This window comes from Methylotenera sp. G11 (assembly GCF_000799735.1).
Lineage (GTDB): Bacteria > Pseudomonadota > Gammaproteobacteria > Burkholderiales > Methylophilaceae > Methylotenera.
On the sequence record NZ_JUHH01000001.1, the window covers coordinates 922,746 to 1,153,431 of the forward strand.

230 protein-coding genes and 3 tRNA genes (1 of these 233 running past the window's edge) are annotated in these 230,686 nt (G+C 50.9%); 103 read left to right on the forward strand and 130 right to left on the reverse strand.

All coding sequences use genetic code 11. The features are described from left to right. On the reverse strand, positions 1-896 hold the 5' end (the start) of the coding sequence (locus GQ51_RS04110; protein ID WP_047550125.1) for a YgiQ family radical SAM protein. Its footprint begins 1,237 nt before the window's first position; the window shows 896 of its 2,133 coding nt (coding positions 1-896); it begins with the start codon at positions 894-896; its stop codon lies beyond the left edge, outside the window. 215 nt (positions 897-1,111) lie between these two features. Between GQ51_RS04110 and GQ51_RS04115 the strand changes: the two genes are divergently transcribed. Beyond that, on the forward strand, positions 1,112-4,780 hold the full coding sequence (locus GQ51_RS04115) for a DUF748 domain-containing protein (RefSeq protein ID WP_047550127.1): 3,669 nt from the start codon (positions 1,112-1,114) through the stop codon (positions 4,778-4,780). A 64-nt stretch (positions 4,781-4,844) separates the two neighbouring features. Here GQ51_RS04115 and GQ51_RS04120 read toward each other — a convergent pair whose 3' ends face one another. The 5 genes from GQ51_RS04120 to GQ51_RS04140 all read right to left on the reverse strand — a co-directional run bounded on the left by GQ51_RS04120 (position 4,845) and on the right by GQ51_RS04140 (position 9,294). Beyond that, positions 4,845-5,465 (reverse strand): class I SAM-dependent methyltransferase, encoded by a 621-nt coding sequence (locus GQ51_RS04120; RefSeq protein ID WP_047553834.1) that lies wholly within the window; start codon positions 5,463-5,465, stop codon positions 4,845-4,847. Positions 5,466-5,544: 79 nt separating this feature from the next. Next, entirely contained in the window at positions 5,545-5,895 is a 351-nt protein-coding gene (locus GQ51_RS04125; RefSeq protein ID WP_047550129.1) for a DUF3147 family protein, read from the reverse strand. 30 nt (positions 5,896-5,925) lie between these two features. Then, positions 5,926-7,344, reverse strand: coding sequence for a copper oxidase (locus GQ51_RS04130; RefSeq protein WP_047550131.1), 1,419 nt, complete (start codon positions 7,342-7,344; stop codon positions 5,926-5,928). After that, on the reverse strand, positions 7,344-8,741 hold the full coding sequence (locus tag GQ51_RS04135; RefSeq protein ID WP_047550132.1) for a TolC family protein: 1,398 nt from the start codon (positions 8,739-8,741) through the stop codon (positions 7,344-7,346). The genes GQ51_RS04130 and GQ51_RS04135 overlap by 1 nt, the downstream gene beginning before the upstream one ends. A gap of 121 nt (positions 8,742-8,862) precedes the next feature. Further along, positions 8,863-9,294, reverse strand: a complete 432-nt coding sequence (locus GQ51_RS04140; RefSeq protein ID WP_047550133.1) for a hypothetical protein — start codon at positions 9,292-9,294, stop codon at positions 8,863-8,865. A gap of 79 nt (positions 9,295-9,373) precedes the next feature. Here GQ51_RS04140 and aat point away from each other — a divergent pair, with 79 nt between their 5' ends. The 4 genes from aat to aroA all read left to right on the forward strand — a co-directional run bounded on the left by aat (position 9,374) and on the right by aroA (position 13,196). Next, a complete protein-coding gene (aat, locus tag GQ51_RS04145) occupies positions 9,374-10,093 on the forward strand; it encodes a leucyl/phenylalanyl-tRNA--protein transferase (protein ID WP_047550135.1) in 720 nt (239 codons plus the stop codon). Positions 10,094-10,114: 21 nt separating this feature from the next. Next, entirely contained in the window at positions 10,115-10,846 is a 732-nt protein-coding gene (locus GQ51_RS04150) for an arginyltransferase (RefSeq protein ID WP_047550138.1), read from the forward strand. Between the two features lie 130 nt (positions 10,847-10,976). Continuing rightward, positions 10,977-11,849: a prephenate dehydrogenase gene (locus GQ51_RS04155; RefSeq protein ID WP_047550141.1), complete on the forward strand. Its 873-nt coding sequence runs from the start codon at positions 10,977-10,979 to the stop codon at positions 11,847-11,849. Between the two features lie 48 nt (positions 11,850-11,897). Next, positions 11,898-13,196 (forward strand): 3-phosphoshikimate 1-carboxyvinyltransferase, encoded by a 1,299-nt coding sequence (gene aroA, locus GQ51_RS04160; protein ID WP_047550144.1) that lies wholly within the window; start codon positions 11,898-11,900, stop codon positions 13,194-13,196. A 39-nt stretch (positions 13,197-13,235) separates the two neighbouring features. On the opposite strand, the gene GQ51_RS04165 is transcribed toward aroA, so the two are convergent. Beyond that, positions 13,236-13,460 (reverse strand): DUF2061 domain-containing protein, encoded by a 225-nt coding sequence (locus tag GQ51_RS04165; RefSeq protein WP_047553837.1) that lies wholly within the window; start codon positions 13,458-13,460, stop codon positions 13,236-13,238. Positions 13,461-13,560: 100 nt separating this feature from the next. On the opposite strand from GQ51_RS04165, the gene cmk reads away from it, so the two are divergent. The 6 genes from cmk (at position 13,561) to GQ51_RS04195 (ending at position 19,091) form a co-directional block, all read left to right on the forward strand. After that, entirely contained in the window at positions 13,561-14,241 is a 681-nt protein-coding gene (gene cmk, locus GQ51_RS04170) for a (d)CMP kinase (protein ID WP_047550146.1), read from the forward strand. Between the two features lie 153 nt (positions 14,242-14,394). Further along, positions 14,395-15,894, forward strand: a complete 1,500-nt coding sequence (gene rpsA / locus GQ51_RS04175; protein ID WP_200884393.1) for a 30S ribosomal protein S1 — start codon at positions 14,395-14,397, stop codon at positions 15,892-15,894. Positions 15,895-15,919: 25 nt separating this feature from the next. Next, complete coding sequence (locus GQ51_RS04180) at positions 15,920-16,201, forward strand: integration host factor subunit beta (RefSeq protein WP_047550152.1); 282 nt, start codon at positions 15,920-15,922, stop codon at positions 16,199-16,201. Positions 16,202-16,603: 402 nt separating this feature from the next. Further along, a complete protein-coding gene (gene lapB, locus GQ51_RS04185) occupies positions 16,604-17,776 on the forward strand; it encodes a lipopolysaccharide assembly protein LapB (protein WP_047550155.1) in 1,173 nt (390 codons plus the stop codon). Between the two features lie 36 nt (positions 17,777-17,812). Next, positions 17,813-18,532, forward strand: a complete 720-nt coding sequence (gene pyrF, locus GQ51_RS04190; protein WP_047550159.1) for an orotidine-5'-phosphate decarboxylase — start codon at positions 17,813-17,815, stop codon at positions 18,530-18,532. Between the two features lie 178 nt (positions 18,533-18,710). Beyond that, positions 18,711-19,091 (forward strand): ComEA family DNA-binding protein, encoded by a 381-nt coding sequence (locus GQ51_RS04195; RefSeq protein ID WP_081987086.1) that lies wholly within the window; start codon positions 18,711-18,713, stop codon positions 19,089-19,091. A gap of 133 nt (positions 19,092-19,224) precedes the next feature. Here GQ51_RS04195 and metG read toward each other — a convergent pair whose 3' ends face one another. Next, on the reverse strand, positions 19,225-21,300 hold the full coding sequence (gene metG, locus GQ51_RS04200) for a methionine--tRNA ligase (protein ID WP_047550162.1): 2,076 nt from the start codon (positions 21,298-21,300) through the stop codon (positions 19,225-19,227). A 302-nt stretch (positions 21,301-21,602) separates the two neighbouring features. On the opposite strand from metG, the gene apbC reads away from it, so the two are divergent. Beyond that, positions 21,603-22,691 carry an iron-sulfur cluster carrier protein ApbC gene (gene apbC, locus GQ51_RS04205; RefSeq protein WP_047550165.1) on the forward strand — a complete coding sequence of 363 codons (1,089 nt, stop codon included), beginning with the start codon at positions 21,603-21,605 and terminating at the stop codon, positions 22,689-22,691. 57 nt (positions 22,692-22,748) lie between these two features. Then, complete coding sequence (locus tag GQ51_RS04210; protein WP_152604110.1) at positions 22,749-23,366, forward strand: YdcF family protein; 618 nt, start codon at positions 22,749-22,751, stop codon at positions 23,364-23,366. 229 nt (positions 23,367-23,595) lie between these two features. On the opposite strand, the gene pgl is transcribed toward GQ51_RS04210, so the two are convergent. Next, positions 23,596-24,324, reverse strand: a complete 729-nt coding sequence (gene pgl / locus GQ51_RS04215) for a 6-phosphogluconolactonase (RefSeq protein ID WP_081987087.1) — start codon at positions 24,322-24,324, stop codon at positions 23,596-23,598. A 109-nt stretch (positions 24,325-24,433) separates the two neighbouring features. Between pgl and zwf the strand changes: the two genes are divergently transcribed. From zwf to GQ51_RS04235, 4 genes are all read left to right on the forward strand, one after another. Next, a complete protein-coding gene (gene zwf, locus GQ51_RS04220) occupies positions 24,434-25,939 on the forward strand; it encodes a glucose-6-phosphate dehydrogenase (RefSeq protein WP_047550176.1) in 1,506 nt (501 codons plus the stop codon). A 152-nt stretch (positions 25,940-26,091) separates the two neighbouring features. Then, a complete protein-coding gene (dcd, locus tag GQ51_RS04225) occupies positions 26,092-26,667 on the forward strand; it encodes a dCTP deaminase (RefSeq protein WP_047550179.1) in 576 nt (191 codons plus the stop codon). A gap of 47 nt (positions 26,668-26,714) precedes the next feature. After that, positions 26,715-27,059: a GIY-YIG nuclease family protein gene (locus GQ51_RS04230; protein ID WP_047550182.1), complete on the forward strand. Its 345-nt coding sequence runs from the start codon at positions 26,715-26,717 to the stop codon at positions 27,057-27,059. Next, complete coding sequence (locus tag GQ51_RS04235) at positions 27,056-29,296, forward strand: arginine/lysine/ornithine decarboxylase (RefSeq protein ID WP_047550184.1); 2,241 nt, start codon at positions 27,056-27,058, stop codon at positions 29,294-29,296. The genes GQ51_RS04230 and GQ51_RS04235 overlap by 4 nt, the downstream gene beginning before the upstream one ends. A gap of 70 nt (positions 29,297-29,366) precedes the next feature. Here GQ51_RS04235 and GQ51_RS04240 read toward each other — a convergent pair whose 3' ends face one another. Next, positions 29,367-29,846 carry a dihydrofolate reductase gene (locus tag GQ51_RS04240; protein ID WP_047550190.1) on the reverse strand — a complete coding sequence of 160 codons (480 nt, stop codon included), beginning with the start codon at positions 29,844-29,846 and terminating at the stop codon, positions 29,367-29,369. Between the two features lie 46 nt (positions 29,847-29,892). Here GQ51_RS04240 and GQ51_RS04245 point away from each other — a divergent pair, with 46 nt between their 5' ends. Genes GQ51_RS04245 through GQ51_RS04255 form a run of 3 tightly spaced genes read left to right on the forward strand, consistent with a single transcriptional unit; the run spans position 29,893 to position 33,274 of the window. Further along, positions 29,893-31,332: a HAMP domain-containing sensor histidine kinase gene (locus GQ51_RS04245; RefSeq protein WP_047550191.1), complete on the forward strand. Its 1,440-nt coding sequence runs from the start codon at positions 29,893-29,895 to the stop codon at positions 31,330-31,332. A 7-nt stretch (positions 31,333-31,339) separates the two neighbouring features. Then, a complete protein-coding gene (locus tag GQ51_RS04250) occupies positions 31,340-31,915 on the forward strand; it encodes a hypothetical protein (protein ID WP_047550192.1) in 576 nt (191 codons plus the stop codon). A 9-nt stretch (positions 31,916-31,924) separates the two neighbouring features. Then, the gene (locus GQ51_RS04255; protein ID WP_047550193.1) at positions 31,925-33,274 is read left to right on the forward strand and encodes a sigma 54-interacting transcriptional regulator; all 1,350 of its coding nucleotides are present in this window, start codon (positions 31,925-31,927) and stop codon (positions 33,272-33,274) included. Between the two features lie 134 nt (positions 33,275-33,408). Here the strand turns inward: GQ51_RS04255 and GQ51_RS04260 are convergent, their stop codons facing one another. Beyond that, the gene (locus GQ51_RS04260) at positions 33,409-33,879 is read right to left on the reverse strand and encodes a hypothetical protein (RefSeq protein WP_152604111.1); all 471 of its coding nucleotides are present in this window, start codon (positions 33,877-33,879) and stop codon (positions 33,409-33,411) included. A gap of 94 nt (positions 33,880-33,973) precedes the next feature. Between GQ51_RS04260 and GQ51_RS12590 the strand changes: the two genes are divergently transcribed. Both GQ51_RS12590 and GQ51_RS04265 read left to right on the forward strand, forming a co-directional pair. Then, complete coding sequence (locus tag GQ51_RS12590; RefSeq protein ID WP_268746806.1) at positions 33,974-34,102, forward strand: hypothetical protein; 129 nt, start codon at positions 33,974-33,976, stop codon at positions 34,100-34,102. 194 nt (positions 34,103-34,296) lie between these two features. Next, positions 34,297-34,644, forward strand: coding sequence for a hypothetical protein (locus tag GQ51_RS04265; protein ID WP_047550198.1), 348 nt, complete (start codon positions 34,297-34,299; stop codon positions 34,642-34,644). 109 nt (positions 34,645-34,753) lie between these two features. On the opposite strand, the gene GQ51_RS04270 is transcribed toward GQ51_RS04265, so the two are convergent. The 5 genes from GQ51_RS04270 to GQ51_RS04290 are packed head-to-tail and all read right to left on the reverse strand — an operon-like array spanning position 34,754 to position 39,932. Further along, positions 34,754-35,548, reverse strand: coding sequence for a thymidylate synthase (locus GQ51_RS04270; protein WP_047550200.1), 795 nt, complete (start codon positions 35,546-35,548; stop codon positions 34,754-34,756). A 6-nt stretch (positions 35,549-35,554) separates the two neighbouring features. After that, positions 35,555-36,985 (reverse strand): threonine synthase, encoded by a 1,431-nt coding sequence (gene thrC, locus GQ51_RS04275; protein WP_047550202.1) that lies wholly within the window; start codon positions 36,983-36,985, stop codon positions 35,555-35,557. Positions 36,986-37,031: 46 nt separating this feature from the next. After that, positions 37,032-37,316, reverse strand: a complete 285-nt coding sequence (locus GQ51_RS04280; protein ID WP_047550205.1) for a GIY-YIG nuclease family protein — start codon at positions 37,314-37,316, stop codon at positions 37,032-37,034. 43 nt (positions 37,317-37,359) lie between these two features. After that, positions 37,360-38,688, reverse strand: coding sequence for a homoserine dehydrogenase (locus GQ51_RS04285; protein WP_047550208.1), 1,329 nt, complete (start codon positions 38,686-38,688; stop codon positions 37,360-37,362). Beyond that, a complete protein-coding gene (locus GQ51_RS04290; protein ID WP_047550211.1) occupies positions 38,685-39,932 on the reverse strand; it encodes a pyridoxal phosphate-dependent aminotransferase in 1,248 nt (415 codons plus the stop codon). Before GQ51_RS04290 ends, GQ51_RS04285 begins: the two co-directional genes overlap by 4 nt. 106 nt (positions 39,933-40,038) lie before the next feature. Between GQ51_RS04290 and GQ51_RS04295 the strand changes: the two genes are divergently transcribed. From GQ51_RS04295 to GQ51_RS04305, 3 genes are all read left to right on the forward strand, one after another. Next, complete coding sequence (locus tag GQ51_RS04295) at positions 40,039-40,407, forward strand: Mth938-like domain-containing protein (RefSeq protein ID WP_047550215.1); 369 nt, start codon at positions 40,039-40,041, stop codon at positions 40,405-40,407. 381 nt (positions 40,408-40,788) lie between these two features. Beyond that, the gene (locus GQ51_RS04300) at positions 40,789-41,184 is read left to right on the forward strand and encodes a hypothetical protein (protein WP_047550224.1); all 396 of its coding nucleotides are present in this window, start codon (positions 40,789-40,791) and stop codon (positions 41,182-41,184) included. Positions 41,185-41,556: 372 nt separating this feature from the next. Then, entirely contained in the window at positions 41,557-42,726 is a 1,170-nt protein-coding gene (locus GQ51_RS04305) for a LysM peptidoglycan-binding domain-containing protein (protein WP_160279997.1), read from the forward strand. Between the two features lie 39 nt (positions 42,727-42,765). Here the strand turns inward: GQ51_RS04305 and fabB are convergent, their stop codons facing one another. Continuing rightward, entirely contained in the window at positions 42,766-43,998 is a 1,233-nt protein-coding gene (gene fabB, locus GQ51_RS04310; protein ID WP_047550231.1) for a beta-ketoacyl-ACP synthase I, read from the reverse strand. Between the two features lie 76 nt (positions 43,999-44,074). Beyond that, on the reverse strand, positions 44,075-44,590 hold the full coding sequence (fabA, locus tag GQ51_RS04315) for a 3-hydroxyacyl-[acyl-carrier-protein] dehydratase FabA (protein WP_047550234.1): 516 nt from the start codon (positions 44,588-44,590) through the stop codon (positions 44,075-44,077). A 291-nt stretch (positions 44,591-44,881) separates the two neighbouring features. Here fabA and GQ51_RS04320 point away from each other — a divergent pair, with 291 nt between their 5' ends. From GQ51_RS04320 to GQ51_RS04345, 6 genes are read left to right on the forward strand one after another with little or no spacing between them, the layout of a single operon-like run. Further along, entirely contained in the window at positions 44,882-45,898 is a 1,017-nt protein-coding gene (locus GQ51_RS04320; RefSeq protein ID WP_047550236.1) for an AAA family ATPase, read from the forward strand. A gap of 11 nt (positions 45,899-45,909) precedes the next feature. Continuing rightward, the gene (locus GQ51_RS04325; protein WP_047550242.1) at positions 45,910-46,773 is read left to right on the forward strand and encodes a DUF58 domain-containing protein; all 864 of its coding nucleotides are present in this window, start codon (positions 45,910-45,912) and stop codon (positions 46,771-46,773) included. A 17-nt stretch (positions 46,774-46,790) separates the two neighbouring features. Continuing rightward, complete coding sequence (locus GQ51_RS04330; protein ID WP_047550246.1) at positions 46,791-47,795, forward strand: hypothetical protein; 1,005 nt, start codon at positions 46,791-46,793, stop codon at positions 47,793-47,795. Between the two features lie 3 nt (positions 47,796-47,798). Further along, positions 47,799-48,788 carry a vWA domain-containing protein gene (locus GQ51_RS04335; RefSeq protein ID WP_047550247.1) on the forward strand — a complete coding sequence of 330 codons (990 nt, stop codon included), beginning with the start codon at positions 47,799-47,801 and terminating at the stop codon, positions 48,786-48,788. Further along, on the forward strand, positions 48,779-49,357 hold the full coding sequence (locus GQ51_RS04340; RefSeq protein ID WP_047550248.1) for a hypothetical protein: 579 nt from the start codon (positions 48,779-48,781) through the stop codon (positions 49,355-49,357). Before GQ51_RS04335 ends, GQ51_RS04340 begins: the two co-directional genes overlap by 10 nt. 13 nt (positions 49,358-49,370) lie before the next feature. Then, complete coding sequence (locus GQ51_RS04345; protein WP_047550251.1) at positions 49,371-50,363, forward strand: VWA domain-containing protein; 993 nt, start codon at positions 49,371-49,373, stop codon at positions 50,361-50,363. 99 nt (positions 50,364-50,462) lie between these two features. Here the strand turns inward: GQ51_RS04345 and GQ51_RS04350 are convergent. From GQ51_RS04350 to GQ51_RS04375, 6 genes are all read right to left on the reverse strand, one after another. Then, positions 50,463-50,538: transfer RNA gene (locus GQ51_RS04350), tRNA-Gly, on the reverse strand. A 29-nt stretch (positions 50,539-50,567) separates the two neighbouring features. Beyond that, positions 50,568-50,641: transfer RNA gene (locus tag GQ51_RS04355), tRNA-Cys, on the reverse strand. A 99-nt stretch (positions 50,642-50,740) separates the two neighbouring features. Beyond that, positions 50,741-50,816: transfer RNA gene (locus GQ51_RS04360), tRNA-Gly, on the reverse strand. Between the two features lie 91 nt (positions 50,817-50,907). Further along, positions 50,908-51,504, reverse strand: a complete 597-nt coding sequence (pgsA, locus tag GQ51_RS04365; RefSeq protein ID WP_047550253.1) for a CDP-diacylglycerol--glycerol-3-phosphate 3-phosphatidyltransferase — start codon at positions 51,502-51,504, stop codon at positions 50,908-50,910. A 37-nt stretch (positions 51,505-51,541) separates the two neighbouring features. After that, positions 51,542-53,341 (reverse strand): excinuclease ABC subunit UvrC, encoded by a 1,800-nt coding sequence (gene uvrC / locus GQ51_RS04370; RefSeq protein WP_047550255.1) that lies wholly within the window; start codon positions 53,339-53,341, stop codon positions 51,542-51,544. A gap of 213 nt (positions 53,342-53,554) precedes the next feature. After that, positions 53,555-53,737, reverse strand: a complete 183-nt coding sequence (locus GQ51_RS04375; protein ID WP_047550257.1) for a tautomerase family protein — start codon at positions 53,735-53,737, stop codon at positions 53,555-53,557. 190 nt (positions 53,738-53,927) lie between these two features. Here GQ51_RS04375 and GQ51_RS04380 point away from each other — a divergent pair, with 190 nt between their 5' ends. From GQ51_RS04380 to GQ51_RS04390, 3 genes are all read left to right on the forward strand, one after another. Beyond that, complete coding sequence (locus GQ51_RS04380; RefSeq protein ID WP_152604112.1) at positions 53,928-54,527, forward strand: hypothetical protein; 600 nt, start codon at positions 53,928-53,930, stop codon at positions 54,525-54,527. A 144-nt stretch (positions 54,528-54,671) separates the two neighbouring features. Beyond that, positions 54,672-54,974, forward strand: a complete 303-nt coding sequence (locus GQ51_RS04385) for a BrnT family toxin (RefSeq protein WP_047553847.1) — start codon at positions 54,672-54,674, stop codon at positions 54,972-54,974. Further along, positions 54,946-55,176 (forward strand): CopG family transcriptional regulator, encoded by a 231-nt coding sequence (locus GQ51_RS04390; RefSeq protein WP_047550267.1) that lies wholly within the window; start codon positions 54,946-54,948, stop codon positions 55,174-55,176. Before GQ51_RS04385 ends, GQ51_RS04390 begins: the two co-directional genes overlap by 29 nt. 6 nt (positions 55,177-55,182) lie before the next feature. On the opposite strand, the gene GQ51_RS04395 is transcribed toward GQ51_RS04390, so the two are convergent. Both GQ51_RS04395 and GQ51_RS04400 read right to left on the reverse strand, forming a co-directional pair. Continuing rightward, on the reverse strand, positions 55,183-55,827 hold the full coding sequence (locus tag GQ51_RS04395; protein WP_047550270.1) for a uracil-DNA glycosylase: 645 nt from the start codon (positions 55,825-55,827) through the stop codon (positions 55,183-55,185). Further along, positions 55,817-56,515 (reverse strand): cation diffusion facilitator family transporter, encoded by a 699-nt coding sequence (locus tag GQ51_RS04400; RefSeq protein ID WP_052177699.1) that lies wholly within the window; start codon positions 56,513-56,515, stop codon positions 55,817-55,819. Before GQ51_RS04400 ends, GQ51_RS04395 begins: the two co-directional genes overlap by 11 nt. A gap of 173 nt (positions 56,516-56,688) precedes the next feature. On the opposite strand from GQ51_RS04400, the gene GQ51_RS04405 reads away from it, so the two are divergent. Both GQ51_RS04405 and GQ51_RS04410 read left to right on the forward strand, forming a co-directional pair. Continuing rightward, on the forward strand, positions 56,689-57,531 hold the full coding sequence (locus GQ51_RS04405; RefSeq protein ID WP_047550273.1) for a 23S rRNA (adenine(2030)-N(6))-methyltransferase RlmJ: 843 nt from the start codon (positions 56,689-56,691) through the stop codon (positions 57,529-57,531). Positions 57,532-57,600: 69 nt separating this feature from the next. After that, positions 57,601-58,143 (forward strand): TIGR00645 family protein, encoded by a 543-nt coding sequence (locus GQ51_RS04410; RefSeq protein ID WP_047550275.1) that lies wholly within the window; start codon positions 57,601-57,603, stop codon positions 58,141-58,143. Positions 58,144-58,149: 6 nt separating this feature from the next. Here the strand turns inward: GQ51_RS04410 and GQ51_RS04415 are convergent, their stop codons facing one another. The 14 genes from GQ51_RS04415 to GQ51_RS04480 form a co-directional block, all read right to left on the reverse strand. Further along, positions 58,150-59,262, reverse strand: coding sequence for a DUF2914 domain-containing protein (locus GQ51_RS04415; RefSeq protein WP_047550278.1), 1,113 nt, complete (start codon positions 59,260-59,262; stop codon positions 58,150-58,152). A gap of 246 nt (positions 59,263-59,508) precedes the next feature. Continuing rightward, positions 59,509-59,883: a hypothetical protein gene (locus GQ51_RS04420; RefSeq protein ID WP_200884433.1), complete on the reverse strand. Its 375-nt coding sequence runs from the start codon at positions 59,881-59,883 to the stop codon at positions 59,509-59,511. A 286-nt stretch (positions 59,884-60,169) separates the two neighbouring features. Beyond that, on the reverse strand, positions 60,170-62,749 hold the full coding sequence (acnB, locus tag GQ51_RS04425) for a bifunctional aconitate hydratase 2/2-methylisocitrate dehydratase (protein WP_047550283.1): 2,580 nt from the start codon (positions 62,747-62,749) through the stop codon (positions 60,170-60,172). A 112-nt stretch (positions 62,750-62,861) separates the two neighbouring features. Beyond that, positions 62,862-63,191: a hypothetical protein gene (locus tag GQ51_RS04430; RefSeq protein WP_052177700.1), complete on the reverse strand. Its 330-nt coding sequence runs from the start codon at positions 63,189-63,191 to the stop codon at positions 62,862-62,864. A gap of 97 nt (positions 63,192-63,288) precedes the next feature. Further along, positions 63,289-64,818 carry a fumarate hydratase gene (locus tag GQ51_RS04435; RefSeq protein ID WP_047550286.1) on the reverse strand — a complete coding sequence of 510 codons (1,530 nt, stop codon included), beginning with the start codon at positions 64,816-64,818 and terminating at the stop codon, positions 63,289-63,291. Continuing rightward, positions 64,815-66,446: an acyl-CoA synthetase gene (locus GQ51_RS04440; protein ID WP_047550289.1), complete on the reverse strand. Its 1,632-nt coding sequence runs from the start codon at positions 66,444-66,446 to the stop codon at positions 64,815-64,817. The genes GQ51_RS04435 and GQ51_RS04440 overlap by 4 nt, the downstream gene beginning before the upstream one ends. Before the next feature lie 135 nt (positions 66,447-66,581). Further along, positions 66,582-67,712 carry an HpcH/HpaI aldolase/citrate lyase family protein gene (locus tag GQ51_RS04445; protein WP_047550292.1) on the reverse strand — a complete coding sequence of 377 codons (1,131 nt, stop codon included), beginning with the start codon at positions 67,710-67,712 and terminating at the stop codon, positions 66,582-66,584. A 1-nt stretch (position 67,713) separates the two neighbouring features. Further along, positions 67,714-68,016 (reverse strand): FAD assembly factor SdhE, encoded by a 303-nt coding sequence (locus GQ51_RS04450; protein WP_047550293.1) that lies wholly within the window; start codon positions 68,014-68,016, stop codon positions 67,714-67,716. Positions 68,017-68,025: 9 nt separating this feature from the next. After that, positions 68,026-68,760: a succinate dehydrogenase iron-sulfur subunit gene (locus GQ51_RS04455; RefSeq protein ID WP_047550295.1), complete on the reverse strand. Its 735-nt coding sequence runs from the start codon at positions 68,758-68,760 to the stop codon at positions 68,026-68,028. 2 nt (positions 68,761-68,762) lie between these two features. After that, positions 68,763-70,523 (reverse strand): succinate dehydrogenase flavoprotein subunit, encoded by a 1,761-nt coding sequence (gene sdhA, locus GQ51_RS04460; RefSeq protein WP_047550296.1) that lies wholly within the window; start codon positions 70,521-70,523, stop codon positions 68,763-68,765. Positions 70,524-70,527: 4 nt separating this feature from the next. Next, a complete protein-coding gene (gene sdhD / locus GQ51_RS04465; protein ID WP_047550298.1) occupies positions 70,528-70,875 on the reverse strand; it encodes a succinate dehydrogenase, hydrophobic membrane anchor protein in 348 nt (115 codons plus the stop codon). A 16-nt stretch (positions 70,876-70,891) separates the two neighbouring features. Next, complete coding sequence (sdhC, locus tag GQ51_RS04470; protein ID WP_047550300.1) at positions 70,892-71,278, reverse strand: succinate dehydrogenase, cytochrome b556 subunit; 387 nt, start codon at positions 71,276-71,278, stop codon at positions 70,892-70,894. 2 nt (positions 71,279-71,280) lie between these two features. Beyond that, positions 71,281-72,471, reverse strand: coding sequence for a malic enzyme-like NAD(P)-binding protein (locus GQ51_RS04475; RefSeq protein WP_047550303.1), 1,191 nt, complete (start codon positions 72,469-72,471; stop codon positions 71,281-71,283). A 53-nt stretch (positions 72,472-72,524) separates the two neighbouring features. Next, positions 72,525-73,259, reverse strand: a complete 735-nt coding sequence (locus tag GQ51_RS04480) for a GntR family transcriptional regulator (RefSeq protein ID WP_047550306.1) — start codon at positions 73,257-73,259, stop codon at positions 72,525-72,527. 187 nt (positions 73,260-73,446) lie between these two features. Between GQ51_RS04480 and GQ51_RS04485 the strand changes: the two genes are divergently transcribed. The 6 genes from GQ51_RS04485 to GQ51_RS04510 all read left to right on the forward strand — a co-directional run bounded on the left by GQ51_RS04485 (position 73,447) and on the right by GQ51_RS04510 (position 80,132). After that, the gene (locus tag GQ51_RS04485; RefSeq protein WP_200884396.1) at positions 73,447-74,328 is read left to right on the forward strand and encodes an HpcH/HpaI aldolase/citrate lyase family protein; all 882 of its coding nucleotides are present in this window, start codon (positions 73,447-73,449) and stop codon (positions 74,326-74,328) included. Beyond that, entirely contained in the window at positions 74,328-75,428 is a 1,101-nt protein-coding gene (locus tag GQ51_RS04490) for a MaoC family dehydratase (RefSeq protein WP_235276164.1), read from the forward strand. Before GQ51_RS04485 ends, GQ51_RS04490 begins: the two co-directional genes overlap by 1 nt. Then, the gene (locus tag GQ51_RS04495; protein ID WP_047550312.1) at positions 75,429-76,415 is read left to right on the forward strand and encodes an HpcH/HpaI aldolase/citrate lyase family protein; all 987 of its coding nucleotides are present in this window, start codon (positions 75,429-75,431) and stop codon (positions 76,413-76,415) included. 19 nt (positions 76,416-76,434) lie between these two features. Further along, positions 76,435-77,319, forward strand: coding sequence for a methylisocitrate lyase (gene prpB, locus GQ51_RS04500; protein WP_047550315.1), 885 nt, complete (start codon positions 76,435-76,437; stop codon positions 77,317-77,319). 1 nt (position 77,320) lies between these two features. Then, positions 77,321-78,478: a bifunctional 2-methylcitrate synthase/citrate synthase gene (gene prpC / locus GQ51_RS04505; RefSeq protein ID WP_047550318.1), complete on the forward strand. Its 1,158-nt coding sequence runs from the start codon at positions 77,321-77,323 to the stop codon at positions 78,476-78,478. A 193-nt stretch (positions 78,479-78,671) separates the two neighbouring features. Continuing rightward, positions 78,672-80,132 (forward strand): bifunctional 2-methylcitrate dehydratase/aconitate hydratase, encoded by a 1,461-nt coding sequence (locus tag GQ51_RS04510; RefSeq protein ID WP_047550321.1) that lies wholly within the window; start codon positions 78,672-78,674, stop codon positions 80,130-80,132. Between the two features lie 69 nt (positions 80,133-80,201). Here GQ51_RS04510 and GQ51_RS04515 read toward each other — a convergent pair whose 3' ends face one another. Then, the gene (locus GQ51_RS04515; RefSeq protein WP_047550324.1) at positions 80,202-80,558 is read right to left on the reverse strand and encodes a helix-turn-helix domain-containing protein; all 357 of its coding nucleotides are present in this window, start codon (positions 80,556-80,558) and stop codon (positions 80,202-80,204) included. Next, the gene (locus GQ51_RS04520; protein WP_047553860.1) at positions 80,548-80,856 is read right to left on the reverse strand and encodes a type II toxin-antitoxin system HigB family toxin; all 309 of its coding nucleotides are present in this window, start codon (positions 80,854-80,856) and stop codon (positions 80,548-80,550) included. Before GQ51_RS04520 ends, GQ51_RS04515 begins: the two co-directional genes overlap by 11 nt. Positions 80,857-80,987: 131 nt before the next feature. Here GQ51_RS04520 and purB point away from each other — a divergent pair, with 131 nt between their 5' ends. The 9 genes from purB to GQ51_RS04565 all read left to right on the forward strand — a co-directional run bounded on the left by purB (position 80,988) and on the right by GQ51_RS04565 (position 87,893). Then, complete coding sequence (gene purB / locus GQ51_RS04525) at positions 80,988-82,358, forward strand: adenylosuccinate lyase (RefSeq protein ID WP_047550327.1); 1,371 nt, start codon at positions 80,988-80,990, stop codon at positions 82,356-82,358. Positions 82,359-82,446: 88 nt separating this feature from the next. After that, entirely contained in the window at positions 82,447-83,268 is an 822-nt protein-coding gene (locus tag GQ51_RS04530) for an NYN domain-containing protein (protein ID WP_047550329.1), read from the forward strand. Beyond that, on the forward strand, positions 83,265-83,858 hold the full coding sequence (gene wrbA, locus GQ51_RS04535; RefSeq protein ID WP_047550334.1) for an NAD(P)H:quinone oxidoreductase: 594 nt from the start codon (positions 83,265-83,267) through the stop codon (positions 83,856-83,858). The genes GQ51_RS04530 and wrbA overlap by 4 nt, the downstream gene beginning before the upstream one ends. Positions 83,859-83,865: 7 nt before the next feature. Next, a complete protein-coding gene (locus tag GQ51_RS04540) occupies positions 83,866-84,591 on the forward strand; it encodes a HugZ family pyridoxamine 5'-phosphate oxidase (protein WP_047550337.1) in 726 nt (241 codons plus the stop codon). After that, entirely contained in the window at positions 84,588-84,923 is a 336-nt protein-coding gene (locus GQ51_RS04545; protein ID WP_047550340.1) for a DUF2069 domain-containing protein, read from the forward strand. Before GQ51_RS04540 ends, GQ51_RS04545 begins: the two co-directional genes overlap by 4 nt. A gap of 98 nt (positions 84,924-85,021) precedes the next feature. Next, complete coding sequence (surE, locus tag GQ51_RS04550; protein ID WP_047550343.1) at positions 85,022-85,765, forward strand: 5'/3'-nucleotidase SurE; 744 nt, start codon at positions 85,022-85,024, stop codon at positions 85,763-85,765. A 68-nt stretch (positions 85,766-85,833) separates the two neighbouring features. Beyond that, a complete protein-coding gene (locus GQ51_RS04555; protein WP_047550345.1) occupies positions 85,834-86,466 on the forward strand; it encodes a protein-L-isoaspartate(D-aspartate) O-methyltransferase in 633 nt (210 codons plus the stop codon). Between the two features lie 2 nt (positions 86,467-86,468). Continuing rightward, positions 86,469-87,518, forward strand: coding sequence for a peptidoglycan DD-metalloendopeptidase family protein (locus GQ51_RS04560; protein ID WP_052177702.1), 1,050 nt, complete (start codon positions 86,469-86,471; stop codon positions 87,516-87,518). An 18-nt stretch (positions 87,519-87,536) separates the two neighbouring features. After that, on the forward strand, positions 87,537-87,893 hold the full coding sequence (locus tag GQ51_RS04565) for a hypothetical protein (protein WP_047550347.1): 357 nt from the start codon (positions 87,537-87,539) through the stop codon (positions 87,891-87,893). 94 nt (positions 87,894-87,987) lie between these two features. On the opposite strand, the gene GQ51_RS04570 is transcribed toward GQ51_RS04565, so the two are convergent. From GQ51_RS04570 to GQ51_RS04580, 3 genes are all read right to left on the reverse strand, one after another. Continuing rightward, positions 87,988-88,362: a thioredoxin family protein gene (locus GQ51_RS04570; protein ID WP_047550350.1), complete on the reverse strand. Its 375-nt coding sequence runs from the start codon at positions 88,360-88,362 to the stop codon at positions 87,988-87,990. Between the two features lie 66 nt (positions 88,363-88,428). Then, positions 88,429-89,037: a nitroreductase family protein gene (locus tag GQ51_RS04575; RefSeq protein ID WP_047550353.1), complete on the reverse strand. Its 609-nt coding sequence runs from the start codon at positions 89,035-89,037 to the stop codon at positions 88,429-88,431. A gap of 4 nt (positions 89,038-89,041) precedes the next feature. Then, complete coding sequence (locus GQ51_RS04580) at positions 89,042-90,121, reverse strand: alkene reductase (protein ID WP_047550356.1); 1,080 nt, start codon at positions 90,119-90,121, stop codon at positions 89,042-89,044. A 302-nt stretch (positions 90,122-90,423) separates the two neighbouring features. On the opposite strand from GQ51_RS04580, the gene GQ51_RS04585 reads away from it, so the two are divergent. The 3 genes from GQ51_RS04585 to GQ51_RS04595 all read left to right on the forward strand — a co-directional run bounded on the left by GQ51_RS04585 (position 90,424) and on the right by GQ51_RS04595 (position 91,917). Continuing rightward, the gene (locus GQ51_RS04585) at positions 90,424-90,882 is read left to right on the forward strand and encodes a phosphate-starvation-inducible PsiE family protein (RefSeq protein WP_047550358.1); all 459 of its coding nucleotides are present in this window, start codon (positions 90,424-90,426) and stop codon (positions 90,880-90,882) included. Positions 90,883-90,907: 25 nt separating this feature from the next. Continuing rightward, positions 90,908-91,363 (forward strand): tRNA adenosine(34) deaminase TadA, encoded by a 456-nt coding sequence (tadA, locus tag GQ51_RS04590; protein WP_047553867.1) that lies wholly within the window; start codon positions 90,908-90,910, stop codon positions 91,361-91,363. A gap of 242 nt (positions 91,364-91,605) precedes the next feature. After that, positions 91,606-91,917, forward strand: a complete 312-nt coding sequence (locus tag GQ51_RS04595) for a hypothetical protein (RefSeq protein ID WP_047550361.1) — start codon at positions 91,606-91,608, stop codon at positions 91,915-91,917. A gap of 321 nt (positions 91,918-92,238) precedes the next feature. Here GQ51_RS04595 and GQ51_RS04600 read toward each other — a convergent pair whose 3' ends face one another. The 9 genes from GQ51_RS04600 to GQ51_RS04640 all read right to left on the reverse strand — a co-directional run bounded on the left by GQ51_RS04600 (position 92,239) and on the right by GQ51_RS04640 (position 100,855). Further along, positions 92,239-94,344 (reverse strand): hypothetical protein, encoded by a 2,106-nt coding sequence (locus GQ51_RS04600; protein ID WP_047550365.1) that lies wholly within the window; start codon positions 94,342-94,344, stop codon positions 92,239-92,241. A 252-nt stretch (positions 94,345-94,596) separates the two neighbouring features. Continuing rightward, positions 94,597-95,286 (reverse strand): Bax inhibitor-1 family protein, encoded by a 690-nt coding sequence (locus GQ51_RS04605; RefSeq protein WP_047550368.1) that lies wholly within the window; start codon positions 95,284-95,286, stop codon positions 94,597-94,599. Between the two features lie 97 nt (positions 95,287-95,383). Next, positions 95,384-96,430, reverse strand: coding sequence for a beta-N-acetylhexosaminidase (nagZ, locus tag GQ51_RS04610; RefSeq protein ID WP_047550370.1), 1,047 nt, complete (start codon positions 96,428-96,430; stop codon positions 95,384-95,386). Further along, on the reverse strand, positions 96,427-97,221 hold the full coding sequence (locus GQ51_RS04615) for an ABC transporter permease (RefSeq protein ID WP_047550373.1): 795 nt from the start codon (positions 97,219-97,221) through the stop codon (positions 96,427-96,429). Before GQ51_RS04615 ends, nagZ begins: the two co-directional genes overlap by 4 nt. 2 nt (positions 97,222-97,223) lie before the next feature. Next, positions 97,224-98,138 carry a nickel ABC transporter permease gene (nikB, locus tag GQ51_RS04620; RefSeq protein WP_200884397.1) on the reverse strand — a complete coding sequence of 305 codons (915 nt, stop codon included), beginning with the start codon at positions 98,136-98,138 and terminating at the stop codon, positions 97,224-97,226. 64 nt (positions 98,139-98,202) lie between these two features. Further along, entirely contained in the window at positions 98,203-98,682 is a 480-nt protein-coding gene (locus tag GQ51_RS04625; protein WP_047550376.1) for a L,D-transpeptidase, read from the reverse strand. 40 nt (positions 98,683-98,722) lie between these two features. Continuing rightward, on the reverse strand, positions 98,723-99,022 hold the full coding sequence (locus tag GQ51_RS04630) for a type II toxin-antitoxin system RelE/ParE family toxin (protein ID WP_047553882.1): 300 nt from the start codon (positions 99,020-99,022) through the stop codon (positions 98,723-98,725). A 7-nt stretch (positions 99,023-99,029) separates the two neighbouring features. After that, on the reverse strand, positions 99,030-99,287 hold the full coding sequence (locus GQ51_RS04635) for a YlcI/YnfO family protein (RefSeq protein ID WP_047550379.1): 258 nt from the start codon (positions 99,285-99,287) through the stop codon (positions 99,030-99,032). Between the two features lie 59 nt (positions 99,288-99,346). Beyond that, positions 99,347-100,855 carry an ABC transporter substrate-binding protein gene (locus GQ51_RS04640; protein WP_081987089.1) on the reverse strand — a complete coding sequence of 503 codons (1,509 nt, stop codon included), beginning with the start codon at positions 100,853-100,855 and terminating at the stop codon, positions 99,347-99,349. 219 nt (positions 100,856-101,074) lie between these two features. Between GQ51_RS04640 and ccoN the strand changes: the two genes are divergently transcribed. The 7 genes from ccoN (at position 101,075) to GQ51_RS04675 (ending at position 107,273) form a co-directional block, all read left to right on the forward strand. Further along, positions 101,075-102,511, forward strand: a complete 1,437-nt coding sequence (gene ccoN / locus GQ51_RS04645; RefSeq protein WP_047550382.1) for a cytochrome-c oxidase, cbb3-type subunit I — start codon at positions 101,075-101,077, stop codon at positions 102,509-102,511. A gap of 11 nt (positions 102,512-102,522) precedes the next feature. Continuing rightward, positions 102,523-103,149 (forward strand): cytochrome-c oxidase, cbb3-type subunit II, encoded by a 627-nt coding sequence (gene ccoO, locus GQ51_RS04650; protein WP_047550386.1) that lies wholly within the window; start codon positions 102,523-102,525, stop codon positions 103,147-103,149. A gap of 14 nt (positions 103,150-103,163) precedes the next feature. Continuing rightward, positions 103,164-103,301, forward strand: coding sequence for a cbb3-type cytochrome oxidase subunit 3 (locus GQ51_RS04655; protein ID WP_047550389.1), 138 nt, complete (start codon positions 103,164-103,166; stop codon positions 103,299-103,301). Between the two features lie 61 nt (positions 103,302-103,362). Further along, on the forward strand, positions 103,363-104,274 hold the full coding sequence (ccoP, locus tag GQ51_RS04660; RefSeq protein WP_047550392.1) for a cytochrome-c oxidase, cbb3-type subunit III: 912 nt from the start codon (positions 103,363-103,365) through the stop codon (positions 104,272-104,274). Positions 104,275-104,286: 12 nt separating this feature from the next. Next, positions 104,287-105,735 (forward strand): cytochrome c oxidase accessory protein CcoG, encoded by a 1,449-nt coding sequence (ccoG, locus tag GQ51_RS04665; protein WP_047550395.1) that lies wholly within the window; start codon positions 104,287-104,289, stop codon positions 105,733-105,735. A gap of 102 nt (positions 105,736-105,837) precedes the next feature. After that, positions 105,838-106,125, forward strand: coding sequence for a FixH family protein (locus GQ51_RS04670; RefSeq protein ID WP_047550398.1), 288 nt, complete (start codon positions 105,838-105,840; stop codon positions 106,123-106,125). Positions 106,126-106,388: 263 nt separating this feature from the next. After that, complete coding sequence (locus tag GQ51_RS04675; RefSeq protein WP_047550401.1) at positions 106,389-107,273, forward strand: universal stress protein; 885 nt, start codon at positions 106,389-106,391, stop codon at positions 107,271-107,273. An 81-nt stretch (positions 107,274-107,354) separates the two neighbouring features. On the opposite strand, the gene GQ51_RS04680 is transcribed toward GQ51_RS04675, so the two are convergent. Both GQ51_RS04680 and fnr read right to left on the reverse strand, forming a co-directional pair. Then, entirely contained in the window at positions 107,355-108,203 is an 849-nt protein-coding gene (locus tag GQ51_RS04680; protein ID WP_047550403.1) for a radical SAM protein, read from the reverse strand. 42 nt (positions 108,204-108,245) lie between these two features. Further along, positions 108,246-108,980: a fumarate/nitrate reduction transcriptional regulator Fnr gene (gene fnr / locus GQ51_RS04685; protein ID WP_047550406.1), complete on the reverse strand. Its 735-nt coding sequence runs from the start codon at positions 108,978-108,980 to the stop codon at positions 108,246-108,248. Positions 108,981-109,215: 235 nt separating this feature from the next. Between fnr and hemN the strand changes: the two genes are divergently transcribed. Next, entirely contained in the window at positions 109,216-110,670 is a 1,455-nt protein-coding gene (gene hemN, locus GQ51_RS04690) for an oxygen-independent coproporphyrinogen III oxidase (RefSeq protein ID WP_081987090.1), read from the forward strand. A 172-nt stretch (positions 110,671-110,842) separates the two neighbouring features. Here hemN and GQ51_RS04695 read toward each other — a convergent pair whose 3' ends face one another. From GQ51_RS04695 to GQ51_RS04730, 8 genes are all read right to left on the reverse strand, one after another. After that, entirely contained in the window at positions 110,843-111,541 is a 699-nt protein-coding gene (locus GQ51_RS04695; RefSeq protein ID WP_047550409.1) for an OmpW/AlkL family protein, read from the reverse strand. Between the two features lie 139 nt (positions 111,542-111,680). Continuing rightward, entirely contained in the window at positions 111,681-113,045 is a 1,365-nt protein-coding gene (rlmD, locus tag GQ51_RS04700) for a 23S rRNA (uracil(1939)-C(5))-methyltransferase RlmD (protein ID WP_047550412.1), read from the reverse strand. Positions 113,046-113,212: 167 nt separating this feature from the next. Further along, complete coding sequence (locus tag GQ51_RS04705; RefSeq protein ID WP_047550415.1) at positions 113,213-113,986, reverse strand: 3'-5' exonuclease; 774 nt, start codon at positions 113,984-113,986, stop codon at positions 113,213-113,215. Positions 113,987-113,995: 9 nt separating this feature from the next. Beyond that, on the reverse strand, positions 113,996-114,412 hold the full coding sequence (locus GQ51_RS04710) for a YdbL family protein (protein WP_047550418.1): 417 nt from the start codon (positions 114,410-114,412) through the stop codon (positions 113,996-113,998). 27 nt (positions 114,413-114,439) lie between these two features. Further along, the gene (locus GQ51_RS04715; RefSeq protein WP_047553891.1) at positions 114,440-114,631 is read right to left on the reverse strand and encodes a hypothetical protein; all 192 of its coding nucleotides are present in this window, start codon (positions 114,629-114,631) and stop codon (positions 114,440-114,442) included. A 114-nt stretch (positions 114,632-114,745) separates the two neighbouring features. Next, entirely contained in the window at positions 114,746-116,356 is a 1,611-nt protein-coding gene (locus GQ51_RS04720) for a hypothetical protein (RefSeq protein WP_235276165.1), read from the reverse strand. Positions 116,357-116,659: 303 nt separating this feature from the next. Next, positions 116,660-117,547, reverse strand: a complete 888-nt coding sequence (gene cysM / locus GQ51_RS04725) for a cysteine synthase CysM (RefSeq protein WP_047550421.1) — start codon at positions 117,545-117,547, stop codon at positions 116,660-116,662. A gap of 38 nt (positions 117,548-117,585) precedes the next feature. After that, positions 117,586-118,077, reverse strand: coding sequence for a disulfide bond formation protein B (locus tag GQ51_RS04730; protein ID WP_047553897.1), 492 nt, complete (start codon positions 118,075-118,077; stop codon positions 117,586-117,588). Positions 118,078-118,207: 130 nt separating this feature from the next. Between GQ51_RS04730 and xseA the strand changes: the two genes are divergently transcribed. From xseA to GQ51_RS04775, 9 genes are all read left to right on the forward strand, one after another. Next, on the forward strand, positions 118,208-119,359 hold the full coding sequence (gene xseA, locus GQ51_RS04735; RefSeq protein WP_235276228.1) for an exodeoxyribonuclease VII large subunit: 1,152 nt from the start codon (positions 118,208-118,210) through the stop codon (positions 119,357-119,359). Positions 119,360-119,475: 116 nt separating this feature from the next. Next, the gene (locus tag GQ51_RS04740; protein ID WP_047550427.1) at positions 119,476-121,362 is read left to right on the forward strand and encodes a potassium transporter Kup; all 1,887 of its coding nucleotides are present in this window, start codon (positions 119,476-119,478) and stop codon (positions 121,360-121,362) included. A 109-nt stretch (positions 121,363-121,471) separates the two neighbouring features. After that, positions 121,472-122,311, forward strand: coding sequence for a M48 family metallopeptidase (locus GQ51_RS04745; protein WP_200884398.1), 840 nt, complete (start codon positions 121,472-121,474; stop codon positions 122,309-122,311). Positions 122,312-122,476: 165 nt separating this feature from the next. Next, positions 122,477-123,304, forward strand: coding sequence for a 2,3,4,5-tetrahydropyridine-2,6-dicarboxylate N-succinyltransferase (gene dapD, locus GQ51_RS04750; RefSeq protein ID WP_047550430.1), 828 nt, complete (start codon positions 122,477-122,479; stop codon positions 123,302-123,304). Positions 123,305-123,440: 136 nt separating this feature from the next. Beyond that, complete coding sequence (locus GQ51_RS04755) at positions 123,441-123,791, forward strand: ArsC family reductase (RefSeq protein WP_047550432.1); 351 nt, start codon at positions 123,441-123,443, stop codon at positions 123,789-123,791. A gap of 44 nt (positions 123,792-123,835) precedes the next feature. After that, entirely contained in the window at positions 123,836-124,981 is a 1,146-nt protein-coding gene (gene dapE, locus GQ51_RS04760) for a succinyl-diaminopimelate desuccinylase (RefSeq protein ID WP_047550435.1), read from the forward strand. 16 nt (positions 124,982-124,997) lie between these two features. Further along, the gene (locus GQ51_RS04765) at positions 124,998-125,387 is read left to right on the forward strand and encodes a GxxExxY protein (RefSeq protein WP_047550438.1); all 390 of its coding nucleotides are present in this window, start codon (positions 124,998-125,000) and stop codon (positions 125,385-125,387) included. Positions 125,388-125,489: 102 nt separating this feature from the next. After that, positions 125,490-126,389: a 50S ribosomal protein L3 N(5)-glutamine methyltransferase gene (prmB, locus tag GQ51_RS04770; RefSeq protein ID WP_047550441.1), complete on the forward strand. Its 900-nt coding sequence runs from the start codon at positions 125,490-125,492 to the stop codon at positions 126,387-126,389. A gap of 28 nt (positions 126,390-126,417) precedes the next feature. Beyond that, positions 126,418-127,587 (forward strand): methyltransferase, encoded by a 1,170-nt coding sequence (locus GQ51_RS04775; RefSeq protein ID WP_047550444.1) that lies wholly within the window; start codon positions 126,418-126,420, stop codon positions 127,585-127,587. A gap of 319 nt (positions 127,588-127,906) precedes the next feature. Here the strand turns inward: GQ51_RS04775 and GQ51_RS04785 are convergent, their stop codons facing one another. The 9 genes from GQ51_RS04785 to GQ51_RS04825 all read right to left on the reverse strand — a co-directional run bounded on the left by GQ51_RS04785 (position 127,907) and on the right by GQ51_RS04825 (position 134,669). After that, positions 127,907-129,028 carry a pseudouridine synthase gene (locus GQ51_RS04785; RefSeq protein WP_047550451.1) on the reverse strand — a complete coding sequence of 374 codons (1,122 nt, stop codon included), beginning with the start codon at positions 129,026-129,028 and terminating at the stop codon, positions 127,907-127,909. A gap of 84 nt (positions 129,029-129,112) precedes the next feature. Further along, complete coding sequence (gene scpB, locus GQ51_RS04790; protein ID WP_047550454.1) at positions 129,113-129,658, reverse strand: SMC-Scp complex subunit ScpB; 546 nt, start codon at positions 129,656-129,658, stop codon at positions 129,113-129,115. A 17-nt stretch (positions 129,659-129,675) separates the two neighbouring features. Beyond that, the gene (locus tag GQ51_RS04795) at positions 129,676-130,464 is read right to left on the reverse strand and encodes a segregation and condensation protein A (RefSeq protein WP_047550458.1); all 789 of its coding nucleotides are present in this window, start codon (positions 130,462-130,464) and stop codon (positions 129,676-129,678) included. Between the two features lie 193 nt (positions 130,465-130,657). Then, on the reverse strand, positions 130,658-130,927 hold the full coding sequence (locus GQ51_RS04800) for a DUF2442 domain-containing protein (protein ID WP_047550461.1): 270 nt from the start codon (positions 130,925-130,927) through the stop codon (positions 130,658-130,660). Beyond that, positions 130,902-131,144, reverse strand: coding sequence for a DUF4160 domain-containing protein (locus tag GQ51_RS04805; protein WP_047550464.1), 243 nt, complete (start codon positions 131,142-131,144; stop codon positions 130,902-130,904). The genes GQ51_RS04800 and GQ51_RS04805 overlap by 26 nt, the downstream gene beginning before the upstream one ends. 39 nt (positions 131,145-131,183) lie before the next feature. Then, positions 131,184-132,386, reverse strand: a complete 1,203-nt coding sequence (locus GQ51_RS04810; RefSeq protein ID WP_047550467.1) for a tryptophan--tRNA ligase — start codon at positions 132,384-132,386, stop codon at positions 131,184-131,186. A gap of 99 nt (positions 132,387-132,485) precedes the next feature. Continuing rightward, on the reverse strand, positions 132,486-133,121 hold the full coding sequence (locus tag GQ51_RS04815; RefSeq protein WP_047550470.1) for a site-2 protease family protein: 636 nt from the start codon (positions 133,119-133,121) through the stop codon (positions 132,486-132,488). A 51-nt stretch (positions 133,122-133,172) separates the two neighbouring features. Then, complete coding sequence (locus GQ51_RS04820; RefSeq protein WP_047550474.1) at positions 133,173-133,796, reverse strand: L-threonylcarbamoyladenylate synthase; 624 nt, start codon at positions 133,794-133,796, stop codon at positions 133,173-133,175. A gap of 24 nt (positions 133,797-133,820) precedes the next feature. Next, entirely contained in the window at positions 133,821-134,669 is an 849-nt protein-coding gene (locus tag GQ51_RS04825) for a 3',5'-nucleoside bisphosphate phosphatase (RefSeq protein ID WP_047550476.1), read from the reverse strand. A 228-nt stretch (positions 134,670-134,897) separates the two neighbouring features. Between GQ51_RS04825 and GQ51_RS04830 the strand changes: the two genes are divergently transcribed. From GQ51_RS04830 to feoB, 6 genes are all read left to right on the forward strand, one after another. After that, positions 134,898-135,449: a septation protein A gene (locus GQ51_RS04830; protein WP_047550479.1), complete on the forward strand. Its 552-nt coding sequence runs from the start codon at positions 134,898-134,900 to the stop codon at positions 135,447-135,449. Then, the gene (locus tag GQ51_RS04835) at positions 135,449-135,748 is read left to right on the forward strand and encodes a YciI family protein (protein ID WP_047550482.1); all 300 of its coding nucleotides are present in this window, start codon (positions 135,449-135,451) and stop codon (positions 135,746-135,748) included. The genes GQ51_RS04830 and GQ51_RS04835 overlap by 1 nt, the downstream gene beginning before the upstream one ends. Next, positions 135,748-136,008, forward strand: a complete 261-nt coding sequence (locus GQ51_RS12250) for a BolA family protein (protein ID WP_081987091.1) — start codon at positions 135,748-135,750, stop codon at positions 136,006-136,008. Before GQ51_RS04835 ends, GQ51_RS12250 begins: the two co-directional genes overlap by 1 nt. Before the next feature lie 81 nt (positions 136,009-136,089). Then, positions 136,090-136,878, forward strand: coding sequence for a peptidylprolyl isomerase (locus GQ51_RS04845; RefSeq protein WP_047550488.1), 789 nt, complete (start codon positions 136,090-136,092; stop codon positions 136,876-136,878). Positions 136,879-137,029: 151 nt separating this feature from the next. Next, complete coding sequence (locus GQ51_RS04850; RefSeq protein ID WP_047550491.1) at positions 137,030-137,257, forward strand: FeoA family protein; 228 nt, start codon at positions 137,030-137,032, stop codon at positions 137,255-137,257. 12 nt (positions 137,258-137,269) lie between these two features. Beyond that, positions 137,270-139,060 carry a ferrous iron transport protein B gene (gene feoB, locus GQ51_RS04855; protein WP_047550492.1) on the forward strand — a complete coding sequence of 597 codons (1,791 nt, stop codon included), beginning with the start codon at positions 137,270-137,272 and terminating at the stop codon, positions 139,058-139,060. A gap of 90 nt (positions 139,061-139,150) precedes the next feature. Here the strand turns inward: feoB and GQ51_RS04860 are convergent, their stop codons facing one another. From GQ51_RS04860 to sucC, 6 genes are all read right to left on the reverse strand, one after another. Further along, on the reverse strand, positions 139,151-139,492 hold the full coding sequence (locus tag GQ51_RS04860; RefSeq protein WP_047550495.1) for a DMT family protein: 342 nt from the start codon (positions 139,490-139,492) through the stop codon (positions 139,151-139,153). 113 nt (positions 139,493-139,605) lie between these two features. Continuing rightward, entirely contained in the window at positions 139,606-139,944 is a 339-nt protein-coding gene (locus tag GQ51_RS04865; protein WP_047550498.1) for a P-II family nitrogen regulator, read from the reverse strand. A gap of 133 nt (positions 139,945-140,077) precedes the next feature. Beyond that, positions 140,078-141,682 carry an NAD+ synthase gene (locus tag GQ51_RS04870; RefSeq protein WP_047550501.1) on the reverse strand — a complete coding sequence of 535 codons (1,605 nt, stop codon included), beginning with the start codon at positions 141,680-141,682 and terminating at the stop codon, positions 140,078-140,080. 42 nt (positions 141,683-141,724) lie between these two features. Next, on the reverse strand, positions 141,725-142,645 hold the full coding sequence (locus GQ51_RS04875; RefSeq protein WP_235276229.1) for an ankyrin repeat domain-containing protein: 921 nt from the start codon (positions 142,643-142,645) through the stop codon (positions 141,725-141,727). A gap of 116 nt (positions 142,646-142,761) precedes the next feature. Then, positions 142,762-143,640, reverse strand: a complete 879-nt coding sequence (gene sucD, locus GQ51_RS04880) for a succinate--CoA ligase subunit alpha (RefSeq protein WP_047550507.1) — start codon at positions 143,638-143,640, stop codon at positions 142,762-142,764. Then, positions 143,637-144,815, reverse strand: coding sequence for an ADP-forming succinate--CoA ligase subunit beta (sucC, locus tag GQ51_RS04885; protein WP_047550512.1), 1,179 nt, complete (start codon positions 144,813-144,815; stop codon positions 143,637-143,639). The genes sucD and sucC overlap by 4 nt, the downstream gene beginning before the upstream one ends. A gap of 120 nt (positions 144,816-144,935) precedes the next feature. On the opposite strand from sucC, the gene serB reads away from it, so the two are divergent. After that, positions 144,936-145,775 (forward strand): phosphoserine phosphatase SerB, encoded by an 840-nt coding sequence (gene serB, locus GQ51_RS04890; protein ID WP_047550514.1) that lies wholly within the window; start codon positions 144,936-144,938, stop codon positions 145,773-145,775. 14 nt (positions 145,776-145,789) lie between these two features. On the opposite strand, the gene GQ51_RS04895 is transcribed toward serB, so the two are convergent. Genes GQ51_RS04895 through GQ51_RS04905 form a run of 3 tightly spaced genes read right to left on the reverse strand, consistent with a single transcriptional unit; the run spans position 145,790 to position 148,737 of the window. Continuing rightward, positions 145,790-146,632 (reverse strand): ferritin-like domain-containing protein, encoded by an 843-nt coding sequence (locus GQ51_RS04895; RefSeq protein ID WP_052177703.1) that lies wholly within the window; start codon positions 146,630-146,632, stop codon positions 145,790-145,792. Continuing rightward, entirely contained in the window at positions 146,619-148,079 is a 1,461-nt protein-coding gene (locus GQ51_RS04900) for a sensor histidine kinase (protein ID WP_052177704.1), read from the reverse strand. The genes GQ51_RS04895 and GQ51_RS04900 overlap by 14 nt, the downstream gene beginning before the upstream one ends. After that, positions 148,057-148,737, reverse strand: a complete 681-nt coding sequence (locus GQ51_RS04905) for a response regulator (protein WP_047550517.1) — start codon at positions 148,735-148,737, stop codon at positions 148,057-148,059. The genes GQ51_RS04900 and GQ51_RS04905 overlap by 23 nt, the downstream gene beginning before the upstream one ends. Before the next feature lie 119 nt (positions 148,738-148,856). Between GQ51_RS04905 and GQ51_RS04910 the strand changes: the two genes are divergently transcribed. After that, positions 148,857-149,120, forward strand: a complete 264-nt coding sequence (locus GQ51_RS04910; protein WP_047550520.1) for a hypothetical protein — start codon at positions 148,857-148,859, stop codon at positions 149,118-149,120. Between the two features lie 146 nt (positions 149,121-149,266). Here GQ51_RS04910 and GQ51_RS04915 read toward each other — a convergent pair whose 3' ends face one another. The 9 genes from GQ51_RS04915 to GQ51_RS04955 all read right to left on the reverse strand — a co-directional run bounded on the left by GQ51_RS04915 (position 149,267) and on the right by GQ51_RS04955 (position 161,763). Then, the gene (locus tag GQ51_RS04915) at positions 149,267-150,145 is read right to left on the reverse strand and encodes an SMP-30/gluconolactonase/LRE family protein (RefSeq protein WP_052177705.1); all 879 of its coding nucleotides are present in this window, start codon (positions 150,143-150,145) and stop codon (positions 149,267-149,269) included. 9 nt (positions 150,146-150,154) lie between these two features. Then, positions 150,155-150,754: a hypothetical protein gene (locus tag GQ51_RS04920; protein WP_047550523.1), complete on the reverse strand. Its 600-nt coding sequence runs from the start codon at positions 150,752-150,754 to the stop codon at positions 150,155-150,157. 10 nt (positions 150,755-150,764) lie between these two features. After that, positions 150,765-151,994, reverse strand: a complete 1,230-nt coding sequence (locus GQ51_RS04925) for a PQQ-dependent sugar dehydrogenase (RefSeq protein ID WP_047553912.1) — start codon at positions 151,992-151,994, stop codon at positions 150,765-150,767. A 17-nt stretch (positions 151,995-152,011) separates the two neighbouring features. Continuing rightward, a complete protein-coding gene (locus GQ51_RS04930) occupies positions 152,012-153,289 on the reverse strand; it encodes an NAD(P)/FAD-dependent oxidoreductase (RefSeq protein WP_047550526.1) in 1,278 nt (425 codons plus the stop codon). After that, the gene (locus tag GQ51_RS04935; protein WP_047550529.1) at positions 153,279-153,665 is read right to left on the reverse strand and encodes a c-type cytochrome; all 387 of its coding nucleotides are present in this window, start codon (positions 153,663-153,665) and stop codon (positions 153,279-153,281) included. The genes GQ51_RS04930 and GQ51_RS04935 overlap by 11 nt, the downstream gene beginning before the upstream one ends. 97 nt (positions 153,666-153,762) lie before the next feature. Next, on the reverse strand, positions 153,763-154,254 hold the full coding sequence (locus GQ51_RS04940; RefSeq protein ID WP_047550532.1) for an ankyrin repeat domain-containing protein: 492 nt from the start codon (positions 154,252-154,254) through the stop codon (positions 153,763-153,765). 48 nt (positions 154,255-154,302) lie between these two features. Further along, positions 154,303-158,226, reverse strand: a complete 3,924-nt coding sequence (purL, locus tag GQ51_RS04945) for a phosphoribosylformylglycinamidine synthase (RefSeq protein WP_047550535.1) — start codon at positions 158,224-158,226, stop codon at positions 154,303-154,305. 179 nt (positions 158,227-158,405) lie between these two features. Then, complete coding sequence (locus tag GQ51_RS04950; RefSeq protein ID WP_047550538.1) at positions 158,406-159,092, reverse strand: DUF4197 domain-containing protein; 687 nt, start codon at positions 159,090-159,092, stop codon at positions 158,406-158,408. A gap of 169 nt (positions 159,093-159,261) precedes the next feature. Next, positions 159,262-161,763, reverse strand: coding sequence for a glycogen/starch/alpha-glucan phosphorylase (locus tag GQ51_RS04955; RefSeq protein ID WP_047550541.1), 2,502 nt, complete (start codon positions 161,761-161,763; stop codon positions 159,262-159,264). A gap of 231 nt (positions 161,764-161,994) precedes the next feature. On the opposite strand from GQ51_RS04955, the gene GQ51_RS04960 reads away from it, so the two are divergent. After that, complete coding sequence (locus tag GQ51_RS04960; RefSeq protein WP_152604113.1) at positions 161,995-162,663, forward strand: hypothetical protein; 669 nt, start codon at positions 161,995-161,997, stop codon at positions 162,661-162,663. A 432-nt stretch (positions 162,664-163,095) separates the two neighbouring features. Continuing rightward, complete coding sequence (locus GQ51_RS04965) at positions 163,096-163,545, forward strand: hypothetical protein (RefSeq protein WP_152604114.1); 450 nt, start codon at positions 163,096-163,098, stop codon at positions 163,543-163,545. A 128-nt stretch (positions 163,546-163,673) separates the two neighbouring features. On the opposite strand, the gene htpG is transcribed toward GQ51_RS04965, so the two are convergent. Beyond that, positions 163,674-165,575, reverse strand: a complete 1,902-nt coding sequence (htpG, locus tag GQ51_RS04970; protein WP_047550551.1) for a molecular chaperone HtpG — start codon at positions 165,573-165,575, stop codon at positions 163,674-163,676. A 213-nt stretch (positions 165,576-165,788) separates the two neighbouring features. Here htpG and GQ51_RS04975 point away from each other — a divergent pair, with 213 nt between their 5' ends. Both GQ51_RS04975 and GQ51_RS04980 read left to right on the forward strand, forming a co-directional pair. After that, positions 165,789-167,309, forward strand: a complete 1,521-nt coding sequence (locus GQ51_RS04975; RefSeq protein WP_047550554.1) for a Ppx/GppA phosphatase family protein — start codon at positions 165,789-165,791, stop codon at positions 167,307-167,309. Positions 167,310-167,390: 81 nt separating this feature from the next. Then, entirely contained in the window at positions 167,391-167,870 is a 480-nt protein-coding gene (locus tag GQ51_RS04980) for a hypothetical protein (protein ID WP_047550556.1), read from the forward strand. 57 nt (positions 167,871-167,927) lie between these two features. Here the strand turns inward: GQ51_RS04980 and GQ51_RS04985 are convergent, their stop codons facing one another. The 18 genes from GQ51_RS04985 to rpoE all read right to left on the reverse strand — a co-directional run bounded on the left by GQ51_RS04985 (position 167,928) and on the right by rpoE (position 184,458). Continuing rightward, positions 167,928-168,896, reverse strand: a complete 969-nt coding sequence (locus tag GQ51_RS04985; RefSeq protein ID WP_235276166.1) for a PA2778 family cysteine peptidase — start codon at positions 168,894-168,896, stop codon at positions 167,928-167,930. Between the two features lie 16 nt (positions 168,897-168,912). Continuing rightward, positions 168,913-169,308, reverse strand: coding sequence for a PA2779 family protein (locus tag GQ51_RS04990; protein ID WP_047550563.1), 396 nt, complete (start codon positions 169,306-169,308; stop codon positions 168,913-168,915). A 229-nt stretch (positions 169,309-169,537) separates the two neighbouring features. Next, the gene (locus tag GQ51_RS04995; RefSeq protein WP_047550566.1) at positions 169,538-170,011 is read right to left on the reverse strand and encodes a SixA phosphatase family protein; all 474 of its coding nucleotides are present in this window, start codon (positions 170,009-170,011) and stop codon (positions 169,538-169,540) included. A gap of 15 nt (positions 170,012-170,026) precedes the next feature. Next, positions 170,027-172,090 carry a polyphosphate kinase 1 gene (ppk1, locus tag GQ51_RS05000; RefSeq protein ID WP_047550569.1) on the reverse strand — a complete coding sequence of 688 codons (2,064 nt, stop codon included), beginning with the start codon at positions 172,088-172,090 and terminating at the stop codon, positions 170,027-170,029. Positions 172,091-172,287: 197 nt separating this feature from the next. Then, on the reverse strand, positions 172,288-173,127 hold the full coding sequence (locus GQ51_RS05005; protein ID WP_047550572.1) for a tRNA threonylcarbamoyladenosine dehydratase: 840 nt from the start codon (positions 173,125-173,127) through the stop codon (positions 172,288-172,290). Then, positions 173,124-173,501 carry a holo-ACP synthase gene (gene acpS / locus GQ51_RS05010; RefSeq protein ID WP_047553915.1) on the reverse strand — a complete coding sequence of 126 codons (378 nt, stop codon included), beginning with the start codon at positions 173,499-173,501 and terminating at the stop codon, positions 173,124-173,126. The genes GQ51_RS05005 and acpS overlap by 4 nt, the downstream gene beginning before the upstream one ends. Before the next feature lie 18 nt (positions 173,502-173,519). Further along, entirely contained in the window at positions 173,520-174,248 is a 729-nt protein-coding gene (gene pdxJ / locus GQ51_RS05015; RefSeq protein ID WP_047550575.1) for a pyridoxine 5'-phosphate synthase, read from the reverse strand. Positions 174,249-174,426: 178 nt separating this feature from the next. Beyond that, a complete protein-coding gene (recO, locus tag GQ51_RS05020) occupies positions 174,427-175,161 on the reverse strand; it encodes a DNA repair protein RecO (protein WP_047550578.1) in 735 nt (244 codons plus the stop codon). A 207-nt stretch (positions 175,162-175,368) separates the two neighbouring features. Continuing rightward, the gene (era, locus tag GQ51_RS05025) at positions 175,369-176,286 is read right to left on the reverse strand and encodes a GTPase Era (protein ID WP_047550581.1); all 918 of its coding nucleotides are present in this window, start codon (positions 176,284-176,286) and stop codon (positions 175,369-175,371) included. Beyond that, a complete protein-coding gene (gene rnc / locus GQ51_RS05030; RefSeq protein WP_047550583.1) occupies positions 176,283-176,975 on the reverse strand; it encodes a ribonuclease III in 693 nt (230 codons plus the stop codon). The genes era and rnc overlap by 4 nt, the downstream gene beginning before the upstream one ends. Before the next feature lie 24 nt (positions 176,976-176,999). Beyond that, positions 177,000-177,389 (reverse strand): DUF4845 domain-containing protein, encoded by a 390-nt coding sequence (locus GQ51_RS05035; RefSeq protein WP_052177706.1) that lies wholly within the window; start codon positions 177,387-177,389, stop codon positions 177,000-177,002. Positions 177,390-177,466: 77 nt separating this feature from the next. Beyond that, positions 177,467-178,246, reverse strand: a complete 780-nt coding sequence (lepB, locus tag GQ51_RS05040) for a signal peptidase I (protein WP_047550586.1) — start codon at positions 178,244-178,246, stop codon at positions 177,467-177,469. Positions 178,247-178,278: 32 nt separating this feature from the next. Next, entirely contained in the window at positions 178,279-180,072 is a 1,794-nt protein-coding gene (gene lepA / locus GQ51_RS05045; RefSeq protein WP_047550588.1) for a translation elongation factor 4, read from the reverse strand. Between the two features lie 226 nt (positions 180,073-180,298). Continuing rightward, a complete protein-coding gene (locus GQ51_RS05050) occupies positions 180,299-181,726 on the reverse strand; it encodes a DegQ family serine endoprotease (RefSeq protein ID WP_047550591.1) in 1,428 nt (475 codons plus the stop codon). A 50-nt stretch (positions 181,727-181,776) separates the two neighbouring features. Then, positions 181,777-182,271: a SoxR reducing system RseC family protein gene (locus tag GQ51_RS05055; RefSeq protein ID WP_047550594.1), complete on the reverse strand. Its 495-nt coding sequence runs from the start codon at positions 182,269-182,271 to the stop codon at positions 181,777-181,779. A 38-nt stretch (positions 182,272-182,309) separates the two neighbouring features. Further along, entirely contained in the window at positions 182,310-183,305 is a 996-nt protein-coding gene (locus GQ51_RS05060; protein ID WP_235276167.1) for a MucB/RseB C-terminal domain-containing protein, read from the reverse strand. A gap of 5 nt (positions 183,306-183,310) precedes the next feature. Beyond that, positions 183,311-183,796 carry a sigma-E factor negative regulatory protein gene (locus tag GQ51_RS05065; RefSeq protein ID WP_047550597.1) on the reverse strand — a complete coding sequence of 162 codons (486 nt, stop codon included), beginning with the start codon at positions 183,794-183,796 and terminating at the stop codon, positions 183,311-183,313. Positions 183,797-183,840: 44 nt separating this feature from the next. Next, entirely contained in the window at positions 183,841-184,458 is a 618-nt protein-coding gene (gene rpoE / locus GQ51_RS05070; RefSeq protein ID WP_235276168.1) for an RNA polymerase sigma factor RpoE, read from the reverse strand. Positions 184,459-184,826: 368 nt separating this feature from the next. On the opposite strand from rpoE, the gene nadB reads away from it, so the two are divergent. From nadB to GQ51_RS05095, 5 genes are all read left to right on the forward strand, one after another. Next, positions 184,827-186,464, forward strand: a complete 1,638-nt coding sequence (gene nadB / locus GQ51_RS05075) for an L-aspartate oxidase (RefSeq protein WP_047550600.1) — start codon at positions 184,827-184,829, stop codon at positions 186,462-186,464. Between the two features lie 21 nt (positions 186,465-186,485). Continuing rightward, positions 186,486-186,977, forward strand: a complete 492-nt coding sequence (locus GQ51_RS05080) for a thermonuclease family protein (RefSeq protein WP_052177708.1) — start codon at positions 186,486-186,488, stop codon at positions 186,975-186,977. 320 nt (positions 186,978-187,297) lie between these two features. Beyond that, on the forward strand, positions 187,298-188,833 hold the full coding sequence (locus tag GQ51_RS05085) for a DEAD/DEAH box helicase (protein ID WP_047553928.1): 1,536 nt from the start codon (positions 187,298-187,300) through the stop codon (positions 188,831-188,833). A gap of 110 nt (positions 188,834-188,943) precedes the next feature. After that, positions 188,944-189,396, forward strand: a complete 453-nt coding sequence (locus GQ51_RS05090) for a YaiI/YqxD family protein (RefSeq protein ID WP_047550603.1) — start codon at positions 188,944-188,946, stop codon at positions 189,394-189,396. Positions 189,397-189,539: 143 nt separating this feature from the next. Beyond that, positions 189,540-190,019, forward strand: a complete 480-nt coding sequence (locus GQ51_RS05095; protein WP_047550606.1) for an FKBP-type peptidyl-prolyl cis-trans isomerase — start codon at positions 189,540-189,542, stop codon at positions 190,017-190,019. Positions 190,020-190,093: 74 nt separating this feature from the next. Here GQ51_RS05095 and mutS read toward each other — a convergent pair whose 3' ends face one another. Further along, positions 190,094-192,706: a DNA mismatch repair protein MutS gene (mutS, locus tag GQ51_RS05100; RefSeq protein ID WP_052177709.1), complete on the reverse strand. Its 2,613-nt coding sequence runs from the start codon at positions 192,704-192,706 to the stop codon at positions 190,094-190,096. A gap of 276 nt (positions 192,707-192,982) precedes the next feature. On the opposite strand from mutS, the gene GQ51_RS05105 reads away from it, so the two are divergent. After that, positions 192,983-193,882: a glycosyltransferase family 2 protein gene (locus tag GQ51_RS05105; protein WP_047550609.1), complete on the forward strand. Its 900-nt coding sequence runs from the start codon at positions 192,983-192,985 to the stop codon at positions 193,880-193,882. A gap of 190 nt (positions 193,883-194,072) precedes the next feature. On the opposite strand, the gene GQ51_RS05110 is transcribed toward GQ51_RS05105, so the two are convergent. The 10 genes from GQ51_RS05110 to GQ51_RS05155 all read right to left on the reverse strand — a co-directional run bounded on the left by GQ51_RS05110 (position 194,073) and on the right by GQ51_RS05155 (position 206,122). After that, complete coding sequence (locus tag GQ51_RS05110; protein WP_152604115.1) at positions 194,073-195,950, reverse strand: glycosyltransferase family 2 protein; 1,878 nt, start codon at positions 195,948-195,950, stop codon at positions 194,073-194,075. Between the two features lie 28 nt (positions 195,951-195,978). Continuing rightward, positions 195,979-196,974, reverse strand: a complete 996-nt coding sequence (locus GQ51_RS05115) for a class I SAM-dependent methyltransferase (RefSeq protein ID WP_047550612.1) — start codon at positions 196,972-196,974, stop codon at positions 195,979-195,981. Continuing rightward, on the reverse strand, positions 196,967-198,184 hold the full coding sequence (locus GQ51_RS05120) for an ABC transporter ATP-binding protein (protein ID WP_047550616.1): 1,218 nt from the start codon (positions 198,182-198,184) through the stop codon (positions 196,967-196,969). The genes GQ51_RS05115 and GQ51_RS05120 overlap by 8 nt, the downstream gene beginning before the upstream one ends. Next, the gene (locus tag GQ51_RS05125; RefSeq protein ID WP_235276169.1) at positions 198,174-199,088 is read right to left on the reverse strand and encodes an ABC transporter permease; all 915 of its coding nucleotides are present in this window, start codon (positions 199,086-199,088) and stop codon (positions 198,174-198,176) included. Before GQ51_RS05125 ends, GQ51_RS05120 begins: the two co-directional genes overlap by 11 nt. Further along, positions 199,019-199,564, reverse strand: a complete 546-nt coding sequence (gene rfbC, locus GQ51_RS05130; RefSeq protein WP_047550623.1) for a dTDP-4-dehydrorhamnose 3,5-epimerase — start codon at positions 199,562-199,564, stop codon at positions 199,019-199,021. Before rfbC ends, GQ51_RS05125 begins: the two co-directional genes overlap by 70 nt. A 2-nt stretch (positions 199,565-199,566) precedes the next feature. Beyond that, positions 199,567-200,448 (reverse strand): glucose-1-phosphate thymidylyltransferase RfbA, encoded by an 882-nt coding sequence (gene rfbA / locus GQ51_RS05135; protein WP_047550626.1) that lies wholly within the window; start codon positions 200,446-200,448, stop codon positions 199,567-199,569. Positions 200,449-201,012: 564 nt separating this feature from the next. After that, positions 201,013-201,816, reverse strand: a complete 804-nt coding sequence (locus tag GQ51_RS05140; protein WP_047550629.1) for a sulfite exporter TauE/SafE family protein — start codon at positions 201,814-201,816, stop codon at positions 201,013-201,015. Positions 201,817-201,966: 150 nt separating this feature from the next. Next, a complete protein-coding gene (cysK, locus tag GQ51_RS05145) occupies positions 201,967-202,944 on the reverse strand; it encodes a cysteine synthase A (protein WP_047550632.1) in 978 nt (325 codons plus the stop codon). A gap of 135 nt (positions 202,945-203,079) precedes the next feature. Further along, positions 203,080-205,086, reverse strand: a complete 2,007-nt coding sequence (locus tag GQ51_RS05150) for a site-specific recombinase (RefSeq protein WP_047550635.1) — start codon at positions 205,084-205,086, stop codon at positions 203,080-203,082. 229 nt (positions 205,087-205,315) lie between these two features. After that, positions 205,316-206,122 (reverse strand): inositol monophosphatase family protein, encoded by an 807-nt coding sequence (locus tag GQ51_RS05155; protein ID WP_047550639.1) that lies wholly within the window; start codon positions 206,120-206,122, stop codon positions 205,316-205,318. Between the two features lie 103 nt (positions 206,123-206,225). Here GQ51_RS05155 and GQ51_RS05160 point away from each other — a divergent pair, with 103 nt between their 5' ends. The 10 genes from GQ51_RS05160 to fdx all read left to right on the forward strand — a co-directional run bounded on the left by GQ51_RS05160 (position 206,226) and on the right by fdx (position 214,719). Beyond that, positions 206,226-206,969, forward strand: coding sequence for an RNA methyltransferase (locus GQ51_RS05160; RefSeq protein WP_200884399.1), 744 nt, complete (start codon positions 206,226-206,228; stop codon positions 206,967-206,969). Between the two features lie 44 nt (positions 206,970-207,013). Next, positions 207,014-207,778 carry a serine O-acetyltransferase gene (gene cysE, locus GQ51_RS05165; protein ID WP_047553935.1) on the forward strand — a complete coding sequence of 255 codons (765 nt, stop codon included), beginning with the start codon at positions 207,014-207,016 and terminating at the stop codon, positions 207,776-207,778. 117 nt (positions 207,779-207,895) lie between these two features. Next, on the forward strand, positions 207,896-208,393 hold the full coding sequence (locus GQ51_RS05170; protein ID WP_047550642.1) for an Rrf2 family transcriptional regulator: 498 nt from the start codon (positions 207,896-207,898) through the stop codon (positions 208,391-208,393). A 22-nt stretch (positions 208,394-208,415) separates the two neighbouring features. Continuing rightward, positions 208,416-209,561, forward strand: a complete 1,146-nt coding sequence (locus GQ51_RS05175) for a cysteine desulfurase family protein (protein ID WP_047550646.1) — start codon at positions 208,416-208,418, stop codon at positions 209,559-209,561. A gap of 63 nt (positions 209,562-209,624) precedes the next feature. Further along, entirely contained in the window at positions 209,625-210,875 is a 1,251-nt protein-coding gene (locus GQ51_RS05180) for an IscS subfamily cysteine desulfurase (protein WP_052177711.1), read from the forward strand. Positions 210,876-211,147: 272 nt separating this feature from the next. Further along, positions 211,148-211,543 carry a Fe-S cluster assembly scaffold IscU gene (iscU, locus tag GQ51_RS05185; protein WP_015832613.1) on the forward strand — a complete coding sequence of 132 codons (396 nt, stop codon included), beginning with the start codon at positions 211,148-211,150 and terminating at the stop codon, positions 211,541-211,543. A 14-nt stretch (positions 211,544-211,557) separates the two neighbouring features. Next, entirely contained in the window at positions 211,558-211,881 is a 324-nt protein-coding gene (gene iscA / locus GQ51_RS05190; protein ID WP_047550652.1) for an iron-sulfur cluster assembly protein IscA, read from the forward strand. An 11-nt stretch (positions 211,882-211,892) separates the two neighbouring features. After that, on the forward strand, positions 211,893-212,420 hold the full coding sequence (hscB, locus tag GQ51_RS05195; protein ID WP_047550655.1) for a Fe-S protein assembly co-chaperone HscB: 528 nt from the start codon (positions 211,893-211,895) through the stop codon (positions 212,418-212,420). 60 nt (positions 212,421-212,480) lie between these two features. Continuing rightward, on the forward strand, positions 212,481-214,376 hold the full coding sequence (hscA, locus tag GQ51_RS05200) for a Fe-S protein assembly chaperone HscA (protein ID WP_047550657.1): 1,896 nt from the start codon (positions 212,481-212,483) through the stop codon (positions 214,374-214,376). A 1-nt stretch (position 214,377) separates the two neighbouring features. After that, complete coding sequence (gene fdx / locus GQ51_RS05205; RefSeq protein WP_047550659.1) at positions 214,378-214,719, forward strand: ISC system 2Fe-2S type ferredoxin; 342 nt, start codon at positions 214,378-214,380, stop codon at positions 214,717-214,719. Positions 214,720-214,756: 37 nt separating this feature from the next. On the opposite strand, the gene GQ51_RS05210 is transcribed toward fdx, so the two are convergent. Together GQ51_RS05210 and GQ51_RS05215 are read right to left on the reverse strand one after the other, a co-directional pair. Beyond that, positions 214,757-215,395, reverse strand: coding sequence for a carbonic anhydrase (locus GQ51_RS05210; RefSeq protein WP_047550662.1), 639 nt, complete (start codon positions 215,393-215,395; stop codon positions 214,757-214,759). Between the two features lie 151 nt (positions 215,396-215,546). Further along, positions 215,547-217,040 carry an OprO/OprP family phosphate-selective porin gene (locus tag GQ51_RS05215; RefSeq protein ID WP_047550665.1) on the reverse strand — a complete coding sequence of 498 codons (1,494 nt, stop codon included), beginning with the start codon at positions 217,038-217,040 and terminating at the stop codon, positions 215,547-215,549. A gap of 262 nt (positions 217,041-217,302) precedes the next feature. Between GQ51_RS05215 and GQ51_RS05220 the strand changes: the two genes are divergently transcribed. Further along, positions 217,303-219,102 carry an EAL domain-containing protein gene (locus GQ51_RS05220; RefSeq protein WP_047550667.1) on the forward strand — a complete coding sequence of 600 codons (1,800 nt, stop codon included), beginning with the start codon at positions 217,303-217,305 and terminating at the stop codon, positions 219,100-219,102. Positions 219,103-219,224: 122 nt separating this feature from the next. Here GQ51_RS05220 and lysS read toward each other — a convergent pair whose 3' ends face one another. From lysS to GQ51_RS05250, 6 genes are all read right to left on the reverse strand, one after another. Then, positions 219,225-220,781 carry a lysine--tRNA ligase gene (gene lysS, locus GQ51_RS05225; protein WP_047550670.1) on the reverse strand — a complete coding sequence of 519 codons (1,557 nt, stop codon included), beginning with the start codon at positions 220,779-220,781 and terminating at the stop codon, positions 219,225-219,227. Further along, positions 220,778-221,882, reverse strand: a protein-coding gene (prfB, locus tag GQ51_RS05230; protein WP_152604116.1) for a peptide chain release factor 2 whose coding sequence is annotated in 2 segments (ribosomal slippage) — positions 220,778-221,800 and positions 221,802-221,882 — 1,104 coding nt in all. Because the reading frame shifts where the segments join, the coding sequence is not laid out codon by codon here. Before prfB ends, lysS begins: the two co-directional genes overlap by 4 nt. Before the next feature lie 193 nt (positions 221,883-222,075). Then, on the reverse strand, positions 222,076-222,507 hold the full coding sequence (locus tag GQ51_RS05235; protein ID WP_152604117.1) for a hypothetical protein: 432 nt from the start codon (positions 222,505-222,507) through the stop codon (positions 222,076-222,078). Beyond that, a complete protein-coding gene (locus GQ51_RS05240; RefSeq protein WP_047550676.1) occupies positions 222,473-223,429 on the reverse strand; it encodes a hypothetical protein in 957 nt (318 codons plus the stop codon). Before GQ51_RS05240 ends, GQ51_RS05235 begins: the two co-directional genes overlap by 35 nt. A gap of 254 nt (positions 223,430-223,683) precedes the next feature. Then, positions 223,684-224,256, reverse strand: coding sequence for a hypothetical protein (locus GQ51_RS05245; RefSeq protein ID WP_047550679.1), 573 nt, complete (start codon positions 224,254-224,256; stop codon positions 223,684-223,686). 68 nt (positions 224,257-224,324) lie between these two features. Then, positions 224,325-226,313, reverse strand: coding sequence for a hypothetical protein (locus tag GQ51_RS05250; RefSeq protein ID WP_047550682.1), 1,989 nt, complete (start codon positions 226,311-226,313; stop codon positions 224,325-224,327). Between the two features lie 378 nt (positions 226,314-226,691). On the opposite strand from GQ51_RS05250, the gene nifA reads away from it, so the two are divergent. Beyond that, entirely contained in the window at positions 226,692-228,296 is a 1,605-nt protein-coding gene (gene nifA, locus GQ51_RS05255) for a nif-specific transcriptional activator NifA (protein WP_047550685.1), read from the forward strand. 31 nt (positions 228,297-228,327) lie between these two features. Here the strand turns inward: nifA and arsC are convergent, their stop codons facing one another. After that, positions 228,328-228,729: an arsenate reductase (glutaredoxin) gene (gene arsC, locus GQ51_RS05260; RefSeq protein WP_047553941.1), complete on the reverse strand. Its 402-nt coding sequence runs from the start codon at positions 228,727-228,729 to the stop codon at positions 228,328-228,330. A gap of 187 nt (positions 228,730-228,916) precedes the next feature. Between arsC and GQ51_RS05265 the strand changes: the two genes are divergently transcribed. Both GQ51_RS05265 and GQ51_RS05270 read left to right on the forward strand, forming a co-directional pair. Next, entirely contained in the window at positions 228,917-229,573 is a 657-nt protein-coding gene (locus tag GQ51_RS05265) for a DUF47 domain-containing protein (protein WP_052177712.1), read from the forward strand. Between the two features lie 9 nt (positions 229,574-229,582). Then, positions 229,583-230,584, forward strand: coding sequence for an inorganic phosphate transporter (locus GQ51_RS05270; RefSeq protein ID WP_047550691.1), 1,002 nt, complete (start codon positions 229,583-229,585; stop codon positions 230,582-230,584). Positions 230,585-230,686: the final 102 nt, after the last annotated feature.

Below are 230,686 nucleotides of genomic sequence, written 5' to 3' on the forward strand. Positions count from 1 at the left end.
ACTTCTTCATAAGCCGGTAACCGAACGACCTGCCGGCTTCTGTCCGCCTTGGGCTTGCGCACGATCTCGACCACATTAGTGCCGGCAGGCAAGTCTGCCTTTGCACCGCTTTCTGTCGCGCAGCTGGCGTCTGCCTTGCCCATCTTCATTTCATATGGGTCTACATGCTTATCTACCGTACCGGGGCGGTCGAGCCTGGTGCTCTCGATCTCGCTCCAGCCTTCGGGGATTTTCTTCCGCAAAAACGCAGTACCGCGAATATCCTGGATATCCGCCACTTTTTCACCTTTGGCGATACGATGCGTCAGCTCAACCAGCGCCCGCTCTGCATTGCCGTACAATAAAATATCGGCTTTGGAATCAACAAGAATGCTGCGGCGCACTTTGTCCGACCAGTAATCATAATGCGCGATACGGCGCAAACTGGCCTCAATGCTGCCAATGACCAGCGGTACATCGGAATAAGCCTCACGGCAGCGCTGGCTATACACCAGCACGGCACGGTCCGGGCGCCTGTTTGCTGCGGCATCCGGCGTATAGGCATCATCACTGCGGATTTTCCTGTCAGCCGTGTAGCGGTTGACCATGCTATCCATATTGCCGGCTGTCACGCCGAAATACAGGTTCGGCTTGCCCAGCACCTTGAATGCATTAGCGTTCTGCCAGTCAGGCTGCGCAATGATCCCCACGCGGAAACCCTGCGCTTCGAGCAGGCGGCCGACCAATGCCATGCCGAAACTTGGGTGATCGATATAGGCATCGCCTGTCACCAGAATAATGTCACAGCTATCCCAGCCCAGCGCATCCATTTCAGCGCGAGACATAGGAAGGATGGGCGCAGGCCCGAACCGCTTCGCCCAGTAAGGACGATAGCTTTGGACGGGTTTTGCCAGCATGGTTGAGTATTGTTCCAAGGTGTATTCGATAAACTATTGAAGACCGCGCATTTTACGCGCTAATTGTATGATTAAAAAGCTCTTTTACTAATTTTTTACACATTATTAACCATACTGGAAACAAGGCCATGAGCAATGGCGCCATATGCCGCACACCCGCAGGCAGCCATGATTCATCACAACCTATAAGGCAATATTTTTGCTAAGATTGCCTGATGTTAAATAAAATCAAAAATTACCATCTCAATAAACCGCAGAAGATCGTTGCCGGTTTGACTGTTTTTTACCTGCTGTTCAGCTACTTTGCCGTCAACCCGCTCGCCCAGCGCATCGTGCCATGGGTCGCGAAGAACCATCTGGCCAGCAATGCCAGCATAGGCAAAATGACGTTTGACCCCTGGCGCCTGAAAACCACGATTGAGGATTTCAGCCTTACGGAAACCAGCGGCGCCCCGCTCGCAGGTTTTGATAAACTGGTCGTGGATATGGAGGCAAGCGGTTTATTCAGCCGCGCGTGGAAATTCAAGGAAATCAGCATCACCACACCTCGCGCAGACATTGCAATATCAAGCACAGGCCAGCTGAACTGGGCAGCGCTGATAGCGAAGCTGAATGAAGACAAAACACCGCCTGACGATACGATCCCGCGCCTGATGATCGGCCATCTCGCCGTGAAGCAGGGCAATATCCAATACACAGATGCGAACCGCCCCGAACCATTCAAAGCCGGACTGACACCACTGGATTTTGAGCTGGACAGCCTTTCAACGCTGCCCCAGGATCGCGGCGCTTACTTCATTGCAGCAAAACTGCCGGAACAGGGCGGTTCCCTCGAATGGAAAGGCAACATCGGCGTCAACCCGATCGCCTCCAAAGGTGAAGTCGCATTCAAACACATCCAGCTTGCAAAGCTGGTGAAAATCGTAAAAAGCGAAACATTACCCCTGGCAGCTGCGGGCGGCGACATCCAGGCAAGTTTTGCCTATGATTTTTCAATGCCTGCAGACCAGCCCAGGCTGCTGCTCAGCAATGTACTGCTAGCGCTGGATAATGCGGCGGCTAAAGTCACGCAAACCGGGGCGCTGTCATTGACGCAGGCCAAGCTGACCGTGCCGGACCTGGAATTTTCGATGCGGGACAGCAAGCCGCAGCTCAGTTTCCGCGGCCTGGATTTAAAATTAAGCGGCCTGTCCCTGGAAAAAGACGATGGTCACGATAAAGTCCAGCTGCTGTCGCTGCCGCAGGCAGACGTCAGCCAGCTGACGTTTGACCTAGCCACACGCCAGGTGAAGGTTGCGCAGGTGCTCTTGGCAAACGGCCAGATCAATGCCGTCCGCGGTAAAACGGGTAATATGGACTGGCAGCAGGCGCTGGCACCCCCGGCCGGTGAGCAAACAGCAGCCCCCGCCGATCAGGCACAGGCCCCTGCATCAGAAACCCCGTTCACGGTAGATATCGATGATATTCAGCTGCAACACTGGCATGCAACCTACCATGACCAGAGCCTGATGCACCCGTTACAGCTGAAGGTCAGCGATTTGAACCTGGGCTTCATGCTCACCATGCCGCAGGGTAATGTAGAAATCAGCAATTTGCAAAGCCGCATCAACGGGGCTAGCGTTGTGTCGGCTTTATTCAGCAAGCCGGTTGCTACGCTGGAAAAACTGGACATCACCAGCGGTGGAATAAGCCTGGAAAATCAAAAAGCCGACATACAGTCTATCGTTCTGTCCGGCCTTAAGACTGAAGTCATCAAGCCTGCGAATGAACCCCTGAACTGGCAGTCAATATTGAAACCCGCCATTGTTGTTTCTACCCAAACAGGTCAGGCAGCTAATAAAAAAGGCAGCAAACCTGATTGGGCAGTGTCACTCAAAAAACTGGCGCTGGATAATGCCAGCCTGCATATTGAAGACCGCAGCACGGCAACACCTATGCAGCTGGATATTGAAAAAGCCGCATTTGAAATACAGGATGCATCACTTGACCTGTCCCGCGCCATCCCGGTTAAAGCCGCGTTCAGGCTTAAACAAGGCGGTCAGTTCAATGCACAAGGCAAACTAACCCCCGCTCCCTTTAAAGCCAATGTAGACCTGAAACTGGCACAGCTCGCCATCAAGCCATTCTCGCCATACATTAACCAGCAGGCCATGCTGAAACTTAACGATGGCACATTGGATATAGCGGGTAAACTATCCGCCAAAGAAAACAAGCAGCTCGCCCTGGCCTTTAACGGCGGCTTCAGTGTCAACAGGCTCGCCTTGATTGAAGAAGCTACGAATGCACCATTCCTGCAATGGGAGCGCGTCAGCAGCAAAAACCTGACCGTCACCCTGGCCCCGAACCTGGTCAGTATGTCAGAACTGCAGGTCATTAAGCCGAAGGGTGAAATCATCATCCACGAAGACGGCAGCATGAACCTGACACGTATCTTGCGCAATCAACCTCCGGCAGCGCTTTCGCCGACCGACGGCAAAGCTCGAGCCAGCAAACCCGCGGCCTCCACCGCAAAGGCCGCCAATACCTCAGCAGCCCAGGCCGCATTGACATCGGGGGCAGCCTCACCGCAACCGCAGGCCAGGAATACTGCCGAACTGCCTGTACCGGCAGCGGGCACCAGCCCAGCGCCGGCGTTTCCGGTCAATATAGACACGGTTCGCATCGAAAATGGCGAACTGGACTTTGCCGACCTGACGCTCACGCCGCAGTTCGGCACGGATATGCACTCGCTTACCGGCGTCATTAACGGGGTATCGACCAATCCCGCATCGGTGGCACAGGTTGAACTGGACGGCAAGGTCGATGAATATGGCGCAGCGCGTATTCGCGGCTCGATACAGCCTTTCAACGCCACGAACTTCACCGACCTGAAATTAAGTTTCAAGAACCTTGAAATGAACCGGCTGACGCCCTATTCCGGCAAATTTGCAGGCAGGCACATCGACTCCGGCAAGCTGAGTGTTGACCTGGAATACAAGATCAAGCAGCGCCAATTATTGGGCGAAAACAAATTCATCATCAACAAATTAAAGCTGGGTGAAAAAGTGAACAGCGCAGAAGCTGCAAACCTGCCGCTGGACCTGGCCATTGCCATTCTGGAAGACAGTGATGGCGTCATTGATCTCGACTTGCCGATCTCAGGCAGCCTGGATGACCCTCAGTTCAGCTATGGCAGTATCGTATGGAAAGCCATCAGGAACGTATTGAGTAAAATCATCACCTCGCCTTTCCGCGCATTGGGCAAGCTGTTTGGCAGCGGCGCCGAAAAACTGGAAGCGATTGCGTTTGAAGCAGGAACATCGGCACTTGCGCCACCGGAACGGGAAAAGATTAAAACCGTGGCGGAAGCACTCAATAAACGACGTGGGCTAGCGCTAGGCATCACCCCTGGCTATGACACCGCTGCGGATACGCGTGCGCTTCAGGAGCTCGCGCTTCGCCGCAAAGTGGCAGAAGAAATGGGGCTGGAACTTGAAGCAGGCCAGCAGGCAGGCCCGATTGACTTGTCCAACCCCAAGACACAAAAAGCCATTGATGCCCTGCACGACACGCTGACCAAAAAAGGTCTGCTCAAAAAACTGGTCTCCAGGTTCGAGAAACCCAAGGAAGGTCACTATGAACAAGCCGTAGAAAAACTGACTGTCAGCATCACGGTCACCGAATCCGATTTGCAGGCCCTGGCCAGAGCACGCGGCGAAGCCGTACGCAAAGCCTTGATCGATTCAGGCGTAAGCGCAGACCGGCTGCATATAGACAGCACGGTTACAAACAAAGCCGAGAACCAGACTGTCGATACCAAACTGACCCTGGACGTCAAAGCAACGCAAAGCGCTGCCGCCCAACCTGAAGTGCCGGCTGGCAGCGCCCAGCCGGCCGGCCAGTAGCAACCCACCCATGGCTTTGACTGACTGATCCAAAGTTCAAATGGCTGCCTTGAGCACCTGATTCTTAATCAATGCCCTTGCGCAAATAACAATACACAAACTGCTGCTCGGTGCCGGATGGCGTGTGATGCACTTCTTTAATGTGCCTGACCAGATGGAAAGCATTACCAAATTCAGCATGCAGCGCTTCCGGGGAATACCTCATGACCGGTAAACCACTGCATTTTTCTGGCCCGTCTTCGGCAAATGTGGCGATAATGACATGACCATTGGGACGCACAGCACGCATGAGTTGCCGTACATAGGCCTGACGCTCTTCCGGTTCGGTTAAAAAATGAAACACCGCACGGTCATGCCAGATATCAAAACGGTTTTGCGGGAGTTCAACTTTCGTAATATCCCCCAGCAGCCAGTGAATGGAGCCTGCATCATCACCCAAACGCTGCTTTGCCACCTCCAGCGCAGCCGCCGACAGATCAAGCACGGTCAGGTCTTTGAAGCCGGCAGCCACCAGCTCATCCACAAGCACCGACGTCCCGCCGCCCACATCAATGATGGCTGCATTCTGACTTAAGCCAGTGCCGTGAATAAGCGCCAGGGATTGGCCGGCATGCTTCTGAAACCAGCTCACACTATCCGATGCCCTGCTAGTGTATACCTGTTCCCAATGTTGTTTTTTATCCATACCTAGATCCCCAATTTTACCTGCCAGAACCATACCCGCTTAAATACAGCGCCGTCATTGAGAATCTTACCCCTTACCTTCAGATCAGCTCTATCCCGAAGCGGCGCACCACCAAGGCAAACAAACCGAAACAAGCCATTGTAATCAGCACACACGCCAATAGCGTAGGCCAGAACCCTATCCTGGGCAGAAGCACCGGAAAGGCCAGGAACATCGGCAGTGTCGGAATCACATACCAGAATGTATACCAGGCATGATTGGCGATCTTGCCCGCAGGCTGCTGTTCGACATAAAGCCATATCAAAGTCAGCACCGTTACCAGCGGCAAGGCCGCAACCAGGCCGCCTAGCCTGTCGCTGCGTTTCGCTAACTCAGACACCAGCACCACAACACCGGCAGTCACAAGATATTTAACAATCAGGTATCGCATATTCCTATCCTTTCACGGTGTTTAGCCACCTCAATGCCCGCTGTGTTCGCCATGCCCCTGCGGCTTACGCACCTGAAGCTCTACCGCAGCCGGCGCATTATTAACCGGCGGCCTTGTTGCCTCCGGCACTTTATCGGTGCCGCTGTATTCGCTCGCTACAGTGCCTTTGGGGTGCCGGTAAGGCCCCGGGTCCCTGTAATCGTTGCGGGCAAGACCTTCACGCACTTTCAGGGTACTGAACATGCCGCCCATTTCAATCGCGCCATACTGGCCGGTGCCACTCATCATCGGCAGCGTATTTTCCGGCAGCGGCATATCCATCATCGCCGCCATATCGCTCATTTCCGACATGCCGGTTTCGCCCATTGCCATGTAATCCGGCACCAGGTTGCTGATTTTTTTCACCAGGTCATCCTGGTTAACATCCAGCAAGGTCGGCACTTCGTGTCCCATGGCGTTCATGGTGTGATGGCTCTTGTGGCAGTGCAATGCCCAGTCGCCCGGCTCATCGGCCACAAATTCAATTGCGCGCATCTGGCCAACCGCAATGTCAGTCGTGACTTCCGGCCACCTTGCTCCCGGCGGCACCCAGCCGCCATCGGTTCCCGTTACCTGAAACTCATGCCCATGCAGGTGAATCGGGTGATTCGTCATTGTCAGGTTACCCACACGAATGCGCACGCGGTCATTTTTACGCACGACCAAAGGATCAATCCCGGGAAAGGCGCGGCTATTCCATGTCCATAAATTAAAGTTGAGCATGGTATTGGTTTTGGGTTTATAGCTGCCCGGCTCGATATCATAGGCATTCAGCAGGAATACGAAATCCCGGTCTACCGGCATCAATTTGGTATCCTTAAAATGCGTAACCCAGCTCCCCATCAGCCCCATCGCCATCTGCGTCATTTCATCCGCATGCGGATGGTACATAAACGTGCCCGGACGCTTTGCCACAAATTCATAGACAAAGGTCTTACCGGGCATGATGGCCGGCTGCGTAAGGCCACTCACGCCATCCATGCCGTTGGGCAGGCGCTGCCCATGCCAGTGGATGCTGGTTTTTTCCGGCAGGCGGTTTGTCACGAACATGCGTACGCGGTCACCTTCCACCACTTCAATCGTGGGCCCCGGGCTTTGGCCGTTATAGCCCCATAAGTGCGCCTTCATGCCGGGGGCTATTTCACGCACTACCGGTTCAGCTACCAGGTGAAACTCCTTCACGCCGTTGTTCATGCGCCACGGCAGGCTCCAGCCATTCAGCGTGACCACCGGGTTATATGGCCGCCCGGTATCGGGATAAAGCGGCGCCTGCGTGTCGGCTTTTTCGGATGAAACAATCTCGGGCAATGCGGCCATTGCCGTTTTATTGACTGCGCTTAAAGCGATGCCTGCCCCGGCAACGCCGGCAAGCCTGAAAAAATCGCGCCGATTCAAGTTTGGAGATTCCATTATTCTTTTCCTTCCAGTGCATTCAGGTTGCCGATACGCGTCATCTGCAGTTCGGTATCGGCCAGCCAGAATTCATTCAGTTTTTCGATATAGGTTTTCACGCTGGCAACTTGCGCACGCGCATCAGAGAACAGCTCAAACGGGCTGACCAGCATGCCGTTATAACGCAGCAGTTTTTCGTCCAGCATCTTTTTGCGCAAGGGCACGATTTCATCATGGTAATGCCGGGCAATATCGTAGCTGGTACGGTAACGGCCATGGGCTTCACGGATCTCCGACTGTGCATTGGCTGCGATATAGGCAGCGCGGTTTACCCCCTGCATATAAGTTGCCTCCGCCCTCGCTACCTTTGCCCCGCCCCAGTCGAACAGCGGCAGCTCGAATGAAATATCAACGCCGTTCTTATAGGTATCCCCACGCCGCCCTTCAAGCACACGCGCAGGCCCCAGTTCCAGCACGTTAATCACGCTGGTCGCTTTAGTGAGACCTAACTGTTTGGCCAGCGCCTGCACATGGGATCGCGCGGCCTGTATATCAAGCCGCTGCTCGAAAGTTTCCTGCTGGAACTGCGCTGATTCAGCCATGGTATCGGGCAAGTCCGGCAGGCGCTTCTGTAAGGCAAGCTGATGCACGGGAATACCCAGTAGACGCGACAATGCCTCATGCGAGGCCTGCTGCTTCTGTTTTGCTGCGAGCACATCCTGACTGGCATCCGCATAAAACCCCTGCTCACGCACCAGTTCAAGCTGGTTCCAGTTACCGGCTTTGACCATGCGCCTTGCCATCTCGGCGCTGGCTTCCGCCGACTCTTTCACCTGCATGCTATAGGCAAGCTGCTCATTCGCCGCGACCGCGTTAAAGTACGCCAGCCGTGTCTGGTATGCCAGTTTCACGACCTCAAGCGCAGCCTGCTGCTTGGCTTTCTCGAAATTAAGGCGCTCGATTTCCAGCATTTTCGGCATGGTCAGCAGTGAGAAAATATTGAAGGTAAGCGCCTGCTCGATTTTGTAATCGCCATTATGCCTAGCATACAGCATCGAAAACTTCGGGTTAGGCAACCGGCCAGCCTGCACGACATCCGCTTCGGAAATACCAAGGTTGAATAGTGAAGCCTGCAAGCCCTTGTTGCTCAGCAATGCAAGCTGCACCGCGCTTTCGACATCCAGCGCATTTTGCAGCAGCGCTTTCACCTGCGTTTCCGCAAGCTGCTGTTCCGCTGCGGTTTTTGGCCACACAACCTCCTGCCTGATGTGCTTCTGCGTCAGGGATTTCACATCGTTCAAACCACCGTCTTTAGAAAAACCGGCACACCCGCTCAACACAAACCCACTGGCCAGCAATAGCGGCAGGCCGCGCAGCAAGCCGTTTCGACCAGGGATTATTTTTACAATACTCATACAACCTCCATCTGTCACTGACTGGGATTGACGCAGCCAGGGCGCATCAATCCCGAAAATATACGGGTGCAATGCGTTTCAGGCTTTTGCAGCCGGTTACGCATGCATCTGTTTACAGCCGTCAGGCGATGGGTGGTTTGCTTGGTTGGGGATTCACAGGTGCCAGGTAAAGCACCCCGCTGGCAACTGCCAGCACAGGCTGGCCGGAAACAGCCGCCATGGCTGGCTGGTCGTAAACCATCATTGAAAAACAGGCCATGCAGTGATTGCAATGGCCGTCGCTGTGATGCATTTGCGATGACGGTACAGGCGGATGGCCGGCAGGGTGTGCATCAGCGTCATGCTGATGCTCGGATCCGGCCTGGTCATGGCAGTGCCCTGAATTGACATGCGCCGCTGCAAGCGTGGTTTGTGTGATTTGTGCAGGTTCGCCATGCATACTGCCAAAACTCGCAGATACCATCATGCCGCCGGCATACACAGTGTTCGCGATCAGCACCGTCGTTAGCAGGACAACTAAAATATGCAGAAAATGATGGCCAAATAAGCGCATGTGTTCTAAATCAATGGTAGGATAAAAAACGATACCTCAAGCATAGTCTAAACTAGACCAGCGAATCAAGATTAAGTTTATGAGCCATGCCTATTACCAATTGCCGAATGGCCGCGTTGCCTGCATCGATGGCGACTGCGCTTTCCCTCCGCTCGAAAATGCGCTGCTCGAACCTAACGGCCTGATTGCAGTCGGCGGGGACCTTTCCATGCCACGCTTGCTGGCAGCCTACCGCAAAGGCATATTCCCCTGGTTCAGTGATGACGAGCCTATTCTATGGTGGAGCCCGAACCCGCGCATGGTGCTGTTTCCTGCTGACTTTAAAATTTCCGCCTCACTCGGCAAGACATTGAAAAAGCAGAAATTTGAAGTACGCTTCAATACCGCCTTTCGCAAAGTCATCTCAGCCTGCAGCAGCACGCTGCGTGGCGGGCAGAACGGCACATGGATCACGCAGGACGTTGTCAACGCCTATTGCGCGCTGCATGAGGCAGGTTATGCAATCTCAGCCGAGGCATGGCTTGACGGCCAACTGGTGGGCGGCTGCTATGGGGTCCGAATCGGCCGCATGTTTTATGGCGAGAGCATGTTTCACCATGTCACCGACGCTTCGAAAGTCGCATTTGCCGGCCTGGTAAAACACCTGGAAGCCCAAAACATAGCCATGATAGATTGCCAGATGAAAACTGCGCACCTGGCCAGCCTGGGGGCGCGCGAAATAAACCGCGACGAGTTTATTACAAAACTGGCCTTACTCTGCAATAATGAACCTTATGCCAATACCGGCGGCCATACATAATATACGGTACCTATCTTCCCCATGAGCTTACCTGGCGATCAACCCCTGCAAAAACTGCAATTCTATGTCACCACAGCGTATAGCTGCGGCTATCTGCCCAACAGGATGGCGCAAAGCCTGATTGCCGCACCGCAGCATCTCATCAATGCGGAAGTTTACAGCAGCCTGATACACCAGGGATTCCGCCGCAGCGGCAGCTTTGCTTACCGCCCCCACTGCGAAAACTGCCATGAATGCGTACCCGTACGCATTCCTGTAGAAAAATTCAGCCCAAGCCGCAGCCAGAAACGTGCTTTCAGGCAACATCAGAACCTGACGGCTGCAGCGGTTCCTGTAGAGTTTAATGAGGAACATTACGCGCTTTACGCCGCATATCAGCGCGCGCGCCACCATGAGCATGCCAAAACCGACAGCCCGGAAGACGATGCCGAACAGTACAAGAACTTTTTATGCAAAAGCAATGTAGAAAGTGTGCTGGTAGAGTTCAGGGATCAGCAGGTACTTAAGATGGTCAGCGTGATTGATATCGTGAGCGACGGCCTCTCCGCGGTCTACACCTTCTACGACACTGGCAACCCTAACACCAGCTACGGCACTTACAACGTCATGTGGCAGGCTGAGTGGGCGAAACAATTGAGGCTGCCCTACCTGTACCTGGGTTACTGGATCAGGGACAGCCGGAAAATGGCGTATAAACAGAATTTCAAACCGCTGGAAAAGCTCATTGACAACGAGTGGGAAACAGGCGAATAGACAGTTTATGCAGCGCCCTGCCTGACACAAAGCGACTATGGACGTGATTAAGCCAGCAACATCAAGGCGCGGATAAAAGCGCGGTTAAATGCTACAATTCACACTAAAATTTAACTGAACTGATCCTGAATTGAAAAAACTTGTTATTTTCGGTGTAGGCCTGATTGGCGGCTCGATTGCTCTTGCCTTAAAAAAAGCCAGACACACGGCAGAAATTGTCGGTGTCGGCCGCTCCGGTGAAAGCCTGCAGGCAGCGCTTGAGTTGGGCGTTATCGACGTGGCGACCAGCGACATCGCCGCCGCGGTCAGAAACGCGGACATGATCCTGATTGCGGCGCCGGTTGCGCAGACTGCCTCTATCCTGAACGCCATCAAACCGCATCTCGCAGCATCGACCGTGATTACCGATGCCGGCAGCACCAAAGGTGATGTCATGCAATGCGCGCAAGAAGTTTTAGGCAGCCAGTTTAGCCAGTTTGTAGGCGGACACCCGATTGCCGGCGCAGAAAAAAGCGGCGTCAAGGCTGCCATGGCCGATTTGTATGCCGGCAAGAATGTGATCCTGACGCCCGCAGCGGCAACCGACTCCCAGGCTATACAGCAGGTAAAATCGCTATGGCAGGCCTGCGGCGCAAATGTAAGCGAAATGACCGCCGCAACGCACGACAGCATCTTTGCCGCCGTGAGCCATTTGCCTCACCTGCTGGCATTTGCACTGGTAGATGACATTGCATCCAGGCCAAATGCCGAACAGTTGTTCGGCTTCGCCGCCAGCGGCTTCAGGGATTTCACGCGCATCGCAGGCAGCCATCCCGAAATGTGGCGCGACATCAGCCTTGCCAACAGGACAGCGCTTTTGAATGAGCTTGAGGCATACCAGCAGGAACTCAGAAAATTGCAGGAATTACTTCAATCAGAAAATGCAAAAGGCCTGGAAGCCCTGTTTGAGCGCGCAAGTATTGCCCGCAACAACTGGGGCGAATCCAGGAAACAGAACCAGTAATTCTTCATCACTATCTTATTAAGCACTTAATTAAGCACAACCGTAAAAATGGAACAACTTACCCTCTCAGCCAGTACCCATGCGCAAGGCACCATCACCCTGCCCGGCTCGAAAAGCATTTCAAACCGCACCCTGTTGCTGGCAGCATTGGCAGATGGCGTGACGGAAATACGCGACCTGCTGGCTTCAGACGACACCTCGCGCATGCTGGAAGCGCTGCAATCACTGGGCGTCAAACTGGAAAATTTTTCTGAAAATGCATGGCGCGTCACGGGTTGCAGTGGCAACTTCCCCAACAAAAACGCAGATTTGTTTCTAGGCAATGCGGGCACAGCGTTCCGCCCACTGACCGCTGCGCTGGCTTTTGCCGGAGGTGATTACCAATTGTCAGGCGTGCCGCGCATGCATGAACGCCCGATTGGCGATTTGGTCGATGCACTGCGACAGGCTGGCGCAAATATTGAATACCTGCAAAATGACGGTTTCCCACCCTTAAAAATATCGCTGGCAAAACTCGATTTAACCAGCGCCATTAAAATTCGCGGCGATGTTTCCAGCCAGTTTTTAACTGCACTGTTGATGGCGCTGCCGCTCACGAAGCAAAAAGCTACCATTGAAGTCGTTGGCGAACTGATCTCCAAACCATACATTGAAATCACGCTTAATCTGATGGCCAAATTCGGCATCAACGTAGAACGCAATGGCTGGCAAAGTTTTACCATCCCAGCCAATAGCAGCTATCGTTCACCAGGCCAGATCTTTGTCGAAGGCGACGCTTCGAGCGCCTCTTACTTCCTTGCTGCCGGGGCAATCGCAGGCAACATCACGGTGGAAGGCCTTGGCGAACACAGCATTCAGGGTGATGTGCGTTTTGCGGAGGCATTGGCATTGATGGGCGGCAACATCAGCTATGCCGAGAACCACATCTCCGCACTCAAGGCAGGCAGCATCAAGGCAATTGACCTGGATTGCAACCATATTCCCGATGCGGCCATGACCCTGGCGATACTCGCTTTGTTTGCTCAAGGGCAATCCGATGAAGCGCGTACCACCATCCTGCGCAACATTGCCAGCTGGCGCGTGAAAGAAACAGACCGTATTGCGGCCATGGCAACGGAATTGCGTAAAGTCGGCGCAATCGTGGAAGAAGGCGCCGACTACATCAAAATCACGCCACCGGCACAGCTCACCCCCAATGCGGTGATCGATACTTATGACGATCACCGCATGGCGATGTGTTTCTCACTGGTGTCTCTGGGCAATGTGCCGATCGTGATCAATGACCCTAACTGCGTGGCAAAAACATTCCCGAATTATTTTGCAGAGTTTAAAAAGCTGGTTTCTTAGCCAGATAATGCAATGCCAGGAATCTAATTGCAAAAAAATCTAATGTAAGTGGATCCAGCCCGGGTTAAAGGCTGTGGCGTGCGACTCAAGGCTGTTATCTTCGAAGCGTTTCCATGCCTTTTCGTGAAAATGGAACACAACCGTATTGCAGGCAGGCTCGATCACAGCGAGCAAGCCGCCGACCATCATGCTGCCGGTAAGCAGATAGCCTACCGTGAAAGCGACGGTAAAGTGTAAAATCGCAAACGAGAATGTTTTAGCCATGATATGCGCTCCTGTATTATCTGCATTGATATGGCTATGATCCGCGCTTGCAGTGATTAAATCCAATTGATTATTAAAACCACAACGATAAATTTTTTAAATGAATAATACCGCTCAGAATCCGATTCCAGTCATTGCCATAGATGGCCCTTCCGCATCCGGCAAAGGAACCGTCGCACAGCTCGTGGCTGAAGCGCTGGGTTTTGGTTACCTGGACTCTGGTGCGCTTTATCGCGTGGTTGCATTTGCCGCCAAACAAAACAACATAGACTGGGGCAATGCTGAAGCAGTCGCCGCATGTGCAACCAAACTGGATATTCAATTTAAAAATGCGCAGGTATATTTAAATAACACTGATATTTCAGAAGACATCCGCACCGAAGAAATGGGCAAAGGTGCATCGCAGGTTGCCGTACATGCCCCGCTCAGGGCGGCGCTGGTCGACCTGCAGCACCAATTCCGCAAGACGCCTGGCCTGGTGGCTGACGGTCGTGATATGGGAACCGTAATATTCCCCGATGCACAATTGAAGATATTTTTAACCGCTTCTACAGAAACGCGCGCTGACCGCCGTTACAAGCAGTTGCTGGGCAAAGGCCTGCCGGCTGATTATGAGGCGATCCTGCTCGACCTGCGTGAGCGCGATGCCAGGGACCAAGGCAGGGCCAGCGCTCCGCTGGCAATGGCGGCAGACGCAATCCTGCTTGAGACAGACCATCTAACCATTGCCCAAGCCGTTGATACCGTTTTGCAAAATTTCCGGCACAAAAAAACTCAATAAAAATTGCAAATAGTCTTTTATTTTTCAATGTTTTAGTTATAATTACCGGTTCAAAGTTTGGATATAAACTTTAAAGGTCTGCTACATCACACAGATGTGCAGTTTTTTAACTACCCCGCTGCTAGGCGGGATTAATCTTAGGTATTTTTTTTAATGGCTTCTACTACATCTTCTGCTTCACCGATGGAATCTTTTGCAGCTCTATTTGAAGAGAGCTTGGCACGTCAGGAAATGCGCTCTGGCGAAGTAATCACGGCTGAAGTAACCGCAGTTGATAACGACCACGTGATCGTTAACGCTGGTCTTAAATCTGAAAGCGTTATTGACGCTGCTGAATTCCGTAATGCTCAAGGCGAACTTGAGGTTCAAGTGGGTGACTTTGTTAAAGTAGCCATTGAAAAACTGGAAGACGGTTTCGGCTCTACTGTGCTTTCACGCGAAAAAGCAAAACGCATGGAAACATGGTTAGACCTCGAAGACGCAATGAACGAAGGCCGCATCATCAAAGGCTTCGTAAGCGGTAAAGTAAAAGGCGGTTTACGCGTTTCTGTAAATGGCATCATGGCATTCCTGCCAGGCTCACTGGTTGACGTACGTCCGGTTAAAGACACTACGCCATTCGAAAACAAAGAATGCGACCTGAAAGTGATCAAACTGGATCGCAAACGCAACAACATCGTTGTTTCACGCCGTGCTGTAATGGAAGTTAGCGCTGGCGCTGACCGCGAAGCACTGATCGGCACATTGACCGAAGGCGCAGTGGTTAAAGGTATCGTTAAAAACATCACCGACTACGGTGCATTCGTTGACCTGGGCGGCATCGATGGCTTGCTGCACATCACTGACCTGGCATGGCGCCGTGTTAAACACCCGTCAGAAGTGTTGACTGTCGGTGAAGAAGTTGAAGCAAAAATCCTGAAATTCGATCAAGAGAAAAACCGCGTTTCATTGGGCATCAAACAATTGGGCGACGACCCATGGGTTGCTCTGGCACGCCGTTACCCAGTAGGTACACGCCTGTTCGGTAAAGTTTCAAACCTGACTGACTACGGTGCTTTCGTTGAAATCGAACCGGGTATCGAAGGTTTGGTTCACGTTTCAGAAATGGACTGGACAAACAAAAACATCCACCCAGGCAAAATCGCACAATTGGGCGACGAAGTTGAAGTGATGATCCTTGAAATTGACGAAGCACGCCGTCGCCTGTCATTAGGTATGAAACAGTGCCAGCCAAACCCATGGGATGACTTCTCTGCAACGCACGCTAAAGGCGACAAAGTTGCCGGCCAAATCAAGTCAATCACTGACTTCGGTGTATTCATCGGCTTGCCAGGCGGCATCGACGGTTTAGTTCACCTGTCAGACCTGTCATGGACACAATCTGGCGAAGAAGCGATCCGCAACTTCAAAAAAGGTGACGAGCTTGAAGCTGTTATCCTGGCAATCGACGTTGAAAAAGAGCGCATTTCATTAGGCGTGAAACAACTGTCTGCGGATCCATCAGGCGCATCTTCCGATGATAAATCAGAAGCTAAACCAAAAGCTAAATCTGCAAAAACTAAAGAAGCTGCTCAATTACCGGATGACGGTGCAGCTGCTGGTACAACCAACCTTGGCGCTTTATTGAAAGCCAAATTGGACAGCAAAAAATAATAAGTAGTTAAAAAGGCAGATAATAATGACAAAATCTGAGCTAATCACGCTATTGGCGGAGCGTTTTCCGCAACTGGTGATGAAAGATGCCGAACTTTCAGTCAAGGCCATTCTGGACGCAATGTCAGACAACCTTGCTGCTGGCGAACGCATTGAAATTAGAGGCTTTGGAAGCTTTAGTTTGAATTATCGTCCGCCGCGCTTGGGCCGCAACCCTAAAACCGGCAGCAAAGTGCAAGTACCTGAAAAACATGTACCGCACTTTAAAGCAGGCAAAGAGTTACGCGAACGAGTCGATTTAAGCTAACTATTGTTTTAGTTCCATTTAAAACGGCAGCCACCAGGCTGCCGTTTTTTTATACCTGAAATGTTTATAAAACCCAACAATTAACCGCCGATAAACGCCGATGCACGCCGATAACACCTCAAAAACATAACTATGCAGCAGAGCCAGGTGTTCTCACACATCAAATGGGATAAAGCCCGATTAAACCCTTAGAGTGTGGCAATCCAGCTAAACTACAAAAGCGTAAGAACTACAAAAACCTTTTAAAACTCCTAAGTCGCCACAAGCTACACACTGACGATAACAATCTTAATGTTTTATCGGCGGTTAGCCGTGTTTTGCTTTACCCTCATCTTTTATCTCACTTCTCACAAACGCAATTCAGGTAAAATACGATATAACGTATTAATAAAGTGACGCATTATGGAATTCGAGTTCTGGTGGTTATTGGCACTGCCCCTATTTTTCAGTTTAGGCTGGCTGGCTGCCCGCGTCGACCTGAAGCAGCTATTGGCTGAATCCACCGCACTGCCCGCAGCCTACTTCAAAGGGCTGAATTTCCTGATCACCAATCAGCAGGACAAAGCGATTGAAGCCTTTACGGAAGCCGTGCAGGCTAACACAGACTCCCTTGAGCTGCATTTCGCATTAGGCAGCCTGTTCAGAAAGCGCGGTGAAGTCGACCGTGCTATCCACCTGCACTTACACCTGCTCGAGAAAAAACAGCTTGAACCACAGCAGAAACTGGCCGTAACGGCAGAACTTGCGCAGGATTACCTCAAAGCCGGCCTGTTTGACCGTGCAGAAGAGCTGTTTGAATCACTGGATGATGACAGGTACCGCCAACCCGCCTTGCGCGCATTGCTCGAAATCTATGTGCGTGAACGTGAATGGGAGCGCGCAATCAAGGCAGCGACTGAACTGGAAAGAATTTCCGGCGTGCCGTTCCGCGTCGAGATTGCAAACTACTATTGCGAAATGGCCTTAAAATCAAAACTTGCAAACGATACGCACACTGCACGGTTCGAACTCGACCAGGCACTCAATGCCGATAAAAACTGCGTGCGTGCGAATGTACTGCTAGGCGACCTGGAAGCCGAAGCCAGCAATCATAAAGCCGCCATCTCCGTCTGGAAACGCATCGAATTCCAGAAACCGGAATACCTCGGCCTGATCGCGCCCAAGCTGCTGGCGAGTTTCCGTGCGCTAGGCCAGACGGACGAAGGCCTGAGCCTGCTGCAGACATACCTGCAAACCTACCAGCTGGGTTCGCTGCTTGCAGTCCTCTATGAAGCGACAATGGCCGAACAAGGCGCTGAACATGCAGCCCGGCTTGCACGTAACGAGCTGATCAGGATGCCAAGCCTGAATACTCTGGATTTGCTGCTGCAGGCACGTGCCATCCTGGAAACCAGTCACCCGCAAGATGGCAACCTGCAAGATACCCAGCTGATGCAGCAGGCGGTACGTCATGCTATCGGCAACAAAACCGCCTATCATTGCGAACAATGCGGATTCAAAGCTAAATACCATCATTGGCAATGCCCTGCATGCAATGCATGGGAAGCGCTGCCGGCTGAACCTACTACTATCTGATATTGGCACCACGTAACGAAAAGACAAACATAAACTATGCAAGCAAACTCGAGCAATCATCACGACCCGAAAATCATCGTAGCACTGGATTACGCAGATGCAGACAGCGCACTTGAATTAGTCAGCCAGCTTGACCCGGCGCTTTGCCGCTTAAAAGTCGGCAAGGAACTGTTCACGGCGGCAGGTCCTCAATTTGTTGAAAAACTCGCCAGCTCGAATTTCGGCGTTTTTCTGGACCTGAAATTTCACGATATTCCCAATACCGTTGCCAAAGCCTGTAGCGCTGCGAGCAACCTGGGTGTATGGATGCTGAATGTTCATGCAAGCGGCGGAATTGAAATGATGCAGGCTGCCAAACAGGCTGTCGATCGCAGCGCGGCTAAACCGCTGTTGATCGCGGTAACGGTGTTAACCAGCATGAATCAGGAAACCCTGAACCAGATAGGCATCCATACTGACCTGCCAACCCATGTATTGAACCTGGCACGCCTCACACAGCAGGCTGGCCTCGATGGCGTGGTGTGCTCAGCGCTTGAAGCGCAAATGCTGCGTTCGAACCTGGGTAGGGAATTCTGCCTGGTGACGCCAGGTATCCGCCCAGCCAACGCAAGCAAAGATGACCAGTCGCGCATCGTAACCCCTGCTGACGCACTGGCACTGGGTTCAAGCTATCTTGTAATCGGCAGGCCAATCACAAAGGCGGCCGACCCGTTAGCTGCGCTGGAAGCCATCAGCAAGGAATGCATCAGCGCTTGACTTAGCCAGGCCAGGCTTACCCCTTAACTGAATCATTGACTTATCTTTAGCTTAACTCGCTCAATATTCCCGATAAATTAGGGAATAATTCCCATTTAATATATGATGACGGGTAATTGCTTTGCAATTGCAGGCAATTACCCTATTCAACATCTGTATCTAATCCGAGGAAAAGCAAATGAAAAAAGTCATACTTGCACTAATCGCCTTTTTAAGCGTCAGTATCAGCGCAATAGCAGGGGTTAATATCAATACGGCAACGCAGGCAGAACTTGAAAGCCTGCCAGGCATTGGCCCCAAAAAGGCACAAGCCATCATTGACTACCGCAAAACTAAGGGTAATTTCAAATCAGTTGATGACCTGAATCAGGTAGATGGCATCGGCGATGCCACACTGGAAAGCCTGCGCAAAGATATATCCATTACAGGCCCAACCACTGCCATTGCACCTAAAGCAAAAAAAGCGGCGGGTTCAACAAAAGACGCCAAGACCATTAAAGCGGCAGCAAGCGTAAAAACTACCGATGTTAAAGCGGCAAAAGATAAACCCAAGCAATAAAAACATGAACATCCGGCATGGCCGGAAACAAGCATATACCTCCCAATAGAAAAGCCCCTGGTCAGGGGCTTTTCTATTGGGCTTGGCTCGCAATGCAAGCCAGCCTTTGGCTAAAGGCTATATATCCAGACTTCTATTTAACCCGCATACCCGGCTGGGCACCGCTGTCCGGCGAAAGGATAAATGGCCCGCCGCGCTCGTCGCTCGCAGCCAGCACCATGCCCTCGCTCATGCCGAATTTCATTTTACGCGGCGCAAGGTTGGCCACCATCACGGTCAAACGGCCAACCAGGGTTGCCGGATCATAAGCGGATTTAATGCCGGCAAACACCTGGCGCGGCTGTTCTTCACCGATATCCAAGGTTAATTTAAGCAGCTTTTCGGCGCCCTCTACATGTTCCGCATTCACGATTTGAGCGATACGCAAATCAACCTTGGTAAAATCATCAATTGAAATATATGCAGATGCTTCCGCATCGGCATTGGCTTCATTCTGCTGATGCTGTGCATGGCGCTGCTCTGAATGAGGCTGCGGCGCCGGAGTTGCCTGCAGGTTCTCCTTATTGGCTTCCGTCATGGCTTCAATCAGCTTGGAATCAACACGGGTGATCAGGTGTTCGTAAGCATTGATAACGTGCTGTGCCGGCAGTGAAGCATCCACGACTGCCCAGGTCAGCGGCGCGATATTCAGGAACTGCTCAATCTCTTCTGCCAGCTTGGGAAGCACCGGCTTCAAGTACAAGGTCAACAGGCGGAACATTTCAAGTGCGTCCGAACACACTTCCTGCAGCAGGGCATCCTGCCCTTCCTGCTTGGCAAGCACCCAGGGGGCTTTATCCGCTACAAAACCATTCGCCAAGTCGGCCAGGCGCATGATTTCACGCAAGGCTTTGCTGTACTCCCGCTCGGCATAGCTGTCAGCCACCAGCTGTGCTGCTGCCTTGATTTCGGCAATCACGGAATTAGCGGCAGATGGGCTTAATTTACCGCAAAAACGCTTGTTAATGAAACCTGCTGTCCTGCTGGCAATGTTGATATACTTGCCCACCAAATCACTGTTCACGCGTGCGACAAAATCTTCCAGGTTGAGGTCGATATCCTCCATCGTGCTGTTCAGTTTAGCCGCGTAGTAATAACGCAGGTATTCCGGGTTCTTGATGTGGTCCAGGTAGCTGCGCGCAGTAATGAACGTGCCGCGCGATTTGCTCATCTTTTCACCGTTTACGGTTAAAAAGCCATGTGCAAAAATCTGTGTAGGCGTACGGTAATCGGCGTATGCCAGCGTTGCCGGCCAGAACAAGGCATGGAAATACAAAATATCCTTGCCGATAAAATGATAAAGCTCTGTTGCAGAGTCTTTATTCCAGTATTCATCAAAATCAATACTCTTATCCGCGCACAGCTTCTTGAAACTGGCCATGTAGCCAATCGGCGCATCGAGCCATACGTAAAAGTATTTACCAGGGGCATCAGGGATTTCAAAACCGAAGTAAGGGGCATCGCGGGAAATATCCCAGTCATTGAGACCGTTTTCGAACCACTCGCCCATCTTGTTGGCGGCCTCGCCTTGCAGCGTTCCTGAGCGCGTCCAGTCTTTAAGAAAATCCTCACATTCCGATAACTTGAAGAAATAATGCTCGGTATCCTTACGCACCGGCGCTGCACCGGATACCGCAGAATACGCATTGATCAGCTCGGTAGGGTTATAAGTTGCGCCACAAACCTCACATGAATCACCATATTGGTCTTTCGCATGGCATTTCGGGCATTCGCCTTTAATAAAACGGTCCGGCAGGAACATGTTTTTGACCGGGTCATAGAACTGCTCTATCGTTTTGGTCGCAATCTTGCCGGCAGCTTTCAAGCGCTTGTAAATACCTTGTGAAAGCGCTTTGTTTTCCGGCGCATTAGTTGAGTAGTAGTGGTCAAAGCCAATCAGGAATCCTGCAAAATCGGCGCTATGCTCTTTATGCACATTCCCGATCAGGGTCTCCGGCGTGATGCCCTCCTTTTCGGCACGCAGCATGATAGGCGTTCCGTGCGTATCGTCAGCACATACATAATGCACGGTATGGCCCTGCATTTTCTGGAAACGCACCCAGATATCGGTTTGAATGTACTCGACCAGGTGCCCAAGATGGATACTGCCGTTTGCGTAAGGGAGCGCAGAAGTTACAAGGATTTTGCGGGGAGTGTTTGAAATTGCCATGAGATAAATGGATCTATTAAGCTAAAACCGTATTCTAGCAAATGCTGCATGGTTCACCCAGCTATGATTGCCGGTTTTGTGCGCATTAGCCGGACAATCATACCGGGATGATCATATTTTTCCGCAAAATAACCAGGCCGCTTATGCAATCAATCGCACAATCAGTTAGAATAACCCATCTTTTTACTCAACTTAATTAACTCACAGGCAATTTTATACAGGCAGAGTTTGGGGTGCGGCACCATGCGCCCAAAGAATGTCTTTATGAAAGTGCCCTACTATATCAATCAGGAATTCAGGCAATGGCAATTACAGAATTACTCATTCAAAGCACGCTGAAAGTATGCATAGACCCCAACACCGGCAAAGACTTTGTGAGCGGTAAATCAGCAAGAAACATCAAGGTTAACGGTAATGATGTCAGTTTGGATATCGTGCTTGGCTATCCTGCTAAATCAGTCATGGCCGGCATACAGAAACTGGTCACCGAAGCGCTACAGGGAATCGACGGCATAGGCAGCATCACCGTCAATGTCAGCAGCAAAATCGTTGCACACAAGGCACAGCAAGGTGTGAGCCTGCTGCCTAATGTTAAAAACATCATTGCCGTAGCCTCAGGCAAAGGCGGTGTCGGCAAATCCACTACCTCAGTCAACCTGGCACTGGCGCTGGCCGCAGAGGGCGCGACCGTCGGCCTGCTGGATGCGGATATTTACGGCCCGAGCCAGCCGCAGATGCTGGGCATCAGCGGCCGCCCAGACAGTAAAGACGGAAAAAGCATGGAACCGATGCAGGCACACGGCATACAGGCGATGTCTATCGGCTTCCTGATTGATACCGACACGCCTATGGTATGGCGTGGCCCGATGGTTACCAGCGCGCTGGAACAGCTGCTGCGTGAAACCAACTGGCAGAACCTGGATTACCTGATCATCGACCTGCCGCCGGGCACGGGCGATATTCAACTGACCTTATCGCAGAAAATTCCGGTCACAGGCGCCATTATCGTGACCACACCTCAGGATATTGCCCTGCTTGATGCGCGCAAGGGCCTGAAAATGTTTGAAAAAGTGAATATCCCGATTTTAGGCATTGTAGAAAACATGAGCACCCACATCTGCAGCAAATGCGGCCATGAAGAACATATTTTCGGTGCAGGCGGCGGCGAACTGATGGCTAAAGACTACAACGTGGATTTACTGGGTTCCCTGCCACTGGATATCGGCATTCGCTTGCAGGCAGATAGCGGAAAGCCAACCGTAATCGCCGACCCTGACGGCAAAGTGGCCGGTATTTATAAAGATATCGCACGTCAAGCCGCAATCAAGATTGCCAACACCAGCCTGGATCACAGCAGCAAATTCCCGAATATCGTGATTCAGAACACATAAAACCGGTAGCGGCCGGATGCAGGACATGATTTAACTTTATGATTCAAGTTAAAGAAATTGTTTAATTCCAGACTTGTGTACCGGCTGCTCTGCTACCTGATGATCGCATTCACAGGCAGCTACCTCGCACTGTTCACGATCATTGGCCTGCATGCCAAAAAGTCGCTCAGTAGCGCTGCGCCTGCAAAACATGATGCGGCACTGATCTTGGGAAACCGCATCCATATGCACGGCGCCCCCAACCCATGCCTGACCGGACGCGTGGACAAAGGGCTATCACTGGCGGCACAAGGCGCAGTGTCAGCACTCGCCATGACTGGCGGACGCAAAAACAAGTACAGCAAGGTCGAAGCCGAATTCATGGCGGCCTACGCAAAACAAAAAGGCTATCAAGGCGCGATACTGATGGAAACGGAATCCCGCTCCACCAAAGAAAACCTTGAGTTTTCCGCACCGATGCTAAAAGCAGCACACATCCACACGGTCATCATCGTGTCCGAACCCTACCATCTGTGGCGTACAGAAAAACTGGTGGAAGCAGGCCATTTCCAGGGATTTAACGTCACCTACGCTGCCGCCCCAACTACATGCTGGACAAACCGGGGCATGCTATCCCAAGGCGCGCTGCGCGAACCTTTGGCGGCCATGCATAATTTCGCCAAAGGTTACTTTTGAAAACTTTGCATCAATCTAAAGATTGGTTCGTTTTTTTACGGAATATCATAAAACCGTCATTCCGGCAAAGGCCGGAATGACAGAATCAATAGACTTTTAGGTTAGGGATAGTTCTAGCGAATCTAACCTTGACGCCATGACCGCAAGGGTTATGTCCGTCAAGGGCCCGCTGCTACGCAGCGACCTTGACGCCATGACCGCTGGGGTTATGTCCGCCAAGGGCCCGCTGCTACGCAGCGACCTTGACGCCAAAGCAGTAGACATCTACGCCTTGGGCAGGTGCAATCAATGTTGCCGGAATGGCAACGCCATTCAGCCAGTTATCAACGGCTTCCTGTTTGCCGGCACCAGTGACCAGAAACAGGACTTCATGCGTATTGTTCAGGCGATTCTGGCTGATAGTCACGCGGTCGGCAGGCGGTTTCGGTGAGTTGAATACAGGCACCGCGTCTGCACTGTTATCTACAGCCTGACCAGGAAACAACGAAGCCGTATGTCCATCCTCACCCAGGCCCAGGATCACGAGGTCAAAACTGCGCACGCCTGCCAGCGTTTCTGCATAGGCTTTCGCACCTTCAACATTACCCAACTCCGCCGGAATATCGTGGATTTGCGCCTGCGGAATCGCCACATGATTCAGCCATGCATCACGCGCCATTTTGCTGTTGCGCTCGGCATGATCTACCGGCAGGCAGCGGTCATCATTATGGTAAACATGCCATTTGGCCCAATCCGCCTGCTCTTTTGCCAGCAACTGGTACACACTTTTAGGCGTGCTGCCGCCGGCCAGCACAATCAGGAAACTGCCGTATTGGGCAATCGCCTCGTCAGCCGCCTCAAGGATACGTTTTACAGCAGCCTGGTTGATCTCATCCTGTGAACTGAAACTATGCCAGCGTGAAGTTTGATGATTCGCCAATGTCAGTGATTTAACTTGAGTTGTTTGTGATTTTTGCATAAAACAGTAGTGCCTTTTTCGGTATAATTACAATAAATTTAATAACTGGCTATTTTAACTTAAAAGTTGCCCAGGCACCTGTAAAAACCTATCGAGAGAATCTGAAATAATGGCTAAACAAATAGACCCCTGTACCCTTGTACTTTTTGGCGCAAGCGGTAATTTATCACGCATTAAGTTAATGCCAGGCTTGTTCCGTCTGGATGCAGCAGGCCGCCTTGCTGATGACATGAAGATTCTATCTGTAGGCCGCAGTGAATTATCCCGCGATCAATGGCAAGCCGAAATAAAAGGCATGCTTGATAAAAAATTTAAAGACGGCTACGACCAGAAAGTATACGACCGTTTTATCGCCCGTAATCATTACCACTCAAACCCGCCGACCGATGCCGACTCATTCCAGAAAATGGCGGCCAAACTGGGTGACGAATCAATATTCCCGCAAAACCTGGCGTACTTCCTGTCAGTACGTCCTACAGATTTTGCCGTCATTGTTGAGCAACTCTCCGGCGTAGGCCTGGTGGATGAAAGCAAATACTGGCGCCGTGTATTGATCGAGAAACCATTCGGCACCGACCTGCCAAGTGCCCAGGCATTGCAGGCTGAATTGACCAAGTACCTCAAGGAAAGCCAGATCTACCGCATTGACCACTACCTGGGTAAATCTGCAGTGCAGAACATCATGCTCACGCGCTTTGCCAACACGATGTTTGAACCGTTATGGAACAGCGAACACATTGACCACATCCAGATCACCAACAACGAAACCCTGGGCGTAGGCGACCGCACCACGTTCTACGATGCAACCGGCGCATTGCGTGACATGTTCCAGAGCCACCTGCTGCAGACACTGGCTCTGGTGGCGATGGAAAAACCGGCAGACCTGACCCCGGACAGCATCCGTGCCGAAAAAATCAAACTGCTGCAATCGATCCGCCCGGTGGATACCAAAAACCTGAACAAGCAGGCATTCCGCGCGCAGTATGCGGCTGGCCGCGTATGTGTAGGCGACGGTCACGGCGAGAACGTAACGGGTTACCTGGAAGAGCTGAAACGTGACGGCATTGAATCAAGCCATACCGAAACCTATGCCGCGGTAAAACTGTTCATCGACAACCCGCGCTGGAAAGGCGTGCCTTTCTACGTACGCACGGCAAAACGCATGCACGAAGGCAACACCGCCATCTCGATCCGCTTCAAGAAAGCCCCAATGGAATTGGTAGCTGGCCAGCACCAGAACTGGCTCACCATTAATATCCAGCCACGCGAATGTATCAAAATGGAAATCGAATCCAAGATTCCGGGCCTGGATGTCGCAACACGCACCTTGAGCATCGATGCACCGCAGCGCCAGCAAGGCGATGAAACCATCGATTCATATGAAACCCTGATGCTGAACCTGATGGAAGGCGATCCTTCGCAATACCTGCACATCAGCGAAGTGGAAGCGCAATGGCGCCTGGTAGACCCGATTGTAAAAGCCTGGGCAGAAGACAAGACGCCGCTGCACCAATACACCGCCGGTAACCGCGACCCACAGGAATCAAGCGTGATCTTTGAATCGCAAGACCAGTTCTGGCGTTACAGTATCGAACTAGGTGGCGATAAACACTAATATCACAGCCAGAAAACCTGCCTGCAGACTAACCTCACAGCCAGCCTTGGTTTGTGAGGTTTTTTTCGGCCAAAAATCGATATTTTTCCGCATTATTCATTCGTTAGGCTTTATAATGCGATTCACTTTTAACTCTGTAAATATAAACACTTATGAGCATTAAATCTGACAAATGGATACGCCGTATGGCAGAACAACATGGCATGATCGAGCCGTTTGAGCCTAATCAGGTCAAGATGTCCCCAGATGGCCAGCGCCTGGTGTCTTACGGCACGTCAAGCTATGGTTACGATATTCGCTGCTCAAAAGAATTCAAACTATTTACCAACCTTAACAGCACGATTGTAGACCCGAAAAACTTTGACCCGAATTCATTCGTAGAGGTCAATGCGGATTACTGCATCATTCCGCCGAACTCATTCGCACTGGCCCGCACAGTTGAATATTTCCGCATCCCGCGTAATGTACTGACAGTGTGCCTGGGTAAATCCACCTATGCACGCTGCGGCATTATCGTCAACGTAACGCCGTTTGAACCGGAATGGGAAGGCTATGTCACATTAGAGTTCAGCAACACCACACCGCTGCCGGCAAAAATCTATGCCAATGAAGGCTGCGCGCAAGTGCTGTTCTTTGAAGCAGATGAAGATGATATCTGCGAAACCAGCTATAAAGACCGCGGCGGAAAATACCAGGGCCAGGTTGGCGTAACGTTGCCAAAAATCTAGACATCTCCGTCATTCTGGCGCAGGCCAGAATCCAGACTAGATAAAATATGCAGCCTTGTGTTTACATGATGACAAATCAGCGTAACGGCACCTTATATATTGGCGTTACCTCCGATTTAATAAAACGCGTATGGCAGCACAAACATGAAGTAGCTGACGGCTTTACTAAAAAGTATCGATTACATAATGTTGTTTGGTATGAGCCTCATGAAACAATGGAATCTGCAATTACGAGAGAAAAAGCACTTAAATTCTGGCAGCGAGTTTGGAAAGTTCGCCTTATTGAGCAACTGAATCCTAATTGGCAAGATTTATATCCTGAAATACTTGGTCTGGATTCTGGCCTGCGCCAGAATGACGAGCAAGGCAATAACACACAAAGGTTACTATGAAATTTCGCTTCCCCGTCGTCATCATCGACGAAGACTTCCGCTCTGAAAACTCATCAGGTTTGGGTATTCGCGTCCTGGCTCGTGCCATTGAAGAAGAAGGCACCGAGGTGCTGGGTGTGACCAGTTACGGTGACCTGACCTCGTTTGCGCAGCAGCAGAGCCGTGCATCGGCATTTATTCTCTCTATCGACGATGAAGAGTTTATTGAAGAAAAGCCCGAGGCCATTGAGCAACTGCGTAACTTCGTCGCTGAAATCCGTCACCGCAACGAGGAAATCCCTATTTTCCTGCACGGTGAAACACGCACCTCACGCCATATTCCCAACGACGTGTTACGCGAATTGCACGGCTTCATCCACATGAACGAAGATACGCCGGAGTTTGTGGCGCGCCTGATCATCCGCGAAGCAAAAGCCTATCTGGATAGCCTGCCACCGCCATTCTTCAAGGCGCTGACGCATTATGCGGCTGACGGCTCCTATTCATGGCACTGCCCCGGTCACTCCGGCGGCGTAGCGTTCCTGAAATCTCCCGTTGGCCAGATGTTCCACCAGTTCTTTGGCGAGAACATGCTGCGCGCCGACGTTTGCAACGCTGTAGATGAACTGGGGCAACTGCTGGATCACACGGGGCCGGTTGCCGCGTCTGAACGTAATGCAGCGCGTATCTACAACTGCGATCACCTGTACTTCGTAACAAATGGTACTTCCACTTCAAACAAGATCGTATGGAACAGCACGGTTGCACCGGGCGATATTGTTGTCGTGGACCGTAACTGCCACAAGTCCGTGCTGCACTCCATCATCATGACCGGTGCGATCCCGGTATTTTTAATGCCGACACGTAACCATTTCGGCATTATCGGCCCGATCCCTAAAAGCGAATTCTCCTGGGAAAACATTCAGAAAAAAATCGAGCGCAACCCGTTTGCGACCGACAAGAACGCAAAACCACGCGTGCTGACCATTACTCAGTCCACTTACGACGGCGTGCTGTACAACGTGGAAGAAATCAAGGAAATGCTCGACGGCAAGATCGACACCCTGCATTTCGATGAAGCCTGGCTGCCGCATGCCACTTTCCACGATTTCTATGGTGATTACCATGCGATTGGGGCGGACCGTCCGCGCTGCAAGGAGAGCATGGTATTCTCTACGCAATCCACACACAAACTGCTTGCCGGCCTGAGCCAGGCTTCACAGATCCTGGTGCAGGATGCGGAACAGAACAACCTGGACCGCGATGTATTCAATGAAGCCTATTTAATGCATACCTCTACCAGCCCGCAGTACTCGATCATCGCCAGCTGTGACGTAGCGGCAGCGATGATGGAAGCGCCTGGCGGCACCGCGCTGGTGGAAGAATCCATCATGGAGGCGCTGGATTTCCGCCGCGCCATGCGCAAGGTGGATGAAGAATGGGGCACCGACTGGTGGTTCAAGGTGTGGGGGCCGAACGACCTTTCTGAAGAAGGCATCGAAGAGCGCGAAGCCTGGATGCTGAAGGCCAATGAAAGCTGGCACGGCTTCGGCAACCTGGCTGAAGGCTTCAACATGCTGGATCCGATCAAGGCGACCATTATCACGCCGGGGCTCGATATTGATGGCGATTTCTCTGAAGAATTCGGGATCCCCGCCGCAATCGTAACCAAGTACCTGGCTGAACACGGCGTCATTGTCGAGAAAACCGGCCTGTATTCATTCTTTATCATGTTCACGATCGGCATCACCAAAGGCCGCTGGAACACGATGGTAGCGGCATTGCAGCAGTTTAAGGACGACTACGACAAGAACCAGCCGCTATGGAAAGTATTGCCGGAGTTTGTACAGAAACAGCCACGTTATGAGCGTATGGGCTTGCGTGACCTGTGCACACAGATCCATGAGGTTTACAAAGCGAATGATGTCGCGCGCCTGACCACCGAAATGTACCTGTCAGACATGATACCTGCCATGAAACCGACGGATGCTTTTGCCAAGATGGCTCATCGCAAGATCGACCGCGTAGCGATTGACGAGCTGGAAGGCCGCATCACGGCTGTACTGCTGACGCCCTACCCGCCCGGTATTCCGCTGCTGATTCCGGGCGAACGCTTCAACAGGATCATCGTGAACTACCTGAAATTCGCACGCGAGTTCAATGAACGCTTCCCGGGCTTTGAAACCGACGTGCATGGCCTGGTAAAACGGATAGAAGACGGCAAAGCGATTTACTACGTAGACTGCGTGGAGCAGTAAATCGCAGGCGGTTTACGTTTTTAAGATTAAGTTACGCTTTTTAAGATTAAGTGACGTTATTTACTGGCGGTTAACGCTGATAAATAACGTAACTGAACTGCAGGCCTTTTTCAGAAACATGCGCTTCGCGCGCCGTTTCATGCCATTGCTGTAACGGAATCTGCGGGAAATGCGCATCGCCTGCCACGGCCAGGTCAATTTCAGTCACGTATAACCTATCAGCCAGGTCCAGGCCTGCCTGGTAAAGTTCTGCGCCGCCGATCAGGAATATCTCGTCATCATCCCTGCACAGCGCGATGGCATCCTGCAATGAATGCGCAACAAGCGCACCTTCAACTTGGTAATCCTGATTGCGCGTTACAATGACAGTAGTACGGCCTGGCAGCAACCGTCCCAGGGACTCATAAGTTTTACGCCCCATAATGATATGGTGCCCCATGGTCAGCGCTCTGAAACGTTTTAAATCTTCAGGCAGATGCCAAGGCAATGTATTGTTGATTCCAATAACCCTGTTTTTAGCGATCGCCACGATAATAGATAATTTAGTCATCTATCAATTATACTGGATGTTTGCAAAGATTGACCTCGACTGACCCATGCGCATTCATTATCCCGGCTCGTTTCTGAAGCTGCTGTTAATTGGCTTTGCATTCGCCATTTTCCCTTTGCTGTGGGCTTTTACAAATGCCAACATTGCATTTGATAAACTTGCAGAACAAAGCGAAATCACCATCTACAACGCTGTCAGGACCACGCGTGCAGCCCGCACGCTGCAAGAACAGGTGTACTTGATGGAACGCAGCATCAGGCAATACTATGTGCTGCAGGATGACGCGCTGTTCATGAACTACAAGCAGGCCGACACTAAATTTGATGCGGCCGTTGTCGAATTGCAGCAACTAACGGCTTACCGTCCGCAACTGGAAAAAATCCATGCGCTGCGCCAGCAAACCAGGCAGCTCAACCAGCTGATCCTGAACTCTATCGGCACCCAAACGACGCAACTGGATTTCCTTGACACCTTCAGCCGGCTTACGCAGCAGATCGAGACGATCATTGAAGAAAACAACCGGGAAATAGATAAAACCTCATCCCAGCTGACGCTGGCTGCAAAGAAGACGCAAAGAAACTTACTGATACAGAGCCTGGTATTGATCCCGCTGGCGCTGCTGGTAGCGGGCTGCATAGCATTTATGCTTGCACGGCCGATCCGCCGCATGGATAAAGCCATCAAAGCACTTGGCGAGGGGTATTATGACCAGGAAATTGCGATTGATGGTCCCGGCAACCTGCGTGTCCTGGGGCAACGCCTGGACTGGCTGCGAGCCGAGCTCAAAGAACTGAACGAACAAAAACAGCAGTTCCTGCGCCATATCTCACATGAACTTAAAACACCGCTGACAGCAATTAGAGAGGCTACCGAGTTGTTGAATGACGGGATAGGCGGGTCATTATCCGTACAGCAGGCAGAAATCACCCATATCCTGAGGGATAACACGATCCGCCTGCAGCGCATGATTGAAAATCTGCTTGACTATACCAAACTGGAATCCATACAGCGCAAGCTTGATTTGCAGACCATCAACCTGCCGGAACTCATGGCTGAAGTAATCGGCGCACACGAACTCAGTATCCGCAACAAGCAATTGGTCATTGAAACCATCTCCAATCTCGACCGGATCACAGCTGACCGTGAAAAACTGACGATCATCATGGACAATCTGGTATCCAATGCCGTGCGTTACAGCCCTGACCTTGGTCATATTAAAATACGCAGCAATGAAGACAAGAGCCATTTCATTATCGAAGTCATCGATGATGGCCCGGGGCTGGATAAGGCCGATCAGGAAAAATTATTCTCCCCGTTTTACAGAGGCACGCATTTGCACAAAAGCCTGATCAGCGGCAGCGGCCTGGGCCTGGCTATCACAAAAGACCTTGCAGAAGCGCACGACGGCAGCATTGAGCTCGCCCCTTCACAGCAGGGGGCGCACTTCATCGTGACTTTACCCAAAATTATAAAAACTGATAATTGAGATTCAAATGAACAGCAAAAATTTTACATTATTAATTTGCAGCCTGATCTTAAGCTGTGCATGCAGCAGCAAACCTCTCATCGGCAACACTGCCGGTAACGGCAAGATCAATGCCATAAAAACCAGCCCGTTTAAACAAAGCAACGTGTCAGAACTGCTGGCGTTCATCGACAGTTATTCAAACCTGACGCCGGAAATGCAAAAGAAAACATTTGCGGAAATTAACCAGGCGGCGGCAGAAAACAAAAACATCCTGCTGCATCGCCTCAAGCTGGCATCGATGTTTGCACTCCCTAGCAGCCGCCTGCGTGATAATGCCAAGGCACAGAATTTGCTTCAGGATTTATTACAGGAAAATACGCTGCACCCTTCAGATGCTTTTCTGCTCAGCCTGCTGTATGAATATACGACAGACTATACAAAGCAGTTACAGAGAAACCGGGACGACATGAAAAAACTTGAGACTGCACAACAGAAGTACGAAGCGCTGGAACTGAAAAACAAAGTATTGGAACAGAAGCTGAATGAATTGAAAAACATTGAAAAAACCATGAACGACCGTGATTCAAAATCTAATAACTAGGCAAGACACATGCATAAGCCCTATATACTTATCGTAGATGATGACCAGGACATACTGAAACTGATCAGCATACGCCTGCGTGCTGCCGGCTACGACACCGCGACCGCCAATAACGGCGTTGAAGCCATGTCAGCCATTGCGCTGCAACGCCCCGACGTTGTCATCAGCGATTTGCGCATGCCGGCCATGGATGGCATGGCCTTGCTGGAGGCTGTACATCACGCGCACCCAGCCTTGCCGGTCATCATATTGACAGCTCACGGCTCGATACCGGATGCCGTAAGCGCCACCCAGCGCGGCGTGTTCGGCTTTCTGACCAAACCGTTCGACAGCAAGGAGCTGCTGCACCAGGTAGCCACGGCACTGCGCCTGAATGGCACACACACGGCTCAGTCCGATACGGAAGAAAATAATGACTGGCGTGCAGAGATCATCACACGCAGCCCGCAAATGGAAAGTCTGCTTGGGCAGGCGAGACTTGTTGCTGGCACTGATGCCAGCGTCTTTATCCAGGGCGAAAGCGGCACCGGCAAAGAGCTGCTGGCGCGGGCAATTCACCATGCAAGTCCGCGCCACTCCAAACCGTTTGTAGCGATCAACTGCGGTGCCATTCCTGAAAACCTGCTCGAGTCCGAACTGTTCGGCCATAGCAAAGGCTCATTCACGGGCGCTACAAAATCACATATTGGCTTATTCCAGAGTGCAGATGGCGGCACCCTGTTTCTGGATGAAATCGGCGACATGCCGCTGCCTCTTCAGGTCAAGGTGTTAAGGGCATTGCAGGAACGCACCATCCGCCCTGTCGGCAATACCGCTGACGTCAAAATCGATGTGAGGCTCATCTCAGCCACCCACCGCAACCTGTCTGTGGAAATGCAGAATGAGCGTTTTCGCGAGGACCTGTTTTACCGGATCAACGTGGTGGGACTTGAAATACCTTCCCTGGCGAACCGCCGCGAGGATATAAGCCTGCTGGCCAACCACTTTATCGGCATCTACAATAAAAAATACAAGAAAAAAGTGCACGGCTTTGCACCAGATGCCCTAGAAGCGCTGATTGCAGCACCGTGGCCAGGCAATGTGCGCCAGCTGCAGAATATGGTTGAACAGATGGTAGTACTTGCAACGACACAGATCGTGCCTGCAAGCCTGGTGCAGAAATCCTTGCAGGATGAATCAAATGGAATCATTTCTTTTGATTCAGCCCGTCGGAATTTCGAGCAATCGTACCTGATCAACCTGTTAAAACTGACCCAGGGCAATGTGACCCAGGCAGCCAAATTAGCGCAGCGCAACCGCACCGAGTTCTACCGCCTGCTGGAACGGCATCATATACAGGCAAACACCTTCAAAAACTAAGCATACAGAATGGTGATGCATGCTGAATGACACGCTGCCATACAGCGTATGGCAATCATCCAGCAAACCACGCCAGGCCTGGTAGATGACTGCCTGATACCCAATAAATTACGATCAGATCTCAGCCATATGCACTAAGTAAGCTGATATTGCATGTGCCTATACCTGACTGTTGCAGCTCTGGCAGCCGCAGTCCTGGTCATTGCAGACTTAGCGGTTGTGGACTTGCCGGCTGCGGACTTGGCGGGCACTACGCGCGCAATTTCCTTACCCGATTTATTAAAGAAGATAACAGCAGGCAGCCCGGAATTAGGTAAGCCCAAAGCCGCTTTATACCCGGCCACTTTCTCATTTTCGACCGTAAGCAATAACGGTGCAAAGCCTTCATTTTGCTTAACCTGTGCCAACAACAGGTATGCAGCTTCAGCCGCAGCGTTGCCGCGCGGCGTAACCACCATCACGACACCCTTTTCACTTTCTGCCGCCTTTGATACCACGCTGGTATGAATATCAAATGTCGGGCTGGATTTGGCAAATACCGTAAGCGTTCCTGCTGCCAATGCTATGCACACTAGCTGTGCTGTTCGTTTTAACAATCTATTCATTTAGTTACCTCCTAATCATCTACTTTGATGGTAGTGGTCAATATGCATGATCCATGCCAATAGAAATAGGAGCTAAAACAGCTGGCTCACATCAATGAAAAATAACGCAGAAACGCAGGCAGGCCGTAAAAACCAGGCCTTAAGGATCAATCATGGCTATGCAGCGCGTCCATTCATGCAGATACAGACACACCTGACTGTCGCTGATAACAGACAAACTTAACGCATTAAAATCATGCAGTTAGGCTAGCACCCCATATACATGTCGCTGTTAAGCGACATCATGGCGGATTCATAAAATCCGCATAAATTCGTAACTACATGATTATTAATGATAAAAAAACTTGGCACGATAATCGCTAACTATCAATTGTAGTTAAATTTGCAGTGATCTTAAAAACATTCAGGAGTTGATTAATGAAATTCAATTTATCAAATAATACAGTACGCCTAATGACTGCCGGAACGATGGCCATATTTTTCGGCAGCAGTGTTGGCACCCTGGCATTCGCTGACAACAAGGCAGCAGACAGCAAAAAGGTTGAGTCAGCAGCAAACAAAACAGCTGATGCTGATTTCAGGAAACTGGATGCCAACACAGACGGAAAGATATCGCTAAAAGAAGCGGTCAAAGACAAAACTTTAGCCAATGTTTTTGATGTGACCGATGCCGACCACGACGGCATGGTATCAGCAGATGAGTATCTGAACTATAAATCAGCTTTGTCTACAATGAATAAGGAGGGCGCAAACACAACGAACTAATGGTTAAGTAGTAATAGTTTTTCTGCATTTCTTGTGACTTATCCTTATCCCCTGTAAGTTGCAAGTTTAGGTTGCCTTGTATTCCCGACAAGGCAACCATTTTTTTGCCTCAGACCGCTACCTGACCTTTAATGGCGGGATATGGATCGTAATTTTCCAAAGTGAAATCTTCATATTTAAAACTGAAGATGTCCTTCACGTCAGGATTAATATGCATCGTCGGCAATGCACGCGGGGTTCGGCTCAATTGCTCGGCCACCTGTTCCATGTGGTTGGAGTAAATATGCGCATCACCCAGCGTATGCACAAAGTCACCCAGCCTCAGGTTGCACACCTGCGCCACCATCATGGTAAGCAAGGCATAAGAAGCAATGTTAAACGGCACGCCCAGGAAGATATCCGCACTGCGTTGATAGAGCTGGCAGCTCAATTTGCCATCTGCAACGTAGAATTGGAAAAACGCATGGCAAGGCGGCAGTTTCATCTGGTCGACATCAGCCACATTCCAGGCCGATACGATCAAACGGCGTGAATCCGGGTTCTTTTTGATGGATTCAACGACTTGCGTAATCTGGTCTATATGCGTTCCATCCGGCTTAGGCCAGCTGCGCCACTGATAACCATAGACAGGACCAAGGTTGCCATTCTCATCCGCCCATTCATCCCAGATACGCACACCATTCTCTTTGAGGTAGGCAATATTGGTACTGCCCTGCAAAAACCACAGTAATTCATGGATGATGGATTTCAGGTGCAGTTTTTTAGTGGTGAGCAAGGGAAAACCATCGGCGAGGTTAAAACGCATCTGGTAACCGAATACCGAGGTTGTACCTGTACCGGTACGGTCTTCCTTCTTGTTACCATGCTCTAACACATGGCGCAGCAGCTCATGATAAACCTGCATAGCGTCCTAGCTCGTTTTCTCGACAATAAACTGTTTGATTGCCGCAGCGTCTGCGTCCATCACGGTGAAGCGCTGCGGTAAATCTTCAATGTTATTCAACGCAGCCGGGCGTTCAGGTACTGTGCCCAATGCCTCGACAATAGATTCTTCGAACTTGGCGGCCAATGCCGTTTCCAGCACCACCATCGGCGTCTGCCGGTCAAAATACTCCAGCGCGACTTTCAGGCCATCCGCAGTGTGCGTATCGATCACTACATCATATTTTTTCTTGGTTTCGCGTATCGTCTGTATGCGGTTAGCATGGTTGCTGCTGCCGGAAACGAATCCGTATTCAGGAATTTTCGCAAAATAGCCATCTGCGTTCAGGTCGAAACTGCCGCCGCTATCTACCTTGCTCCACAAAGCGCGGGTTTTATCGCTGTCACGCCCCACTAAATCATACACAAATCGCTCAAAATTCGACGCTTTGCTGATATCCATAGACGGACTCGATGTGTGGTAAGTATTGGCTGAACCGCGCGGACTGTAAACGCCGGTTTTAAAGAACTCGTCCAGCACATCATTCTCATTGGTGGCCACAATCAGTTTATCAACCGGCAATCCCATCATACGGGCAATGTGGCCGGCGCACACGTTGCCGAAGTTACCTGAGGGCACTGAGAAACTGACTTTCTGCGCATTATTCTGCGTCACCGCAAAATAGCCTTTAAAGTAGTACACCACCTGTGCCACGATACGACCCCAGTTGATAGAGTTCACTGCGCCGATTTTATGTTGAGCTTTGAATGCCGCATCATTAGAAACAGCCTTCACCATATCCTGACAGTCATCAAACACGCCATTCACGGCAATATTGTAGATGTTGTCATCCTGCAGGCTGAACATCTGCGCGGTCTGGAAACGGCTCATTTTCTTGTGCGGCGACAGCATGAACACGCGGATGCCTTTTTTGCCGCGCATCGCATATTCAGCTGCTGAACCGGTATCTCCGGAAGTTGCCCCCAGAATATTGGTCGTTTTGCCTTCTTTGGTCAGCACGTATTCAAACAGGTTGCCCAGCAGCTGCATTGCCATGTCTTTAAATGCCAATGTCGGGCCATTGGAAAGGCTCAACAGGTACAGATGATCTTCCAGCTTCAATGTCGGCGTAATATCGCCAGCATTCTGGCCTTTACGGGTATAGGCATAGACATCCGCACGGTAGGTTTTATCGATGATCGCTTTCAAGTCATTTGCAGGAATGTCATCCACAAAGCGCGACAGAATCGCAAATGCCAGGTCCGGATAAGATAGGCTGCGCATCGCGGTCAAATCTGCATCGGTGAATTGCGGGTAGCTTTCAGGCAGGTATAAACCGCCGTCCGGCGCTAAACCGCCCAACAGGATCTGGCTGAAGCTTTGTGCAGGTGACTGTCCGCGGGTACTGATATATTTCATACTAATCTCTCAAACTTCCGTCATTCCAGCGCAAGCTGGAATCCAGTTACAATAGGTCGTGATATAAATCACGCCAAACTAAATTACTTCGCTCAATAAGTTCAATCTTCCAGGCACGTTTCCACGCTTTTATATTCTTCTCTCGAGCAATTGCCGATTCCATCGTTTCATGGATTTCGTAATACACCAATTCATGCACGGCATACTTTTTGGTAAAACCTTCTGCCAAATCGTTTTTATGCTGCCATACTCGTTTTATTAAATCCGACGTAACTCCAACGTACAAAATGCCATTTTTCTTACTCGCCAGAATATAAATACAAGGCTGCATGGTGACCTGGATTCCAGCTTGCGCTGGAATGACAGAACATGGCCTATTTCGCCAGCTCTTCCATACGGATACGCACGACTTTTCCGGCAATGGCAGGCAGTGCCTCAATCGCTGCAATTGCTGCGTTCATGTTTTCTTCAACCGTGATATGCGTCAGGATCACGATGTCAGCTTCCGTCTCATTCTCATCCGGTTCTTTTTGCATCATGGCATCAATCGAAATGTCACGGTCACCCAGGACTTTTGTCACGTCAGCCAGCACGCCAGGTTTATCACTGGCACGCAAACGCAGGTAATAAGCGCTCTTGACTTTATCAATAGGCAAGATAGGCAGATCCTGCACCTGCTCAGGCTGGAATGCCAGGTACGGTACACGCTGCGCGCTGCTTGCATCCATAAGACGCGCTACATCCATCAAATCCGCTACTACTGCGCTTGCTGTCGGCTCTGCACCGGCACCGGCGCCATAGTACAGCGTAGGACCAACGGCATCGCCCTTCACCACCACGGCGTTCATCGCGCCGTTCACATTGGCAACCAGGCGCTTTTCCGGGATCAGGGTTGGGTGTACACGCAACTCGACACCGTCATCCGTACGCTTGGTGATACCCAGTAATTTAACGCGATAACCCAGCTCTTCGGCATATTTGATATCTACCTGTTGCAGCTTGGTAATGCCCTCCGTGTAGGCTTGTTCAAATTTCATCGGCATACCGAAAGCGATTGCTGACATGATTGTCAGCTTATGCGCGGCATCAATCCCTTCCACGTCAAATGTAGGGTCGGCCTCGGCGTAACCCAGTCGTTGCGCCTCACCTAATACGTCTGCAAAGTTAAGGCCTTTTTCACGCATTTCGGTAAGAATAAAGTTAGTGGTACCGTTAATGATGCCGGCGACCCATTCGATACGGTTTGCGCCCAAACCTTCGCGCAACGCTTTAATGATAGGGATGCCGCCGGCAACGGCCGCTTCATAAGCCACGATCACATTGTTCGCTTTTGCGGCAGCAAAAATCTCGTTGCCATGCAACGCGATCAGCGCCTTGTTGGCAGTCACAACGTGCTTTTTATTGGCAATCGCCTGCAATACCAGTTCTTTGCTTAAAGTGTAACCACCAATCAGTTCTACAACGACATCAACGTCTGGGTTATTGACTACAGCAAAAGCATCATCCGTCACGTCGACGCTGCCGGCAACTGCGGCCTTTGCATGCTCGATATTTCTATCGGCAACCTGCACCACTTTAATTTCAACACCGCTGCGGCGGCTGATCTCTGCCGCATTACGTTTTAAAACCGTATAGGTACCGCCACCTACCGTGCCTAAGCCCAATATGCCTACGCTTAAGACTTTATTCTCTGACTGTTTCAAGCCTTTGCTCCAATGTTGTTCGTGTTATGTTTTTTTCTATAGTTTTCCAGAAACCTGGAAATACGCCTGATCGCCTCGGCAAGATCATCCACATTCGGTAAAAACACTACGCGGAAATGGTCAGGCGTCTTCCAGTTAAACCCGGTACCCTGCACCAGCAATACCTTTTCCTCCAGCAGCAGATCCAGAATGAACTGCTGGTCATCCTTGATCGGGTAAATTTCCGGATCCAACCGCGGAAACAGATACATGGCAGCCTGTGGCTTGCTGCAGCTCACGCCCGGAATCGCATTGAGCATTTCATAGGCAATATCACGCTGTTTGCATAAACGGCCTTCCGGCGCTACCAGGTCATCAATGCTCTGGTAACCGCCCAGTGCAGTCTGAATGGCCAGCTGGCCTGGCACATTGGCGCACAAGCGCATGGATGCCAGCATATTGAGGCCTTCGATGTAATCTTTAGCGTGTTTTTTCTCACCGCTGATGATCATCCAGCCGGCACGGTAGCCGCAGGTACGGTAGTTTTTTGATAACCCGTTAAAGGTTACAAACAATACATCATTCGCCAGTGAAGCGATTGAGGTATGCACATTGCCATCGTATAAGACTTTATCGTAGATCTCATCGGCAAAAATCACCAGGCCATGATGGCGGGCAATATCAATAATTCCCTGCAGAATTTCCGGCGGATATAAAGCGCCCGTTGGGTTATTCGGGTTAATCACCACAATGCCGCGCGTATTGGCGGTAATCTTGGATTCAATATCCTTCAGGTCAGGCATCCAGCCCGTTGCTTCATCACACAGGTAATGTCGTGCGGTACCGCCAGCAAGATTCACCGCAGCCGTCCATAACGGGTAATCAGGCATCGGCACCAGAATCTGGTCACCATTATTCAGCAAGCCCTGCATCGCCATCACGATCAGTTCTGATACGCCATTGCCGATAATGATGTCATCGACGGTCACACCCTGAATATGCTTGCCTTGCGTATAATGCATGATGGCTTTGCGCGGCTCGAACAAACCTTTGCTGTCGGTATAGCCGCCCGCCTTCGACATGTTGCGGATGACATCCTGCTGGATCTCTTCAGGCACCTCAAATCCAAAGGCCGCCGGATTGCCGATATTAAGCTTGATGATACGTTGGCCGTCTTCTTCCATCTCGCGTGCACGCTGCAAAACAGGGCCGCGGATATCGTAGCAGACATTATTAAGTTTACTGGATTTGAGTATGGGCTGCATGATGCGTGAATTTAGCGCTGGAAAGCATAATAGTTAAAGGTGCTAGTTTACATTAGAATGCTGTATTCGTTCAATTAAAGCCTGGATATTACAGGCAATATCACCCATGAAACTGCACCTGACAACAGCTGAAAACAACAACCTGATTACCGCCTATAGCACAGAATATATAGAGGTTAACAAGCAGCGTTATACTCAAAACCTGATCGTGATGCCTGAGTCATTAATCCACGACTGGGCGACCACTAACTTTGCAGATCTGACCAATGAGCATTTCCGGAAAATTGCGGACTTGAAACCGGAAGTGGTTCTGCTAGGCACGGGTGCCAGCCATCTGTTTTTACACCCGAAACACTATCAGCACCTGACTGATAACGGCATTGCGCTGGAATGCATGACGACAGCGGCAGCCTGCCGCACCTACAACATACTCATGAGCGAAGGCCGGAACGTTGCGGCAGCACTGATTCTTTAAACAAAATAAGCTCGCGTCGCCTTACCCGAAAGTCATCTAAACACGAACATGCTTTACCATCGTATTTGCGGCGTATGGCATAGCTCAACTCCAGCGCAGCATCTGCACCCCAATTTGATACTCACCGACATATTAATGTTAAGTAGCAACATGGCGTCTGGACGCTACCACCACGACAACTAAAGCCATTATCAAGCAAACAACATATCTAAAAAATAATCTGAATATATTCCCTGCTAACCAGCGACTTACATAGCTTATTTAATTTATCCCCGCCATTCACACCGTAAAATAAAAGGGGAAAAATTCCCACATAATTTATATTTCATGTATAATTTAGTTGCTTGTTTAAATCTAAAACATGATTATAAGGAGATCACCATGGCTAACGGTGTGGATGAAAATGGACTTGCAAAGGCTGCCATAATCGATCAATTAATCATGGAGCATTCCAATAAAATGCCTACAATGTCAGCAACAATACTGGCTTACAGCATTGACCATGCATTAATAGATGCGGGATTTGAAAGCCACCTGAGAGCAGACTACGAGCAGAATCTGCTTGCCAAAGAAAATAAGCAGCTGGGCAAGGAATTACACCAATTTCTGGCGGAACAAGGGATCCCTGCCGACACTGTAAACAGGGTAGCGGCAATGGAGGCGGAAGGCTTTCGGCAGCTTTTAAAGCAACTTGACGCTAACTATAGGATTCTAGATAAAGCACCCGTTCATACTCTACCTGTACAAATCAATACGGCACTGGACAGCCGCTGTTAGGAAATCAACAGTAATCAGAATAATCTAAGCGCAATAAAAAAACGCCCTCGCTTCCACCTCACCCACTGGGGTACTGGTGCTGTGGGTGTTGATGCAATCAATATGCCATCCACGCTTTTCAGAGCCAGCTTCATGCGGCGCACTCTCACAGCACTTGTAACATTCTAATGAGCGAAGGCCGCAATGCGGCAGCGGTGTTGTTGGCTCTATAAATATTAGTTGTTTAAAATCATCCCCTTGCAGACACGATAATCTGTCGTCATTTTTAAAAAATCTTTATTTTCATCACTGTCATTTAAGCTTCACATGGAGGTAACAATCCACCTTCAATATATCCATGTAACAAATATGGTTTTATTGAAGGATGATTCAATGAACACACGCAATGAGCAATCGCCTGCGCCCGTGCGGCAAACTGAAATTACTGCGCAAAAAAATAAATATCAGCTCAAGCCCTCAACAGATAATGGCGGCAACACTTTTGTTGATGAGGGGAAGGCTAACGCCATCACGGTAAATACGCCTTTTACTGTAATTCCAGGCTTGCCTGCACTTAACAAAATTTTAGCCAAAATCGACAGATCTACGCAGCAGGATCTTGGCTTTACGTTTAAGGCAAGCGCAGAAAAAGTACCCAACCCGGAAGGCACACAAGATTTACAGGTCAGTCTTGACTATATTGGGTTCGGCTTGATGAGCAGCAGATTCAATGTGCAGTTCTCGCCCCTCTCAGTCAAAATAGAGTCTGGAAACTTGAATACCGAGCCACACTGGGGCTGTAGTGCAACGGTATTATCTTCACCCATTGGTTTGGTGCATGAAAGGGCTGGCGTTAAAGGCACATTCAGTGACTGCAATGGCAACAGGACATTTAGCGCCGCTCCGGAATTCAGCTATCAAAGCTCTAAAACATTCAGGCCATTATCTACGGCAACCGGCGGGTATTTTTTTGGAAATAGCGCAACATTTAACATTCCCGATGTCATGTTGCCCATTATCGAGAAAGTAAAGGCAGATGGCCCCAGTCTTGAAGAATGGGAAATCATCGCCAACCATGCCTTGCCTTCAATTCCTGCGGTACAGATAGGCCGTATTATCGATCAGCAGATTGAAGTTGTGAGTAATATCGCAAGCACGGCTATTGCCAATATTGAATCCGTACTGGAACCGGCAGAAAAAAGTAATGACGTATATCTAGTGAAGCAGCAAGCAAAAGTGCCAGAAAAACATACACAGCCACAAGATATTAAACCTGCCGGGCGGGAAAGAACGCTCTACACGGTGCAGCAGAACGACACGCTGTCAATGATAGGCAAAAAAACCGGTCATACTTGGATGGAAATTTTCGCGCTGAATAAAAACATACTCAAAAACGAACCTGATCGCATCTACCCAGGGCAAGAGTTACGCATACCGAACAACCATGAGCATATCGCACTGATGGAACATCCGGTCATTAAAGCGCAAATACTTGCCAACCTGGCAAAACATAATGAGATGGTGGCCCAAAACACTAACAATACGATCGAATCGGCTGCTTAGGTATGAAATCTTAAGCAACCGAGCCACTCACATTATCGTTTATAAGCCCCTGCGTGACAAAGTCAGCGTTGCGTTGGTGCCGCCAAAACCGAAGCTGTTAGACAGCGCTGTTTCTATCTTCACATTCTCGATCGCTTTACGCACAATATTCAGACCTTCAGCCGCAGGATCAAGTGTTTCGATATTGGCAGAAGCGGCAATGAAATCATTTTCCATCATCAGCAAGGTATAGATGGCCTCATTCACGCCAGCCGCACCCAGCGCATGGCCTGACAGGGATTTGGTTGAAGCAATCGCCGGATTCTGTTTCAGGCCGTTTTCTCCGAATACTTCACGGATCGCTTCCAGTTCCTTCACATCACCTACAGGCGTACTTGTACCATGGGTATTGATGTAATCAATTTTGCCTTCAACGCCTTCCAGAGCCAGTTTCATGCAGCGCACAGCACCCTCGCCGCTTGGGGCTACCATATCGTAACCATCAGAAGTGGCGCCATAACCCACCACTTCGGCGTAGATTTTTGCACCACGCGCTTTAGCGTGCTCGTACTCTTCCAGCACCACAATACCGCCGCCGCCGGAAATCACAAAACCATCACGGTTAGCATCATAAGTACGCGAAGCTTTGTCTGGCGTATCGTTATATTTACTGCTCAAGGCACCCATCGCATCAAACAGGAATGACATGGTCCAGTGCTCTTCTTCTGCACCACCGGCAAAAATCACATCCTGCTTGCCGAGCTGGATCTGCTCGACACCAGCGCCGATACAGTGTGCGCTGGTGGAACAGGCTGAACTGATACCGTAATTGATACCCTTGATTTTAGCGCCTGTAGCCAGGCAAGCCGCTACACCGCTGGACATGGTCTTGGTCACCATGTATGGGCCAACGCGCCGAATGCCCTTTTCAGCCAGCGTGTCGGTAGCTTCCAGCATGCTTTCAGTTGAAGTGCCGCCGGCACCGACGATCAGGCCGGTACGTACATTGGACACCAGCTCTTCCGGCAGGGTCGCATCTGCGATCGCTTCCTGCATTGCCAGCCAGGCATAGGCATGGCCTTTTGCCATAAATCGCAGCAATTTACGATCGATGAGTTCTTCAATATTCAGGTTCTTGATCGAACCGGCCACGTGAGAGCGTAGTCCACGCTCTGCATACTCAGGCTGATAAGTGATACCTGATCGACCATGACGCAGGCTGTCTAAAACCTCGGCTTTATTGTTTCCCAGACTGGAAACAATCCCTATCCCAGTAATAACGACACGACGCATTATCGTGCACTCCTAATAAATTAATCAATAACCGTATTTTAACTTAAGTGTTTTTAAACTTCTTGTGTTCGATAAGTTAAAAGTTGTCTGTACGTGTAAACAAACCAACGCGCAGATCATTTGCAACATAAATCTCGCGGCCATCAATCTGCATTGACGCATCTGCGATGCCCATCACCAGTTTGCGCATGATGACACGTTTCAGATCGATGGTATAGGTTGCCAGCTTTGCCGTAGGCAGCACCTGCCCAGTGAATTTGACTTCGCCCGCACCCAAAGCACGGCCACGGCCAGGACCGCCCATCCAGCCCAGGTAAAAACCAACCAGTTGCCACATCGCATCCAAACCTAAACAGCCGGGCATCACCGGATCACCGGTAAAATGGCAGTCAAAAAACCACAGATCAGGATTGATATCGAGTTCCGCAACAATCTGGCCATTGCCGTACTTGCCGCCTTCTTCAGTAATTGAAACAATACGATCAAACATCAGCATAGGTGGCAATGGCAATTGGGCATTCCCTGCACCGAACATTTCACCACGGCCGCATTTGAGTAATTCTTCTTTTGTAAAGCTATTTTGTCTTTGCATGATTTTATTTCTTTAATCGTTTTCTGAACTGGTTTTTGCTTTTATTTAAAAGTCGCGAAAAACCGATAAACTTGATTTAATCTGTAAATTTAATCTAACTTACGCTATTTTCGCTGGAAATCAATTTTTACGAAAGCACTATTCACACTTAAGCTGCGTTTTACCATTTTTTCAAACAATTTAAAATAAATATGCACAAGGGGGTATACAGATCTGTTTACCCCCGGTAAAAAAACGTTTACTATGCACCTAGCTTAAATTCAACTATTTATAAAAATACGGGAAATTTCAATGAGTGACGCACAACTAGCCGACTGGCGCGATCTCGCGCTGACCTTAGAAACAGAAGTGAACAAAGTAGTCGTGGGGCAGCATACTCCCGTGCGCCTGATTACCACTTCAATTTTTGCACGTGGCCACGTATTGCTTGAAGGTGACGTCGGCGTCGGCAAAACAACCCTGCTGCGCGCATTCACCCGCGGTATCGGCGGCGGTTACCAGCGTATTGAAGGCACCATCGACCTCATGCCTAACGACCTGGTTTACCACACCTACCTTGGCGAAGACGGCAAGCCTCACGTCAGCGCCGGCCCATTGCTGATGTCGGGCGAGAACCTGTCGGTGTTCTTCTTCAACGAAATCAACCGTGCACGCCCTCAGGTACACTCCCTGCTGCTGCGCGTGATGGCCGAACGCAGCCTGTCTGCATTCAATGCCGAGCACTACTTCCCGCATATGATCGTGTTTGCGGACCGCAACCAGGTTGAAAAAGAAGAAACTTTCGAAATCCCGTCCGCAGCGCGTGACCGCTTCATGATGGAGATCCCGATTGTCGTACCGAGCGATGATGACATCATGCAGGCACTGGTATTTGACACCAAATTCCATAACGTGGATGCGCTGGTTGATACGGTTAAAGCGGATATTCTACAGTTTGATGAGCTGAATGGTTTTTCCGGCATCCTGCAAAACAGTATTGAAGCCAGCGACACGCTTAAAAAATATGCACTGAACCTTTGGAAAGCGACCAAAGCACCGCTTGATTACGGCGTAAAAGTATCCGGCGTAGACATGAATCGCCTGGTACTTTCCGGCGCCAGCCCACGTGGCATGAGCATGATGCTGCGTGCAGCACGCGTAAATGCATGGCTGAACAACCGCAGCGCAGTATTGCCGGATGATATCCACGCAGTGTTCCATTCCACGATTGCGCACAGGCTTGTATTCAGCCCTGTATATGAAATGCGCCGTACAGAAATCGCACGTGAAATGCTATCTGGCATTATTAATGCCGTTTCTGCACCTTAATAAAATAAAACATGACTCTACCACTCATCAAGTCTTTTGATTACCACATAGGCTGGCGCTCACGCGGGCGCAACCCCGGCCGCCATGCCAGTACGCAACGCGGCATGGGCATGGAGTTTCGCGGGCATACCACGCTGCTCTCATACCCTGACCCGCGCCGCATCGATATTCGCCAGACGATCCGCGATCCGCTGGAGCAAGTCTATGTACGCCTGTTCAACCAGAAAAGTGCCACGCCTGTATTTGTAATCTGCGACTTATCAGGCAGCATGAATTTCGGCGCAAAAAAACGTAAAATCAAGCTTGCCGCTGAAATCGCGGAATCGGTAGCGCAGTCGGCCAGCGAACATCATGACCCATTCGGCTTTATCGGTTTTGACGAAAAAGTACGTGAAGACTGGATCAGCACGACCTCATTCAAATCACATCACGCGATTGCAATGGCGGAATCACTGAAAGACTTCCACCCGGCACCGGTTGACTGCAAAGGCATTACCGAAGTCTACCGCTACCTGCCACGTGAGCGCTCGCTGGTATTTTTAATCTCGGACTTCCACATGCCGAACGAAGTGCTGGAAGAAGGGCTATCCAACCTGCTGCGCCACCACATCGTACCTGTCGTGCTGTGGGATGCCGCCGAATACAGGAACCTGCCTGAATTTGGCCTGGCCAATGTCACGGATGCAGAAACCGGCGAGAAACGCACCTTGTTCATCCGTAAGGAATTACGCGAAAAAATCGTGCAATCCTTTGAGAACAGACGTAATGAAATATATGAATTATTCATGCGTTTTGATATGCCGCCTTTTTACGTTGAGGGCGAGTTCGATGCAGATGCACTTACAGAATACTTTCACCAATTTGTAGCGGCTTAATTTAAGTAAGAATCACTATGAAAAAATCCATTCGCCAATATGCACTGATACTGTTCATGTGCATGTCTCCATTAACGGCATTCGCTCTGGACAGCCAGGAGCTGCCGGATGTTAAAGAAGGCATCGTCACGATTGAAACCAAAGACCCGGTAAAACTGGTTGGTTACACCGTGGGAGACGTCATAGAGCGCGAAGTCACCCTGACCATCAAAGCCCCCTACAAACTGATTGACACTTCACTGCCGATCCCGGGTTACGAAAAACGCTACAGAGGGCAATTAATCGGCATTGAGCTTAAAAGCATCAATCACGTAAAAAAAGAATCCAAAAAACAGACGGTTCACCACATCAAGCTCGCCTATCAGGTATTTACCAATAACGTTGTGGCAAAAAATGCCGCATTAGGGCCCGAATACCTGAACCTGATCAATGCTACCGATAAAAAGGAACTGGTGAAATATCGCGTACCCAGCCTGACTATCGCTATTTCACCGATTGCCATCTTCGGCCAGGTCAAGGTTGAAAACAACATGAGCCCGCTACTCGGCCCCCTGCTGATGACAGAAGACAAAGAGATGCGCTACCTGAAAATTTCACTGGCAGCGATTGCGCTGAGCCTGATCGGTTTGCTGTATATCCTGGGTAAAAGCGCATGGCTCCCGCGCATGGGCGGCGCTTTTGCCAAGGCTTACCGTGCCGTGCGTAAAACCGGCAATACTGATGAAGGCATAAAACAGGCGATTTCAACCCTGCATCAGGGCTTGAATACGACGGCGGGCATGAGCGTTTTCAGCGACAATTTATCTGCTTTCCTGCACAACCATCCTGATTTTTACCCGATCAGAACCGAGATAGAAGAGTTTTTCGGCTTATCCCGCCGCGTTTATTTCGAGCCTTCTTACAAGCTGGAAGGCGAACATACTGCAGACCAGAATCCCCATCAATGGCTGACCCGCTTTGCACGCCACTGCCGCGACTGCGAGCGCGGCCTGATTCCGGAACCGATGAAAGCAGGAGCATAAGGCATGGTTTTTTCCCACCCATGGCTGCTGTGGCTGCTACCCTTGGCGACCCTTCCGCTGCTGCTGCAGCGTGCGCATGCCAGGCACTATTCCTGGGTCGACATGCTGCCCAAAGACCCTTTATCGGATTTAATCGGTCTTATCTTGAAAATATTGGCAGTGCTGACCCTGGTTTTTATCATCCTGGGCCTGGCTGCACCGCACACCACCGAGACCAAAGTAGAACGCGTCGGCGTAGGCGCACAAATCGCCTTGGTACTCGACCGCAGCGCCAGTATGGATGACCCGTTCTCGGGCACCACCAGCGCCGCCGGCAACACCACCGTGGGCGAGACAAAATCGGTCGCTGCGGCAAGGCTGATTACCGAGTTTGTAAAATCACGCCAGCAGGACATGTTCGGCATGATCACTTTCAGCAACTCTGCCATGTATGTGCTGCCGCTCAGTGAGAACAAAAAAGCCGTCATCGCTGCCGTGCAGGCCACCGGCGGCAATGCGCTATTCCAGACCAATATCGGCAGCGGGCTGACCAGCAGCGCCGCCCTGTTCGACAAGATCCCGGACTCTGGTTCACGCGCGGTCATTCTGTTATCTGACGGCGCAGGCCGTGTGGACGCCAATACGCAGCAGAAGATCAAAGACTGGTTTGACCGCATGCACATCAGCCTGTACTGGATCGTGCTGCGCCAGCCGGGTGGCATCAGCATCTTTGACCCGAATTTCAAACCCGTTGAAGATCAGCCGTTGCCACCGGAAATTGAACTGAACGAGTTTTTTAAAACACTGAAAACGCCTTTTAAAGCTTATGAGGCCGAAGACCCCAAATCCTTGCAACTGGCGATGAATGACATTAATAATCGCGAAAAAAAGCCAATTAAATATTTTGAAAAAATACCGGGTCATGAATATTCAAATGTCTGCTTTATTATCGCAGCACTGATGATCGGCTTATTACTGGGCGTGAAACACTTAGAGGTTAGAACATGGCACTAAATTCAAAAACACTGGCGACGGCTAAATTTCATCGTTTCTTTACCGTGAAAAAGCTCACATGGCTATTTGCACTCATCGCGATTATCGCCACGGCTTCTGTTGTGTATAACTTCAGTCGCATGCAGCAGATCGAAGCATTCAATCATGCGATCAGCGAAGGCAAGCCGCCAAAATCAGACCTGCAAAGTTTCGAAGCAAGATTTGCCACGGCGTACTGGCTGGCAAAAAATGAACGCTATAAGGAAGCGACGCTGCTTTTTAACAAAGCCCTCAATGGCGCTACCATCGAACAGAAAGCGGCTATTCATTACAATCTGGGCAATATCTTCTTTCTGCGTGGCCTGATCATCAATGGCACCAGCATGACGGTACGCGATGAAGCGGAATATTTATTGCGCCAGGCAAAAACGGCCTATCTGCAATCGTTAAGGCTTGATAACTCCAACTGGGGCGCACGCCACAACCTGGATCGCCTGCTCACGATGCTGCCTGCCACACCAACGCCAGGCGTGGGTGAAAGTGACACCCCGGGCCTGATCATGGGCAATATTCCGGTTGGATTGCCTTAAAGGATAGTCGGCCATGCATAACTTATACAACTATTTCCGCCACCGCCGCGATGTCACGCTGCTGGCCGCCGCGCTATTGCTGCTGCTCATTGCGCTGTTCAACCCGAAAATACCGATCAAACGCGACATTTACAGCTACATGCTGATAGCCGACATCTCACAAAGCATGAATACGGTGGATAAGACCCTGAATGGCAAGCCGGTATCGCGCATGGTATTCATGCAGGATTTAATGCACAGGATGATAGGCGAACTGCCATGCGGCACCAATGTCAGCATCAGCCTGTTTGCTGGCGTGAGTGTTGCGGCACTGTATACGCCGATTGAGGTCTGCGAAAACTTTGACGCGATCAACGATACGATCGACCACCTCGACTGGCGCACAGCATGGTCTGGCAACAGCCGTGTACGTGCAAGCATGATCACTCTGGCTAAAACCATACGCTCGTTTCCCGAGCCGGCACAGGTTGTATTCTTTACCGACGGTGAAGAAGCACCCAAGCTGCATGTATTCAACAGAACCGATTTAACCGCATTCCAGGGCGGCGAAGACTGGCTGTTCGTGGGTATTGGCTCCGATGCCGGCACTCCGATCCCTAAATTTGATGAACATAACCAGCTGATCGGCTACTGGTCAGGCGACAGCTTTGCGATGCAGCCGGGGATTGCTCAGATTTCCGAATCCAACCTCGGCGTCAGGGATGACAACGTAGCCGGCGGCACCAGTGACCGCTACCTGTCCAAACTGGATGAAGAATACCTGAAAGAACTGGCGAAGGAAGTGAACGGCCTGTATGTTCGCGGCAACAATGTGCATGACGTACTCGGTGCCATGAAAAAACAGAAACCCGTACGCAAGGACAAGGCGGGTTTTGAAATCCGCTGGTTATTGGCAAGCCTTGCCGGCATCCTGTTTATTCTGGCCTATACCCCGAAGCATCCGCTGCAGGAACTCAAAACCCAATGGCGTCATTTACTGGCACGCCGCAGACAAAAGGCGGCATAGCCTTAAGCCTTATATGGCAAAACCAAACTGATATGGATAACATGGCAATGCCGGTAAAATAAAAAAGCCGAAAGCATGATGCTTTCGGCTTTTTATATCTGGAGCGGGAAACGAGGTTCGAACTCGCGACCTCAACCTTGGCAAGGTTGCGCTCTACCAGCTGAGCTATTCCCGCGTATTACTTACTTTCATTACAAAAAAATCTGGAGGCGCGAACCAGAGTCGAACTGGTCTAAACGGCTTTGCAGGCCGCGGCATAACCGCTTTGCTATCGCGCCATTATATTTCAGCATTATAAGCCAAAATAAATCTTTAGTACGTGCCACCATTCTAACTAAAACGGCGAAAGCATAAATGCATTCGCCGTTCTTGATATCTGGAGCGGGAAACGAGGTTCGAACTCGCGACCTCAACCTTGGCAAGGTTGCGCTCTACCAGCTGAGCTATTCCCGCGTTGTCATTACGTTGTGTCATCGTTAAGACAGGCGCCATTATAGAGATTTTGAGCCTCTCGTCAAGCAGAACTTACGTAATTTTCACGAGTTTATTTCTGCTTCATTTTCGGCATCGCCGCCCGTAAATAATAAGCCATTGATAGCAATGTTAAAAATGCCGCAACAACAATCAGCACATGCCCAACATCTTTGGTCTTGAATATTCCCAATGCTCCCAGGTCAATATCATTCCAATAGAGTAAGAGCACAATAGCCAGCATCTGCACTGCTGTCTTGACTTTACCTATCATCGCAACGCCCACGCTGCTGCGCTGCCCCTCACCTGCCATCCACTCGCGCAGGGCGCTGATTGCAATCTCGCGCCCGATGATGATCAAAGATACGATTGCGCCCACTCGATCAAACTCAACCAGCACGATAAGCGCAGCGGCCACCATCAATTTATCGGCAACCGGGTCCAGGAAAGCGCCAAACGAGGAGGTTTGTTTCAGGTAACGCGCAAGGTAGCCATCAAGCCAATCGGTCAACGCGGCAATGATAAAAACGGCGGTGGCAAAGACATTAACCTGGTGAGATGGCATTTCACCTAATGTGCGCAGGTTCTCAGGCCAGTAAAATGCCCCTACAAATATAGGAATCAATAAAATGCGTAACCATGTCAGCATGGTTGGGACATTACAAATCATTTAAGCGCACCTCTGTTCAATAAATTGCATATCGCCGCTAATGCAGCTCTCCGTATATTTTCTCAGCCAGCGCCTGGCTGATGCCTTCAACATTGGCGATTTCGTCAATACTAGCACTTTTTACGCCATCTAGCCCGCCAAAGCGAGTCAGCAGGGCTTTGCGCCGCTTGGCGCCTATGCCTTCTATATCTTCCAGGCTGGAATGCATCCTGGCCTTGCCGCGCTTCGCCCTATGCCCGGTGATGGCAAAACGGTGTGATTCATCGCGTATCTGCTGCAACAGATGCAGGCCCTTGTTGTCTTTTTCCAGGTTGATCATTTCACCGGTGTCGGAAAAAATCATGGTTTCCAGGCCTGGCTTGCGCTCTTCGCCTTTGGCAATGCCTACCAGCAGAATGTCATCGAGGCCGACTTCCGCCATGACCTCCATTGCCACACCGAGCTGGCCTTTGCCGCCATCAATAAATATCAGGTCAGGGCGCACGCCCTCTCCTGTCGCCACTTTCCTGTAACGCCGGGTCAGCACATCACGCATTGCCGCGTAATCGTCGCCTGGGGTAATACCGGTGATGTTGTAACGGCGGTATTCGCTATTCTGCATATCGCCGCGGTCAAACACGACACAACTGGCGACAGTCGCCTCACCCATGGTATGGCTGATATCGAAGCACTCTATACGCTCGGTGCTGTCAGGCAAACGCAGCGCTTCGCGCAGTGCCACAAGTTTCGCAGCCTGGTTCGCCGAAGTTGCCGCGCGCTGCCCCAGCGCCAGTTCGGCATTGGTCTGTGCCATTTTCAGCCACACGCGCTTATCGCCGACCGGGTTGGTATTGATCTTCACTTTACGCCCGGCCTGCTCACTCAGCACCTCCTCCAGCACAGCCGTTTCTATTTTGACACCGGTCACGATCAGGGGCGGTGTATTCTGCGCCATGTAATGCTGGCCGATAAAGGCTTCAACACTGTTTTCCAGCGTTTCGCCATCAGTATTTTTCGGCATATAACTGCGGTCACCCAAATGACGGCCGCCGCGTATCATCACCAGATTAATGCAATGCTGCCCCTGCAATTCCGCACAGGCAATCACATCAGCATCGGATACATTAAAGTCGCTTACAAACTGTTTGGCCTGCACCTGGCGCAAAGCCTGTATGCGGTCACGGAATAGCGCAGCCTGCTCATACTCCTGGTTAGCTGCCGCTTTATTCATCTGCTCGCCAAGTGCATCCATCACTTCGCTCGTCTTGCCTTGCAGGAACATGGCAGCCTGATGCACATCATTGCGATAATCTTCACCTGAAATCAACCCTACACACGGAGCGGTACAGCGCTCGATCTGATGCTGCAGGCAAGGCCGGCTGCGATTGGCGAATACGGTATTCTCGCAGGTACGCAGCTTGAACACTTTCTGCAACAGCTGAATGCTCTCGCGTACCGCTACCGAATTGGGAAACGGCCCGAAATACTGATTACCCTTGCGCTGCGCACCACGGTGAAATGCCAGCCGCGAGAACTCGTCCCCGGTTAAAGTAATGTAAGGGTAAGACTTATCATCACGAAACAGCACGTTATAACGCGGCATCAACCCTTTGATCAGGTTGTTTTCCAGCAGCAAAGCTTCTGCCTCGCTGCGCGTCACCGTGGTTTCTATTTTGACAATATTGCTCACCATCATGCGCGTGCGCGGACTAGGCAGGTTTTTATTGAAATACGACGAAACGCGTTTTTTAAGGTCTTTGGCCTTGCCTACATAAATCACCTCGTCCACAGCGTTGATCATGCGGTACACGCCTGGCAGGTTGGGCAGGTTTTTCAGGATAGGTTTAGGATCGAACATAGGCATATTCTAACAGCCCATGACTTGAATGGATTGCATCAGGAGCAACAAATATTCAGCAGGAAAAAATGCCATCCTTGACATTCCGGAGCTTAAAACTTGCTCATAAACCTCTCAAGAATGAATTAAATGTTGAACAAAAAAATAGCGCCTATAAATTCATAGGCGCATTGAGAATATACAGACTTGTTAGACAGTGTTGTATGAAAATTATCAGGAATCCAGCAACTCCCCCGCAATGGCCCAGTCCTCGTAAGCCACTTCCTCAAACGTGATGTAGGTATAGGATTTTGGCTTGTGCGCTACGCGCTCCAGCGTTTCGGTAATTTCTTTGGCAATTTGCGCCTTTTGTTCGCGGGTCACTTCACCAGCGAGTTTGATGTTGACGTATGGCATGGTTAAGGCTCCTTTAGATTGATGTATGCAAGTTAATGTTAATTAATCGTTTTAAAAACTTCAACAAACTATTTAAAACATGAAATATAAATGGAAAATATTCCCACAAATTGGTACATTAAGAGTGCAAGAGAATTAACGGAATCCAACCCTATTCATTAACGCTAAATAATTGATAACGAGAAGACTAATGAAATTACATGTCACACTAATGCTAATACTTATCACAATCACAGGATGCTCCACTCAGCAAGAAACTAGATTGCAATCAGGCAGTTTTTCCAAGGCAACAGCGGCCTCTGCCTCGGAAATAAAGAATAATCGATTTCCAGCTTCTAGCGATGACGATAATGATAAGGCCCAAAAAGAAATTGAAACTAGCCTTAGAGAAACACTTTCATTTTGCCAGCCTCGTTTATCTGGTTTTGAGCAAAAATCGGCTGATCAAGCTAAAAAAGCCTATTGGTTATCTATGACAGGCTTAGTTGCTGGTTCTGTTTTTGCTCCAGCCTTGGCATCCGCAAATGCCGGAGCAAATGCGTCTTGGATATCAGCCTTAAGTGGCTGGTCCGGAGCCACTAACTTTGCTGGGCAGTCACTGAAAACATCTGGACTTAGTGGTGCTTCAATTGCGGAAACTAGAAATACGATAATCAAAAATATCAAGGAGCAGATGGTTATTGCAGCAGATGCATCAAAGACCAATGACGAAAGAAAATCTGCAATTATGAAAATTCATGCTGAGTGTATTGTGTATGAAGTTGCTGTTCCAAACATTCTCGAGCAATAAGCTCGACCTTGTGTTTTGAATAGCATTCAAAAGGGTCCGTCTCAATTGGAATGCCGTAAATTAAGCAACCAAAAGAGTCTTACTGGCTATCATTAAATCCATATAAATATATGGTAATAAATACAGAACAGTCCTACAATGATAATGTCTGAAATATATGGGAAGACCCAATTTGAATGGGATGTGGAGAAAAACGCACTTAATCAAGAAAAACATGGCGTATCTTTTGATATTGCACAATATGCTTTTGCAGACCCAAACCGCGTGATTGCTAAAGACATTACCCACAGCAAAACTGAAGAACGCTTTTATTGCTTCGGAGAAGTTGAAGGTGGAGTTTTGACGGTTCGATTCGCTTATCGCGACTCAGTGATTCGAATTATTGGTGCTGGTTATTGGCGCAAGGGAAAGGTAATTTATGAAAGAGAAAATAAAATACACGAATGAACCGCTTGGTGAGATAAAGGTAATTAAAGACTTTTTACCCTCACCTGCTGAGCTAGCATTCAACGAAGAAGCCGTAAAAGTGACTTTAGCATTAAGTAAAAAGAGTGTTGATTTTTTCAAGTCTGAAGCCATTAAAAACCATACCCAATATCAGCGCATGATTCGCAGATTAGTTGATGCATATGTTGAATCGCATACCTAGATTGCGCTAACACCCTCCCAACTCCCCCACTATCTCCGCAAAAACCCCATGAAACATCGCCTCAGTCAGCCGCTTGGTTTGCGTGTTGTAGCGGCTGCAATGGTAGCTATCAAACAGCACCAAACCATTAGGCAGCACATGCCGCGCGGCGTGACCAAATTTGTAATCCTTGAGTTTCAATCCGAATGCTTTTAGCACCGCTGTGTGTGCAACATTGCCAAGCGCCAAAACCACACTGCCCTTGGTCATCAAATTAAGCTCTGCGGCAATGAACTGGTTGCAGGTGGCAATTTCCGCAGGTAGCGGTTTGTTGTCCGGCGGCAGGCATTTCACGGCATTGCTGATGCGGCAGTTTATGAGTTTTAAATCGTCATCCGCCGACACGGAGATTGGCTTAGTGGCAAAGCCATATTTGTAGAGCGTTTCATACAGCAGCACACCGGCATAATCACCCGTGAACGGGCGTCCGGTCTGGTTGGCACCGTGCATGCCGGGCGCAAGGCCTACGATGACCAGCCGTGCATTGGCATCACCAAACGCCGGTACCGGCTTGCAGAAGTAGCTCGGGTGTTTGCTTTTGACTTCATCCAGAAAATTTGCCAGCCGCGGGCATTGGCGGCAATTGATATCAAACACCGGATCAGTGACCATGCGGGCAACCACTGCCTTGCGGCAACTTATTATCTGCGCGTAATGTTTTTACAATGTCGCGGATTAAATTCAGGGTAAACACCAGCAGCAGTATGGAAATCAGCAGCGATAAGATCGGGTCGATCAGCATCCAGCCGGTAAAATAAATAATCACTCCGGCTGCAACGGCGGCGATTGAACCGAGTAGGTCGCCGATCACATGCAGATATGCCGCACGGTTATTCAGGCTCTCCCCATGATGTTCAGCCTGATGGTGCAGCTGCTTGGCAACGATCAGATTGACGATCAGCCCCAGCGTCGCGATGATCGTGAGCCCCAGCCCCCGCACCTGATGCGGATTCTGAAAGCGATCTATCGCCTCTACCACCACATAAACAATCACCAGCAGCATGGTCACGGCGTTAAAGATAGAAACCGCCAGTTCTGCGTAGCTCACGCCGGACTGATGGCGTGCAACCTGCGGCTTTCTCGCCATCGTACTTGCCATCCACGCCAGCCCAAGCGCAGCTACATCCGAGAACATATGCCCGGCATCGCTCAGCAAAGCCAGCGAGCCGGTATACCAGCTACCCACCGCTTCAACAATTGCAAAAATAAAAATCAGGGCAAATGGAATAAAGTAATGATCGTGGTCATCGTGTGGAGGCGCATGGGTGTGATGGTCGTGACCGTGGCTGTGCTTTGACATATATCGAATATCTTAAATAGTAATTTACAGATGAAATGCTAACTGAAAATGCGGCGCTTTAGGGTGTTTAAGTTTGTTTTTAAGAACCATTTATTCAAGCCAATGGTGGATTAGTCAAAATTCAAAAACCATTAAAAGCTATAATACTGAAACTTTATTTCTAGCCTTATCCCATGTTAAGTTACCGACACGCCTTTCACGCAGGCAACCACGCCGACGTTCTTAAACACTACGTACTCGGGCTGGTACTTGCCTATACCGTACAGAAAGAAAAACCCTACTGGTATATCGATACACACGCCGGCGCCGGCATGTACAGCCTGCGCGAAGGCTATGCCACACATAACGCAGAGTTTGAAGATGGCATACTCAAACTGATTAACGCAAAAAACCTGCCCAAACCGCTTGCCGATTATGTAGCGCAGGTCCAGTCATTCAATACCGGCAATCTGGCGCTTTACCCCGGCTCGCCATCCATTGCGGAATTATATCTGCGTGCCGATGACAGAATGCGCCTGTTCGAGCTGCACCCTAATGATTACAAGATCCTTGACGAAAACTTCCGCAGTTTCGGCAAACAGGTAAAAATAGAAATGCAGAACGGCTTTGCCGGCATTAAATCCTGTTTACCGCCACCGCCGCGCCGCGCGGTCGTGCTGATTGACCCGCCGTACGAAGACAAGCAGGATTACACGCATGTCGTCGACATGATCAAAGACAGCCTGCGGCGCTTCCCTACCGGCACTTATATCATATGGTACCCGATATTGCAGCGCGGGGAACCTGAAGAGATGGTCGACAGTCTCAAAGCTCTGAATGTGCCTGACTGGCTGCATGTTTCCATGTCCATACACGCGCCTTCTGCCGAAGGCTTCGGCATGCATGGCAGCGGCCTGTTCATCATCAATCCGCCATGGACACTGCCCAGCACGCTCAATGAAACCATGGCGCCGCTGACCGAACTGCTGGCACTGGATGAAACTGCGCATTTCACACTGGAAAGCCATATCAGTTAAATAATAATTTAATGATGTGCTGATACAATAAATACCGATTTAAAAACAACCTTAAGGATTTTGATTAATATGCAAGACAAGAAAACCCCATCAGCAACTGCCTACAAACAAAGCAGCGTGATGACTAACATCCTGTTTGGCAGCCGCTGGCTGCAATTGCCGCTTTATTTAGGCCTGATCATTGCGCAGGCTGTTTATGTATTTTTCTTTGGGGTTGAGCTGGTTCACCTGGTTGCAAAAGCAAACCACCTGGTTGAAGCCGACATCATGCTGATCGTACTGGGCCTGATTGACGTGGTGATGATCTCGAACCTGCTGATCATGGTGATTGTGGGCGGTTATGAAACCTTTGTTTCGCGCCTCAATCTTGCAGGCCATCCGGATGAACCCGATTGGCTCTCACATGTAAACGCCAACCTGCTCAAGGTCAAACTGGCAACTGCAATTATCGGCATTTCATCCATCCACCTGCTGAAAACCTTTATCAACGCAGAAAACCTGACTGACAAAGTGCTGATCTGGCAGACAATCATCCACATGACTTTCGTATTTTCAGCCGTTGCAATTGCCTATATCGACAAGCTGATGTCGCACAACAACGAGCAGCACTAAACCTGCTTAATAAACCTGGGTCACCGAATCCGGTGCCACCTGTACATGCTCGACCGAGAACGAATACACCGCAATGGTTTTTTCGTTCTCGGTTTCAACACTCACCCGCCAGTCGCCTTCTGCAAGATTGCTCTTATAGGTATAACCGCGGAAGCCGCCATAACGGCCGCCAGCCAGGCTGAACCCGGCCTTGGATTGCGTTGTCCAGCCTGACTTTTTATCGTAATGCTGCCAGCGATGTATCAACCTGGTTTGCAAGCCTGGGGGAGCAAAAACAGATGAGAAACAGTACACGCGCTGACCTGGCACCAGCTCAAGATCATCACTGCTTTTACGCCAGAATACCCACCACGGCGATGCCTGCTGCCTGAGCAGGTAATTGCCATTCACTTTGTTCAACTCATAAGCCACAGCGATATCCCGTTTGACAAGCGGCACCGGGGGAATCATATCCACGGCATACGCAAACATCAGCAATGCGGCGATAATACCCACGGGCTTGATGCTGCCGTAGTGCTGCGGCGTTTTGCTGTACAGCCAGCAGGCCAGGCCTGCCCCCAATAAAGTGCTCAAATAAAACCAGATGGCATGGATACTGCCCAACATGAATGGCAGTACAAAATTAAACAGCAGCATGGCGCACAAGCCGAACATCGCCCAACTCAAGGTGAAGCGCTTGTACTCACTCTCAAGAAACTCGTTGGCTACAAGCAGAATCCCCAGCACGAACGACATCAGCCATGCCAGCCAATGGCTGGAGCTTTTGAAATACAGAATGAACAGCGCGCTGAATAGACTGCCGAACAGGAACTGCAGCAGGAAATAAGGCAGCCTGGGCGTATGCAGTTTATTTAACAGCAGCAGCACTTTGGCCTGCGGCTTGTCTTCAGCATCGGCCGCATCATCTACCGGCCTGCCGATGATATAGAGGATAGCCGCCGCAACGAACAGGTAGGCAGTAAAAATCGCCAGGTCTGAAGCCATCACATTGCGGCCGATAGTCAGTGCATCCCATATAAAACCGGCAAAAAAGAAAATAACAGGAAAGTAATCGGCAAGCCTGCGTGCATGATGCGTGATGGTCTGCAGCCAGGGTTGTTGCGGCAACTGAAAAATCATTGGATAAAATTACCCGAAAAATTTATAGATTAAAATCTTTACATGAAACAGACAATTCATTGAACGCGTCATTCCGGCGTAGGCCGGAATCCAGGCGGAAATAAACATCAAAGCATTCAGCTTCAATCACTTACATTCAAACCTGACTGGATTCCCGCCTGCGCGGGAATGACGAAATCAAGAACAATTTATAAAAATTTCACTACTGAATAAATTGATAGAAGCGAATCAATTTATAGAAGTGCCCTATATAAAATGGCCGGCTACATAACCGATCACAATACCGGTGATTAGTGCCACCGTCAGCCCGCGATAGGTCAGCACATCCTTGGAATAACCACGCTTGATAGCCACATAAGAAACCAGATAACCAATTGCGTTCAGCAACCAGATAAAGGACAGGCTCAGCACTTTCACGATCAGCGGGCCAATGAACGGCACCAGGCCGATCACGCCGATAATCCACACCAGCACGTGGGAAGCCACGCCCACCAGCAAAACACCGGCTGTAACCGCCTTGGCATGCCAGTTAAAGTGCCAGGCCAGAAAAACAAACACCAGCAACAGAATGCTTAACGGCAGCATCACCTTCCACGCGCCGTGCCTGGGCGGCTTGGTCATCTCTTTGGGGTCGAAAATCTCGGGGACTTCAGGCAGGTGCAGGGTCATATAGCTGAATTCCAAATTAACGTCATACCAGCGTAGGCTGATATCCAGTCAAAGCGGCGTTCATGAATCATTGACAATTTCCACACAGCTTGGCATTTACCTAATCTGGATTCCCGCCTGCGCGGGAATGACGACAGTTGTTATTGCAATTTTCACTGATAAAAGTACTGTCATTATTACTATATCAGCTATCAATTCAGCCTGAACTTCAAATCAGGCTGAATTGATAAATCATTAATTAACCTAACTCTGCAATAGGAATTACCTTCTTACCATTACTCAAAGTTTCCAGCGCGGATCTGTACTCCGTCATCTGGTTAAAGTTCAGGTATTTGTAGATCTCGGCAGTGTTGGCAAGCTTGTTACCCACGGTTTCCATGTACTCGGCATGTGTAGGCATGCGGCCTAATTTGGCGCACACCGCCGCCAGCTCGGCAGAACCCAGGTAAACACGCGCATCCTTACCCATGCGGTTATCAAAGTTACGGGTGCTGGTCGAGAACACGGTCGCTTTGTCTGCCACGCGTGCCTGGTTGCCCATGCACAATGAGCAGCCCGGCACTTCGGTACGCGCACCGGCAACGCCGAATACGGAATACACGCCTTCGTCGCGCAGCTGCGCTTCATCCATGCGGGTTGGCGGCGCAATCCACAAACGGGTCGGGATACCTCCTGCACCTTCCAGCACTTTGGCTGCCGCACGGTAATGGCCGATATTGGTCATGCAACTGCCGATAAACACCTCATCGACTTTATCCCCCACTACAGCCGATAATGGCTTGATGTCGTCCGGGTCATTCGGGCAGGCAACCAGCGGCTCTTTGATTGTATTGAGGTCGATCTCGATCACATGCGCATATTCGGCATCGGCATCCGCTTCCAGCAGTTCCGGTTTAGCCAGCCACGCCTGCATGCTTTCAATACGGCGCTGCAAGGTACGCGCATCCTGATAACCGCTGTCTATCATGTTCTGCAGCAATACGATATTGGAATTGAGGAACTCGATGACCGGCTCCTTATTCAGTTTCACGGTACAGCCGTTGGCTGAGCGCTCGGCAGAAGCATCGGCAAACTCGAACGCCTGCTCCACTTTCAGATCCGGCAGGCCTTCAATCTCAAGAATGCGGCCATTGAATACGTTCTTTTTACCCTGTTTGCCTACGGTCAGCGTACCTTCCTGAATCGCCGCATACGGGATCGCATTCACCAGGTCGCGCAGCGTGATACCTGGCTGCATTTCGCCTTTAAAACGCACCAGCACAGATTCCGGCATATCGAGCGGCATCACGCCCATCGCGGCTGCAAACGCCACCAGGCCGGAGCCCGCCGGGAATGAAATGCCAATCGGGAAACGGGTATGCGAGTCACCGCCGGTGCCGACCGTATCAGGCAATACCATGCGGTTGAGCCATGAGTGGATCACGCCATCGCCGGGTTTCAGGCTCACGCCGCCGCGGCTGCTCATGAACTCTGGCAGGCTGTGCTGCAATTTAATATCCACCGGTTTCGGGTAGGCCGCCGTGTGGCAGAAGCTCTGCATCACCAGATCGGCACTGAAGCCTAAACAGGCCAGCTCTTTCAGTTCATCACGCGTCATGCCGCCGGTCGTATCCTGCGAACCTACCGTTGTTGCCTTGGGCTCACAATAGCTGCCCGGACGTACGCCGGCAACACCGCAAGCCTTGCCCACCATTTTCTGTGCCAGCGTGTAACCCTTGCCGGTATCTTTTGGCGCAACGGCCTGAATGAACAAATCAGAAGCCGGCAGCCCCAGCGCCTTACGGGCATTGCTGGTCAGGCCACGGCCGATGATCAATGGGATACGGCCGCCAGCACGCACTTCATCCGGCATGGTGGTAGGCGCCAGCTCGAAAGTGGAGATGAGCTCGCCTTTTTCATTCAGCACCTGGCCGGCATAAGGCTTGATGGTGATGACGTCGCCGGTCTGCATTTTTGAGACATCGCATTGAATCGGCAATGCGCCTGAGTCTTCTGCAGTGTTGAAGAAAATCGGGGCGATTTTAGAGCCTAAAATCACACCGCCTGTACGTTTGTTGGGGATATTGGGAATGTCATTCCCCATGAACCACTGCACGGAGTTGATGGCAGATTTACGTGACGAGCCGGTACCGACCACATCGCCTACATAGGCCAGCGGCAGGCCTTTCTGTTTCAGGTTTTCAATGGTTTGCAGGCCTTCAGGCATTTTGTTCACCAGCATCGCCTTGGCATGCAGCGGAATATCCGGGCGGCTCCAGGCTTCCTGCGCCGGGCTCAGGTCATCGGTGTTGGTTTCGCCATCCACCTTGAACACCACGACCTTGATCTCATCTGCCAGCACCGGCGCATTGGTGAACCATTCGGCGTTTGCCCATGACTCGATCAGTTTTCTGGCATGCGCATTGCCAGCTTTCATTTTTTCATCAACATCATGGAATGCATCGAACATCAAGGTAGTGTGCGACAGCGCCTTGACCGCGTGTTCGGCCATAGGCGTGTCTAGCAGCGCAACCAGCGCCTGCACGTTGTAACCGCCGAGCATGGTGCCCAGCAGCTGCACCGCTTTTTCTGCACTGACCAAAGGTGAAACCGCCTTGCCGTTTGCAATATCTGACAGAAACGCGGCTTTCACATAGGCAGCCTGGTCTACACCCGCTGGAATGCGGTTCTCAAGCAGGTTTAATAACGTTGCTTCCTCGCCAGCCGGCGGAGTCTTGACCAGCTCCACAAGCTGAGCGACCTGCTCGGCAGAAAGCGGCAATGGCGGGAGGTTCTGGGCTGCACGTTCGGCAACGTGGGAGGCGTAAGCTTTTAACATGGTGACGTGTATCTCTGAGATTAAAAATAATTAAAAAGTATTATACCAAGCCAAGCCAGTAAGTCTGACCATAACCCGGTAAATTGAATGTATGCCCTAATCGGTGCGTATTCTAATTAGTGCGCACTGGAGCTGGCTGGTCGCTATACAGCTCCTTGGCAAACGGCGTGCTGCAGCTTTTGCCGCTGGCGGATGCTTCCAGTTTATCCAGCAGTTCTTTTTCGTAGCCTTTGCCATGCTTTAACTCTAAAAAAGCGCGCACTTCAAACACATCGGCAAAACCATTTTTGTCGGTATCCATCAGCCTGATGTTATCTTCTACCGTTGGCCCGGTATATTTAGCTTCACTATCGGTCAGGTAGCCAAGCAAGTCCTCTGCCAGCGCCGCACCGGACATCAACAGAAAGGCTGATAATAAAACCCATTGATACAAACGCTTCATAGCTGACAATCCAAATATACTCATTAAGTTACACACTCAAGAAAGTGTGACTTAATCTTATATCAAAAGGTGCAATCATGCTGCCTAAATTCGCGTGTTAGTTTGCAGCATGGATCTCTATAGTTTTACCCTCGGCAATCCTGCGCTTCCATTCCTCAGGCCCGGTCGTATGTATCGATTTACCGTGACGATCCACGGCCACCGTCACCGGCATATCCTGCACCGTGAATTCATAGATCGCCTCCATCCCCAGGTCTGCGAATGCAATGACTTCCGCCTTTTTAATGGCTTTGCTCACCAGGTAAGCCGCACCGCCCACCGCGGTCAGATACACGGACTGGTGCCTGGCAATGCCGGCGATGGTTTCTTCACCGCGTTCGGCTTTGCCTACCATGCCCAGCAGGCCTAACTCGCCCAGCATCATTTCGGTGTAATCATCCATGCGTGTTGCCGTGGTCGGACCCGCGGGGCCTACCGCCTCGTCGCGCACAGCATCCACCGGCCCTACGTAGTAAATGAAGCGGTTGCTGAAATCAATCGGCAGTTTCTCGCCTTTTTGCAGCATGGTCGCCAAGCGTTTGTGCGCGGCATCGCGGCCGGTGAGCAGCTTGCCGCTCAGCAGCAGGGTTTGTCCTGGTTGCCAGCTTTGGATGTCCGCTTTGGTCAAAGTATCCAGATTCACGCGCAGGGATTCTGCGCTAGGCGACCAGCTGATATCCGGCCAATCGCTCAAACTCGGTGCTTCAAGCACCGCTGCGCCGCTGCCATCCAGCTCGAAATGCACATGGCGGGTAGCCGCGCAGTTAGGGATGACCGCCACCGGCAGGCTTGCGGCATGCGTCGGGTAATCCAGGATTTTTACGTCAAGCACGGTCGCCAGGCCACCCAGTCCTTGTGCACCTATGCCAAGCTTATTCACTTTTTCAAATATCTCAAGACGCAGTTCTTCCAATCTGTTCTGCGCGCCACGGGCTTTTAGCTCGTGCATATCGATCGGCGCCATCAACGACTCTTTCGCCAGCAGCATGGCTTTTTCAGCGGTGCCGCCGATACCGATACCCAGCATGCCGGGCGGGCACCAGCCTGCGCCCATGGTCGGCACCACTTCCAGTATCCAGTCCACGATGCTGTCATTCGGATTGAGCATGGCGAGTTTGGCTTTATTCTCACTGCCGCCGCCTTTGGCGCCTATACTGACTTCGACCTTGTCACCCGGTACCAGCGAAACATGCACCACAGCCGGGGTGTTGTCTTTGGTGTTGGGGCGTTTGCCTGCCGGGTCGTTCACGATAGAGGCGCGCAGCTTGTTATCCGGCAGCAGGTAAGCGCGGCGCACGCCTTCGTTCACCATCTGCTCAAGCGTCAGGTTGGCTTCAAAGCGTACATCCATACCCACCTTTACAAACGCCACCACAATACCGGTATCCTGGCACAGCGGTCGCTTGCCTTCTGCACACATGCGCGAGTTGGTCAGTATCTGTGCAATGGCATCTTTGGCCGCAGGCGACTGCTCCTGCCGGTGGGCTTCGGCCAGCGCATGGATAAAGTCTGCCGGGTGGTAGTACGAGATGTATTGCAGGGCATCTGCCACGCTCGCAATAAAATCTTCCTGTTTAATGGTGGTCATCGTGATGATTTTGCTGTCGCAATACTCGGGTTAATATCTTTACGCAGTATTTTACCATTCTTGGTACGTGGAAAATCATGTGCGAGATAGACAGTTTTAGGGGCTTTGTAAGCAGCCAGGTGCTGCTTGCCAAACTGCACCAATTCATCCGCCGTCACTTTGGCATCCGGTTTCAGGATCACATAGGCGACGACCAGCAGCTTGTCCTTTTCAACCTCCTCACCCACGGATGCACAATCCGCCACATCGGGGTGGCCTTTGTACACACGCTCGATTTCATAGGGGGAAACCCGGTAGCCAAAGCTCTTGATGATGTCATCCTTGCGCCCCAGGAACCAGATATAACCATCGGCATCATATTTTGCATAGTCACCGGTGAAAAAATACCCGTCATGCTTGTATTTCCTGGTTTCTTCATCCAGGTTCCAGTAACGCAGGAATAAGCCCGGGTCACTGTCCGGCACGCAGATCATGCCCTCCTCGCCCGCCGCTACCGGCTCCATGGTTTCAGGGTTGAGCAGGCGGATGCTGTGCCCAGGCTGCGGAAACCCGGCAGAACCCGGGCGTATCGGCCGGTAAACGCTTTGCGACAGGTAATAGGAAAACTCGCTCATGCCCACGGCCTCGTAGATGTTGAGGCCAAAACGCGCATGCCATTGCGTGAGCACTTCGTCGGACAAGTGTTCGCCGGCACTCATGAAATGGCGCATGCTCGGCAGCTCGGCCCCGGCAGTCGTGGTTTTTTGCAGAATCTGCCGGTAGATGGTAGGCACGCCGATGAAGATAGTCGCGGCATGTTTTTGAATCAAATCCAGCCATTTTTGCGCGTCGTTCTTGCCTTCATGCACGATCACGGTCTTGCCCAGGTACAGCGGATCCATGAGGCCGGTACCCAGCACATAGGTCCAGTTGAACTTGCCGGAATGCATGATGCGGTCATGCACCGCATCGCTGTAATTAAACCAGTAACTGGCGGCAGGCTGGCGCCCGATCAGCGCACGGTGCGCATGCAGCACGCCTTTCGGGTAGCCTGTGGTGCCTGAGGTATAGACCAGGTAGGCCGGGTCCTCGGCCCTGGTTGGATATGGCGCATCAAACTGCGCGGTCGTATCCAGGCTGGACTGCAAACTCAGCACATTGAATCTGGGGTGCGCCTCAACCTGTTTTGCCTGTGATAACAGGATATGTTTCAGGTCAGGGGCTTCGGCGATGGTATCTGCCATGCCATACCACGCAGTGGCATCGGTCACCAGCACCACCGCGCCTGAATCCTTAGCCAGGTAAGCCACTTCTTCAGCCGTCAGCAGGGTTGACGTCGGCACAGAAATCGCGCCTATTTTCATCGCCCCCAGGAATGCGATCGGGTAATCCAGGCTATTCGGCAGGCGAATCAGCACGCGGTCACCGGGCTTGACCCCCAAACCGCGCAGCACCTGCGCAAACTGGCTGGTTTTGCGTGCCAGCTCGCCAAACGTGATAGTCGCTGTTCCCAGCGCATCGTCTTCAACGATCATGGCGACATGATCCTGCTGTGCAGTGCCAAGGTGCTTATCGGTACATGCCACGCCGATGTTGAAGTGTTCGGGAACGTCCCAAACCCACTCAGGAAATTGTTCAAACGTTTGCATTATTCAATCCTTCTATAAATTCAGATTTTCGGGATGAAGCACAAGGCGTGCAGCGCGCAGACCCCGAGATAGTACGCTAGTACAGCGAGGGGTTGAGCACTGCACAACACAGTGATTCGCCCGAAAAATGAATTTTCATAACAGCACGCCATAAGGCCAGTTTTGACGGACAACCTGTGCCGGCAGCAGTTGCAGCACATGCAGGGCAAATTCCATATCGCTCGGCTTGAGGGCACGCAGCGCATGCGCACGCAGCAGGGTTTGCAGCGCCTTGCCGAACATGGGCGGGTCGAGCATCTCGCCCTCGAACTTGATCGCGCCGCCCAGCAAGGCATCGGCCTCAATCGCGGCTTTCAGGATGCTGACTTTCTGCGTCACTTCAGTCGGCGACGGTGTGTAAGCGGTTTTACACAGATGAATATGGCCGGGGTGGATCACCTGCTTGCCGGTAAGCCCCATGGCCGCTTCCTTGCAGGCATGTTTGTACACCACGCGCGATTCGTTGTCGCCGTGCAGGTCCAGCCAGCGGCGCACATCATGCGGTTCGAGGAACTTTTCCGGCATGGCAATCGCGCCAATCAGCGTTTCAACGCCGCCGATCACGCCTTTACCGGCGATACGTGCCTCGAACATGAGCTGGTTCATGTAGAACTGCAGCTCGTCGATCCAGTTTTCCGGCGTAATGTGTATGCCCATCGCTTTTGAAAAGTCATGGATACCGAATACCACATGCTTCACCGTGTTGTACTGCATCAGATCCGGCGCGATCTTGAGCGATTTCGGGTGCTCGATGATCGGCTGTATGGTGATATTGGGATTCACGCTCAACAGGAAACTGGAAAGATCGCGCACTTCCGCCGCGCCGTAAGCCTCGCCTGCCTTGGCCAGCATCACCACATCGATGTACTCGCCCATGTCGCGCACCAGCTCCATATCAAGCTCGTATTCATCGGTGCGGAATGAGTTGGCACGAATCGCTACCGTCACGCGTTGATTCACCTTGCGCAGTACCGGCAGCTCCTGCCGCAGCAGGTCGCGGCTCATTTCCTTCTGCCGGCAGCCATCTTCAAGGTCGAAGATCAGTGTATGGGCATGGGTATAATGCGCATGTTTCTGCATGCGCGCCGAAGCCTGTTGCATATCCTCATAAATCCCCAGGCTGGGCGCGTATTTCACCGGCGGATAATACAGCTGGATACCGGGCCAGTAGTCGCCCAGCGCGCTTGCGTCCAGAGAGAGCGGTTCTTCGCCTATATGCATCATCATATTATTTAGTCCCCCAATCCGGGTTGAGTCTTACCAACCTTAATTTTTCCAGCATGGCATTGGCTGCTTCTGTCGCCGCTGCCGACCCTTTTTTCATCTTTTCTGACGAGTTGATCAAATCCCAGAACTCGTTATCCGGCAGTTCCAGCATGTCGTCAAACGCTTGCAGCTCACCCATGTTAAGCGAACCGAACTGCTCGTTCACAAAGTTCTGCAGCACGATATCCAGCTCCAGCATGCCGCGCCGGCAGCGCCAGGCAAAACGCCTTTGCTCTGCATCCCGTAAATTTTCAGCATTCAGCATAGCTCACTCCTATACAGCGGTAATCGAAATGGTTTTTTTGGCTTTCTTTTCTTTTGCCCGCTCGATTTTCAAATCCTTGATCTTGGCAATCGCCGCATTCGGGTTCAATTTTTTCGGGCACACATCCACACAATTCATGATGTTGTGACAGCGGTATAAACGATACGGGTCTTCCAGGTTCTCCAGGCGCTCAGCCTCAGCCTGGTCACGTGAATCCACAATGAAGCGGTAGGCCGCCATCAGGCCGGATGGTCCCACGAACTTATCCGGATTCCACCAGAAGCTGGGACAGGCCGTGGTACAGGCACCGCACATGATGCATTCATAAAGGCCATCGAGCTTGGCACGGTCTTCCGGGCTTTGCAGGCGTTCGGTTTCCGGCGGCGGATCGTTATTGATCAGGTACGGCTTGACCGAGTTATAGTGCTCGAAGAACTGCGTCATATCCACAACCAGGTCACGGATCACCGGCAAACCCGGCATCGGGCGCAGTACGACCGGCTGTTCCAGGTCCTGCAATTTGGTAGTGCAGGCCAGGCCATTCTTGCCGTTGATGTTCATGGCATCACTGCCGCACACACCCTCACGGCATGACTTACGCAATGACAGCGTATCATCCTGCTGCTTGATGCGGATCAGCGCGTCCAGCAGCATCTGGTCGCCTTCCTGCAGCTCTATGTCGTAGTCCTGCATGTAAGGCTTTTTGTCTTCATCTGGATTAAAGCGATATATAGAAAATTTCATGATCAATATGTCCTGGCTTTTGGCACAAATGGTTCTACAGTTAATGGTTGGAGGCGCACCGGTTTGTAAACCAGCTTGTGGCCATTTTTGTAATACAGCGAGTGTGCCAGCCAGTTTTCATCATCACGCCCGGAGAAATCCTCCCGCGCATGCGCGCCACGGCTCTCTTTGCGGTTATTGGCGGCATGCATGGTCGCTGCCGCGACATCGATCAGGTTATCCAACTCCAGCGCTTCCACCCGTGCCGTGTTGAACACTTTGCTCCTGTCGCTGATTTCAATGTGTTGCGCACGCTCCGCCACTTCATTAATCGCAGTGACGCCCTGCGCCAGCAGGTCAGGAAACCTGAACACGCCGCAGTGCGTCTGCATGGTTTTACGCATGGCGGCGCCAACATCCGCCACGCGCTCGCCGCCCTGCCGGCCTTCCAGCCGTGCCATACGTGCCAGCGTTTTGTCTGCCGCATCGGCAGGCAATGGCTTGTGTGCAGCGCTTGCGTTGATTTCGCTTACCATGCTGTCGCCCGCCGCTTTGCCGAACACCACCAGGTCAAGCAGCGAATTTGATCCCAGGCGATTGGCACCATGTACCGAAACACAGGCACATTCACCCACGGCATACAAACCTTTCACTTTTATCTCGACGCCATCGCTGTATTCCACGACCTGTCCATCCAGATTGGTAGGCACGCCGCCCATCATGTAGTGTGCAGTCGGAACGACCGGAATCGGTTTTTCCACCGGGTCAACGTTGGCAAAGGTTTTTGCGATCTCGCGGATGCCGGGCAGCCGCTTGCTGATCAAATCTTCACCCAGGTGATCCAGTTTTAGATAAACCGCATCCTTGTTTTTACCGATACCGCGTCCGGCCTTGATTTCAGTCGCGATTGCCCGCGAAACCACATCACGGCTCGCCAGGTCTTTGGCATTCGGCGCATAGCGCTCCATAAACCGTTCACCATTCGAGTTCACCAGGTAGCCGCCTTCGCCGCGTACACCTTCGGTAATCAACACCCCGGCATGCAGCACGCCGGTCGGGTGGAACTGCCAGAACTCCATATCCTGCAACGGCAGGCCGGCGCGGGTCACCATGCCCAGGCCGTCACCGGTATTGATAAAGGCATTGGTGCTGGCCTGGAAGATGCGTCCGGCACCGCCGGTAGCGAGCAAGGTGGTTTTAGCCTGTAGAATATGAATGTCGCCGGTTTCGATTTCCAGCGCGATCACGCCCAGCACATCGCCTTCCGCATCACGGATCAGGTCCAGCGCGAACCACTCCACAAAAAACTGCGTATTGGCGCGTATATTGCGCTGGTACAAAGTGTGCAGCATGGCGTGGCCGGTTCTGTCTGCCACCGCACAAGTACGCGAGATCGGTTTTTCGCCATAGTTCTGGGTCATGCCGCCGAATGGGCGCTGGAAAATCTTGCCGTTTTCCAGGCGGTCAAACGGCATGCCGAAATGCTCCAGTTCGATAATGGCTTTGGCAGCATTTTTGCACATGAATTCAATGGCATCCTGGTCGCCCAGGTAATCCGAGCCTTTGATGGTGTCATACATATGCCACAGCCAGTTATCGCCGGACACATTACCCAAAGCAGCGGCAATGCCGCCTTGCGCCGCTACGGTGTGTGAGCGGGTAGGAAATACTTTTGACAGTACCGCGACTTTAACGCCTGCCTCCGCCAGTTGCAGCGAGGCGCGCAGACCTGCGCCGCCGCCGCCTATGATTACCGCATCAAATTGGTGTTTTTGTATCGTCACAGTACTATATGCTCCATAAAATAACGCCGGCCCAGACCAGGTAAACGATCAGCAGCACATCTACCAGCACCTGCAAAACAGCGCGCAATCCAAGGTTGAATATGTAATCCTTGAAAACATCCCTGACCCCTAGCCACGCATGCATGACCAGGCTGATAAAAAACAGCAGCGTGAACACACGCCACCACCAGGGCGACATCAGTTCCAGCCAGTCCTGATAACCGGCAGGCTGGTTTAGCGCCACAAGCAGTGCAAAAACGGTCAGGTAAACCGCCATTGCCACTGCGGATAAGCGCTGCGCCAGCCACAGGCGCATTCCCGGGTATTTTTTCGTAAGCAGTTCTATCAACATGGTTTATCCGATACCCTTACCAGATCGCATAGGAAAATGCCACGACGGAAAGCACATCCAGGCACAGCACCAGCCGGCTGGACAGGCGCGCTTTCTGCAGGCTGGTCATCCAGTGGATATCCATCGCCAGATGCCTGAGCCCTGCGTAGAAATGATGGAAAAATGCACCGGACAATGCGATTAGCAACAGTTTTGCCAGCCAGTGCCGCAGCATTGCAGCCAACTCAAGGTAACTGGATTCACTCTGCACCGACATACCTAACGCCAGAATCAGCAGTGGCAGCACCAGGAACAGCACCATGCCGCTCATGCGATGCATGATGGAGATAATCGCGTTAACCGGCAGCCGGATCGTGAACAGATTCAGGTTCTTAGGCCGCTTGCGTGGTGACTGGGTCTGCATGGTCAGGCTGCCTCGGCCACAGCTTTTGAAACCCGCGCCAGCAGGCGCGGATCAAACGGCTTCGGGATAATGTACTCTCTGCCGAACTTGAGCGCTTTCAGATTGTAGGCGTCAAGCACCTCCTGCGGCACTGGCTCGCGTGCCAGGGCACTCAGTGCATGTGCAGCGGCGATTTTCATTTTGTCGGTAATCTGTTTTGCTTTGGCATCCAGCGCGCCGCGGAATAAATATGGAAAACACAGCGCGTTATTGACCTGGTTCGGAAAATCGCTGCGGCCGGTTGCCATCAGGATGTCATCACGAATCGCATGCGCCACGCTAGGCAGCACTTCCGGATCCGGGTTGGCCAGTGCAAAGATAATCGGGTTTTTCGCCATGCCTTTAATCAGGCTGGTATCTAGCGCATTCTTGGCTGAAACTCCGATAAACACATCCGCATTCTGCATGGCGGCCTCCAGCGTTGCTACGCCGCCCGGCGCAATGGCAAGTTCACGGTTGTTGTCGTGCAGGTCGGCACGGTCGGTATCCAGCACGCCGCTTCTATCTACCATGGTGATATCTGCTGCGCCCATCAGCTTAAGCAGCTTGGCACATGAACAGCCGGCGGCACCTGCGCCTAAAAATACAATCTTCGCGGTCGGCAGGTGTTTGCCCTGCAACTCCAGCGCATTGAGCAAAGCCGCTGCCACAATGACTGCCGTGCCATGCTGGTCGTCATGAAACACCGGGATGTCCAGGCGTTTTTTCAATTCGTTTTCAATATAAAAACAGTGCGGCGCGGCGATGTCTTCCAGGTTAATGCCGCCAAAAGTCGGCGCGATATTCACCACAGTCTCGATAAATTCGTCCGGGGTTCCGGCATTGATTTCAATATCAAACACATCAATACCGGCAAAACGTTTGAACAATACAGCCTTGCCTTCCATCACCGGCTTGCTGGCCAGTGCGCCCATATTGCCCAGACCCAGCACGGCGGTACCATCGGTAATCACCGCCACCAGGTTCCCTTTATTGGTATATTTATAAGCATTGGCCGGTTCGGCATGAATCTCGCGCACCGGCTCTGCAACACCCGGCGTATAAGCCAATGAAAGATCGTCCTGTGTGGCACAGGGCTTGGAAGACTCCACACTCAGCTTGCCGGGAATCGGATACTGGTGATAGTCAAGCGCACGTTTTTTCAGATCATCCATTTATCATCTTTCAATATCAGTCGTCACGATTCATTCGGGTCACTAACCGGGGCCTACTCAAGCTCGCTCAGGTAGTGATGGTCATCCGTCAGGCACAAACCCAGGCGCCACTCCATCGGTTTATCCCCATACGTATAAGAAACGCGTTCCACGCTTAACAATGGATAACCTTGCTTCAAGCCCAGCGCAACTGCGGCTTCCGCATTTGCGCCTATGGCTTTCAGCCGTTCTTCGGCGCGTATCATGCGAATACCGAACTGCGCTTCATACATGCTGTACATGGAACCGTTGCATTCTTCTACCTTTGCGCCATTCAGCCCTTTAAATGGCGCAGCAGGCACAATAATGTGGTCATAGATCAGCGGCCTGCCTGAAAATGTCAGCAGACGCTTCACCTCTATGGTCGCCGCCCCGGCCTTGATCTGCAGGGTTTTGGCGATATAGGCATCCGCTTTGGTTTTAACGCACGAAATGAATTCGTTCTGCAGCAGCTCCTTCTGGCCATTGACTGAAGTCAGGCGCAGGAACCTGAGCTTGATCACATCCGCACTATGGGTAGCTACAAAAGTACCCTTGCCCTGGCGGCGGATCAGGATATTCTCAGCGGCGAGGCTATCTATCGCCTTGCGCACCGTCCCCTGGCTAACCTTATAACGCGAGGCCAATTCAATTTCGCTTGGAATCACCTCACCCGGGCGCCACTCACCCGCAATCAGGCTTTGCGTAATCAGCACTTTGATCTGCTCATACAGCGGACGGTAACTCGGTGAAATCATCTGCTTATTCATTTTGATCTCTAATCCATTTAATTGAATCCGGCCAGAACACTCAAAATTCAGCCGTTGAGAATTTATAACACGACAATTAAATTAAGTCTAGTGTTTTATATCTTATATAAGACATAAGATTTATGTTGACATAAAAATAATTTGCTCTATATAATCGATTCAACATCACTACTTGAAGTCTTACGATATGGAACACCACATCCGCCCTAGACGCTCCATGCTATATGTACCAGGCTGCAACAAGCATTATCTTGACCGTGCGCGCACCCTTGCCGCCGACTCGGTCATTCTCGACCTGGGCGACCCCATACTGGTGGCAGCCAAGGAAGAATCGAGGGCCAATGTTGTTGAGGCCGTGCGGCAAGGCGGTTACGGCAACCGGGAAGTCGTCGTTCGCGTCAACAACCTGGATTCAGAGTGGGGGCAGGATGACATCAAGGCGGTTGCCGACATCGGTGCGGATGCGATTCTGTTCCCCAATATCGAATCTCGCGAAGACGTATTAAAGGCACAGCAATATCTTGATGATGCCGGCGGTAGCCACATGCCGATGATGGTGATGATAGAAAGCCCGATTGCGGTACTGAACTCAAAAGAGATCGCCGCTGCATCAGACCGCATCAACTGTATGGTGATGGCAACTTCAGACCTGATCTCGCAGCTGCATGCCCATGTCACCCACGAACGCATGGCAATCCTGACTTCGCTCTCCCTCGTCATCCTGGCAGCGCGCGCCTATGGCCGCGGTGTGATAGACGGCATCACCAGCGACTTTAAAAACATGCACTCTTTTGAATATGCCTGCCGCCTGGGCCGCGACATGGGTATGGATGGCAAATCACTGGTACACCCGGCGCAGATTGCCTACTGCAACGATGCCTACACGCCCAAAGTGGCCGAGATTGCAAATGCCAAGCTGATCATCAAGGCCTTGAAAGAAGCCAATGAAGAAGGCCGCGGCACCGTAGTTGTCAATGACAAACTGGTAGAAAACCACCACATCAAAGCTGCACAGCGCTTAATTAAACTGCACGAAGCGATCGTGGAGCTGGAAGAAGAATTCATCTAATGACAAACACTACGCAGACAGAACCCATGCAAACAGCATCCGGCAAAATCAACGCTGGCCGTTATTTTGAGAACTTCAGGCTGAATGAAGTCATCCAGCACGCCACGCCGCGCACGATTACGGCTGGCGATGCCGCGCTTTACATCGCGCTTGCGGGCAGCAGAAACCCGCTGCATTGCAGCGCGCCATTTGCACACGCCCTTGGCTACGCGAGCACCCCGATTGACGACCTGCTGGCATTCCACATCGCCTTCGGCAAAACCGTGCCTGACATCTCGGTGAATGCAGTTGCCAACCTGGGTTATGCCGATGTGCGTTTCCTGCAGCCGGTATTTGCGGGCGACACCCTGGCAACCTCAAGCACGGTCATTGGCTTGAAACAGAACTCCAGCGGTAAAAACGGCGTGGTCTATGTGCGATCAACCACCACTAACCAGAACCAGCAGCCTGTGCTGAGCTGGGTACGCTGGGTCATGGTACACAAAAAAGACCTGGCTGCACCGGCGCCGGAAACCGTCATCCCGGCACTTCCTGCCCATGTCAGCGCAGAAAACCTTTGCGTGCCGCAGCAATTCACCGCCCGCGGCTTTGAAACACGCGCCACCGGCGGCACATATTTCTGGGAAGACTACCAGGTGGGCGAACGTATCGACCACCCTGCCGGCATGACCATCAACGAAAGCGACCACGCGCTGGCAACGCGGCTCTACCAGAATAATGCACGCCTGCATTTTGACAACCACATGATGCAGTCATCAACTTTCGGCAAACGCCTGGTGTATGGCGGCATCGTCATCTCCGCATGCCGCACCTTGAGTCACGAAGGCCTGGAAAACGCACTGGCAATACTAGCCATCAATGCCGGCACGCACGCCAACCCTTGCTTTGCAGGTGACACGATTTACAGCTTCACCGAAGTGCTTGAACGCTGGGAGCTGCCAAACAGAAAAGATGCAGGCGCACTGCGCCTGCGCATGGTAGGCATCAAGAACGCCACGCCAGCCGAAATCGCCGAAATCAAGCCGGCCGGCAGCTACCACCCTAATGTAGTTTTAGACCTTGATTACACCGTATTAATGCCACGCAAAGGAAACCAATAAATGGCAGTGCATCCAAACCAAGCCCTTTTTGAAGGCGAAAAAACATTCCCGCTGATTCCGGCATGCGAACATTTTGCCGGCAGCGAAAAACTGATCCTGAAAGCACTGTCGCTGCAGGATACGATAGGCCCGGTGTTTGACATTACCTGCGACTGTGAAGATGGCGCGGCATCAGGCCAGGAGCGCGAGCACGCGGAAATGATCGTGCGCGTGCTGAACTCCGAAGCCAACAAGCACCGCATGGCCGGTGCGCGCATCCATGACCATACCCACCCAGCATGGAAACAGGATATCGACATCCTGGTAGGCGGTGCCGGCAAGGTATTGAGCTATATCACCATTCCCAAATGTACCGACATCGGTCAGGCCAGGGAAATGATTGCCTATATCCAGAAAATGGCGGTTTTTCATGGCATTGAGCGTGAAATCCCGGTGCATATCCTGATTGAAACCCATGGCGCTTTAAGGCAGGTGCATGAAATCGCTGCCCTGCCCTGGCTGCAGGTGCTGGACTTTGGCCTGATGGACTTTGTCAGTGCGCACCACGGCGCGATTCCGGCCGGTGCAATGCGCAGCCCAGGCCAGTTCGAACACCGCCTGCTGGCGCGCGCCAAGGCCGAAGTGGTCGCTGCCGCACTGGCTAACGGCGTGATTCCTGCCCATAACGTGACGCTCGACCTCAAAAACGTGGAAACGACGCGCAGCGATGCCAGCCGCGCCCGCAATGAATTCGGCTTTTTACGCATGTGGAGCATCTACCCCACCCAGATCCAGGCCATTGTCGATGCCATGAAACCGAATTACGACGAAGTGACGGATGCTGCCAATATCCTGCTTGCCGCCCAGCAGGCAGACTGGGGGCCGATCCAGTATGCAGGCGAACTGCATGACCGGGCGACTTATCGTTATTTCTGGGAAGTGCTGCAAAAAGCCAAACTCACCGGCGTTGCCATTCCAGAACAAGCCAATTCATCATTCTTCAGCTAACTATACTGACTAAACCCATATGACTACACTGACCTCCGCAGGCGCACGTTTCCGTGCTGCTTTAGCTGCTGAAAAGCCGCTGCAAATCATCGGCGCCATCAATGCCTACCACGCCTTGCTGGCAACCCAGACCGGCTATAAAGCCCTGTACCTGTCCGGCGGCGGTGTGGCGGCAGGCTCGCTGGGCATGCCGGACCTGGGCATCTCTACACTGGAAGATGTGCTGGTGGATGTGCGCCGGATCACCGACGTCACCGAGACACCACTGCTGGTCGACATCGACACCGGCTTTGGCGGCGCTTTCAACATCGCACGCAGCATCAAAAGCGTGATCAAGGCAGGTGCAGCAGCCGTGCATATTGAAGACCAGGTGCAGGCCAAGCGCTGCGGCCATCGCCCGAACAAGGCGATTGTGAGCCAGGCCGAGATGGTAGACCGCATCAAGGCCGCGGTGGACGCGAAGACCGACCCCGATTTTGTCATCATGGCGCGTACCGATGCGCTGGCGGTGGAAGGGCTGCAATCCGCGATTGACCGCGCCTGCGCCTGTGTCGAAGCCGGCGCCGACATGATATTCCCGGAAGCGATCACTGAGCTCGGCATGTACAAGCAGTTTGCAGAAGCGGTGAAAGTACCGATCCTGGCCAACATCACTGAATTTGGCGCGACCCCGTTATTCACCGTGAATGCATTGCGCAGTGTAGACGTCAGCATGGTGCTTTACCCGCTGTCGGCTTTCCGCGCCATGAACCAGGCCGCGCTCAAGGTATATGAAGCTGTGCGCAACGACGGCACACAGGCCAATGTAGTGAACCTGATGCAGACCCGCGCAGAGTTATACGAACATCTGGGCTACCACGGCTATGAACAGAAACTGGATGCACTTTTCAAGGGAGAAAAATAGTATGACAGCCAACATCCCATCCACTGATGCCCCAAAAAAGAAAAAAGGCGTAGCGCTGGCAGGTGTCGCTGCCGGCACCACTGCGATCTGTACCGTAGGCCACACCGGTAACGACCTGCATTACCGCGGTTACGATATCATCGAACTCGCCAAATACGCCACATTTGAAGAAGTGGCTTACCTGCTTATCCACGGTGAACTGCCCAATCAGACACAGCTTGCAGCCTACCATCAGAAACTGAAAAAGCTGCGCGGCCTACCTGAAGCCTTGAAAAAAGTACTGGAGCAGATTCCCGCCAACGCACACCCGATGGATGTGATGCGCACCGGCTGTTCCATGCTGGGCACGCTGGAGCCGGAAGCCGCCGACCGCAGCACCGAGGTGGCAAAAGACCTGGGCGACCGCCTGATCTCATGCTTCAGTTCCATATTGCTGTATTGGTATCACTACAGCCACAACAACAGACGCATCGATGTGGAAAGTGACGAAGATTCAATCGCTGCACACTTTCTGCACCTGCTGCACGGCAAAAAACCGTCAACCCTGCATATCCAGGCCATGAACACCTCGCTGGTACTGTATGCCGAGCACGAGTTCAATGCCTCAACCTTTACCGCGCGCGTGGTGGCGGGTACTTTATCCGATTTGTACTCATGCATCACAGGCGCCATTGGCGCTTTGCGCGGCCCCAAACACGGTGGTGCCAATGAAGCGGCCATGGAAATCATCGAACGTTACAAGAATGCAGATGAAGCTGAAGCCGACATCATGCAGCGCATGGCACGCAAGGAAATCATCATCGGTTTCGGGCATCCGGTGTATACCATTGCCGACCCGCGGAATGAATCGATTAAAGCCGTCAGCCGCAAGCTGTGCGAAGACAACGGCAACATGACCTTGTTTGATATTTCAGACCGCATTGAAACCACGATGTGGCGCGAGAAAAAAATGTTCCCCAACCTGGATTGGTACAGCGCATCCAGCTATCACATGATGGGCATCCCTACCGGCATGTTCACGCCGATTTTCGTGATCTCGCGCACTACGGGCTGGGTTGCGCATGCCATCGAACAGCGCATTGATAACAAGATCATCCGTCCGAATGCGGAATATACCGGCCCGGAAAATCGTCCGTATGTGCCTTTGAGTCAGCGTTAAAAAATCTATTAGCCACAGATGTAACCGTAAAGGTCATCACCGTTCCACTAAAGGGCTAAAGCCCTAAGTGGAAACGTGAAACGCTGATAAACACAGATTAAAAATCTAAACCAGAATTGATTTTAGGTTTTGCAGTTATCTGTGTTCATCTGTGGCTAATTTAAAAAACTTTTTATATTCTAAGAGCCTAACCATGTCATCTCACATCTCTAATGTCCGCCCCGCTCCCGATCAAGTGATCGTGGATATCGCCAACTATGTCGCTGATTATGAAATCAACAGCACTGAGGCGTTTGATACCGCCCGCAACTGTTTAATGGATACATTAGGCTGCGGTTTTGAAGCGCTGGATTATCCGGCCTGCACCAAATTATTAGGCCCGGTGATTGCCGGTACCGTGGTGCCGAATGGCGCGAAAGTGCCGGGCACGTCTTTCCAGCTAGACCCTATCCTTGCCGCATTCAACATCGGCGCCATGATCCGCTGGCTGGACTTTAATGACACCTGGCTCGCTGCGGAATGGGGTCACCCGTCCGACAACCTGGGCGGCATCCTGGCCGTGGCAGATTACATGTCACGCAAGAACGTGGCTGAAGGCAAAGCGCCGCTCACCGTTAAAGACGTACTCACCGCCATGATCAAGGCGCACGAGATCCAGGGCGTGCTGGCACTGGAAAACAGCTTTAACCGCGTCGGCCTTGACCATGTGATTTTAGTTAAAATTGCTTCTACAGCAGTGGTCACCAAACTATTGGGCGGCAACAAAGAAGACATCATCAATGCCGTTTCCAACGCATTTGTGGATGGTCAAAGCCTGCGTACCTATCGTCATAGTCCAAACACCGGTTCGCGCAAATCATGGGCGGCAGGCGATGCTACTTCACGTGCCGTGCGTCTGGCCTGGATGACCATGCAGGGAGAGATGGGCTACCCTTCTGCACTCACCGCCAAAACCTGGGGCTTTTACGATGTGCTGTTCAAAGGCAATGCGTTTAAATTTCAGCGCGGCTACGGCTCTTACGTGATGGAGCAAGTGCTGTTCAAGATTTCATTCCCGGCTGAGTTCCACGCGCAGACCGCAGTCGAGTGCGCCTTGCAGTTGAATAAACAGATTGGCAGCCGTTTGCAGACCATGGAACAGATCGCTGCGATTGATAAAATCGTCATCACCACGCATGAATCCGCAATCCGGATCATCGACAAAACCGGCCCGCTGGATAACCCGGCAGACCGCGACCACTGCATTCAATACATGACAGCCATCGGTTTGTTAAAAGGTAACCTGACCGCACAGGACTACGAAGATGCAGTTGCCGCCGACCCGCGTATTGATGCCATCCGCGACAAAATGGTATGCGTAGAAAAAGCGGAATACACCCGCGATTACCTGGATCCGGAAAAACGCTCGATTGCCAATGCAGTGCAGGTGTTTTTCAAAGACGGCACCAGCTCTGAAAATATCGCCGTGGAATATCCAATTGGCCACAGGCGCCGTCGCGGCGAAGGCATCCCGGAACTGGTCAAAAAATTCAAGATCAACCTGGCACGCCGCTTCAGCGACAAAAAACAGGCTGAAATCCTGGCCTTGTGCCTGGAGCAAAAAACGCTGGAAGCCATGCCAGTGAATGAGTTTGTGGATATGCTGGCAGTTTAGTTTCAACCAAGCGTAAAACAACAAGGGGTGCTTATGCACCCCTTGTTGTTTTAAATTTTCAATTCAACATTACGCGGCTGACAACAGGCTTTCATACGGAATATTCAATCCATCGTGAAGTTTTTTCGCCATACGTAAACTCAGTCCGCGCTTACGATTGAGCACCTCGGACACACGCCCGCTTGAACCGATAAATGGCTCCAGATCTTTTTGCGTAAGACCTTGCTGCTCCATCCTGAATTTAATTGCTTCTATAGGGTCTGCTGGGCTGATTGGATAATGTTTGTTCTCATAAGCCTCTATGAGCGTGACCAGCACCTCCATTTCATCTGCTTCAGCAGATGCCTCAGGCGCCTGATAAACGGATTCCAATCGCTTGAATGCTTCACGCAAGTCATCATCATTTCTGATAGGTTTAATATTCATTTACATTCTCCACATTTATTTGATCATACCGCGCATGGGTACCTAAAAACTTTACCCACACAATTCCAGCCTGATACTGCAGCTCGACTACAAGACGATACTTATTGCCGGCAATATTAAATACCACGCGATTATTGCCGCAAATACTGGCACTCCTGTATTGATATTTGATGTCTTGTGGTGTCTTCCAGTTCGCTTTCAAAGCCTCGTCATGCCAACTCTGCAAAGCACCTTTTGCATCCTGATATTCAGGATTGCTCCAAAACTTCACCAGCGTACTTTTCGCGATTACCCGCATCACCATCCTCCCACCATGGGAGATTTTAATGCATTAATCGCTGCTGTCAACATGAATAAATCACCGCTTAATCCTTATCCGGGTTTTAAGGTAAAATAGCGGATTATTTATTGCTGTTTGAAAGACCCGCTATGTCGCTTACTACGCTCAACGCATTATCCCCACTTGATGGCCGCTACCAATCAAAACTGGACGCATTACGTCCGTATTTCAGTGAATATGCACTGATCAAACACCGCGCATGGGTAGAAGTTGAGTGGCTTAAAGCACTGGCTGACGCGAAAGACCTTGCAGAAATTGCTGCATTCAGCCCGGAAACCATCCAGGAACTTGACGACGCCATCACCAACTTCAGCGAAGATGACGCTTCACAGGTCAAAGCGATCGAAGCGCGTACCAACCACGATGTAAAAGCGCTTGAATACTGGCTTAAGGAAAAATTCGACGGCAATCCGGAAATCAAAAAAGCCAGTGAGTTCATCCACTTTGCCTGCACGTCAGAAGACATCAACAACCTGTCACACGGCCTGATGCTGAAAACCGCACGTGACAGCGTCATGCTGCCGTTCCTGAATAACCTGGTTTCACGCATGAGCGAACTGGCAAAGGAACTTGCAGACCAGCCCATGCTGTCACGCACGCATGGCCAGACTGCATCGCCCACCACCATGGGTAAAGAACTTGCCAATGTGGTATACCGCCTGCAACGCCAGCAGAAACAACTGGCCGCCAATGAAATCCTGGGCAAGATCAACGGCGCAGTCGGCAACTTCAATGCACACCTGTCAGCCTACCCGCATTTTGACTGGGAAAGCTTTGCAAAAAGATTCGTGGAATCACTCGGCCTGACCTACAACCCGATGACCATTCAGATCGAGCCGCACGACTACATGGCAGAACTGTACGACACGCTGGCGCGCATCAACACCATCCTGATCGACATCAACCGCGACATCTGGGGCTATATTTCAGTAGGCTACTTCAAGCAAAAAGTAAAAGCCGGCGAAATCGGCTCATCCACCATGCCGCACAAAGTGAATCCGATCGACTTCGAAAACTCGGAAGGCAACCTGGGCTTGGCCAATGCAGTATTGCGCCACCTGGCTGAAAAGCTGCCGATCTCACGCTGGCAGCGCGACCTGACCGACTCCACCGTACTGCGCAACATGGGCGTGGCTTTCGGTTACACACTGCTCGGTTACGATTCATGCCTGCGCGGCCTGAACAAACTGGAAGTGAACCCGGCACGCCTGGCAGAAGACCTGGATAACAGCTGGGAAGTGCTGGCCGAACCAATCCAGACCGTGATGCGCCGCCATGGGATTGAAAACCCGTACGAACAGCTGAAAGAACTCACGCGCGGCAAAGGCGGCATCAACCAAGCCTCGCTGCATGCATTCATCAGCGGCTTGAATATTCCGGCTGATGCCAAACAATATCTGCTCGCATTAACGCCTGCAACTTATATCGGCAAGGCCTCAGAACTGGTAAACAGAATCTAAAATAATATATGGGGGGGCGTCACCCCCCTATCAGCACTGCCGATGTGTTATATACTTCCTGCTTCAAATAATAATTGATAGCAACGATATGGGCGCTGATAAAAGCAATCCTCGATTAGCTGTGCTGATTGATGCGGATAATACGTTTAACGTCATTCCGATTATTGATGAGTTGTTTGAAGAAATATCAAAGTTCGGCGATGCCAGCGTCAGGCGTATTTACGGTGACTGGACACAGCAGCAGTTAAGCAGATGGAAAGAAATACTGCCTAAGCATGCCATCCAACCTATGCAGCAATACGCCAATACCAAAGGCAAGAATGCTACCGATAGCGCACTGATTATTGACGCTATGGATTTGCTCTACACGGCACCTCTGGATGGTTTTTGTATTGTTTCAAGCGACAGCGATTTCACCAGACTTGCGATCCGCTTCCGTGAATCAGGCAAGCTGGTTTATGGATTTGGGGAACAAAAGACACCGGAATCCTTGAGAGCGGCATGCAATCAGTTCATCTATATTGAGATTCTGTCGCAGAATAAACTCGCCGACTCAACTCTGAATGAAACTGCTGCAAAGCCTGATAAATCCATCAATACCACAGAAATAAAAGCCGTAGCCGCACAAACTGGCGAAACCCCGCAGCTGACCCCTGTTATTAAGAAAACATCAAAACAGTTAGCAAGTGATACCAGACTGGTTTCGTTAATCAGGTCAGCCATTGAATCACTATCGGATGACGAGGGGTATGCAAACACCGGCGAAATCAAAAAGCACATTGTTAAAAATTATTCTGCTTTTGACTCACGCAACTATGGTTACGCAAAATTCAGCGAACTCATCGACACCATAGGGCTATTTGAGCTGGATGCCAAAAAACAACGCATTAAGGATAAAAGAAAGAAATGAACGAAATACTAGTCCTCTATTACTCTCAGGGCGGTGCCGTGCGCAGCATGGCACAGCTGATCGCACGCGGCGTTGAAAGCATCAACGGTGCAAAGGCGCGTATCCGTACCGTGCCCAAGGTATCGACCAATTGCGAAGCAACGGAACCGGATATTCCAGCCAGCGGCGATCCTTATGTAGAACTGCAGGACCTTGAAGAATGCATCGGTGTTGCACTCGGCAGCCCTACCCGTTTCGGCAACATGGCAGCGCCGATGAAATATTTCCTGGACGGCACGACTTCACTCTGGCTGAAAGGTACGCTCATTGGCAAGCCTGCCGCGGTATTCACTTCCACCGGCTCCATGCATGGCGGCAATGAAACCACGCTGCTCACCATGATGCTGCCTTTGATGCATCACGGCATGCTGATCGTCGGCTTGCCATATTCAGAACCGGCTTTATCGGCAACCGCGACCGGTGGCACGCCTTACGGCGCCAGCCACATCGGCGGTGCAATGGACGACAGGCCGATCAGCGAAGATGAAAAGCAGCTATGCCTGGCACTTGGCAGGCGCATTGCCGAAACCGCCCTGAAACTGGCGGCATGAGTTCATGATGAATCTAAGCCAGGAAGCCAGGAAATTTCTCCGCACCACCCGCAGCGGCATACTATCGACACATTCCGTACGTGCCGAGGGCTACCCGTTCGGTTCCGTTGCGCCGTTTGTACTGGATCACGATTGCCAGCCGATCATACTGATCAGCAATATCGCCGAACACACCAAAAACATCACAGCCAACCCAAAAGTCTCATTGCTGGTATTTGCGGGGGCTGAAGACCTGCAGGCGAATGCGAGGCTGACGCTGCTGGGTGAGGCCATCAGGATATTCAAAGATGCGGACGCTGACCTGCGCACGCGTTATCTGCGTTACCTGCCGCAGGCTGCTGGTTATTTTGATATGCATGATTTCTCGTTTTACCGCATTCATATTCACCAGGCACGTTACATAGGCGGCTTCGGCAAAATGTCGTGGCTTCCCGGCAGCGACCTGTTCGACAGCATCGCCAGCGCTGAATCGATGCTGGCAAAGCAGGAAACCGCAATCATCGAGCACATGAATGCTGACCATGCTGACAGCCTGCTCAACTACTGCAAACACTTTCATCAGCTTGATGCGACGCATGCGCAAATGCTGGGCATAGACTGTGATGGCTTTGATGTGAACGCCAGTGCCGGTGATATTTCTACCGTGCTGCGTTTTGATTTTGAGCAGCCGGTCTACGACGCCCAGTCCGCCAGGGCTGCGCTGGTCGCCATGGCAAAGGCTGCAAAATCATGAAAGAAAGATTGCAGCTGGGCGCATCCATCAGCCTCATCAGCCTGATTCTTCTGGCATTGGCATGGGAAACCGTACTGGCGCCGTTAAAACCGGGCGGTTCTTTGCTGATGTTAAAAACCGTACCGTTATTACTGCCGTTATTCGGCATACTGCGCGGCAAACGCTACACCTACCAGTGGTCCAGCATGTTCATACTGCTGTACTTTACCGAAGGCGTGGTTCGCGCATGGTCAGATACCGGGTTGTCAGCACAGCTTGCAGCAGCGGAAATCATCCTGTCAGTCACGTTTTTCAGCTGTGCAATATTTTATGCACGCCTTACCCGCAGATAAATTTATTGCTGCCGTCAAGTTTTTATTGGCGGCGCCGCGCCAAACCAGCGCTTCTTCCACTATAATTTAGCCATGAAAATTCTCTTAGTAGGTCACGTATGAACATACTGCTTTCCAATGACGACGGGTATTTCGCGCCTGGTCTGAATATTTTGGCAGAACACATTGGCAAATTTGCAGACATTACCGTGGTAGCCCCGGAAAGAAACCGCAGTGGCGCCAGCAACTCACTTACGCTGGATCGGCCGCTGAGCGTTAAAAAAGCCGCCAATGGCTTCTTCTACGTCAACGGCACCCCGACAGACTGTGTGCACATTGCACTCACGGGTTTGATGGAAACACTGCCGGATATGGTCATCAGCGGCATTAACGATGGCGCGAACATGGGTGATGACACAATTTACTCAGGTACAGTCGCCGCCGCGATGGAGGGCTACCTGCTGGGCATACCATCCATTGCCATTTCCATGTCGCAGCACAACTCCACGCACTTTGAAACCGCAGCGCGCATTGCGGTAGAACTCGTGCTGCATTACCAGAAGAACGGTTTCCAGTCCCCGACCTTACTGAACGTGAACGTGCCGGATTTGCCATATGACGCATTACAAGGCCGTGTTATCACACGCCTTGGCAAGCGCCACAAAGCCGAACCGGTCATCCAGCTCAAAACCCCGCGCAATGAAACCGTTTACTGGGTCGGTCCTGCCGGCCAGCCGAACGATGGCGGTGAAGGTACGGATTTCCACGCCGTGGCAAACAACAAGGTATCAATTTCCCCAATCCAGGTAGACTTGACCAACCATTCGCAACTTAATGACATTAAAGACTGGCTCAAAAGCTAACGGGCACCTTAATAAACTAGGTAATTCTCAAAGTGGCACTCATAAAATCATCACAAACCGGTATCGGCATGACATCACAGCGCACTCGCGATCGTATGCTATCGCGCCTGCGTGACCAGGGAATCAAGGACGAAATCGTACTGTCTGCAATCGGCAACACGCCGCGTCATATATTTGTAGATGAGGCGCTGTCGATTCGCGCTTATGAAGATGTTTCACTGCCTATCGGCTTTGGCCAGACCATTTCACAGCCTTACATCGTGGCGCGCATGTCTGAGTTGCTCCGAAACGGCCAGCCGATGCAGAAAGTGCTCGAAATCGGCACCGGCTGCGGCTACCAGACAGCGGTATTATCAAAGCTGGCCAAGGAAGTCTACTCTGTAGAACGGATTCGCCCCCTGGTCATGAAAGCGCGTGGCCACCTGCGCGAACTCAAATGCATCAACGTAAAACTGGCGCACGCAGACGGCAACATAGGCTTGAGCGAAATAGCCCCTTTTGACGCCATTCTGGTCACAGCAGCAGCCAGCCACATCCCGCAGGACCTGCTGGACCAGCTTGCAGTGCATGGTCGCCTGGTGATTCCTGTGGGCACCGATGACCAGGTTTTATACCTGGTTGAACGGGTATCGCAAACTGAATACCGCCAGACAAAACTGGAACCGGTCAAATTCGTGCCCCTGCTCGGCGGCACCAGTTAGGCATGTCGATTTCCCGTCACGCGCTTGCAGCGTTGCTCACATTGTCAGCCTTTGGCTGCAGCACAACACCGGCACCGGTCATCGACCGCACGCCCGCGGTAAAGCCAGCCGTTGCGAACAAACCAAACACCACCGTAAAAGCTCCGGTAAAACCTGCCAACGGCAAAAACGGCAGCGACTGGCGCCCTGATGTGCATACCGTAAAAAAAGGTGACACCCTGTTCAGCATCGGCCTGGAATATGGTTATTACTATAAAGACATCGCACGCGTTAACGATATTGAAGCACCGTATGTGATTAAAATTGGCCAGGTGCTTAAACTGGCAGATTTGAAAGATAAATCTGGCGCCGCAGAAACCAAAGCGGAGCCCGTGCAGGAAGAAGGTGTCATCACCTACCCGATCATTGCCGACAGCACGGCAAGCCCGCCCGTCACCACGACCGCCTCTGCACCCGCGGCAGTGACTGCAAACGCGGTCACTGTGATCAACGAACCGAAAGCGATCCGCGAACCCTATAGCGAAGCGGCCTTGAAAGCATCATTGCCGGCAGCAAAACCAGTCACCCTGCCGCCAGCCGCCGCCAAAGCCGATGTAAAGCCGGCCACCGAGGTGAAACCCGATGCAAAACTCGAGGCCAAGCCTGAACCGAAACCGGAAAGCAAGCCGGCAGCCGAGCCGGCGGGCAGCATCAACTGGGCCTGGCCGACCAAAGGCAAGGTCATTTCAGGTTTTAACGACGGCGGCAACAAAGGTATCGATATTGCCGGAAGCAAAGGACAGCCGATTCTGGCAGCAGCTCCCGGCAAAGTCATCTACAGCGGTTCTGACCTGCGCGGCTATGGCAAACTGGTCATTGTGAAGCATAATAATACTTACCTCTCGGTGTACGCCAACAATAGCACTATTCTAGTGAAAGAAGGCCAGCAGGTCAGTGCCGGCCAAAAGATTGCCGAAATGGGTGATACTGACAGTAACACTGTAAAGTTGCATTTTGAAATCCGCCAGCAGGGTAAGTCAGTCGACCCTGCCAAGTTTTTAGGCTCAAATTAAGAGACAAGGAATCTGATTATGGCCAAGAAGGATCTGAATAGATACAGCAAGAATGCCAACATCACCCCGGAAAGCCACCTCAGCTCGATATTTGCATTACTGCGGATGGCGCTGATGCTGGTAGGCATTTTTGGCATTACTTTTGAACTGTTCCGCGAAAACGGCTGGTTATCAAAGCTGCTGGGCAACATCATTGACTCAACGGCAAGCACGCTGCTGACTGTGGTTGCTCTGCTGGTGCTATGGCTGCTTAACCGCATGCTCAGTTCGCCCAGTAAATCCGAAACCAAACGGATCGGCGACGCACCGATGTATATCATGATGGCAATTGGTGCCTACTACTTATACAGGGTATTTACATTGGGCGGATTCTAGCCTGGCGGATTACGGGCGGCGTTTATTCCGATGAACCCCGTGCAATAAAAAAGCGGCTGAATAGCCGCTTTTTTACTCACTCAATCAACACCAATCAGTTAGATGTCTTTTTTGCCTGCTGTTTATAATATTCACGCACTGGCGTCATATCAAACTCACGTGCCCATTCAATCATCTTATCCAGGGCCGGTGCACCGATTTCGCCTACCTGCGCATGAATACCAGCCTGCTCGCGGATAATCAGGATACCCGGAATCTGGTTTACTTCGAAATACTCGCCAATCTCAGGGTCGGCTTCCGTATCTACCATTCCGAAAATGATATCCGGGTTTTTTTTGGCAGCCGCTTCAAAGGTAGGCGTAAATGCAACGCATGGATCACACCACTTCGCCCAGAAATCCACAATCACAAAAGGATTGTTTTCAATAGTCTCTTTAAAATTCGCTTTGGTAAGTGCTACAACTGCCATGATTTTGCCTTTAATTGAACGAAGCTAGCAGTTTATCAGAACCCTAATCTTTCGTTAAGTTTTGTATTAAATGGCATCCTTTACGCCCTGTCCCCAGCCCGCATCAAAAAACAATTCAGATAACGGTTTGCGTGAACGCGCTGCCGTTTCGCGGGCAAGTACATCACCGGTCAGGGTTGCGATGTCGGCAGGATAACCAACTGAAATCATCGCCATCAGGGAATACTGTTCCGGGATATTGAATTTTTCACGTGCCAGGTTGGCATCAAAGCCGCCCATCTGGTGCGCCATCAACCCCATGCTGCCGGCCTGCAGGCATAAGTTCTCAGCCGCTGCGCCGGTATCATATTGCGCCCAGCGGTTTGGTTTCTGGTTATGCCCGAACAGGCTGTCAGCACATGCGAGCAGCAGCACCGGCGCATCGGCCACCCATGACTGGTTGCCGGGTACCAGACAATCAAAAGCCTGCTGCCAGGCTTGCGGATCAGAGGCTTTGTTCCACACCACAAAACGCCAAGGCTGATCACCGAAACAGGAAGGCGCCCAGCGAGCCGCCTCCAGCAGCGCAACCACTTGGGCATGCGACACGCTTTTTGCAGCATCATAGGCACGTCCGCTCCAGCGGTTGGCGATAGTGTTATCAATGGAAACTTGGGTAATAGCAGGGTTATGCATGTATTCAGGCCTTTAAAAATGGGTAGTCAGTGTAACCTTTTTCAGCGCCGCCGTAAAAGGTGCTTGCATCCGCATCGTTCAGCGGCGCATCAGCCTTGAAACGCTCGACAAGATCCGGGTTTGCTATGAAAGGCACACCGTATGCAACCGCATCGGCATGTCCGCTGGCAATGGCAGCATTGCCACGCGCTTTGTCATAGGCAAGGTTTGCAATATAACCGCCTTTGAACAGCTTGCGCATGGCAGAAAAATCAAATGGTTCAGACTCGCCGCCGCCATGGATGCCGCCTTCGACCACATGCAGGTAAGCCAGGCCAAACCGGTTCAATGACTCCGCCACATAATTGAACAATGCCTGCGGGTTGCTATCCTTCATATCATTGAAAGGATTCACCGGAGACAGGCGCACCCCGACTTTATCGGCCCCCGCAACCGCGACAACAGCCTCGGTCACCTGCATCAGCAGGCGCGCACGGTTTTCAAAGCTGCCGCCATAATCGTCCGTGCGCTGATTGGTGCCGTCACGCAGGAACTGGTCCAGCAGGTAACCATTGGCCGCATGTATCTCTACGCCGTCAAAGCCTGCATCCAGCGCCGACCTGGTCGCGTGAACATAATCGGCGACAATGCCAGGCAGCTCATCAGCTGCCAGCGCACGCGGCTCGACATAATCCACAAGACCTTGATAGGTAAAGGCCTGTCCCGCAGGTTTGATTGCGGAAGGCGCGACCGGCAGCGCGTTATCCGGCAATAAACTCGGATGTGAGATACGCCCCACATGCCAGATCTGGAGCACGATCTTGCCGCCTTTGGCATGCACGGCTTCAGTGATTTTTTTCCAGCCGGCAACCTGCGCATCGGTATAGATGCCCGGTAACAATGGATACCCGTGCGCCATGGCAGAGATCGGCGTTGCTTCGGTAATGATCAGGCCGGCGGTTGCGCGCTGCTCATAGTAAGTCACATTGATCGGCTGGGGCACTCCACCCTCACCTGCCCGGTTACGCGTCAGCGGCGCCATTACAATACGGTTGCTCAAGCTGATCGAGCCTAATTTTGCATGGCTGAATAAATTCAATGTCATCAGTTACTCCTGGATAATGAGTGTAAATAATTTTGTTTTGTCGCCCGAATCAACCGTTTTTCCTGTTTAATCGAGTGAAATAATCTTGAGCATATTATTACTAATGCCAATATACTAATAGCGAATTATTTTGCATGCTTCATTCAAAAAAACTGATGGTATTCTTAATGGCTACAAAACCCTCCCTGAAGCCGGCTGAAATTTCACTAATCACTGCTGGCAGACCTGCCACCATAAGCTGGTGACTGTCATTTACATCAATGTCAGCTAAAATAACCATAAAAAGGAACAAGGCGATAACAATGACACAAAACGAACTACCTGAAGAGTTTGCTCCCCTGAACAAAGCTGCCGTTAAAGCGATGACGTGGCTGAATGGTTTTGCACACATCATCATCGGCCTGGCGCTTGCCACCTCCGTCATCATGTTTACCTGGCTGTTCTTCAAAGACGTACAGGCTGCCGCTTATGCCCATAACCTGGTGCATGGCTTCCTGCATGCCCTGGGTACACTGATGCTGCTATGGTCGATTTCAGCCCTGATCTCGGCTGAAATACGCTACCTGCAAGGCAGCAAGCTGCTGGTTGAAACATTCGTCGAGGTGGTGCTGGTGCTGTTTTTGCGTAAACTCATCGTGATGCCGGTACAGGACGCATCGCCGAGCTTTGCGGAAGTCAGCATCTGGGTCGGCGGCGCCTTTGTGCTGGGCGTGATCTACGTACTGATACGCTGGAGCCAGAAGCAGTCATCCGATGCATAAGCAGCCCCTGTCCCGAACTGAAGCCATGTCAGATAGCGACTTCATGCAGGTCGCGCTCGACCTCGCACAGCAGGCTGCGGCGGCCGGTGAGGTGCCGGTCGGCGCAATCGTGGTAAAAAATGGCGAAATCATCGGGCGCGGCAGCAACGCGCCTATCGGCACACATGACCCGACAGCCCACGCAGAAATCCGTGCCATGCGCGATGCCGCGCAGCGTATCGGCAATTACCGGCTGGTAGGCTGCACCCTGTATGTCACGCTGGAACCCTGCGCCATGTGCAGCGGCGCCATTCAGCATGCCCGCATTGCGAGGCTGATTTACGGCGCCAGCGACCCCAAAACGGGTGCCTGCGGCAGTGTCGTCAACTTAATGGCAGAACCCAAACTTAATCACCATACTGAAGTTGCTGGAGGAATATTGGCACAGGAATGCGGTGCACTGCTCTCAAATTTTTTTTCCGCACGGCGAAAAAAATCATGATAAGTGCTTTTGCCATACTATTTACCGCACAAATTCTTACTCATAAAAATTTATATTTTTAAATCTATTTAACCCTATTTTAATTTCTGTACCGTATAGATACTAACTGGATTTAAAAGGTAATTGAGTTGATTTTAGTTTGTAAAAACTTATCTTCCGCTATTTGTATTACTGGTATTTGTATTACCAATATTTGTATTAAAAGTTAAGTTTATATTGTCATCAAAACAAATTTCAGACTTATGAATACAAAACCACTTAGCCAGCGAATAGATGCACCGGCTCATCCAGAACCGTCTCAGGCGCTTGATGAATTCATTACAAACAGCATCAAACAAAAATTAGCACTAGAGAACTACCATAAAGCAAATTTGCTGCTAATGAGCGAAACCGATAGGCTGGATGTGACATCGAGACACAATCTTGAAAATGGAATGTCTGCGATGCGATCACAATATGGGGAAGGGTTTGATGTAGCTTACAGCCATTTTGTAGCGCAACAGAATCTAGCCCAGCCTGATAAAAATGCTGAGTCGCCAGAATTAGGTCTTTAATGACTGCTAATCTTCAAAATCTGTCACTGCAAAAAGTCTGCAGCAGGTTCAAATTTTGTGGTCAGAAAATCATATTTGCAACAGGCTTAGGATTAGCCTTTGAATGAATGAGACCTCAATTCCCCTCAAGCAAAATACGTTCTATCTTGCTTGGTCATTTATAATAAGTTTACAGTTTTTGCTGTAACCCAATCATGAGACTACGACACGTTAATAATCTCGACACGCTGCACTGATGCTGGTCTCGGTGCTGGATCCCGGTGCTTTCTTGCATTCAAAGCGAACCGAGATCCATACAACATGCTAAAACATCAAAAAGTACTAACGTTCATGTCCTAGAGTTGACACCTCAGGATGATGTTGTTGTTGAAGTCTTTCATTTACAAGGTTTAGTACAACCCTACTTTGATCTGTCAATTCACCGCTTGCATTTTTAGGTAAGGCATTAACAACATCCTGATACGTCATTGCAGCGAGATTTTTCGCTTTATCACCTAACGCTTGCACACCATTAAGTACAGGGTCAATAACAGGATCCATGACCTTTTGAACCTCAGGCATGTCCTTGTATAAACCTCGCAGCATCGAGGCACCTATTAAGGCACCTGCCGCTGGCAAACCGGCAACTGCACCTGTACCGGCAGTAGCAACAACCATAACTGGTTTTGCTACAACTTCACGGGCGATACATTTGACACCATCGTAATCTGACTTTGCAAACGCAGCCGCTATTTCTTCACGCTTTCTTACACCAAACGAATAACCCAAACCTACTCTGTCCATAATTGTTTCAGCTACCGACTTTCCAGCACCTTCAGCCACATTGTTATAACGATTAAGCGCATATAATTTATCCTGTGCCGCTTGTACAGCAGGAGTAGGCATATTCAATTCAGCTACCGGCTTCTGCTCAATAAGCGCGGAGAGCTCCATCAGCATATTCCTCCTTGCCTCCTGAATGTGCTGTGGATTTAACGATAGGCTAGCTGCATTTGAGTGCTGACCGGAAATAAGCGCCCCTGAAGCAAGCGAAGAATCATGCTCGAGCTGAGGGGCAACATAGCCTGCCTCAAGGCGCAAGTTTTCAGGAGCAACGACTGCTGCGCGGTCTTGCAACGATTGCAGCTTCGTTACTGGCAGCGCCCGAATTTCTTCCGGCAGTGCATTTCTTGCTTCAGCAGAAATAGTGCCATTTTCTATCTTTGCACCAAGCAATCGACGGGTCATCTCTGAAATTTCCGGATTCGCCACGCGTTCAGGGTTAATCACACCTAAAGCAAACTCCCGATGTATTAGCTGATCCAAACGCTGCGCATTATCCACCGCTTTTTTGGCTGCAAATAATTCCGGGTTCGAGCTAAATACGTCTTTCAGCCTCAACTCATCGAATACCCCGGCCCAGCCTTCACGCTGCTCATTCCATTCAATCCCCCACTGCTTGGCTAGGGCTCGTTCTCTGTCATACCCATACGTCGCTGAAGCTGTCGCCTGAGATGTGCGCTCGGCGTTATATGGTTGAATACCCAACAACGCATCATAGCGATCAGATACCAGCAATTTTTCAAATCCATGCGCCGTCAACTTTTGTTGAGCAACAAGCTCTGCAAGTTGCGGATTTTCTCTAAACGCCTGGTTCCAGAATGATGATCGTTTAGTAATTTGCTCTTGGTTCCAAGTATCGTAAAGATGTTTATCTCTTACCGTACCTCCCCCGGGCAGCATGCTACTATCAGACCTATCTAATGCCTCTTTTAACGTATTGCGTTCTGTCAATTTCATGCTGGTGGCCTGAAGCATATCAGATAACTGACCTGCAGGCGTTTGAGCAAAAGCTTCGGCTTCAGCCACTGCTTTTTTACCGCGCAGCATATTAACTGCGGCTTCACTGAGTCGATACTTCAGCGGAAGCTTAGGGGCGTCAGCATGCAATGAATTATCCACTTTTTGAATCTTCGGCAGTGTTTCTGAAACCACTGTTCTGGTTTCAGCAGCGATGATTTCTTTTTCAGCGCTGGCAGCTACCCGCGCACCTGGTGGTACGGGGCCAACCGCACCTGCCAACGCAAATCCTGCCACTTGCCCTTTTGCTGTGAGATCACCATCTACCGCTTCGGCTATTTTATTAGCGGCTTTAACGAAAGGATCAATCTGCCTGGCAAGATGATCCTGGGATTCGGGGTCTCCAAGTGCAGCACCTGCGAATGCCATCGCATTTTGCTGCACCGCGTTCACTGGATTCAAAACAGCCGCGGTCTCAAGAGGATGCTCAGCCATTGCCAAGTAACCCTCAGCTACATGAATGACACCTTTTGCAAAGCCATCGCCAAAATTTATTGCTTTATCTGACAAACCAGGCTCCGGTTGATGGTGTGCTGATTCTGGTTTTTCATTAACATCTGGAACGGGAACTACAACTTTATCTACCATTTTCGCTCTCCTCGCAAAGATATTGTTTTTTTGTTTTAATTGTTAAATAAATGAGAAATATTCCCATAAAACTTAAAACGTTTGCATGGAGATAATAGGGTTAAATTAAAAAATTATTTTTTGAACACTCTAGGTAAAATTACAATGAAAATTTGGCAAATTGCAAAGAGAATGCTTTGTAACGATGATTTAGAAAGTAAAAAGCCCCGTTTGATTGCAAACGGGGCTTTTGTTATTACAGCGTGCTAATAATCAGTCATCACTGCCCATCAAACCCATCAGCAACTGCAGCAAGCTGGTGAACAGGTTGTAGATACTCATGTACAGGCTTAATGTTGCCATGATGTAGTTGGTTTCACCGCCATTCACGATACGGCTCACGTCATACAGGATGAAGCCGGAGAACAGGATCACGCCCACGCCTGAAATTGCCAATGCCATTGCAGGAATCTGCAGGAAGATATTAGCCAGCGAAGCCACGATAAGCAAAATGATACCAATCAGCAGGAACTTGCTCATGAAGCTGAAATCTTTTTTGCTGGTGGCGGCAAAGCTTGCCAGGCTGAACAGGATGATGCCGGTACCGGCAGCTGCCAGGCCAACGATCTGCGCGCCGTTGCTCAAGTGCAGCGCATGCTGAAGGATAGGCCCCAGCATCAGACCGAGCAAAAATGTTAACCCTAACAGCAACACGACACCGAAGCTGCTGTTGCGGTTTGCATTAATGGCGGCAAACAGGCCGTACATGACAGCTATGGCGCCAATTGCAAAAATGAACGGATGCTGTTGTGCGAAAGAAAAATTGAGGCTCATGCCAAGAAAGGCACCTAGCACGGTTGGGATCATGGTCAAGCCGAGCAATGCGTAAGTGTTGCGCAGTACTTTGTTGGTAGCTTCTAAAGCCGATTCTGAACGACCTAAAACTGGGGTGTTGTCAAACATTGTTATTTCCTTAAAGTCATAAGAATTACCCTATCTAAGATAGCGGTTAAAGCAATAAGTTTCAAGCATAATCTTGATAGCGCCGTTTATGGCACCTTTATGTAAACAATTCACCTTCCACTACGCCTACCTGCGCTACCTGATGCACGGCGCTTACAAATTCCGCACTCTCACGCAGCACATCCATGCTAGGTGGGTGTTTGTGGCCATGCATGCGCGCCAGGCGGCTTAAGCTCTGTGCCGACATCTGCCATTTGAGGTTTTCCAGCAGCTCATCTGCCATGGCAGGCTGGTTACACAGCAGCACCATGTCGCAGCCGGCCGACAATGCAGCCGTGGCTCGCGTGGTAACGTCGCCACCGGCGGTGGCTGCCTCCATGCTCAGGTCATCACTGAATATCACGCCATTGAAGCCCAGACGCTCACGCAGGATTTTTTGCAGCCAGCGCGATGAAAAGCCGGCCGGTTTTTCATCCACTTTGGAATAAATCACATGTGCCGGCATGATGGCCGGAATGCCGTCATCGATCAGCATCCTGAACGGCTGCATATCATTCTGTGCGATCTGGTCAAACGCACGGTCATCCACCGGCATGCTCACATGGGAATCAGCCACCACGAAACCATGCCCCGGAAAGTGCTTGCCTACCGCGGCCATACCGGCTTTCTTCAAGCCCTGCATGAGCGCAAACGCCAGATCGTTAATCGCCTGCGGGTTAAGATGAAATGCGCGGTCGCCAATCACCAGGCTATCGCCGTAATCCATATCCAGCACCGGCGTGAAGCTGAAATCCACCCCATGCGCACGCAATTCCGCGGCCAGGATCCAGCCGGCTTCCTTGGCAAGTTCTTTGGCTTTTTTAGGGTTTTTGTCCCAAATCTTGCCAAACTCACGCATGGGCGGAATTTTGGTAAACCCATCCCTGAAGCGCTGCACGCGACCGCCTTCGTGGTCTACCGCAATCAGCAGCGGCGGCTGGCGCACGGCATGGATGCTGGCTGTGAGCGCTTTCAACTGTGCGTTATTTTCATAGTTGCGCTTGAACAGGATGACACCGCCAACCAGCGGATGCTGCAAGCGGCGAATATCATCAGCGGTAAGCGCTGTACCTACTACGTCCAACATCACTGGACCTAAACTCATGGAATATCCCTTCTTACATCCAGGCGGTCACGCAAGTAATCACCGCCCAGATTAATCGCCAAAATCAAACTCATTAAACACCCACCCACTATCAGCACATAATGCGGCGCAACCAGCATAAACCTGACGCCATCGCGCAGCATTGCGCCCCATGAGGCATGCGGCGCCTGTATGCCCAAGCCAAGGAATGACAGACTGGCTTCAGCGATCATGACGCTGGCGAGGCTATAGGCAGCTTCCACCACCAGCACGGAAGTCATCAGCGGCAATATATGCCTGAACAGCAAACGCAGGGTGCCCGCCCCCAGGGACTCAGCCGCCTGCACATGCTGACGGTTGCGCAGGCTCATTGTCTGGCCACGCGTCAGGCGGGCATAGCTCACCCAGCCGGTTAAACATAAAGCCAGGATCAGGTTACCCAGGCCAGGGCCAAGCACCGCAGCAAATGCAATAGCCAGCAGGATACCCGGAAATGCCAGGAAAATATCGGTAACCTGCATGAGCAGCAAATCCACCCGCCCACCGAAAAACCCGGCCAGCATCCCGACCGCAATGCCAATCGCCATGGTAATCACGGTAACGGCCACCGCTACCAGCAGCGACATCTCGACACCGCCCAATACACGTGCCAGAATATCACGCCCCAGATCATCTGTGCCAAACCAGTGCTGTACGCCGGGTCCCTGCAACACCACGTTCAGGTCGATTACATTCGGCTCCAGCCCGGCGACATAGCCGGCAATGACCGCAAGCACCCATAACCCCAGGATCACATAAGAAAATAACTTCATGCTCAAGTCACCCGCACCCTGGGGTCAGCCAGCTTATACAGCAAATCAGTGAATAAATTCACTGCGACATAACTTAACGCCACAACCAGCACACACGCCTGAGTGACCGGGTAATCACGCTTCTCTATGCTTTCCACCAGCAGGCGCCCGATGCCGTCCCAGCTGAATATGGTCTCGGTAATGACCGCACCCGCCAGCAGGCTGCCCATCTGCAAGCCGACAATCGTGATGATGGGCAGCAATGCCGCACGCATGGCATGGCGCAGGATCACCACGCGTTCACTCAAGCCTTTGGCACGGGCGGTACGGATATAGTCATCGTTCAGCACCTCCAGCAGGCTGGTGCGTGTCATGCGCGTAAGGATCGCGCTCAGGCCAAAACCCAAAGTCACCGCCGGCAGGATGATCGACGTACTGGTCTCCATGCCGCTTACCGGCAGCCAGCCCAGCCACACCGCAAACATCAACATCAACACCGGCCCCAGCCAGAATGCCGGCATCGCCGCCAAGCGCACCGAAACGATCGTCACAAGAATATCCTGCCAGCGGCCGGCCTTAAGTGCGCTGAAAATCCCCAGCGGAATGCCGACGGTAAGACCGATCACCAGCGACAGCAGCGCCAGTTTGAGCGTTGCCGGGTACCGGCTATGCACCAGCCCGGCAATCGGTGTTCTGGTATGGATGGAATGCCCCAGGTCGCCGTGCGCCAGCCTGTTCAGATAAGCACCGAATTGCTGCAGCAAAGGCTGGTCCAGCCCCAGCTCTGCCCTTAGCGTTTCACGGTCTGCACTGCTTGCCGACTCGCCAAGCATGACCTCTACCGGATCCCCCGGCACCAGGTGAATCAGCAGAAACGTCAGCAGCAGCACGCCAAAAGTGACCGTCAGGAAGTTCGTGAGGCGTTTAATCAAAAACATAAACAACTCACGACCTTGTCATTTCTGCGCAGGCGGGAATGACAGCGTAAAAAACACCGGCAACTCATGCAGCAATCACCACCGGTGTACCGACCTCCACCAGGTCAAACAACTCCGCCACATCCTGGTTACGCATGCGCACGCAGCCGTGCGAGCGCGGCTGTCCCATAGGCTCGGTGTCCGGCGTGCCATGAATGTAAATGTAACGCTGCATGCTATCGACGCTGCCCAGGCGATTCCTACCGATTTCAGAGCCGGACAGCCACATGATACGTGTCAGTATCCAATCGCGCTGCGGATACTGCGCAGCAAGCTGAGGCGTCAGTATCTCACCGGTAGGCCTGCGTCCGACAAACACCGTATTCAGCGGCATGCCGGCGCCAATCTTGGCGCGCACGATATGCTCGCCCAGCGGGGTGCAGCCGCTATCTTTCTCGCAGCCCACGCCATTGGCGGCTGTTGATACGCGATAACGGGCCTTGACACCACCGAAGTCATCAAACAAAGTCAGCGTTTGTGTTGATATGGAAATTTCAATGCGCATCAATTTTTTCCGGTTTTCCTATTCTTGGCTATCATATCCATCATCGATAATCATCTTCGCGTTGATGCCTTATCGCTAAAACAGTAACGATATTATTTTCTTCTATCTCAAACAGTGCCACATAGCCATTGGCACCAAAGCTAATAATCAGCTCCCTTAAGAACGGATTGTCAGCTTGCGCTTTTCTGCAGGTAAAAGGAAATGCTGCAAGCAATTCCACAGCTTTATGAATGGCAGCAAGGGCATTACGGGCTGCCTGGGCATCTTGCCTTATAAGAAAATCATACAGGCGTTTTAAATCATCTCTTGCGGCTTTGGTAAATCTGATCTGGTAAGCCACAATATGCCTAACGCGCTTTATTAAGCATTTCATCCAACTCAGCCAACACACTTTCAGCTGAATAATATTCCTGTGTGATTTTTGCTTCGTCGCGTGAAGCAATGCCGCGTGCGATAAAAGCCTGCTGGTGTAAACGCCGCTCAATATTATTGCGCAGCGATTCTTCGACAAAACTGGAAAGTGTCTCGCCATTCGCAAGCACATTCTGTGCAGCTTCTCTTAATTCTGGCTCAACACGCAATGCCGGGATAATTGCCGTCTTCATCACCCACTCCTGTGTAATACATTTGCATTACAATATCATAGCCCAAACAAATTGTTTAGTCAGGGCTTTACCATTAATTTATTCAAACCAGTACGCCGGATGGTCGCCAGATCATCCCAGTTTCCGTCGGGTTTCGGAGCGTAGCCACTGATGTTTTTATTGAATGCGGCGAACTGGCCTTCGTACCACAGCGGGATATACGGCAGCTGCTCATGGATACGGCTGGTCGCGGCAAGCCAGTCTTCTGCCGTCAATAATGCATCCAGCCTGCTATCGGCATAGCGGCCGCGGTTAAAGCCATAGGGCGGGAACTGCTGTGAACCGAAAGCTTTCGCGTAAATCTCGGGCGTTTTAATCCCCACCCAGGTCAGGCCGAATAATTGAAAATTGCCTCTTTTCACTTCTTCAAAAAACGTACCCCAATCCAGGCTGCGAATCTCCAGCTCTATACCGGCTTTGGCCATCTGCGCCTGCAATATCGTTGCCAGCCGCACCCGCTGAGCATCCGTTGACGTTTTATAGACCAGTTTCAGCGGCAGCTGCACCCCTGCTTCGACCAACAGCTTCCTGGCCAGCTCCGGGTTATATGCATAGGCAGGCAAGGTCTTCCCGCCATTCGTGTAGTGTTCCGGCGACAGTATTGCCCCAGCCGGCCGCGTGCCTTTCACCATCACTTTTTCTATAATTGCCGAACGGTCAACGGCATGGGCAATGGCTAAGCGGACCTGATGCTGCTTCAATACGGGATCCTGCATATTCAAACCCAGATAAGAGAAATTGACACCCTGGGTGGTTGCCACCGTCACTCCGGGTTTGGTCTGTAAATACCTGACCAGCTCCGGCGGCAAATCGCCTTGCAGCAGATCGGTTTCCCCGCGCAGCAGCTTCAGCACCCGTACTGTCGGGTCTTTCACCTCGGTAAAAAGAACCTGCTGGCCATCACGCACTCTTTTCAACACCAGTTTATTCTGCCAGCGCTCAAAAGAAAACGGGCCGCTGCCGATGGGACGGTGCGCAAAATCATGCTGCTTATCTATATATCCTTTAGGCAATATCCCGAGAATCAGCTTGGATGGAAAATGCATATCCGGCTGTTTCAGCTGAAATATCAACCGGTCTGCACTGGCGACCTTGATCGAAGCAATATTGGCATACTCTGCCGCCTGCGGCGAATCCTTAAGCATGACGATTGAATCATAAGTCGCCTTGACATCATAAGCAGTCAATGGCTTATGGTCATGAAAGCGCGCAAAGGGCTGCTTGAGCGTGAAATGATATTCCACCGGGCTGACCATCAGCCAGCTTGCCAGTGCAGGCACCGGCTTCGAAGTCACATCAAAATCCACCAGACTCTGGTAAAGCAGGCGATTGATGCGTTCAGATGACGCATCCGTAGCGTAGCGCGGATCCAGGTTAATCGGCATCTGCGCCAGCGCAAAACGAACCGGCGCAGACTGGTCAGCTTGCCGGCCGGGATCTGGCCGGGTGCAGGCCGGCAGCAGAAGACAAGCCGCCAGTATGGCCGGTGCAAGCAATGTATTGATATAACCACCCTTAAAGACTTTCATATAGCTTGAAGTTTACTAGATTTTGCACTGCCGACATTCTTGCTGCATTAAATGTTTGCAAGCGCCATAACCCGGTCGAAAGGCCGCACCCAACCGGCTGCATGACCCCTTAATACGGAAGTAATTGATTTGAATCAAATCCTGGTTTGGGTTCGTGCGACAGAATGCCACATGTAAAACTAGCAGTAAATTTTAAATTGGCACTTTGGGGAGAACTAAATGCAAGTCTCGAATTCGCAATCAAACACGTATAACGATGGCGTTATACGGCAATTTTCTATCATGGCCGTAGTCTGGGGCGTGGTGGGCATGCTGGTAGGCGTGATTATCGCCTCCCAGCTCGTCTGGCCAGAACTCAACCTTGGTTTACAATGGACCAGCTTTGGCCGCTTACGTCCGCTGCATACCAATGCGGTAATTTTCGCATTTGGCGGCTGTACACTGTTCGCCACGTCTTATTACATCGTGCAGCGTACCTGCCACACCGGGCTATTCATGCCAAAACTCGCAAGCTTCACGTTCTGGGGCTGGCAGGCGGTGATTGTAGCCGCCGCCATCTCACTGCCTTTGGGTTACACACAGGGTAAAGAGTACGCAGAGCTGGAATGGCCGATCGACCTGTTGATTGCTGTGGTTTGGGTATCTTACGCAATCGTGTTCTTCGGCACCATCGGCATCCGCCGCGTCAAGCATATCTACGTGGCTAACTGGTTCCTGGGTGCCTTCATTATCGCAGTAGCGCTTCTGCACATTGTGAACAGCGCTGCCATGCCTGCCAGCTTCATGAAGTCATACTCAGCCTACGCAGGCGTTCAGGATGCCATGGTGCAATGGTGGTATGGCCATAACGCTGTAGGCTTCTTCCTGACAGCTGGCTTCCTGGGCATGATGTACTACTTCGTGCCAAAACAGGCCGATCGTCCTGTGTATTCATACAGTCTGTCTATCGTGCACTTCTGGGCATTGATCTTCACTTACATGTGGGCGGGTCCTCACCACCTGCACTACACCGCACTGCCTGACTGGACACAATCTTTAGGTATGGCGTTCTCACTGATCCTGCTGGCACCAAGCTGGGGCGGCATGATCAACGGCATGATGACTTTGTCAGGCGCATGGCACAAACTGCGTACCGACCCTATCCTGCGTTTCCTGATCGTTTCACTGTCTTTCTATGGCATGAGTACCTTTGAAGGCCCGATGATGGCGATTAAAACTGTTAACTCACTTTCACATTACACCGACTGGACAGTCGGTCACGTGCACTCAGGCGCATTAGGCTGGGTTGGCCTGGTTTCAATGGGTTCACTCTACTACATGGTGCCACGCCTGTTCGGCCAGAAACAGATGCACAGCATCAAGGCCATTGAACTGCATTTCTGGATGGCTACCGTGGGCATCGTGCTGTACATCGCGGCATTGTGGATCTCAGGCGTGATGGAAGGCCTGATGTGGCGTGCCATCAACGCTGACGGTACTTTGACATACACCTTTGTAGAAAGCGTTAAAGCTAAACAACCGTACTACATCATTCGCGTACTGGGTGGCCTGCTCTACCTCGGCGGTATGGTAGTGATGTTGTGGAACGTTATTAAAACTGCACAAAGTGGTAAGGCAGCCGTTGCTACTATCCCACCCGTTGCAGCTCACGCTTAAGGGAAATCATCATGTCAAATCAAGATACAAACACTGGCTTCAGCCATGAAAAAATTGAGACCAGCAACTTTCTGATGATCGTGCTGATCCTGGTAGTGGTCGCTTTTGGTGGCCTGGTGGAAATCGTTCCGCTGTTTTTCCAGAAATCCACGACTGAGCCGATCAAGGGACTGGAGCCATACACAGCAGTGCAATTAGCCGGGCGCGATATCTACATTCGTGAAGGCTGCTACAACTGCCACTCACAGATGATTCGCCCGTTCCGCGCAGAAACATTGCGTTATGGTCACTACTCAGTCGCTGGTGAGTTCGTTTATGACCATCCATTCCAATGGGGCAGTAAACGTACCGGCCCTGATCTGCACCGTGTAGGCGGAAAATACAGTGATGAATGGCAGCGCATCCACCTGATCAACCCGCGTGACCTGGTGCCTGAATCCATCATGCCGGCCTATCCATGGCTGGAGAACACCCCGGTAGACGCAAAATCACTGGCGCCTAACATGCGCGCATTGCGTGCGGTTGGTGTGCCATATACCGATGAGAAAATTGCCGGCGCAGAAGCAGAAGCTGCCGGAAAAACCGAACTTGACGCAATCATTGCGTACCTGCAGGTTCTCGGTACACATCTGAAATAGCCAAGGAGATCATGATGGATATCAATACCCTGCGTATCCTTGCCACCGTTGCAAGCTTTGGCGTATTTGTAGGCATCCTGATTTGGGTTTGGAAGCGCCGCAACACATCTGATTTCAAAGATGCGGCGAACCTGCCCTTTACTCATGACTAGCGGCAAAAAGCCAGAATAAACTAATTAAAATTTCACCTTACGAAGTTTAGAGGAAAATAAAATGAGCGACTTTACCAGTAGTTTTTGGCCGATCTTCATCACGGTAATATCCGTGGGTGGCGTTATCGGCTGCGCTTTACTGCTATGGCTGACCAGCAAAATCAAGGCTACCAGCCCTAATGGCGACAACACCAACGGCCACGTATGGGACGAGAACCTGCGTGAAATGAACAATCCGCTGCCGCGCTGGTGGGTGTGGATGTTCATCATCACGATCGCGTTCTCACTGTTCTACTTTGCAGCTTACCCGGCTATCGGCACCTACGCCGGCAAACTGGGCTGGACGCAGGTAAACCAGTACGAACAGGAAATGGAAGCCGCCAATAAAACCATTGCACCGCTTTATGCAAAATTCGCTGCGATGCCAATCGATCAATTGGCAGCCAACCCGGAAGCCAAGGCCATCGGTGAGCGTATTTTCATGAACAATTGCGCGCAATGCCATGGTTCGGATGCACACGGCAGCCGCGGCTTCCCTAACCTGACGGATAAAGACTGGATTCATGGCGGCAGCCCTGAAAAAATCGCGGAAACACTGACCAATGGCCGTGTTGGCATGATGCCGCCGATGGCAGCTGCCGTAGGGTCTGAAGATGATGTGAAAAACGTTGCCAACTATGTGCTAAGCCTTTCAAACAGCAGCCATGATGCAACACGCGCCGCAGCAGGTAAAGAGAAATTCGCGGTTTGCGCAGCTTGCCACGGTGCCGATGGTACAGGTAACCAGGCGATAGGCGCACCTAACCTGGCTGACAATATCTGGCTGCACGGAGCCGGCGAAGAGGCGATTATCAAACGCATCAACGAAGGTAAAGTGAACCAGATGCCGGCACAAGGCGCCAAGTTCTCACCTGAGCAGATTCATGTGCTGACTGCCTATGTGTGGGGTTTATCAAATAACGAAGTGAAATAGCCGGATTAGAAAATGAGCAGCAAAAAGAACCCGAATGCTAAAAGCGATGTTGCGAATGCAGGCTCCGAAGCAACCGTAATCAACTTATATGCAGCCGCGGAAAAGATCTATCCGCGCAGCACGTTCGGGTTCTTCACCAAATGGCGCTGGGTCATGATATGGCTGACCCAGCTGTTTTTTTACGGCGTACCCTGGATTGAATGGGGGCAGCGCCAGGCACTACTATTTGATCTTGAAGCAAGACGCTTCTATATATTTAATCTTGTGCTTTATCCGCAAGACCTGATTTACCTGACGGGAATCCTGATCATTTCCGCCTTGTCACTATTCCTGTTTACGGCAATCGCCGGCCGTTTGTGGTGTGGCTACACTTGCCCGCAAACCGTATACACGGAAATATTCCTATGGATAGAAGCCAAAATCGAAGGCGACCGCGCTGCGCGTATCAGGCTTGACGACGCACCCCTGTCTGCCAGGAAAATACTTAAAAAGGGCGGCAAGCACTTCGCCTGGATTGCCTTCGCTCTATGGACCGGTTTTACTTTCGTTGGTTACTTCACCCCGATCCGCGAGCTGGGTGATGCCATTGTCAACATGGGCTTAGGCCCATGGCAGACTTTCTGGATACTGTTCTATGGCTTTGCCACCTACGGCAATGCCGGCTTCATGCGCGAACAGGTCTGCAAATACATGTGCCCTTACGCCCGCTTTCAAAGTGCGATGTTCGACGACGACACGCTGATCGTCACCTATGACGAGAAACGTGGTGAGCCACGCGGCAAAGCATCACTCAAAACCGACATGGACAAAAGCAAGCAAGGTGCCTGCATCGATTGCAGCCTGTGTGTACAGGTATGCCCGACCGGCATCGATATCCGCAAAGGCCTGCAGTACGAATGCATTGGCTGTGGCGCCTGTGCAGACATATGCGACACGGTGATGGACAAGATGGGCTACGATCGCGGCCTGGTGAAATACTCGACCCAGCACGCAATCAACCTGGGCTGGAACCATACACAGATGCTGCGCCACATTTTAAGGCCGCGCGTCCTGATCTATGCGACGATCCTGTCCGTGCTGGTAGTGACATTACTCACCAGCCTGATGCTCAGAACATCATTCAGGGTAGATGTAGTGCGCGACCGTGGCGTAATGGCGCGTATTGCCGAAGGCGGCATGCTGGAAAATGTGTATCGACTGCAAATCATGAACGCAACCGAAACTACCCAGCGCTATCAGCTTGGTGCCAGCGGCGTGGCCAACCTCAAGATTGAATCGGATGTGGCCGATCATGATAAAACAGTAACAGTTAACCCTGCCGAGTCGCGCTGGATTCCGGTACGTTTACAGATTCCGGATGGCTCCATCAAGTCCGGATCACACCCGGTGAAGTTTGAAGTTCGCGCAACAGAAAGCAACGAAATCGTGTCAGAAAAATCGGTATTTCTGGTGCCCCGCTAACGGGTGCTACGCTAAGTAGCGAAGCGATAACGCCTGGCACTATTTTTAAAACCATGCAGGCCACAGACCTGCATACAAAGTAACAGATCAAGGAATCAAACCGTGAATTTAAATACAGCGCAAAACGAAATTGCAGACCCACAGGCCGGTAAGGCCTGGTGGCACTTCGGCCACATGTGGCTCGTTGTAGGTGGCCCCCTGGTGGTCGTGCTTGCCTCGTTCACCACGCTTTACCTTGCCATAAAAGTACCTGATCCTGTGGTGGACAGCGACTACTACCGCAAAGGCATCGAAATCAACAAAACGCTTGATGGCAAGCACGATGGCCTGGTGCCGGCCATGCAAGGCCGCAACCATGCGGCCACTGGCATCAAGCCTGCAAATCCTTAATTAATCCTGCAGCACGTTTCAATAGCGTGCCGCTGTTCCGGTTCTGCATTTACAAATGCCCGTACACCACCATCATCAGGACTGCCGGAAAAGCATCATGGAAGCCCACCGCAGCTACCGCCGGCCAACGGGTTCTGTAATCCATGAAAACATGCCGCCAAAGGCCATGCTGGCGGACACAGATCGTATTTGATAAAAATTTATTATCGGAATACACTGGTCACAGGGTACCTTGCAATCGTTTATTGTATTAGGAGCGCGCTATGCAAAAAATCCAACACATCGTAGCTGCTACTGATTTTTCCGGTCCGGCCAATGCGGCCACAACCCGCGCGGCATTACTTGCACAGGAATTCGGCGCAGAACTGCACCTGATTCATATCGTGCATCCGCTCGACCTCTATGTAGGCTCAGAGCTATCCTATGACTTTCAGATGCACTATCAGCAGGCGCAGCAGCAAACCATCAAGATACAACTGGAAACACTGGCTGAGCAGCTGCACAAACAATTCTCGGTAAAGGTTCATACCTGTAACCGTATCGGCCGCGCCCATACTGAAATCGCAAGCTATGCAGCATCTTCCAATGCCGGATTGATCGTGGCCGGGGCGCAAGGGGAAAACTCGCTACTGGCCAAACTGATTGGTTCCACCGCGCTGCGTTTATTAAAAATCGCCAGATGCCCGGTGATGATAGTCAAAGGCAAGAGTACTTCCGTGCAGACCTATCGGCAGGTCGTTGCAGCCGTAGACCTGTCCACTGGCTCATCTGAAGTGCCTGCCCTGGCCAACATGATTGCCCCCACCGCAAAAATAGAGCTGTTGTTGATTTTTGACAGCAACCAGGAAGCGCACATGTATAAAGCCGGGATGGATGAAGCCCTGCTGGCCGAATATCGCGCCAAAGCACTGGCACAGGCAGAACATAAGCTGGACGCCATATTAAGCGCGCAGAACAGCAGCCACATGTCGCGGCAGATACTGAGCGGCTATCCGCCGGAAGCCATATGCGAAAGGGCAAAATCGCTACATGCAGACTTGATCGTGATCGGCAAACATAACAGGAAGAATGTCGAAGAATGGTTACTTGGCAGTGTCAGCAAAGGCATTGCCTATGCCGCGGACTGCGATGTGCTGCTGAATCACTGATGCGCCGGCCAGCGCCATAAACTAGCGCTACGCTGCAACCCGGCACACCCGCATAGTCAGCCCCCGCAAATCCACGCTACCCTACGGGCTGACATATACGGTAATTCCCAGCTGGCGTATACGCTGCGCCATTGACTCCAGCCACGCGGGCGACAAGCGCGTCAACCTGCTGGATTCCGGCTGCAGCGAAAGCCGAGCCAGCCCGTAAAGGTGAACGCCTTTGATCACATCCTTAACCTGGCTGATGAGTGCCAGGTAAGCCAGGACATCTTCTTCGCCTGGGGCATGGCCATCCAGGCCGAACATGCAGGTCTGTATAAACGTAGGGCAGGCAGCCGCACAGCTCGCAAGCCGCTGGATGTGGCTTTGCGGATTCAGGTTAACATCGTTGATGCGGGCAATACCTTCTTTGGTACCGGCATCTACCTTGAACCATACTTCACCATTACACTTCGCCAGGTGCCGCATGCTGTCCAGCACCTGCGGCTTATCCATCAGGCTGCCGTTAGTAATCAGGCGCACTTTGATGCTGCCTAACAGGCCATACTCACCCAGCACTTTCTCAACCAGGTCCAGCACTTGCGGAAACTCTTTTGCACTTGTCGGCTCGCCGTTACCCGAAAACGCAACATCTTTCAAATGCCGGTCAGCCTCATGCACATGCCGCTGCATAAAATCACCATGCAGGACATCATCCAGGAAAGCGCGCAACTCCCGCTCCAGAACATCAAGCTCGATGGGTTCAGGTGAACCGCGGGTCAGGTCAGGCACATTACAATAGATACAGCGCCAGTTACATGCATTATTGACATTCAGGTTGATACCTATCGAAACTCCGCCGGCACGGCGCGAAACAACAGGGTAGATATAGCGCATGCCGATCACGTCACGGTTATGATTGGCAGGGGTGAGATGTCCTTCTAACGACATATGGCGATCTTTAATGTGATTTCAGCAAGCGTGAATTGCTTGCTAATAGTAAGTCTGCGGATTGAATATTTTCTTCAGCGCGTCAGGTGCCAATATTTTGACATAGCGCTGTTTCACTTCAATAATGCCGTCTTCGCTGAACTTCGAAAAAGCGCGGCTGACCGTCTCAAGCTTCAAGCCAAGGTAGCTGCCGATCTCTTCGCGCGTCATGCGCAGTACCAGTTCAGATTGCGATAACCCCCGCGCATGCAGGCGCTGCACCAGATTCAGCAGGAATGCAGCAAGCCTCTCTTCTGCGCGCATATTACCCAGCAGCATCATCACGCCATTCTCGCGCACAATTTCACGGCTCATGATTTTGTGCACATGCCGCTGCAGGCCGGGCAGCTCGCGCGAAAGCACTTCGATATCCGAAAACGGCATCACACACACTTCTGCGTCTTCAAGTGCGACTGCGCTGCAATTGTGATGATCGCTGACGATGCCGTCCATACCAATGATTTCACCTGCCATCTGGAAACCGGTCACCTGCTCGCGGCCATCCTCGCTGATGACGCAGGTTTTAAAAAAGCCGGTGCGAATCGCATAAAGCGAAGTGAATGTTTCACCGCTGCTGAATAAGGCATCCCCCTGTTTCACACGGCGGCGTTTCTCTACAACTTCATCCAGCTTCTGCATTTCATCCGCATTAAAGCCGGTAGGCATGCAAAGCTCACGAAGATTACAATTTGAACAGGCGACTTTCAGGCCTTCGAGCGTATTTAAAGAAGGTTGCATATAATTTTAATTAACACGATGGGACTCTAACACAATGGAACTAAGGATACCGCTTTCGTACTTCGGTTGCCAGTGCTAAGTCTATCAAAATGAATAATATAGTAGCAAACACTCATTTGGCACTCCCGGCTGCGGGCCTGCGCTGTTGTTAACCATTTAAGCGTTAATTTGACTTGCATCAAAGTTTTCCTGACCCATATCTGTCAAAGTCCAAACCTAGATTAGGAGTCGATTGATGATAGCAAATAGCCCCGCAGAATTTATCAGCACAGATGTTAACAATGGTAAACTGGTCGCGAACATAAACAGCGCACTTTCCCTGCTGACACCGGAAACGATACAGAAGTTTGATGTGAGCGGGCCGCGCTATACCTCTTACCCGACAGCCGATCGCTTCGTGGAAGCCTTCACCGAAGAAGAATACAAGCTGACGCTGAATCAAAGGCGTGTAGGCGGCTTAGCATTGCCGCTTTCAATTTACGTGCATATCCCCTTTTGTGAAAACCTTTGTTTTTACTGTGCATGTAACAAAATCATCACCAAACACCACGAGCGCAGCGTCGAGTACCTTGGCTACCTAAGCAAAGAGATCGACCTGCATGTGCAGCATCTGGGTACCGGGCAGACGATCTCGCAACTGCACCTTGGCGGCGGCTCCCCTACTTTTTTCAGTGACCATGAACTCAGTGAGCTGATGTCCATCATCAAGCGCAGCTTTACGCTGGCACCAGGCGGCGAATACTCTATAGAAATCGACCCGCGCACCGTAGATGCGCAGCGTCTTGCACATATTGCCTCCCTGGGCTTTAACCGCCTGAGTTTCGGCGTACAGGACTTTGATCCTGAAGTGCAGAAAGCCGTGCACCGTATTCAGCCTGCCGAGCAGGTATTCTCCCTGGTAGAGGCTGCCCGTGCCCTTAAGTTTGATTCAGTCAATGTGGATTTGATTTATGGCTTGCCGAAACAGACTTCAGCATCATTTAAAAAGACATTAGAGCAAGTTGTGGCACTCAGACCGGAAAGAATAGCGCTCTACGCTTATGCGCACCTACCGGAGCGCTTCAAACCCCAGCGCCGTATCGACAGCTACGAGCTGCCGGCCGCATCAGATAAGATCGCCATGCTTTCCAATGCCCTCGCAACCTTTGTCGAAGCCGGTTACGTCTATATCGGCATGGACCATTTTGCCCTGCCCACTGATGCTCTGGCGATTGCTAAACGCCAGGGAAGGCTGCATCGTAATTTCCAGGGCTACAGTACACAACCCGATTGCGACCTCATCGGGCTTGGCGTTTCCTCAATCGGCCGTATTGGTGCGACTTACAGCCAGAATGCAAAAACGCTTGAAGAATATTACGATTTCCTCAACCAGGGACGTTTCCCGGTTGTACGCGGCCTTGCCCTGTCACGTGATGACCTGGTGCGTCGCGCAGTCATCATGGCGCTGATGTGCCAAGGATCGCTGCAATACGAATCCATCGAACTTGCGTACATGATTGATTTCAAGAGCTACTTCACCACTGAATTAGAAGCGCTGAAAGAGCTGGAAAGCTCAGGCATGCTGGTACTGGAAAATGGCGGGATCCAGGTAACAGACTTCGGCTGGTTCTTTGTACGTGCGATTGCCATGCTGTTTGATCGATACTTGCAGACCGACCGCAACCGCGCACGCTTCTCAAAAATCATCTAACTTACAAATCACAAAATAAGGCCTTGTTGGAATAACAACCCAACAAGGCCTTTTTGCTTGCAAGGAAAACTGAACGAGCATAAAAAAAAACCCCTGCTGATTAAACAGGGGCTAATGTGGAGCTCTAGATTCGTATCAATTAAGAGGGACTTAAACTCTCAACCAGTTATGATTAGAACTTTTTACCAAAACCAACGCTGACTACCCATGGATCAATGTCCAAGTTATCGATTTTTCTATAACCTGGAGCGCCAAGCACAGCTCCATCCAACTTAACATCAGTATCAAACCAGATTTTCTTCACATCCAAGTTCAACAACCAGCGATCAGTAAGGTTAATATCTACACCGGCTTGCAAAGCTGGACCCCATGAATTGCGATCAATACGAATTGGCGCAACGCCTTCGTAATTCAAGCCATTATCCATCGCGCGAATATATGAAATACCGGCACCTACATAAGGATCAAATGTTTGGTCTGGATTAAAGTGCCATTGCAAGGTTAAAGTTGGCGGAAGGAGATTAACCTCGCCTAATTTATGCTTTACACCATTACCTGATGAATCTACATCATGCTTTGTACCCAAAGCTAAAATCAATTCGGCAGCAATATTTTTTGTAAAATAATAAGAAATATCAAGCTCAGGAATAGTATTGCTATCCACTTCCAGATTAGCAGAGTTGCTGCCATACAGTGTTTGTGAAAGCGTAGCTGAGCCGTACGCAGCATTTGTTTTTTCACCCAACTTACTGCTCTCACTCGGATTAACATTGGTTGCACGCAGACGTACTACCCAATCGCCGGCTTCAGCCTGAGCCAACATCGGCGTAAAGGCAGCGGCTAACGCCAACACTAATAAAGATTTTTTCATTTATGTACTCTCCACTTAAAATAATTAAATAAACCCAATTCGATTGGGGTAATTATAAAAGTGGCCAAATACGGCCAATTTGATTTGCATCAAATCGACAACAGCTAAACACTACATGTTGTTTTTATGCAACACAGTTTCACGCCTTTAACTCGAACAGCGCGATTGACTCCACATGCGCCGTGTGCGGAAACATATTGATGACGCCTGCGGCTTTCAGCAGGTAGCCTTTTTCATTGACCAGCTCGCCGGCATCGCGCGCCAGCGTAGCCGGATTGCAGGACACGTAGACAATGCGCTGCGGACGGTTGCCTGCATCCAGTGACTTGACCAGCTCATATGCGCCATCACGCGGAGGATCGATCAGCCATTTGTCAAAATGGCCTAATCCGGTCAGTGCTTCCGACGTCATTTTAAATAAATCGGAAACGCCGAACTCAACATTGCGAATGCTGTTCAATTGCGCACTTTCATTGGCACGTTCTACCAGGTTAGCCAGCCCTTCCAGCCCGAGCACATGGGCACCGCTGCGCGCTATCGGCAATGTAAAGTTACCGATGCCGCAAAAGAAATCCGCGATCCTGTCGCTGGCTTGCGGAGCCAGCAATTGCATCGCCCGGCGTATCATGACCTGATTGATTTGCGGGTTCACCTGCGTGAATTCATTAGGTTTGAATGGATATTTCAGGCCGAACTCCGGCAGGCTATATTGCAGCGCAGCACCACCAAGCGGATAGAAAGGTTTGATTGTGTCCGGCCCTTTGCTTTGCGTCCAGACTTGCACGGCATGTGCATCTGCAAAAGATTTCAGCAAGGCCTCATCCTGCGCGGTCAACGGCCCCATGATGCGCAATATCAGCACGATCACCGGCTTACCCTCCACGGCCTCACCAACGGCCAGCTCGATCTGCGGAATTTTATCCTTGAGGCTTAATTGCAATATCAGGTGCTGCAACGGCTCGATCAAGGCGGAAACCTCCGGCACCAGCACTTCACATGAATTCATGTCCGCCACGAAGCGTGTAGATTTCTCATTGAACCCGACCAAAACGCGCTGTTTCTTTTCGACATATTTGACGCTCAACCTGGCTTTATGGCGATAGCCCCAGGTAGGCCCATATAATGGCGGCAGCATATTTTCGGCTTTCACTTTACCGATATGCCAGAGGTCTTTTTCGAGCAGCCTCTGTTTTGCTGCGACTTGCGCCGCAAAGTCAAGATGCTGCAGCTTGCAACCGCCGCACTTGCCGAAATGCCCGCACTTTGAGGTAACCCGCTGATTGGACTGCTTCAGCACATCAACCACATTGGCAACCTCATAAGTCGGCTTGACATGATGCGACTGGAAAGTCACTCTTTCATTCGTCAATGCGCCATCAATAAACACCGTTTTGCCGTCGACATGGGCAACGCCCCGACCTTCCTGATCCAGCGATTCGATAACGGCCTGTTTAACTTCAAAGACTTGCGGAATGGGATTGCGACTGCGCGAACGACGTGCCATAAAAAAACCTGTGATTGAATGCAAGGCGTGATTTTAACCCGAATGTTTTACAAAATGATCGTAATAACGACATCGGACAATCACATTTGTTGACTTACCCAATAGCAAATAGTGGAACCACAAGCGCTGTAATGGCAAGCTTGGTTGGGCAGGAAAAATGACCCGCCTTATTTCCAGGCAGACAAAAACTCTGACCAGTGCGGTGCGGTGTAAGCTGCCAGCGTATCACGCACCAGCTTAACCTCAGCCTCATAAGCGGCAGGCGTCAAGTGGCCGCGCATCAACTGAAAGCGCAAATAAACCAGATGCGTATTGGCGACATCAGTTTCACAGTAATTGCGGATTTCCTGTACCTGCCCTGCCTTGTAGGCATCCCACACTTTGCTGCCATCCATACCCAGCTTGCCGGGAAAGCCGCATAACTTTGCCAGGTCATCCAGCGGTGCGTTGGCGCGCGCATTGAACATCGCCATCAGGTCCATCAAGTCCAGATGGCGCGTATGGTAGCGGCTGATATAGTTGTTCCACTTGAACTCTTTGTCATCTTCACCCAGATCCCAGTAGCGGCTGGCGTTAATACCATGAATCAAGCCGCGATAATGCAGCACCGGCAGATCAAAGCCGCCGCCATTCCATGAAATGATCTGCGGCGTGTATTTCTCGATGCCGTCAAAAAAACGCTGGATGATTTCCGCTTCTGACGAATCCGCATCCCCAAGCGTCCACACTTTAAAGTGGCTGCCTTCCCGCAAGGCACATGAAATCGCACAGATACGATGCTGATGCAAAGGCAGGAACTCCGTGCCATTCTGCTGCCGGCGCTGATGCAGGGCTATATTGGCGACGTCCTCGTCCGTGGTCTCCAGCGGCAAATCCAGCAAAGCACGCAAGCCACTGACATCAGGGATCGTCTCTATATCAAAGACTAAAGTAGGTGTCATACGATGAGCTTATTTCTGCGTCCAGCCGCCGGCACCCTGTACCCACCAGCCGGATTGCGCTTTATCTATCCAGCGTCCGGCAAAAGTGCTTTGTATTTCAGCCTGCCACTCAGGGTGGCCATTCGCCACGGCAATTTCCTTATATAACCTGCTGCGGTCGGCATTTTCATCTTTGACCAGGCCGGTCAATGCGCCACGCTGCGCCAATGGCACGGCATTGGCATCTTTTACCGCGATCAGGCCATCCTTGGTTAAGCCAATCGCACCGCTGGCATAGAAAGCCCCAAGCTGCGCATGACGCGCCTGCATGCTGTTCTTAATTGCGGAAATGGCCGGGGTGTTTACTTCCAGATCAGCGGCAGCTGCAACGAACTGGCTACCGATCAATGTGGCCAGCAACACCAAGCCTAGTAATATCTTTTTCATCATGATTCCTTTTATATAAACTCAGGATTATTGAGCAGACGGAGCTGCTGGCTCTTCTTTGTTAACGGCAGGCTTCCCGGCACCATTTTTCAGCTGCCAGACATCGTCAATGATCTTGTCCGCCGCTTTTTCTGCAGCCGCGGCAGGGAAATAAATATTGATCGTGACACATGCCGGTATCACACACACCAATGCTAAACCTAGCATCCAATTTTTCATCATTTATCCTTTTATTCTAAATATCTGCTTATTCAGGCAGGCTACTGCAATCTTTGTTCAGTACAAACCGCCGCACCAATCATTTGGCGCGGGCACCGCACTGTTACCGCACCGTTACCGCACAATGGCCTTGCTGTTGCCATCGGTCACGCGCTTGATACGCGCCAGCAATTCGCTCCAGCCTACAGTTTCATTGTACCCCATCACTGTGATTGCGGGGATTCCGCTTCCTTTAACGATCACATACCCATGCGGCGTTGACTCGACCCCGCCCATTTCACAAATATCATTGCGCAGGCGGCAGCTCAACCCCATTTTGCCATAATTGAATTGTTCGAAGAATCGCAAAAAGCTGCGTTGCACGGCTGCTGCTGCACCGCCGCCGCCCAAAGCCGAGATATTTTCAACCGCGCGCTGTGATATTTTCTTTGGATATTTCCCCGGACTGCTCTGCACTACTGCATCAAACTTTACCGGCTTCCAGTTCTGCAATTCCAGGCCTTTGATATCACCATCGAGCTTACCTTCAATCGCGCCAAAAGAGTAGGTACTGGTCAACACACCCAGGTCCAGGTTGCGCAAGGCAATGTCTGCATTAAGCTTGGGAGCAATACCCAGCGGGGTCTGCATGGTAAGCTGCGTGACCGTTGCCGTACCGTTGAATACATTCAGCACGATACTGCCGTCTGTGGTTAAAGTGCCCGCAGCATAAGTCACCAAAGGAATTTCGGCTGAAGCTTTACCCTGCATCTTCGGCAATTTCAGGCGCGTGCTGAAATCTTCCATGGAAATAGCATCCAGTTTGGCGCCCAAATGCCAGTACCATTGGCCAGCCCGGCGTGATGCAGAGATGTTGGTCAGATGCAGGGCACCATCCAGAATAGGCAACTTAATGTCCGGCGCGGTCAGTGAGTAACGATCCACCTGCGCCTGTATATTGGTTTTGCCCAAAGGCAGGCTTAACAGCTCACCACTTTCATAACTAAAGCTGACGGTGTGGGCAACATCATAGCTCCATGGCAGTTGGGCGTTCACTTTGTAAAAGGAGAACTTTTGGTCCCTGTCCGCAATATCCACATCATTTAAAACCAATTCGAACACCCTGGGTTCAGAATCCTGCAGTTCCACCTTTAGCGCGGCAAATCCGCTGACATCTGCATTCGCAAACGCTGTTTTTTCCAGCATGGGTTTAAAAAACACCGGGTAAGCCGTAGCCAGATTGAGGCTTGGCAGGCTGGCATTCAAATTCACCAGTTTGAAATCTTTGATGTCCAACTGCCCGCTGGCATCCAGCTCTCCCACATCCTTGACTTTCAGGTGTGCGCTGTCGACAGTCAGCAGCCCATTTGCCAGCTTGCCACTGGCGGCAAGCTGATGCCCGCCACTGGCGATGTAAAAGGGCTGCCAGAACACCTCGCCCGATTGCCAATCCACCTTGCCCTGCCATAACCATGCATCAGCAGACTGCTTTAACGCAATATCCAATGTGGCATTAAGTTTTTCAGCTGCATGCAAGCCGGCTTCATCACTGAAACTGGCATTCTTGAACTGTATGCTGGCATCAAGATGCGGGGAATATTTCAGGAACAGCTCATTTACGCGTAATGCAAATGGCAGCTTTACGTGCGAAGATTCAAGCAAGCCCTGCCTGCAATCCATCATCGCCTGTCCTGAAGCTGGTTTGTCGTGACCTTTCATCAGGTCACAATCCAATTGGAACTGCATCCAATCTACCTGGGACTTTTGCTTTACCGCCGCAGTCGACTGCAAGCGCAGGACAGGTTTATCAAGATTGAGTCTCAGCGCCAGGTTTTTAACATCCACCTGAGCATTTTCAAGGCGCTCGGCGGAGATTGAAATATCGCTTATTGCATGAGCGGCAACGCTGTGACTTAATAATAAAAAAATTATTAACCGCCGATAAACGCAGATGAACGCAGATAAAACACGGCTATCACATACAGCATTAAACCATCGGCGTTTATCGGCGTGCATCGGCGGTGAGCGCTTTTTACCAACTATCCATAATCATGCCGGAAACACACCCGTTGATAGATAGCGGTCGCCCCTGTCGCACACAATAGTCACGATCACAGCGTTCTCCACGCGCTTCGATAGCTGTAATGCAGCATGCAACGCCCCGCCAGAGGAAATGCCGGCAAAAATACCTTCCTGTGCCGCGAGCTTGCGCGTGGTATTTTCCGCATCTTTCTGGCTCACGTAAATCAACTCATCCACACGCCTGGGGTCGTAGATTTTAGGCATGTATTCTTCCGGCCATTTGCGGATGCCCGGGATTTGCGCCCCCTCCTCAGGCTGTACGCCGATCACGCGTATGTCCGGATTCTGTTCCTTCAGGAAACGTGAGGTGCCCATGATGGTACCGGTAGTGCCCATGCTGGATACGAAATGCGTGACCTTGCCTTCAGTATCACGCCAGATTTCCGGGCCCGTGCCTTCATAATGTGCAAGCGGATTATCCAGGTTGCCGAACTGATCCAGCACGATGCCCTCACCTTCGGCCTGCATTTTCAGCGCCACATCACGCGCAAGCTCCATGCTGCCGTCTTTCGGGGTAAGCACTAACTCAGCACCATAGGCTTTCATGCTCTGGCGGCGTTCCTGGCTTTGGTTTTCAGGCATGACCAGAATCATTTTATAACCGCGCATCGCTGCCACCATCGCCAGTGCAATGCCGGTATTGCCGCTCGTAGCCTCAATCAGCGTATCACCCGGCTTGATATCGCCGCGCGCCTCCGCCCGGGCGATCATTGAGTACGCAGGCCGGTCTTTGACCGAACCCGCCGGATTGTTGCCTTCCAGTTTCAGCAGAATCGTATTGCTGGTATTGCCCGCCATGCGCTGCAACTTGACCAGCGGCGTGTTGCCGACAAAATCGTCTATCGTTTTATACATGAAATCTTTCTCTAATTCTTAATTCAGGGCTGTTCAGCTTATTTTTTATTTAATCTGGCTAAATACAACGCGAATGCGCCAAAGCCAATGAATGCAATCAGTGACAGCTGCGGAATCGTCAGCCCCAGGAAAGTCCAGTCGATTGCCGCGCAATCCCCTGTGCCCCTGAATACCAGCGTCAGCGCTTTTTTTAATGGAAAATTCTCAAACATGTAATCAAAACCTACGCCGCAATCAGCAGGAATGCTCTCGCGATGTGCCTGGATCCACCAATGGCGGATTGCTACGCCAGCACCGCCTAACGCTGCCAGCACCTGCAATGCGGCAAAGAACCTTGGGAATTTTGGCACCAGCGCGGCAAGCAGGAACAGGATGCCAAGCACCATAAACACGATACGCTGCGAAATGCAGAGCGGACATGGTTCCAGGTTGTATTGCGTCTGTATCCACAGCGCCAGGCCCACGAGGCCAAAGCATGCCAGAAAGCCAATCAGATAGCCGGCACGACCGACAATAAATTTATTAAGCATCATATTCATCGCGATATAATCTAGGATCAGGCATTTTAACCCAGATCATCCATTAAGCGAGCCAGTATTGACAGACTTCACAGCAAATTCAGCATCTACAAAAGTAATCACTGTGAGTGAGCTCAACCGCATGGCGCGTAATGTGCTGGAGCAAAGCTTTCCGCTATTCTGGGTTTCCGGTGAAGTTTCCAACTTTACACGTGCTGCAAGCGGTCACTGGTATTTCTCGCTGAAAGACTCCGGAGCCCAGGTGCGCTGCGTGATGTTCAAAGGCCGCAACAGCTATGTCGATTTTATGCCGCGCGAAGGTGACAAAATTGAAGCTCGCTGTACCGTCACCCTGTACGAGGCACGCGGAGACTTTCAACTCACGGTTGAATTCGTGCAGCGCGCGGGGCTGGGTGCTCTGTTTGAAGCCTTTGAGCGGCTAAAAAACAAACTGGCGCTGGAAGGCCTGTTTAACGAAGCCAGCAAACGGCCTATCCCCAGGCACCCCAAACAGGTCGGCATCATCACCTCGGCGGATGCTGCCGCGCTCAGGGACGTACTAACCACACTCAGGCGCCGCATGCCCAATATTCCCGTGATCATTTACCCGACACCAGTACAGGGCAAAGGCGCTGCGGAGCTGATTGCCAATGCAATCAATACCGCCAATGCACGTGCTGAATGCGATGTGCTGATTATCTGCCGGGGCGGCGGCAGCATTGAAGACCTGTGGCAATTCAACGAAGAAATTGTCGCACGTGCGATTGCCGCATGCGCAATCCCTACGATCAGCGGCGTGGGCCATGAAACCGACTTTACCATCTGCGATTTTGCTGCCGATATGCGCGCAGCCACGCCCACTGCGGCTGCAGAGCTGGCAACGCCATCGCGCGAGGCTTTGTTAAATTCGCTCAAGCAGGTAAAACTGCAGCTTGCCAGGAATCTGCAATTCCTGCTGAACCAGCGGACGCAGGCGCTGGACTTTCTGGCACGCAGGCTCGTTTCACCGTCACAGCAGATCGAGCAGCAGAAACTGCAGCTGCTGCAAATCACGCGCCGTTTGGATAACGCCGCGAACCAACAGCTCAAAACCAGGCAGCAAACCCTGCTGCGCCTAAGCCAGAACCTGCAGCACCTTAACCCACAGGCGGTGCTCACGCGCGGCTATGCATTTGTGCAGGATGCCAAGGGCAGCATTGTGAGCAGCAGCGATGGCTTGCACCAGGGTGATGAAGTCAGGCTGACTTTCGGAACGGGCTCGGCTGATGCCGTAATCAATAAAGTACATCGTTAAATTTTTACGCACGCTTTCAGCAAGAGCAAGTTCTATATTGCAGGCGCAAAAATATGTTGGTATGCCCTATGAATTGGTTGATAATAGCAATCTCAATTTAAATATTTCACATTTTAATGTCACCCCCCTCTGGCAATAAAACAAAGCTCTCAGCACTTACGCTCGCCGCGCTGGGCGTAGTCTTCGGCGATATCGGCACTAGCCCGCTGTACACCATCAAAGAAGTATTTTCCGTGGGTATGCATCCGGTTCCCCTCACCGAAGCCAATATGTTCGGCATTCTGTCGCTGATCGTATGGGCGCTGATCATGGTGGTATCCATCAAATACGTCGCGTTCATCATGCGCGCCGATAACCGCGGCGAAGGCGGCATTATGGCGCTGCTTGCGCTGGCAAGCCGCAGCTCGGCTGACGACAGCGAGAAAAAGCAGCGCATCATCATGCTGCTGGGCATTTTAGGTGCCTGCATGTTTTATGCAGATGGCATGATCACTCCTGCCATTTCAGTATTATCCGCCATTGAAGGCCTGGAACTTGCAGCACCGGTGCTGCACCCGCTCATCCTGCCCATCACGCTGCTTGTCCTGTTCGTGCTGTTCTGGGCGCAAAGCAAAGGCACTGCGACAGTAGGCGCGCTATTCGGCCCGATCATGCTGCTGTGGTTCGGTACGCTGGGCGTATTAGGCCTGCTGGAGGTTTTGAACTATCCGGTCATCCTGAATGCGCTCAATCCGCTTTATGCAATCGCTTTCTTTGAAACCAGCCCATGGATTGCATTTGTGGCACTGGGTGCAGTCGTGCTGGCGGTGACCGGCGCAGAAGCCTTATATGCCGACATGGGTCACTTCGGCAGGTTTCCTATCCGCCTCGCATGGTTCGGTTTCGTATTACCGGCACTGATACTCAACTATTTTGGCCAGGGCGCCCTGGTGCTGCAGCACCCGGAATCGGTAAAAAACCCGTTTTACCTGCTCGCACCGGACTGGATGCTGTTCCCGATGATCATACTGGCTACCTTAGCCGCTGTCATTGCATCGCAGGCCGTAATCACCGGGGCGTTCTCGGTTTCACGTCAGGCGCTGCAGCTAGGCTACCTGCCGCGCATGCACGTTGAACACACCTCGGAAAGCCATCAGGGGCAGGTATACATGCCACGTGTAAACTGGGGGCTGATGCTCGCAGTGATGACACTGGTGATCGGCTTCCAGTCTTCAGGAGACCTGGCGGCAGCTTACGGGATTGCCGTAACAGGCGACATGGTAATCACCACATTGCTGGCCGGCATCGTGTTCCACTACCTGTGGGGCTGGAGCAAGGCGCGCACCATCAGCCTGGTAGTGTTGTTCCTGACCATAGATTTAGCCTTCTTTACCGCCAATATACTTAAAATCCCGGACGGCGGCTGGGTGCCGCTAGTGATCGGCATCATTATTTTCACACTGATGCTGACCTGGAAAACCGGCCGCACCATTCTCTACGCCCATCTCAAGAACGAAGCAATGGCACTGGAGCCATTCATTGAAGCAGTAGGGGCGCATCCGCCTACCCGCGTTGCCGGCAACGCCATATTCATGACGCCGAACCCGGACGGCGTGCCGCATGCCATGCTGCACAACCTTAAACATAACAAGGTGCTGCATGAAAAAGTGGTGCTGCTTACAGTCAAGTTCCTCGATATCCCCCATGCGCCGATTGAAGACCGCGTAGAGGTGGGTGCGCTTGGCCATGAATTCTATAAAGTATCGGTACTTTACGGCTTTAAAGATGAACCGGATCTGCCAAGAGACCTCAAGCTTTGCGCTGGTAAAGGGCTGGAGCTGGATGAAATGAGCAACTCGTATTTCATCGGCAAAGAAAACCTGATTGCAAACAGAAACCCAGGCATGGCGTTCTGGCGTAAAAAGATTTTTACCGGCTTGTTCAGGAGCGCAGAAACGATTACCAACCAGTTTCAATTGCCGCCAAACCGCGTAGTGGAACTTGGTGCACAAGTATCATTCTAAAAAACTGTAGAGAGTACTTTAAAACTGATTTGAGAATCCCTTACGATCGAGATCAACCGATCTTGATCGTAGAACGTTAGACTTCTGTTCACTCATACGGAGTATAAAAATGAAAACAATATTCTCATTCAAGAAAATCACCCTGGCGGCCATACTGGCAACACAGATCAGCAGTTGCGCCACCACCACCAACGACAGCGTAGCAGGCGTCAAACGCTCGCAGTTCATGCTTCTGCCCGCCTCTTACGTGACCGATATGTCAAGCCAGGCTTACGCCCAGACCCTGACCACCGCCCAGCAGAAACAGGCGCTGAATGCAGACAAGACAGAGCTTGACCGCGTGCGTAAAATCTCCAACAGACTCATCAGCAAAGTGGGCGTTTTCAGAGCCGATGCCACCAAATGGAACTGGGAAGTCAACGTAGAGAAGAATGACCAGCTCAATGCCTACTGCATGCCTGGCGGCAAAATCATGGTGTATTCCGGCTTGATAGAAAAACTCAAGGCGACAGACGATGAACTGGCGGCTGTCATCGGGCACGAAATCGCCCACGCCCTGCGCGAACATGGCCGCGAACGCATGTCACAGGCTTATGTACAGCAATTCGGCCTGCAAGCGCTGGGGGCCGTCATTTCAAAAGGCACAAGTACGGCGGTAGGTAATGCATCGGTTCAGGCGGCCGGCATGGGCTCGCAGCTGTTTTTCGCATTGCCGAACAGCCGCGAACAGGAACGTGAATCAGACAGAATCGGCCTTGAACTCGCCGCACGCGCGGGTTACAACCCGGATGCCGCGGTAAGCCTGTGGCAGAAGATGGAAGCACAGGGCGGCTCTAAACCGCCGGAGTTCCTGAGCACCCACCCCGCCAGTGAAAATCGCATCGCCGAATTACGTGCATTAAGCCCTAAAGTCAGGCCACTGTATGAGGCGGCAAAAGCCGGCAAATAAGCAATCCGGCACATACGCAGGCTGAATTCATCAAAGCGCATGGCAGTAATGCCGTGCGCTTTATTTTTGATGCTTTATTTTTGGGCGATAGCGCTGTTTGAGTTAAAATAACGGATTATTGAATTTAACCAATTACCAACTCAATTTTAAGTAGAGACTTTTACTATGGATCCACGTCAAAGCATTATCGAAGCCGCGTTTGAAGACCGCGCAAACATCAACCCAACTAACGCATCAGCAGAAATCAAATCAACGGTAGCCTCAGTGCTGGCGGATCTGGACAGCGGCAAACTGCGCGTTGCCAGCCGCATTGGCGATACGCAGCAATGGGAAACGCACCAATGGCTGAAAAAAGCGGTGTTACTGTCATTCCGTCTGGAAGACAATGTGCTGATGGACGACGGCGTGACTAAATACTTTGATAAAGTACCGCCAAAATTCGCCAACTATACTGAAGAAGACTTCAAAGCCGGCGGTTTCCGCGTGGTGCCAAACGCTATCGTGCGCCGCGGTTCATTCATCGGCAAAAACGCAGTGCTGATGCCTTCATATGTCAACATCGGCGCTAACGTGGGCGAAGGCACCATGGTAGATACTTGGGCAACGGTTGGTTCATGCGCACAAATCGGCAAGAACGTGCACTTGAGCGGCGGCGTAGGTATCGGCGGCGTGCTGGAACCAGTACAGGCTGGCCCTACCATCATCGGTGACAACTGCTTCATCGGCGCGCGTTCTGAAGTGGTTGAAGGTGTAGTGGTTGAAGACAACTGTGTGATTTCCATGGGCGTTTACATTGGCCAATCCACCAAAATCTACGACCGTGAAACCGGTGAGGTATTCTACGGCCGCGTACCTGCCGGCTCAGTGGTGGTTTCCGGCAACCTGCCATCTAAAGACGGCAGCTACAGCCTGTACTGCGCTGTGATCGTGAAAAAGGTAGATGCTAAAACTTTAGGCAAAGTAGGTATCAACGAACTATTACGTGGCATCTAAAATGAACCTACTGCGCTTGACAATACTTTGTCGGTTTCACTGTGCGACTCCTCGCCGTACTATTTGTACGGTCTCGTCGTTGCTCGCTCACCTTCGCGTCTTGTCTGCGCTCGCTACGGTTCATAAGGGTTAGAATATGAAGCTCTATGGCATCCCTAACTGCAACACCGTTAAAAAAGCCCGCGACTGGCTGGATGCCAATCATATCACTTACGAATTTCACGACTTCAAAAAACAGGGAATCGACGAAGCCACCATCAACAACTGGCTGACGCAACATCCCTGGGAAAAACTCATCAACCGTGCCGGGCTCACCTGGCGCGGTCTGGATGAAGCAACAAAATCCGGCATTACCGACAATGCGTCTGCAACAGCTTTAATGCAGGCAAAAACCTCAGTGATTAAACGCCCCATTCTTGAAAAAGACCAACAAATACTTGCGCTGGGCTTTAGTGAGAGTGACTACCAGCGTCTTCTTACTCAATAGATCCTATCCGTGTGTATCTGTGTTCATCTGTGGCCAATTAAATTATGACCAAAACTCTAGAACTAGCAATCGACCTGCTCAAACGCCAATCCAACACCCCTGAAGACGCCGGCTGCCAGGAGCTGATGATTTCACGCCTGGAACCTCTGGGTTTCAAAATCGAACGCATGCGTTTTGGCAATGTAGATAACCTGTACGCACGCCGCGGCAGCAGCGGCCCGTTGCTGGTGTTCGCAGGCCATACTGATGTCGTACCTACCGGCCCCTTGGATAAATGGCATACACCGCCGTTTGAGCCCACGATTAAAGACGGCATGCTTTACGCACGCGGTGCAGCCGACATGAAAACTTCTCTCGCTGCATTTGTCACCAGTATCGAAGAGTTCGTGGCAGAGAATCCTGACCATCCAGGCTCCATTGGCCTGCTGATCACCTCTGATGAAGAAGGCGTGGCAGTGGACGGCACGGTAAAAGTGGTTGAAGCACTCAAAGCGCGTAATGAACATTTTGACTACTGCATCGTAGGTGAACCCACCAGCAACAAAGTGGTTGGCGATATGATCAAGAACGGCCGCCGCGGTTCGCTCTCGGGCAAGCTGGTGGTGAAAGGCCTGCAAGGCCACATCGCCTACCCGCATCTGGTGAAGAACCCTATCCATATGGCAGCACCTGCCATCAAAGACATGGTAGAAACGGTCTGGGACAACGGGAACGAATACTTCCCCCCCACTTCATGGCAGATTTCCAACATGAACGGCGGCACCGGCGCCACCAACGTAGTACCGGGCGAAGTGGAAATCCTGTTCAACTTCAGATTCTGCCCTGAGCTTGACGGCGCAGGCAGCACCGAAGCCAATTTAAAATCACGTGTGCATGCCATTTTAGACAAGCACGAACTTGACTACACGCTGGAGTGGGAATACTCACCGCCTTACATCACGCCGCGCGGCAATCTGGTGGACGCCATCAGCGAAGCTATCGAGCAGGCTTACGGCGTATCACCCGAGCTATCCACCACCGGTGGCACTTCGGATGGCCGCTTTATTGCAGACATCTGCAAACAAGTGATTGAATTCGGTCCTTTAAATGCGACGATACATAAACTCAATGAGTGCGTGGGTGTAGCGGATATCGAACCACTGAAAGAAACTTATAAATTGACGATGGAAAAGTTACTAAAAACCAGTTAACCGCCGATTAACGCCGATGCACGCCGATAAAAACAAAATCCTCCTTGATGAAATCAGCCAGAAAATCATTGGGTGTGCCTACAAAGTCAGTAATTCACTAGGCAATGGGTTTGTAGAAAAAGTTTATGAAAATGCTTTATGCATTGATCTTATAAACGCAGGGTTAGAATTAAAGCAGCAGCAAAATCTGCATGTTTTATATCAAAACATTATAGTCGGCGATTTTACTGCTGACATTATCGTGAATAACTTAATTATTGTTGAACTTAAGGCATGCAAGGGACTAGATACAGTTCACCAAGCACAATGCATGAATTATCTTAAGGCTACAAACTTGTCTGTTTGTTTACTGATTAACTTTGGCAATCCGAAAGTAGAGATCAGACGCATAGTCAATCAATTCTAATATCAGTTTTTATCGGCGTTCATCGGCGTTTATCGGCGGTTTAAATTGAAATTTAGTTTAAACTCTCAAATTCTGTAAAGCGCTTATGCGGCTAATAAATATATGACATCAATCACACAAGAACTTCTCACCATCCGCGACTGGCTGCGCTACGCTGTAAGCCGCTTTGAAAATTCAGACATTTTTTACGGTCACGGCACAGACAATGCCTATGATGAAGCGGTATGGCTCATCATGAGTGGTTTGCACCTGCCGCACGACACTCTGAATAACTTCCTGGATGCTCGCCTGACGACGGAAGAACGCACCAAGCTTGCAGGCTTTATTGAAAAGCGTATCAGCAATCACACGCCAACGGCTTATTTGCTGAATGAATCATGGCTACAAGGCTACAAATTCTTTGTGGATGAACGTGTGCTGATTCCACGTTCTTTCATCGCCGAACTGCTGGTCAACGATGGCCTGCAACCGTGGATTGAATACCCTGAGCTGGTAAATAGTGCAGCGGATATCTGTACCGGCAGCGGCTGTTTAGGCGTTTTGCTAGCAGACGCTTACCCTGACGCTGAGATTGATGTCATTGATATTTCACCGGATGCAATCGATGTGTGCAACATCAATATCGCCAATTACGGTTTGCAGGATCGCGTTCACGCCATCAAGTCCGATATGTTCAGCGCACTGAAAGGCAAGCAGTACGACTTAATCATCAGCAACCCGCCCTATGTAGACGCACCATCCATGGCGGAACTACCTGCCGAATACCGCAACGAACCGCAGCTGGCACTGGGCAGCGGTACGGCAGGGCTGGATCATACGCATACCATTTTACGTGAAGCAGCAAACTATTTAACCGATGACGGGATATTAGTGGTTGAAATCGGCCACAACCGTGACGCACTCATTGAAGCCTACCCCGAGCTGCCATTTACCTGGCTGGAAGTTTCATCCGGCGATGAGTTTGTATTTTTGCTCACTAAATCACAACTTATTTCACAATAATTCACCACTTATTTAGGCACCCCACACTTTGAACACTACCACTGGGAACGCCACCCAAACAACGCCTGAAACTATCAGCTGGCTTGAGGCCGGCAAAACCAAAACCGCTAACTGGCACTCGGAAAACGAAACGCCGGCACCTAAGCGCGTAAAAATTGCTGATGACACCATTAAAGCAGACGTCGCGCATAAACTATTCTGCGAAGGCACTGCCCTGCTGTGGCGCGGCGACTTTCAAAACGCCAAGCTGCTGATGCAAGCCATCACGCGCCGCATAGACCGTCCGGGCAAAAAGCCTAAAAAGGCACCTGAAAACATCACTGAAGCATTCCATCAGCATCGTCAGGCACAGTCGCACAAGGCGCACATTCTGGGCATGCTGTTGATTGAAATCAGCGTAGGCTATCATGTAAACCTGCGTCGTGCACCGGACATAAAAGCAGCTTGCGAGCATGCCTATGGCAAAACGGCTCAATCATTTGTAGTTTCATTGCGCGAACTTTTGGGCTTGATCGGCGCTTACGAATGGAGCAAAAACGGCGTAAAAATCCCTGCCATCAACGGCAAAATCTACCCGAGCTACGGCGTGTTTTCACCGATTCGCGGTGAGTACCTGAACTTGGTAGACACTGCACCGCTGCCTGTGCCATGCCAGCTGGCTTTTGATATCGGTACCGGTACCGGCGTGCTGGCAGCAATTCTGGCGCATCGCGGCATCAAGAAAATTATCGCCACCGACAACTCACAGCGCGCGCTTGAATGCACACAGAAAAACATCAACCAGTTGGATATGAAAAATGCAGTGACCGTGGTCAATGCTGACTTATTCCCGGGTGAAGAAAATGGCAAAGCGGACTTGATTGTCTGCAACCCGCCATGGCTGCCGGCACGCCCAAGCTCAGTGCTGGAATCTGCCGTTTACGACGACGGCAGCAAAATGCTGAAAGGCTATCTGAACGGACTGAAAGCACATCTAAGCGATACCGGCGAAGGCTGGCTGATCCTGTCCGACTTTGCGGAACATTTAGGCTTAAGAACACGTGAACAACTGCAAAGCTGGATTGATGCCGCAGGCCTGAAAGTGATTGATAGAATCGACACCAAAGCCACGCATCAGAAAACATTGGATGCCAGCGATCCACTGCATGCGGCTAGAAAAGCGGAAGTGACATCGTTGTGGCGCTTGGGTAAGGCTTAAACACAGCAAGCCCCAAAAAGCTCTGGATTGCCGCGTCGCTATGACAGCACTTGGCGTTACTGTAAAAATATCCGTTTTAGTGAAAAAGATAAAACTTCTGGAGGTTTTCTTATCCCCTGCTACCGCGCCTAAGTTATTTCAAAAAGGTGGGGGATTTCAGCGAGGACTGTCTGAGGGCTTTAGCCCGAGTTCCGCAGCTGCCCAGCTTATTGGGATAACTTAGGAAAAAAGCGGTAGGGGGTGTCGTTTACTTTGGTTACTTTCTTTTGGACAAGCAAAAGAAAGTAACTCGCAAGTCGCGCGAGAGCGACATCTCTCGCTATCCTCTACCCCTATTCCTATCACTCTTCTTCTGCATCTGCGGCGCATTCAAATCACTGGTCTGACGCACACGACGATTGGCAGATTTCCTGGGTGCCGGTTTTTTGGCAGCAGGATTACGTGACTCAGGCTTACCGCGGTGTGGCCTGCCCTGACCGCCATCATCCGCAGTTGGCGGCGGCCTGTCCAGGGCACTGATACGCTGCTTGCGTACTTTTGGCGTGAATACGGTGGTCGATTTCAGTTTTTCGCGCTGGGTAAGTTGCCTTAACGGTGCTTTCGGCACTTCCAGCCCGGCCCATTCCAGCAAGCCAACAACTTCTTTTTGCTCGAGCTTGAGCATTTGTCCGCGTTTAACGCGCGGCGGCAAGTTCACCGGCCCGAAGCGTACGCGCATCAGACGGCTAACCGGCAATTGAAATGCTTCGAATAAACGACGTACTTCACGGTTGCGGCCTTCGCGCAGAATGACCTGATACCAGTGATTGGCACCTTCGCCGCCTTGCGGGACAATGCTGTCAAAATTTGCCGGGCCGTCTTCCAGCTCAATGCCTTCTTTCAGCTGTGCCATCTGGCCTTCGGTCAGTTCGCCGAAAATACGCACGGCATACTCACGCTCCACTTCATAGCGCGGATGCATGAAATGATTGGCCAGTTCGCCAGAGGTGGTAAATATCAGCAAGCCGCTGGTGTTCATATCCAGACGGCCGATGGCAATCCATTTACCGTGCTTGATCCTTGGCAGCTTATCAAACACGCTGGCACGGCCTTCAGGATCGTCCTGGCTGACGATCTCACCTTCGGGCTTATGATAGATCAGCACCTGCGGCAATTCGGCCTCAAACGGCAACCGCAGCGGGCGGCTATCCAGCCGCACCACATCATGTTCGCTGACCGCCTGCCCGACAGTCGCCACCTGCCCATTCACCGTGACGCGCCCACTGGCGATCAGCTCCTCCATGTCGCGGCGCGAGCCTAAACCAGCCAGTGCCAATAGCTTATGCAGCCGCTGCGTGGGCGCTGGCGGCGCACTCGGGTCAGCTTCTAATTTTGTAAAATGCGTGGTAGGCCTGCGCACAGGGCGCTGCGGATCTCGTTGTTGCTTGAAGGGACGTGCCATATTGAACTTACTTTAATGATTAAAAACGGATTTTACAGCAATTGCTGTATGTGAGCGCTATTTATAACACTCGCTTACAAATGGTTAGATCGGGATTTCCTGCTGTGCAAAATCCTCCATCGGCGGCAGCTGCGAGAGCGACTGTATATTAAGGTCATCCAGAAAGTGCCTGGTTGTGCCGTACAGTGATGGCCTCCCGGGCACTTCACGCTGTCCGACAACGTCGATCCAGTCACGTTCCTGCAACTGGCGGATAACATTTGAGTTTACCGCCACGCCGCGGATTTCTTCAATGTCACCGCGCGTCACCGGCTGGCGGTAGGCGATAATAGCCAGCGTTTCCATCACTGCACGTGAATACCTTACCTGCCGTTCCGGGGTCAGCCGCGCCAGGAAAACAGCATATTCCTCACGCGCCTGAAAACGATAGCCGGATGCGACCTGAACCAGCTCCATGGAGCGCGCGGCCCAATCCTGCTTCAGCTCATCCAGCAGCATGCGCAGGGTCGCCCGCTCCATTTTATCTGCGAACAACCGCAGCATGTCGTCAAGCGACAGCGGCTCATGCGAGGTAAGCAATGCAGCCTCAAGCACCTTTTTTAGCTCGGCGATGTTGCTGGTTTCACTCATGGCTATGCACCAACACCTTATGGATGAATATCTGAAGCAATCTGTACATAAATCGGCGAAAACGCCTGCTGCTGGGTAATGCGCAGCAGTCCTTCACGCGCCAGTTCGAGTATCGCAAGAAAGCACACCACCAGTTTGGGAATGCCATCGTTCCTGACATCGAACAGTTGTGTAAACTCAAGCAAGCGATCCTCTTTCAAGCGGCGCAGGATCATGCTCATATGCTCACGTACCGACAGCTCGGCACGGCCTACTTTATGGTGCCGGTAATGACTGGCGCGCTTCAGAACATTACGCCATGCTTCTGCAAGGTCGTCCAGGCTGACTTCGGGCGGCCTGACCTGGCTGATATGCTGATAATAAGCGCTCGCGACAAACAGGCCATCCCCAACCTTGGGCATCTCGTCCAAGCGCTGCGCTGCGAGCTTGATTGCCTCATACTCCATGAGGCGCCTGACCAGTTCAGCACGCGGGTCGTTTTCTTCTTCCAGCTCCACCGGTTTTGGCAGCAGCATGCGCGATTTAATCTCGATCAGCATCGCTGACATCAACAGGTAATCGCCCGCTAGCTCCAGCTTGATAGCACGCATCTTTTCTACATACTCCATATACTGGCGCGTTAATTCCGCCATTGGAATATCCAGGATATCCAGATTGTGCTTGCGGATCAGGTACAGCAGCAGATCGAGTGGGCCTTCAAAGGCCTCCAGGTACACCTCCAAGGCTTCGGGGGGAATGTAAAGATCTTGTGGCAGCTCATTGAGCCTTTCACCTTTGATTCTGATGTCGTTTGTTGTGAGTAACAAATGAGCTGCCTTATTTTATTTACCTGCAGACTAAATGTCTTTTAGCCGCAGATGTAACTGTAAGCCAGTACTTGGCTTTCCCAATTGGCTAAACCAGTAAACTGGCAAGCAAAGTGTAAAAGATCACCACCGCTTCACTAAGGGTCTAAAGCCCCAAGTGGAAGCGCGAAACACAGATACACACGAATAAAACCTAATGCTTTTCCTGATACTCAAACGAAGGTGCTCCGCGCAGCAAGCCCTCAGTACTTAAATCCTCATCCAAGGTTTCCCAGTGGATACCATAACCTGCTGCACAAGTTTGCCACTTTTGCCTGTCGGCCTGACTTGCATTAAGCAAACGAGGAAACCAAACCAATGGCGCACTGATAACGCGGCCATCCATCAGGCTAACGCTGATCACATCATCCGTAATTTCAACATTTTTAACGCGCTCATCAGCGCTTGGTGCCAAAATACCCATACCAGGCCTCCAAAAATCCCTGTTGGTGCTCTTCAATTAACAATCTGATTTCTTTTAACTCTTTTGCATTAAATCCAATATTTCTGGCAAGCTCAATCGGCAGCAACCAAAACTTAGCCGTACTTCCTGCTTTATCAATATGTATATGCGCAGGTTCATTTGGCTCATGGCTGAAAAAATAAAATTTAAATCCGTTAATGTCTAAAACTTTAGGCATGGATGATTAATTTTTCGACCAGTTTCAATAGCAGGCTCATCAACTATAATTCAGTCCCATCGCATCCCGCACTTCCCGCATCGTCTCTCTCGCCAATTTTCGTGCTTTCTCGCAGCCCTCCGCCACGATATTCTTGACTAGGGTCGGGTCTTCGGCATACTGAGCGGCACGCTCCTGAATCGGCTTCAGCTCTGCCAGCACGCCCTCAATCACAGGGCCTTTGCATTCAATACAGCCAATGCTTGCGCCTTTACAGCCAGCCTGAACCCAGTTTTGCGTAGACTCATCTGAATAAATTTCATGCAGTTGCCAAACCGGGCATTTAGCGGGATCACCCGGGTCGGTACGGCGCACGCGCGCCGGGTCAGTCGGCATGGTTTTGATCTTTTTCGCGATGGAATCGACATCTTCACGCAATGAAATCGTATTGTTATAGGACTTGGACATTTTCTGCCCATCCAGTCCCGGCATTTTTGAAGCCGGAGTCAATTTATAGTCGGGTTCAACCAGAATGATCTTGCCGCCACCTTCAAGATAGCCCAATAAGCGCTCTTTATCACCCATGCTCATGCCCTGCTGTTCTTCTATCATGGCGCGCGCGGTTTCCAGCGCTTCTTCATCACCGCTTTCCTGATAGGCTTTGCGCATTTCTTCATACAGCGCGCCACGTTTGCTGCCCAGCTTTTTGATTGCGGCTTCGGCTTTTTCTTCAAAACCTTGTTCTTTGCCATAAATATGGTTGAAACGGCGGGCTATCTCGCGTGTGAATTCAATATGCGGGATCTGGTCTTCGCCTACGGGCACCTGTGTCGCCTTATACATCAGGATGTCGGCACTTTGCAGTAATGGATAGCCCAAAAAGCCGTAAGTCGATAAATCCTTGCTGGACAATTTCTCCTGCTGGTCTTTATACGTAGGCACACGTTCCAGCCAGCTCAAAGGCGTAATCATGGAGAGCAATGTATGCAGTTCGGCATGCTCAGGCACGCGTGATTGGATGAAAATGGTTGAACTCGCAGGGTCAACGCCTGCCGCCAGCCAGTCGATCACCATTTCCCATACGCTTTCTTCAATGACTTCCGGCGTATCGTAATGGGTCGTCAATGCGTGCCAGTCGGCCACAAAAAACAGGCACTCATGCTCATGCTGCAACCGTATCCAGTTTTTAAGTACGCCGTTGTAATGTCCCAGATGCAGATTGCCTGTAGGGCGCATGCCCGATAAAACGCGTTCTATTGCCATGTGAAGAAAAACCTTAAATTAAATATGTCGTTATTATACTAAGTATCGTATTTAAAACCACGCAAATGCATTATTGCGGCGGCTTAACACAACACAGCGCTAGAAAATAGCGGATATCAGCGCATAAACCAGGTTAATCAGCGGCTCCAGTATCCTGCCGAGCACGCCGCTGAATAACAAAATGATCAAAATGATGAATCCATAACGCTCAATCTGCGCGAAAGGCCGGGCCAAATTCATCGGCAGCAGGCTCACGGCAATGCGGCCACCATCCAGCGGCGGCAGCGGCAACAGGTTAAGCACCATCAGCACGACATTGATCGTGACGCCAGCCTTGCCCATCAATGCCATAGGCAATGCAAAAGCCTCCGGCGCACTTACTGAAAACTTCATGACCAGCGCCCAGAATATCGCCATCACAAAATTGGATGCAGGGCCTGCTGCTGCGACCCACAGCATATCTTTCTTAGGATTGCGCAGGCGGCGGAAATCTACCGGCACCGGCTTTGCCCAACCAAACAATATGCCACCGAGCATGACCGTTAATGCCGGCAATATAATGGTGCCGAACAGGTCGATGTGCTTGAGCGGATTAAGGGTAATGCGCCCGGCATTAAATGCAGTCATATCTCCGAAATGCCTGGCCGCGTAACCATGCGCGGCCTCATGCACGGTAATTGCAAAAATCACGGGTAAAGCATAAATGACTATTTTCTGTATGACTGTTAAATCCATAAGGCTCTCTATAATTTAAAAATTACAACATACCATCACTGCCGATACGGCTCAAAAACCGAAAGGCGAAATATCACCCAGTCCTTCGCGCACAAGTGCCGGAATGTCTTCCGTTAGGTTAATCACGGTCGTGGCACCCTCAAGACAATGCTCGACTTCAATCACCAGGTCAACCTGCCGCTGCAGGCGCTCACGGATCTCCCAGGGCTCTACCGTTGCAATATCCACGTCCGGAAAATGAAGCGACATCGTCAGCAACGGCGCATCGATTGCCTCCAGGATAGCCTGCACGACCGTATGCTGCGGAACGCGGATACCAATGGTACTGCGCTTGGGGTGCTGCAGCTTGCGCGGCACTTCACGCGTGGCATTCAGGATGAAAGTATAAGCGCCAGGGGTATTGGCTTTAAGCAGGCGAAACTGGCCATTGCTGACTTTCGCATAATTACCGAGCTCACTCAGGTTACGGCACATCATCGCAAACAAATGCTCGTCATCCACACCGCGAATCTGGCGAATGCGCGCCTGCGCATCGGCATTACCCAGCATACAGCCAAGCGCGTATCCGGAATCCGTGGGGTAAACGATGACACCGCCCTTGCGCAAGATATCTGCGGTTTGTGCGATCAGGCGCGGCTGCGGGTTATCCAGGTTGATATTAAAAAACTGTGACATGATTTTTTATTGATATTGTACTGCTCAAGCAGCCAGTAATGCATCCATCTGCGGCCAATCCTGCCAGACCGGAATGCAATTGGCCGGCAACTCAGGCAAACGCCCCATACCCATGAAGCTGATACCTTTGCCATGATAGTCAGACCCTTGGGAGGCTTTCAACCCAAACAGCTGTGCATATTTGGCGTACTCCACATATTGTGCGGCAGTATGGCTGCCGGTGACCACTTCAATTGCGGTGCCGCCCAATGCCCTGAATTCTTCCAGCAGCAGCAACATATTGGTTCGCTTGATTTCATAGCGTCCGGGATGTGCCAGGACCGCAACACCGCCGCTATTGATGATCAAATCAATCGCCGACCCCAGGCTCATCCACTCATGGTTCACAAAACCGGGCTTGCCTTTGACCAGATACTTCTTGAACACGCTCTTAGGGTCTTTAGCATAGCCTTTTTCTACCAGAAACCGCGCAAAGTGCATGCGTGTCAGGATGCTTTGCTGCGCATATGAAGAAGCCGCCTCAAAGCTGCCATGAATGCCAGACTTCTCCAGGCTAAGCGCCATCTGCCGCGCGCGCTCAAGCCGCCCCGAACGCACTGCCGCCAGTCCTGCCTGCAAAACAGCATTATCGGGGTTCACATTCAGCCCGACGATATGCAATGTGCGTTTTTTCCAGGTCACTGAAATCTCAACGCCATTGATCAATGTGATACCGTGCTGTACCGCGGCCTGCTGCGCTTCCTGCAAGCCGCCAATATCATCGTGATCTGTCAACGCCAGCACGCGCACACCGTTATTAGCCGCATGCGCTACCAGTTCAGCCGGGGAAAGCAGCCCATCTGAAATATTGGAATGTGAGTGAAGGTCAATCATTAAGATATTTGTAGTCGGCGCACAGCGCCTGCATTACATCCAGAAAATTAGAGGTCAAATACTGTAAAAACCATCGCTGACAGCACCCTGCGGCACTGCTTAAAGTATTACAATTTACGCCTTGCGGCGCATAGCTAATCATAGCAAAATAGCGCACTCGCCTAAAGCATTGTTTTAAATTTGTTTTTGGCGTTTATATTGAAAAAGCCACCTAACTTAAGAGCCCATATGAAGTTTTTGTTCGATTTATTTCCGGTCATACTGTTTTTTATTGCATTCAAATATTTTGGCATTTTTACGGCAACCGCAGTCGCAATGGCCGCCACGATCGCCCAGATCATTTACGTCAAAATCCGTCATGGTGCGGTTGATAAAATGCTCATGCTGAGCGGCGCGATCATTACCGTATTCGGCGGCGCTACGTTACTGCTGAAAGACCCGCAATTCATACAGTGGAAACCGACTATTCTTTACTGGCTATTTACGGCAGGCTTGTTAGGTTCACAGTTGTTTTTCAAAAAAAACCCCATACGCAGCCTGATGGAAAAACAAATCAGCCTGCCTGACCCGATCTGGTCGAAGCTGAATATCGCCTGGGCAATGCTGTTCCTGGGGTTGGGTTTTTTAAACCTGTATGTTGCCTATCACTACTCGCAGGATATCTGGGTAGATTTCAAACTCTTCGGCATTACCGGCATCATGATTTTATTCATTATTGTGCAGACAGTATTTATCAGCAAATACATACCTAAAGAAGAATCAAATGGAGACTCCGAATAATGTGGTATGCAATCATGGCTGAAGATGCTCCCGATAGCCTGGAAAAACGCCTGCAAGCCAGACCTGAACACTTGAGCCGACTGACATCCCTGCAAAATGCAGGCCGCCTGCTGCTGGCCGGCCCTTTCCCGGCGATCGACAGTAACGACCCCGGCACCAATGGCTATAGTGGCAGCCTGATCGTCGCAGAATTCAACACCCTGGATGAAGCCAGGGCGTGGGCAGACAATGACCCATTCACGATTAATGGCGTGTACCGGCAGGTAACCGTCAAACCTTTCCGGAAAACCTTACCTTGATGTCATTGATTGATGAAATCAGCAGCCGCCTCAGGGTGCTGGAACCGACCGAACTGAAAATTATCGACGATAGCGCCTTGCATGCAGGCCACCAGGGCAACGGTGGTGGCGGGCATTTTACGCTCTATATAACAAGCTCGCATTTTTGCAAAAAATCGCTGATAATGCGCCATCGTCTTATTTATCAACCCCTTAGCGATCTTATGCCGCACAAAATACACGCTCTGAGTATTCATGCCACGGCAACAGATGAAATATAAACTGCGCTTTATAAGCTTTATTATTTTCAGTTCTTTATTTTAGGCTTTTTATTTTAAATTCAACACATTAGGGATTTTTACATGAAATTCACAAAAACGTTAATTACACTTGCAGTTTTATCGTTTGCCCCATCAGTTTTTGCTGCCGATGCAATCGCAACCGTCAACGGCAAGCAGATCAAAGACTCTATTTACGATGTCATTTCCAAAGACATCGCAGCAAGCGGCCAGAAAATTGATGACAATACAAAAAACGCCATCATCAACGAGCTGGTAAGTTCAGAACTGGTCTATCAGGAAGCGCAGAGACTTGGCCTTGATAAACAGCCGGATTACCTGGCCCGTGAAGAATTAGGCCGCCGCAAACTGCTGACCAGCATATTCCTGCAGGACTACGTAAAAAAGCACCCGATTTCAGATGCAGACACCAAAGCCGCATACGAGCAGTATAAAAAAGCCTATGGCGATAAAGAATATAACGCCCGCCATATTCTGGTTAAAACCGAAGCAGAAGCCAAAGACATCATTGCCCAGTTAAACAAAGGCGGCGACTTTGCAAAACTGGCTAAAGATAAATCAATCGACCCCGGCTCTAAAGAAAAAGGCGGCGATCTGGGCTGGTTCTCTCCTGCCTCTATGGTCAAACCATTCAGCGACGTTGCTGCCAACCTGCAGAAAGGCGCTGTTTCGGCAAGCCCGGTACAAACGCAATTCGGCTGGCATGTGATCAAACTGATTGATACGCGCCCGGCACAGCCGATGGCTTACGACAAACTGAAAGACGGCCTGCAAAAAAACCTGCAGCAGCGCAATCTTGAGAAATTCATGTCCGAATTACGCAGCAAGGCAAAAATCGAGATCGCCAAATAGCCATCACCCGCTGGCAACATCAATAAAAAAAGACCCTGAACAGGGTCTTTTTTTATTTATTAAATAGTCCATTTCCAGCACATACACAGGCAAATAATTATGCGATAATAAGAATAATTATCATTTATAAATAGGCATCCACTTAAAAAATATGCAACCTTTATCTCAATTGGAAGCTGGTCAGCAGGCTGTCATCTCAGCGATTGAAGCTGATGAGTCGCTATTTCACAGACTATCGGCATTGGGTTTCCGCGTAGGCAAAACATTAAGTATCATGCGTCGTGCAAGCTTTAATGGGCCGCTTCAGATCAGGCTTGGCACTACAGATGTCATCCTGCGTGCAAACGAAGCATCACGCATTCAAACCCACCCCATCTAGAAGTCAGTTAATATGAAGCGCATTGCCCTTTTAGGGATGCCCAACACCGGCAAATCCACCCTGTTCAATCGTATCAGTGGCGCATCCGCACGCGTGGGGAACTGGCCAGGCATAACCGTAGATTTGATGAGTGCAAAAATCCTGCTTGGCGGGCATATCGCAGAACTGATCGACTTACCGGGCATATACGACCTGCACGGCTTTTCTGAAGATGAACAGGTTGTCAGGCACTTCCTGACCAACAACCCAGTCGACCTGCTGATCGTACTCCTGAACAGTACGCAGATAGAACGCCAGCTTTCATTATTGCTGCAACTGAAAAAACTTGGGGCACCTGTCGTCCTCGTCCTGAACATGACGGATGAGGCAAGGCGCGCCGGCATCACCATCAACACCGAAAACCTCGCAGCCGAACTGGCATTGCCGGTGATCCCGATCAGCGCAAAATACGGCGAAGGCTTGCCTAAAGCATTGGAAGTGGCCGCTCACATTGTGAACGAGCAAAAAGCGACCACCAACCCCAAAAACATCAACCTGCTGCTGCAGGAAGACAGCCAGATTGAACACGAGATGGAGAATCTGATACAGAAGCACGTACAGATCCCGACTACGCTGGCCGATGACACCACAGATAAAATCGACAGGATCCTGCTGCACAAATGGCTGGGGCTGCCTTTGTTCTTTATCGCCATGTTCCTGCTGTTCCAGTTCATTTTTGCGGTCGGCGGCCCTTTGCAGGACGCGCTCGCATGGGTATTGGATCTCATCCGCAGTAGCCTGCTGGAACCGCTGCTCAGCGGCAGCCCGGCATGGCTCGAAGGCCTGCTGCTGGACGGCGTCTATAACGGCGTAGCCACGGTGGCTGCCTTTGTTCCTATCATCATCCTGTTCTTCCTGGTCATGTCGATGGTAGAAGACAGCGGCTACCTGTCGCGCGCGGCGTTCCTGATGGATGCCCTGATGGCAAAAATGGGGCTGGATGGCCGCGGCTTTGTGATGATGCTGATGGGATTCGGCTGCAACGTACCGGCCATCATGGGCACCCGCATCATGCGCTCGCGTCCGATGCGGCTGCTGACCATGCTGGTCATTCCGCTCTCACTCTGCTCCGCACGCTTGCAGGTATTCATCTTCATCATCGCCGCCCTGTTCAGCGCAAAACATGCTCCGCTAGTGCTGTTCTCGCTGTATGTGATGAGCTTCCTGACCATGTTCCTGACCGCAGTGCTGTTCCAGAAGCAATATAAAAATGCAGAGCCATTCATTCTTGAACTACCGCCTTACCGCTTCCCTACGCTCCGCCAGATTGTTCTGCGCGGCTGGCAGGAAGTAAAACACTTTTTGAACCGCGCCACAAAATTCATTATCCTGGGGGTAATATTAGTCTGGCTGCTGACCAACTTCCCAAGCAATGTGGCACCTGCAAGCATCGGCACTTATGCAGGCCAGATCGGCGTATTCTTCAGCCCGTTACTGGACCCGATCGGCATCAACCATGAACTGGCGATTGCCTTGATATTTGGCTTTGTGGCCAAAGAAATTGTCGTCGGCGCGCTGGCCGTGATCTATGGCATGCAGGGTGATGCATTGATGGCGCAGATGGCAACGCAGATCGACTGGGTGCAGGCCATGAGCTTCATGCTGTTCACGCTGATCTATACACCTTGCCTGTCCACGATTGCCACGATCAGGAATGAATCCAAAAGCAATGGATTCATGTGGCTATCTATCGTGTGGTCACTTGGCCTGGCATGGGTGGTAAGCTTTGTGTTCTACCAGGGAGCGAGAGCGCTTGGTTATTAGCGGGCGCACTTAAACCATCAAACTATCACATAAGGTGTCATTCACGGGGAACTCAGGGCCTGGCATCGCCCTGATAGCAACGCCTGAACATCAAGCCCTGAACATGAAATACACAGCGCCCATCAAGCACAGTCCCGCCCACAGGAAATCAAGCTTCAAAGGCTGCTGCATATAAAACACGGCAAACGGCACGAACACCGACAGGGTAATCACTTCCTGCAGTATCTTAAGCTGCGCCACGGACATGACGGTAAACCCGATGCGATTTGCCGGCACCTGAAACATGTATTCAAACAGCGCAATGCCCCAGCTCGCCAGTGCAGCAATCATCCATGGCTTGTTATTCAGGTTCTTGAGATGGGCATACCAGGCAAACGTCATGAAGACGTTTGATACGGTAAGTAGCAGGATTGTCTTTAAAACAGCCGGCATTAATTAGTGTATTTTTGATATAAAACAACAATCACTAGGAAGCAAGCCGCAGACAGTACGAATAGTACGGCAAGGCGAAGCTGACAACGTGAGTGTTGAATTTATATTAAAAATTAAACGGCAGCCTCGCCGGTTTCGCCGGTACGGATGCGTATCACCTGGTCAACCGTAGTCACAAAAATCTTGCCATCGCCGATCTTGCCGGTATGGGCAGCCTTGATGATCGCGTCAACGGCTGAATCCAGGATCGCGTCTGCAATCACGAGTTCCAGTTTGATTTTAGGCAGAAAATCCACGACATATTCTGCACCGCGATAAAGCTCGGTATGGCCCTTCTGGCGGCCAAAACCTTTAACCTCTGTCACAGTCAAGCCATTCACGCCGATGTCAGACAGCGCCTCGCGCACGTCATCCAGTTTAAATGGTTTAATAATAGCTTCGATTTTTTTCATACGCTCAACTCCCGGAACTTCCAGATTAAAATTATTTAATTAAGCTTTTCAGCGAAATTTCTTACAGATACCGATACATCTGCCCATCGTTTCATTGACCGCGGATGCATTTATCACAACTTACTACTATAGCTTACCAAAAATCAGAAAGTTTGGCCGTAATCGGGTACCGCCTGTCTTTACCAAACCCCCTGTGCGTAATGCGAACCCCGACTGGCGCTTGGCGGCGCTTGTATTCATTACGGTCGATCATGGTAATCACCCTGTTGACATCAGTAGCCAAATAGCCCTGCGCGATGATGGCTTCACGGCCAAGGTCATATTCAACATAGGCTTCAATGATACCGTCCAGTATGTCATAAGGCGGCAGGCTATCCTGATCCACCTGATTGGCGCGCAGCTCTGCTGAAGGCGGCCGCGTAATAATACGCTCGGGAATCGCCCTGGATAAACCGTTACGGTAATGGCACAGCCTATACACCAGCGTCTTGGGTACATCTTTCAGCAAAGCGAAGCCGCCAGCCATATCACCATACAAAGTACAGTAACCCACCGCGGTCTCGCTCTTGTTGCCTGTTGTGACCACAATACTGCCGAACTTGTTTGAAACAGCCATTAACAGCATGCCGCGTATACGCGCCTGCAGGTTTTCTTCAGTGGCGTCGAACGGCATATCGCCGAACTGCGGTGACAAGGCTTCCAGATATTTATCAAATAGTCCTTTAATCGCTATTTCACTATACTTTACGCCCAATATATCAGCCATTTCGCGTGCGTCATTGACGCTGATATCAGCGGTGAATTCAGAAGGCATCATGATTGCATGCACTTTGTCCGCTCCAAGTGCATCCACGGCTATCGCCAGTGTCAAGGCAGAATCGACGCCTCCTGACATGCCCAGCACCACGCCCGGGAACCGGTTTTTATTGACGTAATCAGCCAACCCCAGCTTCAATGCAGCGTAAACAGAAGCCTCTATCGCCAGGGGCGCTGCAAGCGAGCCGGCCAAAGGCGCTGCGTGTTCAAAATCAACAACGCACAGGCTTGTTTCAAAGGCCGGCAGCTCGTGCGTGATCTCTCCTTGTGCATTCAGCACGAATGAAGCCCCGTCAAATACCAGCTCATCCTGCCCACCCACCAGGTTGGCATAGACAATCGGCAGCTGGGTCTCTGTCACGCGCTGGCGAAGTTTTTCTATGCGCGTGAATTGTTTTTCCATATGAAAAGGCGAAGCATTCAGCGCAAGCAGCAACTCTGCGCCAGCCGCTTTACTGGCCAGTGCAGGTGCAGCTTCCCACACATCTGCACAGATCAGCACGCCGATATTAACGCCCTGATGCTGAAACACCAGCGCATCGTTACCGGGATTGAAATACCGTTTTTCATCAAACACCGCATAATTCGGCAGTACATGTTTGTGGTAAGTCGCCAGTATCTTTCCATCCTGCAGCACGGATGCCGCATTAAAACAGGCACCGCCTTCCAGATGGGGATGCCCCACGATCACAGTCATGCCGGCAAGCCGTGCGGCAAGCGCATACAGCCCCTGCTCACACGCTTCCAGAAAGTCTGTCCTTAACAGCAGGTCCTCAGGCGGATAGCCGCACAGGGAAAGTTCCGGCGTCAGCACCAGTGTAGCGCCCTGCGACTTTGCCTGCGCCGCATATCGGGCAATTTTTTCTACATTGCCGGCGATGTCACCGACAACACAGTTGATTTGAGCAATTGCGATTTTCATCAATCGAAATTTTTTCTGGACATGAAAAAACTGAATGCGGCTTTAATAGCTGCCGCCTGCATCTTTGATCAACTTGACGATTTCAGTATCCTGCGCCTTGAGTGCATAAACCAGTGCGGTCAAGCCATATTGATCTTTAGCTTTGACCTTTGCATTGTTTGCCAGCAGCAGCTTCACCATCTCTGCATTGCCGTTATCTACAGCCATATGCAGCAGCGGCGTACCTTCTGAATCCAGGTTGTTAACATTCGCGCCGGCGTTCACCAGCACCTTAGCCACGTCGATCTGGTTCTTTTTTACAGCCCAGCTCAGGGCTGTCCACTTGGACAGGTCTTTCTGGTCAACTTTTGCGCCGCGCTTGATCAACGCATCTACCACCGGTGCGTGCCCTCCGCGAGCCGCGATCATCAGAGCCGTCACGCCCAGCTGATCCCGGGCAGCCAGATCAGCTTGATGGTCAATCAACACCCCCACCGTAGCAAGGTCGCCGCTCTTGGCAGCATGCATCAACACGGTTTTACCGTCATCACTTTTGATATTGGCATCGACCCCATGCTGAATAAACAGCTCAACCATGGATGAATAGCCTGACATTGCAGCCAGGCCGAATGCGCTCCAGCCGGCACCGTCCCGCACTTTAAAATCAGCACCTTTATCCAGCAATACTTTTGCGGTAGCGATGTTGTTTTTCTTGGCAGCATGCATCAGCGCGGTCCATGCCCCCTTGTCCCTGGCGTTGATGTCGGCACCTTTTGCGATCAGCGCTGAAACGACGTCCGCTTTATCTTTACGAGCCGCATACATCAATGCCGTCAGCCCGTCTTCATCCACTACATTCGGGTTGACGCCACTGCCAAGCATTGCGTTAACCGTAGCCAGGTCCCCCTTCGAGGCTGCCGTGAGCAGGTATGGGATATCTTCGGCTGCGATAACCGGCGACGTGACGGTAATAAGCCCTGCCATCAAAGCAGCAATGAAACCTTTAACTGATATATGCATGCGATTCACTAAAGAATTAGCCCTTAATCATGACTGGGACACTGACACGGACGCTGCGCCTGCCTATCCGTGCAAATATCTCATTTTTTGTTATTAATCGCAGCAAGCACCGCTTCACCCAGACCGGCCGGTGAACTCGCAACCACTGCCCCTGCATTTTCCAAAGCACGGATCTTGTCGACGGCTTTGCCGCTGCCGCCGGAAATAATCGCGCCGGCATGCCCCATACGCTTACCGGCCGGAGCAGTCTGCCCGGCAATGTACGCAGCCACCGGCTTGGTCACATTGCTCTTGATGAATTCAGCCGCGGCTTCTTCATCGGAACCACCGATCTCGCCCACCATGATAATCGCTTCCGTTTCAGGGTCTGCCTCGAACATCTGCAGGCATTCAATGAAATTCAGCCCTTTGATCGGGTCGCCGCCTATACCTACACAAGTGCTTTGACCCAGGTTCAGGGCTGTGGTTTGATGCACAGCTTCATAGGTCAGGGTACCGGAACGTGACACCACACCGACTTTACCACGCTGATGGATGCTGCCCGGCATAATGCCGATCTTGCATTCATCCGGCGTAATCACGCCCGGGCAGTTAGGGCCGATCAACCTGGTGCCGTTCGCCCTTAATGCAGCTTTGACGTTCAGCATATCCAGCACCGGAATGCCTTCCGTAATACAGATAATCAGCTCGATACCGGCATCACTCGCCTCAAGAATTGAATCCGCCGCGAAGGCTGGCGGCACATAAATCACACTGGCATTAGCGCCGGTAGTGCTGACCGCATCGCGCATGGTATTAAAAACCGGCAGGCCAAGATGCAGCTGGCCGCCCTTGCCCGGCGTGACGCCGCCGACCATTTTGGTACCATAGGCCAGCGCCTGTTCGGAATGGAAAGTGCCTTGCTTACCGGTAAAGCCCTGGCATAAAACTTTAGTGTTTTTATTGACTAAAATACTCATGCTGTCACCGCCTGACCGTTTACAGACTTCACCGCCTGCAACGCAGCATCCGTCAAGCCTTCAGCCGAAATAATATTTAAACCGCTTTCACGCAGCATTTTTTTACCTAAATCCACATTAGTACCTTCTAAACGCACAATCACCGGAATCTGCATCCCGACTTCTTTCACCGCGGTGATAATACCCTCCGCAATAATGTCGCAGCGCATGATGCCGCCGAAAATATTGACTAAAATAGCCTTAACGTTGCTGTCTGCCAGAATGATCTTGAACGCCTTCGCCACTGTTTCAGCAGTAGCCCCACCGCCCACATCCAGGAAGTTAGCCGGCATGCCACCATGCAGTTTGATTAAATCCATGGTTGCCATCGCAAGGCCTGCACCATTCACCATACAGCCGATATTGCCGTTCAGTGCGATGTAATTCAGGCCGGCATGGTGCGCTGTTGCCTCTTTGCTGTCTTCCTGGCTCCAGTCGCGCTGTTCCGCAAGGACTTTCTGGCGATAAAGCGCATTATCGTCAACGCTCATCTTGCAGTCCAATGCAAACAGCTTGCCCTCTGCGGTCACCACCAGCGGGTTGATTTCCAGCAGCGCCAGGTCGTTTTCCTTGAACAGGCGATACAGGCCTTTAAGCAGCTTGGTGAAACTGCCGATCTGGTCACCGCTGAGATCCAGCTTAAACGCCAGGTTACGTGCCTGAAAATCCACCAGGCCGTTCAACGGGTCACACACTTCCTGCAGGATTTTTTCCGGGCTGGTATGTGCAATTTCTTCAATATCCATACCGCCGGCAACAGAAGCCACCACAACAACGCGCTCAAGGGTTCTGTCTACCAGCATGGACAGGTAAAGTTCACGTGCAATAGGCAGGGTTTCTTCGATCAGCACCTGGTTCACAGGCTGGCCATCCGGCGCGTTCTGGTAAGTCACGAGTGTTTTGCCTAACAGCTCGGTTGCAACGTTCTGCGCCTCAACCGGCGATTTGACGACCTTGACGCCGCCGGCCTTGCCGCGGCCGCCGGCATGCACCTGTGCCTTGACGACCCAGGCATTGCTGTTGATTTCACTGGCTGCCGCAACCACCTCGTTCGCAGCGGCCACCACCTGCCCACGCGGAACGGGTATTCCGTATTTCTGTAATAGTGCTTTGGCTTGATACTCGTGCAGATTCATAAAAAATAGCTCTGATTAATGATTATTCACATTTTCTCGCAATTCAGGCAATTGCGCCAGTAAAGTAATGTTTAAGCTCAAGGTATAATAAGACTTTAATATAAAAAAACCCTCACCATCATGCGTTTAGTTGTTCAAGGCAGTGCCGTTACCGTTTCACATTTAGCCCATATTCATCAGCTTTGTGCTACCAGCGTGCAGTTCGTGCAGATTGCACAGCATGGCTACTATCTGGCAAACCAGCCGGTAATCAATCCTGATGTACAGCAATTCTGTGCCGAGCAGCAGATTGACTGCGCTTATGTGCAAGACAGTCACCTGCTGCCAAATTTCGGTTTGTGCGTGATGGATATGGATTCCACCTTGATCAGCATCGAGTGCATTGATGAAATCGCGGATATGGTTGGAATCAAGCCGCAAGTGGCGGCAATCACCGAGCGCGCCATGCAGGGCGAGCTGGATTTTGCACAAAGCCTGCGTGAACGCGTCGCTTTGCTTGAAGGCCTGACGGAATCTGACCTGATGCGCGTGCTGAACGAACGGCTGAAACTCAATCCGGGCGCAAAAGAATGGATAGCATGCTGCAAACAGAACAACATCACGACCCTGCTGGTTTCGGGCGGATTCACATTCTTTGCCGAGCGCGTCAAAACCATGCTGGGACTGGACTATGCGGTTTCCAACACGCTGGAGATCATTGACGGCAAACTCACCGGAAAAGTGCTGGGAGACATTGTGGATGCACAAAGGAAAGCCGATGAACTGTGTAAGCTGCGTGACCGCTTAGGCCTGACTGCTGCCCAGACCATCGCCATCGGCGATGGTGCGAACGACCTCAAGATGATGTCTGCCGCCGGGGCAGGCGTTGCTTACCATGCCAAGCCAGTGGTGCAGGCACAGGCGACTTATGCACTGAACCACAACGGCCTGGACGGCGTGATTAACCTGTTCTCCAGCTGAGGCATTCGGCACCTTTACAGCAGGGCCAGCTCTTCTTCAGTAAAACCGGCCTTGCGCCTTGCCTCCATATTGAGCGGTTTACGCATCGCAGGCGCACGATACTGGGTGGCTAACGCCCGGTAGGCAGCGATCGGTTCCAGCCCGCGCTGTGAGCACAGCCAATTAAACCAGTGGTTGCCGATAGCGACATGGCCGATTTCATCGCGCAGGATAATGTCCAGGATGCCGGCGGCGTCCGCATCGCCAATCTGCAGAAACTTATTGCGTAACGGCGGGCTGGCATCCAGTCCGCGCGCCTCCATGGTTCTTGGCACCAGCGCGATTCTTGCCAGCACATCGTCCCGGGTACGCTCGGCCATTTCCCACAGGCTGTTATGCGCGCTGAAATCCCCATACCGGTAACCGGCATTCAGCAAATATCCATTCAGCAATTCAAAATGATAGGCCTCTTCTGCCGCCACTTTAAGCCAGTCTGCATAGTATTGAACCGGCATGCCGGCAAAACGCCAGATTGCATCCAGCGCCAGGTTGATGGCGTTGAATTCAATATGCGCGAGTGCATGAACCAGTGCAGCTCTCCCCTCCGGCGTGCGCATGGAGCGCTTGCCGACTTCTAGCGGTGAAACAAGCAGCGGCTGCTCAGGGCGGCCCGGAATAGCGGCAGGCTCCGGCAGCGTGGCGGCAGTATCAAGTGCAAGCTGCCCTGACAGCCATGCCGCATTCAGGCTCTTAACGCCTTCCGCTTTGCGGGACGGGTTTGTGCTGACCAGCCAGTTCATGGCTGCATGACGCATATCCACGGCTTCCAGCGTGCAGCCGTCCGCCTGGCACGGCTGTTTGTGATTACTGTTTGTCATAAGGTTTGGAATCTACTGTTTTGAATTGTACCGTGATGTTGGTTCCATACACATTCGTGCCGCCTGCATGCCTGTGAGGCAGGCCATCCTGTATGCTGATAGTGGCGTGATGGGCAAGCACGATCTCCCTGACAATCGCAAGACCGAGCCCGCAGCCATCGCCTGCATTGGCCTCAACCCGGTAGAACCGGTTAAAAACCAGCGTCCTTTTTGCAGGCACAATGCCAATGCCGTTGTCAATCACCTGCAGCACTGCATTGTCACCCTGCCGCGATAAAGCCACAGTCACTTCGCCGCCCATGGGCGTATAACAGATCGCGTTATCAATCAGGTTGGAGAGCATTTCCCTCAACATGAAGGCGTTGCCGGAAATGATCAGATCCTGGCTCTCGCTGCTCTCAAAACCCAGGTCGATATTTTTACTGAGCGCACGCGGCACCCACTCGGCGGTCACCCCCTGCACCAGCTGCGTCAGGTTCACCTCTTTGAATTCGAACTGGCTTTCCGTGCCCGGTTCGATCCTGGCCAGGGTCAGCAGCTGCTGCACCAGGCGCGACAGGTGCCGGCTGCTGACGGCGATGTTCTCCAGCGCATGCTGCACTTGCGCCGAAACCGGTTCACGCAAGGCCAGTTCCACCTGGTTCTGCAAAGCGGCAATCGGCGTTCTGAGCTGATGCGAAGCATCCGCAACAAAAGCTTTCTGGAAATCGACCCCAACCTTGACCCTTAACATCAAGTCATTCATTTCATTCAATAGCGGCATGATTTCCTGCGGCGCGTTATCAGCCACCACCGGGCTCAGGTCCTCATGAGAACGCCTGGCGAAAGAATCCCTTAACTGATTGAGCGGAAACAGGCTGCGCTTGATGCTCAGGAAAATGACCATGGCCGTCACCAGCATAATGAGAATCTGCGGTATCAGCATTTCCTCGATAATCTCAAGCGCCATTTTCTCCCGCTTGGTACGGGTCTCGGTGACCTGGATCAACAGGTTGCCTTTCAATTCGGAATTAATAATCGGCAGGGCATACGCGACCACCCTGACCTTTTCGTTATCCAGCATATCGTCATAATAAATATGGCTACCGCTTGCAAGCGCCTTCCTGGGGGGCTTGATGGCAGGCTCACCGACGACCAGGCTGCCATCGGGTGCCGAAATACGGTAATTGATGAAGTCATCCTTGTCATACTCCAGCAGATTCCTGGCGATCTCGGGCAAATCTATCATCACCTGGTTATTCACCACATCCACCTGCTCGGCCAGCGCGAGCACTTCACGCAGCAAAGCGCGGTCATATGCCACATTGGCCGAGCGGTAAGCACGCGAGTAAGAAACGACAGCACTGATACTCAGGATGATAAAAAGGCATATCATCAGCCACAGCAGCAACTGGCCGCTGAGCGAATAATGGCGCGCGGTTTGGTTATTGAGAGGATTTTTTTGCATTTTCAAGCAGGTAGCCCAAACCCCGTATTGTCCTGATCTGCACATTTGCAGAAGCGATTTTTTTCCTGAGGCGATGAATGTATACCTCAACCGCATTATCACCGAGCTCATCATCCCAGTTACAGAGAGACTCCAGAACCTGCTCCTTGCTCACCACCTTGTTCTGCTTATGCATCAATATTTCCAGCAAAGCCAGCTCGCGCGTTGACAGGAGCAGGTCCTGGCCTCCGCAGATTGCGCGCTTATCGGCAGCATCAAATACCAGATCACCGCACACCAGAGAAGCGTTGGAACCCATTTTTCCGCGCCGTATCAAGGCACGTACGCGCGCTTCGAGCTCGCTCAGGTTGACCGGCTTTATCAGGTAATCATCAGCGCCCAGATCCAGACCCTTGACGCGGCTTTCTATCGCATCCTGTGCCGTCAGTATCATCACTGCAGCATGATCGCCGCGGCTACGCAGGCGCTTAAGCACTTCGAATCCATCAACCCTGGGCAAACCAAGGTCCAGCAGGATCAGGTCATAGGCAGTCTGCTGCAGGAATGCATTGGCAATTTCGCCATTCGCGGCATGGTCAACTGCGTACCCCGCCTGCGTGAGCGCATCTACCAAGCCCTCCGCTAAAATTTTATCGTCTTCAACTACCAGTAAACGCATATGTAAGGCTCGTGTAAGGTTCGAAGCGTATTGTTGCATTCATGGAAGGTGAGTTGCAACTTGAACGTGTCATTCATTTATCCTGACAAAGAACCGATTTTAACCTTTAAGGAGTTAACATGAACAAAATCTTATCAGCATTATTAGTAGGCTTATTTGCCGTGTCCGTCAATGCATTTGCTGAAGCGCCTGCTGCCAAAACCGACTTAACAGCGGCCGCGGCAACTGCAGCAGCACCTGCAAAAGAAGAAGTGAAACACACGGCGGCACCGGCAAAAAAAGCCAAACACAAAAAAGCAGCAAAAGCAGAAGAGAAAAAGGCTACGCCAGCCACACCCGCTACGCCAGCAACTCCTGCTGTACCAGCTACACCAGCTAAATAATCCAGAGATTATTCAGCTTGCAGCTTAACGAGTAAGCAAAAAAAGCCGCGTAAATTCGCGGCTTTTTAATTGGGTGGCAGTTGAATGCCGGCTGATCAATGCATGCTGATCAATGTCAGCTGACCAATGCCAGCTATCCGACCCTGCTATTTTAAAGGAATGAAGTCCAGCTCGCCCGCTTTCATGTCCGGTACAAGCAGATACGCCTCGTCCTTGGTGATGGCGATATCAGCTGCAGCCTGATAACCCGACCTGACCACAGCCACATCGCCTTTGGTGTTCACGCTGAATACCTTGCCATTCTTCCAGTCACTCACATACATGGTACCGTTAGAGTGATGCACCAGACCGTCACCGCCGCCAAAGCCTTCAGCAATGTCTGTAAGCTGTCCGGTTTGTGTGTTCAGGCTATATAAAATACCGGATGCAAAATCCACCTCCAGCAGGAAGTTACCGGTATCATCCGCCAGCAGTCCATTCGGGCCTGCGATACGGGCATCCTGCTTATCATTGATCAGCAGCGTCACCTGGCCTTTGGCGTCAATCCTGTAAATGGCACCGCCACCGCCTTTGCCCAATACGTCACCGCTGTCGCTTACGTAAAGGTTGCCCTGCGGGTCGGCTTCCAGGTCATTCAGGAATATAGGCGGACTCGGGAAGGCAGTGCTGGCAACAAACACACTGGTTTTACCGTCGGGGCCAATCCTGATGATTTTATTCTTATCGGCTGCATACAAGTACTGACCGATGATCGCCAGCCCTTTCGGGTCATCCAGGCCGGTAGCAAAAACCGCTGTTTTGCCGTTGCGGTCAAGTACCGTAATCTGCCCGTCGCCATCTTTACCGAACTCATTGATTTCGGAAATATAAATGCGACCGTCCCTGGCCTGCACCACTGATTCCGGTGTTTTCAGGCCGGTGATTTTCTGCGGATGGTTAAGCGCCGTTTTTACCGTGCCATGGCAACCGATTACCATGGCAGCGGATGCCAGCAATGCTGCATACTTGTAATGATTTTTCAACATGATTTCCCCTTAAAACGGTAAAGCGCGGCGCAATGCATTTGTCGGCAGCAATGTCACCATGCTGCATGGCGTTGTCTCTGCGGCCTGGTTTGCGGCAGCGCCGAACTGTGCCTGCAATGCATTGTCTGCTTTCATTTTGCTTACCACATGGTCTATCGCCAATGCATAGGACTGTTTGATACGGGTTTCAGCCTGCAAACCCAGCGTGCCGCGCACATTGGCCTCACCCACGTAGGTGCCGATGTGCTTACCGATCCCGGTATAAACCTCGGCTGTCACTTTGCCGTAGAATTGCTGCACCTGCGGGTTGTAGAACATTTTTGGCTGCAGCCATACCAGCGCACGCCCCGACTGGTTGGCGTCACAGACTTCCACTTTGCCGTATGCCTTGCCTAGTTTATCAACGGCAATGGCTTCTACCGGCGGCCCCTGGTAAAACCAGTAATCAGTATAGGGGTGCCAGAGCTTGATCGGGTTGGTGAACTCCACAGGCTGGATATAAACCAGCATGTCGGGGCCGGGCGCAGCGTTTGCAGTACTTTCCGCCCATGCGCCGAAACTCAGCATCAGACCTGAAACCACCCACCATTTACTTATATGTTTTTTCATTTTATTTTCTCTATTTACCTTGATAACTAATACGATATATCGCGCCTGAATCATCATCTGATACATAAAGGGCGCCATCAGGCCCTACCGCCACATCTACCGGCCGCCCGAAAACCTGATTCCTTTTGAGCCAGCCGCTGTCAGCATTATTGACCAGCCAGCCCGTTGCGAAATCTTCTACTTTGACAGGTTTATTATCCCTGAATTTCACGCGCACCAGTTGATAGCCTGCCGGTTGTTTCCGGTTCCATGAGCCATGCAAGGCAACTATCGCATCCGATTTATACTCCGCAGGCCAGTTTGTCCTGTCCAGGAAAGTGATGCCTATCGGCGTGGTATGCGATATGAATGTAATGGCGGGAGCCTGCGCGGCCTTGCAGAACTCCGGTTCGGCCTTGAAATTCGGGTCTTCTATCATCGCCTTACTGCCGGGGTCGCCCCAGCAATGCGGCCAACCGTAATGCTTACCGGCCTCGATTTTATTCAGGTGCTCAGGTGGAATCTCATCATTGACCTTACCGCCTACGCTATCTGCACGGTTATCTGCCCCGTTGTTGGTAGCATACATGTCACCGGTTACCGGATGCCAGGCAAAGCCCTGGGAATTGCGCAAGCCCCTGGCCCATATCGCAGACGGTTCATGCCTGCCTAGCGCAGTTAACGCTCCCGCAGGCTTGCCATCTATGGTGTAGCGCAGTATCGTGGCTCGCGAGGGATTACTCTCCAGGCACACATTACAGCTTGAACCTACATTGATATATAAATAACCGTCTGGACCAAGCTTGATCGTTTTAAGCCGGTGCCCGCCCGTGGGCAGGTTCGAGATCAACGGCTCTGCCGCAGACCAGCGGCCATTGACCCGCCTGATTTTCACTACGCCATCCTGATTGGCGATCAGCAGGGCGTCGCCGACAAAAGCCAGACCCTGCGGAAAATTCAGCCCTTGCGCTACCGTCACCACTTCATCCGCGATGCCGTCCTTGTTCGCATCCGGCAGCATCAGCACTCTGCCGCCTGCCGATGAAGACACGAACAGGTTGCCGTCCGCATCAAATGCCATGAACCTGGCACTGCTTAACAGCTTGCCCTGCTTACTGGAACCGGAGGCAAATTGCGTCAGCTTGAAACCGGCAGGCAGCCTGATCACGGCCTCATCTGCATCCGCAGGCTTCCCCATTGTGGCCAGGCAGGCACCAAAAACAAAGGCAAATAGAACACTGGAACGTAAATTGATGTACATGATACCAATCCCGATCATCAGGTCAGGATGTCTGACCAGATATTGTGTGCCCATGCGCCTGCATACGTGCCCTCCTGCTCGCTGGGGGCAGCCGAAACACCGCCACCCTCTGCAGAAACCATGATCTTTTTCGCAGCGTCATAGCGATATACATTCGCGACATGCATTGCCGATTTATCAGACACATAGCTATAGCAGGTATTTGCAAATACTGGCGCCGGGTCAGGCTCTGCACCTGCCATCAACTGCACGATGGCATTGGCGCAGATTTTCGCCTGATTGCTTGCCATGTGCGCGGACTTGGGCAACGCCGCGGAGACTGCATCACCGATGACATGCACATTGGCAGCAAGCCTGGATTCATAAGTCAGGAAATCAACCTCACACCAGCGCTTGTCTACATTGTTAAGCCGTGCCATTTGCGCAGGCTTGCCGGCACGCTGCGGTGGAATCACATTCAGCACATCGGCGCGTACGGTTTCAAATTCTGTGTTAACGGTTCTGCTGGCTACATCGACGGCAACCAATGCGTTATTCGGCCGGTAATCCACCAAGCCAGCGTACATTTCATTAAATACTTTGGTAAACAGGCCTTTTTTAGAAATGATCTCTGCATTCGCATCCAGCACAACCACTTTAGATTTCGGCTTGTGGTTTTTGAAGTAGAACGCCACCTGCGCAGCCCGCTCATAAGGCCCCGGCGGACAGCGGTAAGGCGCGGCCGGCACATTCATGACGAACACGCCCCCATCTGGCATCGCTTCCAGCTGTTTGCGTAAATTAACGGTTTGCCAGCCGGCTTTCCATGCGTGGGGCACCTGTTTTTGTGCCTCAGCGCTTTGCAGGGTTGGCAGGCCATCGTAAATAAAATCCACTCCCGGCGCGATGATTAACCTGTCATAGCTTAATTCGCCCCGCGCCAGGCTGACTTTTCTCGCATCTGTGTCAATGGCTGTCACCTGATCCTGTACCCACTGGATGCCATGATTGGCTTTGAGCAGCCGGTAGTCAAAGGTCAAGTCATCTATGGATTGACTGCCACCCAGCACCAGGTTGCTTAAAGGGCAGGAAACAAACTGCCGGTTAGGTTCAACCACGATCACTTCAATGGCGCCCAGACTCCACATGCGCAGATATTTTGCAGCTGCGGCACCGGCATAACCACCGCCAATCACCACCACGCGACCAACCGGCGGCCTGCTTGCCCTGGCAAATGCCGTCAGGCCATGCGCAGACAAACCCGCCATGGTCAGCAATCCGGCCAGCTTGATAAAGTCGCGGCGATCAGTTTGCATGGTCTGCCTGCAATTTCTGTGATTTTAAAGTGACCGGCGTTTTTGGCGCCAACCTGGAGAAATATTCAGCCAAGGCTGTGATTTCGTCTGAAGTCAGGCCTTTGGCATGACGCTGCATGACGGTGGCAGGACGCTCACCTGATTTGAATGCCGTTAATTGGGCGATGATGTCAGCTTTTTGAACTCCGGCAAGCGCAGGAATGGAATCCGCACCGTTATTGCCGGATACCGCATTACCTTGTGTGCCATGGCAGGCAGCGCAGGAGGCTGCCAGGCTGCGAATATGTACATCGGATGCCGATGCAATATCTGCCGCATTTGCAATCATCGGGCTGAAAAGCCCGATGATTGCTGCTGATGCGATCGTTTTTTTCAAACAATATTCCTTAAAATATTGCTATCGGCCCATACCCGAACGTGCTGGACGAATCCGATATGATTAGAAAAAACTACAGTTCAAGAACAATTTACAGTTACAGACACTTCTCTTCCATACAGCCGTCATCGTTAACACCTAATGATTTAAGCAGTGTGACCATTTTTTCATTACCCAGATCTGTCATGGCGCGGATCAGGCTGACATCGCCACGCATTTTTTTATTCACATCTGCGCCTTTAGCTGCAAGGTATTTCACCATTTCCTCATTGTTATTGTAAGCAGCATGGTGGAAAGCAGTCAGTTTGTTGACGGGATGGGCGTAATCAATATCAGCGCCATGCTCAACGAAGTATTTCACTAGTTCGAACTGGTTCTTGGATGCGGCCATCAACAGCGGCGGCCATGCAAAATAGCTCACATTAAGATCCACACCGGCTTCAACATATTTTTTTACAACCTTGAGATTACCCTCACCGATCGCCTGCGCAAAATCAACGGATTCTTCATCCGTCAGGGCTTTGGCTGCCATGGCATTGAATGAAAAACTTAACACTAATGCTGCTAATACAACTCTTAAAAAATTCATGTACCCATCTCCAAAGTCATTTATTAAATTTTTACTTCTGTTTTTATATTACGCTATATAGCGTCTTGCATTCTGGAACATACGCAACCATGCACTATCTTCCGCATCGCCGCAACGCTGCCATGTGTTCTGCACGTTGCGGATCACGCGTTCTGGATGTGGCATCATAATACTAAAACGCCCATCCGTGCTTGTTAAACCGGTCACCCCTTGCGGCGAACCGTTTGGATTAAACGGATAAACCTCGGTAGCGGCTGATGCATGGTCTACAAAGCGCATCGTCACCAGCTTTTGTGCCAGCAACTCATTGACAGCGCCCGCCTGAGAAAATTCCGCAAAGCCTTCGCCATGTGCAACCGCAATCGGCAGTTTGCTGCCGGCCATGCCGTTAAAGAACAGTGACGGCGACTCCAGAATCTCCACCATGCTCAGGCGCGCTTCAAACTGCTCGGACTTGTTGCGCACAAAATGCGGCCAATGTGCAGCGCCCGGAATCAATTCACGCAGGTTACTCATCATCTGGCAGCCGTTACATACGCCAAGCGCAAAACTATCATCGCGGTGGAAGAACGCAGAGAACTCATCACGCGCACGTGAATTGAACAGGATGGATTTTGCCCAGCCTTCACCCGCGCCCAGCACGTCGCCGTAAGAGAAACCGCCGCAGGCGACAAAACCTGCGAAGTCTTTCAATGACACACGACCGGAGATGATGTCGCTCATGTGCACGTCATAAGCGGCAAAACCGGCACGGTCGAATGATACTGCCATTTCCACATGGCCGTTTACGCCCTGCTCACGCAGGATCGCCATTTTCGGACGTGCGCCGGTGGCAATGTAAGGCGCTGCGATGTTCTCGGCAGGATTGAAGGCTGGCTCGGAAAACAAGCCACGGTCGGCCTCATTCAGCAGGCGGTCATACTCCTGCTGAGCGCTCAACGGATTATCACGCAGCTTCTGCATCCGGTAAGTAGTTTCAGACCAAATTCTATGTAAAGTTACGCGGGTATCGCTGAACACGACTTTGCCGTTCTGTTTGATCGTTATCTGATTATCGTTAACTACGTCACCAATAACGTGTGCAAGGCCGTTAAACTGGGCAGCAATCGCTACTGCATCCTGTGCAGCCACCTGAATCACGGCACCCAGTTCTTCATTGTAAAGCGCGCTCACCACATCGCCCGGCAGTGCTGACACATCGGCATCGATGCCGCAGTGACCGGCAAACGCCATCTCAACCAGTGTAGTAAACAAGCCGCCGTCTGAACGGTCATGGTAAGCCAAGAGCTTGCCGGCTTTGTTCAGCTGCTGAATCGTGTTGAAGAAATGCTTGAGCTGGTTCGCATCATCCACATCCGGCGCGGTATCGCCTACTTCGCCATACACCTGCGCCAGGCTGGAGCCGCCCATGCGGTTTTTACCTGCACCCAAATCAATCAGAACCAATTTAGACGCAACATCGGTTTGCAGTTGCGGCGTCAAGGTTTTTCGCGCATCCGGTGTGGCGGCAAACGCAGTCACCACCAGTGAAATCGGCGAGGTCACGGCTTTATTCTCGCCGTTATCGTTCCACACCGTTTTCATGCTCATAGAGTCTTTACCCACCGGAATGCTCACGCCCAGTTGCGGGCACAGTTCCATGCCTACCGCTTTTACGGTTGCAAACAGCGCGGCATCTTCACCGGCATGCCCTGCCGGCGCCATCCAGTTGGCAGACAGTTTCAGCTCGCTGATGTCATCAATCAGGCTGGCAGCGATATTGGTGATGGATTCACCAATCGCCATGCGGCCGGAAGCCGGCGCGTTAATCAACGCCAGCGGCGCCTTTTCACCGATGGCGAAAGCCTCGCCACGGTAGGTTTCATAACCGGCTACGGTCACGCCAACGTCAGCCACCGGCACCTGCCATGGCCCTACCATCTGTTCACGTGCCACCAAACCTGTCACGGAGCGGTCGCCGATGGTAATCAGGAAAGTCTTGTCAGCCACGCCCGGCAAGCGCAGCACGCGCGCCGCAGCTTCTTTCAAATCAATGCTGCCGGTATCAAAGGCTTTTAACTGCTTTGTCGCGCTTTTCACATCGCGCGTCATTTTTGGCGGCTTGCCCAGCAATACGGATAAATCCATATCCACCGGTTTGTTGTCAAAATGGCTGTCAGCCACAGTCAGGTGACGCTGTTCTGTCGCATAACCCACCACGGCAAACGGGCAACGCTCGCGCTCGCAGATTTCCTTGAAACGCGGCAGGTCCTCTTTGGCGATCGCCATCACGTAGCGCTCCTGCGCTTCGTTGCTCCACAGCTCACGCGGTGACATGCCTGGCTCTTCGTTGTGCACGTCACGCAGCTGGAACAATGCGCCTACGCCTGCGTCATTCACCAGCTCCGGGAAGGCATTGGAGATACCTCCCGCGCCCACGTCATGGATGCTCAAGATCGGGTTGGCATCACCCAGTTGCCAGCAGCGGTCAATCACTTCCTGCGCACGGCGCTCCAGTTCAGGGTTGCCGCGCTGCACGGAGTCGAAGTCCAGGTTCTCGACGTTGCTGCCGGTATCCATGCTGGAAGCAGCACCGCCGCCCAAACCGATCAGCATTGCTGGGCCGCCCAGCTGAATCAGCGCAGCACCGGGGGGTATCGGGTTCTTTTTGGAGTGTTTTGCAGAAATGCTGCCGATACCGCCAGCCAGCATGATGGGCTTGTGGTAACCGCGCACTTCGGTTTGGCCATCAGCGCCAGGCGCAGCTATTTCCAGCGTGCGGAAATAACCGGTAATGTTCGGGCGGCCAAATTCATTGTTGTAAGCCGCACCGCCCAAAGGGCCGTCAATCATGATCTGCAATGGTGAAGCAATGCGGCCAGGTTTGCCGTAAGCCGCGGATTCCCAAGGCTGGGTAAAATCTGGAATATTCAGGTTCGACACTGAAAAGCCGGTCAGGCCTGCTTTAGGTTTTGAACCGCTGCCGGTGGCGCCTTCGTCACGGATTTCACCGCCTGCGCCGGTTGCCGCACCCGCAAATGGCGAGATTGCGGTCGGATGGTTATGCGTTTCCACCTTCATCAGGTAGTGCATGTCTTCTTCAACGACGCTGTACGCGCCGTCCTTAGTAGGATAGAAACGTTTAGTCGGCTCGCCGTCTTTCTGGCCGGCCACGATAGATGCGTTGTCAGAATAAGCCACCACGGTCTTGCCCGGGTTCAGCTTGTGCGTATTGCGTATCATGCCGAACAGCGACATTTCCTGCTGCTGGCCGTCAATCACCCAATCCGCGTTGAAGATTTTGTGGCGGCAGTGCTCGGAGTTGGCCTGCGCAAACATCATCAATTCAACATCAGTCGGGTTGCGCTGCATTCTGGTGAAATTGTCAAACAGGTAATCCACTTCATCCGGTGACAGCGCCAGCCCCATATCGCTATTGGCCTGATTTAATGCGGCTTTTCCGCCTTGCAGGACATCTACGGTACACAGTGGTTTAGGCGTATCGGTATGGTAGAGCTTCGCCGCATCCGCCAGCGCCGGAAATACAGATTCCGTCATGCGGTCGTGTATCAGCGGCAACAGCTGCTGGCGTTCCGCCGCACTCAAGGGCTGGCCGTTTTTAGTTTTAATGTAATAGGCAATGCCGCGCTCCACGCGCTGGATTTCCGGCAAACCGCAATGGTTCACAATATCGGTTGCACGCGATGCCCAAGGTGAAATCGTACCCACGCGCGGCAGCACCAGAATCAGCTCGCCCTGAGCATCCTCAACCTGCATGCTTGGCCCGTACGTCAGGATCTGATTGAGCGTATTTTCCTGCCCGGCGGAAAGCGCACTTTCCACCCAGGCAAAGTGCCAGAACTCAGCATATACATGGCCGATATTCGGGCAAATTTCATCCAGCTTTTTCTGGATTTTCTCAATACGGAACGGTGACAAGGCAGCACTGCCGCGCAGGCTGATCATTTGGGGGGTAGGATTGGATTGGCTCATTAAAACTCGGCTAAATATCAATGATTTGAATAAAGCAGAATTTTAACAGATTAGCGGCGATTCCGCCGCTTAAACGGCGACATAAATCGGGTTTATATCGCCATTTACGGAATTCACAGAAACTGGTGTTTTAATGCCTGTGCATAATGGCAGCGTCGCGAAAACGGCATCGCCATGCACTAATTGCTCAGCGCGCCAAACACCTTTTTGAGCAAAGCGCTGCTCTGCCCGATCGGGTCTTTGCGAATGGCGGCTTCCTCTTTTGCCATCATCAGGTAAACGCCATCCAGCGTTTTCTGCGTGACGTACTGCTCAAGGTTTACCTGCTCTTTTTTCACCACGCCGAACTGGCTGCCCATTTCGGCATATTTATTGTACTGCTGCGCAAGCTGTACATTCTCGGTCGCTTTTTTCACGATAGGCAGAAACTTCTCCGCCATCTGCTTCGAGGTGGTTTTTTTAAAATACTGCGTTGCGGCATCATCGCCACCGGTCAGGATGTTTTTTGCATCGGTGACGGTCATTTTCTTTGCAGAATCCACCAGCAAGGCTTTGGCTTCCGGCACTGCAGCTTCTGCCGCGCGGTTCATTTTAAGCACCAGCTCGTCTGCCTGTGCGCCCATCCCCAGCATGCGCATTGCTTTCTCGGTTTTTTTCAGCGCATCCGGCAGCGGGATCTTAACTTCTTTATTGCCCAGGAAACCATCCGTCTTGCTCAGCTCGCTGACAGCTTTGCCTGCCCCCTGGATCAACGCGGTTTTAAGGCCGCTGCTGGCTTCAGCATTGGTCAGGTCAGCAACTCCCTGCGCGCTGGCGTGCCCGGCAAATAATGCAAAAATTAAAACTGCAGATAATAAACGTCGCATGACTTTCTCCGGTTATTTTCGAGGATCTGTAAATAACAATAGCTTAGCGCAAATCATGGTTAATGCAACACCAGCAGCAGATATTTACGCCAAGCGAGCAGTACAACAAACCTGCGGACGAAGCCTGTGCGGCCGGGCTTTGCTTCACCACACCCGGCCTGAACATGCACTAACTGTTACCGGGACTTACATGCCAGATATTTTTAGCATAGTCGCCAATCGCACGGTCACTTGAAAACTTGGACATATTCGCTACGTTCAACACTGCCATGCGTATCCACGCATCACGGTCCCGATACAGCTTACCGACCTCATCCTGCGTCTTGATATAGCTTGCGTAATCTGCCAGCAGCAGATACTGGTCATTATTCAGCAGGTTATCCACGATATTCTGGTAACGGCCGGGCTCCTCTACCGAGAAGTATCCGCTGGCAATCATATCCAGCACCTGCTTCAACTCGGCATTACCATTGTAGTAATCACGCGGGTTATAGCCATTTGCTTTCAGCTCCGCCACCTGCGGCGTGGTCAGGCCGAAAATAAAGATATTCTCATCGCCGACTTCCTCTTTGATCTCAACGTTTGCCCCATCCAGGGTACCAATCGTCAATGCCCCATTCAAAGCCATTTTCATGTTACCGGTGCCGCTGGCCTCGGTGCCGGCGGTTGAAATCTGCTCGGACAGGTCACTGCCGGGGAACAGGATTTCTGCGGCGGAAACCTCATAGTTCGGATAGAAGACCACTTTCAGGCGGTCGCCCACCACCACGTCTTCATTCACGATCGCAGCGACATCGTTGATCAGGCGGATGATCTGCTTGGCCATCGCATAACCTGGCGCGGCCTTACCCCCAAAAATGACGGTGCGAGGCGTCATTCCCTGCTCGCCGCTGCGGATGCGGTTATACAAGGTAACCACATGCAGCACATTCAACAGTTGCCGCTTGTATTCATGAATACGCTTGATCTGCACATCAAACAGGCTGTCGGGATTCAGCACAACCCCTGTCACCTTCTGGATTTTCTCTGCCAGCCGCATCTTGTTAGCCTGCTTTACCTGTGCAAACGCTTTTCTGAAGTCTGCATCATCAGCCAGCGGCGTGATCTTTTTAATATGGCTCAAGTCTTTTTTAAAGTCCGGACCTATCGCTTTTTCGATCAGGCCGGTCAAACCAGGGTTCGCCTGGTTCAGCCAGCGCCGCGGCGTGATGCCATTGGTCACATTCGTCATCTTGCCCGGATAGATCCTGTCAAAATCGGCGAACAAAGTGCTTTTCAGCAGCTCGCTGTGCAATGCAGCCACGCCATTGACCGTATGGCTGCCCACCACGGCAAGGTGCGCCATACGTACGCGGCGGCCATGCGTCTCGTCGATAATGGACACCCGTTTCAGCAGCTCCACGTCACCCGGGAAATGGTGATTCACCATATGCAGGAATTCGTGATTGATCTTATAGATGATTTCGAGATGGCGCGGCAACAGGCGGCCGAACAGGTCAACAGACCAGGTTTCGAGCGCTTCCGGCATCAGTGTATGGTTGGTGTAAGCGAATATCTTGCCGACCAGGCCCCAGGCAAAATCCCAAGGCAGGTGATGCTCATCCACCAACTGGTACATCATTTCCGCAACACCGATCGAGGGATGGGTATCGTTGAGCTGAATGGCGATTTTTTCCGGCAGGATTTTCCAGTCTTCCTGGCATTTGATTTCACGCGAGGTCAGGAAGCGGCGCAGGATATCCTGGATAGAAGCCGAAACAAAGAAATACTGCTGCTTCAGGCGCAGTTCCTTGCCCAGCTCACAGACGTCGTTCGGGTAAAGGATCTTGGAAATGCTTTCCGTCGCATTTCGCTCCTGAACAGCGCGCTCGTAATTACCATCGTTAAAATGGCGTAAATCAAATTCACGCGCGGCCTTAGCCGCCCATAGCCTTAAATTATTCACCGTCTCGGTGCCGTAGCCGGGCACCGGAACATCATATGCCATCGCGACGACATGCTCGGCATCCACCCAGCGCTGAGCCTGGCAGCCATCTTCCGGATACGTCACCACATGGCCATAGAACCTGATGTTGTAATGCGCCTCAGGGCGCTGGAACTCCCAGATATTGCCGTAACGCAGCCAGTTATCAGGATTCTCAACCTGCTGACCATTCTCGATACTTTGCCTGAACATGCCATATTCATAACGGATACCATAACCCGCTGCAGGAATATCCATGGTCGCCATTGAATCGAGAAAACACGCAGCAAGCCTGCCCAGGCCGCCGTTACCGAGCGCCGCATCATTCTCAATCTCCACGGTAGCTTCCAGGTCACGGCCTAAAGCGGCCAAACCTTCCTTCAACTCATCATTCAAGCCCAGATTTAGTGCAGTATTGCTCAGCATGCGCCCGATCAGGAACTCTAACGATAGGTAATAAACACGCTTGGGGTCATCCTTATAGTAGGACTCCGCCGTTTTGACCCAGCGTTCGACCACATGGTCACGCACGGTATAACTTGCAGCCTCGTACCAGTCGCGCGGCGTTGCGGCATCGCTGGTCTTGAATGTAGAGAATATCAGATGCTGCTGCAAACCCTGCTTGACCGGAGGCAGCTTGATATTGGCCGTGACTTTGTTTTTGGGGTTACGCTTGGGGGTCTTTGGGCTTTCGTTTGGCGTTTTCATATTGGCAGTCTTTGATGTTGAATATATTGAATATTCTAGCAAAAGTTAGGCCAGTTCCAGAAGCCTTTCTGCAACCAGGGCGACTTGCTTCCGCCGGATGTCCGCCCGGCCGCATTCAACGAGATAAAGCCACATCAAAAAAAGGGAATAAATCCCTTTTAAAATAATCGCTTGCCTGTATAATTGATTGGGTCCAATTCTCAAAAACAACAGCACCAAGGGAGCATGACCATGACGGATAATAGCAATACCAACACCACAACAACGAATGCAGCTGGCAACCCATCAAAAACCAGCACCATCTTAAAAGCACTGGAAGACCTGACGCTGTATATAAAAAAGGGGGCCATATCCAGCGACATGGTGCTATACGCACTGGACAGGGAGCTCACAGATGCCGGCTTCCGCAGCAATCTGGCTCGAGAATACACCACGCAAAACACACAATCCATCAACAGAGGCCATGGCGGCTTGTCAGCTGAAGATATCATGGCTCAGGCAGGCCACGATAGCACCAGCATCAAGGCCGTGACGCAAACACTGGAACCGCATCGGCAAAGATTACTGTCAGGAACGATCAGCAAGCTAAGTGTGGCAGCACCTGTGATCAACAGCATCACGCTTGTGCACGACTACACACAAGCGATAGAAAGAGTGCAGCCCTATGTAGATAAAAAACAGATGGGCGAAGAAGCTGCACGCGATTATGCGGCAGCCATCGTTGAAAGCAAGCTGGAACAAAACTTAACCATGGGCTTATCAGCTGACCTGGGCAACTTCCGGCTTGGTCAGTGGGTGAAAAACCACCCGGAAATTCCGGAGCGCGTTCTGCAAGAACTGGATTTGGGCGGCGTAAGGACGCTGCAGCAACAGATGTCCGGCGCAATACCGGAAGCATAAAAAAAGCCGCCCGGAATATCGGGCGGCTCTGCTTTGGGCGTAAATTCAACGGATCAATCTCCGGGCGTGGCTGCACTGCTAGTTTCAAAGGTAGAAAACAACAAATGCTACTGCATCACCTGTTGAATGGCAGGCAGTTTAAACCCAGGTTGGCCTTGGCTGTTTTACGAATAGTTGTCTTGGATTTTGTTTCAGCTTACGTTTTCATCGAAGACAATCCTCGAGTCGAAAATCACTTAAACACTTTGAGTAAAAACTTAAGCCCGCATTGAGATAGTTAATAAACAAGATGGGCCTTACCAACCTCTATCAATAAAAACCCTTGACAGAAAGCCAAACTTATATATATTTAAATGGGATTTTTTACCACTTTTAGATTAATCTCTGGGTTTAAGTTTAAATTAGCAATCAACATAATTAATGGAGGGAATAATGGCTGAAACTATCACAATTAATGGAGGAATCCTGCATCGAGAAAGACCTGAAATAATAAAAAAATTAATCACAGAGTTAGCCCCTCCGACAGGTAGCCCACTACCTGATATGTTAAACAAATCAACCGCTACAGAACAGCAATTAAACGCTGCTCTTGAAATCGTTACGCTGTTTAAAAAAGAAAATCCAGAAGCATTTGATAAAAATTCATCCAAGGCACTTAATATCTTTATCCAATCCTTAGAAAAAGTGCGCACGGATGGAATTTCTCTTAAGGAGGCAGAACAAGGTTATAACGTTAGTTCATATCGCAATAGAAGCATACCAGTTATAGAAAGCCTCACGCTTTCAACCCCCGATACCAGACTAGAATTAAAGCTGCCGCGAAATGAAGGCTTTGATAATAACAAACAGCATGACGTCATGAAGTTAGGCCCAAGTCGATAACTGCGAGAACCAATTCAAAAGCTTACGTTTATTCGCACAATCGTCAATTAAACAATTTTCTTATTAATTATTAATAAAAAAAACCGCACTTAAAAGCGCGGTTTTTAATTAAAAATAAGCCTTCAGCCTCAACTAATTAAACTATTCATGCGTTTTACAAAGCTGGCCGGATCCTCCAGCGTGCCGCCTTCCGCAAGCAAGGCCTGGTCAAACAGCACATGCGCCAAGTTTGCAAACACATCCTCTGCACTTTCTGCCTCAATGCGCTTAACCAGCTTGTGTGCCGGGTTGATCTCCAGGATCGGTTTCGCTTCCGGCGCTTTCTGCCCGGCTGATTTCAGGATACGCGCAAGATTCCCTGACAGGTCATTCTCGTCGCTCACCAGGCAGGCCGGTGAATCCGTCAGCCGATGCGTCACACGCACATCCTTGACCTGCTCACCCAGCGTCTGCTTGATTTTCTCAACCAGGGTCCTGGCTTCTTCTTCAATCTTTTTCTGGATCTCTTTTTCAGTATCGGACTCCAGCTTGCCTAAATCCAGGTCGCCCTTGGCAATAGATTGCAGTTTCTTGCCTTCAAACTCCGTCAGGCTGCCGAGCAGCCATTCGTCCACACGGTCACTCATGAGCAACACTTCAATGCCTTTTTTGCGGAAAATCTCAAGGTGCGGGCTATGCTGCGCGGCAGAAAAACTGTCGGCAGTGATGTAGTAAATTGCATCCTGCTCCGGCTGCATGCGCGAGATGTAGTCTTTCAGCGAAACATCCTGCACATCGCTATCGGCCTTGGTGGAAGCAAAGCGCAGCAGGCCGGCGATCCTGTCTTTATTGGCAAAGTCTTCACCGGGACCTTCTTTCAGCACGCGGCCAAACTCCTTATAGAATCTGGCGTAATCTTCAGGTTTGTTTTCTGCCATGTCTTCAAGCAGGGCAAGCAGCTTTTTCACCGAGCCGGCCTTAATCGCTTCCACATCGCGGCTGGACTGGAGGATCTCGCGTGACACATTGAGCGGCAGGTCAGATGTGTCAATCACGCCGCGTACAAATCGCAGGTATTGCGGCATGAGCTTTTCAGCATCTTCCATGATGAATACCCGTTTGACATAAAGCTTGATGCCGTGGCTGCGCTCGCGGTCATACAGGTCAAACGGCGCCTTGCCCGGAATATACAATAATGAGATATATTCCTGCTTGCCCTCTACGCGGCTGTGGGTATAAGCCAGCGGGTTTTCAAAATCATGTGAAACGTGCTTGTAGAACTCCTGGTACTCTTCTTCAGTAATATCGTTCTTGCTGCGCGCCCACAAAGCCGATGCCTTGTTAACGGTTTCATCTTCATCTGTCGCGATCTCAGCGCCATCCTTCCACTCCGTTTTTTTCATCACGATAGGCAGTATGATGTGGTCTGAATACTTGCGGATGATGGATTTCAGTTTCCAGTCGCTCAGGAACTCATCTTCACCCTCACGCAGGTGCAGCACAATATCCGTACCGCGGCTGGCTTTATCTGCATCTTCGAGCGTAAACTCGCCTTCACCGGCCGATTCCCAGCGCACCGCCTCAGATGCGCCGGCGCGGCGCGTAGTCAGGGTCACTTTATCCGCAATAATGAACGCTGAATAGAAGCCGACGCCAAACTGGCCGATCAGGTTGGCATCTTTTGCCTGATCTCCGGTAAGTGCGTTGAAAAACTCCTTGGTGCCGGATTTGGCAATGGTGCCGATATTCGCAATGACTTCGTCGCGGCTCATGCCGATACCGTTATCCGAGATCGTTAATGTGCGTGCCTCGCGGTCGAAGGCGATGCGAATCTTCAGCTCGCTGTCATTTTCATACAGCGCGCCATTTGCCAACGCCTCGAAACGCAGCTTATCCGCTGCATCAGACGCATTGGAGATCAGTTCACGCAATACGATTTCCTTGTTGCTGTACAAGGAGTGGATCATGAGCTGCAAGAGTTGTTTAACCTCGGCCTGGAATGCCATTGATTGTTTCTGGTGACTGTTTTTTTGTGCTGCCTCAGTGGACATAAGATTAAGCTCCCGATGTTATAAATGTAAAACAATGTTGACTATGTGGGGATGGTTTGCATGATTTCAAGCATGGCGGCACTGATGGGGCACCAATACTAAATTTTCGATTTGTCATCAAAGTTTCAAACAAAAACCATAAAAATAAACAATAATATTGTTTTACAAGACTAGAATGCACAATATCTGGCGCAATCTCACCGGCAAATAATTATGGAAAACAACGACACCCCGACCCCAGCAGACAAAGCGCTATTAGCCGCAATAGACCTTGGCTCGAACAGTTTCCGGCTCGAAATCGGCCGTCTCGATGGCGGCCAGATACAACGCGTTGAGTACATTAAAGAACCGGTACGCCAGGGCGGCGACCTCGATGAAGACCGCAACCTCACGCCAGAAGCGATTGAACGCGGCCTGCGTTGCCTGGCAAGATTCGCCGAACGCCTGCACGGGTTTGATGCATCGCATGTGCGTGCAGTCGCCACGCAGACATTGCGTGAGGCCAATAACCGCGATGTTTTCCTGAAACTTGCCAATAGAACCCTGGGCTTTGATGTAGAGGTGATTTCCGGCGTTGAAGAAGCGCGGCTGATATACCAGGGCGTTAACCGGTTCCTGCCTCAATCCGACGAAAAAAGGCTGGTCATCGACATTGGCGGCCGTTCTACCGAGTTCATCCTGGGCCAGGGCTTTAAATCCCACCACACAGCCTCGCTGCATGTTGGTTCCGTAGCGTGGTCGCTCAAGCATTTCCCCTCCGGCGAATTCACTGAAAAAGCCTTTTCACGCGCCCAGATCGCAGCCGAGTCTATTTTCGAAACATTAGGCGAACACTACAGCAACAGGCACTGGAATGTCGCCTATGGCGCTTCCGGCACCATAGGCGCCGTTGCTGACGTGCTGGTGCAATACGGCAGGCCGCCGGATGTTGTCACCAGGGAAGGTCTCCATTGGCTGCGCGAAGAACTGCTGCGCGCGCGCAATGCCGAGAAAGTGCGCCTGAACGGCCTGCGTGAAGACCGCAAGCCGGTAATTGCCGGCGGATTGTCGGTATTGATCGCAGTATTCGAGTTCCTGCAGATCGAATCGCTGAATGTAGCCAAAGGCGCCTTGAGGCACGGCCTTCTTTACGACATGCTGGCGCGTGAAAACGACATGCTGGATTTAAGGAACGCATCATTACGCCGCCTGGCTAAAAAGTTCGATGTAGACCAGAACCATGCCAATACCGTAGCGAATGTCGCCGTAAAACTGTTTGAAAAAGTAACGCAGGATATCAACTTTGCCGTGGGCGAGCAGCAGATACACACGCGAAAGCTGCGCTGGGCGGCGCAGCTGCATGAGATCGGCAGCATGATTTCCCCGGTCGATGCGCATATTCACGGCGCCTACATCCTGGAACATACGGAACCGCAGGGGTTTGCGCAAAGTGAACTGCATTGCCTGAGCCTGCTGATACTTGGGCATCGCGGCAAGATCAAGCGCCTGGAAGCCGACTTGTCAAACCGCATCTTCACCATGCAGCTGCTGTGCCTGCGCCTTGCCGTCATTATGTGCCATGCACGCAAAAAACCCAACCTGCGTGGCATCCAGCTATCACTTATTGCCCATAAGATCACTCTGGCGCTCCCCGGCTACTGGCCAGAAAAGTACCCGCAATCCTATTACCTGCTGGATGAAGAAACACTGGCCTGGCAAAAAACCCACTGGCAGCTGGAGCTGCTTGCCGGCTGAGAATGCTGTCATAAAAAATTCATTTGCATTAAAGAATAAACGATATAAACTGTTTATATCGTTTATTGGAAAGGTGCCCCTATGTCAAAAATCAACCCCGTACAAGCTGCCGCACTGAAAGACCCTGTTGAGAAAACAGCATCTGAAAAAACAGTGCCGGAAAAAAAAGCCGCACCGACAAAAGCCGTCGCGACTAAACCAGCCACCGTTAAAGCGCCTGTAGCAAAAACCGCAGCAGCCAAACCTGTAGCAAAAGCGGCCGTAAAACCTGCTCCAGGCGGTGAGGCATTGAAAACTGCCGCGCCTAAAAAAGCCGAGAAACCCGCAAAAGAAAAGACGCCAAAACTCAAAATGGAGCGTGACAGCTTTACCATGCCCAAAACCGAGTATGCGCAGTTTCATGTACTGAAAGAACGCCTGAATACATTAGGCCAGCCAGCCAAGAAAAGTGAACTGTTGCGCGCAGGCATCATGCAGCTCAGCGCCATGACAGATGCGGCCTTAAAAGCCGCTTTAGCGAAAGTACCGGCCATTAAAACCGGCCGGCCGAAAAAGAAATAACATGTAAACCCTGCCAGGCTGAATGAATTCCTAGCCCTTAATTTTAGCCTGACAGGATCACCTGGCTGAGTGTGCGTTGATTTCGTCCAGGGTTTTCTGAATCTGAGATTGCAGCTTACGGTCTTTTTCAGCCAGTTGCAGCGCTTTTTCGGCAGATGCCCTGGCGGCAGTAACATCGCCTTGCGCAAGCAGCACATTCGCAAGGTTGTTGTGCGCGGCTGCGGAATCAGGATATGCTTCAATGGCATTGCGGAATGCGCTTGCGGCGCCGCTCAGGTCGCCGGCAGCATAGGCGCTGTTTCCGAGCCCCGTCAATATTACCAGGTGCCTTGGCCATTGCCTGGCAGCGGCAGCATAAGCCACTTGCAGGTCGGCGGCATCCGCAGCCTTCTCAAAGCTGACCAGTGCCGCAGCCACTGCGTCTGCCCCGGCGCTGGCAGGCAGGCTGCCCGGTTTTAATGCAACGAACGCCCAATATTGGCTGCGTGCCCACGTGCGCTGAAAAGTGCTCAAGGTCATTTCAAAGCGTTTAAAAGTGCCGGAGCGCAGCCAGACCAGTTCTTTATCCAGGTCATAACCGACAACGACTGCATAATGCCACGAGGGCGCCCAGGATAAGCCCAGGTTCTGCATCACGACCACGACGTTGCCGGCCGCGATCTCTTTCAACACGGCACCGAGTTCCGGTTCGATCTTCACAGCCAGGGCACCATGCCTGCGTGCGGCAACCAGCATTTCAATCTGCAGACTGCCTTTACGGCTGGGGATATAAACCTCGGGCACGAGCTGATCGGGACTGACGCCGATGTTGACTGCATTAAGCGCCGTTGCAAGCGCGGCAGGACCGCAATGATATTGCTCCTGCGGGAAGAACGGAGTAGCGGCCAATTCCGCATGCCGGGGCAACTGCGGATCGTGCGTGGCCTCGCGCACACCCGTGGCAGCACAGGCGCTGAGCAGGAATGCAAAAGCCAGCATGCTGCCTTTAAGCAGCATACTGGCCGGCCTGGTAGAAAACGCTGTCAATGACAATGACGTGTATCTAGCGGACAGACCTTGTGAAAGGGAAAATCTTGGTGAATCCGAGAATATCGGTCAGCAGCAGCACGAAGAACACCAGCAGAATTGCACCGATAATGCCGCCAGCCGGTGCCGTATCGAGTTGTGAAGCAACCATGCCGGCTTCTTCATCAGTCAATGCAGCCACACGATCCTGTGCCTGTGCCGGGTCTATGCCACGGGCCACCAGTGCCGCCTGCACATCTTCACGTGACAGTGCGGCAACAATCAGCGCGCGGTTCTGGTTGCCTTCATTGCTCACTGCACTCTCGGCAACCTGCCCTGCACTGATCATGGCTGCCTGAACGGTTTGGATCGAACCGGTAAACAATATTGATGCCGCAAGAAATGCAGTGAAAAAACGTTTAACAAAAATCATGATAAATACTCCTTGAGTGAATTTAAAGCTTCTCGATATCCGTAAGAATTTAATCACCAACCGGCCTTAAACTATTCGCCAAGTGGCATGCGCATCCCGGAAAGCGCAAATCGTTAAGGCAGCCTGATGCATAGAACGCACATCAAAAATATCACAGATATACAATTATGCATACCGTTAACTTTACAAGCTTAATAGTTTGAATCTTGAGATGAAAAAGCTTGACGCTTCAGCTATCAGGCTGCCTGACGGTGTGGACATAATATGTTGCATCATTGCCGACAAGGCGTTGCCGCAGCCACCAGACCGAGCCTTTCTTAACGACGCCGGCACTCTGGTGCATACCCAGCAGCTTCGTGATCAGTAATCCAAGGTTCGGCTGATGCCCGACTATCAATACTGTTTTAGCGCTATATTTAGAGGCCAGCTCTCTGGCGATGCGCTCCGCACTGCTGTCCACGCTTAAAAACTCTTCGATTTTCACTGGCGCCTGATTCAATGCAGACAGTGCCGCTGCCGTTTCCCGGCAACGCTGTGCAGGGCTACACAGCACCACTGTGACGGCAGGCAGGTAATCACTGAGCCACTTTGCCATCCTGGCCGCATCTTTACGGCCGCGTTTGGTCAAGGCGCGGTCTGTATCCCTGCCGCTGGCGCTGACATCTTCAGCCTCGGCATGCCGCCAGAATATTAAATCCGCCATAGATATTCCATTCGTTTAATCGGCATATTTCTGTATCAGGAACTGCTGGGCACTGAACACCGGCAGTTTGGCAAGCGCAGGCTGGCTTGCACTTAATTGATAGCTGCCGTCATCCTGTAACAGCCAGGCATCGTGATTATCATCCAGGTAGACCTGGCAGCATTCCTGCAGGATCCTGGCGCGGTTTTTGGCATCGGTGATCGGCCAGGCGATTTCCACGCGCCGCATCATGTTGCGGTTCATCCAGTCCGCACTTGAAAGCCACATGCATTCATCGGCATCAATCTTGAAATAGAACACGCGCGAATGTTCCAGCAGGCGGCCAATCACCGAGCGTACACGGATGCGGCCATCCAGCCCCTTTGCATTGACCGGCAGGATACACGCGCCGCGCAGTATCAGGTCGATTTCCACCCCGGCGCGCCCTGCCCTGACCAGCGCCCGCACCAGCATTTCATCGGTCAAGGCATTCATTTTCAGGATAATACGAACCGGCTTGCCCGCCTTGGCAGCCGCTTCGGACGCCCTGATCTTGGCGAGCATCTGCTTATGCAGGTTAAATGGCGCGACCAGCAGCTTCTGCATGCGTGGCAGCTTGACCTGGCTGGCGATATGCCTGAACAGATGCTCCATATCGCGGGTAATCTGGGGGTCGGCAGTGAGCATGCTGACATCGGTATAAAGACGCGCGGTCTTAGGATTGTAATTGCCGGTAGAAACATGACCATAGTATTTAAGGCCTGCGCCCTCACGCCGCATCACCAGCAGCATTTTTGCATGTGTCTTCAGGCCTACGATACCATACACGACTTGCGCACCGACTGATTCGAGATCCTCAGCCCAGTTGATGTTGGCTTCTTCATCGAACCTGGCCTTCAGCTCCACGACTGCCATGACTTCCTTGCCGCGCCGGACGGCTTCCTGCAGCAGCTTGAGCATACGCGGGTCTGAACCGGTACGGTAAATTGTCTGCTGGATAGACAGTACATCGGGGTCATTGACGGCCTCACGCAGAAAATCGATGACCGATTCAAAACTTTCATAGGGCTGGTGAATCAGGATATCCTGCTGCTTCAGCTGTGTAAAAAATGACTGGTTAGGCTGCAGCAAAGCGCTGATTTTAGGTTCAAACGGCTTGAAATTGAGATGACTGCCTTCGGCAAGATTCGCCCACATCATCAAACGTGCCAGATTAACAGGACCATGCACGCGATAAAGCGATTCTTTAGGCAGGTCAAACTGTTTCAATAAGAATTTAGCCAGTTTTTCATCGCAACTGTTGGAGACTTCCAGGCGCACCGCATCGCCAAAGTTTCTCTGCACCAGGCCCTGGCGTAATGCGGTACGTAGGTTTTTCACGTCTTCCTCATCCACAGCCAGGTCTGAATGCCGGGTAACGCGGAATTGTGAAAAGCTCAGCATTTCACGCCCGGCAAACAGGCTCTCCAGATGCGTGCGTATGATGCTTGATAAGGAAACGAACAATTGCTGCTTGCCGCTCAGGTTCTTCGGCAGCTTAATCAGTCTGGGCAAAGCCCTGGGGACGCGCACGATCGCAATATTATTCTGCCGCCCGAAAGCATCCGTGCCGCCTAGAGAAACAATAAAATTGAGCGATTTATTGGCCACCTGCGGAAACGGATGCGAAGGATCCAGCGCTACCGGCACCAGCAATGGGCGTACATTCGAATCAAAATAGCGCGAAACCCAGCGCTTCTGCTCAGCCGTACGCTCACCGTGCGATACCAGGCGAATGCCTTGCGCTTCAAGTGCCGGCACCAGTTCATTGTTGAAAATGTCATACTGCTTATCGACGAGGGCATGCGCTACTTTTGAGATCGCCTGATAACTCTCGACATTCACGTCACTCTGCTGCTCGCCATCACGCATGGCATCGACATGCGGTGCCGCACGCACCTCAAAGAACTCATCCAGGTTTGATGAAACAATCGAAAGAAAACGCAGGCGTTCAAGCAGGGGATACTCTGTGTTCTGCGCCAGGCTCATGACACGCTCATTGAACGCAAGAATACTGATGTCGCGATTCAGGAGTTTTATTGGGGAATTAATCGTCCGCATGTTATTAACAATAATATAGTTTCAAACATACTATGCGTCAATTATGACAATTTAATGAAGTTACGGTGAAAATGAAACCGCGTCAGCCACACAAAAAACCAAACCAGCGCTTGATTGTATTGCAAAGTTCCAATGCGGTGCCAGAGGTATGCATATGAAACCATGCAAGAAGCGGAACCTCCACGGATAAATCCGCTTTATTCGGCAAGTATTTTAGACGCAAGTACCTTTGATAACAGCGCCGCCGCGGCAGCGAATCCGAAAGGCGCCGTCACACAGACGCTGGAACCATAGCCGGCACAATTCAGCCCGGTGACGGCGGCCTCGGCATCGGTCTCACAGGTACGGTTGGGCTGAATGACATTTTCATCGGAATAAATGGCAGTAATGCCAAACAGTGAGGCTTTGCGCCGGGAGGTTTTGTTCTTCGAATCGTCGCCTTTAGGGAAGGCATAATCGCGGCGCAGGCCGTTCCTGACTTTGGCCAGCAAGCGGTCACCCGTCACGAGCGACAGATCAGCCTGCCTGATCCTGGTAGGGTCGAGGCGCCCGCCGGCACCGCCGGTGGTCACTATCGGGATATTGTTTGATTTGCAGAAAGCCACGATTGCCATTTTGGCCTTGGCGTCATCAATGCAATCAACGATGCCGTCATAGTTGCGACTCAACATCTCTCCCGCGTTTTCCTGCGTCACGAAATCCTCGATCTCATGCACGGTTGCCAGCGGATTGATACTGTGGATGCGTTCGCGCATTGCGGTTACCTTGGCTTTGCCAAAAGCGCCATCCACTGCATGCAGCTGGCGATTCACATTGGATTCGGCAATGTTATCCAGGTCGATCAGCGTAATGGTGCCGACCGCATTGCGCGCCAATGCCTCTGCCGCCCAGCTGCCGACTCCGCCAATGCCGATCACGCAGATATGCGCTGACTGCAGCCTGGCCAAGCCCTCCGCGCCATAAAGCCGTGACACGCCGCCGAATCGCCTGGCGACATCGACATCATCATCGGGAACGGTTGAATTACCCACCGTCATGTTTCCAGCACCACGAATGCTGCAGCCAGGTTTTTTTCATCACTGATACTGATATGCGTGTGGCTGATATTCCTGCTTTGCAGAAAAACCTGCAACTCCGGCGCCAGGATCAGCATCGGCTTGCCGAGCTCGTCATGCGAGACTGCAATGTTCTGCAAAGTAGCCGGCGCGCGCAAACCGGTACCCAGGGCTTTGGAAAATGCTTCTTTTGCGGCAAAGCGCTTAGCCAGGAAGCGTGGCTTGATGCCGGATGCGAGATAACTGGCAAATTCACTTTCCGCCAGAATGCGCTGCGCGAATGCGTCACCGAATTCTTCAAGTGATGCCTTGATGCGCGCAACTTCAACGATGTCTGTGCCTATGCCAAATATCATATGCATTTACGTGACAAGTTACTCGGGTGCAAACTCTTTGATCAGCGCCTTCATCTCACGCACTGCATTGTCCCAGCCCACAAACAGCGCATGCGCCACGATGGCATGGCCGATGTTCAGCTCTTCCAAACCGTGGATGGCTGCGATTTCATGTACATTGTGATAATGCAGGCCATGCCCTGCATTCACGACCAGCCCCAGATCAAGCGCATGCATTACCGCTGCTTTGATACGCTCCAGTTCGGCAGCTTTTGCCGTTTCATGCTCGGCATCGGCAAAGGTGCCGGTATGCAATTCAATCACCGGCGCACCGGTTTTCTTTGCCGCATCAATCTGCGCAATATCCGGGCCGATGAACAACGAAACGCGGATGCCGGCATCGCTGAGCCTTTTGACGGCTTTCTGTACATTGCTGAAATTTCCCGCAACATCCAGCCCCCCCTCTGTCGTGCGCTCCTCACGGCGTTCCGGCACCAGGCATACATCCTGCGGCGCGACCTGCAAGGCGATATCGATCATTTCATCCGTCACTGCGCACTCGAGATTCATCTTGGTCTGCAACAAGGGGCGCAGCGCGAATATATCGGCATCCTGCATGTGGCGGCGGTCTTCACGCAGGTGCAGGGTAATGCTGTCCGCACCGGACTGCTCGGCGCGCAAAGCCGCCTGCACTACGCTCGGGTATTTTGTGCCACGCGCCTGGCGTATGGTTGCGACGTGGTCGATATTGACACCTAATTTAATCATTTTTGACTTTCTAAAAACTTGGTTTTAACCGCCGATGAACGCCGATGCACGCAGATAAAACTTTTTGAGTTTAACTTTATACAGTAGTTGTTAGTACTTATTTTAAATTCAAACTACTTGTAAAATACTTAGCAATTCAAGCTGTTTTTATCGGCGTGCATCGGCGGTTAACTTAAAACTAAAAATCCTGCAAATCTATCAATAACTGCCTTGTATGCAGCGGCTTATCACCCAGGTAATGCGCCAGCAGATAACGCATGAGCTGCTTGCTCTGCTGCTTGGTTTGCACTTGACCATAATCATCATTGGCCATATCAATCAGGGTTTTGCCCAGCAACTGTACGCCATTGTCATATTTACCCAAGGCGCCCTGTAACTTGAACGCACCAGATTCTGCCACATAGCGATAATTTTGCGCTGCAACAATTGCTTCATCATCCATGTCCGTTGCCAGCGGAATGGCATAACCTAACTCCTGCAGGAACTTCAGCTCAAACCTGCGCAGAATTGTTGCTAAATCCTGCCCGGTCGCCAGTCTTTGCAGTGTGTCTGCATAATATTCAAACAATGCCTCATGCGGGTCTTCACGCGGCAGCAATCGCAGCAATAGCTCATTGAGGTAAAAGCCGCACATGAGCGCCTCGCCCTGCAACAGCAACAGGCTGCCGTTCCAGTCCAGGCTGTGCAATGTTTTCAGCTCCTGCTTGCCCGACCAGGTTGCAGACATTGGCTGAAACGCCTGCAGCAGGCCGCGCATCGCTGAACGCGGACGCCTTGCCCCCTTGGCAGTCGTTGCAACGCGCCCGAAATTGCGCGCAAACAACTCCACCACCAGGCTGGTTTCTTTAAACGGATAGGTATGCAGCACGTAAACTGCCTGGTTATCCTGCCGGTGTGTAGTGACTGTAGCCATAACAACTTTAATTTAAACCGCCGATGCACGCCGATAAACGCAGATAAAACCCATGAATTATATTTCTCTGGACACTGCGGCAATACACATCTCTATCATTTCCAAACAAGAAAGAAATTTATACTGAGATTCTAATGACAAAACCACTGATTCACTTTTTCGATGATCTGAAATCGGCGTTTATCGGCGTGCATCGGCGGTTAACAATCAATATCCCAGACTCTTCAGCGCCCGCTCGTCGTCTGCCCAGCCGCCTTTTACTTTCACCCAGACTTCAAGATACACTTTTCCGCCGAACAGTTTTTCCATATCCATCCGCGCTTCGGTGGATATCTGCTTGAGCTTCTCGCCGCCCTTGCCGATCAGCATAGGCTTCTGGCTTTCCTTATCGACGATCACTGCGCAGAAAATGCGGCGCAGTTTGCCAACCTGTTCGAACTTTTCGATTTCCACAGCTACTGAATACGGAATTTCATCCCCTGAGAACCTGAATACTTTTTCACGCACCAGTTCCGCAGCGAGGAAGCGTTCATTCTTGTCAGTCAGTTCATCTTCGGCATAGATTGCCGGCTGCTCCGGCAGGTATTTGCGGATAGTGGTCAGCAGTTCTTCAATATTGAGCGTCTTTTTGGCACTGACCGGCACGATGTCCGCAAACGGGAACTCAAGGTCAAAATCCTGGATCAGCGGCAACAGGTTGCCTTTATCACCCATCAGGTCCAGCTTGTTCACCACCAGGATAGTCGGTGTTGTTTCCGACAGCAGTTTGAGCACCATACGGTCAGCATCGCCGAGCTTCATCGGCTCAATCACGAACAGCACCACATCGACTTCTGACAGTACCTGCGTCACGGTTTTATTCAAGCCTTTATTCAGGGCATTAAGGTGTTTCTGCTGGAAACCCGGCGTATCCACAAACAGATACTGGGTGTCATCCGTGGTATGGATGCCCAGCAAGCGATGCCTGGTGGTTTGCGCCTTGCGTGAAGTAATGGCTAACTTGGTACCCAGAATGTGGTTTAACAAAGTAGATTTACCCACGTTCGGGCGGCCGACGATCGCCACCGTTCCGCATTTAAAGACGGATGCCTCACCAATATCTGCTTCGAAGTCGTGGTCTGTCATTTTTTAGTTTTTCCAATATAGTTTTTTTTGATTTCCAGCAAGGCGAGCTGGGCTGCCTGCTGCTCAGCAAGCCGGCGGCTGCTGCCTTCGCCTACGGTGCGAATATCATGTTTCTGAATAAAACACTCCACTACAAACTTCTGGGCATGTGCTTCACCGCTGGTAAGCGTAACGGTGTATTCCGGCACGGCGATTTTTCTGCTTTGCAGCAACTCTTGCAGTAATGATTTGGGGTCTTTATCAATCACCTTCGGGTCGATCGTATCCAGCTTGGCTGCGTAAAGCCCAAGTACAAACGCTTCTGCGGCGTGAAAACCGCCATCGAGATAAACTGCGCCGATAATGGCTTCCAGCGCATCGGCCAGAATGGAAGGCCTGCGCCAGCCTGCGCTTTTCAACTCACCTTCACCTAATTTAAGCGCATCGCCCAGGTTAAGGGATGTCGCCAGTTCACTCAATGTTGCCTCTTTTACGAGCTGCGCGCGCAAGCGGCTCAAATCACCTTCTGCCAGTTTCGGGAAGCGCTGGTAAAGCTGATTGGCAATAATGAAGTTGAGAGCGCCATCACCCAGGAACTCCAGGCGCTCATTATTGTGGGCGCCAAAACTGCGGTGCGTCAGCGCCTGCGTCAGCAGATTAACGTGAGTAAAAGTATGCGACAGGCGCCTGGCTAATTCCTGCTGAATCATTGTTGACTTTTAAAATGCATGGTCTTACTTTGCATCACCCTGTGTAGAAAAATCAATTAACACACTGATATTGCCGGCAATCGGTTTGACAACCTGATACTCCACATTGACGGTTGTACCGGAACTGGTTTTTTCAATCGTTAAATCTGAGCCCTTCACAACTGAAATATAGGCAATATTGGCCCGCTTATCAAAAGACTTTTTGATATCACTCGCACTCATCGTATCCAGAGGTTCCTGCTTCATGGCACTCAGCACTTTTTTAACCGACAGGAATTCCATGTAGGCAGGCACAACCTTCATGCCAACCAGCGCAACGACAACAAGCAAAGCAGATACAACGACCAGGCCCATCAACGTCACACCATTCTGTGTTTTATGGTCAGCGCGATAATTCTTCAAGTGATTTGTCATGTTCTTCCCCGTGATTGATTGAGTTTGAGATGCTATTTTATATAACACGTATTGCTCAAAGCTATTTTGCAAAAATATTAATGAATCGAATTACCTATTCTAGAACCCTGATCAAAATTCATCCAGATAAAAAACGCCTTGCCGACTAGATTTCTTTCCGGCACGAATCCCCACACCCGGCTATCCGAACTGTTATCCCGGTTATCACCCATGGCCAGGTAATGTCCTGGCGGCACGGTAATCTCCTCATCCTTTAAGAATTTCCCGCCCAGGCTGTCTTCATCATAGCTGCCGACGACATCGTGGATCAGGATATCATGCTGTACGCTGTCCAGCTGTTCACGATATTTTTTCGCCACGATCACATTGAGGCCAGCCATTACGTATTCATAATCACCGGCAAGGGCCTGCGGCACCGGTTCGCCGTTGATCGTCAGTTTTTTATCCTGATAGCGGATCCTGTCACCTGGCAGGCCGATGACACGCTTGATGTAATCCACTGACGGTGCCGGCGGATAATGGAACACCACCACATCACCGCGTTGAGGCTGGTTCACCTCTAAAAAAGTATTGTTCAGTATCGGCACACGCAGGCCATAAGTGAATTTATTCACCAGGATGAAATCACCGGCCAACAAGGTAGGCATCATGGAGCCGGACGGGATTTTAAATGGCTCCACGATAAACGAGCGTACAAAAAACACGACCAGGATTACCGGAAAGAAGCTTTTTGCATATTCCACCAGAATAGGCTCATCTACGCCTGCCGGGCGCTTTTTCCTTAGCACAAGAATATCCAGCAGCCAGATAAAGCCGGTTACTATCAATATGACAATCATGAACAATGCGAACATCATGGCGTTTTACCTTAATTTTGTATGTTTTAAGACTACTTATCTTCAACCCGCAAAATGGCCAGGAACGCTTCTTGCGGGATCTCAACGCTGCCCACCTGCTTCATGCGTTTCTTACCTTCTTTCTGTTTCTCCAGCAACTTGCGCTTACGGGTAATATCACCGCCGTAGCATTTCGCCAGAACGTTCTTACGCATGGCTTTCACCGTTTCACGCGCAATGATGTTGGCACCGATTGAGGCCTGAATCGCCACATCGAACATCTGGCGTGGAATCAGCTCACGCATCTTGGCAGCCACTTCACGGCCTCGGTAGACGCTGCTGCTCCGGTGCACGATCAGGCTTAGCGCATCCACGCGTTCGCCATTCACCATGATATCCAGTTTCACCAGATCCGCGGCACGGAACTCAAGGAACTCGTAATCCATACTTGCATAGCCACGGGAAACAGATTTCAGCTTATCAAAGAAATCGAGCACCACTTCATTCAGCGGCATCTCGTAACTGAGCATCACCTGGCGGCCCATGTACTGCATATTGCGCTGGATACCGCGCTTATTGTTACACAAGGTCATTACCGGACCTACATAATCCTGCGGCATCAGCAGGTTCACCACGATCATGGGCTCGCGGATCTCTTCAATACGCGAAGGCTCCGGCAGGCGGGACGGATTCTCGATCTGCACCACCTCACCGCTTTTAAGCAGCAGCTCATACACCACGGTCGGCGCAGTAGTGATCAGATCCATATCGTATTCACGCTCCAGGCGCTCCTGCACAATCTCCATATGCAGCAAACCAAGGAAACCGCAGCGGAAACCGAAACCCAGCGCAGTCGAATTTTCAGGCTCAAACAGCAGACTGGCGTCATTCAGGCTGAGTTTTTCAAGCGCCGTGCGCAAAGCCTCGAACTGGTTGGACTCGACCGGATACAAACCGGCAAACACTTGCGGCTTCACCTCCTTGAAACCCGGCAGAGGTTCGGCAGCAGGCTTGCCGGCCAAGGTCACGGTATCACCGACTTTAGCAGCAGCCAGCTCTTTGATCCCGGCAATCACGAAGCCTACTTCACCCGCAGAGAGCGCAGTCTTTTGCAGCGATTTAGGCGTAAACACACCCACCTGCTCGCACAGGTATTCGGCGCCCGTTGCCATCAGGCGGATTTTTTCCTTAGGCTTCAGCACACCGTCGATCACGCGCACCAGCATCACCACACCAACGTAGTTATCAAACCACGCATCAATGACCAATGCTTTCAGGGGCTGGGCTACATCACCCTTAGGCGGCGGCACTTTAGCGATCACCGCTTCCAGCACATCGCGCACGCCTACACCGGTTTTGGCCGAACAGCGCACGGCATCACTCGCATCGACACCGATCACATCCTCGATTTCCTGGATCACCCGATCCGGGTCGGCTGAAGGCAAATCAATCTTATTCAGCACTGCCGTGACTTCCACACCCAGGTCAAGCGCTGTATAGCAGTTAGCCACGCTTTGCGCTTCTACACCCTGGCTGGCATCCACCACCAGCAAAGCCCCTTCACAAGCCGAGAGTGAACGGGACACTTCATAACTGAAGTCCACGTGCCCCGGTGTGTCAATCAGGTTCAGCTGATAGACCTGGCCATCATCCGCCTTGTACTGCAAAGCCGCTGTCTGCGCCTTGATCGTAATGCCGCGCTCACGCTCAATATCCATGGAATCAAGCACCTGCGCCTCCATCTCGCGATCAGCCAGGCCACCGCACATATGGATGATCCGGTCAGCCAGCGTAGACTTACCGTGGTCGATGTGGGCAATGATGGAGAAATTACGAATATTTTTCATGGTGTATTTTTAATATGTGACGATTTCAATAACTGGCTAAATTTTACAACCTGGTTCTACTGGTACTGATTCTATTTGGTATTAAGACAAGCCCGATTTCCATCCGACTTACCGGTTTAACAACAAGGGCGCTCTAGGCGCCCTTGTTGTTAAACTGAACAGCTCGGATTTTACAGCAAATTCAAAGTATTAACATCTACTGATTACCGCAGGCATGATGCAATGCCTATTTACCGACCGGAATTTTCACCGGCACGTACAAAGTGTTTTCACCGCGCAATACCAGCAATGCAACAGACTTGCCTGCGGCAAACCCTGCCAGTTGCTTATTAAACTGTTCCAGGCTCTGCACCTCGGAGTTATTCAGCCCCAGGATTACATCGCCACGGCGAACACCCGCCTGGGCAACGGCTCCCTGCGCATCCAGAACCACCAGGCCATTTTTACCACTCAGCTTCTTGCGCTGCTGGGCGGTTGCCTCTTTGAGCACCAGGCCAATGCGGTTAACTTCCGGCTTGGCTGCAGGTTTTGCTGTCTGCGCAACCTCGGTGCCTTCGGTCGGCATTTCACCAACCGTAATATTCAGGGTTTTCTGGCTGCCCTTGCGCAGCACTTCTACCGCCGCAACCTTGCCGGGTTTAGCTGCTGCAACAGCACGCGGCAAATCAGTGGATGCGGTAATCGGCTTACCGTCAAACCTGGTGATCACGTCGCCGGCTTCAAGGCCACCTTTATCGGCAGGCCCGTTCTTTTCAACAGCAGAGACCAGGGCGCCATTCGTATTTTTCATGCCAAATGATTCTGCCAGTTCTTTGCTCAATTCCTGAATGACGATACCGAGCCAGCCACGGTTAACCTTGCCGGTGGCTTTAAGCTGATTGGACACATCCAGGGCCACGTCAATCGGAATGCTGAAAGAGAGCCCCATAGAACCGCCGCTGCGGCTATAAATCTGGGAGTTGATGCCCACCACCTCGCCGGCCAGGTTAAACAGCGGCCCGCCGGAGTTGCCTGGGTTGATCGCCACATCGGTCTGGATGAATGGCACAAAATTCTCCTGCGGCAATGCGCGGCCTTTTGCGCTGACGATACCGGCAGTCATCGTGTTTTCCAGCCCGAAAGGTGAGCCAATCGCTGCAACCCATTCGCCCACTTTCAATTTATTAGGGTCTCCGGTGGTCACTTTCGGCAGGCCGGTGGCCTCGATCTTCACCAAAGCGACATCGGTACGCTTGTCGGCACCGATGATCTTGGCTTTGAACTCACGCTTATCCGACAGCTTGACAATCACCTCGTCCGCCTCGGCCACCACATGCGCATTGGTTAAGATGTAACCGTCACTGCTGATAATAAAACCGGAACCCAGTGACTGCGATTTATATTCCTGCTGCGGTGCGCCATTCTGGCCTGGCACCTGCCCTGGCATAGGAATGCCGAAACGCCTGAAGAATTCCTGCATCTGCTCATCGCCGGGCATCCCGGGGAACGGCACAGCATTTTCCGCTTTCATATTCTGCGTAATGCTGATATTGACCACGGCAGGCCCTTGTGTCTCGGCCAACACGGTAAAGTCCGGCAAATCCTTGGCATAGGCATATGACTGAACCACAGCAATCAAACTGAAAGCAACTGCGGCAATCCAACTTTTCTTCATCTACTCACCTCGTTTAGTTTGAAATTACACAAATCGTATCCACACCTGCATCAATCATGACCGGTGATGTTTTGGTTTGAATTTTCACAGGAACCTGTATCACCTGCATGGCGCAGGACAACAGCACGGAATTTTTTGCCGTACGGTTTTTTGACCCGGCCAAAACCGACCAGATGCCCTTTCACCCAGGCAAACCCCAGCAGCAGCCCAAGGGCCGCACCCAGCATGACGTAAAGCTCGTTATCCAACAGGGCATCAGCCAGCACTGCAGCAAGCAGCATGGTAAAAAGCGGCACGACATAAAGGTAAAAAGCGGAACTGAGTACAACGCGCTCATCAATACCGACCACCACACTATCTCCGACATTGGCATTGATCGCGTTATCAGCCGCAAATTCATGGCTGTCATGCCCCAGAAGCCTGCCCCAGGTGGCATTACCGCAGCCGCGTTTCTGGCCGCAGAGGCCGCAGGCGGTGCGTCTTTCGATTTCAAGCATGACATGGTCATCGAAACGCTTTGTCACTACTGCAAATTCTTCAATCATGGCTGTAAACTACACTATCCGGTTACTTTTAAATGCGGTTACTTTTTAAATACAACGGCATTGGCAATCTGGACGACCGTGGCCTCAGGCACTTCACCGATCACCGTCACTAGATGCCCGTTATTCACATTGGCATAAAAACTGGTGTTACCGGTTGTCGTCAGCACGTTTTTGGGCGCCGGCTTCTCTTTCGTCGGCTTCACCACAGGCTCTATAAACAGCGAAACGAATGCAAGGCCGTCGGAAAAGATCACGTGGATAACCGGCGCAGGCTTACCCTGAACCTTACGGATCACCTGATCCACCTTGCGGTAGCCAGGAGGCAGCACTTTGATTTCCCAGTCGATCGGCGATCCGGGATCAGCAATTAATTCCTGCTCCTGCTCCATCACGTAGCTCTTGTTGTGATCTATCCTGGGCTTGAACCAGTCCAGCTCAACCGTCTTCATCAAGGCGACCTGGTTGAAGCCTATGCTTTCCAGGATTTCATTGCGGTTATTGAGCATGACCGACTTCAGCAGCAAGCCATACTCGGTATCAACCCAAAATCGATAGCTGTAACGCAGCCCATCCTTGGGTTCCAGCACCAGCACCTGCGCAGCACGCCCCGCTATGCGCTCGGCCTCGCCACTGCGCAGCGTATAACTGGCACGGATAGAATCAAGGTCAGTGGGTAAAATCGCCGGAAACATATTCTGGGCACGGCGCTTTTCAATGAAAATCTTGCCGTTGCGCGGGTTGTAAATCACGACATTTCCGCTCTGGTTAAATACTTCGCGCGGCGAACCGTCCAGAACCACGTTACGTGCAAATTCATTCTGGCCATCGAACAGATGTGTAATCTCTACCGATTTCACCTGTTTGGCGGTCTGGCAGACAAAGATACCTTTGTAGCTCAAAGCATGCGCCGCAACTGCCGCTTTCTGCAAAACCTGCCAGGAATCCTCTTCAGAAGCATAACTATTTAAACTTGAGAGTAAAACTGCAATCAGTGATGCACTGGCAAGATTTCTGGCCAGGACAAAATACTTCATCAACATCACTCCGTATAGCTCACTGATTGAATGTAATAAGAACTCGCAGATGGCGCGGATGACTGATGCGCTGCCATGTATTCATTCGGAATGGCCTGTTCGACTGCCTCAGCTTTTGCCATTTCAATTGCAGGTACTGCGCTGCCGGGCTGCACTTGCTGCATCGCCATCCAGCCTACCGCCATCACCGCAGCAAAAGATGCCGCTATCGCCCACCTGGCAGGCAGCCTGTCTTTAACTTCTGACGATTTTTCTGCATTCACCTGAAGTGACTTTGGCGCCAGCACCGTAGGCTCCATATCAATCCTGTGCATTAGATTCTGCTTGAAATCCTTACTGAGCATCCGACTACCGCGCATAGCATCGCCAATCAGATGGTATTGGCTCCAGGTTTCGGCTGACTGCCTGCTGGATTGCAATGATGACATCAGATGTCCGGCATCTTCCACCGCAATCTCGCCATCCATCAAAGCGGATATTTGTTCACTCATTTTTTGCTCCTAAACACTAAACCAAGCTCCCACAAATTCTATTCTTACCAACGTTTATTCTCAGGCGTATCCAGCAACGGCCTCAATTTTAAGGCAATGGTTTCACGCGCCCTGAAAATGCGCGAACGCACGGTACCTATCGGGCACCCCATGATATTGGCGATCTCTTCATAACTGAGGCCTTCAATCTCACGCAATGTAATCGCTGTACGCAGCTCTTCAGGCAAACCCTCGACCGTATCGTTCACGGTCTGCGCGATCTGCTTGGTCATCATGCTTGATTCAGGCGTTTCTGTGGTGCGCAGTTCATCACCGCTATCGAAATTCTCAGCATCTTCGATTTCAATATCGGTGCTCACCGTAGGCCTGCGGCCGACTGAAACCAGGTAGTTTTTAGCGGTATTGATACCGATACGGTACAGCCAGGTATAAAAAGCACTGTCACCGCGGAAATTAGGTAAAGCACGATAGGCTTTGATGAATGATTCCTGCACCACGTCTTCGATTTCAGACTGGTCGCGGATCATGCGGGACAGCAGGCGCGCTAATTTGCGCTGGTACTTATCCACCAGCAGACCAAAGGCACGCTTATCTCCGCGCTGCGCGCGCAATACAAGCTCATGATCGATCTCACGATTACCTGGAGTTGGAGTAATAGCCACTACTGTAAGATTTCCTGTAGTCTCAGTCTTATTTTGTTCAATTTTATTATCACGCCTGCCGACCTCATTAGTATACCCTTGCGACGAAGGTTGCATGAAGTTTAATTGCGTAAATTCCTGTATTTTACCGGGCTGTATCATTAGTTATTCCCTCACTGTCATTAGGGTATTTCCATTCATTGAAATTAGCAACTTGAATCAACAAAAACACCCTTTACTCATTAATAACCTAAAGCACTTGCTTTTCATCCCTGCTGCACTATTTCATGCTTGCTGCACTATTGCTATTGCCTTTTACAGTGACCGCGATACACTCTCGTTAGTTCCTCCTGAGTTCAATTTACCTCACCCCTACAGATTAAAAACCTATGCAGCAATTTGACGTTTTAATTATTGGCAGCGGCCTCGCCGGTTTGTCTCTGGCACTACGCACGGCGGAGCACAAGAAAATATGCCTGATAAGCAAGCGTACCATTGACGATTCGGCCAGCAACTGGGCTCAAGGCGGTATTGCAGCGGTACTGAACGACGAAGATTCAATAGAAGCGCACATTCAGGATACCCTGACAGCCGGCGCCGGCCTATGTGACGCAGCCGTGACCAGAAAAGTGGTTGAGCATGGCAAGGAAACCATCGAGTGGCTGATCGAGCAAGGTGTCAGCTTTACACGCGAGCAGGATGACAGCGGTTACCATTTAACCCGCGAGGGCGGCCATAGCCATCGCCGGGTCATACACGCTGCCGATGCGACCGGCCGCGAGGTGCAGACCACGCTGGCGCAGAAAGTCCGCCAGCACCCCAATATCACCCTGCTTGAAAATCATATCGCAGTCGACCTGATCACCACACAGAAAGTAAAAGATCCGGGGCTACTCAACAGCAACGCCTGCCTGGGCGCCTATGTGCTGAATAACATCACAGGCAAAGTCATCACCATCGGCGCGCAGAACACCGTGTTGGCCTCTGGCGGCGCCGGGAAAGTCTACCTTTACACGACAAACCCGGATGTCAGCACCGGCGACGGCATAGCGATGGCCTGGCGTGCAGGCTGCCGCGTCGCCAACATGGAGTTTATCCAGTTCCACCCCACCTGCCTTTATCACCCGCAGGCAAAATCCTTCCTGATTTCAGAAATCGTCCGTGGTGAAGGCGGCATACTGAAGCTGCCCGACGGCACCCGGTTCATGCCAAACCATGACCCCAGGGCAGAACTGGCGCCACGCGATGTCGTAGCGCGCGCCATTGACTTTGAAATGAAAAAACGCGGCCTGAATTGTGTCTATGTAGATATTTCGCATAAATCGCTGGAATTCATCCAGGATCACTTCCCTAACATTTACCGCCGCTGCCTGGAACTGGGCATAGACATCAGCAAAACGCCGATTCCGGTAGTGCCGGCAGTACATTTCATGTGCGGCGGCATCATGACAGACGATATAGGCCGCACCGACATCAAGAACCTTTACGCGATTGGCGAGACTGCATGCACCGGCCTGCACGGCGCAAATCGCCTTGCCAGCAATTCACTGCTTGAATGCCTGGTATTCGGCCAGTCCGCCGCGGAAGACATCCTGAAACAGCCGGAAAAGCCTGTGCCCATCCTGCCTTACTGGGATGAGAGCCGCGTCACCGATGCTGATGAAGAAGTGCTGATCACCCATACCTGGGATGAGCTGCGCCGCTCCATGTGGAACTATGTCGGCATCGTACGCACGGATAAACGCCTGAGCCGCGCCTTGCATCGCATCCATATGCTGCGTGACGAAGTGCATGAGTTCTACAGCAATTTCAAGATCAGCAACGACCTGATCGAACTGCGTAATTTATTGCAGGTTGCCGAACTGATCGTAAGAAGCGCAATGGAACGCAAGGAAAGCCGCGGCCTGCATTACAGCAAAGACCACCCCAACACGGATGCCGACCCCATCCCGACAGTGCTGGAACCATCCAACTATTACAGCCTGCTTGACCGCGAACACGGTCATCAGCATGAACACCGTCACTAGAACATAACAAAGCACTTGAAGATGTCATTACTGCGTTCCCTTTTTGCAGGCCTGCTGCTTTTATCATCCGCAACAAGCCACGCTGACATCAGCTATGCGGTCAGCTACGTCTACGATGGCGATACGGTTGAATTGAAATCCAATACCGGTGACAGGCTGAAACTGCGCCTGACCGACATTGACGCTCCAGAGCGCAACCAGGCATTCGGCCAGAAAGCGCGCCGCGCGCTCTTCAACCTGTGCAAAGACAGCACCATCAGCGTTGAGCTGGCCGGCAAGGACAAATATAACCGCCACTTGGGCAAGCTGGAGTGCAACCGGACCGATGCCAGTCTATACATGGCCGAGCATGGCTACGCCTGGCATAACGAAAAATACTCTAACAACCTCGCCATCAAGCATGCCGCCGCAACTGCACGCAAAATGCATATCGGCCTCTGGGGCGCAGAAAACCCAATACCGCCGTGGGTCTGGCGCCGTTTGCACCAGAACGCATATCCGGCTGCCAGATAGCCATGACCCCGGACCCACAAAATGCCCATGCGCGCTAACGGATTTAATTAAAAAGTATTGCTGGCTTTAATCGCAATCTTACGTATAATCCCCTGCAATTCATTTACCCTACGCCAACCAATCAGCGTAGCGGTCTCTTACCCTGATTATCTTCCGTATCCAAATACCGAATATAACCACATATGCCTAGACCTCGATTGGTGTTGCTTCATTAAAGTAATAGGTCGGCCTAATACCTAAACTGGAGCACTGCCTTGACAGCACAAACAACGAATACAAATGAAATAAACTCGCCTATTGATGGGTTTCAACCCGAAGCCATCAAAGCGGATCTTTCGATTGAAAAAAGCACACTCAGCTTTAATGAGTTAGGACTATGCGAGCCGATTCTGCGCGCGATTTCCGATACCGGTTACACCAACCCGACACCGATACAGGCGAAAGCCATTCCGCTGGTGCTGAACGGCGGCGACCTGCTGGCCGGCGCGCAAACCGGTACCGGCAAAACCGCAGGCTTCACATTGCCGATCCTGCATTTACTGAGCCAGAAACCACATGCTGAAGCTGCAAAAGGCCGCCCGCGCTGCCTGATGCTGACCCCGACACGTGAACTGGCCGCCCAGATTGAAGAATCCGTAAAAGTCTACGGCAAACATCTGCCGCTCACTTCTACCGTGATCTTCGGCGGCGTCAATATCAATCCGCAGATCAGCCGCCTGAAAAAACCGCTGGATATCCTGGTGGCCACGCCGGGCCGCCTACTGGACCACGCCGGACAGAAAACCATTGATCTGTCAGGGGTGGAAATCCTAGTATTGGATGAAGCCGACCGCATGCTGGATATGGGCTTTATCCGCGATATCAAGAAAATCCTGGCTATGCTGCCTAAACAGCGTCAGAACCTGCTGTTCTCAGCTACATTTTCGGATGAGATCAAAGCCCTGGCCGACGGCTTGCTGCATAACCCGGGCTTTGTTGAAGTAGCGCGCCGCAACACCGCATCAGAGCTGGTGACGCAAACCGTGCACATGGTGCCGCAATCGCATAAGCGCGACCTGGTGAGCCATCTGGTAACCGCTAATGACTGGAAACAGGTACTGGTATTCACCCGCACCAAACACGGCGCGAACCGCCTGGCAGAAAAACTGGTTAAGGATGGCATCGAAGCTGCGGCCATTCACGGCAACAAAAGCCAGGGCGCACGCACCAAGGCACTCGCCCAGTTCAAAGATGGCAGCGTACGCGTACTGGTCGCAACCGATATTGCAGCGCGCGGCCTGGATATCGACCAGCTGCCGCAAGTGGTTAACTTTGAGCTACCGAACGTGCCGGAAGACTATGTACACCGCATTGGCCGTACTGGCCGTGCCGGCAGCAGCGGCGCAGCGGTATCGCTGGTAGACCGTGAAGAACTCAAACTGCTTAAAGATATTGAAAAGCTGATCAAACGCGAGATTCCAAAAGTGCAGGTTGAAGGCTTTACACCGAACGCCAACCCAGAACCGGAAGCGCCACGCGCACCACGCCCGCAGCACGGCCAGAAGCGCAAGCCGCAAAGTGCCGGCCAGCAGAACGGCAGTCAGAAAAACAGTGGCCAATCAAGCAATAACCAGCCAACCGGCAACAAACCGGCACAAGACAGGCAGCCAAACAGAAACGCCCCAAAAGCAGCAAACAAACCTATGTCGGAAGCGGCGCGCCACCAGGCCATGCCGCAATCAGCATTGTTCAGCCCGCCTCCCAGCCCGTACGGCAACAGACCGCGCTCAAACAATGGCGGCACACGTACAAATGGTGGCGGCAGATCAGCTACCAACCCAAACAGCCAGCATAGAAGCGGTGGCAGAGGCCGCTAGAACCTGAGGTCTGTCATACCAGCGGAGGCTGGTATGACGAGGGTTCTAATAGCTGCATATAAAGCGACCAAATTTACTTGTATAAATATTTTGAAAAAAGTTTTTAGTCCATGAAAATCTGGGTCGATGCCGATGCCTGTCCGGTAGTGATTAAAGAAATTTTATTCAGGGCCGCGATACGTGCGCAAATTACAACCACACTGGTGGCCAACCAGTTTTTGCGCACACCGCCATCGGCCTTTATCAAAACCATGCAGGTGCCAGGCGGCTTTGATGTAGCTGACAACCGGATTGTGCTGGAGATGGAATCTGGCGACCTGGTCATTACTGCCGACATTCCGCTGGCTGCTCAAGTGGTGGAAAAAGGCGGTTTTGCGCTTAATCCGCGCGGCGAGCTTTATACGATTGCCAATATTAAAGAACGGCTGGCCATGCGCAACCTGATGGAAGAATTACGCAGCAACGGCGTAGATATCAACGGCCCGGCCAGCTTTAACCAGGGCGACCGACAGGCCTTTGCGGCGACACTTGACCGCCTGATTACAAAACACCACAAAACCTGAATACCTGCCTGAACCGGAATATTTAATTTAAGAATATTCAAAATATAGTTTAAAATCTTACACTTAATTTTTTTACACAGCGTTATTTTACCGTTAATTTTATCTGGGCTTTTATTCACAAAGCCCAGCTTGAGGAACCAACCATGCAAATCGCAATGAACACCGTAGTATCAATGACTTATGAATTAAAAGATGCCGATGGCAACGTGCTTGAATCAAGCAGCGACCCAGTGGCTTACCTGCACGGTGGCTATGACAACATTTTCCCTAAGGTTGAAGAAGCCATGCATGGCAAAAATGTGGGCGATGTTGTGACTGTAGACTTGCAGCCAGTCGATGCTTTCGGTGACTATGACGAAGAACTGGTGCAAATCGAGCCGGCAAGCGCTTTCCCTGCCGCTGAGCTGAAAGTAGGCATGCAGTTTGAAGGTGAAGATGAAACCGGCGAAGTGATCCTGTACACAGTTTCAGAAATCGCTGATGGCAAAGTCGTGGTTGACGGCAACCATCCTTGGGCTGGCGAACGTGTAATTTTCACTGCGACCATCACCGATGTGCGTGAAGCCAATAAAGAAGAAGTTGCCCATCAGCACGTACATGGCGCCGGCGGCCACCACCACTAAATGCATGACAGCCGCTTGTCGTAAACAATCCGGCTGTCATTCTCGTAAGCAGCTGCCACGTTGCACCTGGGTTTTCAGGGTGCACTGGCAGCTATATTTTTCAGCTTATACAGCATTTCCAGCGCCTGCCTGGGCGTTAAATCATCTGGCTGAATAATTTCCAGCTCGGAAACTACCGGATGCACCAGAACCTCTTCTGGCAGCGTATCCACAACAAACATATCCGGCTGTACTGAACTCACCGCAACCTGATTACTCTCCAGCTGTGTCAACTTCCGCTTTGCGGCATTCACCACGCTCCTGGGGATTCCGGCCAGCTGGGCAACCTGCAGGCCATAGCTTTGATTGGCCGCCCCTTCTTCGACCTTGTGCATGAATACGATATTGTTGCCATGCTCTACTGCATCCAGATGCACATTCGCTGCGAATTTGAACTCATCCACGATGCGCGTCAGCTCAAAATAATGGGTTGCAAACAAGGTATATGACCTGTTCTTTTCGAGCAGTTGTTTGGCAACTGCCCAGGCCAGGCTCAAACCGTCAAACGTAGAGGTGCCGCGGCCGATTTCATCCAGCAGCACCAGTGTCTTATCGGTTGCGTTATGCAGGATATTCGCGGTTTCCGTCATTTCCACCATGAATGTGGAACGGCCGCCCGCCAAGTCATCCGACGCGCCGATGCGCGTCATGATGCGGTCAATTTCACCAATTTTCGCCGAGGTAGCCGGCACGTAGCAGCCACAATTCGCAAGCAGGACGATCAGCGCCGTTTGCCGCATAAAAGTAGATTTACCGCCCATATTAGGCCCGGTTATCAATAATAGCTGGCGGTAAGGGTTCAGGCTTACATCATTGGCAATAAACGGCTGACCGGAAGATTGCACAGTAATCTGTTCCACAACCGGATGACGGCCATTGACAATCTCGATACCAGCCTCGGTAGTAAACTGTGGCGCAACGTAATTCAGGCTGATTGCCCGTTCGGCAAAACAGCACAGCACATCCAGGCTTGCCACTGCACCGGCATTAGTCTGCAACACGGCAATATGCTGGCCAAGCTCAGCCAGTACTTGCTCATACAGCATTTTTTCGCGCGCCAGCGCACGGTCATTCGCACTCAGCACCTTATCCTCAAACGCTTTGAGTTCAGGCGTAATGAAACGCTCTACGTTCTTGAGTGTCTGGCGGCGGCGGTATTCGGCAGGTGCGCTTTCGGCCTGCGTGCGGCTCATCTCGATATAAAAACCATGCACACTGTTGTATTCGACTTTCAGGTTGGCAATACCGGTGCGTTCTTTTTCGGCCGCTTCGAATTGCAGCAGAAAGTCGCCGTGATCGGTCTGAATCGCACGCAGCTCGTCCAGCTCTGCATCGTAACCATCGGCGATCACGCCGCCCTCGCGCAATACCACACTGGGCTCGGCCTTGATTGCAGTGGTGAGCAGGTTCACTACCGCAGGCGGCGCGGATAAATGTTCACCCAAAGTTTGCAGCAGACCGGCAGCCTGGTTGTGCAGCAGAGCCTGCAATAATGGCAGCTGTTGCAAACTTGCGGCAAGCCCCGACAAATCGCGAGGCCGTGCTGTTTTTAAAGCAACTCGCGCCGTAATGCGCTCTATATCGCCGATTGGCCTGAGCCCCTGCCTCAACGCAGCGTCACTCCCATTTTGTATCAAGTCATCAATCGCCTCGTGGCGCTTCATACTCAGGCTTCTATCCCGCAGCGGATGATGCAGCCATTGCCTGAGCAGACGCGCGCCCATGGCGGTTTGCGTAGTATTCAGCAGCGAATACAGCGTAGGCGATGCCTCACCGCGCAGCGTAACGTCGATCTCAAGGTTGCGGCGCGTTGCGGCATCCAGCTGGATATAAGCGCTAGTGCTTTCTACACTGATTGCATTGATATGCGGCAAGGTCGTGCGCTGCGTATGCTTGACATAATCAAGCAGAGCGCCGGCGGCACAGATCGCCGGTTTTAAATCTGCACAGCCGAAGCCATTCAGATCATAAGTATTGAACTGCCTGGTAAGCGTACTGAACGCGCTGTCGAAATCAAACTGCCACGGACTTAAGCGTTTCCTGGCAGCCTTAGTCGAGTTGATGGCAACATGCTGGAAATCATCAGCAAACAATATCTCACTTGGCGCAATACGCTCAATCTCCTGCGCAAGCAAACCAACGGCAATCTCACTTAAAACGAAACTGCCGGAAGCCAGATTCAGCCGTGCCAGACCCAGCACGCCATCTAACTGAAAAATACTGAGCAGCTGATTATCCCGTGACTCGTCCAGCAAGGCCGTGTCTGTCAGAGTACCTGGCGTTAAGATTCTTGCAACCTCGCGCGCCACCGGGCCTTTACTGGTGGCCGGGTCACCCACCTGTTCGCAGATTGCAACAGCCTCACCCAGCTTGGCCAGCTTGGCCAGGTACTGCTCTGCCGCATGATACGGTACGCCGGCCATTTTAATAGGCTGGCCATTGCTGCTGCCACGCTGTGTGAGGGTAATGCCGAGTAATTTAGCGGCTTTTTCGGCATCCTCGAAAAACAGCTCATAGAAATCACCCATGCGATAGAACAGCAGCATATCCGGATGCTGCGCTTTCAACCCCAGATACTGGCGCATCATGGGCGTGTGGCTCTCAAATGAATTAATATCTGGTTTATTATGTTCTTGTGATGTTTTCATTTACGGATTAATAACTGCAAGCTAAGGTAAGTTGATTTTAACCCACTTGAATATCAGGCGACCTTCTTTTTCCACACAACCTGACATGATCAGTTAGTTTAGCACTTTAATTTTTACGGAATTAAAAACAGGCTGGTAGTCAATCGAATTAAAAATGGGTTAAAATCCCATACAATAAATGCGTGTTATTTGCATAACTAATCATTAGTATTACATTATGTCTCTGATAAAAAACATATGTCATCACAAAAAATACTAAACCACGTCTGCATACTCATGTCTACCTACAACGGCGGGGAGTATCTAGCGGAGCAACTGCAATCGATTGCAGACCAGACACACCAGGACTGGCGCGTCATAATCAGTGACGATGGCTCTAGCGACAATACATTGACTATTGCCAGACAATTCCAGTTGAAATGGGGTTCTGACCGCCTGCAAATACGTCAAGGCCCACAGCAAGGGTTCTGCTTAAACTTTTTATCCATGGCCTGCGACGCAACGATTTATGCTGACTTCTATGCTTTTTCAGATCAGGACGATGTTTGGATGGCAGACAAACTAGAGAGAGCGATCGCCTATTTTAATGACAATAATGAATCGCAACTGCCCAGAGCCTATGGTAGTCGCACGCAGATAGTAGATGAAGCACTGAACCCAGTTGGCTTCTCACCTGAATTCACGCTGCCAAGATCATTCAGGAACGCTTTAGTGCAGAGTATAGCTGGCGGAAACACCATGATGTTTAACCAAGCCGCTAAATCACTGATGGAACAAGCCGGCTTGCAAAAAGTAGTCGCCCACGACTGGTGGCTATACCAGTTGGTGAAAGGCGCTGGCGGCATATTTTATTACGACCCTAAACCAGCATTGTTTTACCGACAGCACACACATTCCGTCATAGGTGCGAATACTTCATTAAAAGCCAGGATTGAACGGATATTCTTTGTTTTTAATGACCGCTTCAAAATCTGGAATAACCTGAACTACACAGCCTTATGTAACAACCGCCACTTACTCACTAAAGATAACCAGGATGTTTTAGATGTATTCGGAAAATTCCGCGGTGCAAAACTAAAAGATAGAATTCGCTTATTGGAAGTATGCGGGCTTTATCGCCAGACTTGGCGAGGCACACTATCGCTTTGGCTGGCGACTATTATTAATAAAATTTAGATTTTCTTGATAAGAACAGTACAGTATGCATGGAACTGTAGTAACGGCACTTCGCAACTAAAGTACCCCTACCCTGCCCCATCAAACTGGAACCCTCAAGCAGAAAGTGCATACCTAACTAGATGGCGTTTTTTGTTCCGCCAATATCTTTGGGGGTATTCAAGGAATGTCATTCAGTTACATGAGGAATTTAAGATTTATTTTTCAATCTAGGTGGCCATGCAAGGCTAAAATCCTCACGATCAGCTAAATTCAAATTGTAAGATGGATCACTGGCTAATAAGTATTGCCAGTTTTTCTTCATGTAATCAATTTCATTTTGAAATCGCTCCCTTTTTTCTTCAGTATCCTCTAACCCTCGAGTTGCTGACTCATGATGGTATAACTCGGCATAGGGCGTCCAAATATTTTTATAACCTCTAATAAACAGCCTTAAACAGAAATCCACATCGTTAAATGCTACTTTGAGATCTGTTTCATTTAGTCCACCAACCTCTTCATAAAGAGATTTTCTTACAATTAAACAAGCCGCTGTAACAGCACAAAAACTTTGAATCAAATCCGCCCTTCCAAAGTATCCAGAACTCCCTCGTTTAATACCTTTGTGTGCATGTCCTGCAACTCCACTGACTAGTATTACACCTCCATGCTGAAGTGTATCATCTGGATACCACAATCTTGCCCCAACAGCGCCAACCTCAGGGCGAACTGCATGGCTGACCATTTCAGTTAGCCAGTCTGGCGTTATCACTTGAATGTCATTGTTGACAAGACCGATCAACTCACCATTCGCATGTTTAACAGCCTCATTATTAAGTGCAGAATAATTAAAAGGTCCCGCATCTCGCAAAACTTTAACTCTTGAGTCAGATTCTAATAACTGAAAATATTCAAGTGTTTTAGCTTCATCAGAGCCATTGTCTACAATAATAATTTCATATTCAGGATAGGCAGTATCAGCAAGGATGCTATCAATACACTGTTTTATGAGTTCATAACCATTTCTGGTTGGAATGATAAGACTGACCAAAGGCAGGTTATCAGGCAATGGGTATCGCACACGGAATCCGCTCGGCGTTAACTCGGCTTTAGCTCCCAAGTCTAGTCGCGACAAATGTTCATTCAATGCGGTAAGGCCTGCATTTAGTGCATATGACTTGTTGTCTATTGCTAGCGATGTACTTGCACTATGCATGCGCCAGTGATATAGCACCCTGGGGATGTGATGTATATTCTCAGCCCCAATTTTTTCTATACACCGCAAAGCTAAATCGTAATCCTGCGCGCCCTCAAAACCAAGCCTGAATCCGCCAATATCTCGCACAAGATCCGCTCTGTAAACTCCTAAATGCGTAATAAGATTATGTGAATAAAATAAATCCTGATTCCAATCACTCTTGAAATACGGGGCTTGCCTGTTTCCGTTTTCATCAATCTTGTCTTCGTCTGAGTATATAAGTTTCAAACCTGAATTTTGATGAATGGCATCGGCCACCCAATACAATGCATGCTCACTCAATAGATCATCATGATCCAATAAGGCTAGCCATTCTCCAGTTGCCAATTCAAGCGCGCTATTTGATGCGGCAGAAATGTGCCCGTTTTGCTCACGAAAGACCACCTTTATACGAGGGTCTTCTTTAGCATAATATTCAAGAATCGACTTAACAGCTTTATCGGTAGAAGCATCATCAGCAATACATAATTCCCAGTAAGGATAAATTTGCTTGCGAACCGACTCGATAGCTTCAATCAACCACTCGGATTTAGGGTTGTAAGTTGGCATCACTACCGAAATCAGCGGCTTATGAGGCATATGCTCAATTTTTTGACGCATACAGTTGCGAGTGATATCAGAAAGCATGTCATAAAAGAGAATCCATTTTTGATAATTATTATTATCATTCGGGACAGCCAACCTGGCCGCAACACCCCTAAAGCCTTCTTGTTTCAACACAGCAACTGTTTTCCGCATGGCCTGTAAAAACCCTCCGGAACGTCTGATATGCCGCGGTAAATGGATTGCTATTTGAACAAGTCGCCAAAACTTACGAGTAATGTGATTCATAAATTTAAAGGTATGTAAGCTTTTAGAATTAATTATTTTTTATGGTTGGTTTTAAAAATTGTCGAAAAAAACGAGCCAAAAGGCGGAGTGGTCGTGTCATTCGCCATGAGTGTGATGATGTGATTGCGTCTATTACGGCGTCACGTTCAGATACTTTTTGATTCAAGCTGACTATCTGGCTATTAATATCGGTTGCGATGAGCGATATTAAATTCAAAAACTCAAGAAAAACAAGGTCGGCATGATTATTTTCATTTGATTCTATTTTCAATCCATCAAAAAACACTTTTAGTTTTTTAATCACATTGGGTTCACAGCTACAAAATAAAAATTGACGGTATGTTTCTGAAGCAGAAAAGTCCCGCTCAAAAAGATAATTTCTATAATATTGATCCATCAAGGATACAACTGGCTTCAGAGCATCAACACGCTCCTTGGCAAAATGCCCTTCCATAAGCGCAGTCCACAACCTGATATCCCCATGCTTAAGAGTGTGTAAATAGTAGCCCAATGAAGATACTGTCTGAATCGATGCATCAAGATTCGGCAACCCGTGTTCTGCATGTTCAACTAACCAGCGATAAGGTGAATGAAACAGGCTGTTCCAGTACTCCAAGGCCTTTTGCTCAGCTTTAACTGTTGAAGATGAATCAAATGGGGCTCCGATGATTGTAAGTAAACGCGCAACACGGCATGTATGTGCAAGAAAGGCTTCTCGACGTGACTCTGGAATATGCTCAAACACATCAAGCGCAACTACCACATCAAAACTTTCATTAGGCAAAATCAGATCTGTGGCATCGCCAAGAATCATATCGCCGGAATTACGCATCTCCAAAGGGATCTCACGGTCGAGATAGACGATATTGTCATGGGGTAATAATGAACCTAGTAGCTTGTGGGTATTGGCACCTACTTCAAGAATGTTAAGTACATGCCCATTTTTACGCACGGCTTCAATCGCGCGACAAGCTATGCCGTAACGCTGATATTGATCGAAAGGAATAGATGTATTCTTATCCATGGTGAATGGCTCTCCATTCATGATCTATGTACACAAGACCCTCACTGAAGTACTCTCCAGCTACGTTGATTTCAGAAGCAGCAGCAAGATAATCAACACATACCAAGCCGCCATCAGTAAATAACCCCACATCAATAACGAAAGTGCCTGTCAACAAAGGCAATCTAGGAATCACATATTCAACAATATGTGTACCGGATGTATAGGGTATGGCCACCTGATCAAGCCGGGTATTAGGACCAAATATATATACCCCCGCAATGTCACGAATTGCTACGCCGATCAATAGTTTCGGTAACGGGAGTTTTCCAACTGAATAGGTGATACCTACCGAAAAAGGCTGAAAAGGCGCAAGATTAACAGCACTAACACTCACAGAAGATATCATCGCAACTGAGCTGTTATTCGCTGTCAATCTGTTTAGCGATTGCTCTGAAATGGCTGATTTCCGCAGAGAGGCATCACGAAACTGATCTGTTACATAATTGGATTCGCCTGTTTGCTTAACCTTTCCTTGATCAATCCAAACTGCGACATCACAAAATCGCTTTATCTGTTCCAAACTATGAGAAACAAACAGTACAGTAGTGCCAGAAGACCGTATTTTCTCCATTTTATCCAGGCATTTCATTTGAAATGCAATATCCCCAACTGCGAGAGCCTCATCCACAATCAAGATATCCGGATCCACATGAATTGCAACAGAAAATGCCAACCTTACTGTCATGCCACTTGAATAGGTTTTGACTGGCTGCTCAATAAAATCGCCAATATCAGCAAAGACAGCAATATCGTCGAAACGCTTGCCTATTTCCTCTTGGCTTAAACCAAGGACGGCAGCATTCATATAAACATTTTCACGTCCCGTGAATTCGGGGTTAAACCCTGAGCCCAGTTCCAGCAGCGCAGCCACTCTACCACTGGTTTCCACATTGCCGCTCGTGGGAGCGAGCGTGCCGCAGATGATTTGCAGCAAGGTAGATTTACCACTACCGTTGCGCCCTACAATCCCGACGGTTTCACCTTTTTTGATTTCAAATGACACATCTTTGAGTGCCTGGAATTCACGGTAATATTGCTGGGATGGTTTACCGAAAAAACGCTGCATACGCGTCAGCACGAATTGCTTAAGCCTGTCACGCGGTGTTTCATAGATTTGAAAGCATTTATTCAGGTTTTTAACGCTGATCACAATATCATCAGAGGACATCAGCAAACCCCTTCCTGGTCTTTTGAAACAATGCGTAGCCAGCCCAGGCGACTATGGTTGCGGCAACAGTGTAAATACCTAATCCAGCCCAGTCAGGCAAATGCCCAAAAATCATGACTTCCCGTGTCTGCTCAATCATGAAGGTAAGCGGGTTTGCCATAATCAATGGACGGATATCTGCTGGCACTGCCGACACTGGATAAAATACCGGCGCCAAAAATAGCATTACCGTTGTAATCATGCCTATCACCTGACCGACATCACGTATAAAAACGCCTATAGATGCCAGCATCCAGGCAAAACCAAGTGTGAGAGTGACAAACGGCAGCAATACCAGTGGTATAAACATCGCCGTCCAATGCAAATAACCATTGAAAACAACGAATGCAATAAGCAGCACACTCAAACTGACCATGCTATGGAACAGTGCAACAGCCATAGTGATTACGGGCAGGATTTCGAGCGGAAACACTACTTTTTTAACGTAATTAACATTGGAAAGAATCAAGTTCGGTGCTCGATTGAGCGCTTCCGAGAACACACCATGTACGATCATGCCGACAAACAGCACAAGTGCAAATAGTGTTTTACTATCTCCAGCACCGGTACCCCAACGTGCCTTAAATACGACCGAGAACACAAAGGTATACACCGCCAGCATAAGTACGGGATTGAAAAAAGACCAGGCCAAGCCCATTACGGAGCCTTTATAGCGGCCAATAACTTCGCGCCTGGTCATTTGTATAATCAGCTGGCGATTACGCCGCAAGCTATGCAGCAAAGCCATAAGCGACGCAGGCTGCGCTGCATGCGGGTTGATCGTTGTAGTGTGGGTCATGCAAAGGATTCCGATATGGCCAAGGTTTTGGCTTGCTGATCTTTCGCAGACAAAGTAGGTTTGCATTCTATAGGCCATTGAATGCCAATGGCCGGGTCATTCCAGGCAATACTACGCTCAAATTCTGGCGCATAGTAATCAGTGGTCTTATATAAAAACTCGGCTGTTTCTGAAAGCACTACAAAACCATGAGCGAAACCCTCCGGTATCCATAGCTGTTTTTTGTTATCTGCAGACAGAATTTCGCCCACCCATTTGCCAAACGTCAGCGAACTTTCACGAAGGTCTACCGCTACATCAAACACTTCGCCTTGCACTACACGCACAAGTTTGCCTTGTGGCTGTTGAATTTGATAATGTAAACCTCGCAATACGTTCTGAACTGAGCGCGAATGGTTATCTTGCACAAAATTAACTTGCCGGCCAACAGCAAGCTCAAACTCCGCCTGATTAAAACTTTCAAAAAAGAATCCGCGATTATCACCAAATACTTTGGGTTCCACGATTAGCACTTCTGGGATAGCTGTAAGGGTAACTTTCATGATCAGATACTTTCCTTTAACAGCTGTAACAGATACTGTCCATAGCCATTCCTGGAAAGTGGAGTTGCAAGTCTTTGCAGTTGCTCAGCATTAATATAACCACGTCGATAGGCAATTTCCTCTGGGCAGCAAACCTTGAGTCCCTGTCTGTGCTCTATAGTTTCAATAAAGTTACTGGCCTCGGCCAAGCTCTCATATGTGCCGGTATCTAGCCACGCATAACCACGCCCCATCACCTCCACATTTAATTGCTTACGCTCCAGATAGATTTTATTCACATCGGTGATCTCAAGCTCACCACGCGCAGAAGGTTTGATACTTGCAGCGATATCCAACACCTGATTATCGTAGAAGTAAAGTCCTGTCACTGCAAAATGACTCTTAGGCTGCACGGGCTTTTCTTCCAGAGAGATGGCGCGACCTTCCTGATCAAAATCGACCACACCATAGCGTTCAGGGTCAGAAACATGATAAGCAAATACTGTAGCACCTTCATCGCGCATGGCCGCCTGCCTTAACTGATTATCAAAGTCATGACCATAAAAAATATTATCACCAAGCACTAACGCGCTCGGGTCATTACCCACAAAGTCACGGCCAATAATAAATGCCTGCGCAAGACCATCAGGTGATGGCTGCACTGCATATTGCAGGTTGATACCCCAGTCGGCTCCAGTCCCCAAGAGCGCTTCAAAGCGTGGCAAATCTTGTGGCGTTGAAATAATAAATATGTCCCGGATGCCAGCCAGCATTAAGGTGCTGAGCGGATAGTAGATCATCGGCTTATCGTAAATAGGCAGCAGTTGCTTGGAAACGACCTTCGTAACCGGATAGAGTCGTGTGCCGGAACCACCAGCGAGAATTATTCCTTTACGTTTGGTCATGATTGTTTTTCCAGATTATCTAACAGCATACGTGTCACACCACTTTGCCAATTGAAGAAGTGAAGTTCAAAAGTATTCTTTAAATTTAAACGCGCTTTAAATCAAAAGAACAACCCCCAATTAATTTTGTAAACAACGAAACTATTAATATATATAAAAATGGAAAATAATTCCATTTATATTAAAAACACAACACCAATACGCTGTGCAAACTGATTTGCGGAAAAATCGAAAAAATACATGATTACTGAAGAATTACGTCAAGAAGCTGTTTATTGCAGCAGACAAAGCGCAAGCATGACATCTGCTGTAACAGAAATGAAAACCGAGGCTGGCTAAGCAAGGTAAGGCATCCACACAAAACAAGCGCGTGATTGGCAGCGGAAAACTAACACTTAAGCCCACTTGCGCTCGTTTGTATCCAGGATAAGCGCCTAAGTTCTGGCTAACGCAAAAATGACGAGGTGAATTGCCGTTTTGCGGCAAGAGAAGATGCCCCGGGCTACAGGGCTGAAAGGTTTTTAAGGTAAAAGTAAAATAAAGCATCCCTACGGATGCTTGTTGTTACAGCAGGGAAACCAGCATTTTGATACTTAACACCAGGAGCAGTACGCCAAAGATCTTCTTCAGGGTCTGTACCGGCAAGCTTTGTGTCAGCCTTGCGCCTATCGGTGCAGTAAAAAAACTGGGGATAGTCACGAGCAGCACGGCCGGCAGGTAAACAAACCCTAGCGTGTATTGCGGGGTGCTGCCCCCTGCCGCAATGCCGTTAATCAGATAGCCGAGCGTGCCGGTAATCGCAATCGGAAAACCAAGGGCGGCGGAAGTCCCGATCGCTTTGCGGATATCGATATTGCGCCAGTTCAGATAAGGCACCGTCAGCGACCCACCACCTATCGACACCAGCGCCGATATTGCACCGATACCGAATGCGACCAGGCCTAATTCAGCCTGGCCCGCATCCCTGCCGGAAGCTTGTATTCTTTTACTGCGAAACATCTGCGATGCCACATACGCCATGAATACGGAAAAGAATATGGCCAGGCCTTTAGAGCTGATTTGCGCTGCAATGAAAGTCGCCAGGAAAGTACCGGCTACAATCGCCGGCCACATGGCTTTCACCAGGTGCCAGATCACGGCACCGTTGGCATGGTGCGCACGCAGGCTTGAAAATGAAGTGACCATGATGCAGGCCATGGAAGTCCCCAGCGCGATATGCACCACATTATCGATAGGGAAACCCTGGTGGATAAAAATAGTCGTAAGCACCGGCACCAGTATGCCTCCGCCGCCGATACCCAGCAGACCCGCCATAAAGCCGACAAATATGCCCAGCACGATAAAAACCAAAACCAGTTCGATGCTCACAAGCCGTTCCTTTTAAACCCGTTTCCTTAAAACATAGCAGCGCAGCCTGTTGCAAGGCTGCGCTGCTATGTTTGTGTTCTCTAAAATCATCCGTTAAGCCTGCAGGCCAATCCATGCAAGTCCCCGAACAATCCCCTGCGTTAAAATACCCTAGACTGCGATACCCTGCGCATCAAACAAGCCCTCAAACAAAATGGAGCTCAGATAACGCTCACCCGAATCAGGCAGGATCACGACGATGGTTTTACCAGCATGCTCCGGTCTTTTAGCATAACGCACAGCAGCTGCCACCGCCGCGCCGCAGGAAATACCGGACAGGATGCCTTCTTCTTTTGTCAGGCGCTGCGCATAAAGCACCGCCTCTTCATTGCTTACCTGGGCAATATCATCTACCACTGATAAATCCAGCGTATCCGGCACAAAACCTGCGCCTATGCCCTGAATTTTATGTGGTGCCGGTTTCAGTTCCTCACCTGCCCGCTTCTGGCTTAACACCGGGCTGGCAGCAGGCTCTACCGCAACCGTCAATACGTTTTTACCTTTGGTATTCTTCAGGTAACGCGACACGCCGGTGATCGTGCCGCCGGTGCCCACCCCGGCAATAAAGATGTCCAGCTTGCCATCGGTCGCATCCCAGATTTCAGGGCCGGTGGTTTTTTCGTGAATCGCCGGGTTGGCCGGGTTTTTGAACTGCTGCAGCAGCACATATCGACCAGGATCAGAAGCTGCGATTTCCTCTGCCTTGGCAATCGCGCCACTCATGCCTTTGGCGCCTTCAGTCAGCACCAGTTTTGCGCCATAAGCCACCAGCAGCTTGCGCCGCTCGATGCTCATGGTTTCCGGCATGGTCAATGTGATCGGAATACCGCGTGCAGCGGCGACAAAAGCCAGCGCAATACCTGTGTTGCCGCTGGTAGGCTCGATGAGCTCTTTTCCGGGGCCTAACAAGCCACGCTGCTCCGCATCCCAGATCATGGCGGCACCAATGCGGCATTTAACCGAATAAGCCGGGTTGCGTCCTTCGACTTTTGCCAGCACGGTTGCCGCAGCGCCATCCGTGATGCGATTCAGCTTAATGAGCGGCGTATTGCCTATAGATTGGGCGTTATCTTCAAACCAGTTAGACATGATGAATATTCCTTTGAATTCGGCAAGCGCTTAATCAGATTAAAACAATGAGACCAAGCAAAAAATAATACTCTAACAAAACCAGTTTACTGCAAACAATAGCTGTTACTTATTTAAATAGCACGAAAAGTAATATTAATCCGCATTCCTGGATTTCTTTGGCGGCAGAATAAATTCACCCGGGTGCTGGTTAATGCGCGTCGCCAGACTCCTGAGCAATTGCCGCCACTGCTTGAACCGCACTTTTCTTGACTTCATCGCCACGTAGAGCGCCAGGCTGAAACTGACGCCCAGATTCACCAGCCCGATCAGCACCAGGCCGAGCGCCGCATAGGCCGCAGCCTGCCAGCTGAGCATGAAATCAAGGCTAAAGCTGGCAAAGCCGACAAATGCAGAAGAAAATGTAATATGGCGGATATCGATCGGCAAGCCCAGCAATATGCCAAGCCCGCTCATGCCGCCCAGCAGGCAGCCAAAGTAAAAGTTACCCGCCAATGCCCCCAGGTTATTTTCTATGTACTGGGCAACGCGTTCCAGACGCGGAACACCCAGCAGCTTTTGCAGCCACGTCACCGCACGCAATCGCTGCGGGATCCTGTTATAGACAGCGAGATTATCATGATAACCCGCGATCAAACCCGACAAGAACAGACAGATGCCGGCCACACCGGCATAAACCAAAGACCCGCTGTGAACCGGGTCTATAGTTGCCAGCAGCTGATGCGCTTTATCCGGTGTAATGAAATGCTCACCGGTGTAATGGAGCACACCCCACGCCAGCAGCATGGCGACCGGGATAACGATCACCACATTGCCAAAAATCGCAACCAGCTGACTGCGCATGGTGTTGGCAATCATCGCCACCAGATTATCCATCTCTTTGGATTTGCTGTCAGAGGCGTTATCGATCGTTGCGGCAATCGCTGCGGCCGTCATTGCCGGCTGCTTGGTGGCTACGGTGAAATGCAGGATATGGATCAGGATAAATCCAAGCCCATAATTCAGGCTGAACACGATTGCTTCAGTCAGTGGCGCCAGATGCTGCTTGGCGAAAAAGAGTTTCAGTATCGCCATGAATGCGATGACCACCCCCGCCCCCATTGCCGAACGCATCAGGGCGTAGTATTCACTGCGGTTCTCGGTGATATAGTGTTCGCCGGTGCGGCTTGCATTCTCGGTCACGCGCACCGCCATCACTTCCATGTTTTCACGCCAGTGCTCATGCAGGTCGTTCTTGTGGCACTCGCTATATACCAGCGACTTGAATAGCCCGACGATTTCAATGTCGGCAGACTGCCCGTGCTGGAAGTGATGCAGGATGTTCAGCAGTTCCTCCAGGCGCGCCACCTGCTGCAGCATGCGCTGCAAAAGCTGCGTCAGGTTGATGCTGGTGCCCGTCTGCGCACTGTTGCGCCTGATCTTCGTTACAATCGCCCTGCATTGATCCAGCATGACCAGGATGTGCTTGATGTCGATCTGCCCTGCATGGCCTGCCTGAGCGCTGAGCGCATCCGCCAGCTCTGCCTGCTGCATCACAAATGGCGAGCTGTGCTGTTCAAGCTCAGGGTAATTGCGCAGCAACTCCGGCTCCAGTCCAAGCGCAGCAATTCGGTAAGAAAGCACCTGCGACGCAGCAAATAAATTCTGCTGGCAGGCCGCAGCCACGTCCTGGTCGGCCTGGTCAAAGCGCAAGGCATGGATCAGCTGCGCCCACACACTGTCCGGCACGGCGCTGACCCATTGCTCATCGGTGGTTTTGCAGAAGAACAACGCGAACAGATCAATCAGGTAGTCGCTATTGATCGCATCCGGCAACAGCTTATGCGAGATGCGCCTGCGCATCTCGGAAAAAAACCCCGTAAATACCGAGTGACGGGAAATCAGGAACAGGGAGATTGGATTGCGCTCACTCAGCAGTTGCAGCACGGCTTCACGCAACAACCGGGCTTTCTGCACATCGGTCGTCAGCAGATAGCAAAGCGCCTGGATCGCCTTTACCGCAAGCTCGGTCTGGTCAGGCCTGGCCGGCCGGATTTCAGCGATAAGATCGGTAATCAACTGCGGCGCATCATGATGCTGCGTAGCATACTGCTCAAACACCTGTTCCATGCCATTCAAGTTCCGGCTCACGTTCTTTTTCATATTCTATATGGTTCCGAAATGTATTGCTGTTCGATGATGATAACTGACCGGCCATTCCAAATGGCCGATTCAATCAGATAAACAAACAAGAGAAAAGTTTAAACCAATGCCGAGGAAACAAGAACCATCGGCAATGCAAGGCAAGTGAAAGAAAAGGAAACCCAGCTTGCAGGGATCGCATCTGCCGCTGATGGACAGATGCTGATTTGGGCGTTAAGCGTCGAATGGCTTACTTAGGGGTTTTAAGGCTCTCGGTCAGATGCGGGTCAAGCGTTTGCAGCATCTGTGCAAAAACCTTAGGGTTAGCCGCTACGATATTGCCGGTTTTCAGCCAGCTTTCATTGCCTTCAAAGTCACCCACGATACCGCCAGCTTCCTGCACCAGCAAACCACCGGCTGCAATATCCCAGGTCGACAGGTTGATTTCAAAGAAACCGTCTACCCAGCCAGCCGCTACATAAGCCAGGTCAAGCGCAGCAGAACCCGGACGGCGGATGCCTGTAGTTTTCTTGATCATATCTTTCAGCATACCCAGATAAGTATCCAGATGCGTAAAATCACGGAACGGGAACCCGGTGGCAATCAGTGAATCCTGTAATTTAGCGCGACTGGTCACACGAATGCGCTTGTCGTTCAAGAACGCGCCGCGGCCTTTGGTGGCGGTAAACAAATCGTTGCGCACCGGGTCATAAATCACGGCTTGTGTCAGCACGCCTTTTTGCTGCAGTGCGATTGAAATACAGTATTGCGGGAAGCTGTGCAGGAAATTCGTCGTGCCATCCAGCGGGTCGATGATCCAGATATTTTCAGCATCCTGATTGCTTTCGCCGCTCTCTTCACCTAAAAAGCCATGGTCAGGATAAGCATCCTTGAGGACATCGATGATCGCCTGCTCGGCAGCGCGATCCACATCGCTCACAAAATCGTTATAGGTTTTGGACTGAACCTTGAGTGACCCAACATCCTGGGATGCGCGGTTGATAATACGGCCAGCTTCACGGGCGGCTTTAACTGCAATGATGAGCATTGGATGCATGACTAGATTTTCTTAAAGAACTGATAAAATGCTATTTTAACTTTTATTGACCTTAACACCAAATCAAGTGTTAAGAAATCGTCGAGTCAGTCAGGCCATCCAATTGGAAAAACAAAATATTTTCAACAACATCCGCGTCGTATTATGCCAAACCAGCCACCCGGGCAACATCGGTTCAACCGCCCGCGCCATGAAAACCATGGGCCTGCATCGCCTGTATCTGGTACGCCCCAAGCACTTCCCTGACGGCGAAGCCAAATCACTCGCCGTCAATGCCGCCGATGTACTGGATAGTGCCGTTGTGACGGCAACGCTGGAAGAAGCCATCGCCGATTGCCAGTTCGTCATCGGCGTCAGCGGTAAAGAGCGCTCCCTGTCGCAGGAAGTGATGACGGTGCGGGAAGCTGCACACAAGGTACACCATATCGCCAGCCAGCAGCAGGTGGCACTGGTGTTTGGCACGGAAATGAGCGGCCTTACAAACGCAGAGGCCGACCGCTGCCAAGTACTGGCAACCATCCCCGCAAACCCCGACTACACTTCGCTTAACCTTGCCCAGGCAGTTCAGGTCATGTGCTATGAAATTCGCATGGCGATTACCGAAGGCAAGCTGCACTATGATGAAAAGCAGGCAGAGTTAGCCACCCAGGATGAGCTGGAGCGTTTCTACCAGCACATGCAGGAAGTACTGGCGGAAATCGGTTACATCAACCCGCGCGCGCCAAAAAAACTGTTTGAACGCATCCGCCGCATCTATGCACGCGCCAAGCTGGAAAAAGAAGAAGTGAACCTGCTCAGGGGCATACTGACTTTATCGGTCACCCCTAAAAAACATACCAAATATTAAACCTACTATTTTAGTCAACTTTAGATTTGTGGCATAATGACATTATGTTCAACCATATAAAAGAAGATATCTCCATCGTGTTCGAGCGCGACCCCGCCGCACGCACGCACTGGGAGATTTTAACCACCTATCCTGGCGTGCATGCGCTACTGATGCATCGGTTCAGCCACTGGCTATGGAAAAAGGATTTCTTCTGGCTGGGCCGCCTTTTTTCACATATCGGCCGCTGGCTGACAGGCATCGAGATCCACCCTGGCGCCACGATTGGTCGCCGCGTATTCATTGACCATGGCATGGGCGTCGTCATCGGTGAAACTGCCGTTATCGGCGATGACTGTACGCTTTATCATGGCGTCACTTTAGGCGGCACCTCATGGAACAAAGGCAAGCGCCACCCGACTCTGCAATCCGGGGTTGTCATCGGCGCCGGCGCAAAAGTGCTCGGCCCGATCACGATTGGTGAAGGCGCAAAGATCGGTTCCAATGCCGTTGTGGTAAAAGACGTCCCGGCAAACGCAACGGCTGTCGGCATTCCGGCACGCATACTGGAAGAGGAAAAATCCAAACAGCGTGAAGCCACCGCGCAAAAAATAGGTTTTGCTGCCTACGCGGTCGGCAATGATGAAAATGACCCGATGATCAAGGCCATACACTCGCTTTTAGACCATGCAGCCAAACAGGATGTAGCGCTGCAGAACCTGCAGGCGCAGCTGGACCGGCTGAACATGGATGTAGAAACCGACACTGAAGTGGGCGACGCATTCAAAGTACAGGCAGCAAAGAAAACATCCGCCGGCAACCAGGAATAAAGCAATACCGAGCAGCGGCAGCATGGCACAGTGAACTGGCACGCACAATAGTTGACTAAAACTGTAGGGTATTTTACAATGCAGTCTCATCATTGATATTTTATAAAGTCGAAGATTATGCGCTTAACTACCAAAGGTCGATTTGCCGTCACCGCAATGCTGGATCTGGCAATAAACGAAACGCAGGACGCACTGGATAACAAACCGGTTACCCTTGCTGCGATCAGTGAGCGACAGGATATTTCGCTTTCTTACCTTGAGCAGCTGTTCAGCAAACTGCGTCGCCAGGGTCTGGTGAAAAGTGTGCGCGGTCCGGGCGGCGGCTATAATCTGGCTAAAGCTTATACGGATATTTCAGTATCTGAAATCATCAATGCGGTAGATGAGCAGATTGATGCCACCCAATGTGGCGGCAATGAGAACTGCAAGGATGAAGGCCGCTGCATGACGCACGACCTGTGGACGGCTTTGAACAGTAAAATTCTGGAGTATCTGGCAGGCGTTACGCTGGCAGATATGGTTGCATCGCAGAAAGATGGCAAGAAGATCACCATCACGCCGCGCAACAGCGCCCTGACAAGTGCCACCGCCTGCAAAAACGAGGTTGCCGCATAAGCTAAACGCAGCTTGACGATATATGAGCAGCGTATACCTGGATCACAACGCCACAACTTCTCTGGATAGCCATGTGCTGGAAGCGATGTTGCCGTGGATGAAGGCGCAGGCTGGCAACCCGACCAGCCGCCATATTTTCGGCCGCACGGCGCGTACCGCAATTGAACATGCCAGGGCACAGGTGGCTGAAGCGTGCGGCGCTTATACCTCGCAAGTAGTATTTACAGCAAGTGGCACCGAGGCCAATAATTTTGCTGTAAGAGGCATGACAGCCAACCAGGATGCGGCACAGATTCTATATAGTGCGATTGAGCACCCGTGTGTCAGCCGTCCGGCCGCGGCATTAAAGCAGTATGGTTATAAAAGCCAGTCGATCGCGGTAAACGGCCAAGGCAGACTGGAAACAGCGCACTTGGCGCTATTGCTGGAAAAACCGGCCAACCTGGTATCCGTGATGCTGGCCAATAATGAAACCGGGGTCATACAGGATATTGCGCAGATTGCAGAGCAGGTCAGACGCAGCGGCAGCTTGATGCATACCGATGCCGTGCAGGGCCTGGGAAAACTGGCACTCAGCTTTACCGACCTGAATGTGCATGCAATGACGGTTTCAAGCCATAAAATAAATGGCCCGCAAGGAGCGGCAGCGCTGATACTGGATAAGCGTGTAGATATCCAGCCGCTGCTGTACGGCGGCGGACAGGAAAGAGGATTACGCAGCGGTACGGAAAACGTCGCAGCGATTATAGGGTTTGGCATGGCATGTGAACTGGCGGCAGCGAACCAGAGCAATTTCGCCAGCCACACCAGGGCATTGCGCGACGCGTTTGAACAAGGGTTGCGGTCACTGGATGCACAGATATTCAGCGATCAAGTGGCACGCATACCTAACACCAGTTTTTTTGCTGTAAACGGTATTGAAGGTGAAACCCTGGTCACGGCATTGGATCGCAAAGGCTTTGCTGTTGCAAGCGGCTCTGCGTGCTCCAGCGACAGCACCGAACCAAGCCATGTACTGCTGGCCATGGGCGTAGGCCATGACCTGGCGCGAGGCGCGGTACGCGTGAGTTTCGGCAGCCACAATACGCTACAACAGGTATCTGGCCTTCTGGATGCATTGAAAAGTGAAGTTTTAAGATTAAGGCAACTGACGGGCGTGACAGCCTGATGCCGGTCAGCTGTCGATACGATTACTAAAGAAATTATTTAAATTGCAAGGACTAATAACACGATGTCAGCATCAGTAGAATTACCCGTTTTAAAACAGCACGACGACGCTCATCCGATCTATCTGGATTACTCAGCGACGACGCCGATAGACCCGCGTGTTGCCGCAAAGATGATTCCATACCTGACCGAAGAATTCGGCAATCCGGCGTCACGCAGCCACCCATATGGCTGGACAGCGGAAAAAGCCGTTGAGAACGCACGCGAAGAAGTCGCAAAACTGGTAGGCGCAGATCCACGCGAGATCGTCTGGACCTCAGGCGCAACTGAATCAAACAACCTGGCCATCAAAGGCGCTGCAAACTTTTATTCCGCAAAAGGCAAGCACATCATTACCGTTGCGACCGAGCATAAAGCAGTGATCGACACCGTGCGCGAACTGGAACGCCAGGGGTTTGAAGCGACTTACCTGCAACCGGAACCGAACGGCTTGCTGGACCTCGAGAAATTCAAGGCGGCCATTCGCCCGGACACCGTATTGGCATCCGTCATGCTGGTGAATAATGAAATCGGCGTGATTCAGGACATTACCGCAATCGGCAATATCTGCCGCGAAAACGGCGTGATTTTCCACGTGGACGCGGCACAGGCCACCGGCAAAGTGCATATCGACCTGGAAAAACTGCCGGTCGACCTGATGAGTTTCAGCGCACACAAGACTTATGGCCCTAAAGGAATCGGTGCCTTATATGTACGCCGCAAACCGCGCATCCGCATTGAAGCGCAGATGCACGGCGGTGGCCATGAGCGTGGCATGCGCTCAGGCACGCTGGCCACGCACCAGATCGTGGGCATGGGTGAAGCATTCCGCATTGCCCGCGAGGAAATGAACGCTGAAAACGAACGTATCCGTTTCCTGCGTGACAAACTATTACATGGCCTGCAGGCGATTGAAGAAGTCTATGTGAACGGCGACCTCGAGCACCGCGTGCCGCACAATCTGAACATCAGCTTCAACTACGTCGAAGGTGAGTCGTTGATCATGGCGGTTAAAGGCATCGCAGTATCCAGCGGCTCAGCCTGTACTTCGGCCAGCCTTGAGCCTAGTTACGTATTGCGTGCATTAGGCCGCAGCGATGAACTCGCGCACAGCTCGATTCGTTTTTCAATCGGCCGCTTCACAACTGAAGAAGATGTCGATTACACGATAGAACTGATGAAGAGCAAGATTGGCAAATTAAGAGAGCTGTCCCCATTATGGGAGATGTTCAAAGATGGGATCGACTTGACCAAAGTAGAATGGGCAGCCCATTAGAAATTGCTCTTTGTCCGTTTGGCGTTGTTAGCCGGCGGCTCATTTAGAAAACTAAATGTCGCCACCATCTGCCTAGCCAAACGAACAAATCATCAATTTCTTGTTGAAACTGTTTAAGTAATAGCGAGAATTATTTTTAGTAGTTAGATTATTTAGTGAATTAAGAGGCGAAGCAAAATCAAGGCAGCAAGCCGCAGACAGTACAATTAGTACGGCAAGGCTTGCTAACGCAGAGTTTGCGAGACGTTTTAATTCACATCAGGAGAAGTAAAATGGCATATTCAGACAAAGTTTTAGACCACTACGAAAACCCGAGAAACGTCGGTTCCCTGGACAAAAACGACCCGCAAGTGGGTACCGGCATGGTGGGTGCACCGGCATGTGGTGACGTGATGAAACTGATGATCAAGGTCAACGACAGCGGCATTATTGAAGATGCAAAATTCAAGACTTATGGCTGCGGTTCAGCGATTGCTTCAAGCTCATTGGTAACGGAGTGGCTCAAGGGCAGGACCATTGAAGAAGCATACGCGATCAAGAATTCAGAGATCGCGGAAGAACTGGCTTTGCCACCGGTAAAGATCCACTGCTCAGTACTGGCAGAAGATGCCATCAAGGCAGCGGTTGCCGACATCAAAGCCAAGCAGGCAGCGAAAGAAAACGCTTAAGCGGGAATCGGATTATGGCAATCACACTGACAGAAACTGCGGCAAACCGCGTAGAAAAGTTCCTCGCCAACCGTGGCAAAGGCATCGGCCTGCGCCTGGGGGTCAAAACTACTGGATGCTCCGGCATGGCGTATACCCTTGAGTTCGTTGATGACATGCAGCCTGAAGACATCGCCTTTGACAGCCACGGCGTCAAGGTCATTGTTGACCCGAAAAGCCTGGTTTACATTGACGGCACCGAGCTCGATTTCACGAAAGAAGGCTTGAATGAAGGTTTTAAATTCAACAACCCTAACGTCAAGGATGAATGCGGTTGCGGTGAAAGCTTTACGGTTTAAATCGTTTCTGTATGTCCAGCGCTCAAAACGATTATTTCCAGCTTTTCGCCCTGCCCGAGCAATTTGATATCGACACCCGATTGCTTGAAGCAAACTTCCGCAAAATACAATCTACCAGTCACCCGGATCGCTTTGTCACTGCCAGCGCCGCGGAGAAGCTCGCTTCGATGCAGCTGGCTACACTTTCAAATGAGGCGTACGGCACCTTAAAAAACACCGCACGCCGGGCAAAGTACCTGCTTGAAAAACACGGCATCGACGCTGTAGCGGATACCAATACCGCACTGCCTATGGACTTTCTGATGCAGCAGATGGAATGGCGGGAACAGCTGGAAGATGCAAAAGCCGCAAAAGACATCCCGGGGCTGGATCAGCTGCACCATGAACTGCGTACGGAAGCCCGCGCGCTGGAAAGTGAACTGGCCGACTTATTTGATCATGCAAAAGATTACGCCACGGCAACCGAAGTGACGCGTAAACTCATTTTTATTGATAAAGTATGTACAGACATACAGCAGGCAATCGAATATTTAGACTAGCATAACGGGTGAAACTGTTTATCATGCTCGTCAAAACGTAAAATAGAACAACGACACCATATGGCATTACTCCAAATCTCAGAACCTGGCATGAGTGCCGCACCCCACCAGCACAAGCTGGCGGCAGGCATAGACCTTGGCACGACCAACTCGCTGGTTGCCACGGTACGCAGCGGCATGAGCACGGTATTGCAGGATGACCACGGTCATGCACTGCTGCCGTCCGTCGTTCGCTACGCGCCCGGCGGCGCAGTGGTTGTCGGGCATGAAGCCCAGGCACAGCAAAGCGCAGACCCGACCAACACCATCGTTTCAGTCAAACGTTTCATGGGTCGCAGCATTAACGACATTACCGACAGGGCGCATATCCCGTACAAGTTCGTGTCAGCCAGCGAAGACCAGGCTGCAAAAGTATTGCAGATCGAAACCCGCGCCGGACTAAAAAGCCCGATTGAGATTTCAGCAGAAATCCTCAAGTCACTCAAAAGCCGTGCCGAAAAATCATTAGGCGGGGAATTGGTCGGTGCCGTGATCACCGTGCCCGCCTACTTTGACGATGCTCAACGCCAGGCCACTAAAGACGCAGCCCGCCTGGCAGGCCTGAATGTACTGCGCCTGCTTAACGAACCTACCGCAGCCGCAGTGGCTTACGGCCTGGATAATGCTTCTGAAGGCAATTTCGTGATTTACGACCTGGGCGGTGGCACCTTCGACGTATCCATCCTGCACCTGTCTAAAGGCGTATTCGAAGTACTTGCCACCAACGGCGACTCTGCATTGGGCGGTGACGATTTTGACCACCGTATCTATTGCTGGGTACTGGATAAAGTACGCGAGGTGACTGCCAATTTTGCTCCGCTGACAGAGGGGGATACCCGTTTATTGCTGACAAAGGCACGCCAGGCGAAAGAATGGCTGACGGATAACTTTGAAGCGCAGGTTCTGTGCAGGTTAAGTAACGGCATCCTTGTCGATGTCACGTTGACGGCAGACCAGCTCGTGGAAATCACGCAGCATCTTGTCATCAAGACCTTATCGCCAACCCGCAAAGCGATGCGCGATGCCAACCTCAGCATCGGCGACATCTCCGGCGTGGTCATGGTGGGCGGCGCAACACGCATGCCACACATCCGCCATGCGGTTGAAGCGTATTTCCAGCAGGAGCCGCTGACCAATCTGGATCCGGATAAAGTAGTCGCGCTCGGTGCTGCCATCCAGGCCAACGTGCTGGCCGGCAATAAAAACGATGATGATCTATTACTGCTGGATGTGACGCCGCTTTCCCTGGGCCTGGAGACCATGGGCGGCCTGGTTGAAAAAGTGATCCATCGCAACAGCACATTGCCGATTGCGCGTGCGCAGGAATTTACCACCTACAAGGATGGGCAGACTGCCATGAGCATTCATGTCGTACAGGGTGAACGCGAACTGGTCAGCGATTGCCGCTCCCTGGCGCGCTTCGTGCTGCGGGGCATTCCACCTATGGCTGCCGGCGCTGCGCGGATACGCGTGACATTTACCGTAGATGCCGATGGCCTGCTTTCAGTTTCTGCACGCGAACAAAGCACCGGTGTGGAAGCGCATATCGAAGTGAAACCTTCGTACGGATTAAGTGAAAATGAAATTACCGATATGCTGAAAGCATCGTTCAGCAGCGCCGAAGAAGACAAAAAAGCGCGCATGCTGGCAGAGGCGCGCGTCAGCGCCGGTGCTATCATCAGCTCAGTCACCGCCGCACTTGCCGCAGATGGAAGCCTCATCAGCGAAGCTGAACAGAATGCGATCAAAGCGGAAATCGACCGCTTACAGGCCATTGCCGCAGCAGAGGATGCAACGGCGATCAACCAGGCGGTCGACGCACTCAATCATGCCACGGAGGCGTTTGCGGCAGCTCGCATGAATGCAAGCGTAAGCCACGCCCTCAGCGGTAAAGCCATTAACTCTCTGGAAATGTAATATGCCACAAATTATCGTACTGCCGCATGTGGAACTATGCCCGGAAGGCGCTGCCTTTGAAGTCAACACCGGCGAATCGATCTGCAACGCACTGCTGGATCATGATGTAGATATCGAACATGCCTGCGACCAGGTCTGCGCCTGCACGACTTGCCATGTGATTATCCGCGAAGGATTCAAATCACTGAATGCATCCTCAGATCAGGAAGACGACCTGCTGGACAAAGCGTGGGGACTGGAGCCAAACTCGCGCCTGTCATGCCAGGCAGTTGTCGGCACTGAAGACATCGTCATTGAAATACCGAAATACAGTATCAACATGGCCAAGGAAGGCCATCGCTAGCGGAGCGCCAACCAGGGAGGCCAAGCCTCCCTGCCGTTTACAGGCCTATTGCATTATCCATAAAACGCACTTCACCTGAAGCCAGGTCATAAATACCGCCCACGATCGCAATCTGCCTGTTTGCCATCATGTCCTGCAGGATCTCGCTACTGTGCATGATTTCATCCATCTGCACCTGCACGCTTAATTCACATACTTTTGCCACAAACTCTGGATTCGATGAATCACGCTGCCCAATGATGCTTTTCTCCAGGCGCACCGCAGGCTTGATCAGGTTGGTAATCTCGCCGATATGCCCATCCTTGAAGTTATCACAAGCGGCTTTTACCGCGCCGCATCCGGTATGCCCGAGCACGACAATCAGCTTGCTGCCCAGGTATTTACAGCCGAACTCCAAGCTGCCGATCGCTTTATCTGAAGCGATGTTACCGGCCAGGCGCACGCTGAAAACATCCCCCAGGGCCTGGTCAAACACCATTTCCACCGGTGCGCGTGAATCACTGCAACTCAGCATGGAAACAAAAGGATGCTGCTTGTCTTTTGTCATCATGACCAGGTTATGCAGGTCTTTATTGGCAGTCAGGTTATTGGCAAAGCGGTGATTACCGTCAATCAGAATATCAAGCGCTTCCTGTGGCGTCATTTTATCGCGGTCGAGTAATGGATGTTTATACATACTGAATTCCTGAGTTAAGTTTCAGGACGCAATTATACCTGACCACCAGCGTATCAATGATGACCAATCGCAGCCCATTGCAATGCAGCCATAAAAAAAGCCCGCTGTTAAGCGGGCTAAACGAGGTGCCAGAAGTAATCAGGCGATTAAATTAGAACATCCATTGCGCTCTGAAAATAAGTGCTTTTTCATCATCAACACGTTTATTATTGATAATCACGCCACCGGTAGCGCCACCAATAATATCGTTGTAATCAGTAGCCACGTAGTTCATCATCAAACGTGTGTTAGCTGTTGGCAGGAATTTCAAGCCCAGTGTCCAGGCATCCGCTTTTGCAAAGCCGGCCGCTTTAGTCGTAATCTGGGCATCAGCAGCACCCACACCTTGACCAACGCCTACAGCGTTATAGTCTGAAGCATCGAACTCACTGTAACGCAAGCCCAGCTCCCACAAACCGCCTGTGAATGTTGTCGGGTCAAAGTCTTTTGCAGGTTTCAGGCCACCGAATACACCGCCTTTGTAGCTGTCAGCATATTTTTCACCTGTAATGGTCCACATTGCTTCTGCATACCAGTTCTCAGTGTTCAGGTCATAACTGCGGGTAGGTGTTTTAAATTCATTGTTCATCTGCATCCATTCAGCCTGCACTTTGAATGGACCGTAGGCTACCGCGCCTTCCAGGCCAACACGGCTACGATCAATGCCGTTATATTGCGCTGCGGCATTTGCCAGGGTTGGTGCCCTGAAGAACGTTGCGCCCTTGCCTTCTGTCGCGCCGCTCACGCCTACCGTACCCTCAGGAGAGTCGCCTTCAGAGAATGAAGCGCCTGCATGCAGCACCATATCTTTATTGCCCATGATTTCGGCAAAGTTGGCAGTTAAACGGCCGTAGATATCTTTGCCGTCTTCACGGATGTCAGACTCTACACCACCGTCTTTTACACCGTTTGATGCAGCCAGGGCATAAGTGATGCCTGTAAATGGTGCACCGTGAACCATGATACCGGTTTCCTTAGCTGGAGCCAGCTGGTTTACAAATGAACGCTCCATGAAATCGATATTGTTTGAGCTTGTCAATTCTTCCAGGTTCATCGGCATTTTGAATTTACCGAAACGGAACTGAACAGGCTTCCACCAGGCAACGTTCAGATAGCCAACGTCAAGTTTGCTGGCGCCGCTAGAAAGGTCAGCAACCACTTCAGCTTCGTAATAATCTTTCCATGCTGCTTTGAAACCTAAACGGGCACGGCGGATATCGAAGGTATCCGATACGCTGTTTGAATTTGAAATGGCATTGCCAGTCGTTAAAGCAGCATTGGTTTTGTTATCGTTATAGTCAAAGAAACGGTAATCAGCATGCACGCGGCCGTTGATTTGCGCTTTGAATGAACCATCACCGCTTTCAAACACTAAGCCATCCTTATATTTAGCAGAAACTGAACTTGCTTTTTTCTTCTCGGCAGCTTCTTTTTCACCGGCACGGCCTTTTTGTAACAGTGCACCTTCTTCTTCGGTCAGCACGCCCTTGGCAATCAATGCATTCACAATATCATCTGTTGAATCAGCGAATGCTTTTGCACCAAAACCCAACATCAATGAGCCTGCTACCGCTGCGGCTACTAAGCTACGTAATTTGTAATTCATTTAAAATCCCTCTTGTTTAAGAATTGTTTACTGCGTTTTTTCAACAGGGTGGATTTTGCGGAGATTGTGTGACATTTTGATGACAGATCATGATTTGGTAAAAAAAACGTCACTTATGTTGTATTTATGCAACAGGCCATTTGTGCGACCGGCAACCATTGGCCTCAGGCGATCGCGGCCATGTCTCCAATAAGACACGGTCACATGGTTGTCACATTATCTAAATATGATGCCGTAAAGAATTTACACCTGGTCATAAATAATGAGCGCCAACATTGCATTTCTCAATCATAAAAAACTGCAGGAAAATACCGCTGATGACATAGAAAACAAACTGCATGACATCATCAGGAACAAGCGCTTAAGTGCGGTGTTCCAACCCATCATTGATATACGAACTGCCACAATCATCGGCCACGAAGGCCTCATCAGGGGGCCGGCGGATAGCCCATTGCATTCCCCGATCAAGCTATTCAATACCGCGCGCCATTACGGCCTGATAGCCGAACTTGAATATCTGGCAAGGCACGAAGTGCTTCAATCCTTTTATGACCTTAACGGTGTAGGCAAAGTGTTTCTCAACGTCAGCCCGGATGTATTTTTAAGTAAATACTCCAGGGGTGGGGAAACGCTTAAATACATACACGAGATTGGCTTGACGCCACAGCAGGTTGTGATCGAACTGACAGAGAACACACCCAGCATTGATTACCAGCTGCTGCGCGAGGCCTCCTGCTATTACCGTGCAATGGGATTCGAGATTGCGATTGATGACCTGGGTGAAGGCTTCTCCAGCCTGCGCATGTGGTCTGAACTGCGTCCCGACTACGTCAAGATCGACCAGCACTTCATCCAGGGCATCAATTACGACCCGCTGAAGCTGCAATTCGTACGCTCCATTCAGGAAATCGCAAACAAATCAGGCGCACGCATTGTGGCAGAGGGCATTGAAACCGAAGATGAGCTCATCGCCATCCGGGACATAGGCATTGCCTTAGGACAGGGCTACCACATCACCCGCCCGCAGCACTATCCGGTTAAAGCCGTCCCGAGCCATATTGAACAAACCCTGGGAGCAAAATACATCATCGGGCAGCAACAGCCGGGTCAGTCTTATACCGTCGAAAGCCTGATGAAACACTCGCCATACGTCGCACCAGAATTATGCAACGACGCAGTGCTTCACCTGTTTGAGCTTCACCCCGAAATCAACTCGATCCCTGTCGTTAAAGATGGCATTCCGGTGGGCATCATCAGCCGTTATCACATCACCAGCCAGTTCTCCAAACAGTATTATCGCGAACTGTATGGCAAAAGCTCCTGCGATATTGCCATGGATGGCAAGCCGGTCATTGTAGAAAAATCGGTAAGCCTGCATGACTTGAGCGACCTCATGCTGCAAAGTGACCCGCAATACCTGTCTATCGGTTTTATTATCACGGAGAACGGCACATACGCCGGCATGGGCAGCGGGCATGACCTGCTGCGCCTGTTCACACAGATGCAGATCAGCGCAGCCCGTTATGCCAACCCATTAACGCTGCTGCCTGGCAACGTACCGATTAATGAGCATATTGACGGGCTTTTAGGTTCAAAAACAGCATTTACCGCATGTTATTTTGACCTGGATTTTTTTAAGCCTTTTAATGATATGCACGGCTATAAAAAAGGCGATGACGTGATTCAATTAATGGGCACGCTGCTCAAGGAAGAATGCAGTAAGGAACTGGACTTCATCGGCCACATTGGCGGTGATGATTTTATTGTACTGTTCCAGATCCACAACTGGAAAGAACGCTGCGACACTATCCTGGCGCGCTTTGCGGAGGTCGTCAAATGGTTCTATAACGCTGAAGAACGGGAACGGGGCGGCATGGATGTTGAAGACCGCTTAGGTAACCGCACGTTTCAGCCCCTCATGAGCATCTCGATCGGAGCTGTCGTCGCGGAGCCCGGGCAATTTGAATCACCGCATGAGGTTTCAAGTGCTGCTGCCATTGCAAAAAAACAAGCCAAGAAAATAACAGGCAATTCATTATTCATTGAGCGGCGTCATTATTAAGCTGGATCTATTAAACCAGAATTGATCAACACCCATTTGACACCCGCATTAACAGACAAGCCCCTCAGGTGGAAGCCTGGGGGGCTTGTCATAAGTTTCACCGCGAATGAAACGCTATCCGGTCAGGCTTCTGCGCGCATATGCGGGAACAGGATCACATCACGGATACTTGGGCTATCGGTGATCATCATGACTAGGCGGTCGATCCCGATACCGCAGCCGCCGGTCGGAGGCATACCGTATTCCAGCGCGCGGATGAAGTCAGCGTCGTAGTACATCGCCTCCTGGTCACCCGCCTCTTTTGCCTTCATTTGTGCATGGAAGCGTGCCGCCTGGTCTTCTGCATCATTCAGCTCACTGAAACCATTGGCAATTTCACGGCCGGTCACAAACAACTCGAAGCGCTCGGTGATTTCAGGGTTGGCGTCAGAAGCACGCGCCAAAGGCGAGACCTCAACCGGGTAATCAATAATATAAGTCGGGTTCCACAACTGTGACTCTGCCGTTTCTTCAAACAGCGCCAATTGCAGGGCGCCCAAACCTGCATGGTCAAACGGCTTGGTACCGAACTTCAGGATTTCAGCACGCAGGAAAGCGGCATCATGCAACTGCTCCAGCGTATAGTGCGGTGCATATTTCTGGATCGCGCCAACAATGGTCAGGCGCTCGAACGGTTTACTCAAATCCAGCTCACGGCCCTGATATTCAAGCACGGCTGAGCCTGTTGCGGCAATCGCTGCTGCACGGATACAGCGTTCGGTGAAATCCATCAGCCACAGGTAATCGGTATAAGCCGCATAAAACTCCATCATCGTGAATTCAGGGTTATGGCGCACGCTTAAACCTTCGTTACGGAAATTGCGGTTGACTTCAAACACACGGTCAAAACCACCAACGACCAGGCGTTTCAGGTACAGTTCAGGCGCGATACGCATGTACATCTGCATATCCAGGGCATTATGATGCGTGATGAAAGGTTTAGCCGAAGCGCCGCCTGGAATCGGGTGCAGCATCGGCGTTTCGACTTCCAGGAACTGGTTCTCTATCATGAAACTGCGAATTGCCGAAACCACCTTGCTGCGCGCTACAAAAGTCGCACGCGTTTCTTCGGATACAATCAGATCGACATAGCGCTGGCGGTATTTCACTTCCTGGTCCTGCAGGCCATGGAATTTTTCCGGCAACGGACGCAATGATTTAGTCAGCAGGCGCAGTTCCGATACCTTGACTGACAATTCACCGGTTTTGGTTTTAAACAAAACGCCATGAGCGGCAACAATATCGCCCAAATCCCAATGCTTGAATGCATCGTAAATGGCTTCGCTATCAGCAGAGGTCAGGTTATCTTTGGATATGAACAACTGGATACGGCCAGTACTATCCTGCACCGTAGCAAAGCTGGCCTTGCCCATCACACGCTTTAGCATCATGCGGCCGGCGATGCTGACGCGCACCGCCTTGGGGTCCAGCACTTCGTTATCAAAACCGCCAAACTCGGCATGCAGTTCCGCTGCCTTATGCTCTGGTTTGAAGTCATTTGGGAATGCAGCGCCGCCATTGGCTTTTGCCGTTTCACGGATCGCCTTTAATTTTTCACGGCGTTCGGCAATGACATGGTTCTCGTCCTGCTGGACCACTTCGCTATTCTGCTGATTATTTTCCGTATTACTCACACTCATACCCCCTGCTTCAAACTTTCTGTAATAAATGGATCAAGGTCGCCATCCAGCACCCCTTGCGTATTGCCTATTTCCACACCGGTCCGCAAGTCCTTGATCCTTGACTGGTCAAGCACATAAGATCGAATCTGATGCCCCCAGCCGATATCGGTTTTGGCATCTTCCAACGCCTGTTTTTCCTGATTACGCTTGTTCAGTTCCAGGTTATAGAGCGCGCCTCGCAGCATGCTCATCGCCTCATCCTTATTTCGATGCTGCGAACGGTCGTTCTGGCACTGCACGACAACACCGGTAGGAATATGCGTAATACGCACGGCGGAGTCGGTCTTGTTAATATGCTGCCCGCCCGCACCGCTGGCACGATAAGTGTCGATACGCAGGTCGGCAGGGTTGATGTCAATCTGAATCGATTCATCCACTTCCGGGAAAACCTGCACGCTGGCGAAACTGGTATGGCGTTTGGCATTGGAATCGAACGGTGATTTGCGCACCAGCCGATGCACACCGTTCTCGGTTCTCAAGGTGCCATAGGCATAATCACCGCTTACTTTGATAGATGCGCCCTTGATACCGGCCACATCTCCTTCGGACTCTTCCAGCACTTCGACTTTAAAGCCCTTACGCTCACAATAACGCAAATACATACGCAGCAGCATATTGGCCCAATCCTGCGCTTCGGTGCCACCGCTGCCGGATTGGAACTCGACAAAGCAATTCGCGGCATCCAGCTCGCCCGAAAACATGCGCCTGAACTCCATTTCCGCTATCTTTTTTTCCAGCGCCTCGGAATCTGCTGCGATACTTAATAAAGTATCATCATCATTCTCCTCACGCGCCATTTCAAACAGCTCCTGCGCATCGTTAAGGCCGGTTTCAACACTCAACAGGGTGTTGACGACTGATTCCAGCTCACGCTTTTCTTTACCCAGCTTCTGGCTTTTGGCATTGTCATCCCAGATTTTCGGGTCTTCGAGCAGGCCATTTACTTCTTCCAGGCGCTGACTTTTGCTTTCAAAGTCAAAGATACCCCCGTAGGGCTTTGTTGCGCTCAACCAGATCGCTTAAGCGATTGGCGATAATATTGAGTTGTTCCGCTTCCATGACGCACACTTATTACAAAAAACGGAATTATACAGGAACTAATCTTGCTTATATTAACTTGCTGTTATTACAGTGACACTTGCTTGGTGCCGATATATCAAAACATTAAATACTGCCATCCGAATGAGAGTACTCGCCACAACTGCCGACTTCGTTATGCAAGAAATTCAATCCAATTGCCGTTAATACAAGTTCAAACTTCGATTGCAGATTGATTTTGCATAACTTCATTTATTCTGGCCTGCACTACAACCAGTTGTTGCTGATCCAAACCTAAATCATGCAGATTTAGCAGGTCTGAGCTTAGCTGCGGGACTCCCTCCTGATTTGATACACTACTGCCATGAGAATCATTGATGCTGGGCATATCATTGATAGACACGCTTTCACCTCCATTACTTTGCTTTAATACAGCTATTTGATTGGATGAATTTATCTGCTCAACATCATTCATCACCCTATCAGAACGGCCATCCGGAGCTGGCTGCTTACCCTTGAAATTAATTAAACAATGCGGGCCAGAGTCTATAATGTCAAAATCCCCAACCATGTATTGATACCCACGTTTTTCAAGAAACTTCTCAATTTGCTCATTGTAGCTGGCAGAGAATACGTTGCCATTCACCGTAACCAAATTGGTATCGGTATGAGGCGTACCGGTCGCCTTTAGCCCGCCTTTCTATTATTTCTGCCACTTCCGGTGTCGTGGCAGAAGGAATCAGAATCACCCCCCCGTCGGGCAATACCGACATGAATGTATCTAAATGATAATAATCGTCTGGCATCTCGTTTCCATGGAATCCTGTTTTTGGAACAACAATAAGATTCATGTTTAGTTCTTTTGCCAAATTAGTTGCTGCCTTCTCTTGCTCGCAAAGAATTGGAAATTCTGGATGACTTGAATGTGGAAGATCCACATAAACTCCAACATAAACGGTATTTGATTTAGGGTCTTGGAGTACATCTCCTCCTTCAAGAAACCCATCTGTCACTACAGAAAAAATTCCTTGTTTTGTAAAATCTTTCTTCATTGCTTCTTGAACGCCAGATGAGCGTACCTCAACCTCAGTTTTCATGTCGCCTTGGGGATAAATTTGCGCACCATTAGGCGTCGCGACATAACGGTCTCTTGGCCATATCGTGCCGTGCAGACCACTAGTGCCATCACCCACAACTGTCACATGCGCACCGGAAGCTTGCAATTGCGCATTAAGTGTATACCACCTCAGTTGATCACCAATCGCATATCCATTGGACTCGCCCATTACTACTTCAGGATGGCTGGTTTGCTGTGTTGTCTCTTTAATCCGTTCAATAATGGCATTTTGCTCGGCAATATACTCTGTTATTTTTTTCGACAGTTCCCCAAAATGCTGTTGAGGATTGATGGTTTTACCATCTAGCTGTCCAGTTTCCGCCAATACAAGATGCCCGTTTTTACTGTCTATGCTTATCCAACTGGCAATCGCTGAACTCCCTGAATACTCATACATCAACTTAGTAATTTCATTCAACTTGGATTGAGAACCCATCTCTTCTACAGCCATAACGCGCCTCACTATTTACTGGTAAGTAAAAAATATTACATGGGAAATATTACCATATAATATTGGTTAGCTATAAATGAGATAGTTACGCAGAATCATTCGTCTGGCCGATACCAAAATTAGACTATTATCCGCCATGCCAGTTGGAGCTAAAATCTACCCCCTCGCATCATTGCAAGGTGCGAGCCCGTGGCAATCCAGCACGATGGAAACTATATCGGGTGAATAAGGCGCAATAACCTTAGCATTGCCATTTACTTCACTAAACTATGATCTTCACAAACCATAGCCATGCCGCTTTTTTCTCTGGCGTCTATTTCCCGCTTAAAACTGCCATCAGCCAGTTGTGAGGCTAACTTTGCTTTCACCCATGAAAGCTCCAGTTCAGACTGTGAATTGATGCCTTGGCTAGTATGATCGGCGTGCTGGTGATAATTATTGAAATTATTGTAATAAACAACTTCTTTGACATAATTTAGCACTTGAATTGCCTTGCTACCGGTAGCTTGATCTACCATTTTCAATGCCTCGTCAAAAGCTTTATTCGCGCTTGACCGTGCATCCAACATTAAATTTTTCTTGGCGTTTATAGTATCTGCCATCTTTATACTACCAGCTTCTTTTAATGCATCAGTATTCACGTAAAAGATTGTCTCTTTTTTTAACATAAACTTGGTGTCATCTTCAGCTGGTGTGCCTTCCAAACAGCCGCCCACTAACTGCCTCTTACCTGCATCCAATACATCACTAATCTTAGCTTCAAGCCCTGCTTGAACTTCACCTAAAATAATAGTACCTGGCCCTATGATTTTCTCTTCATTATCCATCGTGTTACCCCTCTATTAATTTGTATCACTTGATCTAAATTCTTAATCAATTACAAACACATTACTTTTCAATTAAGCGACAGTTCCTGACGAGGCGTGACTTGCATATCATTTTTAGTGGCATTTCGTGCTTCATAATTTGCAACCACGCCTTGCAACTCGTTTGCACCCAGGGCTTTAGATAAATTATTTATCGCGATGTCCAGGGCGCGGTCATCACTTGCATCGATTACGCCATCTTTAGTCACATGTCGATAAAGTTGCGAGAAACTATCCACCGCTGCTTTTAACGCCACAGGTTTATGTTCTGGCATATTAATGTTAACGTCACCAGTTTCTCGAATATAGGCGGCTGTCTTGACAAACTCCTCTTGAGGCGTGAGAGATACTGGCATGCCTAGAGCTTTTTGCACTGCATTAAGTTTTTCATTCGCCGCTACCGCAACATTTTTAACCGCTTCAATACCTGAGACACCGAAAGCTTCAACAAAACCCGGCGCCACATCAGTAGGTTTACCCGTTACAAATGCAACCAGTCTTTGCGCATACCGGTTAACCTCGCCAACTGGCGTCCAATCCAGCAATCGTGCAACAGCTTCATTGGGCTTATCTTCTTGCTGCGCCTTTACGAAACTTACTATTGGAGCAATATCCGTTGCGGTATTCCCAGCCACTTTCATAAATACATGTGCTTTTTCTTCACTATCGCCATTAGTCGCGTAAGCACTTGCTGCACCAGAAGCTAATGCCAAACCAGAACCAATCAACAAACCAATTCCACCTTTACCAGCACCAGTTGCACGTGCGGACGCTGCTCTCGCCAGTTCCACATCTGTAATTGGAGTGCTGTATCCATTAAGATTAAGCTGCTGATTTGATATGCGCGTTACTGTTGGATTTGCCGCAGAAGCGTTAGCCATGCTTGTGCTTGCGGTTCTTTTTACATCGGCATCCGTGATTGGTGTGCTGTATGGTGTTAGATTTATTGGTTTATTAACATTGTTGCCTGCGTTTGCATCTCGCATATCCAAAACATCCGGCATTTCATTCGCGGGGAAAAACTGTGTTGGGTAATCCACCTTTTTTTGTATGACAATGTTACGCGCATCCGCTGAACGTAAACCTTCAATGAACGGATGGCGGGATTTAGATAACTCTTCACGAGTTTTACCAGTAATATGATCAAGCGCTGATCTCTCGCCCTGCAATGAAACATCAGGAGCTGTCATTGCCCGAATATTTCCCTGTGCATATTTCTCAAGGTTTTCAGGTGTCCAGGCATTACCCTGATGTACCTGTTGCGCATCACCGACTGCTTGCAACATCTTGTTAAAATCAGCCACTGGAACCCGATGCTGAAACTTTTCAACGGTTGTTTGAATAATGTCATCCATTGACAACGTGAGCCGAGCGCCACGACCATCAAACTCCACCAACTCATTGCTAGGCTTAAAGATAATAGTATTGCCACGCCCTTGTTCGAGGGCAAATCTTGAATTAGCAGAATAATGATCGACAATTAACGACTTCAAATTTTCTACATCAACATTGCCCACCAACCCACCACTGACGTTCACGTTAAAATCGTTCGCACTCAACAGATAAATCTTGCCGGTAGCTCGTTCAGTGGCGGCCTGCATTGCCTCTATCAAATTCACTTTTGCGTCAATCAACTGCTCTGCTGTAAGCATTTGGCCATCAACATGCACACCTAAATTCTTAGCGGTTTCAGCGGCAAGCTTCAGGTCTATATTGTTTTGAGGCTGATGATTGTACTTATCCAGCAATGACTGCGCCTCACGATAAAGGTCTGGTTGATAAATTCGCAGGTAATGCTCCCCATGCCTATTGCCGGCCAAATCCTCTAAACTGAATTCGGCTACTAATCTATTCTCGTCCATAGCAGCTTGGCGAAAACTATCGCTGGTATGAATAAAAACTGGCGATCTAACTTCACCTCTAGCGTATGGCGTTTGCAGTGTGTCTCTAGGTGTCGTCATTAGTAAATTAGCGACGACTGCCGGATTGACACCGGTAGATGGTACGGTTGCACTCATGATGCATCTCCTTTAACAAATGATTTACGCAACCCACCTATAGATTATTTACTTACTTCTACCTAGAGCAGGGCGTTTAACCATCTATTGCAATCGCCATGCCATTTTATATTTTTTATTGTAACCAATTGAAAAACAAGATAATTAATTAAAATAGCAGCTATACAAAATATGTAGGTTATGCAACAACCTTGTCTCAATCACTTCATTGTTATGTAGGCTTTGTTACACACTTGCATTTTATGCAATGATTAAAATGTGATTCTTGTTATTCATAGCCACCTTCGATGCTGCAATTTACATGATTGATCAAACCTCAAGCCGCGGCATATATATTGCTTAAATAAACCAATACAATTACTTGCAAGGTCAATCGAAATGTTTTACCCATCGCCTGGTTTCAACCATATCGCGTTGATAACTATCTATGAAATAAGCAAGATACTGAGTACTTCACTTGCGCTGGATAAAACCTTGAGGCAAACGCTTAATCTAATCGCCGCCCATTTAAATATGACTCGCGGCATGGTGTGCCTGATTCAGGCCTCCGGGCAATTGGCTACAGTTGCCTCTACCGGTTTAACTCGCGAAGAAATGCAACGTGGTGAATTCAAGATGGGCGAAGGCATTACCGGAAAAATATTTCAGCATGCGATACCAGCAGTCATTCCCGACGTTGCTAATGAACCCTTGTTTCTGAACAAAACTGGTGCATTCAGGCAACTGGAAGGCAAATCTATCGCTTTTTTAGGCGTACCCATTAAAGTCGGCACAGAGTGCATTGGCGTACTCTCTTTTCAGTATGAAAAAGGAGAAGTTTGTAAGGAGTTTCAACCCAAACTTCAATTATTGATCATGGCTGCCAATCTAATAGGCCAGACTGTACGCCTTAATCAAAAAATCACGACCGAGCGGCATCAACTGATGCAGGAAAAATACCGCCTGCAAAAAGACCTTGCAAACAAATACAGCCTGGATGGTGTCATTGGTCAATCAAAACGCATGCAGGAAGTATTTACTGATGTACACATGGCAGCGCCCGGCAATAACACCATATTGCTGCGCGGGGAATCAGGTACCGGCAAGGAAGTAATTGCACGTTCAATTCATTTTCTATCTCCGCGTAAGAATAAGCCATTCATCAAACTAAACTGCGCGGCACTTACCGAAAGTCTGCTGGAATCAGAATTGTTTGGGCATGAGAAAGGCGCGTTTACCGGAGCGCTGCATCACAGAAAAGGACGTTTTGAACAAGCGCATGGCGGTACATTATTTCTGGATGAAATCGGTGATATATCCCCTGCTTTTCAAGTAAAACTACTGCGCGTGTTGCAGGAACGTGAATTTGAACGTGTAGGTGGCAATGATGCGATTAAGATAGATGTTCGCCTGATTTGTGCGACCAACCGCGATCTGGAGCAAGCGGTCAGTAGCGGTGGGTTTCGTTCAGACCTGTATTTTCGTATCAATGTAATTTCAATTTACCTGCCCCCACTCCGTGAGCGGCAAGAAGACATTCCGTTGCTGGTTGAAAATACACTGGCACGTTTCAATAAAGAAAATAACGTAAAAATTGAAATCACGCCTCAAGCACTACATATACTCATGAACTGTCAATGGCCTGGCAATGTACGCGAACTGGAAAACTGCGTGGCACGTTTTTGCACCTTATCCCATAGCAATCTAATTCAAGCTTCAGATATCCCATGCCAAGCCAACAATTGCCCGTCTTCAATACTTTGGAAACATCAGCCATATCCAATAACCACTGCGGCATTACATAGCACAGATCCTATACAACAGCACAGTATTACAAGCAATGAGGTACAAAACAGCCTGCCTGTAAACGAACGGCAGCGCATGATTAACGCAATGGAAAAAAGTGGCTGGGTTCAGGCAAAAGCGGCTCGCTCACTAAACCTGACACCTCGCCAAATGGGATACGCACTTAAAAAATACAAAATTGATATTAAAAAATTATAAAATACATTAACGCATCAAGATTTTTACGATGCTAACCCACTAGTCCACCATCTTCTTTGGTAAAAATGCCTATGTCCGGATTCTCCAGGATTGTCAGCACCAGTTCAGACGGGCGGCATAATTTAGCGCCTTTGGCTGTAACGACAATCGGGCGGTTGATCAACACAGGATGCTGCATCATGGCGTCGATCAAAGCGTTTTCAGTCAAACTCAAATCGTGCAACCCAAGTTCCTGGTAAGGCGCAGCTTTTTCACGCAGGATGTCGCGCGCCGTGCATCCCATCATCGAGATCAATTCCAGCAAGCGCTCACGGCTTGGCGGGGTTTTGAGGTATTCAATGACCTCCGGTTCGATACCGCTGGCACGTATCATGGCAAGCGTGTTGCGTGACGTGCCGCAGGCAGGGTTATGGTAGATCACGGTATTGCTCATAATTTTGTCCTTTTCTGATTGCTTGAACAGCAAAATTCCGTACGGATTTTAACCTCAAAAAAACAACACAACTGCAAATAAGTTCAATTAATCAGCAATAATCACTCGCAGATTTAACCTTGGGCGGTTAAACTTACGAAAATTTTTATTTGCAATAAATCTGTAACAATTAGGGAGATTCCGCATCATGGCGAATGCAACACTGGGCCGATTAATGGCAATGATTTCACCGCGCAATGACAATTACTTTGTGCTATTCAACAGTCTGGCAGACTGTGTCGTAAGAGGCTCAAAAGTATTAGCCATGATGTCAGCCGTAAAAGATCCTACAAAGTTCGATGAGCATTTTGCCGAACTCCGCAAGATCGAATCGGAAGCCGATGAATACACACGTGAGATCCTGCTCTCCCTGCACAAAACCTTCATCACGCCGTTTGACCGCCGCGAGATCCGTGAACTGGCCATGGCGCTGGATGACATCATTGACTATATGGAAGACATTCCGCAAAGTGCGAAAATCTACGGTGAATCTGCATTTACGCCGGAAATGGTTGCGCTTAGCCAGATTCTGCTGCGCGCTTCAGAAAAAGTACGTGAAGCCGTGAGCATGCTGTCCGACATGAAAAATTCCGAAAAAATCCTGCGCACCTGTGCCGAGATCAGCGGCATCGAAGGCGAAGCCGACCACGTAATGCGCGCCGGCATGCACCGCCTGTTTGCTGAGGAATCTGACGCACGCACCTTGATCCGCTCAAAAGAGCTTTACGATATTTTCGAAGAGGCTGTCGACAGCTGTGAAGACGTTGCAGACGTCATTCACGGTGTAGTGTTAGAGCGTATTTAAGGGGTAATCATGGATCACGCTATTCTAATTATGGCGTTGCTTGTCATCGTCGCCCTCATATTCGATTTTATGAACGGCTTTCACGATGCAGCCAACTCTATTGCGCTGATGGTTTCAACGCGCCTGCTTACCCCGCAAGCCGCGGTGGCATGGGCCGCTTTTTTTAACTTCATTGCGTTTTTATTCTTTGGCCTGCATGTCGCCGACACCGTTGGCAAAGGCATTATCGACCCAGACATTGTTAACAACGCCGTGATATTCGGCGCACTCAGCGGCGCCATTGCCTGGAACGTGATCACCTGGTGGTTCGGTATTCCGTCATCCTCATCCCACGCCCTTATCGGCGGCTTGCTTGGCGCAGGTGTCGCACATGCGGGCACCAAAGGCATTATCATCGGCAGCAAACTGATCACCACCGGGGTCGCGATCGTACTCTCCCCTTTATTCGGCATGCTGCTGGCGATGATACTGTCCGTCATCGTGCTGTGGCTATTTCAAAGATCATCACCTTATAAAACCGAGAACCGGTTTAATAAAATGCAGTTTATTTCGTCCTCTCTGTTCAGCCTGGGCCATGGCGCCAACGATGCGCAGAAAACCATGGGTATCATTACCGTGCTGCTGTTTGCCAACGGCTACCTGCAAGGTGATTTCCATGTACCGTTCTGGGTTGTCATTTCATGCCAGCTGGCGATGGGCCTGGGTACGCTGATGGGTGGCTGGCGCATTGTGCGTACCATGGGCATGGGCATTACCAAAGTGCGTCCGACCGGTGCATTCTGTGCCCAGACTTCAGGTTCGATTGCGTTATTCCTGGCAACTTCGCTTGGCATCCCGGTATCAACCACGCACACGATCACTGGCGCAATTGTTGGTGTGGGCGTATCGCGCCGCGCTTCCGCAGTGCGCTGGGGCCTGGCTTCACGCATTGTATGGGCGTGGGTGCTGACGATTCCATGTGCAGGCCTGATAGCAGCGATGTCTTACCATCTGGGACGTACTTTCCTGTAAATCACACCCGGCGCAGACCGGCCTGACTCGAGTCGGGTCCTGGTTTTTAAAGCCGATCCAGACAGGGGCTCTTCATGAGCCCCTTTATTTTTTTCTAATTCA

Excerpts from the sequence above, each read along its gene's own strand:
- xseA (WP_235276228.1), top strand. The coding sequence starts at position 118,208 with ATGGCGCGTAATGTGCTGGAGCAAAGCTTTCCGCTATTCTGGGTTTCC.
- aat (WP_047550135.1), top strand. The coding sequence starts at position 9,374 with ATGAGCCATGCCTATTACCAATTGCCGAATGGCCGCGTTGCCTGCATC.
- GQ51_RS04480 (WP_047550306.1), bottom strand. The coding sequence starts at position 73,259 with ATGAATAAGCAGATGATTTCACCGAGTTACCGTCCGCTGTATGAGCAG.
- GQ51_RS04740 (WP_047550427.1), top strand. The coding sequence starts at position 119,476 with ATGTCACCCCCCTCTGGCAATAAAACAAAGCTCTCAGCACTTACGCTC.
- GQ51_RS04455 (WP_047550295.1), bottom strand. The coding sequence starts at position 68,760 with ATGAAATTTTCTATATATCGCTTTAATCCAGATGAAGACAAAAAGCCT.
- GQ51_RS04305 (WP_160279997.1), top strand. The coding sequence starts at position 41,557 with ATGAACACACGCAATGAGCAATCGCCTGCGCCCGTGCGGCAAACTGAA.
- nagZ (WP_047550370.1), bottom strand. The coding sequence starts at position 96,430 with ATGAGTTTAGGTCCAGTGATGTTGGACGTAGTAGGTACAGCGCTTACC.
- GQ51_RS04520 (WP_047553860.1), bottom strand. The coding sequence starts at position 80,856 with ATGCGGGTAATCGCGAAAAGTACGCTGGTGAAGTTTTGGAGCAATCCT.
- GQ51_RS04960 (WP_152604113.1), top strand. The coding sequence starts at position 161,995 with ATGACGGATAATAGCAATACCAACACCACAACAACGAATGCAGCTGGC.
- GQ51_RS04405 (WP_047550273.1), top strand. The coding sequence starts at position 56,689 with ATGTTAAGTTACCGACACGCCTTTCACGCAGGCAACCACGCCGACGTT.
- GQ51_RS04955 (WP_047550541.1), bottom strand. The coding sequence starts at position 161,763 with ATGAAAACGCCAAACGAAAGCCCAAAGACCCCCAAGCGTAACCCCAAA.
- GQ51_RS04875 (WP_235276229.1), bottom strand. The coding sequence starts at position 142,645 with ATGGCAGGGCTTATTACCGTCACGTCGCCGGTTATCGCAGCCGAAGAT.
- serB (WP_047550514.1), top strand. The coding sequence starts at position 144,936 with ATGCGTTTAGTTGTTCAAGGCAGTGCCGTTACCGTTTCACATTTAGCC.
- GQ51_RS04260 (WP_152604111.1), bottom strand. The coding sequence starts at position 33,879 with ATGAATAGATTGTTAAAACGAACAGCACAGCTAGTGTGCATAGCATTG.
- sucD (WP_047550507.1), bottom strand. The coding sequence starts at position 143,640 with ATGAGTATTTTAGTCAATAAAAACACTAAAGTTTTATGCCAGGGCTTT.
- GQ51_RS04340 (WP_047550248.1), top strand. The coding sequence starts at position 48,779 with ATGGCACTAAATTCAAAAACACTGGCGACGGCTAAATTTCATCGTTTC.
- aroA (WP_047550144.1), top strand. The coding sequence starts at position 11,898 with ATGGAACAACTTACCCTCTCAGCCAGTACCCATGCGCAAGGCACCATC.
- GQ51_RS04680 (WP_047550403.1), bottom strand. The coding sequence starts at position 108,203 with ATGTCGTTAGAAGGACATCTCACCCCTGCCAATCATAACCGTGACGTG.
- tadA (WP_047553867.1), top strand. The coding sequence starts at position 90,908 with ATGTCAGATAGCGACTTCATGCAGGTCGCGCTCGACCTCGCACAGCAG.
- GQ51_RS04325 (WP_047550242.1), top strand. The coding sequence starts at position 45,910 with ATGACTCTACCACTCATCAAGTCTTTTGATTACCACATAGGCTGGCGC.
- GQ51_RS04895 (WP_052177703.1), bottom strand. The coding sequence starts at position 146,632 with ATGACAAACAGTAATCACAAACAGCCGTGCCAGGCGGACGGCTGCACG.
- GQ51_RS04825 (WP_047550476.1), bottom strand. The coding sequence starts at position 134,669 with ATGATTGACCTTCACTCACATTCCAATATTTCAGATGGGCTGCTTTCC.
- fdx (WP_047550659.1), top strand. The coding sequence starts at position 214,378 with ATGCCACAAATTATCGTACTGCCGCATGTGGAACTATGCCCGGAAGGC.
- GQ51_RS12590 (WP_268746806.1), top strand. The coding sequence starts at position 33,974 with ATGAAAAATAACGCAGAAACGCAGGCAGGCCGTAAAAACCAGGCCTTA.
- pyrF (WP_047550159.1), top strand. The coding sequence starts at position 17,813 with ATGCAAGCAAACTCGAGCAATCATCACGACCCGAAAATCATCGTAGCA.
- GQ51_RS04615 (WP_047550373.1), bottom strand. The coding sequence starts at position 97,221 with ATGAAGTTATTTTCTTATGTGATCCTGGGGTTATGGGTGCTTGCGGTC.
- GQ51_RS04560 (WP_052177702.1), top strand. The coding sequence starts at position 86,469 with ATGTCGATTTCCCGTCACGCGCTTGCAGCGTTGCTCACATTGTCAGCC.
- GQ51_RS04515 (WP_047550324.1), bottom strand. The coding sequence starts at position 80,558 with ATGAATATTAAACCTATCAGAAATGATGATGACTTGCGTGAAGCATTC.
- pgl (WP_081987087.1), bottom strand. The coding sequence starts at position 24,324 with ATGCAAAAATCACAAACAACTCAAGTTAAATCACTGACATTGGCGAAT.
- GQ51_RS04605 (WP_047550368.1), bottom strand. The coding sequence starts at position 95,286 with ATGTTTGACAACACCCCAGTTTTAGGTCGTTCAGAATCGGCTTTAGAA.
- GQ51_RS04270 (WP_047550200.1), bottom strand. The coding sequence starts at position 35,548 with ATGCAGGTTTATCATGAGCTGCTGCGCCATGTGTTAGAGCATGGTAAC.
- cysK (WP_047550632.1), bottom strand. The coding sequence starts at position 202,944 with ATGTCTAACTGGTTTGAAGATAACGCCCAATCTATAGGCAATACGCCG.
- metG (WP_047550162.1), bottom strand. The coding sequence starts at position 21,300 with ATGGCAATTTCAAACACTCCCCGCAAAATCCTTGTAACTTCTGCGCTC.
- GQ51_RS04580 (WP_047550356.1), bottom strand. The coding sequence starts at position 90,121 with ATGACATTGAATTTATTCAGCCATGCAAAATTAGGCTCGATCAGCTTG.
- GQ51_RS04800 (WP_047550461.1), bottom strand. The coding sequence starts at position 130,927 with ATGGGTATTTTGGCACCAAGCGCTGATGAGCGCGTTAAAAATGTTGAA.
- hscA (WP_047550657.1), top strand. The coding sequence starts at position 212,481 with ATGGCATTACTCCAAATCTCAGAACCTGGCATGAGTGCCGCACCCCAC.
- GQ51_RS05120 (WP_047550616.1), bottom strand. The coding sequence starts at position 198,184 with ATGTCCTCTGATGATATTGTGATCAGCGTTAAAAACCTGAATAAATGC.
- GQ51_RS04705 (WP_047550415.1), bottom strand. The coding sequence starts at position 113,986 with ATGACACCTACTTTAGTCTTTGATATAGAGACGATCCCTGATGTCAGT.
- GQ51_RS05125 (WP_235276169.1), bottom strand. The coding sequence starts at position 199,088 with ATGCAAACCTACTTTGTCTGCGAAAGATCAGCAAGCCAAAACCTTGGC.
- GQ51_RS04245 (WP_047550191.1), top strand. The coding sequence starts at position 29,893 with ATGCGCATTCATTATCCCGGCTCGTTTCTGAAGCTGCTGTTAATTGGC.
- ccoO (WP_047550386.1), top strand. The coding sequence starts at position 102,523 with ATGTCAAATCAAGATACAAACACTGGCTTCAGCCATGAAAAAATTGAG.
- GQ51_RS05105 (WP_047550609.1), top strand. The coding sequence starts at position 192,983 with ATGTCTACCTACAACGGCGGGGAGTATCTAGCGGAGCAACTGCAATCG.
- GQ51_RS05155 (WP_047550639.1), bottom strand. The coding sequence starts at position 206,122 with ATGCATCCAATGCTCATCATTGCAGTTAAAGCCGCCCGTGAAGCTGGC.
- GQ51_RS04815 (WP_047550470.1), bottom strand. The coding sequence starts at position 133,121 with ATGGATTTAACAGTCATACAGAAAATAGTCATTTATGCTTTACCCGTG.
- GQ51_RS04165 (WP_047553837.1), bottom strand. The coding sequence starts at position 13,460 with ATGGCTAAAACATTCTCGTTTGCGATTTTACACTTTACCGTCGCTTTC.
- GQ51_RS04410 (WP_047550275.1), top strand. The coding sequence starts at position 57,601 with ATGCAAGACAAGAAAACCCCATCAGCAACTGCCTACAAACAAAGCAGC.
- GQ51_RS04235 (WP_047550184.1), top strand. The coding sequence starts at position 27,056 with ATGAAATTTCGCTTCCCCGTCGTCATCATCGACGAAGACTTCCGCTCT.
- GQ51_RS04390 (WP_047550267.1), top strand. The coding sequence starts at position 54,946 with ATGAAAGAGAAAATAAAATACACGAATGAACCGCTTGGTGAGATAAAG.
- wrbA (WP_047550334.1), top strand. The coding sequence starts at position 83,265 with ATGAACGAAATACTAGTCCTCTATTACTCTCAGGGCGGTGCCGTGCGC.
- GQ51_RS05055 (WP_047550594.1), bottom strand. The coding sequence starts at position 182,271 with ATGATTGAAGAATTTGCAGTAGTGACAAAGCGTTTCGATGACCATGTC.
- iscA (WP_047550652.1), top strand. The coding sequence starts at position 211,558 with ATGGCAATCACACTGACAGAAACTGCGGCAAACCGCGTAGAAAAGTTC.
- GQ51_RS04785 (WP_047550451.1), bottom strand. The coding sequence starts at position 129,028 with ATGGCACGTCCCTTCAAGCAACAACGAGATCCGCAGCGCCCTGTGCGC.
- GQ51_RS04420 (WP_200884433.1), bottom strand. The coding sequence starts at position 59,883 with ATGACCAAGCCGCCCAGGCACGGCGCGTGGAAGGTGATGCTGCCGTTA.
- GQ51_RS04585 (WP_047550358.1), top strand. The coding sequence starts at position 90,424 with ATGACACAAAACGAACTACCTGAAGAGTTTGCTCCCCTGAACAAAGCT.
- nikB (WP_200884397.1), bottom strand. The coding sequence starts at position 98,138 with ATGTTTTTGATTAAACGCCTCACGAACTTCCTGACGGTCACTTTTGGC.
- GQ51_RS05180 (WP_052177711.1), top strand. The coding sequence starts at position 209,625 with ATGTCAGCATCAGTAGAATTACCCGTTTTAAAACAGCACGACGACGCT.
- GQ51_RS04450 (WP_047550293.1), bottom strand. The coding sequence starts at position 68,016 with ATGCTGAATGCTGAAAATTTACGGGATGCAGAGCAAAGGCGTTTTGCC.
- GQ51_RS04975 (WP_047550554.1), top strand. The coding sequence starts at position 165,789 with ATGGAAAACAACGACACCCCGACCCCAGCAGACAAAGCGCTATTAGCC.
- lepB (WP_047550586.1), bottom strand. The coding sequence starts at position 178,246 with ATGATGTTCGCATTGTTCATGATTGTCATATTGATAGTAACCGGCTTT.
- GQ51_RS05175 (WP_047550646.1), top strand. The coding sequence starts at position 208,416 with ATGAGCAGCGTATACCTGGATCACAACGCCACAACTTCTCTGGATAGC.
- cysE (WP_047553935.1), top strand. The coding sequence starts at position 207,014 with ATGTTCAACCATATAAAAGAAGATATCTCCATCGTGTTCGAGCGCGAC.
- GQ51_RS04120 (WP_047553834.1), bottom strand. The coding sequence starts at position 5,465 with ATGGATAAAAAACAACATTGGGAACAGGTATACACTAGCAGGGCATCG.
- GQ51_RS12250 (WP_081987091.1), top strand. The coding sequence starts at position 135,748 with ATGTCATTGATTGATGAAATCAGCAGCCGCCTCAGGGTGCTGGAACCG.
- GQ51_RS04250 (WP_047550192.1), top strand. The coding sequence starts at position 31,340 with ATGAACAGCAAAAATTTTACATTATTAATTTGCAGCCTGATCTTAAGC.
- GQ51_RS04860 (WP_047550495.1), bottom strand. The coding sequence starts at position 139,492 with ATGCCGGCTGTTTTAAAGACAATCCTGCTACTTACCGTATCAAACGTC.
- fabA (WP_047550234.1), bottom strand. The coding sequence starts at position 44,590 with ATGCAAAGACAAAATAGCTTTACAAAAGAAGAATTACTCAAATGCGGC.
- GQ51_RS04715 (WP_047553891.1), bottom strand. The coding sequence starts at position 114,631 with ATGAAAAATTGGATGCTAGGTTTAGCATTGGTGTGTGTGATACCGGCA.
- nifA (WP_047550685.1), top strand. The coding sequence starts at position 226,692 with ATGTTTTACCCATCGCCTGGTTTCAACCATATCGCGTTGATAACTATC.
- cmk (WP_047550146.1), top strand. The coding sequence starts at position 13,561 with ATGAATAATACCGCTCAGAATCCGATTCCAGTCATTGCCATAGATGGC.
- GQ51_RS04415 (WP_047550278.1), bottom strand. The coding sequence starts at position 59,262 with ATGATTTTTCAGTTGCCGCAACAACCCTGGCTGCAGACCATCACGCAT.
- lysS (WP_047550670.1), bottom strand. The coding sequence starts at position 220,781 with ATGAGTGTGAGTAATACGGAAAATAATCAGCAGAATAGCGAAGTGGTC.
- GQ51_RS05005 (WP_047550572.1), bottom strand. The coding sequence starts at position 173,127 with ATGACGGTGGGTAATTCAACCGTTCCCGATGATGATGTCGATGTCGCC.
- GQ51_RS04295 (WP_047550215.1), top strand. The coding sequence starts at position 40,039 with ATGAAACTGCACCTGACAACAGCTGAAAACAACAACCTGATTACCGCC.
- GQ51_RS04495 (WP_047550312.1), top strand. The coding sequence starts at position 75,429 with ATGGCAGTGCATCCAAACCAAGCCCTTTTTGAAGGCGAAAAAACATTC.
- GQ51_RS04915 (WP_052177705.1), bottom strand. The coding sequence starts at position 150,145 with ATGTTGAAAAATCATTACAAGTATGCAGCATTGCTGGCATCCGCTGCC.
- rlmD (WP_047550412.1), bottom strand. The coding sequence starts at position 113,045 with ATGGCACGTCGTTCGCGCAGTCGCAATCCCATTCCGCAAGTCTTTGAA.
- GQ51_RS04130 (WP_047550131.1), bottom strand. The coding sequence starts at position 7,344 with ATGGAATCTCCAAACTTGAATCGGCGCGATTTTTTCAGGCTTGCCGGC.
- GQ51_RS04280 (WP_047550205.1), bottom strand. The coding sequence starts at position 37,316 with ATGCAGCCTTGTATTTATATTCTGGCGAGTAAGAAAAATGGCATTTTG.
- hemN (WP_081987090.1), top strand. The coding sequence starts at position 109,216 with ATGATAGCAAATAGCCCCGCAGAATTTATCAGCACAGATGTTAACAAT.
- GQ51_RS04755 (WP_047550432.1), top strand. The coding sequence starts at position 123,441 with ATGAAGCTCTATGGCATCCCTAACTGCAACACCGTTAAAAAAGCCCGC.
- lapB (WP_047550155.1), top strand. The coding sequence starts at position 16,604 with ATGGAATTCGAGTTCTGGTGGTTATTGGCACTGCCCCTATTTTTCAGT.
- GQ51_RS04375 (WP_047550257.1), bottom strand. The coding sequence starts at position 53,737 with ATGCCATACGTCAACATCAAACTCGCTGGTGAAGTGACCCGCGAACAA.
- pgsA (WP_047550253.1), bottom strand. The coding sequence starts at position 51,504 with ATGATTTGTAATGTCCCAACCATGCTGACATGGTTACGCATTTTATTG.
- dapE (WP_047550435.1), top strand. The coding sequence starts at position 123,836 with ATGACCAAAACTCTAGAACTAGCAATCGACCTGCTCAAACGCCAATCC.
- htpG (WP_047550551.1), bottom strand. The coding sequence starts at position 165,575 with ATGTCCACTGAGGCAGCACAAAAAAACAGTCACCAGAAACAATCAATG.
- GQ51_RS05210 (WP_047550662.1), bottom strand. The coding sequence starts at position 215,395 with ATGTATAAACATCCATTACTCGACCGCGATAAAATGACGCCACAGGAA.
- GQ51_RS04300 (WP_047550224.1), top strand. The coding sequence starts at position 40,789 with ATGGCTAACGGTGTGGATGAAAATGGACTTGCAAAGGCTGCCATAATC.
- GQ51_RS04600 (WP_047550365.1), bottom strand. The coding sequence starts at position 94,344 with ATGGTAGATAAAGTTGTAGTTCCCGTTCCAGATGTTAATGAAAAACCA.
- GQ51_RS04710 (WP_047550418.1), bottom strand. The coding sequence starts at position 114,412 with ATGAAAAAGATATTACTAGGCTTGGTGTTGCTGGCCACATTGATCGGT.
- GQ51_RS04230 (WP_047550182.1), top strand. The coding sequence starts at position 26,715 with ATGCAGCCTTGTGTTTACATGATGACAAATCAGCGTAACGGCACCTTA.
- GQ51_RS05115 (WP_047550612.1), bottom strand. The coding sequence starts at position 196,974 with ATGGATAAGAATACATCTATTCCTTTCGATCAATATCAGCGTTACGGC.
- GQ51_RS04440 (WP_047550289.1), bottom strand. The coding sequence starts at position 66,446 with ATGCAAACGTTTGAACAATTTCCTGAGTGGGTTTGGGACGTTCCCGAA.
- GQ51_RS04835 (WP_047550482.1), top strand. The coding sequence starts at position 135,449 with ATGTGGTATGCAATCATGGCTGAAGATGCTCCCGATAGCCTGGAAAAA.
- GQ51_RS04545 (WP_047550340.1), top strand. The coding sequence starts at position 84,588 with ATGAAAGAAAGATTGCAGCTGGGCGCATCCATCAGCCTCATCAGCCTG.
- purB (WP_047550327.1), top strand. The coding sequence starts at position 80,988 with ATGTCGCTTACTACGCTCAACGCATTATCCCCACTTGATGGCCGCTAC.
- GQ51_RS04920 (WP_047550523.1), bottom strand. The coding sequence starts at position 150,754 with ATGAAAAAACATATAAGTAAATGGTGGGTGGTTTCAGGTCTGATGCTG.
- GQ51_RS05215 (WP_047550665.1), bottom strand. The coding sequence starts at position 217,040 with ATGAATTACAAATTACGTAGCTTAGTAGCCGCAGCGGTAGCAGGCTCA.
- GQ51_RS04540 (WP_047550337.1), top strand. The coding sequence starts at position 83,866 with ATGAATCTAAGCCAGGAAGCCAGGAAATTTCTCCGCACCACCCGCAGC.
- GQ51_RS04345 (WP_047550251.1), top strand. The coding sequence starts at position 49,371 with ATGCATAACTTATACAACTATTTCCGCCACCGCCGCGATGTCACGCTG.
- thrC (WP_047550202.1), bottom strand. The coding sequence starts at position 36,985 with ATGAAATATATCAGTACCCGCGGACAGTCACCTGCACAAAGCTTCAGC.
- GQ51_RS04255 (WP_047550193.1), top strand. The coding sequence starts at position 31,925 with ATGCATAAGCCCTATATACTTATCGTAGATGATGACCAGGACATACTG.
- apbC (WP_047550165.1), top strand. The coding sequence starts at position 21,603 with ATGGCAATTACAGAATTACTCATTCAAAGCACGCTGAAAGTATGCATA.
- GQ51_RS04950 (WP_047550538.1), bottom strand. The coding sequence starts at position 159,092 with ATGCGACGTTTATTATCTGCAGTTTTAATTTTTGCATTATTTGCCGGG.
- GQ51_RS04595 (WP_047550361.1), top strand. The coding sequence starts at position 91,606 with ATGAATACAAAACCACTTAGCCAGCGAATAGATGCACCGGCTCATCCA.
- GQ51_RS04930 (WP_047550526.1), bottom strand. The coding sequence starts at position 153,289 with ATGCAAACTGATCGCCGCGACTTTATCAAGCTGGCCGGATTGCTGACC.
- GQ51_RS04810 (WP_047550467.1), bottom strand. The coding sequence starts at position 132,386 with ATGGCAATAGAACGCGTTTTATCGGGCATGCGCCCTACAGGCAATCTG.
- sucC (WP_047550512.1), bottom strand. The coding sequence starts at position 144,815 with ATGAATCTGCACGAGTATCAAGCCAAAGCACTATTACAGAAATACGGA.
- rnc (WP_047550583.1), bottom strand. The coding sequence starts at position 176,975 with ATGATTCAGCAGGAATTAGCCAGGCGCCTGTCGCATACTTTTACTCAC.
- GQ51_RS04850 (WP_047550491.1), top strand. The coding sequence starts at position 137,030 with ATGCAACCTTTATCTCAATTGGAAGCTGGTCAGCAGGCTGTCATCTCA.
- ccoG (WP_047550395.1), top strand. The coding sequence starts at position 104,287 with ATGAGCAGCAAAAAGAACCCGAATGCTAAAAGCGATGTTGCGAATGCA.
- GQ51_RS04870 (WP_047550501.1), bottom strand. The coding sequence starts at position 141,682 with ATGAAAATCGCAATTGCTCAAATCAACTGTGTTGTCGGTGACATCGCC.
- GQ51_RS04385 (WP_047553847.1), top strand. The coding sequence starts at position 54,672 with ATGTCTGAAATATATGGGAAGACCCAATTTGAATGGGATGTGGAGAAA.
- GQ51_RS04925 (WP_047553912.1), bottom strand. The coding sequence starts at position 151,994 with ATGTACATCAATTTACGTTCCAGTGTTCTATTTGCCTTTGTTTTTGGT.
- GQ51_RS04655 (WP_047550389.1), top strand. The coding sequence starts at position 103,164 with ATGGATATCAATACCCTGCGTATCCTTGCCACCGTTGCAAGCTTTGGC.
- GQ51_RS04115 (WP_047550127.1), top strand. The coding sequence starts at position 1,112 with ATGTTAAATAAAATCAAAAATTACCATCTCAATAAACCGCAGAAGATC.
- GQ51_RS04805 (WP_047550464.1), bottom strand. The coding sequence starts at position 131,144 with ATGCCTAAAGTTTTAGACATTAACGGATTTAAATTTTATTTTTTCAGC.
- scpB (WP_047550454.1), bottom strand. The coding sequence starts at position 129,658 with ATGAGTGAAACCAGCAACATCGCCGAGCTAAAAAAGGTGCTTGAGGCT.
- GQ51_RS04820 (WP_047550474.1), bottom strand. The coding sequence starts at position 133,796 with ATGTCACAGTTTTTTAATATCAACCTGGATAACCCGCAGCCGCGCCTG.
- purL (WP_047550535.1), bottom strand. The coding sequence starts at position 158,226 with ATGAGCCAATCCAATCCTACCCCCCAAATGATCAGCCTGCGCGGCAGT.
- GQ51_RS05150 (WP_047550635.1), bottom strand. The coding sequence starts at position 205,086 with ATGAAAAAGAACGTGAGCCGGAACTTGAATGGCATGGAACAGGTGTTT.
- GQ51_RS04195 (WP_081987086.1), top strand. The coding sequence starts at position 18,711 with ATGAAAAAAGTCATACTTGCACTAATCGCCTTTTTAAGCGTCAGTATC.
- GQ51_RS04125 (WP_047550129.1), bottom strand. The coding sequence starts at position 5,895 with ATGCGATACCTGATTGTTAAATATCTTGTGACTGCCGGTGTTGTGGTG.
- recO (WP_047550578.1), bottom strand. The coding sequence starts at position 175,161 with ATGGCTACAGTCACTACACACCGGCAGGATAACCAGGCAGTTTACGTG.
- GQ51_RS04565 (WP_047550347.1), top strand. The coding sequence starts at position 87,537 with ATGGCCAAGAAGGATCTGAATAGATACAGCAAGAATGCCAACATCACC.
- GQ51_RS04140 (WP_047550133.1), bottom strand. The coding sequence starts at position 9,294 with ATGCGCTTATTTGGCCATCATTTTCTGCATATTTTAGTTGTCCTGCTA.
- GQ51_RS04400 (WP_052177699.1), bottom strand. The coding sequence starts at position 56,515 with ATGTCAAAGCACAGCCACGGTCACGACCATCACACCCATGCGCCTCCA.
- iscU (WP_015832613.1), top strand. The coding sequence starts at position 211,148 with ATGGCATATTCAGACAAAGTTTTAGACCACTACGAAAACCCGAGAAAC.
- GQ51_RS04240 (WP_047550190.1), bottom strand. The coding sequence starts at position 29,846 with ATGACTAAATTATCTATTATCGTGGCGATCGCTAAAAACAGGGTTATT.
- GQ51_RS04575 (WP_047550353.1), bottom strand. The coding sequence starts at position 89,037 with ATGCATAACCCTGCTATTACCCAAGTTTCCATTGATAACACTATCGCC.
- mutS (WP_052177709.1), bottom strand. The coding sequence starts at position 192,706 with ATGAAAACATCACAAGAACATAATAAACCAGATATTAATTCATTTGAG.
- GQ51_RS04865 (WP_047550498.1), bottom strand. The coding sequence starts at position 139,944 with ATGAAAAAAATCGAAGCTATTATTAAACCATTTAAACTGGATGACGTG.
- acpS (WP_047553915.1), bottom strand. The coding sequence starts at position 173,501 with ATGATATTTGGCATAGGCACAGACATCGTTGAAGTTGCGCGCATCAAG.
- GQ51_RS05060 (WP_235276167.1), bottom strand. The coding sequence starts at position 183,305 with ATGAAGTATTTTGTCCTGGCCAGAAATCTTGCCAGTGCATCACTGATT.
- GQ51_RS04910 (WP_047550520.1), top strand. The coding sequence starts at position 148,857 with ATGAACAAAATCTTATCAGCATTATTAGTAGGCTTATTTGCCGTGTCC.
- GQ51_RS04635 (WP_047550379.1), bottom strand. The coding sequence starts at position 99,287 with ATGAAGACGGCAATTATCCCGGCATTGCGTGTTGAGCCAGAATTAAGA.
- sdhD (WP_047550298.1), bottom strand. The coding sequence starts at position 70,875 with ATGTTGATAGAACTGCTTACGAAAAAATACCCGGGAATGCGCCTGTGG.
- GQ51_RS04380 (WP_152604112.1), top strand. The coding sequence starts at position 53,928 with ATGAAATTACATGTCACACTAATGCTAATACTTATCACAATCACAGGA.
- dapD (WP_047550430.1), top strand. The coding sequence starts at position 122,477 with ATGGATCCACGTCAAAGCATTATCGAAGCCGCGTTTGAAGACCGCGCA.
- GQ51_RS04150 (WP_047550138.1), top strand. The coding sequence starts at position 10,115 with ATGAGCTTACCTGGCGATCAACCCCTGCAAAAACTGCAATTCTATGTC.
- GQ51_RS05110 (WP_152604115.1), bottom strand. The coding sequence starts at position 195,950 with ATGAATCACATTACTCGTAAGTTTTGGCGACTTGTTCAAATAGCAATC.
- surE (WP_047550343.1), top strand. The coding sequence starts at position 85,022 with ATGAACATACTGCTTTCCAATGACGACGGGTATTTCGCGCCTGGTCTG.
- GQ51_RS04290 (WP_047550211.1), bottom strand. The coding sequence starts at position 39,932 with ATGCAGCCCATACTCAAATCCAGTAAACTTAATAATGTCTGCTACGAT.
- GQ51_RS04995 (WP_047550566.1), bottom strand. The coding sequence starts at position 170,011 with ATGGCGGATTTAATATTCTGGCGGCATGCCGAGGCTGAAGATGTCAGC.
- sdhC (WP_047550300.1), bottom strand. The coding sequence starts at position 71,278 with ATGCAGACCCAGTCACCACGCAAGCGGCCTAAGAACCTGAATCTGTTC.
- prpC (WP_047550318.1), top strand. The coding sequence starts at position 77,321 with ATGACAGCCAACATCCCATCCACTGATGCCCCAAAAAAGAAAAAAGGC.
- GQ51_RS05090 (WP_047550603.1), top strand. The coding sequence starts at position 188,944 with ATGAAAATCTGGGTCGATGCCGATGCCTGTCCGGTAGTGATTAAAGAA.
- rpsA (WP_200884393.1), top strand. The coding sequence starts at position 14,395 with ATGGCTTCTACTACATCTTCTGCTTCACCGATGGAATCTTTTGCAGCT.
- GQ51_RS05220 (WP_047550667.1), top strand. The coding sequence starts at position 217,303 with ATGAGCGCCAACATTGCATTTCTCAATCATAAAAAACTGCAGGAAAAT.
- GQ51_RS04510 (WP_047550321.1), top strand. The coding sequence starts at position 78,672 with ATGTCATCTCACATCTCTAATGTCCGCCCCGCTCCCGATCAAGTGATC.
- GQ51_RS04675 (WP_047550401.1), top strand. The coding sequence starts at position 106,389 with ATGCAAAAAATCCAACACATCGTAGCTGCTACTGATTTTTCCGGTCCG.
- GQ51_RS05050 (WP_047550591.1), bottom strand. The coding sequence starts at position 181,726 with ATGAAGAAAAGTTGGATTGCCGCAGTTGCTTTCAGTTTGATTGCTGTG.
- era (WP_047550581.1), bottom strand. The coding sequence starts at position 176,286 with ATGACAGACCACGACTTCGAAGCAGATATTGGTGAGGCATCCGTCTTT.
- GQ51_RS04990 (WP_047550563.1), bottom strand. The coding sequence starts at position 169,308 with ATGATTTTTGTTAAACGTTTTTTCACTGCATTTCTTGCGGCATCAATA.
- GQ51_RS04570 (WP_047550350.1), bottom strand. The coding sequence starts at position 88,362 with ATGGCAGTTGTAGCACTTACCAAAGCGAATTTTAAAGAGACTATTGAA.
- GQ51_RS04900 (WP_052177704.1), bottom strand. The coding sequence starts at position 148,079 with ATGCAAAAAAATCCTCTCAATAACCAAACCGCGCGCCATTATTCGCTC.
- GQ51_RS04905 (WP_047550517.1), bottom strand. The coding sequence starts at position 148,737 with ATGCGTTTACTGGTAGTTGAAGACGATAAAATTTTAGCGGAGGGCTTG.
- GQ51_RS04395 (WP_047550270.1), bottom strand. The coding sequence starts at position 55,827 with ATGGTCACTGATCCGGTGTTTGATATCAATTGCCGCCAATGCCCGCGG.
- GQ51_RS04530 (WP_047550329.1), top strand. The coding sequence starts at position 82,447 with ATGGGCGCTGATAAAAGCAATCCTCGATTAGCTGTGCTGATTGATGCG.
- hscB (WP_047550655.1), top strand. The coding sequence starts at position 211,893 with ATGTCCAGCGCTCAAAACGATTATTTCCAGCTTTTCGCCCTGCCCGAG.
- rfbC (WP_047550623.1), bottom strand. The coding sequence starts at position 199,564 with ATGAAAGTTACCCTTACAGCTATCCCAGAAGTGCTAATCGTGGAACCC.
- GQ51_RS04745 (WP_200884398.1), top strand. The coding sequence starts at position 121,472 with ATGAAAACAATATTCTCATTCAAGAAAATCACCCTGGCGGCCATACTG.
- GQ51_RS04475 (WP_047550303.1), bottom strand. The coding sequence starts at position 72,471 with ATGGATGATCTGAAAAAACGTGCGCTTGACTATCACCAGTATCCGATT.
- GQ51_RS04720 (WP_235276165.1), bottom strand. The coding sequence starts at position 116,356 with ATGCAGTTCCAATTGGATTGTGACCTGATGAAAGGTCACGACAAACCA.
- GQ51_RS04490 (WP_235276164.1), top strand. The coding sequence starts at position 74,328 with ATGACAAACACTACGCAGACAGAACCCATGCAAACAGCATCCGGCAAA.
- GQ51_RS05170 (WP_047550642.1), top strand. The coding sequence starts at position 207,896 with ATGCGCTTAACTACCAAAGGTCGATTTGCCGTCACCGCAATGCTGGAT.
- nadB (WP_047550600.1), top strand. The coding sequence starts at position 184,827 with ATGCAGCAATTTGACGTTTTAATTATTGGCAGCGGCCTCGCCGGTTTG.
- GQ51_RS04180 (WP_047550152.1), top strand. The coding sequence starts at position 15,920 with ATGACAAAATCTGAGCTAATCACGCTATTGGCGGAGCGTTTTCCGCAA.
- ppk1 (WP_047550569.1), bottom strand. The coding sequence starts at position 172,090 with ATGCGGACGATTAATTCCCCAATAAAACTCCTGAATCGCGACATCAGT.
- GQ51_RS04430 (WP_052177700.1), bottom strand. The coding sequence starts at position 63,191 with ATGAAGCGTTTGTATCAATGGGTTTTATTATCAGCCTTTCTGTTGATG.
- zwf (WP_047550176.1), top strand. The coding sequence starts at position 24,434 with ATGGCTAAACAAATAGACCCCTGTACCCTTGTACTTTTTGGCGCAAGC.
- GQ51_RS04135 (WP_047550132.1), bottom strand. The coding sequence starts at position 8,741 with ATGAGTATTGTAAAAATAATCCCTGGTCGAAACGGCTTGCTGCGCGGC.
- GQ51_RS04640 (WP_081987089.1), bottom strand. The coding sequence starts at position 100,855 with ATGAAAGTCTTTAAGGGTGGTTATATCAATACATTGCTTGCACCGGCC.
- uvrC (WP_047550255.1), bottom strand. The coding sequence starts at position 53,341 with ATGTTCGATCCTAAACCTATCCTGAAAAACCTGCCCAACCTGCCAGGC.
- acnB (WP_047550283.1), bottom strand. The coding sequence starts at position 62,749 with ATGTTAAAAGCTTACGCCTCCCACGTTGCCGAACGTGCAGCCCAGAAC.
- GQ51_RS04695 (WP_047550409.1), bottom strand. The coding sequence starts at position 111,541 with ATGAAAAAATCTTTATTAGTGTTGGCGTTAGCCGCTGCCTTTACGCCG.
- GQ51_RS05035 (WP_052177706.1), bottom strand. The coding sequence starts at position 177,389 with ATGACAAATCACTTGAAGAATTATCGCGCTGACCATAAAACACAGAAT.
- ccoN (WP_047550382.1), top strand. The coding sequence starts at position 101,075 with ATGCAAGTCTCGAATTCGCAATCAAACACGTATAACGATGGCGTTATA.
- GQ51_RS04730 (WP_047553897.1), bottom strand. The coding sequence starts at position 118,077 with ATGCTTAATAAATTTATTGTCGGTCGTGCCGGCTATCTGATTGGCTTT.
- GQ51_RS05095 (WP_047550606.1), top strand. The coding sequence starts at position 189,540 with ATGCAAATCGCAATGAACACCGTAGTATCAATGACTTATGAATTAAAA.
- GQ51_RS04435 (WP_047550286.1), bottom strand. The coding sequence starts at position 64,818 with ATGACCACCATTAAACAGGAAGATTTTATTGCGAGCGTGGCAGATGCC.
- GQ51_RS04965 (WP_152604114.1), top strand. The coding sequence starts at position 163,096 with ATGGCTGAAACTATCACAATTAATGGAGGAATCCTGCATCGAGAAAGA.
- cysM (WP_047550421.1), bottom strand. The coding sequence starts at position 117,547 with ATGTATAAAACGATAGACGATTTTGTCGGCAACACGCCGCTGGTCAAG.
- GQ51_RS04845 (WP_047550488.1), top strand. The coding sequence starts at position 136,090 with ATGAAATTCACAAAAACGTTAATTACACTTGCAGTTTTATCGTTTGCC.
- GQ51_RS05080 (WP_052177708.1), top strand. The coding sequence starts at position 186,486 with ATGTCATTACTGCGTTCCCTTTTTGCAGGCCTGCTGCTTTTATCATCC.
- lepA (WP_047550588.1), bottom strand. The coding sequence starts at position 180,072 with ATGAAAAATATTCGTAATTTCTCCATCATTGCCCACATCGACCACGGT.
- GQ51_RS05265 (WP_052177712.1), top strand. The coding sequence starts at position 228,917 with ATGGCGAATGCAACACTGGGCCGATTAATGGCAATGATTTCACCGCGC.
- prmB (WP_047550441.1), top strand. The coding sequence starts at position 125,490 with ATGACATCAATCACACAAGAACTTCTCACCATCCGCGACTGGCTGCGC.
- GQ51_RS04625 (WP_047550376.1), bottom strand. The coding sequence starts at position 98,682 with ATGCGCATTGAAATTTCCATATCAACACAAACGCTGACTTTGTTTGAT.
- feoB (WP_047550492.1), top strand. The coding sequence starts at position 137,270 with ATGAAGCGCATTGCCCTTTTAGGGATGCCCAACACCGGCAAATCCACC.
- GQ51_RS04335 (WP_047550247.1), top strand. The coding sequence starts at position 47,799 with ATGGTTTTTTCCCACCCATGGCTGCTGTGGCTGCTACCCTTGGCGACC.
- GQ51_RS05240 (WP_047550676.1), bottom strand. The coding sequence starts at position 223,429 with ATGGCTGTAGAAGAGATGGGTTCTCAATCCAAGTTGAATGAAATTACT.
- fabB (WP_047550231.1), bottom strand. The coding sequence starts at position 43,998 with ATGCGTCGTGTCGTTATTACTGGGATAGGGATTGTTTCCAGTCTGGGA.
- GQ51_RS04555 (WP_047550345.1), top strand. The coding sequence starts at position 85,834 with ATGACATCACAGCGCACTCGCGATCGTATGCTATCGCGCCTGCGTGAC.
- GQ51_RS05270 (WP_047550691.1), top strand. The coding sequence starts at position 229,583 with ATGGATCACGCTATTCTAATTATGGCGTTGCTTGTCATCGTCGCCCTC.
- ccoP (WP_047550392.1), top strand. The coding sequence starts at position 103,363 with ATGAGCGACTTTACCAGTAGTTTTTGGCCGATCTTCATCACGGTAATA.
- GQ51_RS04445 (WP_047550292.1), bottom strand. The coding sequence starts at position 67,712 with ATGATGATGCATATAGGCGAAGAACCGCTCTCTCTGGACGCAAGCGCG.
- GQ51_RS04265 (WP_047550198.1), top strand. The coding sequence starts at position 34,297 with ATGAAATTCAATTTATCAAATAATACAGTACGCCTAATGACTGCCGGA.
- GQ51_RS04830 (WP_047550479.1), top strand. The coding sequence starts at position 134,898 with ATGAAGTTTTTGTTCGATTTATTTCCGGTCATACTGTTTTTTATTGCA.
- GQ51_RS04980 (WP_047550556.1), top strand. The coding sequence starts at position 167,391 with ATGTCAAAAATCAACCCCGTACAAGCTGCCGCACTGAAAGACCCTGTT.
- GQ51_RS04320 (WP_047550236.1), top strand. The coding sequence starts at position 44,882 with ATGAGTGACGCACAACTAGCCGACTGGCGCGATCTCGCGCTGACCTTA.
- GQ51_RS05065 (WP_047550597.1), bottom strand. The coding sequence starts at position 183,796 with ATGAGTGAACAAATATCCGCTTTGATGGATGGCGAGATTGCGGTGGAA.
- GQ51_RS04485 (WP_200884396.1), top strand. The coding sequence starts at position 73,447 with ATGGAACACCACATCCGCCCTAGACGCTCCATGCTATATGTACCAGGC.
- rfbA (WP_047550626.1), bottom strand. The coding sequence starts at position 200,448 with ATGACCAAACGTAAAGGAATAATTCTCGCTGGTGGTTCCGGCACACGA.
- dcd (WP_047550179.1), top strand. The coding sequence starts at position 26,092 with ATGAGCATTAAATCTGACAAATGGATACGCCGTATGGCAGAACAACAT.
- GQ51_RS05250 (WP_047550682.1), bottom strand. The coding sequence starts at position 226,313 with ATGAGTGCAACCGTACCATCTACCGGTGTCAATCCGGCAGTCGTCGCT.
- pdxJ (WP_047550575.1), bottom strand. The coding sequence starts at position 174,248 with ATGATTAAATTAGGTGTCAATATCGACCACGTCGCAACCATACGCCAG.
- arsC (WP_047553941.1), bottom strand. The coding sequence starts at position 228,729 with ATGAGCAATACCGTGATCTACCATAACCCTGCCTGCGGCACGTCACGC.
- GQ51_RS04940 (WP_047550532.1), bottom strand. The coding sequence starts at position 154,254 with ATGAATTTTTTAAGAGTTGTATTAGCAGCATTAGTGTTAAGTTTTTCA.
- GQ51_RS04765 (WP_047550438.1), top strand. The coding sequence starts at position 124,998 with ATGCACGCCGATAAAAACAAAATCCTCCTTGATGAAATCAGCCAGAAA.
- fnr (WP_047550406.1), bottom strand. The coding sequence starts at position 108,980 with ATGCAACCTTCTTTAAATACGCTCGAAGGCCTGAAAGTCGCCTGTTCA.
- prpB (WP_047550315.1), top strand. The coding sequence starts at position 76,435 with ATGACTACACTGACCTCCGCAGGCGCACGTTTCCGTGCTGCTTTAGCT.
- GQ51_RS04330 (WP_047550246.1), top strand. The coding sequence starts at position 46,791 with ATGAAAAAATCCATTCGCCAATATGCACTGATACTGTTCATGTGCATG.
- GQ51_RS05245 (WP_047550679.1), bottom strand. The coding sequence starts at position 224,256 with ATGGATAATGAAGAGAAAATCATAGGGCCAGGTACTATTATTTTAGGT.